Here is a 226,550-nt window from a genome sequence, read left to right as displayed (position 1 = left end):
CGGCGCCGCTTCATCCGCACCGCCCAGGCGCAGTTCCAGGTGGCGGATGTCTACCGCACCGCGCTGGCGATCGAGGATGAGGTTGCCGCGCAGGGCGGATTCGTCGCCGACAACGAGATCACCTCGCAGGTGCAGCGTGTGCTGAGCCGGCCGCTGGGACAGGGCAAGCGACTGGAACTGACCGAATACACCCTGCAGGGCGTGCTGACGGTGCGCGTGCCGAGCGAACGCACGCAGGCCTTCCTGCGCGCCGTCGCTGCGCAGATGGAATTCCTGGACCAGCGCAGTTTCTCGGCCCGCGATGCGCAGTTCGATCTGCTGCGCCAGCAGCTGGCACGCCAGCGCGCGCAGGACGAACAGCAGGAGCTGGGCGACGCCGTGCAGGCGGGCGGCAAGCTGGGCGACAAGACCGATGCCATCCAGTCACGGGGCGCGGCGCGCGCCAGCCGCGACGAGGCATTGATCGCACAGAAAGAGTTCGAAGACCGCGTTGCCTTCAGCACGATCACGCTGTCGCTGCGCCAGGATGCGCAGGTCCGGAAGGCCGAGCGCGTCGACGTGGACGCGGTGTTCCGCGACAACGGACCGGGCTTCTTCAACCGGCTGGGCGATGCGCTCGCGGTCGGCTGGCGCGGGGGGCTGGAGGTCGTCGTTGCTTTGGCGGCACTGTGGCCGTTGTGGCTCTGCGTGTTGGCGCTGTGGCTGGGCTGGCGGCGCTGGCGCCGGAAGCCGGCGGCCGGCTGACCGGACGCCGCGCGCTCAGTCCCTGAGTCGCGGCAACCCGTGCGCGTCGCGTTCTTCCACGACGGCCTCAGCGTGGATCTTCTGTTTCAAGTCGCGACCGGGCAATTCGACGGTCACGCCGCCATGCGTGGCTTTCAGCGCATTGCTGTAGCACTGCTGCGCCATTGCGGCGTCGCCTGCCGCGCCGAAGCCGTCGCCCAGCTCTTCCCATGCCTCGGCACCCGCGCCCTGCGCGATCGCGCGGTGCAGGAATTCCTGTGCCTGCGTCCACTGCCCCTGCAGGCGCGAAAGTCGACCCAGGGCAAGCAGCAGCGAAGGGCTGGCAGGATGGGCCGCCAGCCAGTGCTGCGCGCTGGCGCGGCGGGAATCGAGCTTTCCGACGGGCAGGCGTCCGTACAGTGCGGCGAGCGATTCGTCCCAGCGCGCTTCCAGCGCCTGCTCGATGCTGCGGGTGGCGGCGTCTTCCCAGCGCAGCGCGGCGGCGCGCTCGGCATAGGCCGCAACGACGGCCGGCTGGAGCCGCAACGGCTTGGTGAGCGTTTCCCAGCGTGCGGCCAATACGTTCGGATCGGCGGCTTCGATCAGCGACTGCGAGGCCAGGCGGATCTCCAGCGCATCGAACGCCGCAGGCGCCAGCGCCTGGTTCTGCTTCAGCGCGCCGAGCAGGCCATAGGCGTCGCCCGCGCGCGCGGTGGCGGCCAACGCCTGCGTGCGCAACACCAGGCCACGTGGTGGCAGCGGTTGCACATCGGCGGCATCGAGCGTGGTGAGCGCGTCGTCCGGCCGTCCGGTATCCAGTGCGATCTGTGCCGATGCCAATGCATGCGCGGTGGTGGAGCGCTCCCGCAGCGCGGCGAGATGGCGCTGCACGGCGGCTTCGTCGCCGCGTTCCCGCGCCGCCTGCACGGCGGCGGTGCGCGCGACCGGGCCGACCTCGGCATCCTCCGCGGCGCGCTCCAGCAGTTTCTCGGCCTTCTGCCACTGCCCGGCGTGCAATGCGTCCAGACCCTCGATGAGGCGCGCGCGCGCCTGCTTGCGGCGATGGCGACCCCAGGCACGGAACGGCAGCGAGATCAGCCGCCATGCCAGCCACGCCACCGTACCGAGCAGCATCAACGAGAGCAGCGCGCGCGGCACGTTCGTGTGCAGGTCGTAACCGCCGAAGCGGATGAACACCTCGCCCAGGTCGCGATCGGTGCCCGCCATCCATTGCGCCGCCAGCACGCCGGCCAGGACCAGCAACAGCAGCAACATCACGGTGCGGAACGGCTTCATGGCGTCACCTCGGGCGTGTTCGCGGGCGCGGTCGGCACATACGTGTGCACGCCCGCGTTGCGCATTGCCCGCAACTGCTGCAGCGTGCTGCCCAGCACGGCCGGGCGCGAGGGTGCGGGCGCCTGCTGCAATGTGTGCAGCTGCACCTGAACCTGCCGTCGTTGCGGTGAATCGGGCCACAACCGTGGCAGCCATGTGGCGATGCGTGCGAGGGCGGCGCGCTGGCCGGCAACGTCCCCGCGTTCCAGCGCAGCCCGCGCAAGACTGATCTCGATCTGCAGCGCCGCGTCGGCGGTGGCGCGATCGTCGGGTGCCACCAGCGTGGTATCGCGCGTGGGCCGCACGTCGACCAAGGGCGCGAGCATGCGCTGCCATGCCGGGCGAGCCTGCGCATCCACCATCCTGTCGCGCGGGAGGCCTGCGAGCGCATCGGCCAGGGCGCCGAGTTGCGCGAGCGACTCCGCCTGCGTTCCAGCGCCCAGCGCATCCATCGCAGCGCGCTCCTGCGCCAGCGTCTGCTTGAGGTTCAACAGGCGGTGGTCGTCCATCCCGTCCAGGGTGCCGGCGGCAAGCGCATAAGCGCGTCGCGCGCCATCCAGGTCGCGCGCGATGTCCAGTCGCTGCGCCGCCTGCGAAAGCAGGAGTTCCACTTCGTCCAGCCGCAGCGCCTGCGCACCGTGTCGATTCGGGTCGGTCAGTTTGGCAACGCTTTCCTCCAGCAAGGCGCCACGCTGGCCCAGGCCGATCACTTCGTCACGCAGCACGCGGTTGGTGGTCGCGGCATCGAGCAGGCGCTGCGCCTGCGCGCGCTGATCGCGCCGCAAGCCGTCCGTGCGTGCTTCCAGGGCCTCGATGCGTTGCATGGCCGCAGACTGCGCGGTCAGCTCGTCGGCATTGCGCGCCTGCCACCACGACCAGCCACGCCATGCGCCGATGCCCATGACCAGCACCACCAGCGACACGGCGATGAGGCGGCGGGCACCACCGGGATGGCGGGGAGGGGATGGTTCGTCGTTCACACAAGCATCCTTGTCGGCGGTCGAAAACGTGATGGATGCCGCAGATGCTACCGGATGCCGGGAAGCATGGCCGAGCGGGCCGTCATGACCATCTGCGCCGGGCGCGGACCAGCCGCCTGAAGGACGCGCGTGAACCCGGCATCGCGCGCAGCGTCGGCCAGGCGCGCACTCGCGGCGACCACGGTGGTGCTCCGCAGACGTGCCAGCAACGCATCCGGCAGTTGTGCGAGGAGTTGCTGCAGGGCACCCCCGCTGCTCACCAGCAGGCAGGCGGGTGCGTGCAGGCCGGCGAGTGCCGCGAGTGCGCGGGGTGTCAGCGCGACGGGTTCACGCCGATAGACCTCGGCGCGATGCAGGCGGGCGCCGCGGGATTCCAGCGTGGGTATCAGCAGGTTGCGGCCATCGGGAGCGGTGACGAAGCCGACATCCGTCCCGCGCACGTCGGTCAGCGCCGGCAGCGCGAGCAGGCCTTCGCTATCCATGCGCGCAGGGAATGACACGTGCCCGATGCCGGCGCGGCGCAGCGCCGCCGCGGTACCGGATCCCACCGCCAGCCATGACTGCCCGGATTGCGCTTCCAGAGGCTGCAGGGCGTGCGCCGCCGAAACCGCGGCGGGGCTGGTGAACACGACGGTCGTGCAGGCGAGGGCGTCACGCAGATCAGCACGCGTGGCGCTGTCGTCGCATCGCTGGATGCGCCAGGGCGACAGGGCCAGCAAGCCGGCACCGTGGCGTCGCGCGGCACGGCGCAGCGCATCGTGGCCGCCCTGGGGCCGCAGCGAGATGACGTACCATGCCGGCGGCGTTGGGTGTCCCATGCGCGGATTATGAGTGATGAGTGCGGAAGAAGCCTTGCGGGAACTGCGTGAGTACTGTCGTGGCATGCCGCCCGTGGCGGCGATGGGCGTGGAAGTCGATGGCTTCCAGGAGGGGACATTGCGCCTGACCGCCCCGCTGTCCGCCAACGTCAACGACAAAGGCAACGCCTTCGGCGGCAGCCTGACCTCGCTGATGACCGTGGCCGGCTGGGGACTGGTGACGCTGAAACTCCGTCTGGCGGGCCTGAAGGCCGAGGTCTACGTGGCCGACAGCCAGATCCGCTACCTCGCGCCGCTGTATGCCGACCTGGTGGCGGACGCCACCTTCGGCGAAGGACAGTCCTGGGAGGCCTTCGTGGATACGCTGGTGCAGCGTGGCCGCGCGCGTATCCAGGTCGAAGCCAGGGTTCTGCTGCCTGAAGGCGGCAGCGCCACCACGCTGGCGGGGCGGTTCGTCGCCATCGCAAAGCGGTAGCATGCCGGCATGACCGAGGGGGTGCCATGCGCGTGATCCGGAAGATGTTGTTGGCTGCGGGGCTGCTGATGCTGGTGCTGGCACCCGCTGCCGCGCAGAGCCGCCTGCAGCGCGGCAAGCTGCAGCAGTTGCAGGATACGTACGCGGCGTCGATCCGCTGGGGGGATTTCGAGAACGCCTGGCAGGCCGTCGATCCCGCCTACAAGCTCGAGCATCCGATGACCGAACTGGAGTTCGAGCGCTACCAGCAGGTCCAGATCTCCGGGTACCGCGACGTGTCGACCAGCGCCGGCCCGGACGGGACGGTGGAGCGTGCGGTCGAACTGCGCGTGATCAACAAGCACACCATGGCCGAGCGGACCCTGCGTTACCGCGAGCGGTGGCGCTGGGATCCGGAAATGAAGCGCTGGTGGCTGGTGGTGGGTCTGCCGGACCTGTGGGACGGGGAGTAGCCGTCCGCCGCCCCGGCGACGTCCTGTGCGACAATCGCCGCCCGCTCCACTGCCTCCAAATCCCGTGAATTTCGAAGAAATCCTGGCCTTTGCCACCGGTTCGCCCTGGAACCAGATGCTGTCACTGGCCCTGGTCGGCCTGACGGTCGCGATCATCTACACCGAGATCGCACGCCTGTTCCGCGGCTACACGGCGCTGCGCCCGGCCGAGCTGACCCATCTGGTCAACAGCGAGAACGCGCTGGTGGTCGACCTGTCGGCGAGCAACGACTTCGAGAAGGGCCACATCGCGGGCAGCCGCAACGTGCTGCCCAGCAGCTTCGACCCCGAAAGCAAGTTGCTGGCCGGTTCCAAGGCCCTGCCGGTTGTGCTGGTCTGCCGCACCGGGCAGGCCTCGGCGGGCGCCGCCAAGCGCCTGAAGAAAGCAGGTTTCGAGAAGGTCTATGCGCTGGAAGGCGGCATCGCCGCCTGGCAGCAGGCCGACCTGCCGCTGGTCAAGGGCCGCTGAGTCCGCTTTGGCCGCGGTCCCGCCCTTGAACAGGGCGCCGCGTGCCGCCATGACATAATTTCCATTCACCGCAGCAATCCAGATTCCGGAGTCAAGAAATGTCCGACGAGACCACCAACGGCGCGGTCGCGCCTGCCGCCGAAGCCGCTGGCCCCGCTTTCACTGTCGAAAAGATCTACGTCAAGGACGTTTCCTTCGAGGTCCCCGGCGCCCCGGCGGTATTCGCCGAGAACGTACAGCCGGAGCTGCAGCTCAACCTCAACCAGCGCGTGCAGCGCCTGGGCGAGAACGCATTCGAAGTCGTGCTCGGCGTGACCCTGAGCTGCAAGGCCGGCGACAAGACGGCGTATGTGGCGGAAGTGCAGCAGGCGGGCATCTTCGGCCTGATCGGCCTGGAGCCGCAGGCTGTCGACGTGCTGCTCGGCACGCAGTGCCCGAACATCCTGTTCCCGTACGTGCGCCAGCTGGTCAGCGACCTGGTGCAGGCCGGCGGCTTCCCGCCGTTCTTCCTGCAGCCGATCAACTTCGAAGCCCTGTACGCCGAATCGCTGCGCCAGCGCGCCGCGCAGGGCGGGGCCGAAGGCCAGTTGGCCAATTCGGAACCTGTCGGCAACGCCTGATTGGCCGTGCAACCGTCGGATACCGCGACGCAGAACGCAGGGGGACGGATGGCCGAACCAGCGCCGGACAATCCACTGAAGATCGCCGTCCTCGGTGCCGGTTCCTGGGGCACCGCGCTGGCGGCCCTGATGGCCCGGCACGGACACGCGGTCACCCTGTGGGGCCGCGATCCCGTGGTCTCCGCCGCCATCGACCAGCAGCACGAGAACACCCGCTACCTGCCGGGTATTCCGCTGCCGGAAAACCTGCGCGCCACCACCGACCTGGCCGCATCGCTCGTCGATGCGGACCAGGTGCTGATCGTGGTGCCGTCGCATGCCTTCACCGAGACGCTGAAACTGGTCGCCCCGCTGCGCCCGGCGCGTGCCGGCGTGGCGTGGGCCACCAAGGGTTTCGAAACCGGCTCGGGCCGCTTCCTGCATGAAGTGGCCGAGGACATCCTGGGCCCGGACGTACCCTTGGCCGTGGTCACGGGTCCGTCATTCGCCAAGGAAGTCGCACTGGGCCTGCCCACGGCGGTGACGGTGCACGGTGCCGACGCCGCGTTCGCCCAGGCCGTGGCGGATGTCATGCACGGTCCGGCGTTCCGCGCCTATACCGGCGATGACATGGTCGGCGCCGAGCTTGGTGGCGCGATGAAGAACGTGCTGGCGGTCGCCACCGGCGTAGCCGATGGCATGCAACTGGGCCTCAATGCGCGTGCAGGCCTCATCACCCGTGGCCTGAACGAAATGCTGCGCCTTTCCGCAGCGATCGGTGCCAAGCCGGAAACCCTCATGGGCCTTGCCGGCCTGGGCGACCTGGTGCTGACCTGCACCGGCGACCTGTCGCGCAACCGCCGGCTTGGCCTCGCTTTGGGTCGTGGTCAGTCGTTGCAGGACGCGGTACGCGAGATTGGCCAGGTGGTGGAATCGGTGCAGACCGCCGACGAGGTCATGCGCCAGGCTGATCGCCATGGCATCGACCTGCCGATCTCCAGCGCGGTGCGTGCCGTGCTGCATGGCGATCTCACGCCCGCTGCCGGCCTGCAGCACCTGTTGTCGCGCGAACAGAAGCCGGAGTATCCGGAAACACTGTTTAAGTAATCCGACACGGCGTATCGAATCAGCCCGGCCCTTGTGGCCGGGCTTTTTCTTTGACGCATGAAAAAGCCCGGCCACAAGGGCCGGGCTGGGTGCGACGCGGGGAGAGAGGGACGCGTCGCGGGGAACGCTGTTGCGGGTTACCAGGTGAAACGCGGACCGACGAACCACTGGGTGTCGTTGTCGGCGAACTTCACATCGCCACTCAGGCCCCAGTTCTGGTTGAACTTCACCTGCGCGCCGAGGCGGCCGTAGAAATCACCGTCGAAGTCGCTGCCGTCTTCGTAACCGACGGTCGCATAGCCTTCGAACTTCGGCGCGATGGCACCGCGCACGCCGACTTCGGCGCTGTAGCCGTTGAAGTCGTCGACCGGAGTTTCATAGCGCTCGTAGGCCACGCGGGTAATCAGGTCGGCACGCTGGCTGATCTCGTGGTTGTAGCCCAGGCCCAGGCGCCAGTTGTCGATATCGAAATTGGTGTTGTCGATTTCCTGCGTGGTGTAGTCGCCGAAGACGCTGAAGTTCGGCGCGATCGCGACGGAACCCTTCACGCCCCAGCCATCGGCATCGGGCAGGCCATCGCTCAGGTTGGAGGCGACATAACCGCCCTCCACATAGTTGTAGGACACACCTTCGGCAGCCGACGCAGCGAAAGGAGCGGCAGCCAGCAGGGTCAGGGCAAGCAAGGACTTCTTCATGGGAACGCCTTTTTATTTTGTTGTTGTGTATCCGTCGCCTCGGGGAAGCGACGGTGGCCGAAGTATCCGCTCCAGCTCACAACAAGCCCTGAATATCAAACTTAGCAGTACATAAATTGAGTGGTCGCGCGGGGAACTTTTGCCGGTTGTATTTCGCGCCTTGCTTGATGTGGACCTGGGTTTGTCCTCTTCCGGCAAAAAGCAACGAATTGAACTGGCAAGCGGAAGGATTTCGCAGCGCGTGCAGGCGCGCAGGCTTTTCTCGGAGCGGCAGGAGCTACGCGATGATGGAAGACCACGGCGGTGGGGTGGTGCCGGAACACGGATGCGGGGACATGGACGCGCCCGCCGTTCTACTGGATGAAATGCGATGGAATGCGATCGTCGCCACATTGCCGCCACTGGTGCGCGCAAGGGCACTGAATGGAGTGGGCACCCGGAGCTTTCTCGAAGGAGTGCTCTGGGTCGCCGTCACGCAGCAGCCCTGGGGCCGGTTGCCCAGGGCATGCGGCCCCTGGCATAGCGTCTACGTCCGCTTCACGCGATGGACCCACGAAGGCATCTGGGATGTGGTGATCGCATCCCTGGAATCCCATCCAGACGTCGCCGATGCCCTGCGCCGGCTTGTCAGCGCCTACCGGAACTCGAACCATCCCGCGTCAAGCGCGCGGCGTGCCGAGCAGCGGCCTCAGCCGCTCTGAGCAGCGTGGCTGCAGGTCCGTAGGCGCTCGAGGCATCCTGCCTCGTCATCCGTGGTGCCGATGGTGCATCTTGTGCCTGGAAGCAGTTCGCCGCCTCAGTTGGCGTCTTCATCCGCATCGCGCGCGTCGGGAGACTGGCGCGCGACGATGCTGGTCGCGGTGAGGTCACCGGTGACATTGCCGGTGGTCGCGAAGACGTCCGGAATGGTATCCACAGCAAGCAGCAGGCCCAGCGGCTCGATCGGCAGCCCCATCGATTGCGTCACCGGCATCACCGTTGCCATGAAGCTGACCTGCCCGGGCAGGCCGATCGAGCCGAGGCTGATCACCACCGCCAGTGCGGCGCCGGCTGCCAGCGTTACCGCATTCACGTCGATACCGTATGCCCACGCGACGAAGCATGCAGCGACGATGTACTGGATCGGGCTGGTGATCCGGAACAGCGTCACCGCCATCGGCAATACCAGTGCAGCCACCGCGCGCGGATGCCCCAGACGGAAGCGTGCGCTTTCCACCATCGCCGGCAGCGAAGCCAGGGATGACTGCGTGCTGGCGGCCACCACCTGGGCCGGCAGGATCGCCTTCGCGAATGCGAGCGGCGACTGGCGTGCGAAGGCCGCAACCAGGACGTAGCAGATCAGTGTGGCGCCGAGATACATGCCGCATTGCAGGCCTATGTACCCGGCCAGCGCACCGATCACGCCGATGCCCGCCTGCGCGCACACGGCCAGCACCAGCGCGAAGACGCCTATCGGTGCTGCCAGCAGCATCCAGCGCACGATCACGATCATGGTGTCTGCGATGCCATGGCAGAACGCGATGATCTGCACGCGTCGGTCTTCCTGCACGCGGGTCAACGCAAACCCGAAGAACAGCGCGAACACCACCACCGGCAGCATCGCGCCCTGCGCCGCCGCCATGATGGCGTTGCTGGGCACCACCGATCCGATCCAGTCCGCGAGCCCGGGTGTTGCCATCTCGCCAGCTGCGGGCAATGTGCCGCGCAAGGTGGCTGTGAGGCCGGCACTCGGCGGCACCAGTGACAGCACGAGCGGTGCGACGATCGCGGCATAGGCGGCGAACAGGGAAAGCAGGCTGATGAAGACCACCATCGCGCGTCGTGCGACGCGGCCGGAGGCCGCCGCATCGCTGGCGGTGGCGACGCCCAGGATCACCAGCGACAGCACCAGCGGCACCACGGTCATCTGCAGACCGCTGAGCCAGAGCTTGCCGATCGGCTGCGCGATCGCGACTGCGTTGCCCGCGCTGTCCGGCAGCCAGTGCGCCAGGGACAGGCCGGCAACGGCACCGGCGCCCAATCCGAGCAGTACGCGCGCCGTGGCGCCGGGCCACCTCATCGCGTCGCCTCCGGTAGCCGCCAATCATGCGCCAGGCGCGCGTATTCCTCGCGCGGCAGCAACACGAACACCGGCCGTGCGTCCGGCCGCAGCCAGGCCAGCAAGCTGTCCATCGTCCCGGATGCCATGGCGGTGCAGCCCGCCGTCGCTTCGCCGGGGGTGCGCCACAGGTGCGCGAAGATGCAGCTGCCGCCACGCGGTGTCGCGTTGGGGTTGTGGCCGATCACCAGGCCGTTGCGGTAACGCGGGTCGCCGTTGTTGTGCAGGTCCAGCCGCATGGGTTCCGTCGATCCCTTCGCGGCCGCTTCGCCCTGCTCGCGGGTATCGATGATGCGGTTGTAGAGCGGTGAGTCCGGCACGTCGATGCAGTAGCTGGTCGCATGCATCGGACGATACGGCATGGCCGTGCCTGCCTTGGATTCGTAGCCGAATGCCTCGCCCAGAGTGAAGATACCGGCGGGCGCGCGTCCATCCCCTTCCTGCTTCACCGGCCCCTGCGGTTGCGCCGGGTGCAGCCCGTCGCCCCATGCCGAGCCATTGCGTCCCACCGTGATGGGCGCGGCGGAAGCCTCGGATTGCCAGCGCCCGTCCCTGAATTCGAACCGCTGCAGCGTGCCGCTGGTGGCATCCCAGCCATCGGTCAGGACCAGCACCATCTGGCGTGCATCGCGCCAGGGTAGCGAAGTGGACGCCTGCGTGCCTGCGGCGGATGCGCTGCCGCCGTACGCGAGCATGAGGGCTGCGAAGGCGAGCGAGCGGAACGAGTGGCGCATGGACGGCAGTGCGGGCATCACGACTCCAGCAGATGATGGATGCGTTCGAGATTGATGGCGAGCTGCCGGTTCCGGTCCGGATTGGTCTGGCACAGCAGCACGAAGACGAAATCCAGCAGCGACTGCAGCGAAGAACGGTACAGCAGTTGTTCCACGTGCGGCGCAGGGTCATGCGCGGAAATCACCAGCGCGGCATCGGCATGCGCGCGCAAGGGATTGGCGGTATGCCGCGTGATCGAGATGACCTTGCCTTCGCATGCCTGGAATTGCCGGCTGACCTGGGACAGCTCGGGCAACTTGCCGAATTCGGAGAACATCAGCAGCACGTCGCCGGGTCGCGTTGCCGACAGGTTGGCCATCATCAGGATCGGATCGGTATGGTGCACGGTCAGTACGCCGAGCAGTGACAGCCGCATCGCGAACTCGCGCGCGAACAGGCCGTCGTCACCCAGGCCGCAGACGAACACCTTGTCCGCCCGGTCGATCAGTTCGACGATCGGCTCGATGTGCGAGCGCGGGTTGAGGCTGCGGGTTTCTTCCTCGGCCGAGGCCTTGCTGCGCCGCAGCCCATCCTGCAGTCGCTGGTAGGCGTCGCCCGCCTCGTCACCTGCGGACGCCGGGGGTTGTGCCTGCCCGTTGCCGTTGCGCGCGACCGCCTCGCCGATGGTGTACTTCAGGTCGGGATAGCCCTTGAAGCCGAATTTCTGCGCGAACTTGACCACGCTCGACTGGCTGACGCCCAGCGCGCTGGCCAGCTGCTGCGAGGAGTAGTCGCGCAGCAGGTGCGCGTTGTCGAGGATGAAGTCGGCGATGCGGCGCTCGATGGCCGACATCTGGTCGCGTTCGGAGCGGATCTTCACCAGGGGCGTTGTCATGGCGTGAGTGTGATGGCGGTGGGCGGTGCTGACAACGGGCCTTCGCCACCGGGCTCAGCCCGGCAGCATCTCGAGGCCGCGGATCTCGCGGATGCCCAGGCCGGGCGCGTCGGTGATCGTGATCTCGGATTCGTTGAAGATCACCCCGCCCTCGACCGGGTTGAACTGGCCCAGCGACGGACCGTCAAGGTCCACCTTGGTGATCACGTTGGCCTTCGCGGCGGCCACGTGGACGGCGGCCGCCACGCTGATGCTGGTCTCGATCATGCAGCCGATCATGCATTCCACGCCATACAGCGACGCGATGTCGGCGATCCGGATGGCGTTGGAAATGCCGCCGGTTTTCATCAGCTTGATGTTGATGATGTCGGCGGCGCGCATCTTGATCAGGTCGATGACTTCGGTGGGCCCGAACACGCTCTCATCGGCCATCACCGGAGTGTGCACGCGGTCTGTGACGTACTTCAGTCCCTCGAGATCGCGCGCCTTGACCGGCTGTTCCAGCAGTTCGAGCACTACGCCTGCATCTTCCAGGTGTTGCATGGCGAACACCGCCTGCTTGGCGGTCCAGCCCTGGTTGGCGTCCAACCGCAGCAGTGCGCGGCCTTCGACGGCGGAATAGATGGCCTTCACCCGTTCGATATCCAGGCCGATGTCCTTGCCCACCTTGATCTTCAACGACTCGAAGCCACGCTCCACCGCACTGATGGAATCGGCCACCATCTTGTCGATGTAGTCCACGCTGATGGTGATGTCGGTGGTGATGACCGGGTCGCCACCACCGAGCATCTTGTAGAGCGGGGCGTCGTACAACTGGGCCCAGAGGTCGTAGACCGCGATCTCCACCGCGGCCTTCGCGCTGGTGTTGCGCTCCAGTGACGTCTGGATGAGGTCGGTGATCCGGTTGAGGTGGGCGATTTCCTGCCCGATCAGGCGCGGCCGGATGAACTTGCCGATGGCTTCGATGATGGAGCCATGCGTATCGCCGGTGATCACGGCGGTGGCCGGTGCCTCGCCATAGCCTATGTGCCCGGTATCGGTGTGCACGATCACCACGATGTCCTCGACCGTGTCGACGGTGCGCAGGGCGGTCTTGAACGGGGTCTTCAACGGCACGCGCAGCATGCCGAACTTGATGTCGGTGATCTTCATGGAGCCCCTTGGGCACGGATTCTCTGGATGGCGGTGATGCGGTCCACGGTGGGCTGCTCGCTGTTGAACATCAGCGGCTCCAGCGGGGTGACGGCCACCGAATTGAGCCGGGTGCGCACGGGCTTCCCGTCCGCGCCACGATAGGTGATGCCGGTGGTGTCGTGAATGGTGTAGGTGGTGCCATTGTCGTGGCCGATCACCATCATCACGTGGCCGGGGATATAGACAAGATCGCCTACCTGCAGCGTACGCAGCACGGCGAGGCGCTTCTCGTGGCTGTCGGAAGCCTCGAAGCCTACCCGCTCGAGAGCGGGACTGACGGCCTGCGCGCTGGTGTTGCGCGGCAGGGTGATGCCCATGCTGCGGTAGACCTCGGAGACGAAGCCGCTGCAGTCGCGGGTGTTGTAGCTGTGGCCCCAGCCGTAACGCTCGCCAAGGAACTTGAAGCTCTGTTGCAGCAGGTTGGTCTGCGTCAGCGGCAGGTAGTCCGGTGCCACGTCCGCCGTGCGCGGCAGCAGAGCGGGCAGCAGCGCCAGCGCGCCGTCGGCGCGCCGCACGGGCAGCTGGATGACATGCGAGGTGTAGGGGTGCTGCCCGTTCACCGGCGTGTCGGCCGGCCAATCGGCAAGCAGCGGGACGCGCACGCCCATGTCCAGTTGCAGTTCGGACAGGCTGGCCTCCTCCGGGTTGTGGACGGTGCGCGCTGTCGCGCCCGTCACCACCAGTGAAGGTGTGCCGCGTCCATAGCCGAACACCACCCCTCTATCGCCCTCGGCGACGTACTGCTTTTCGATCCATGCCGCGTAGAGCGGGCTGACCACGAAGTACCAGTCGCCGTCAGCGCTGGTATGCGCGATGACGAGGGGGGTACCGGGAAACAGGGCGCTTTCCTGGAAGCGGTCGATATCCGTGTCGCCCTGGCTGCTGAACACACGCTCGCGGCTCGGGAACGTGCGCAGGTCGGCACGGTGCACGACCAGGCCGTAACGTGCCGGGGCACGCTCAGCGACGGCATCCACGGCCGCATTGGCGGCGATCGCGGCCAACTGCGTCTTCGTCACCTCGCGACCCCGTGCGTCGTACAGGGTACGGGTGGGCGGTGCCGAGAGCGGCAGCAGCCATGCCCGCACCTCGGCGCGGGTCAATTCCACCGGCAGTGCTTCCAGTGCATGGACGTGACGGTCGGTCTGCTGCATGCGCTGGTTCTGCGCGGCCACGCCGGCACGATCGAGCAGTGCGCGCTGCGGGTGCGCCAGCTTGCCCGTCCAGTAGCCGGCTTGCAGGTGGTGGTCCTCCACGCCGATCACCGCATGCTGCGGTAGCGGCAATGACGCGCGTGCCAGCGCGGGCGGCGTGGCGCACAGCAGCGCCGTCAGGGCGAAGCAGTGCAGCCACCGGCGATGGGGGGCGTGCCCCGGAGTGTCCCGTCCCACCGTGGGCCGGTAAGGCGTCGATGCGTTCATCCGCTTCCCTTGGTCAGGCCTGGTCCGCCGGACATACATGACGCCATGCCGGGGGTAGGTTCTGCAAGAATATTTATTTCTTCCGAGATAAAAATCAAGAATAAATTATTGACCCATGCATTAATGCCGTGTTACACAGCCGTGACCAGTCGACGTGGGGATGTACGACGTGGATGCCAGCAAGCGCCAGCACACGGTTGCAGCACGCGGCAGGCGCCCCCGGCGCCAGCTGGCGGCGTGGCTGTGCCTGTGTGGGTGGCCGATGGTACTCCTCGCTCCCCCGGCTGCATGGGCGGGAGACCCGCTGGTGGAGATCGTCGCCGACGTGGACCAGGGGCGCTACCGCGACGCCGACGCTGCCATCACCCGAGCGCTGGCGGCGAACCCCACCGACGACGCCGGGCGCCAGGCGCTGCTATTCCAGCGCGAACGCATGCGCCGGATCCGCCTGGACTTCACGCTCGACGCAGACGCCGTCCGTCGTCGGATCCGTGCGCAGGTACCGGACCTGCGCGAGGACGAGTTCCAGCGTTGGGATCGTGCCGGCCTGATCGAGCGGCTCGATATCGATGGCGAGCCGCGCTATTTCAGCCGCTCCGTCTCGAACCTGTTCCGGCTCAGCCCGGAGGCGGCCGCGCGCCGGGCGCCACCGGTCAAGCCGTTCACCGAGGGCCCGTTCGAATCCCTGCATCCCCACCACCATGAAGTGGTGCGTGCGGCTGCGGCCTCGCGATCGAGCAGCGTGGCGCCGCGCCGCATCCGCGTAACCCAGTCGCTGACGGTGAAGCCGGGTGCGGTGCCGGCGGGAGAGAGGGTGCGGGCGTGGATCCCTTACCCGAGAGCGATCCCCGGCCAGCAGGAAGGCATTCGCCTGCTGGGCAGTCTGCCGGCGGGTGCGCAGATCGCGCCGGAGTCCGCGCTGCAGCGGACGGCCTATCTTGAGCAGCCCGCCTTGGCCGAAGCGCCGACGACGTTCTCGGTGACCTACGAGATGACCGTCCATGCGCGCCATTTCCCCATTGATCCCGACAAAGTGGTGCCTGCGGACATCACGCCGGCCTTGGCGCCGTTCGTGACCGAACGCGCGCCGCATGTGGTCTTCAGCGAGGACCTGCGCCGCTTCAGCGCCAGCGTCGTTGGCGACGAGACCCATCCCTATCGCATCGCGCAGAAGCTGTTTGCCGCCGTGGATCGCATTCCGTGGGCAGGTGCGCGCGAGTACTCGACCATCAGCAACATCAGCGACTACGCGTTCCGCGCCGGGCATGCCGATTGCGGGCAGCAGACCCTGTTGCTGATCACCCTGCTGCGCATGAACGGTATTCCCGCGCGCTGGCAGTCCGGCTGGGTGTACTCGGACGATGCTGTCGGCTACGACAACATGCACGACTGGGGCTGGGTGTACCTGGCGCCCTACGGCTGGGTGCCGATGGACGTGACCACCGGCCAGCTGCAGTCGGACGATCCCGCGCTGCGCTGGTTCTACCTGGGTGGGCTGGACGCCTACCGCATCGCGTTCAACGACGACTATTCGCGCGAGTTCGTTCCCGCCAAGCAGCACGTGCGTTCGGAGACGGTGGACCTCCAGCGCGGCGAAGCGGAGTGGCAGGGCGGGAACCTCTACTTCGATCAATGGGATTACCGGTTCGAATGGACCGTGTTGCCGCAGGACCGGCACGACTGACCACGACAGACTGTTCAACCAACATCTTTAGCAGGAGAGAGCGGGGATGAAAGGCAAGGTATTGAAAAAGGCGGCGCTGGGCATCGCGCTGGGGGCATGTATCGCGACCATGGCGCCGTTGGCGATGGCGCAGAGCGCGACCGGCGCTGTCGCGGGACGGGCCAGTGCGGGCGACCAGATCACGATCACCAATACCGCGACGGGTGCCAGCCGCACCGTCACGGTAGAAGGCAATGGCAGTTACCGCCTGACCCAGCTGCCGATTGGCGATTACCAGTTGCAGGTCAAGCGCGACGGCGCCAACGTCGGCGACGCCGTCGGTGTGAATGTATCGCTCGGCGGCACGACCACGGTCAACCTGGGTGCCGATGGCGGCGTGGTCAATCTCAACGCGGTGCAGGTGGTCGGCTCGCGCGTGGTCAACCGCGTGGACGTGCGATCGACGGAATCGGCGACCAACATCAATCGTGAAGAACTCGCCCGACTCCCCGTGGCGCAGGACGCGTCGTCTGTCGCGTTGTTGGCGCCCGGCGTGATTGGCGGCAACTCAAGCTTCGGAGGCATTTCGTTCGGTGGTTCTTCAGTGGCCGAGAATTCCGTGTTCATCAACGGCCTCAATGTCACCGACTTCTACAGGCGTCAGAGCTTCTCGACTGCACCGTTCGCCTTTTTCCAGGAGTTCCAAGTAAAGACGGGTGGCTACTCGGTAGAGTTCGGGCGTTCCACGGGCGGCGTCATCAACGCGGTCACACGTTCTGGAAGCAACGAGTTCAAAGGAGGTGTTGAAGTAACGTTCCAGCCGAGCGCATGGAAGACCAGCGCAGACGACCACTACTACGCCAACGGTGCGCCGAACGTGCGGTCCAGCCACGACCGGAGCAGCTTTACGAAGGCGAATGTCTGGGCATCTGGCCCAGTGGTCGAGGACAAGCTTTTCCTCTTCGCCATGTATGAGCAACGCGACGGAAATTCCGGTTATACGAACGCCGTGGGAAGTACATGGACGAAGAGCAAGTCCAACAACGGGTTCTGGGGCACCAAGCTGGACTGGAACATCACGGACGACCATCTCCTCGAGTTGCTGGCCTTCTCCGATGAGGGCGACACCGACTATGCGCAGTATGGCTACGACTTCGATACGTCCACGATCAGCGGAAGCGCGCCCAACGAGTCGACAGTGTCGAGCGGTGGCAAGAGTGGATCGGTCACCTACACGGGACGATTCGGCGAAAGCTTCGTCGCCAAGGCCATGTATGGCATCAACCGGAGTACGAGCTTCACGCTTTCGCCCGCAGATTCGCTCTGCGATTGGGTCACCTATAATGCTGCGTCCTACGGGGCGGCATACGCGGCGCTGGGACAGCCGCGCCTCGGCTGCCACCCGGGTTCCAACGTCGTCTCCCACGAGGACGAACGCAAGGCCAAGCGTCTGGACTTCGAGTGGACCCTCGGCGACCACCTGCTGCGTTTTGGCTGGGACCACGAGCTCATGACCACGGATCGGGTGAGCTATTACCCCGGAAGCGGCGTGCAATACACGGCGTATGGACGCACGAGTGCCACGCAGGTTCTCGACAACGGTACTGTGCTCCCAACCGGCGTCAATGCATTCCTGATGGCGCGCAACCGTGCCGACGGCGGTGTCTTCGATATCAAGGCCAGCGCAGGTTACATAGAGGATTCATGGAGCGTGACTCCGAATCTGTTGATCAATCTCGGTCTGCGCGTGGACAATTTCGAGAATCTCGACGCCGCGGGTGGCAGCTACATCAAGCTCGACAACCTCGTCTCGCCGCGTGTCGGATTTTCCTGGGACATGAAGGGTGACGGTACGACCAAGCTCTTCGCGAACCTTGGACGCTATTACCTGCCGATTCCCAGCATCATCAGCTACAACTTCGCCGGAGGCTTGACCGACGAGCGTGCGTTCTACGTGCTGAATGGCTGGACGCCACAGACGAATCCGGTTACCGGCGCTCCTTATGTATCGCCGATCATCGGTGCGCAGATAGGCCCCATCGATGACAGTTTCAATCTGTCCAACGAACCCGTCGACCGCGATCTGGATGCGGTCTACCAGGACGAAGCGATCGTCGGATTCCAGTCGATGATCAACCAGGCATGGTCATGGGGCGTCAATGCAACCTATCGGCGCATGCCGAACGCCATGGATGATGTACGTATCAACGCGCTGTGCGGCGTCCGTCACGCCAATCTCTGGCCAATCGCCAATCCAGGCGAGTCGCTCACCTTGTGGGGCACGCGGGCCATGGGGTGTGCGGAAGACGGTTGGGTGACGATCGATACCTCCAAGGAAGGTTACATAACGGCGGGCACCAACCAGATCATCGGTTACTCGAAGCCAAAGCGCACCTACAAGGCCGTCGAACTCCAGATTGACCGGGCATGGGACGACAAGTGGGCGTTCAATGCGTCCTACCTTTGGTCAAAGCTGGAAGGCAATCATGAAGGCCCGGTCAACTCCGACACCAACTATGGCGACACGGGCATGGTCCAGCACTGGGACCATCCGGCCAACAACGAGCGCTACGGCGACCTGTTCAACGATCACAGGCATCAGATCAAGTTGCGCGGCAGCTACAAGTTCAACGAAATGTGGTCGTTTGGCGGTACGCTGACCGCACTTTCTGGCGGCCCGATCACGGCGTTCGGTGTATCGCGGCCGGGTGAAGACAGCATTGCCAGCTATACCAGCGAGGGCAGTGGCGGTGGTACCGGCTGGCTCTGCGTGCAGAACTGCTCGCTGCCCAACAGTCAGCGCACGTATGAGTACTCGCCACGCGGCGCGTTTGGTCGCATGCCGTGGATCTACAACCTCGGCGCCAATGTCACGTGGACGCTGCCAGTCGATGGCATCGACCTCAAGGCACGGCTGTCGGTGTTCAACCTGCTCAACGAGCAGGAGGTCATCAACGTGCGCGCACGCTACGAAGGCCAGCCGGGCCAGAGGCGTTCCACCTTCGGCACCGGCACGCGCTGGCAGTCCCCGCGCTATGCCCAACTCGTCGTGACCTGGAACTTCTGATCGCGCAGCGCATGCGATCGAAGCGGTGTTTCTCCGGTGGCCTGCCGTTCGCGGCAGGCCTTTCTTTTTCGCCGTCTGCGCCAGTCGGCATCGTCCGTGCTATTCCTTGGCACGGCTGCCCAACGAGGGTTTCATCATGACCACGTCCGTCCCGTTCGCTTGCCGCGCTGCGCTGATTGCTGCGCTGGCCTTGTTCCTCGGCGGCTGCGCCCATTCCGGCCCGCGCAACCCGCTCGCCAGCTGGGTACCCTCGAAGAACTTCGATGAGCGGCGCCCGGTCGTCATCGTGCTGCACTACACCGAACAGGACTCGGTCGAGCAGTCGCTGGACACGCTGCGCACCCGCAACAGCGGCGGTCGCGTCAGTGCCCACTATCTGGTCGGCAAGGACGGCAAGGTCTACCAGTTGGTGAAGGATTCACAGCGCGCGTGGCATGCGGGCGCCGGCCGCTGGGGCGGCATCACCGACGTCAACAATGCCTCGATCGGCATCGAGATCGACAATGATGGCAAGACGGCGTATCCCGATGCCCAGATCGAGAGCCTGATCGTACTGCTGCGCGACCTGTCCGAACGCCTGCGTATTCCCCCTGCCCAGGTGATCGGCCATTCCGATCTCGCACCGTCGCGCAAGATCGATCCGGGCCCGCTGTTCCCGTGGAAGCGCCTGCACGATGCCGGTTTCGGCATCTGGCCCGCCGAAGGAGCAGGCGACCCCCCCGCGGGATTCGATCCCTGGCTCGCCCTGCAGGCGGTCGGCTACTCCGTTGAGGATCGTGGCTCCACCGTGCGCGCGTTCCATCACCGCTTCCGTGGCATGGAAGGAACCGAACTGGATGCGGAGGACCTCCGCATCCTGCATGCGCTGACCCGCGTGGCGCCAGCACAGGGCGCGGGCACTCCGTCGCCTTGATCAGGAATATTCAAGTCAGTTTTTTCGTGCAACAAGAATAAATTATTGACTCACTCCGGGTGGCGTGCTACACGGATGTACAAGGGTTTTTGTGATGGATGGCGGCATCGTCCATCCATGGGTGCCGGCGGGGTGCCGGCGCACGTCATAGCAATCAAAACAACGTACTAACGTACTGCGGTGCGCATCCGGGACGGGTGCGCCGGAAGGCGCCAGTGGGGATTCGTGCGCTCCGGGGAGGTGGCAGGCAACGCGTCCGTCGCGGAAGCCATGCGAGGACCATCGAGCTCCCCTGGAACAACGCGTCGGCGCATCGCAGCGACAGTGTAGTGGCCGCGTATTGCAGCGTTCTTTCATCCAGGAGATTCCGCATGCCCGTTCGATCCCATCCGCTCAAGCCGAGCCATCTCGCCGCCGCCATCGTGCTGGGACTCGCCATCCCTGCAGTCGGCCTCGCGCAGGATGCAGCGCCTGCCCAGGAAGGCGGTGCGCGCACGCTGGATACCGTCACCGTCACCGGTTCGCGCATCAAGCGCACCGACGTGGAAGCCGCACTGCCCGTCACCATCATCCAGAAGGCGGAGATCGAGGCGCAGGGCATCACCTCGGCGGAGCAACTGCTGCAGTTCCTCAACATCGCCAGCAACGGTTCCGACAGTCTTGCTTCCAACGCGGGCATCGCTCCGGCGGATCTGCGCGGCAACAATGGCGTGTCCGGTGCCAACCTGCGCGGCCAGGGCGCGGATGCCACGCTGGTGCTGCTCAATGGCCGCCGCGTCGCCACCCACGGCCTGCGTGGCCAGGCGGTGGACCTGAATTCGATTCCGTTCGCGGCGATCGACCGGGTCGAGGTACTGCGCGATGGCGCGTCCGCCGTCTACGGCACTGATGCGATCGGCGGCGTCATCAACTTCATCACCCGCAGCGACTATCAGGGCATCACGGTCAATGCCGGGTTCGACATGACCCAGGAAGGTGGCGGCAACATCTTCACCTACAGCGTCCTGGGAGGCATGGGCGACATCGACAACGATGGCTGGAACGTCTGGGGCACGATGAACTATCGCGAGAACGAGATCCTGCTGGGCAGTGATCGCGATTTCTCCAACACCTTCCAGCTCAACCGCGGCCTGTCGCCCGACACGCGCGGCACACCGTTCGCCACCGTGTCCAACCTTGCCGGCGGCATGATCACGGGCACCCTGGCCGATCCGGCCGGCGGCGGCGGACAGGCCCTGATCAACATCCTCAACCTGCCGGGCGCAGCGGGCTGCGAAGCCGGCGGCGACATGATGGGGCCCTATGCCTACCAGCTGTGGGGCGTGGCGAACTCCAGGTACGCCTGTGCGTGGGACTACCCGGCCGCGCAGGTGATGCAACAGCCACAGGAGAGCCTCCAGGCCCTGGGCCGTGCCACGTTCAAGATCAGTGACAACCACCGCTTCTACGCCGAAGCGATGGCCTCGCGCTCGGAGTCCAACCGCCAGTTCGAAGCGCAGCAGATCACCTCCAGCACCTCGACCGCCGCCTCGGCGCTCGGGCCGAGCACGTGGTATCCGCTGAACGCGAATACCACGGCGACCTACAACATGATCTACAACGCGCTGGTCGGCTATTTCGGTCCCGCCAACCTCGTCTACGGCCGTCCGATCCCTTACCGGTGGCGTTGCGAGATCTGCGGACCGCGCCAGATCGAGACCACCACCAAGGCATACCGTTTCCTGGTGGGCTTCGACGGCACCCTGGGCAGCTGGGACTACGATATCGGTCTGTCGCGCGCCTCTAGCGAGGCCGAGTCGGTGCTGGGCACGGGCTATTACTTCACCCCGGCGTTCAAGGCGGTGCTGGGCAGTGGCCTGCTCAATCCCTTCCTGATGCCCGGCCAGCAGCACGATCCGGCGGGCGTTGCAGCGTTGCAGGCCGCGTCGGCGGCGGGCGTCCGCCTGTACGGCGGCGAGTCCACGGTCACGACGCTGGATGCGGCGTTCTCCGGTGGACTGGGTTTCAACCTCTGGGGTGGTGAGGTGATGGCAGCGGTCGGCGTGGACTTGCGTCGCGAGGAGTTCGAGTTCGGCTCGACTTCGGACGGCATTGTTCTGGACAACAGCTACATCTTCGGTGCGCCGTTCGATGCGACCAACAACCTGCCCAAGGTGCAGCGCGATGTGAAGGCGGTCTATGCGGAAGCCTTCCTGCCGGTACTGGATAGCCTGGAAGTGAGCGTGGCCGTGCGCCGCGACGATTACGACGGCTTCGGCAGCACGGTCAATCCGAAGTTCTCGTTCAAGTGGCAGCCGATCGATTCGCTGGCATTCCGTGGCGCCATCAGCGAAGGCTTCAAGGTGCCCGAGTTCACCAAGCTGTTCAGCGGTGTCACCGAAAGCCCGTACACCGGCTTCGACCTGGCCGACCCGGCAACCTGTCCCGGCGGCGCGGCGAATCCCGCAGTGCCGGGCTGCGAAGCCATCCAGCCCGCTATCTTCACGGGCGGCAAGGCCGACCTGCAGCCGGAAACGTCCGACCAGAAGAGCTTCGGCGTGGTGTTCGCGCCCAATGATCGCTTCAACATCAGCCTGGACTGGTGGGAGATCGAGCGCACCAACACCATCCGCACGCCCAACCAGGCGACCCTGATCGCCAACTACGATCTCTTCGTCGACAACTGGATCCGCGACGCCAGCGGCGAAGTGGTGGCGATCGACCGCCGCTTCATCAACTCGGGCGGCACGCTGATCAGCGGCGTGGAAGTGGACGCCAACCTGACCGGTGAACTGGCCGGCGGTACGTGGCGCGTCAACCTCAACGGCAGCTACATCGACAGTTTCCAGGAGAAGGCGCTGGAGAACTCGCCCTATGGCGACAACCTGGTGGGCAAGTACGTCCGTTACTACAGCCTGCCGTTGAAGTGGAAGCATACGCTGGGCGTCAGTTGGGCAAAGGGCGATTGGTCGCACACGCTGACCCAGATCTACCGCGACGGTTACAAGGATGAGTTGCCGGTCAGCGTGAGGAACGGCAGCTACATTCCGGAAGACTGGAACCCGGACGTGGACGACTACATCACGTACAACTACAGCGTGGGCTGGACGGGTCTGGACAATGCCAAGTTCACCTTCGTCGTGCGCAACCTGCTCAACGAAGATCCTCCGTTCACCGCGCACCAGAACGACTTCGCTTCCGGCGCCGCGTGGGAGCCGCGTGTCGCCGATCCGCGCGGTCGTTCGTTCGCATTGATGGTCGAGTACAAGTTCGACTGACCTGATCCGCCATCGGACCGTCTGAAGGTTCGGGCCGTCGCCGGCTTTCCGGTGGCGGCCCGCCTGCATGCGGGATGCCTCGCCTGCGATTCCGCGGAGTCCTGAGCCACGCCATGAAACATCTTCTCGTCTGTCTCGCCCTGGTCGCGCCGCTCGCGCATGCCGCGCCCGGCAACGAAACCTTCGATGCGGCAGTGGAGCAGACCTTCGAGCACTACCAGCTGCCCGGTCTTGCGGTCGGTGTCATCGAAGACGGCAAGATCGTCTACACGCGCACGCTGGGTGAGGTACGCGCTGGCGGCGGCGGGAAGATCGACAACGACACGCTGTTCAAGATCGCCTCCAACAGCAAGGCGATGACCGCAGGCGTGCTGGCGCGCCTGGTCGACGCGGGCAAGTTGAAATGGGACGACCCGGTCACCAAGTACCTGCCGCAGTTCCGCATGCACGATCCGTGGGTCACGCAGCAGATGCAGGTGCGCGACCTGTTGATCCACAACAGCGGCCTGGGCCTGGGTGCGGGCGACCTGATGCTGTGGCCGGAGCCCAACCGGTTCACCCGTGCGGACATCATCGCAGGGCTGGCGCACCTGAAGCCGACGCACAGCTTCCGCGCCAACTACGCCTACGACAACCTGCTCTACGTCGTCGCCGGCGAGGTCGCAGCGGCGGCAGGCGGCGCCTCGTACGAAGAATTGGTGAAGCGCGAACTGTTCCAGCCGCTCGGCATGCACCGGTGCCAGGTGGGCGAGTGGAACCGTGCGCAAGTCGGCAACGTGGCGCAACCGCACATGCGTACCGCGCAGGGCAATCGCGTCATCCGAGAAGACGCCGAGGTAGTGCCGGATCTCACCTCGATGGCGGCCGGCGGCATCCGCTGCAGCCTCGACGACATGCTGGTGTGGATGGACATGTGGCTGTCGCCGGAGCGTACCCCGGCGTGGTTGTCGCCCGCGCAGCGCAAGGCCGTGTGGACCGCGCACATGCCGATGCCGGTGAGCGCGCGCATGCGTGCCTGGGACAACAGCCATTTCTCCGCTTACGGCTACGGTTGGCGCCTGTCCGACGTCGATGGAGTCTGGAAGGTCGCGCATACCGGAACCCTCGCAGGCATGTACTCCTCGGTGATCCTGTTGCCGGACCAGCGCACAGGCATCGTCATCCTGATCAATGGCGAAGGCGAGGCCGCGCGGACGGTGCTGGGACAGGTGCTTACCAAGCACTTCACCGCGCCAGGGACATCGCCCACCGTCGCGCACTATGCGGCGCTGCTGGACAAGGAGCGCACCGGTGAGCGGGCCACCAGGCCCAAGCCCGACACGGGGCATCGCACGCGCGCGACGGCACGCGCGATGGCGTCGTGGATGGGACATTACCGCGATCCCTGGTTCGGTGAGGTGACCCTGTGTGCGACAGGCGATCGCGTGCGCTTTTCCGCGGCGCGCTCACCCATGCTCACGGGTACCGTGATGCGGGTGGACGAGCGCTGGCTGGTGGATTGGGATGATGACAGCGTGGATGCCGAGCCTTGGCTTCACTTCGCCCCAGCCCAGGCCGGCAGCGATGCCGGGCTTAAACTGTCGCACGTCGACCCCGAAGCAGACTTCAGCTACGACTATGCCGATCTCGATTTCCACCGCACGCAGGCCTGCCGCTGACGTGCGAGGCATGGTGCTGCTCCTGTTGAGTACGCTTCCGTTGCTCGGCGCCTGCGCTTCCGCGCCGGGCGTGCAGGTGTCTCCGGCACAGGAAGCGGCGCAGGCGGACCTGGTCGATGCGGCGACGGTCGTGCCCGGTCTGCAGCAGGAAATCCGCTATGCGGGCAAGGACAATTTCGTGGGCGCGCCGGTCGCCGGTTACGAGGCGCCCAAGTGCCTGCTGCTGGCACCGGTCGCACGGGCGCTCGCCCGCGTGCAGCAGGACGTGCAGCGCGAAGGCCTGTCGCTGAAGGTGTTCGACTGCTATCGCCCGGTACGCGCGGTGAAGCACTTCGTCGCCTGGGCACGCGACCCTGCCGACCAGCGCACCAAGGCGGCGTACTACCCGAACCTGGACAAGGCGCGCCTGCTCGATGGCTACATTGCCGAGTCCTCGGGGCACAGCCGGGGCGCGACGCTGGATCTGACGCTCGTGCGCTGCAACGGTGGCGCGTGTACGGAACTGGACATGGGTACGCCGTTCGACTTCTTCGATCCGCGCGCCAATACCGCGCATCCGCAACTGGGCGACGAGCAGCGACGCAACCGCGACCAATTGCTGCAGGCGATGGCGCGGCATGGGTTCCATAATTATCCGATGGAATGGTGGCACTACACCTTCCGCCCCGAACCCTCCCCCAAGACCGCCTACGACGTTCCGATCCGATGAGTGCTTCCCTTTCCTCCCCTGCACCGCGCACCACCGATGTCGCGGTGATCGGCAGCGGCATTGTCGGCCTGTCGACGGCCCACCACCTCCTCGATCGCGGGCTGTCGTGCACGCTGATCGATGCGAAGGGACCCGCTGGCGAAACGTCGTTCGGCAACGCCGGCTCCATTTCCGTGGGCAACGTGATGCCGCAGTCCACGCCCGGCATCGTCATGAAGGCGCTGCGGATGCTCGCCAATCCGTTGGCGCCATTGAAGCTCGATTGGGGCGTCAGCCCGAGTTACGCGCGCTGGCTGCTGCAGTTCCTCGACCAGGGCAGGATGGAGCACGTGCTGCCGATCATCGATGCGTTGAGTGCGATCAATACCGCCTCGCGCTCGGCGTGGCTCGAATTGGGCGAGCGGATCCGCGCACAGGACCTCATCGCGCACACCGGCTACCTGCACGTCTACAGCGAGGAGGCCAGCTTCGCGAAGGGCGAATGGGAACGTGGCCTGATGCGTGACCGCGGCGTGGCGTTCGACGTGCTGGACGCCGGCCAGCTGCGCGAGCTCGAACCCGGCATCGGCACGGGCTTCCAGCGGGCGGTCTTCCAGCGCGAATCGCTGGCGATGCGCGACCCCGGGGACTTCTGCCGGCGCCTCTTCAATCACCTGAGCGCGCGCGGCGCGACGCCGCTGATCGCCAGCGTCTCGGCGATCCTGCGGCAGGACGGCGGCTATCGCCTCGACACCGATCATGGCGCGGTGCATGCCGGGCGCGTGGTGGTGGCCGCGGGCGCCTGGAGCAACACCCTGCTGCGTCCGTTCGGGGTGAAGATCCCGGTGATTCCCGCACGCGGCTACCACCTGATGTATCCGCAGAAGGATGTCATCGTGCGTCGGCCCACGCTGTGGGCGGAGCGCTACATGGTGGTGTCGCCCATGCAGTCCGGCATCCGCATGACCAGCATCAAGGAGCTGACGGCGCTGGGCCGCGACCCGCATTACCACCTGATCCGCCGGCTCGACCCCGAAGCGCGCAAGCTGTTCCCCGGCATAACGACCGAACCGGTATCGGAATGGGCGGGCAATCGGCCATGCACGCCGGATTCGCTGCCGATCATCGATCGGGTGCCGGGCGAGGACATCTTCGTCGCCACCGGGCATGGCCATCTCGGCTTGACGCAAGGCCCGGTAACAGGACGGCTGCTCGACCAGATGATGGCGGGCGAAGCGACCGACATTCCGGTGACGCCCTACGGGCTGGCGCGGTTCGCGTAGCGTCCTGCGAGGACAGGGTCACGCGGGTGGAGTGTGCACGGTGATGTGCGCCGCCACGCACCACCAGCGCCCGGCGCGCTTGACCCAGATGTCGGTATAGCGGTTGATGCCCCGGCGGCCGTCTTTCAGCGTGTAGGCGTTCTCGGCATGGATCATGGCGAGCTCCCCGATGCGGTTGATCCGCACCTTGTCCAGCGGAAACGCGGCGATGCTTTCAGCGAACACCGGCCTGGCGAAATCGACCAGGGCGGCGGCACGGTCCTGCAGCGAGCCGTCGCCGGAGACCACCCGATAGTCAGGCGCCAGATGCGCGTCGTACCAGCCCGCATCGGCGTCGCGGAAAGCCTGCACGTACTGTTCGTTCAAGGCTGCCAGCACGGTGGCATCGTCGCCGACGGGATCGGAGCCACGCCACTGCGATGGCGCGGAGGAGGGCGCCTGCATCGATGCGGGGGCAGCAACGGCGTTCGCGATGCGCGTGCGCTGTTCATGCACCCATGTCCAGCGCCCTTCCCGCCACGCATAGACATCGGTGTAACGCACCCGCCGTGCATCGCCTGTGTGCGGATGGCTCAGGAGGGTGCCGTGCACCACTGCGGCCGTGCCGAACAGGCGCACCTGCACATCGTCGTAGGCGACGTCCGCCAAGGGCGATGCGGTGGGTAGCGATGCGAGAAATGCGGTTCGGTCCAGCCAGTGGCCGTCGCTGTCGATCACCAGCAGGTCCGGCGCGGCAAGTGCATGCAGGAACGCCGGGTCCGGCACGCGATGGGCCGCGACATGGCGATGATGGATCGCGCGCAGCTGCATTTCCGCCCCCGGAGGAAGGAGGGTCTTCGCCAGGACAGGCCAGGTGCTTGCCGTCAGCATGACGGCAAGCACCAGCAGGGCAGCCTTGTGCACGTCAGGCAGCCGCATCGGCGTCGGCGCCGGCCTCGCGCAGCTTGGCAGCACATTCCTCGCAACACACCTCAACGGTGCGGCCGCCAAGGGTGACTTCAATGGCGCCGCCGTCCAGCGGGCAGTCGCAGGCAGCGCAGGTCTGTTCGGTCATGACACGTTCCTTGGGCAGCCCGGATCGGGCAGGCGCAGGAGACCATGCGGGCAGCGTTGGCGCTGTCGGAATCTTTAGCCGGTTGCGGCAGGTCGGCGGGTGAGCGCGCGGAAGGCGCTGGGCGTGCGGCCGTAGGTCTGCCGGAACGCGGCGGCGAAGTGGCTGTGGCTGGAGAAACCGAGGTCCTGCGCGAGCGTGGACAGGTCGCCGTCGCCTTTCAGCAGATCCAGTGCGCGCGCCAGCCGCAGGTGCAACTGGTAGCGGTACAGCGGCATCTCTTCGACCTGCCGGAACGCCTGGGTCAGGTAGACGGGAGAGCCGCCGGTGTCGGCCGCGATGTCTGCCAAGGTCCAGCGCCGACCGGGATCGCTGGCGAGCAGCACCTTGACGCGATCGACCAGCCGCTGCCGTGCCCGGGTGGCGCCGGGGACGTGCGCGGTGCGGGAGCCCAGGCTGCGCGAGGCGAGGGTGAGCGCCAGGCCTTCCGCTTCCAGCGGCTCTATCCCGCCCTGCCGCAGTGCATGCCGCAGCAGGGCGACCAGCGCCTGCGCGCGCGCGTCGATGCGCAACGCCTGATGGCGGAACACGGCGCGTCCGCCGTTACGGATCTGCGATACCGGCGAGAGTTCGCGCAGCAGTGGTTCGGCCAGCTGCAGCACCAGGTTGGCGTCACCGCCGGCGACGGGATGGCTGACCTGGTAGTCCTCGTCGGCGTTGAACAACAGGACATGGTTGGCGTCGGCGACAGTCTGGGCGCTGCCGACATGGCGCAGGTAGACACCGCGGTACGGAAACACCAGGTGGGTCGCGTTCGTGCATTCCTCGCCGCTGCGATGCCGGCACTCGCCGCGGCAGCAGACCTCGCGCACCGATACCGTGGCCGTATCCAGCAATCGGGTGACCTCGAAGGGTGGCGATGGCGGCGGCGTGGCAGGGCGGGTCATGGCGACAGTCTGCGCGCGATCACGCGCCTCCGCCGAACCCCGCCTGCCGCCACGCTTCGAACACCACCACGGCCACCGTATTGGACAGGTTGAGGCTGCGGTTTTGCGGGCGCATCGGCAGGCGCAGGCGCTGCTGTTCGGGCAGGCCCTCCAGTACCTCCTGCGGCAGGCCACGGGTCTCGGGGCCGAACAGGAACGCATCGCCGGGCTGATAGGCAGGCTGGTCGTAACGGAGGGCGCCGCGGGTGCTCAGTGCGAACAGGCGCGTGGGTCGCACGTGCTGCAGGGCCGCTTCGAGCGACGCGTGGACCTGCAGCGTGGCGTATTCGTGGTAGTCCAGGCCGGCGCGCTTGAGCTGCTTGTCTTCCAATGCGAACCCGAGCGGTTCGATCAGGTGCAGCCGCGCGCCGGTGTTCGCGCAGAGGCGGATGACGTTGCCGGTATTCGGGGGAATTTCCGGCTGGTACAGCAGGACATCGATGTCCAGGGTGTCGGTCATGGCGCGCATTCTACGCGGCGCTGCATGGCCTCACGGGCATGTGGTGCGGTGGAACTCCGGCGGCTGCCGGTTTGCGTGGAAACGCAGGTGGAGCGTGGTGTGTTGCCTGCGTATCAGCGCGAAGCCAGCTGGCCGGCCAGCACGCCCGCCTGCACCGCGATCTGCTGCATGTCCTCGGCGGACGGACGCACGGTGACCACCGGCATGTCGACCACGCGCACTGCCTGCTGGGCAACGAAGTAGGCCAGGTCTTCGGCGCTGGGCTTCACGGTGACCGTGGCCAGGTCGACGATCTTGGTGTCCTTGTAGGTCAGGTAGTGGGCCAGGTCGGCCGCATCGGGCTTCACCGTGACAGTGGGCAGGTTGACGATGTGGGTGGCTTCGGCGGTGTTGCGGTTGTTGTCGGCGTGGGTGGCGGAAACGACCATGGATCCGGCGCACAGGGCGAACACGGCGGCGGCGGTCAGCGGGAGGAGGTTCTTGGTGTTCATTGTCATGCCTCTGTAGTGATGTTGTTGTGTGGTGTGGTAGTAATGTAGTACACCTAGACAGACAGATCAAGCAAAACCGTTCGTTTCGGTGAGTTGATTCATGTTTCAGTCAGGTTGACGTCGGACAGCGGAAGGCTTGTTATGGGTAGAGCAGAAACCGTGCCAATCGCAAGTTATTGATCCAATAGGGCTTTAGGCTTCTGTTCTGCGTGTCCGGTGTCCGAGTGCATGTCCGCCCGGGTGTCCGTCCTGCATGCAACAGGACGCGCCTGGGTGTGCGTTGTGACTGCGAACACGCCGCTTCGGCCCGATCCCGGTCAATGCGGTGTGTTCTGGTTTGGATGCCGTTCAACCAGGAACCGTTGCGGTCCACTGGCGCCGGCGCAGCCGGCATTCAGCTTTACCAGGGCAGCGGAGCGCCCTGCCAGTCGAGGAAGCGGCCGCTGTCTTCTGCGCCTAGATGGTCGATCACATGAAGCAGCCCTGTGGCGGACTCCTGCACGGACAGCGCTGCGTTGTCGCCCCCCATGTCGGTGCGGACCCAGCCCGGATGCAGGGCGACGACCGTGATGCCGCGTGCGGCCAGGGCCTGCGACAACAGCGAGGTGGCCATGTTCTGCGCGGCCTTGCCGATGGCATAGCTCGGGGTGCGGAATTCCTGCCTAAGGCCGATCGATCCGACCTCGGACGAAATATTGGCCACCACGCCGCCCTCGGCCAGGCGTGCGGCCAGCGTCTGCACCAGCAGGAACGGGCCGGCGGCGTTGGTATGGAAGCTGGCGTCGAGATCGGCAGCGGTCACGTGGCCGAAACGCTCGCCGCCGCGCAGCACGCCGGCATTGTTCACCAGCAGGTGCAGGGGTTCTTCATCGGTGACCAGCGACACCTCGTGGAGCAGCTGGTTGCGGCTGCGGGCGTCGGCAACGTCGAGCGGCAGCACATGCAGGCGGCCGGGGTACTCGCCCGCCAGGCTGTTGAGCGCAGTGGCCTTGCCGGGCTGCCGGCAGGTCGCGATGACGTGGCAATGGCGGGCCAGCAGCTGCCGGACAAGTTCCAGGCCCAGGCCCCGGTTGGCCCCGGTCACCAGACAGTGCTTGCGGTCCATGGCACCTCCGCACAACAGGATTGGCGGGCCGCAGCTGGGCGGCGGATGAGCCATTCGTCATGGCTTGTGGCCTAGTGTAATGACCGCGGGCGGCGGTTAGCATCGGGGGTTCTCCAGGCCCATTCAGTATTCCAAGGAGTGTCCGATGCACCTTTCCCGCCGGCCCCGCGCCGCCCTGCTCGCCATCGCCCTGTCCGCCGCGCTCGGGGGACTGGCCTACGCGCCGGCGTCGACGCATGCGAAGCCGGCGGGCGCGGACGTCGTGATTCCTTATGAAGAGTTCACCCTGCCGAACGGCCTGCGCGTGATCGTGCACACCGACCGCAAGGCGCCCATCGTGGCGGTGAATGTCTGGTACCACGTGGGCAGCAAGAACGAGACCCCGGGCCGCACCGGCTTCGCGCACCTGTTCGAGCACCTGATGTTCCAGGGCAGCGAGAACCATGACGGCGAGTTCTTCACCCCGTTCGAGCTGGTCGGCGCCACCGACCAGAACGGCACCACCAACCAGGACCGCACCAACTACTTCCAGAACGTGCCGACCACCGCGCTGGACATGGCGCTGTGGATGGAATCCGACCGCATGGGCCACCTGCTGGGCGCCATCGACCAGAAGAGCCTGGACGAACAGCGCGGCGTGGTGCAGAACGAGAAGCGCCAGGGCGAGAACCAACCCTATGGCCGCCGCATCTTCGCGCGCATGTTCGAGGCGCTGTACCCGGCCGGACATCCCTACAGCTGGCAGACCATCGGCTCCATGGCCGACCTGGACGCCGCCACCCTGGATGACGTGAAGACCTGGTTCCGCAGCTGGTACGGCCCCAACAACGCCGTGCTGGTGCTGGCCGGCGACATCGACGTGGCCACCGCCAAGGAGAAGGTGACCCGTTACTTCGGCGACATCCCGGCCAGCGCCACGCTGGCGGATATGAAAACCAACATCCCGAAGCACGCCAGGGACACCCGCGAGACGATCCCCGACCGCGTGCCGCAGGTGCGCGTCTACCGCGCCTGGCCAGTGGCGGAGATGGGCACGAAGGACGCCACCCTGCTGGACCTGTTCGCGCAGGTGCTGGGCGGCAGCGCGGCCTCGCGCTTCGACACCCGCCTGGTGCACGGCGACAAGATCGCCGACCAGGCCAGCGCGTTCCAGTGGAGCAGCGAGATCAGCAGCACGTTCTTCCTGATGTCCACCGTGAAGGAAGGCGTGGAGCCGGCCAAGGTCGAACAGGCCCTGGACGAGGAACTCAAGCGCCTGGTCACCCAGGGCCCGACAGCCGAAGAGCTGGAGCGTGCCAAGGTCTCCGGGCGCGCGGCGTTCGTGCGCGGCATCGAGCGCATCGGCGGTTTCGGCGGCAAGTCCGACGTACTGGCCTCGTGCGCCGTCTACCAGGGCACGCCGGATTGCTACAAGGAAGAGTTGGACATCCTCGCCAACGCCACGCCGGCGGAAGTGCAGGCGGTGGCCAGGAAATGGCTGGCAGGAGCCTCGCACACCATCCTCGTGCAGCCCAGCGAGACGCCGGCCTCGGCCCTGCCGGAAACCGTGTTCGCCGCGCCCGCCACGCAGCCGGCCCCCACACCCAAGGTCGATCCGAAGTTCAAGACGGTGAAGACCGACGTGGACCGCAGCCAGGGCGTGCCGAAGACCGCGACCTTCCCGGACCTGAAGTTCCCGGCCGTGCAGCGCGCCACCCTGTCCAACGGCATGCAGGTCGCGCTGGCCGAGCGGCATGAAACGCCGGTGGTACAGATCAGCGTCGAGTTCCCCGGCGGTTACGCCGCCGATGTCGGCAAGAAGCTGGGCACCGCCAGCTTCGCGCTGCAGATGATGGACGAAGGCGCGGGCAAGTACGGCGCGCTGGACTTCGCCGCCCGCAAGGAAGCGCTGGGCGCGGAACTGACCACGGGCGCCGGCCTGGACAGCGCTTCGGTGGGCCTGTCGGCACTGACCGAAAAGCTGGACCCGTCGCTGGACCTGCTCGCCGACGTGTTGCGTCGCCCGACCTTCGCCCCGGCCGAGATCGAGCGCGTGCGCGCCACCTGGATCGCCGGCATCAAGCAGGAGAAGGCGCGCCCGCAGACCGCCGCGCTGCGCACGTTGCCGCCGCTGCTGTATGGCGCCGGCCATCCGTATGCCATCCCGTTCACCGGCTCGGGCACGGAGGCATCGATCGCCTCGCTGACCCGCGACGACCTGGTCGCCTTCCATCGTGACTGGCTGCAGCCGGACCAGGCCCGCATCACCGTGGTCGGCGATACCACGCTGGCGCAGATCGTGCCGTTGCTGGAAGCCCGCCTGGGCGACTGGAAGCCCGCGCCCAACGCACCGAAGCTGGCGGCCGTGCCCAAGGTGGCCAACGCCACCAAGCCGCGCGTGTTCCTGATCGACCAGCCGGGCGCCATCCAGTCCAACGTCTACGCCGCCCAGCTGGTGCCGCCCACCGGTGACACCGGCACCATCGACTTCGACTTCGCCAACGGCGTGCTGGGCGGGCAGTTCAGCTCCCGCCTCAACATGAACCTGCGCGAGGACAAGCATTGGGCGTACGGCTCGTACAGCGGTGCCCGCAATGCGCTTGGTCAGCGCCCGTGGTGGGCCAGCGCCGCAGTACAGAGCGACCGCACTGCCGACTCGATGAAGGAGCTGCAGAAGGAGATCAGCCAGTTCGCCACCGGACAGGCGCCGTCCAAGCCGGAGGAAATCGCCAAGATCCGCGCGGCCAACACGCTGGAACTGCCGGGCGCGTACGAAACCGCGTCCGCCGTGCTGGGACAGATCGCCACCAACCAGCGGTACGGCCGGCCGGACGACTACATCGTCCAGTACAAGGCCCGCAACGAAGCGATCGGCGCGGCCGACGTGGCCAGGGCGGCGTCCACCCTGTCGCCGTCCGCGCTGACCTGGGTGGTGGTGGGTGACCTGTCCAAGGTCGGCGAATCGGTCCGCGCGCTGCAGCTGGGCGAAGCGGTGGAACTGGATGCCGACGGCAAACAGAAGCCGTAAGGCCCGAACGGCACCGCTCCTCCGCGCGGGGAGCGGTGCGCGTGCCCGGAGCGATTCATCCCGCGTGGGCCAGAATGGCCGCGACTCCCCTTTCCAGGTGATCCCGATGCGACTCGTCCTGCTTGCCGCCGCTTCCACCGTGCTGCTGTCCGCCTGCACCTGGGTGCACCTGGCGCCCACCGCCCGGGATGTCCGCGTGGTCGGCGTGGGCGCCGTTCCCGCCGGCTGCGAGAAGCGCGGCGAGGTATCGGTATCGGTCAAGGACAGCGTGGCCTTCTATGAGCGCAACGCCCTGAGGGTGCGCGATGAACTGGAAACCCTGGCCCGCAACGAGGCCCCCGGCCTGCAGGCCGATACCCTGCAGCCCCTGGGCGATCCGGCCAACGGCGAGCAGCGTTTCGCCGCGTTCCGTTGCGGCCGATGAAATGTGACGCACATCACTGTTCAGGATGGCGCGCGCCCAGGGCGATCCTGCGTAAAGATGCGGTGAAGGCGGGAAGTGAGTACCCTTGTCGGCCCCCTTTGCCTGAGCCTTGGCGCTAACCTCGATGCTCTTCAAGAATGTCTCCATCGCGGGACTGGCGCATATCGATGCGCCGCACACGCTGACGTCCGACGAGATCAACGCCCGCCTCCAGCCCACGCTCGACCGCCTGGGCATCAAGACCGACGTGTTGAACGACGTCGCCGGTGTGCATGCCCGCCGCCTGTGGGACGACGATGTGCAGGCCTCCGACGCAGCCACGCTGGCGGCACGGAAGGCCTTGCTCGACGCCGGCATCGGCGCTGACAAGATCGGCCTGGTGGTGAACACCTCCGTCAGCCGCGACTACCTGGAGCCGTCCACGGCCAGCATCGTCTGCGGCAACCTGGGCGTCAGCGACCATTGCCAGACCTTCGACGTGACCAATGCGTGCCTGGCCTTCATCAACGGCATGGACATCGCCGCCCGCATGCTGGAACGCGGCGAGATCGATTACGCGCTGGTCGTCGATGGCGAGACCGCCAACCTCGTCTACGACAAGACCATCGAGCGCCTCAACGCTCCGGACGTCACCGAGCAGCAGTTCCGTGACGAGCTGGCGGCCCTGACCCTGGGCTGCGGTGCCGTGGCGATGGTGATGACGCGCCGCGAGCTGGCGCCGGATGCCCCGCGTTACAAGGGTGGCGTGACCCGCTCGGCGACCGAGTGGAACAAGCTCTGCCGCGGCAACCTGGACCGCATGGTCACCGATACCCGCATGCTGCTGATCGAGGGCATGAAGCTGGCCACCAAGACCTTCGCCGCGGCCAAGATCGCACTGGGCTGGGCGGTGGACGAACTGGACCAGTTCGTCATCCACCAGGTCAGCCGCCCGCACACGCAGGCGTTCGTGAAGTCGTTCGGCATCGACCCGAAGAAGGTCATGACCATCTTCACCGAGCACGGCAACATCGGCCCGGCCAGCGTGCCGATCGTGCTGAGCAAGCTGAAGGAACTGGGCAAGCTGAAGAAGGGCGACCGCATCGCCCTGCTCGGCATCGGCTCGGGCCTGAACTGCACGATGGCCGAGGTGGAGTGGTAACCCCACCCGGCATTCGCATTCCAGGGGCCGGTTCGCCGGCCCTTTTCTTTGACGGCGGCGACGCGCGATGAACCTTCCCGGCTACCCCTCCCATCCGAAGCGCTTCGAGGTCCGCCCGGGCCTGTCGATGAACTACCTCGACGAAGGCCCGCGCGATGGCGAGGTGGTGGTGATGCTGCACGGCAATCCGTCGTGGAGCTACTACTGGCGCACGCTGGTGGCCGGGCTGACGGACCCCGCTGCTAGCAAGCGTTACCGCTGCATCGTGCCCGACCACATCGGCATGGGCCTGTCGGACAAGCCCGACGACAGCCGTTACGAGTACACGCTGCAGTCGCGCGTGGATGATGTTGCAGCGTTGCTGGAACACCTGGGCATCACCGGCCCGGTGACGCTGGCCGTGCACGACTGGGGCGGCATGATCGGTTTCGGCTGGGCGCTCTCGCATGCGGCGCAGGTGAAGCGTCTGGTCATCACCAACACCGCCGCGTTCCCGATGCCGGCAGCCAAGCCGATGCCTTGGCAGATCGCACTCGGCCGCGACTGGAAGATCGGCGAGTGGATCATCCGCGGCTTCAACGCGTTTTCCGCAGGCGCTTCATGGATCGGCGTGGAGCGCCGCATGCCCCCCGATGTGCGTCGCGCGTACGTGTCGCCGTACGACACCTGGGCGAACCGCATTTCGACGATCCGCTTCATGCAGGACATCCCGCTGGGCCCGAAGGACAAGGCGTGGTCGCTGCTCGAAGCCGCCGGCAAGGCGCTGCCGTCGTTCGCCGACCGGCCCGCGTTCCTGGGTTGGGGTTTGAAGGACTTCGTGTTCGACAGGCACTTCCTCGATGGCTTCCGCGCGGCGCTGCCGAATGCGGAAGTGCACGCCTACGAGGACGCCGGCCACTACGTGCTGGAAGACAGGCACGAGATCCTGGTACCGCTGATCCGCGACTTCCTGAACCGCCATCCGCTGGATTGATCCCATCTCCCACGGAGGTATTCCCTTCTCCCTGCGACAGCGGGGAGAAGGTGCCGAAGGCGGATGAGGGGTGCTCTTGCCGTTGCTCTATTTGACGGATGTCCGAGCGACTCGCTGCGCTCGCGTCCCCTCATCCGGCGCTTCGCGCCACCTTCTCCCACAAGGGGAGAAGGACTAGAGCTCTGGCAGTGGATTCTTCTCCGCTTCCACCACGCCCGTCCAGTCCGTCTCCACCAGTAGCGGCAAACCGTGCGCCAACCGCGCCTTGTCGCACTGCGCGCTGCGCTCGCCGAACTCCAGTGACGCCGGCACCAGCGCGCACACCGACGGTCGCCGGTCGTGGATCGTGCAGCGGCTGTAGCGGCCGATGTCGGCATCCAGCGCCACGCAGTGCGGGTGCTTCTGGGAGGTGCCCCGCATCACCCGCTCGTGCACCCGCAGCGGCTCGGTCAGTTCGATCGGTACCACGCCGCCCTGGTCGGGATCCGCCTCGCTCCAGTGGAAGCTGACACGGAAGTGGGCGCAGCAGGCGCCGCAGGTCAGGCAGGGATGCATCGGGGCTTGGCTGGCGGCGGTGCGCGGGCGGGACGCGCATTCTGCCAACCCGGGCGGCTGACGCAAGTACCGTCCAGCGGCGACAATGGCGGCATGACCGATCCGTGCAACATCGCCGCCAGCCTGCCCCGGCTGGCCCGCGAGCAGCCCGACCGCGTGGCCATGCGCTGTCCCGACGCCGCCGGACGTTACACCCGCGAACTCACCTACGCCCAGCTGGACGCGCGCAGCGACGCCATCGCCGCCGGCCTGGGTGCGTACGGCATCGGTCGCGGCGACCGCACCGTGGTGATGGTGCGGCCCACCCCGGAATTCTTCCTGCTGATGTTCGCGCTGTTCAAGGCCGGCGCCGTGCCGGTGCTGGTGGACCCCGGCATCGACCGGCGCGCGCTGAAGCAGTGCCTGGACGAAGCCGAACCGCAGGCCTTCATCGGCATCCCGCTGGCGCAGGCCGCGCGTTGCGTGCTGGGCTGGGCGAAGTCCGCGAAGAGGATCGTCACCGTCGGCACGCGCTGGGCGTGGGGTGGCACTACGCTCGCGAAGATCGAGGCGCGCGGTGCCGACGCCGGTCCGCAGCTGGCGGCCACCGCACCCGACGATGTCGCCGGCATCCTGTTCACCAGCGGCTCCACCGGCGTGCCGAAGGGCGTGGTCTACCGCCACCGCCATTTCGTCGCCCAGATCGAACTGCTGCGCAACGCCTTCGGCATGCAGCCCGGTGGCGTCGACCTGCCCACGTTCCCGCCGTTCGCGCTGTTCGATCCCGCGCTCGGGCTCACCTCGGTGATCCCGGACATGGATCCCACGCGCCCGGCCAGCGCCGATCCGCGCAAACTGCACGCGGCCATCGCGCGTTTCGGCGTCACCCAGCTGTTCGGTTCGCCTGCGCTGATGAAGGTGCTCGCCGACCATGGCGCGCCACTACCGGGCGTGCAGCGCGTGACCTCGGCCGGCGCACCGGTGCCGCCGGACGTCGTGGCGAAGATCCGTACGCTGCTGCCGGATACCGCGCAGTTCTGGACGCCGTACGGGGCCACCGAATGCCTGCCGGTCGCCGTCATCGAAGGCCGCGAACTGGACGCCACGCGCGTGGACACGGAAGCCGGTGCCGGCACCTGCGTCGGTCGCGCCGTGCCGCCGAACGATGTTCGCATCATCCGCATCACCGACGCGCCGATCGAACGCTGGACCGATGTCGAGGTGCTGCCCGACGGCGAAGTTGGCGAGATCACCGTCGCCGGCCCCACCGCCACCGATACCTATTTCCGTCGCGATGCCGCCACGCGCGCGGCGAAGATCCGCGAAACCCTGCCCGACGGTGCCGAACGCACCGTGCACCGCATGGGCGACGTGGGCTGGTTCGATGGCGAAGGCCGACTGTGGTTCTGCGGTCGCAAGACGCAACGCGTCGAGACCGCCGACGGCCCGCTCTACACCGAGCAGGTCGAACCCATCTTCAACACCCATCCGCGGGTCCGCCGCACCGCACTGGTCGGGGTTGGCGAGCCCGGACGCCAATCGCCGGTGCTCTGCTACGAACTGCAGCCCGGCGCCAGCGCCGACCGCACGCAGATGGAGGCCGAGCTGCGCGCCATCGGTGCACGCCATCCGCACACCGCGCGCATCGCCACCTTCCTGCCGCACCCCGGCTTCCCCGTCGACATCCGCCACAACGCCAAGATCGGTCGGGAGACATTGGCGGCATGGGCACGCACGCAACAAGGACACCACGCATGAAGATCCTGGTCACCGGCGGCGGTGGTTTCCTTGGCCAGGCGCTGTGCCGTGGCCTGGTCGAACGCGGGCACGAGGTGATCAGCCTCAACCGTGGCTACTACCCGGTGCTGCGCGAACTCGGCGTGGGCCAGGTGCAGGGCGATCTCGCCGACGCGCATGCGGTGATGCATGCCGCCGATGGCGTGGACGCGGTTTTCCACAACGCCGCGAAGGCCGGGGCCTGGGGCAGCTACAAGAGCTACCACGACGCCAATGTGGTCGGCACGCAGAACGTGCTCGAGGCGTGTCGCACGCACGGCATCGGTCGCCTGGTCTACACCTCAACGCCCAGCGTGACCCACCGTGCCACGCATCCGGTGGAAGGCGGCACCGCCGACACCGTGCCCTACGGCGAAGGCTTCAAGGCGCCGTATGCCACCACGAAGACGATCGCCGAAAAGGCGGTGCTCGCCGCCAACGATGCATCGCTGGCGACGGTCGCGCTGCGCCCGCGCCTGATCTGGGGTCCGGGCGACCACCAGATCCTGCCGCGACTGGTATCGCGTGCCCGCGCCGGTCGCCTGCGCATCGTCGGCAGTGGCGAGAACCATGTCGACACCACCTACATCGACAACGCCGCGCAAGCGCACTTCGACGCCTTCGACCACCTGGCACCCGGTGCGGCCTGCGCGGGCAAGGCGTACTTCATCTCCAACGGCGAGCCATGGCCCATGCGCAAGCTGCTCAACGCGCTGCTGGAATCGGCCCATGCGCCGCGCGTCGAGAAGCACCTGTCCTTCAAGGCCGCGTATCGCATCGGTGCGGTGTGCGAAGCCCTGTGGACGGTGCTGCCACTGAAAGGCGAGCCGCCGATGACGCGCTTCCTGGCCGAACAGCTGAGCACAGCGCACTGGTACGACATGGCACCCGCACGTCGCGACTTCGGCTATGTACCGCGCGTGTCGATGGAAGAAGGGTTCGAGCGCCTGCGCGCCTGGCTGCGCGATCATCCGTTGTAGGAAGGGCTTCAGTCCGCGCCTCGACCAACGTGCCGTGCCTGCGTCGATGAGCGCGCCGCAGCACGGCAGGAAAGTGGATGCCTCTGAGGGCGACTGCATCCCTGGTGTAAGAGAGGTGGGGCTGCAGCCCCTCCTGCAGAACGCCTGACCTTCACGTCCGAATCACGACACTGAAGCGTGTCCATATCGCACCGCGCGGAAATCACGCGGCGATGACTCCCCGCGTTCCAGCATGGCGCACGCCACTACCGGCTGCATCGCTGGCCACAGCCCAAAGGAGTTTCCATGCTGCGCTACGCCATCATCTTCTTCGTCATCGCCCTCATCGCCGCCGTACTGGGTTTCAGCGGCATCGCGGGTGCCGCCACCAACATCGCGTGGGTACTGTTCGTCGTCTTCGTGATCCTGGCGATCATCTCGCTGTTGCGCGGCAAGCGCGTCTGACCTTTCCACCGTCTCTCCTCGCCGGGATGGCAGGACGCCATCGAGCCCGCCCCGAGCCTGCATGAAGCAGGCCGACGGGCGGGCAGGGCATGCAGGCTTTGCCGCTAGAATGGCGGCATGGACCTGTCTCCGTTCGATGCCCTGAAACCCCTCGCCGGTCGCGCGCTCGAAGCCGCGCTCAACCAGGCGATCGCGCTTGATCCCGATACATCGGCGGCGCTGCGTCCTCTCGAAGGCCGCCGCATCCAGCTGGTGGTCGATGCTCCGCCGCTGGCAATGGACATCATGGTCGGCGGTGGTCGCCTGCAGGTAGGTCCGGCCAGTGAAGTGCTGGAAGCCGATCTCGCCGTGCGCAGCACGCTCGGCGGACTGCTCGGTCAACTCCCTTTCCTGCGTCGCGACAACGCGACCCCGGTCGGCAAGGTCAAAGTCTCCGGCGACGCCGAGCTCGCACGCCGCCTGCAGACGCTGGCCACGCGCTTCGATCCCGACTGGTCGCTGCCGTTCACCCGGGTGTTCGGTGACGTGATCGGCGTGCAGGTGGCGAATGCCGTACGTACCGGTCTGCAACAGGTCCGCGTCGCCGCGGGCAACCTTGCGGAAAGTGCCGCCGAGTACGTGACCGAAGAATCGCGCGACGTGGTCGGCCGCGACGAACTCAATGCCTTCCATGACGATGTCGATGCCATGCGCGACGACGTGGAGCGGTTGGCCGTCCGCATCGGCCGCCTCGCCGCACGCGTGGAGCACCGCGCATGAAGTCGGTGTTGAGGGCCAGCCGCATCGGCCGCGTGCTGCTCCGCTATCGCCTGGACGACCTGCTCGAAGGCACGCCGGTCGAGCGCTGGCTGAAGCTGGGCCGCCCGTTCGTGCCGCGTGCATCGGCGGAGATCGCCGCACAGCCGCGAGGTGCGCGACTGCGCCTGGCGCTGCAGGAACTCGGGCCCATCTTCGTCAAGTTCGGGCAGATCCTGTCCACCCGCCGCGATCTCATCCCGCCCGACATCGCCGAAGAACTCACCCTGCTGCAGGACCGCGTGGCGCCGTTCGATGGCGATGTCGCGCGTGCGCTGGTGGAACAGGAGCTGGGCCGGCCGATCATCGAGGCCTTCGAGCATTTCGACACCACGCCGCTGGCCTCCGCGTCCATCGCGCAGGTGCATGCGGCCACGCTGCCCGGTGGGCGCGAGGTGGTGGTGAAGGTATTGCGTCCGGACATCCGCCGGCAGATCGCCGGGGACATCGCGCTGCTGGAGAGCATCGCGGCCATCGTCGACCGCGCGCATCCGAACGCCGACAAGATCCGCCCGCGCGAGATCGTCGCCGAAATCGAGAACACGCTGGCGGCGGAACTCGACCTGCAGCGCGAGGCCGGCAATGCCAGCCTGCTGCGGCGCAACTGGGCGGACTCGCCCGACCTGTACGTGCCCGAGGTGATCTGGTCGCACACCGCCGAGCGCGCGATGACGATGGAACGCGTGCGCGGCATCCCGTCCGACGACATCGCCGCGCTGGATGCCGCGGGCATCGACCGCAAGGCACTCGCCGCCAAGGGCGTGCGCGTGTTCTACCAGCAGGTGTTCCGCGACAACTTCTTCCACGCCGACGCGCACGCCGGCAACATCTGGGTGGATCCGGAGCGGAAGACCGATCCGCGCTTCATCGCGCTGGATTTCGGCATCATGGGCCAGCTCTCACGCGACGATCAGTATTGGCTCGCCGAGAACTTCATGGCGATCTTCAACCGCGATTACCGCCGCATCGCCGAACTGCACGTGCAGGCGGGATGGATGCCGGCGCACATCCGCATCGACGAACTCGAAGCCGCCGCGCGCGCCGTCTGCGAACCCTATTTCACCCGCCCGCTCAGCGAGATCTCGTTGGCCGAAGTGCTGGCCAAGCTGTTCCGTACCGCGCAGCGCTACGAGCTGACCCTGCAGCCGCAGCTGATCCTGCTGCAGAAGACCCTGCTCAACATCGAGGGCGTCGGCCGGCAGCTGGACCCGCAGATCGATATCTGGGCGGTGGCGCGGCCGGTACTGGAACGCATCCTGATGGAGCGCTACAGCCCGCAACGCGCCGCGCAGGAGTTCCGCAAGCGCCTGCCCGAGATCATGACCCACGCGCCGGACATGCCGCGCCTGGTGCATGCATGGCTGAGCCAGCAGGTGGAAGGCCGGCACGAGCTGGCGATGCGGTCCAAGGACCTCACCGAACTGACCCAGACGATGAAGGGCCTGCAGCGCCGCGTCGTCGCCGCGATCCTCGGCGTGGGCCTGCTGATCGTCGCGGCCGTGCTGTATGCGCTGGAAGCGGGTGGGCCACGCCTGCTCGACGTGCCCGCTTCCGCGTGGATCGCCGGCATCGGCGGGTTGTGGGCGTTGCTGGCGGCGTGGCCGCGGCGCTGAGGTGGAACACTTCTGTGGGCGAAGCGCAGTCCTGAGCCTCACGTATCCGCGCGCGTGGCGCGCCGACGTCCCCACGCCAACCACCAGCCCAGCCACACCTGCAAGGGCAAGGTCAGCAGGCAGGCGAGGGTGAACCAGCGCGGGAAGTCTTCCCACGCGAGCCAGACCAGGGTCACGCCGAGGGCCAGGTACAACGCGAGGAACACCCAGGCGTGCGCGGTCTTCGCGACTGCCGCCACACCGACCATCAGCATGCTGCCGGCCACGCCGGCCATGACGACCCACAGCAGGTCGTAGGCCAGCCGCGCGTCACCGCCGGAAGGCAGGCGCAGCGCCGCTGCGAGTTCACCGCCGATCTGGTTGACCAGAGGCAACGCGTAGAGCGACACGACGCACGCCGCCACGCTGCGTAACACGACAACCATGCGACGGGGCATGAGTGCGCTTCCATGAACAGATGAGGCATTGGAGCACATCGACTACGCGCGTTGACACGATGGCAACGATTCCTTCGCATGCCGTGCGCGTAGCGCACGCTACCGTGGTATCTCATTCATACGGGAGCCTTCCCATGAGCCATCTGACGGGAAAACGCGTCGCCATCCTCGCCACCGACGGCTTCGAGCAATCCGAGTTGACCGAACCGATGCGCGTACTGCAGTCGCACCACGCGCAGGTCGACATCGTCTCGCTCGATAGCGGACGCATCCAGGGCTTCAAGCACTTCGACAAGGGCGACCAGGTGGACGTGGATCATGTGCTGTCCGAAGTCTCCGCCAAGGACTACGACGCGCTCGTCATTCCCGGGGGGCTGTTCAATCCGGACGCCCTGCGCGTGGACGACCAGGCACTGGCCTTCACCCGCGGCTTCTTCGAAGCCGGCAAGCCGGTCGGTGCGATCTGCCACGGCCCGTGGGTGCTCGCCAACGCCGACGTGCTGCGTGGCCGCACCGTTACCTCGGTGCCCAACATCCGCAAGGACCTGGAGAATGCGGGCGCGAACTGGAAGGACGACGAAGTCATCGTCGACAAGGGCCTGGTCACCAGCCGCACACCGGAGGATCTGCCCGCGTTCTGCGCCAAGCTGGTGGAGGAGATCGCGGAAGGAAGGCATGGCGGGCAGCGCCGCTCGGCGTGATCCCTGGCGCGCCGCCGGCCTTCAGAGCGGCGGCGTTTCCGCAGCGGGTGCGCAGCGCGGCAGCGGCAACGGGCCATACACCTTGATCGTGCCCGCGAAGCCGCCCTGTTCGACCACATAGACCGCGCGCGCTCGCGCATCGACATGCAGGAACTGCTGATACCCGTCGGCGACATGGCCCATGTCCGACAAGGGTGTTCCGAGTGATTGCTGGAGCTCGCGTGGCCAGTAGTGCATCTTCGGCCATGCCTGTTGGATGCCATACGGACTGGCGAAAGGCTTCAGGCGCGCGATCACGCACGCGATGGTCGCGTCATGCGTGGGGGCAGCGGGCGGCGCGAGGGGCGAATCGAGCGCCTGCAGCAGGAACACCAGGGTGAGCACCGACATCGCGATGTCCTCGAACGGCTGACCGCATCGTGCCGGAGTCCGTCCGTTCCGCCTAGGGGCCTTACAACGGGATTCGTGCCACGTTCATGCCCTGCGGTCTGCGCGACAATGGCCGCCCGTTTCGCGGAGATGCCCGTGATCCCTCGCTTACTCATCCTCCTGCTGGCCTGCCTGTTGCCGTGGCAGGCGCTCGCCGCCGACGCCCCGCTGCGCATCATGAGCTTCAACATCCGCCTGCCCGCGGAGAGCGATGGCGTGGACTACTGGGAAACACGCAAGCCGCTGGCGGTACGCATGCTGCGCGAGCAGCAGCCCGACGTGATCGGCCTGCAGGAACTGGTGAAGGCGCAGGCCGAGTACCTGGCGCGCGAATTGCCGGCGTACGCGTGGTTCGGTCGCGGTCGCAATGCCGATGGCGGCGGCGAGCACATGGGCGTGTTCTACCGGAAGGACCGCCTGAAGGTGGTCGAGTCCGGCGACTTCTGGCTGTCCGATACGCCCGACGTGCCGGGCAGCATCACCTGGAACCATCTCTATCCGCGCATGGTGACCTGGGCGCTGTTCGAGCAGCGCAGCGACGGCAAGCGCTTCTACCTGTTCAACACCCACCTGCCATACCGCGATCAGGACGAAGCCGCGCGGGTGAAGGGCGCGCAGGCCATCGCGCGCCGCCTGGCCACGCTGCCGGACGACGTGCCGGTGGTGCTGACTGGCGACTTCAACACCGCGCCGGACAGCCAGGTGCACGCCGTGCTTGCGCAGACGCTGCAGGATGCGTGGACCACCGCGCCGCGGGTGGAAGGCAGTGAAGCGACGTTCCATGGGTTCACGGGCAACGCCGACAAGCGCATCGACTGGGTCTTCGTCCGCGGCGTGCAGCTGGAATCGATCGCCTCGATCACCACGCGCTGGGGCGGACGCTATCCGTCCGACCACTTCCCGCTGCTGGCGACGCTGCGGCTGCCGTAAGCCTGCGTTGCCTGTCGAAGGCGCGCAGGCGAGGCTCGATGTGAGCACGATGGAGCGCCGAATCCCATCAACGGCGTTCCGAGCCTCGCAGATGGCGCTCAATGTGAGACAGATGGCGCTCCCGAGCTCCATCGATCGAGCTCCGAAAGCCATCCCATCGCATTCCGAGTGCCATCGATGGCTCTCCGAGCCTCGCGGGTGGAGCTCAATGTGAGAACGATGGAGCTGCCGAGGTCCATCGATGGGACTCTGAAAGCCATCCCATCGCCTTCCGAGTGCCATCGATGGCTTTCCGGGCCTCGCGGATGGAGCTCAATGTGAGACAGATGGAGCTCCCGAACTCCATTGATGGCATGGGAGAGCTCGATCGTTGGCATTCCGAGCCCCATCGACGGAGCTCCGGGCTCCATCGCCGGGCTCCGAGGCCGGTGTACAAGGCTCAATGTGAGGCGGAGGGGGCTCGCCAGGCGTTCGCGACGTTCAGGCGCGCGATGAATGTTTTTCCCTTCGCCCCGCTTGCGGGGAGAAGGTGCCCGGAGGGCGGATGAGGGGCGGGCGCGATGGTCGGGCACGCGGGATGTGTCGTCGCGGCCGCGCCTCTGGCAACAGTACGGGCGCGTTGTACGTCGCCTCTTCGTTCGCCCCTCACCCGCCTTCGGCACCCACTCCCCGCACGCGGGGAGAGGGGAACATCTGCGCGGGAAAGGATCTTCTGCGAGCGCGAAAACGAGAACGGCCCCTTGCGGGGCCGTTCCGTCTCACGTCATGTGGATTACTTCGCGGGCGCCGCCGCCGGCGCGCCGGCCTTCTTGGCGAAGTCGCCTGCCAGGAACACGCTCAACGCGTCCGGTTTGAAGTGCTTGCGGATCGCGGCGTTCACCTGGTCCACCGTCAGTGCGGCGTACTTCGCATCCAGGTCGGCGGTGAACTGCATGGTGCGACCGAAGAACAGCTGGTCGGCCAGCATGCCGGCGACGCTGCCGTCGTCCGCGCGGCCCTGCTCGCGTTCGGTCAGCATGCCGGCTACGGCGTCTTCCAGTTCCGCGACGGTGATGCCGTCCTTGACGAGTTTCGCCAGCTCTTCGCGCACCAGCGCTTCCACCTTCGCCATGTTCTCCGGCGCGGCGATGGCCTGGATGCTGAAGCTGCCGGCATCGTCCTGGCCGGTGCGGCTGTCGTCGGCGCGCACGCCGCTGGAGACGCCGTAGCTCAGGCCCTCTTGCTGGCGGATGCGATCACCCAGGCGCGACTTCAGCGCGCCACCGCCGAACACGCGGTTGGCGATCACCATCGCCGGGTAGTCCGCATCGGTGACCTTCAGCGACAGGTTGTGCCGGGCCAGCAGCACGGCATTGGGCTTGTCCGGCGTCTCGAAGCGCGCCTGCTTCGCCGCCACGCCGGTGTAGCGGGTGGCGATGGGCGCGTACGGCTTGCCGCTCTTCCAGCCGGTGAACAGCTGCTCCAGCTGCGCGCGCACGGCGGCGGGGTCGAAGTCGCCGACGATGGCGATCTCGCCGTTGGCGGTGCCGTACACGTCGCGGTGGAACGCGCGTACGTCGTCCAGCTTCAGCGCCTTCAGTTCCGCCAGCGATTCGTCCAGCGTGCGGTTGCGCAGCGGATGGCCGGCCGGCCACGGGTCGAAATACTCCGCCAGCGCGCGACCGGCGATCGCCCCCGGCTCCTGCCGCGAGGCTTCCATGCCGGTCAGTGCCTGCAGGCGCAGCTGTTCGAACTCGCTTTCAGGGAACGCCGGATTGCGCAGGACGTCGGCGGTCAGCGCCAGGGCATCGGCCAGGTGTTCGCGACGCGTCTGCAGGCCGATGCTGGCACCCTGCAGGCTTCCGCCCACGCTGCCCTGCGTCTTCAGCTGTTCAAGTCGCTGGTCGATCTGTTCGCGCGTCATCGTCTTGCTGCCGCGCATCAGCATGGCGCCGGCCATGCCGGCGGCACCTTCGCGGCCGGTGAGCGCGGCCTCATCGGCGAAACGGAAGTTGGCATCGACGATCACGGTGCCGCCACGGGTCTTCTTCGGCAGCAGCGAGACTTTCAGGCCGTCGCCCAGCGTGAAGGTCTGGGTTCTTGCTTCGATGTTCTTCGGCGAGGGATCGAACTGCTCGCCGGCGCTGACGGCGGTACCGCCGGTGTAGCCGTCCACCAGCGATGCGACCGCGGGCGCGGCCGGGATCTCCACCCGCTCCGGGGTGGTGGTGGGAATGAAACGGCCCAGCGTGCGGTTGCTCGACTTCAGGTACGCGGCAGCGACGCGGTTGACATCGTCGGCGGTGACCTTCGCGATGGCGTCGCGACTGGTGAACAGCAGGCGCCAGTCGCCGGCGGACTGGAACTCGGACAGGCCCATGCCCACGGCATTGACGTCGGTGAAGTACAGGTCGTAGGCGTTGCCGATGCGCTGCTTCGCCTCGTCCACTTCCTGCTGCGTGACCGGGCGGGTGGCGAGCTGCTCGACCTGCTTCAGCAGTTCGGCTTCGGTCTTCGCGGCGTCGCCGTCGTTGGGCACCACGGCCACCACGGTCAGCAGTCCGGGGTCGCGCATGGATTCGCCGTTGGCGCCGCTGCCAGCGGCAAGCTTGGTTTCCACCAGCGCCTTGTGCAGGCGGCCACCGGGCGTGTGTCCCAGCACGTTGGCCAGCACGCTGAGCGGCGCGTTGTCCGGATGCGCCACCGCCGGAGCGTGGTAGGCGGCCGCGACCAGCCGCAGGTTGCCGACGCGGCGCACGGTGACTTCGCGCTCGCCATCCTGCGCCGGTTCCTGGGTGTAGAAGCGGGGCAGCGGGCGGGTGGGTTTCTTCAGTGCGCCGAAATGGCGCGCGACGCGGGCGAGCGCGTCGGTGGTGTCCACGCGGCCGGCGAGGATGAGGGTGGCGTTGTCGGGCTGGTACCACTGCCGGTAGAACGCCTGCAGCTTGTCGATCGGCACGCCCTCCACGTCGCTGCGTGCGCCGATGGTGGTGTTGCCGTAGTTGTGCCACAGGAACGCCGTCGAGCGGATGCGCTGGAACAGCACGCCACCGGGGCTGTTCTCGCCCGCTTCCAGCTCGTTGCGGACCACGGTCATCTCGCTGTCGAGGTCCTTCTTGGCGACATTGGAGTTGACCATGCGGTCGGCTTCCATCTTCAACACCCACTCGAGGGTGTCGGTGTTGGCCGGGAACGAAGCGAAGTAGTTGGTGCGGTCCAGACCGGTGGTGGCGTTGAAGTCGATGCCGCGTTTCTTCATCTCGCCGCTGATGTCGGACTGCGTGGGCGTGCCCTTGAACAGCAGGTGCTCAAGCAGGTGCGCCATGCCGGTCTCGCCGTAGTTCTCGTGCACCGAACCCACGCCATAGACCAGGTTGACGGTCACGGTGGGCTTGGTGGCATCGGGGAACACCAGCACGCGCAGGCCGTTGGACAGCGTGTACTCGCTGATGCCTTCGATGCTGGGGCCGGCGGTGATGCCCTTGGGCAACGCGGGCGCGGCGTAGAGGCTCGCGGGCTGGCCCAGGGCAAGCGCCACGGCCAGGCCGAGTGCGACAATGAAACGGGGTGACTTCATCCACAATCCTCCATCAGGGCCGCGTGCGTCCATCGCGTGCGGCGAACCCCGAGTTTCGCAGATTTGGAAGGCACGCAGATTCATGGATTACGGTGAGACGAAAGCGGGCGATGGCGCGTTGCCCGTGCTGTATGCCGATGCGCAGATCGCGGTGGTCAACAAGCCCGCGGGCGTGATGGCGCACGACAGCAAGCTGGCCGGTGGGGAAACGGATTTCGTCGCCGATCGGCTGCGCATGCAGTTCGGCCGCCCCATCTTCCTGATCCACCGGCTGGACCGCGCCACCAGCGGTTGCCTGCTGGTGGCATTCGACCGCGACAGCGCATCGACGCTGGGCAAGGTGTTGATGTCGCGCGAGGTGGAGAAGGATTATCTGGCCGTGTGCCGCGGCTGGCCGGAGCCGGACTTCATCGTCGACCATCCACTGGATGGAGGCCCCGGCAAGCCGGACAAGAAGCCATCGGTGACGCGCTTCGTGCGCTTGGCGACGGGTGAGCTGCCACTGCCCTCCGCCGGCTTCGAGACCTCACGCTACGCGCTGCTGCGTTGCCAGCCGGAGACAGGCCGCTTCCGCCAGATCCGCCGGCACCTGAAGCACGCGTTCCATCACCTGATCGGCGACACCAGCCATGGCGATGGCCGCCACAACCGGAACTTCCGCATGCAGGGCGTGCACCGCATGCTGCTGCACGCGGTGCGGCTGTCGTTCCCGCATCCGGTCACGGGCGAACGCATCGAAGCGGTGGCGCCGCTGGATGCGGAATTCCGCAAGGCGTTCGCCCTGTTCGGATGGGAAGAGGACCTGCGCTGATCCGGTAACGCCTTGATGCGGCGGGCATGCGGCATTTGTCCGATGACGTCGCAGCGCGTTGTCGCGAAGGTGGGGCTCCTTTCCCCGGAGCGCGCCGCCATGTCTTCTCCCCGCATCTACGACCTGCCCACGCGGGTTTTCCACTGGACCTTCGCCGGCCTGTTCGTCGCCGCGTACGCCATCGGCAGTACGCTCGATGACGAGTCGCCGCGGTTCGTGGTGCACATGCTGGCCGGTGGCCTGCTGGCGACGGCGGTGCTGCTGCGCCTGGTGTGGGGGGTGGCGGGAACGCGGCACGCCCGGCTGTCGGATTTCAGCCTGAGCCCTGCCGCGCTGGTGGGCTACTTGCGTGGCGTGCTGTCCGGTCAGGCGCGGACATGGGCGGGACACAACCCCGCCTCCAGCTGGGCGGCGCTGGTGATGATGGGCCTGGGCCTGGGCATGGCGGCCACCGGACTGGCGATGGTCGCGGGCGTGGCGCCGCATGCGGTCGAGGAGGTGCACGAGGTGCTCGCCAACGCCTTCCTGGCTGTGGCGCTGCTGCATGTGGCGGGCGTGCTGGTGCATGTAATGCGACACCGCGATGCCCTCCCGTTGAGCATGGTGAATGGGCGCAAGCGCGGCATTTCCGCCGCGGAGACCGACGTGCGTCCGCACGCGGGTGTGGCGCTGGCGTTCGTCGCGGTGTTGGTGGCGGTGGGCGCAGGCGTGGCGAGTCGCTACGATGCCAGCCGTGGCCGTGTCACGCTCTTCGGCCAGACGCTGATGCTCCATGAGGCGGATGCGGGTTCCGGAGAAAGGAGCGGGGCCGACGAAGAGCAGGCCGAACATGAAGCGCATGCGCGCGGGGAGCGGGCCGAGGATGTCCCCCACGGTTGACCGTCGTCCCATGCATGGCAGCGAACGCGGCGTCATTGCGGGCGTCCTGCTGTTGATCGCATTGCTGGTGGTGACGGATGTCATGGGCGCCTGCGGCAGGGCGCGTCCGCCTGGCACGTGGCGCTGGAAATCCTCGCGGCCGGGCTGGCTCTGCTGGGCGCCGTGCACCTGTTGCGCAGCACGCTGCGCCTGCGCCGCCGCCTGGTGCGGCAGGCGGAAGACCTCAGCCAGGTGCGTGCACAGGCCGAGGCCTGGCGTCAGCAGGCACGACGCCATGTGGAAGGACTGTCGCGCTCGATCGATGCGCAGTTGGATGGATGGCACCTGTCGCCCGCCGAGAAGGAGGTTGCCTTCCTGTTGCTGAAGGGCCTCGGACTGCGCGAGATCGCGGATCTGCGCGGCACGCACGAGAAGACGGTGCGCGCGCAATCGGCCTCGATCTACGCGAAGGCAGGGCTGGCCGGTCGCTCGGAGCTGGCTGCGTTCTTCCTGGAAGATCTGCTGGTACCGCGTGCCGTCCTTGATCCAGGCCTCAAGCCACCCGCAGCGCCGCCAGCACCATGAGGCCCACGGCGCATAGCATGCCGAGCAGCCAGACCAGGCTGCGCAGCGATTGTTTGTCCGCCAGGTAGAACACGCCATGCAGGACGCGTGCGGCAACGAAGCCCAGCGCCAGCGGCGTCACCGTCTCAGCCGGCACGCCGGCCAGCTGTGCCATCAGCACGCCGGCGACGAAGGCGGGGAATGCCTCGAAGCCATTGAGATGCGCCGCATTGGCGCGCTGCACCTTGTAGTTGCCTTCCTGCTTGGCGATCCAGGCGCGCGGGTTGCGGTTGTTGTAGCGCTCGCCCGACCGCTTGGCGATGAAGACCCACAGATACGGCAGCAGCGCGGTGACCAGGATGCACCAGTAGGCGATGGACATGAGCGGTTTCCCTCCGAGGATGCCGCAGGGTAGTGCGTACGGCAGTGGGGCGTCCATGGGCGGTTGCCCTCTCCCTGCGCAGCGGGGAGAGGGTGCCGAAGGCGGGTGAGGGGCGAACGGAGGCATCATCTTGGATCTGCGCGCTCGCATTGCCGAGTTCGACGATGGCGGAGAGACATCGCACGGAACATCACCGTGCTCGCCCCTCATCCGCCCTTCCGGGCACCTTCTCCCCGCAGGCGGGGAGAAGGAACAAAAACGGCGCCTTTCGGCGCCGTCTTCGTATCGCTTGGTGCAGCCGGCTTACTTCTTCGCCGGTTCCGCCTTCATCATCGTGTCGCGCGCGGCCTTGAACGGGTTGCCGTCATACCAGTTCGGCCACGTGTCGGCCACGGCCAGGTCCTTGCCCACGCCGTACAGCGCCTGCAGGTCCTGCACCACGCCGTCCAGCTTCCAGCCTGCGTGCACTTCGTCGCTGGCCTGGTGGTAGCGCTTGGCGTATTCCTCGCTCGCTGCCTTGCCGGCGTCGACGCCGCCGTCCAACAGGTCGTTGCCACCCTTGGCATACAGCGCGGGCACGCCGGCCTTGGCGAAGTTGAAGTGGTCGCTGCGGAAGTAGTAGCCGCCGGCCGGGTTGCCTTCCTCGGCGAGCACGCGGCCCTGCTGGTCGGCGTAGACCTTCAGCATGTCCTCAAGCTGCGAGTTGCCCTTGCCGGTGACGACGAAGTCGCGCGACTTGCCGCCGACGCTCATGGCGTCGAGGTTGATCACGCCGGCGATCTTGTCGAGCGGGAAGGTCGGGTGCGCGACGTAGTACTTGGAACCCAGCAGGCCGGATTCCTCCAGGGTCACCGCCACGAACACCACCGAACGCGCTGGCTTGGGATCCTGGTGGGCGAACGCTTCGGCGATCTCCAGGATGCCGGCCACGCCGGTGGCGTTGTCGACGGCACCGTTGTAGATGTTGTCGCCTTCCTCACCCTCGTGCTTGCCCAGGTGGTCCCAGTGCGCCATGTACAGCACGGCTTCGTCGGGCTTGCTGCTGCCCGGCAGCACGCCGATGACGTTGCGCGAGGTCTTCTCGGTGATGCTGCTCTTCAGCGAGGCGGACAGCTGTGCCTTCAGCGGCACCGGCTTGAAGCCGCGCTTGCCGGCGCTGGCGTAGGCCGCGTCCAGGTCCACGCCGGCATCGGCGAACAGCTGCTTGGCCGCTTCCGCGCTCAGCCAGCCCTGCAGCGGGATGCGCTTCTCCGGATCATCCTTGGCGGGCAGGTCGTACTGCGGCCCGGCCCAGGAGTTCTTCACCACGTCCCAGCCATAGCTGGCGCCGGGCGTGTCGTGCACGATCAGGGCGGCGGCGGCGCCCTTGCGCGCGGCTTCCTCGAACTTGTACGTCCAGCGGCCGTAGTAGGTCATGCGGTTGCCGCCGAACAAGGCTTCGTCCTTGGCGTGGAAGCCGGGATCGTTGACGAACATCACCACGGTCTTGCCGGTCCAGTCCTGGCCGGCGTAATCGTTCCACTTCTGCTCCGGTGCATCGACGCCATAGCCGACGAACACCAGCTCGCTGGCGTCCAGCTTGACCTCGGTCTCGCCGGTACGGGTGCCGATGACGTAATCGGTGCCGAACTTCAGGTCGCGCTTGCCGGCGGACGTGGTCAGCGACAGCGTGGTCGCGGCCTCGTCGGCGGTGGTCTCCACCATCGGCACGTCCTGGAAATAGCTGCCGTTGTTGCCCGGCTGCAGGCCGATGCGCTTCATCTGCGCTTCGAGATAGGCGGTGGTCTTCTCTTCGCCGACCGAGCCGGGCGCGCGGCCTTCGAACTCGTCCGACGCCAGCGCGTTCACCATGTCGGCGAAGTCGCCCTCGGTGATGTCGGCGGTAAAGGTGTGCGCCGCGGCGGGCGGCGTGGCGGCTTCGGGCGCGGGGGCCGGGGCCTCGGCTTCGCGCTTGCATGCCGTCAGTGCGACGGAAGCGGCAAGCAGCAGCATCAACTTGCGGGACATCGGGATTCCTCAACGAAAGGAATCCCGATTCTAGCGGCAATGGACAGGCCGGGCCTGTGCCATGTGCCGCGGTCCGCCGTCCTTACTCGGTCGGGGCCCTGTCGGTGCTGTACGGCGTGGCCGTGGCGCCGGTCACCGGGCCGGTCTTCGCACTGCTGTGCACGTACAGGGTGACCGGGCGCTCGAACACCAGCGCGCCTTCGACGACGGCGTTCGGTCCGATGATGATGCGCGGGGGACGCTTGCTGTCGGTGTTGAAGAAGCCGGTGGACTTCTGCACGCGCAGGCCGCCGCGCACATGGGACCCCACGCCCACGGTGATGTCGCCGCGCACGGTGTGGATGCTGCCGCTGACCTGGGTGGCGACCAGGCCGATGGCGCCATTGACGGTCTCGATGTCGCCGCCGATCACGCCGCCGTGGTCGATGAAGATGCTGCCGTTGACGGTTTCGACGTCCTTGCGGATCTGCACGTCCTTGCCGGCACGGACGGAGCCGTTCACGGTTTCCAGCGAATCCACGCGTGCCTTGTCGCCCACGTTGATGCTGCCGTTGACGGTGCTGGCATCCTCGGCGGTGGCGCCATCCCCGATGCGGATGCTGCCGTTGACGGTGTCCAGGTCGGCATAGGTCTGGCCGGCCTCGGCGGTGACACTGCCGTTCACCTTGGAGATCTCCTGTTGGGCCAGCGCGGGCGTGGCAGCCAGAGCCAGGGTCAGCAGCAGGACGGTGCGGGTACGGGTCATGGGGTCATCCTTCGGGTGGTGTTGATGACTGTGATGCGCGCGGGGAGGGAAAGGTTTAGCCCGGCCGTCATCGGGGACGCCATGGCACCACGCTTCGCTACAATCGTCACCTGCCTGAAGTCACTGGAATCCTGCCGTGTCCGCATCCCCCCCGCCTGAAGACAACATGCGCGTGAAGCGTCCCAAGCCCGTCGTGCTGCTGATCCTGGATGGCTGGGGGCATCGCGAAGATCCCGCCGACAACGCGCTGGCGCAGGCCACGCTGCCGAACTGGCACCGCCTGCTGGCGAACGCCCCGCACACGCTGATCCACACCGAAGGCCGCCATGTGGGCCTGCCCGACGGGCAGATGGGCAATTCGGAAGTGGGGCACATGAACCTGGGGGCGGGCCGCATCGTCTACCAGGACCTGACCCGCATCGACGCTGCCATCGAGGACGGCAGCTTCTTCGCCAATGCCCAGCTTGTCGCCGCCTGCGAGGCGGCCAAGGCCGCAGGCAAGACGTTGCACGTGTTCGGCCTGCTGTCGCCGGGCGGCGTGCACAGCCATGAACTGCACATTTTCGCGATGCTGGACCTGGCCAAGCGCCAGGGCGTGCCGCGCGTCGCGGTGCACGCCTTCCTGGATGGCCGCGACACACCGCCGAAGTCGGCCGAACCCAGCCTGCGCGCGCTGCAGGACCTGTGTGCGGAACTCGGCAACGCGCACATCGCCTCGGTCAGCGGCCGCTACTACGCCATGGACCGCGACAAGCGCTGGGACCGCCTGCGCCTGGCGTGGGACGCGATGGTGGACGCCCGCAGCGACCACCATGCCGCCAGCGGCGTGGCCGCGCTGGAAGCCGCGTATGCGCGCGGCGAGAACGATGAGTTCGTCCTGCCCACCGTGATCGACGGCGCCCAACCGATGGCCGACGGCGATGCCGTGGTCTTCATGAACTTCCGCGCCGATCGCGCGCGCCAGTTGACGGCGGCGTTCGTGTCGCCCGCGTTCGACGGCTTCGATGCACGCAAGCCGTCGCTGGCCCGCTTCGTCTGCCTGACCGAGTACGACGCCAGGCTGCCCGCGCCGGTGGCGTTCGCGCCGGACGACCTGCGCCAGACCTTCGGCGAACTGCTGGCGGACGCGGGCCTGACCCAGTTGCGCATCGCCGAGACGGAGAAATACGCGCACGTGACGTTCTTCTTCAGCGGCGGACGCGAGGATGTGTTCGCCGGCGAGGAACGCATCCTGATCCCCAGCCCGAAGGTCGCCACCTACGACCTGCAGCCGGAAATGAGTTGTCCCGAACTGACCGCGAAGCTGGTGGAGGCCATCGGCTCGGGCCGCTTCGACGCCATCATCTGCAACATCGCCAATCCCGACATGGTCGGACACAGCGGCGACCTGCATGCCGCGATCCTCGCCGCGCAGGCGGTGGACGTGGCCATCGGCGAAGTGGATGCCGCCGTGCGCAAGGCCGGTGGTGCGCTGCTCATCACCGCCGACCACGGCAACCTGGAAATGATGCGCGATCCGGCCACCGGCCAGCCGCACACCGCACACACGGTCGGCCCGGTGCCGCTGGTCCTCGTGTTGCCAGAAAGCGCGGGCCAGCGTGCGGTGACGTTGCGCAGCGGGGGTGCGTTGCGCGACGTGGCGCCGACGCTGCTGGATCTGCTGGGCCTTGCGCAGCCGGCCGACATGAGCGGCCGCAGCCTGATCGGCGCCTGATGCCCAGCCGCGCGCGCACTGCGTTCACCGCGCTCCTGCTCGCCGGGCTGGCCGTCGCGGCGGTTGCGCCGGCGCAGAATCCGCGCGAGACCGAACGCAAGCTGGAGCGCGTGCGCAGCGAGCTGAAGTCGATCGCGCAGGAGCGCCGCAAGCTGGAAGGCGAGCGTGGCACGGCGTCGCGCCAGCTGCGCGATGCGGACGAGCAGGTCGGTCGCACGACGCGGTCGCTGTCCGAGACCGAAGCGGCCCTGCGCCGCGAGGCCACCGCGCTGCAGGCGCTGCAGCAGAAGCGCGATGCCATGCAGGCGCAGCAGGCGTCGCAGCGCCGGCAGCTCACGGCACTGGTGCGTGCGGCCTACCAGCAGGGCGACGACGCCCCGTTGAAGGTGCTGCTGTCGCAGGACCGCGTAGCCGATGCGAACCGCTTGCTGGCCTACCACCGCTACGTGCAGCGGGACCAGGCGCGGCGCATCGCGACATTGAACACCGAGCTGGCGGCACTGGACCAGGTGGAGCGCGACATCGTGGCCCGTCGCACCGAACTGGACACGGCGCGGGCAAGGCAGCGCGAGCAGGTCTCGCAACTGGAGAAGGCCCGCAGGACACGCGCGAGCCTGGTCGCGGACCTGGACGAGCGATACCAGGATCGTGCCGCAAAGGAAAAGGCGCTGGGACAGGACGCGCGTTCGCTGCAACGCCTGCTGGACAACCTGCGCGCCGCAGCTGCGCGTGCCGAGACCGAACGTCGTGCCGCCGCACGCCGCGAAGCTGCTGCGGCAGCGGCACAGAAGCGCGACAGTGCCGGTACCGCGTCACGCAGTACGCGCACCCCGCCTGCGCCGCGTCCGGCCGTGGCCTCCGCACCTCCGCTGAAAGTCGGCGGTCTGGGCTGGCCGGTATCGGGCAGCCTGTTGGCGCGCTATGGCGGACGCATGCCCGATGGTCGCGCCAGCACCGGCGTGCTGATCGGCGCACCTTCGGGCACGCCGGTCACGGCGGTGGCGGACGGTACCGTGGTGTTTTCCGAATGGATGACGGGGTACGGCCTGATCCTGATCCTCGATCATGGCAATGGCTACATGAGCCTGTACGCGCACAACGACAGCCTGCTGAAGGACAGCGGCGAACGGGTCAAGCGGGGTGATGCGGTGGCGCGTGTGGGCACGTCGGGCGGACAGGGCCAGGCTGCGCTGTACTTCGAGCTGCGCCGCAACGGCCAGCCGGTCGACCCGGCATCGTGGCTGCAGCGGCGATGAACAGGGCGCCGGGCCCTAACCCGGCTTGAACAAACGGGCCAGGTGGCTTCGCGCATAATCCGGTGAACTTCGCGCCCGTGCGCGAAGTCCCATCAAGCCCCTCCTGGAGCGTCTGCATGCCGCTGCGTCTTTCCCTGGCCACCCTGACCGTCGCCCTGTTCGCGTGCATGCCGGCGTGGGCGCAGCAGCAGGCGCCACTGCCGGAGACGCCGCCGGTGGTCGCGCCCAGCGACGATCCCGATGCCGCGGAAAACGCCCCGTCGAAAGTGCCGCTGGACGAGATCCGCCGCTACGTGGCCGTGTTCAATGCGGTCAAAGAGGCGTATGTCGAACCGGTCGAAGACCGCGAACTGATGCAGTCCGCCATCCGGGGCCTGTTGCTGGACCTGGATCCGCACAGCACCTACTTCGACAAGGAAGATTCCGACGCCTTCGACGAACAGGCCACCGGCGCCTACGAAGGCATCGGCGTGGAACTGCAGCAGCAGCCCGACCGGACGCTGCTGGTGGTGTCGCCGATCGACGACACGCCCGCCGCGAAGGCGGGCATCAGGTCCGGCGACGTCATCACCGCCATCGACGGCAAGCCGATCAGCGCCGAAGACGGCATGGAGCCGCTGCGTGGCGCGCCGGGCAGCCGGATCGTGCTGACGATCCTGCGCGATGGCACGCCCAAGCCGTTCGACGTGACCCTGGTGCGGGACACCATCCGCATCACCAGCGTGCGCAGCCGCGTGCTGGAGCCGGGCTACGGCTACGTTCGCATCAGCGCATTCCAGACCGACACCGCCGCCGATTTCCAGAAGCAGGTGGACAGGCTGCAGGAGAACGGGAAGCTGCGCGGACTCGTGCTGGACCTGCGCAGCAATCCGGGTGGACTGCTGCTGGCGGCAGTGCAGGTGGCCGACGACCTGCTCGACAAGGGCAACATCGTCAGCACCCGCGGGCGGATGTCGATCAGCGACTCCAAGTTCGATGCCACGCCGGGCGACCGTTTGAACGGCGCGCCCGTGGTGGTGCTGGTGGACGCAGGCTCGGCCAGCGCCTCTGAAGTGCTGGCCGGCGCGCTGCGCGACAACAAGCGCGCGCGCGTGGTGGGCAGTCGCACCTTCGGCAAGGGCTCGGTGCAGACGGTGCTGCCGCTCGACAACGGCGATTCGGTCAAGCTGACGACTGCGCGCTACTACACGCCCAGCGGCAAATCGATCCAGGCCAGCGGCATCGTGCCCGACGTGGTGGTCAAGCCGGAACAGGATGGCAAGCCGGGCACGGCGATCGGGCCGGATGGCCAGCCGTACATCACCGAGGCCACGCTGCCCGGTCATCTGCGCGGCGACGAAGAAGGTGCGGCCGGCTACACGCCGGGTGACGTGCTCGACGGTGATGCGCCGATCACGGCGGCGCTGGTCGAACTGAAGAAGGTGGTCGCCACGGCGCGGGCGCCCTCGAGCCAGCAGCGGCGTTGAGCGTCGGCGGGCCTGGGCGCGACATCCGTCGCGAGGCCGGATGCGTGCATCGCGACGGAGGCCGCTCCATCGGAAGCGGCAGGCGCGCCTAGCGCGGCTTCGCCGGCATCGGGAACGGTGTCACCACTTTCTCGCCGGTGGCCGCGTCGCGGATCGCCGACTGGCCTTTCCGCTCCACCTCTTCCACCCGGATGATGCTCTGCATCGGCAGGTGCAGGACCTTGGTGTTGCCGAACTCGTCGCGCAGGCGTTCTTCGGTGGGGTCCACCACCAGGCCTTCGTGCACGTCGAACACCAGTTCGCCCACCTCGGTGAATCCCCACAGGCTGCTCGCCGCCACCTTGCGCGCGTACAGCTCGTAGACCTTGGTGTGGTTGTGGAAGGTGACCTTGTAGAGCGTGGTTTTCATGCAGCGGATTATACGGAGTGCGCTGCATGCGGCCGGCACCCGTCGACAGGCGGGCCCGCTTCCGTTCCCGGTGCAAGCCGGGATGACGACGGGCATCGTGGGCGGCAGGTGGCCTCTTCAGTATCCCTGCCGCTTGCGCATCCGCCGTGCGATGGCGGCGCGCACGAACAGGGCGAACACCACGCCGAACAGGAAGCCCGCGATGTGCGCCGACCACGCCACGGTGCCGAAGGCGGGGCCCGTGTAGGCGAAGACCACCTGCAGCAGTGCCCAGATGCCGATCAGGAGCGAGGCCGGCGCCTTCACGAATTCGAGGAACAGGCCCAGCGGCAGCACCACGCCCAGCTTGGCGGTGGGGAACAGGGCCAGGTAGGCGCCGATGACGGCGGAGATCGCACCGCTGGCGCCGATGATGACGCGGTCGGGTGTTCCGATGCTGAGCACGGCGGCGACGTTCGCCACGGCACCGCCCACGAGGAACAGCAGCAGGAACCGCCACGGCCCCATCGCCCGTTCCGCGGGCAGGCCGAAGATCAGCAGGAACACCAGGTTGCCCAGCAGATGCGCCCAGTCCGCATGCAGGAACAGCGCGGTGAACAGGCGCAGCACCGTGCCGCGCTGCAACGACGCCAGCCAGACCTCCGGCGCCACCATGCCGCCGGTCAGCGCCCCCCATTGGGTCAGCAGGTAGCTCTGCGCGGCCTCCCCGAGGGTCAACGCCCAGCAGAAGGCGGCGGACAGGACCACCAACAGGGTCGGCGTGGCCCAGCGGACGGGCGGTTTCCGGCGGGACGGGAGGGAAACGAACATGCGTCGGCACTCTACCCGCTCACTGCCGGACTGCCCATGGTGCGTCGCGGCGAAACTGAATAGGGGCAATGACTTACGACGGATTGTTAGAGTTTAGTTAGCAGGTATACTGCATACGGCGTCGTATGTCGGGAGGGGCTTCCGGCAGGCCGAACGGGTGGACCACAACACCCGCGGCCATGGACGACGCAGGCGCTTTTACCCACGTCTCCGGAGAAATCATTCATGGAATTTGCAAAGAACATCACCCGCGTTTCGGCGCTGGCGCTCGGTATCGCAGGCGTGCTCGCCTATGGTGACGTACACGCCGCCGCCTTCCAGCTGAAGGAAAACAGCGTCAAGGCCCAGGGCCGCGCGATGGCCGGTGCGGCCTCCGCCAAGGGCGACGCCTCGGTCGTGGTCAACAACCCGGCCGTCATGTCCACCTTCACCGAGCGCACCCTGCAGGCCGACGTCACCGCGATCGACCTGTCCTACGAATTCGAAGGCAGCGGCACCGCCGCGACCGGCACCCCGTTCCAGCAGCCGCTGACCGGCGGCAACGGTGGCGACGCCGGTGACGTGGCCGCCGTGCCGGCCGCTTCCTTCATCCTGCCGCTGAGCGGCGATTTCGAATACCTGACGCTGGGCATGATGATCAGCGCGCCGTTCGGCCTGAAGACCGACTACGACGATGGCTGGAAGGGCCGCTACCACGCCCTGGAATCGGACGTGAAGATCGTCGACCTGACCCTGGCGGCATCGCTCGAACTGAGCGACCGTTTCTCGGTCGGTGCGGGCTTCATCTACGAGCACGCCGACGTCACCCTGTCCAACGCCGTCGACTTCGGCACCGTCATCTGCGGCCGCAGCCCGGCTGCCTGCGTGGGCCCGACGGCGCAATTCGGTCCGCAGCGCAACGACGGTTTCGCCAGCATCAACGGCACCGACAACGGCTTCGGCTGGATCGTCGGCATGAACTGGCGCCCGACCGACAAGCTGTCGCTGGGTTACTCGCACCGCTCCGAGATCGACCATGAGCTGGACGGCGACGCGGTGTTCGAAGTGCCTGCCAACGTGCGTGCCGCGCTCGGCAACGGCGTCTTCATCAGCGGTGGCGGCGGTGCCGATCTGACCACGCCGGCCATCGATGCCTTCAGCGCCACCTACTACGCCACCGATCGCTTCACCGTGATGGCCGAAGCCACCCGCACCGACTGGTCGTCGCTGCAGGAAATCCGCATCGAGTTCGACAACCCCGCGCAGCCCGACTCGGTCGAGGACTACAGCTGGGACGAGAACTGGTTCTATTCGATCGGCGGCGAGTACAAGTTCAGCGACAAGTTCACCTTCCGCGCCGGCGTGGCGCGCGACGACTCCCCGGTCAGCCGTCCGCACCGCACTCCGCGCCTGCCCGACCAGGACCGCATGTGGTACTCGCTGGGCATGACCTGGAACGTGTCCGAGCATTTCGAGCTCAGCGCCAGCTACGTCAAGATCGACATCGTCGATACCCCGGAAGTGGACCTGACCAACAGCACGCGCGCGCGCCTGGTGGGCGACTTCGAGGGCGGCGCCGACCTGTTCGGTGTGGCGATGCAATACAAGTTCTGATCGCGGCACGGATCCGAACCACGAAAAACCCCGCCTCGGCGGGGTTTTTCATTGCCTTCCTGCATCACCGGATCAATACGGAAGACCGGCGACCGGCAGTTCGATCGACCACAGGCTCGCGGCGCCGGTCAGGAACAACGTGCGCCGGTCTTCGCCGCCGAACGCGGCATTGGTGATGTTGGCGTCCACGCGGATCGTGGCCAGCACGTCACCCGCGGGAGAGAACACGCGCACGCGCTGTTGGCCGTGTTCGGTGACGTAGATGTTGCCCAGGCAATCCAGCGTCAGGCCGTCGCCGCCGGTGATGCGCGCCAGGTCGCGGCCCGGGCCGGGCACGCCGTCGCGCAACGGATAGGCGCGCAACACGTCGCCATCGCCGGTTCCGCCTGCCACGTACAACGTGCTGCCATCCGGCGACAGCGCGATGCCATTCGGATTGCGCAGGCTGTCGTCCACCACCGTTGTCACGCCCTCGTGGTGGCGATACACGCGGGTGAGGGGCTGGCCACCGGGCGCGGCCTTGCGCTGGTAGTCGGGATCGGTGAAGTAGAGGGTGCCGTCGGCAGCCATCACCAGGTCGTTCGGGGAGTTGAACGGCGCGCCGTCGAACGTCGACACCAGCGGCGTGCGCGAGCCGTCGGCCAGGTCCACCCGCGCCACCTGCTTGCGGTCGTGGGCGGCGGCGATGAGGCGGCCGTCCGTATCCAGCGCGAGCCCGTTGCTGCCGCTGTCCTCGACCACGGTTTCCCAGCGGTCCGGCGGGGTGAAGCGGCGGATGCGCGAGGGGAAGCGGCCGTTGTGGACGAAGTCCGACAGATACAGCGCGCCGTCGCGCCACACCGCGCCTTCGTACAGGCGCTCTTCGCTGTCGTCCGCGCGTGCAGCGGCCACGCGCGCGGCGGTGAGGTCGCCGGTCGGCGCATGGCCGGGATCGGCCGGGCACGCGGAAGCGTGGGCCGATGCCTGCGCCAGGGGAGTGGCGAAGCAGGCAAGCAGGGCAAGAGCAAGTCGGCGGTAGCGCGGCATGGCAGTCCTCGGGTCAGGCGGGCAGCCAGCGTACCTCGATCCGGTTGCGGCCTTTGTGTTTGGCGGCATAGAGCGCTTCGTCCGCGAGCCGCATCAGGGTGTCGTAGGGCGCGTTGCGGTCGGCGGCGAACGACACGCCCAGGCTGACGGTGATGCGGATTCCCGCCCCGACCGGAGCGAATTCAAGCGCCATCACCTGCTGGCGGATGCGTTCGGCCAGGGCCTGCGCGGTTTCGGCCTGCGTGTCGCGCAGGACCAGCATGAACTCCTCTCCCCCCAGGCGCGCGAACAGGTCGTCGCCGCGGATACAGCTGCGCACGACATCGGAGAAGCGCTGCAGCACCAGGTCGCCCGCTTCGTGGCCATGATCGTCGTTGACGGCCTTGAAGTGGTCCAGGTCCAGTGCGATCACGGCCAGCCCGTGCTCGGCGGCATGCCGCCCGCTGCGGGCCTGCAGTTCGTTGTCCAGGCCGCGGCGATTGAGCGCACCGGTGAGCGGATCGAACAGCGCGCCACGCCGCAGCGGTTCGGCCGCGCGGAAGCTGGCCAGCATCAGCATGCAGAAATTGAGCATGAACCAGATCGACAGGTCCAGGTTCACCCAGACCGGATTGGGGCCATAGCGCCCGGTCAGTGCGGCGAGCAGGTCGCCGCCATACAGCCACAGCAACACGAAACAGCCGGTGATCATGAGCCTGGCCGGCACATGGTCGGGCGCGCTGCGCAGCGCCAGCAGGTGCCGGATCATCACCGCCAGCACGATGACTTCGGTGGCGCTCATCGCAGCGCCCTGCGCGTCAACGCCGCCGCCCGCCACCGCGCCGACCAATGAGAAGCCGATGCACAGCGGCAGCAGCGCACGTTCCCACCCTGTCAGCGCGCGCTGCTGCACGAACTGGATGATCGACCAGGCCAGGCCGGCAAGGCCGGCGCAGGCCAGCAGGCCACCCAGGCTGGCAATCGCTTGCGCGAGCGACGCGTCACCGGCGCGCACCAGCATCTGCGCGGTGCCGTCCAGCATCGCGGCGCCGAGGGAATACAGGAAATGCGCCACGCCCCAGGTGGCGATGCCGCGCACGCCGCGCGAGACCCTGCCCACGTAGAAGAAGAGCGCGAGCAGCACGGCGGCGAGGGCGGAGTCGCTGAGCAGCAGGTTGTAGAAGTCGGTCGTCATGCGCGGGGGCCCTGCTGGCCGTGAAACTCCTTGTCGACGCTAGAACGCAGGATGTGGATCAATCCGGCAGGCGGGATCGGCTGATGTTCACGCAGGCAGGGTGAAGGTCCAGCGACGGGTGGGGTGGGGACAGCATCGCCTGCCGATGCCCGGGCAAGCAGTGCCGTGGGTCATGCCCAAAGAAAAGCCCCGCCGGAGCGGGGCTGTGCATGCAACGTGGGAGCTGCCGATGCGTGGCAGCGCCCGGGCTCAGTCGCCGAGCGTCAGCAGCGAGGCGTTGCCGCCTGCGGCGGTCGTGTTGACGGTGACCGTTTTCTCGGTAGCGAAGCGCGGCAGGTAGTGCGGGCCGCCGGCCTTCGGACCGGTGCCCGACAGGCCCTGGCCACCGAACGGCTGCACGCCGACCACCGCGCCGATCTGGTTGCGGTTGACGTACACGTTGCCGACCTTCACGCGTGCAGCGATGCGGTCGATGGTTTCGTCGATGCGCGAGTGCACGCCCAGGGTCAGGCCGTAACCGGTGGCATTGATCTGGTCGATCACCGCATCCAGCTGGTCGGCCTTCCAGCGCACCACGTGCAGGGCCGGTCCGAAGATTTCCTTGTGCAACTGGTCCAGCGACTTCAGTTCCCACGCGCGCGGCGCGAAGAACGTGCCGTGCGCCGTTTCCTCACCTGCGTTCGCCTGCTTGATCAGGCGCGCTTCGGCCGCCATGCGCACGGCATGGTCGTCTAGGATTTTCAGCGCGTCAGCGTCGATCACCGGACCCACATCGGTCGAGAGCAGGCCGGGGTCGCCGATCTTCAGCTCGTCCATCGCGCCGGCCAGCATCGTCATCACCTTGTCGGCGATGTCGTCCTGCACGAACAGCACGCGCGCGGCCGAGCAGCGCTGGCCTGCGGAGGTGAACGCCGAACCCATCGCGTCCTTGACCAGCTGCTCCGGCAGTGCGGAGGAGTCGGCGATAAAGGCGTTCTGGCCACCGGTTTCGGCGATCAGCGTGGCGATCGGGCCGGCGACGCGGCCGGCGAGCGCGCGGTTGATGGCGCGCGCGGTGTCGGTGGAACCGGTGAAGGCTACGCCGGCCACGCGCGGGTCCTTGGTCAGCGCGGCGCCGACGGTGGCGCCGTCGCCGGGCAGGAACTGCAGCACGGCTTCCGGAATGCCGGCTTCGTGCAGCAGCTTCACCGCCGCGTGGCCGATCAGGTTGGTCTGTTCGGCCGGCTTGGCGATCACGCTGTTGCCGGCGGCGAGCGCGGCGCTGACCTGGCCCAGGAAGATCGCCAGCGGGAAGTTCCACGGGCTGATGCAGACGAACACGCCGCGGCCCTGCAGCTGCAGCTGGTTGGATTCGCCGGTCGGGCCGGGCAGCTGTTCCGGTGCGCCGAACTGCGCGCGCGCCTGAGCGGCGTAATAGCGCAGGAAGTCCACCGCCTCGCGCACTTCGGCGACGCTGTCGGGGATGGTCTTGCCGGCTTCCTTCACGCACAGCGCAATGTAGTCGGGCAGGCGCTGCTCCAGCAGGTTCGCGGCGTGCTCGAGGATGGCGGCGCGGCTGGCGGCCGGCGTGCGGTCCCATGCCGGCTGTGCGGCGACAGCGTTCGCCAGCGCCTTCTCGACGGTGCCGCCGTCGGCGGGCTGCCACTCGCCGACGATCTGGCGGCGGTCGGCCGGGTTGGTCACCGGCAACGCCGCGCTCGACACGACGGCGCCCGGCACCAGCGGCGCGGCGCGCCACGGCTTGACCGCCGCGTTGATGCGCTCGGCCAGCGCGCGCAGGTCGTTGTCGTTGGCGAGGTTGGCGCCCATGGAGTTGTTCCTGTCAGAAGAAGCGATGGGAGCCGGCTGGCTCCGGAAAAGATCGACCGGCAGCGGGATGCGCGGGTGCGGGATGGATTCGAATTCCGACACGGTCTGCACCGGGTCGCGCACGAGGTCCTCGATGGCCACGTTCTCGTCGGTGATGCGGTTGACGAAGCTGCTGTTGGCGCCGTTCTCGAGCAGGCGGCGCACCAGGTACGGCAGCAGGTCCTCGTGCGAGCCGACCGGTGCGTACACGCGGCACGGCGTATCGAGGCGGTGCTTCGGCACCACTTCGGCATACAGGTCGTCGCCCATGCCGTGCAGCTTCTGGTGCTCGTAAGGACGGCCGTTGGCGATGAAGCGGATCGCGGCGATGGTCTGCGCGTTGTGGGTGGCGAACATCGGGTACAGCGCATTGCCTTGGTCGAGCATGCGGCGCGCGTTGGCGAGATAGGACACGTCGGTGTTCGGCTTGCGCGTGAACACGGGATAGCCCGGATGGCCATCGATCTGCGCGCGCTTGATCTCGGCATCCCAGTAGGCGCCCTTGACCAGGCGCACCGGCATGCGGCGACCGACGCGGCGGGCGAGGTCGGCGAGGAAGTCGATCACGTACGGCGTGCGCTTCTGGTAGGCCTGCACGGCCAGGCCGTAGCCTTCCCAGCCATCGAGCGAGGCATCGGAGAACGTGGCCTCGATCAGGTCCAGCGACAGCTCCAGGCGGTCGGCCTCTTCGGCGTCGATGGTGAAGCCGATGCCGTAGGACTTGGCGAGTTGCGCCAGTTCGAGGATGGCCGGGGCCAGTTCCTTCATCACGCGGGCGCGCTTGGCGTGCTCATAGCGCGGGTGCAGCGCGGACAGCTTGATCGAGATGCTGGGCGCGGCGAACACGTCGGCGAAGGGGCCGGTGCGACCGATCGCATGGATCGCCTGGCGATAGGCCTCCAGGTAGCGGGCGGCGTCCCGGGTGGTCAGCGCGCCCTCGCCCAGCATGTCGAAGGAATAGCGGTAGTCGGCGTTCTCACCCTTGCGGCTGCGCGACAGCGCTTCGTCGATGGTGCGGCCCATGACGAACTGGTGGCCCATGATCCGCATGGCCTGGCGCACGGCCAGCCGGATCACCGGCTCGCCCACGCGGCCGACCAGGCGCTTGAACGCGCCCGGCACGTCGGCGCGGGTCAGGTCGTTCAGGTTGACCAGCTTGCCGGTCAGCATCAGGCCCCAGGTGGAGGCGTTGACCAGCACGGAGTCGCTCTGGCCCAGGTGCCGCTCCCAGTCCGCGTCGCCCAGCTTGTCGCGGATCAGCTTGTCGGCGGTCTCCTGGTCCGGGATGCGCAGCAGGGCCTCGGCCACGCACATCAGCAACACGCCTTCGTCGCTGCCGAGGTCGTACTGGCGCATGAAGGCTTCGATGGCGCCCTGGTCCTGTGCGCGGGCGCGGACCCGCTTCACCAGGTCCACTGCAAGCCGTTGCGCCTGGATCTGCTCGTTGGCCGGCAGGCGCGCCTGCTCCAGCAGTTCGCGGACATGTCCGGTCTCGTCGCGCAGCCAGGCGGCGGTGATCGCGGCGCGCAACGGAGACGGCGGAGCGGGGATTTCGGGGGAAATGATGCGGCCGGCCGGCGGAACGGCGGGCGACGGGACAGGCGAGGGTGTCGACATGACGGCAGGGCAGTCCAAAGGCAGTCCACTAGTTTAGGCCCGTGCGCGCGGCCCGGATATGCCCGCCGTTGCCCGCTTGCGGGGGTTGCCCGTCCTCCTGCGCCCTGCGGTGACGGCGGTCGCGGAATGCATCCGCGGATGCCGGATGAGGTTCGCGCGGCCGGGCCGAGCACCTTGTCCTGGATCAATGAAACTTGCCGCAAAGTGTGGCGGGAGCTACCATTTAACGGTTTTCCGCAGCCCGGATCGTGTGGCGGGCGACATGATCGAAGTGGTGCCGTCATCGTGGGACGGACACGGCGCGCAGCTCAGGCTGCGGCCGCCGCGGGCGCTGACGCGCCGCCAGTTCGTGATGTTGTTCGTGGCGCTGTCGGGCGCGATGTGGATCGTCGCCATGCTGGGCTGGTGGGGAGGCAATGCCTTCGCGCCGGCTTTTGCATTGCTCCATTCGGCCATCCTGGCCACGGCGCTGCGCGTGCTGTGGCGCAGTGGCGACCGGAGGGAAGACATCAGCATCGGTCCCGACGCGGTGGAGGTCACCACCTCCGTGTCAGGGGCGGTGTTCCGGGCGCATCCCTATTGGGTGCGCCTGTGCATCGAGCGGGATGGCGAAAGGATTTCGCTGGCCTCCAGCGGCAGGCAGGTCCAGGTGGGCAACTTCCTGGGGCCGGCCGAACGCCGGGAGCTGGCGGACAGATTGCAGGATTTACTGGCGGCCGCGAGTGGCCGCAACCGATGACGCATTGGGGTCTAGGCAATGACGCAAGTGAATGGGATGTGGAAGCGGTTGATGACGGCGTGCACGCTGCTGGCAATGCCGGCGCTGGCCTGGGCGCAGTCGGCGGACCCGAAGCCGTGGCAGCTGAACATGGGCAAGGGCGTGACGGCGTCGTCGCAGCATGCCTATGACGCGCACATGATCGCGCTGTGGGTCTGCATCGTCATCGGCATCATCGTGTTCGGTGCGATGGGCTACGCGATGTTCAAGTTCCGCCATTCCAAGGGCGCGGTGCCGGCACAGTTCAGCCACAACACCACGGCCGAGATCATCTGGACCGTCATCCCGGTGCTGATCCTGGTGGTCATGGCCTGGCCGGCGACCGCCAAGCTGATCGCCATGTACGACACCCGCGATTCCGAGATGACCGTCAAGGTCACCGGCTACCAATGGATGTGGAAGTACGAATACCTGGGCGAGGGCGTGGAATTCACCAGCCGCCTGGACCGCGAGTCCGACCGCCTGCGCCAGAACAAGGCGACGACGCAGGAAGAGATCAAGGCGCACCCGCACTACCTGCTGGACGTCGACAACCAGCTGGTGCTGCCCACCAACACCAAGATCCGCTTCGTGATCACCGCCGACGATGTCATCCACGCGTGGTGGGTGCCGGCACTGGGCTGGAAGCAGGACGCCATCCCGGGCATCGTCAACGAGGCCTGGACCGACATCAAGGAACCGGGCATCTACCGCGGCCAGTGCGCCGAGCTGTGCGGCAAGGACCACGGCTTCATGCCGATCGTCGTGAAGGCGGTGCCGAAGGCCGAGTACGAGCAGTGGCTGGCCTCGAAGAAGCCCGCCCCGGCTGCCGCCCCCGCCCCGGCCGCGCCGGTGGAAGAGGCCGCGCCGGCCGACGCCACGACGGCCCCGGCCGTTGACGCCGCCCCCACCGCCGAGACCCCCGCGCCGTCGGCGCAGGGTTGATCGACCGCCCGCATCAGCTGCAAGAGATTACGCACATGGCCAACACCGCCGTCGATCATCATGACGATCACCACGGTCACCAGCAGAGCTTCATCGAGCGGTGGTTCTTCTCCACGAACCACAAGGACATCGGCACGCTCTACCTGATCTTCAGCTTCATCATGTTCATCATCGGCGCGGGCATGTCGGTGGTGATCCGTGCCGAGCTGATGGTGCCGGGCCTGCAGCTGGTCAGCCCCGAGTTCTTCAACCAGATGACCACGGTGCATGCGCTGGTCATGATCTTCGGTGGCGTGATGCCGGCGTTCGTCGGCCTGGCCAACTGGATGATCCCGCTGCAGGTGGGCGCGCCGGACATGGCGCTGCCGCGCATGAACAACTGGTCCTTCTGGATCATGCCGTTCGCCTTCACCCTGCTGCTCAGCTCGCTGTTCCTGCCGGGCGGCGCGCCGGCCGGTGGCTGGACGCTGTACCCGCCGCTGTCGCTGCAGGGCGGCGCGAACGTGGCGCTGACCATCTTCGCCATCCACATGATGGGCGTCAGCTCGATCATGGGCGCGATCAACATCATCGCCACGGTGCTCAACATGCGCGCACCGGGCATCGACCTGCTGAAGATGCCGATCTTCTGCTGGACCTGGCTGATCACCGCGTTCCTGCTGATCGCGGTGATGCCGGTGCTGGCGGGCGCGGTGACCATGCTGCTGACCGACAAGTTCTTCGGCACCAGCTTCTTCAACGCGGCCGGCGGCGGCGACCCGGTGATGTACCAGCACATCTTCTGGTTCTTCGGTCACCCCGAGGTCTACATCATGATCCTGCCGGCGTTCGGCGTGGTGTCGGAAATCATCCCGACCTTCAGCCGCAAGCCGTTGTTCGGCTACCAGGCCATGGTGTACGCGACCGCCTCGATCGCGTTCCTGTCGTTCATCGTGTGGGCGCACCACATGTTCACGGTGGGCATGCCGCTGGGTGGCGAGATCTACTTCATGTTCGCCACCATGCTGATCGCCATCCCGACCGGCGTGAAGGTGTTCAACTGGGTCAGCACGATGTGGAAGGGCTCGCTGAGCTTCGAAACGCCGATGCTGTGGGCCGTGGGCTTCGTGATCCTGTTCACCATCGGCGGCTTCTCTGGCCTGATGCTGGCCATCGTGCCGGCGGACTTCCAGTACCACGACACCTACTTCGTGGTGGCGCACTTCCACTACGTGCTGGTGACCGGCGCGCTGTTCTCCATCATCGCCGCCACCTACTACTGGTGGCCGAAGTGGACCGGCCGCATGTACAACGAGTTCTGGGGCAAGTTCCATTTCTGGTGGACGATCGTGTTCGTCAACCTGCTGTTCTTCCCGCAGCACTTCCTGGGCCTGGCCGGCATGCCGCGCCGCATCCCGGACTACAACCCGGTGTTCGCGGACTGGAACTTCATCAGCTCGATCGGTGCGTTCGGCATGTTCCTGACGCCGTTCATCATGGCCGCGATCCTGTGGTCTTCGCTGCGCAGCGGCAAGAAGGCCGAAGCGCGTGCGTGGGAAAACGCGAAGGGCCTGGAATGGACCGTGCCGTCGCCCGCGCCGCACCACACGTTCACCACGCCGCCCGTCATCAAGGACGGCGACCTGGCGCACGGCGACGTGACGCACTGAGACGGCCGAGCATCGCGCCATGAACGCCCCCGTGCTGACTCCCGAGGAACTCGCGCGCCGCCGCAAGGCGGTGCTGCGGACGGCGTGGGTGATCGGCGGCATTGCGTTCGCGATCTTCGTGGCCTTCATCGGCCGCGCGGTGTTGAGCGCATGAGCGCGGCCAAGTCCAACTCGACCGGGCTGTTCAAGCTGGTGGGCGTGGCGGTGGCGGTGTTCGTGCTGACGTTCTCGCTGGTGCCGCTGTACCGCATCGCCTGCGAGAAGGTATTCGGCATCCGCCTGGAGCAAGGGCCCGGCCAGGTGGCCGCCGCGGCGGCGACCAAGGTCGCGCGCACGGTGACCGTGCAGTTCGATGGTGGCGTCAACTCCAAGCTGCCGTGGGCGTTCCGGCCGGAACAGCTGACCATGGAAGTGGTGCCCGGCGAGCTGTACGAGGCGAAGTATTTCGCCCGCAACGACAGTCAGCGCGCCGTCGTCGGCAGCGCGGTGCCGTCGGTGGCACCGGCCCGCGCCTCGGGCTATTTCACCAAGACCGAGTGCTTCTGCTTCACGGCCCAGACCCTGCAGGCCGGCGAAAGCCGCGACATGCCGGTCCGCTTCATCGTGGACCCGGACCTGCCGGCGGAAGTGAAGACCATCACCCTGTCCTATACCTTCTTCAAGAACGACGCACTGACCGCGCAGATCGGCACGGGCAACGCGTCGCCCTCGCCGCTCGCGGCACCCTGACCACGTCTTACGCAACGGAAACAACGCCATGGCACAAGCCCAATCGCCAGACGCCAACATCTACTTCGTGCCGCACAGCTCCAAGTGGCCGTTCGTGGGCTCCATCGCCATGTTCGTCACCATGGTGGGCGTGGCCAGCTGGCTCAATGACGCGGCCTGGGGCATGTGGGTCTTCTATACGGGCGTGGTGATGCTGTGCGCCACGCTGTTCATGTGGTTCGGCGACGTGATCCGCGAATCGGTCAGCGGCCACTACAACCGCCAGGTGGACGTGTCGTTCCGCATGGGCATGGTGTGGTTCATCTTCTCCGAAGTGATGTTCTTCGCCGCGTTCTTCGGCGCGCTGTTCTATGCCCGCACGCTGGCGTTGCCGTGGCTGGGTGGCGAAGGCGACGGCGTGATGACCAACAGCCTGCTGTGGGAAGGCTTCTCGGCCGCGTGGCCGAGCGCGGGTCCGGGCCAGGTGGGTGGCCAGTTCCAGACCATCCCCGCGTGGGGCCTGCCGCTGCTCAACACGCTGATCCTGCTGACCTCGGGCGTCACCATCACCATCGCGCACCATGCGCTGAAGGCGGGCAACCGCAGCCAGCTGCTGATCTGGCTGGGCGCCACGGTGCTGCTGGGTTGCGTGTTCCTGTTCTTCCAGGCCGAGGAGTACATCCACGCCTACAAGGAACTGAACCTGACGCTGGGCTCGGGCATCTACGGCTCCACGTTCTTCATGCTGACCGGCTTCCACGGCCTGCACGTGACACTGGGCACCATCATGCTGGCGATCATCTGGTTCCGCTGCGCCAAGGGCCACTTCACCAAGGACAACCACTTCGGCTTCGAGGCCGTGGCGTGGTACTGGCACTTCGTGGACGTGGTGTGGCTGGGCCTGTTCCTGTTCGTCTACGTGCTGTAAGGGACGGGACAGGTGATCCGGGATTCGTGATTCGCGACAGCGAACGCCGTATCCAGCAAAAAGCGACGGAAGCCCGTCGCTTTTTTGCTTCTGCGAACCAGGAATCGCGTTCCGCGCCTCACGGCGTCAGCCGGGATTGACCCCATGCGGGGTGATCCATCCCATGTAGATGGCCAGGACGACCAGCAGGATCAGGCCCACGGACAGCGCTATGCGACGGGTCAGCGCATTGACGGTGCGCTTGCTTTCGCCCTTGTCCACCAGCATGTAGTACAGGCCCGCACCCAGGTTCCAGACGATGAGGATGAGGAAGGCGATGATCAGCAGGGTTTTCAGCGAATCGTTCATGGCGTCCTCGACGGGGCCCGGGCGGTGAGGCGCGCATTATCGCTCCCCCGGCGTGAGCCGAAGGTGGGTGCGACATTCGGACGCAGTGCGTGAGCCGGCACATGCCGCTGCCGGTCGGTTGGACGCTGGCCGTGCTGGCCATGTCGCTGTTCTGCAGCCTGGGCGCCTGGCAGTGGGGCCGGGCCGAGCAGAAGGAGGCCATGCTGGCGGAGACCGCGCGCGTACTCGCGGAGCGTCGCCCGCAGCCGCTGGCACTGGCGGAAGATGCGGGCCGCACGCAGTCCTACGACTGGGCCGGTGGCGAAGGCGAGTTCCTGTCAGGGCCGGCGATCCTGCTGGACAACCAGACGCGCGACCGGCGGCCCGGCGTGCGCGCGTATCGCGTCTTCCAACCCGTCAACGCCGCCCCCCTGCTGGTGGAGCTGGGCTGGTTGCCCGTGCCGGGAAACCGCGCGATGCCGGCCGTGGCACCGGTGGCCGGTCGGCGACGCCTGTCGGGACTGCTGGTGCCGCCGCCGTCGGAAGGCATCGCGCAGGCGCCGCCCGCCGTGCAAGCCGACGGCAGTCTGCTGGTGATCGCGCTGCAGCGTGAGGAGCTGGCGCAGGCACTGCAGCTGCCGGCATTGGCGCCCCGCTTGCTGAAGCTGGACCCGGACCTGCCGCTGGGCTATGCCCGCGACCTCGACGTCCTGCCCAATACGCTGCCGCCGGAGCGCCACATCGGCTACGCGGTGCAGTGGTTCGGGTTGGCCGGTGCGGTGCTGGTCACCGCGCTGCTGCTGACCTGGCGCAGTCGGCGAGGCGCGCGAAAGGGCTTGTAAGTGCCGGGTGGACAGGTCCTGCAGGGAATCGCAAAGAGCGTGGTTCGACAGGTCCGCCCCGAACGGTCTTCAAGGGGCTTTGCCTGCTGGACGGTGTCGCCCCGCGTTGCCAGAGGGGCAATGATCGCCCGGGCGTGAGAAAATGACGTCCATGGACCCAAAACCATTCGATCCCGCCCAGCGGCGTCGCGGGCGGTGGATGCTCGTCGCCCTGTTCGCCCTGTTCTTCGGCACCGTGTTCGGTGCGGGCATCCTGCGCTTCTCCGGCTGGCAGCCGGCGACGCACAAGAACCACGGTTTGATGTTGCAGCCGCCTGCGGACGCGCGAAGCATCGCGCCGATGCTCGCGGACGGCAGCGCCTACGACTGGAAGCCCGCCGAACGCCGCTGGCGCATCGTCGCCGCGCCGGCACCAGGGTGTGCGGAGGCTTGCCTGAAACTGGCGCAGGACCTGGACAAGGTGTGGCAGCTGTTCGGCCACAACGCCGACGAAGTCGACATCCTGTGGGTCGGCGACTACCCGGATGGGGCGCCGAAGCACAGCGCGCTGCGCCTGGTGCGCTCGGATGACCCGTTGCGTGGCCTGCTGCCGCAGGTGGACGACCCGGCCGGCACGCCTGTGTACGTGATCGACCCGCACGGTTTCGTGATCCTGCGCTATGCCCCGGGCTTCGATCCGGCCGGCCTGCGCACGGATGTCTCGAAACTGATCAAGCTCATCTGAGCGCTCGCCCGAACTGCAGACGATGATGAACGCTGTCGCACGTCCCGTGATCTACCGACATTTCCATAGAATCGCCTGGCTGGCGGTCGCCCTGACGCTGTGCGTCGTGGTGTTCGGCGCCTTCGTGCGCCTCTCCGATGCCGGCCTGAGCTGCCCCGACTGGCCCACCTGCTATGGCCGGGCCGCATGGCCGGGCGCGGTGAACGAAGCGGCCTCGCACGCGGCCAGCGACATCCGGCCGTTCGAGACGCACAAGGCATGGCGCGAGCAGGTGCACCGCCACATCGCCGCCTCGCTGGGCGTGCTGGTGCTGGTGCTCGCACTGCTTGCTGCACGCCGCCGGCGCTGGGGCATCGCGCAGATCCTGGTCGCCGCCGGCCTGGTCGGCGCGGCCATCCCGCTGTACATGCACGGCGAACACGGCGCGGCTTCAGCGCTCGCGATCCTCGGCGAAGCGATCCTGCTGTTCGCCGCGCTGCGCTGGTCCAACATCGACCTGGCACGCGCGGGCGCGCTGACGCTGGCGGTGATCATCTTCCAGGCGCTGCTGGGTATGTGGACGGTGACCTGGCTGCTCAAGCCCATCGTGGTGATGGGCCATCTGATCGGCGGGCTGACCACCTTCTCGTTGCTGGTGTGGATGGCGTGGCGGGCGACCGACCGGCCGATCACGCTGGCCGATGCGACCGTGCTGCGTCGCTGGCTGATCGGTGGCCTGGTGCTGCTCGGCATCCAGATCGCGCTCGGTGGCTGGGTCAGCGCGAACTACGCGGCGCTGGCCTGCGGACTGGATTTCCCGAAGTGCGTCGGCCAGTGGTGGCCGCCGGCGGATTTCGGCGAGGGCTTCGTACTGTGGCGCGGCATCGGCGTGGACTATGAAGGCGGCGTGCTGGATGGCGCTTCGCGCATCGCGATCCAGATGACCCACCGCATCATGGCGGTCGTGGTGGCGTTCTATGTGCTGGCGCTCGCGTGGCGCCTGTTCCGCACGCCGGGCATGCGCAGCTGGGCGTTGACGCTGCTGGTGCTGATCTCCGCGCAGGTCACGCTGGGCATCCTCAACGTGAAGCTCAACCTGCCGCTGCCGGTCGCGGTGGCGCACAACGGTGGCGCGGTGCTGCTGCTGTTCACCCTCGTATCGCTGACCGCGCGCCTGCGCAGGCCCGACTGACATGGCCTCGACGTTCCGCCAGTACTGGGCGTTGACCAAGCCGCGCGTGGTGGCGCTGATCGTGTTCACGGCCATCGTCGGCATGTTCCTCGCCATCGATGGCCTGCCCGACGGCGCGCAGGTGTTGCGCGGCGGGTTGGGTTTCCTCGGCATCTGGCTGGCGGCTTCCAGCGCGGCCGCCATCAACCAGCTGCTGGATGCGCGCATCGACGCGAAGATGGCGCGCACCTCATGGCGCCCGCTGGTGCAGGGCCAGGTGAAGCCGTGGCAGGCGCTGGTGTTCGCGCTCGCGCTTGCCGCGCTGTCGATGGCCATCCTGGTGCTGTGGGTCAACACGATCACCGCGATCCTGACCTTCGCTTCGCTGATCGGCTACGCGGTGATCTACACCGTGTTCCTCAAGCGCGCCACGCCGCAGAACATCGTCATCGGCGGCATCGCCGGCGCAGCACCGCCACTGCTCGGCTGGGCCACGATGACCGGCATGCAGGGCGAGTGGGACTGGCCGCACGCGCTGCTGCTGGTGCTGATCATCTTCGTGTGGACGCCGCCGCATTTCTGGGCACTGGCGATCTTCCGTCGCGAGGACTACGCGCGCGCGCTGGTGCCGATGCTGCCGGTGACGCACGGCGTGACCTATACGCGCTGGCAGATCCTGTTCTACACGGTGCTGCTGGTCGAAGTGACCGTGCTGCCGGTGGTATTCGGCATGAGCGGTTTCTTCTACCTGGGCGGCGCGCTGGTGCTGGGCGCGGTGTTCCTCTGGTACGCGTGGCGCCTGCTCGATCCACCGGACGAGTTCTTCGCCATGCGCGTGTTCAACTACTCGATCGTCTACCTGATGGCGCTGTTCGCGTTCCTGCTGGTGGACCACTGGGTGATGCCGCTGCTGCAGCCGGCCGCCTCGGCTGCCGGTATCGAGTTCGTGCCGGCGGGATAGCTCGGGGCGATCGATCTTCCTGTGTGGGAGCGACGCAAGTCGTGATGCCGAAGACTGGGCACTCAAGGCATCTGAGACCTCATCGAAAAGCGATAGCGACTTACGTCGCTCCCACGGAGAGGGGGTCAGTCGGCAGTCGTATTCCCTGTCTGCTTCGGCGGTACCAGCCGCTCCACCACCGCCGGCTCCAGCGACTTCAACCCTGCCGCGCGACCCAGCGCGAGGGCTTCTTCCGTCGATGCACCGTCAACCTGGGCAGCGCCGAGGGCGAGCAGGGCGCCGACGCGATTGCCCGAGGCGCAATGCAGCAGCACCTCACCTTCCCTTTGTTTCAGCAGGGCGTGCAATGCCTTGGCGTTTTCCGGCGTGAGGTCGTCCTTGCCGGCGATGGGCATCGCAACGTATTCCATGCCCAGGCGGCGCGCTTCAGCGGCCTCGTCGTAGCCCCGTTCTTCCTGCGATCCGCGCAGGTCGATCACCGTGCGGACGCCCTGCGCACGCAAGCGGGCAAGATCATCCAGCGCGGGCTGGCCGCCGGTATGCAGGCCGGGACGCGGCTGGGTGAATTCCGCCGCCAGTGTGGAGAACGAGGTGCCGCACAGCAGCGTGGCGAACAGGCAAAACGCGAAACGTGTCATCACGGACTCCTCAGTGGCGGCCGATGCGGGCCTGCAGCAGGGTTCGCAGTTCGTACTTGTCGGCTTCGTCCAGACCCATGCTGCGCTGCTTGGCCTGGAGTTCGTCCAGACGCTGCTGCAGCATCTGCTTCTCCAGTTGCACGGCGGCATCGAGGACTTCGAGACGCCAGTTGTCTTCGTCGCCGGGCAGTTCCTGCATCGCCAGTTTCTGCAGCGCGACGACCTCCTCGCGCTCGGCGAAGTGCTCCAGCAGCGCCCCGGTGGTGATATCGGGCCGCGCGTGCACCAGCGCGATCACCTCCAGCAGCAGGTCCATGCCTGCCAGCCGCAACGCCGAGAAGCCATGCGTGGATTCGATCGACAACGCCAGCGCCGGCTTGTGCAGGAGCCGCACGATCATGCTGCGCACGAGGCTAGGTTTCTGGCCGGCCTGTGACGGCGCAGGACGGCGTGCAGGCAGCGGCGCGGTCGGTGCCGTGTTGCCGGCGCCCACGCCGGTGATCTCGGTGAGGCGCTGCCGCATCAGGTCGCCGAACGCGCCGTCGGGGATCTGCGCCAGCAACGGCCGCGCGCGTTCCGCGAGGCGCGCCTTGCCGTCGAGCGTGGACAGTTTGATGTCCTTGCCCATCTCTTCGAAGAAGAATTCCGACAGCGGCATCGCCTGTTGCAGGCGTGCGTCGAAGCCAGCCGCGCCCTCCTGCCGCACGATGGTGTCGGGATCCTCGCCATCGGGCAGGAACAGGAAGAACGCCTGCCGTCCGTCCTTCATGCGCGGCAGCACCGATTCCAGCGCTCGCCATGCGGCACGCTGGCCGGCCGCATCGCCGTCGAAACAGAAGTACACGTCCGGCGCATTGCGGAACAGCAACTCGGCATGCTCGGGCGTGGTCGCGGTGCCCAGCGTGGCGACCGCTTCCTTCACGCCGAACTGGAACAGCGACACCACGTCCATGTAGCCCTCGACCACCACCAGCCGCGCGATCTTCTGGTTCGCCTGCTTCACCTGCCACAGGCCGTACAGCTCGCGGCCCTTGTGGAACAGCGCGGTCTCCGGCGAGTTGAGGTACTTCGGCCCGTCGTCCTTCTGCAGCACGCGGCCGCCGAAGGCGATCACGCGTCCGCGACGATCGTGGATGGGGAACATCACCCGGTCGCGGAACTTGTCGTAGACGTGGCCGCGATCGTTCTTCGAGAACAGACCGGCGCGGTCGAGCAGCTTCATCCGGCGCTCGTCGGTGCCCAGTGCATCCTTCAGCGCGGAGTAGCCATCCGGCGCGTAGCCGATCATGAACTGCGTGCGGATCGCCGCATCCACGCCGCGGCCATCGAGATAGGTCTTCGCCTTCTCGCTGGTGTCGAGATTGCGCTGGAAGAAGCGTGCGGCGGCTTCGAGGGCGTTGAACAGATCGCGGGTATCGTTGTTCTCGTTCCGTTGCTGCGTTTCGCGTGGCACTTCCATGCCACTGCGGCGCGCCAGTTCCTCCACGGCATCCAGGAACTCGAGGCGGTCGTAGTTGATCAGGAACGACAGCGCGGTGCCGTGCGCGCCGCAGCCGAAGCAGTGGTAGAACTGCTTGGTCGGCGAGACCGTGAACGACGGCGAACGTTCATCGTGGAACGGGCAGCACGCAGAGTATTCCTTGCCCTGCCGCTTCAATGGCACGCGCGCGCCGACCACCTCGACGATATCCGTCCGGGCGAGCAGTTCGTCGATGAAGGCGTCGGGGATGCGGGCCATGGGCCACATAGGATGCCATGCCGGGCCGGCACACCGTCGGGGCGCGTTACCATGCGGTACATGTCCTCCGCCCCCTCTTCCGATGACGCCCTGCTGACCCGGTTGCGCAGTGCGGTCGGGACTTCCCATGTGCTGACCGGCGCCCGCGCCACGCGACGTTTCCGGCGCGGTTACCGCTTCGGCGAGGGGTCGGTGCTCGCGGCGGTGCGCCCCGGCACGCTGCTGGAACTGTGGCGGGTGCTGCAGGCGGTGGTGGACGCGGGCCGCATCGTGCTGATGCAGGCGGCCAACACGGGCCTGACCGGCGGCTCCACGCCGGATGGCGACGACTACGATCGCGGCATCGTCCTGGTCAGCACCCTGCGCCTGACCGGCGTGCAGCTGATCGACGAAGGGCGGCAGGTGGTCTGCCTGCCGGGCGCGACGCTGGATGTACTGGAGAAGGTGCTTGCCCCGCTGGATCGCGAGCCGCATTCGGTGATCGGCTCTTCATGCATTGGGGCGTCGGTGCTGGGGGGCGTTTGCAACAACTCAGGCGGCGCGCTGGTGCGGCGCGGGCCGGCCTACACCGAACTGGCCCTGTTCGCGCAGATGGATGTTGAAGGCAGGCTGCAGCTGGTCAACCATCTCGGCATCGCGCTGGGCGACACGCCCGAAGACATCCTGTCGCGGCTGCAGGCGGGCGATTACGGCCAGGGCGACATCATCCGCGACCCGGCGCGCGCGGCATCCGATCCGCATTATGCCGCGCACGTGCGGCAGGTGGATGCGCCCACCCCGGCCCGCTACAACGCCGATCCTTCGCGCCTGCATGAAGCGTCCGGCTGTGCAGGACGATTGGCCGTGTTCGCCGTGCGCCTGGACACCTTCGAGAAAGAGGCCGCGTCGGTCTTCTACATCGGCAGCAACGACCCGGACGATCTCACCGCAGTGCGCCGGCACATGCTGACGGCCTTCGAACGCCTGCCTATCTCGGGCGAGTACCTTCATCGCGATGCGTTCGACATCGGCGACCGCTATGGCAAGGACACCTTCCTGCTGATCGAACGCTTCGGCACCGACAAGGTGCCCGGGGCCTTCGCGCTGAAGAGCCGCCTGGATGGCTGGTGCGAACGCATCGGCCTGGGAGGCCTGACCGACCGGCTGCTGCAGGCGGCGACGTCGCTGCTCCCGGACCATCTGCCGCCGCGCCTGCGTGCCTGCCGCGACCGTTTCGAGCATCACCTGCTGCTCAAGGTGTCAACGCGCGATGCGGAGGCCACGCGTACGTTCCTCGAACACTTCTTCGCCGCACGCGCGGGCGGTTTCTTCGCCTGCGATGCCGACGAGGGACGCAAGGCCTTCCTGCTGCGCTTCGCCGTGGCGGGTGCGGCGGTGCGCTACCGCGCCGTGCATCGTGCACAGGTGGAGGACATCGTCGCGCTGGATGTCGCTCTCCGTCGCGATGATCGCGACTGGGTGGAGGCATTGCCTGTGGACGTCGCGGACACGATGGTGGCGCGGCTGTACTACGGGCACTTCTTCTGCCACGTATTCCACCAGGACTACATCGTGAGGAAGGGCGTGGATCCGCTGGCCGTCGAGCACCGCCTGTGGGACCTGCTGGATGCCCGCGGCGCCGAGTATCCGGCCGAACACAACGTCGGCCACCTCTATCGCGCCAAGCCGCCGCTGGCCGATTTCTACCGGCGACTGGATCCGACCAACACGTTCAATCCCGGTATCGGGATGACCAGCAGGCGCGCCGGATGGAAGGAATGAGTGGAGGGGAGCGAGCGCCTGCCTTCCTCACTGGTCCCTCCCCACTCTCCGCTCATCGATGACCGCCGTGAGCAGCGCGCCGATGAAGAACACCACGCTGGCGTAGTAGATCCACACCAGCAGCAGGACCAGCGCCCCCATCGAACCGTACGCGCTGCCGGGCGCGGCCTGGGCGAGGTACAGGCCGATCAGGTAGCGGCCGGTCGCGAACAGCACCGCGGTGATGGCACCGCCCAGGAACGCCTGCCGCCATGCGACGCGCCGGTCCGGCAGGTAGTGGTAGAAGAACGCGAATGCGAGGGTGTACAGCAGCAGCGTGGTGGCGTAGCCGAGCATGGGCAGCAGCGAAGGCAGCCGGGCGAACACCACCTGCAGCGCGGTGGTGGCGATCATGGACACGATCAGCAGGAAGCCGATGGCCAGCACGACACCGAGCGAGAACACCCGTTTCATCAGCCATGCGGGCAGGCCGTTGAGGCGCTGCGCATCGGTGCGGAATATCAGGTTCAGCGCGCCCTGCAACTGCGCGAACACGACGGTGGCGCCGACGAACAGCAGCGCCGTGCTCCACCATCCCGCCAGCGAGCCCACATCCGGCCGGTCGCTGGCGTTGCGGATCACCGTCTCGGCGACCGTGGCGGCGCTGGGGCCCGCCAGCTGGTGAATCTGGTCGAGCAGCGACTGTTGCGCCGGCGGGTAGAGCGAGGCCATCAGCCAGAGCAACAGGACCAGCAGCGGTGCAAGCGACAGCAGCGCATAGAACGACAGTGACGCTGCCTGCGTCATCAGGTCGGTCTCGATGAAGCGCCGGCCCAGCGCGACGGGCAGGCTGCGGTTGGCGCGTTCGCCGGCATCGCGTGCCAGCGTGCGCAAGGTGGCGAGGTCGTTTCGACGGGGCATGCGCCGAGGGTGGCGTACGCCGTGTCAGCGGTGCGTTAGGGTTGCGTGGCGGTGGTGTTCATGCGTCCGCGCCGGCGAGGGCGTGCAAGGCGGCGCCACTGACGCGTTGCACCGTCCATTCGTCCAGACCGACCGCGCCCAGACTGCGGTAGAGGCGGATCGCGGGTTCGTTCCAGTCCAGTACCGACCATTCGAAGCGGCCGCAGCCACGTGCGACGGTCAGCTGTGCGAGATGCACCATCAGCCGCCTGCCGAGACCGAATCCACGGTAGCGCGGCAACACGAACAGGTCCTCGAGGTACAGCCCGGGCTGGCCGAGGAACGTGGAAAACGAGTGGAAGAACAGCGCGAAACCGGCGGGCGTGCCATCGGCCTCGGCGATCACGACTTCAGCGGCGGGACGTTCGCCGAACAGGTGGGTTTCGAGCAGGGCGGGCGTGGCGACGGCCTCGTGGGCGAGTTTTTCGTACTCGGCCAGCCCGCGGATGAAGGCGAGGATCTGCGGGATGTCGGCGCGGGTGGCCGGGCGCAGGGTGATGGCAGGGGTATCCATGGCGCGAGGATGCCACGGATGGGGCAGGGCGCCAGGATGCCTGGCGCCCCGCGGCGGGCTCAGCCCGCGAGCTTCTTCTTGATCAGCGCGGAGACCTGGCCCATGTCGGCCTGGCCAGCGAGGCGTGGCTTCAGCACGCCCATCAGCTTGCCCATGTCGGCCGGACCGGTGGCGCCCGTCTCGGCGATGGCGGCCTCGATGGCGGACAGGATCTCGGCTTCGCCCAGCTTGGCCGGCAGGTAGGCTTCGATCACCACGATCTCGGCACGCTCGATGGCGGCCAGGTCCTCGCGGCTGGCGGCTTCGAACTGGCTCACCGAATCCTTGCGCTGCTTGACCATCTTCTCCAGCACGGCCAGCACGGCGGCGTCGTCCAGTTCGATGCGCTCGTCCACTTCTCGCTGCTTGATGGCGGCGTTGATCAGGCGGATGACAGCCAGGCGGTCTTTCTCGCCGGCCTTCATGGCGGCCTTCATGTCATCGGTGAGCTGCTGTTTCAGGGACATGGCGTACTCCGGGGGAATGGGGGCGGGGAAGGCGCGGGGCGGCCGGAAGCCAAAAACACAAAAAGCCGGCGACGCTCGCGCGTGCCGGCTTCTTGCGAAGCGACGCGGCTCAGTACAGGCGCTGGCGCTTGGTGACGTCGCGCGAGCTGCGACGCAGCTGACGCTTCACCGCAGCAGCGGCCTTGCGCTTGCGCTCCTGGGTCGGCTTCTCGTAGAACTCGCGCTTGCGGGTTTCGGCCAGGACGCCGGCCTTTTCGCAGGTGCGCTTGAAGCGACGCAGCGCAAACTCAAACGGCTCGTTTTCGCGGACTTTGACGCTGGGCATACGTAATCTCGGTGAAGTAAACGGCCCGGGCATACCGGGTGAGCCGCGTATTATAGCGGCTGCCTCCGGCGCTGCAACCCACCCCGCTAACGGCCCGGCTTGCCCTCTCCCTCCCTGAGCCCCAGATCCCGGTCATGAAAGTCCTCGGCATCGAAACCAGCTGCGACGAAACCGGCGTGGCCGTGTACGAAACCGGCCTGCCCGGCACGGCGGGCCTGCGCGCCCATACGGTCTACAGCCAGATCGCCCTGCATGCCGAATACGGCGGCGTGGTTCCGGAACTGGCCAGTCGCGACCATGTGCGGAAGCTGCTGCCCTTGATCCGGCAGACCCTTGCCGAGGCGGGCATGACCACCGCCGATCTGGATGGAGTGGCCTACACCGCCGGGCCCGGACTGGTCGGTGCGCTGCTGGTCGGGGCCGGGGTGGCCCGCTCCCTGGCATGGGCGCTGGACGTTCCTGCCGTCGGCGTCCACCACATGGAAGGCCACCTGCTGGCGCCCCTGATGGAGGACGACCCCCCGGAACCGCCGTTCGTGGCCCTGCTGGTCTCCGGTGGCCATACCCAGCTGGTAGCGGTGGACGCCATCGGCCGCTACCGTCTGCTGGGTGAAACGCTGGACGATGCGGCCGGCGAAGCCTTCGACAAGACGGCCAAGATGATGGGTCTGCCTTACCCCGGCGGGCCGCAGCTGGCGGCGCTGGCCGAGCAGGGAACCGTTGGCAGGTTCAGGTTCGCCCGGCCGATGACCGACCGGCCGGGCCTGGATTTCAGCTTCTCCGGCCTGAAGACGCAGGTACTGCTGGCCTGGCGCGACAGCGACCAGTCGGAACAGACCCGCGCCGACATCGCGCGCGGCTTCGAGGATGCGGTGGTCGATACGCTGGCGATCAAGTGCGAACGCGCACTGGACGCAGCCGGCAGCGATGTCATCGTCATCGCCGGTGGCGTGGGCGCCAACAAGCGCCTGCGCGCCAAGCTGCAGGAGATCGCGGCGAAGCGCGGTGGCCGTGCATGCTTCCCGCGCCCGTCGCTGTGCACCGACAACGGCGCGATGATCGCATTCGCTGGCGCGCTGCGCCTGCAGGCGGGCCAGCACGAAACGCCGGAAGTGAAGGTGGTGCCGCGCTGGGACATGGCGGCGCTGCCGCCCGTGATTCGGAGTTTGTGATTCGTGATTGGTAAAAGCCGGGACTCCACGTAGCCTGTGTCCCACCGATCACCCATCACCCATCACGGCTTTCATCCATGGACACCGTTTTCATCGAAGACCTGCGCATCGAGACCGTCATCGGCATCTACGACTGGGAGCGGGAGATCCGCCAGACCGTGGCGCTGGACGTGGAGATGGCATTCGACAACCGCGTGCCCGCCGCGCGCGATGACATCGCACTCACGCTGGACTACAAGGCGGTGTCGAAGCGGCTGATCTCCTTCGTGGAGGAAGCGAGCTTCGGTCTGGTCGAGACCCTCGCGGAACAGTGCGCGGCGATCATCCGCGATGAATTCGGTGTGGCCTGGGTACGGTTGAAGCTGAGCAAGCCCGGTGCGGTCACCGGTGCGCGCAACGTCGGCGTGCAGATCGAACGCGGCACACGCCCGGCCTGACGTCATGGGAACCGCTTACCTGAGCCTGGGCAGCAACATCGAGCCCGAACGCCACCTGCGTGCCGCCGCCGCCGCGCTATGCGAACGCTTCGGCGAGGTCCGCTTCTCGTCGGTCTACCGCACGCGCTCCGTCGGTTTCGACGGCACGGATTTCCTCAACGCCGCCGCCGTGATGGAAAGCGACCTCGACCCGCTTGCGCTGAACGACTGGTTGCATGCGCTGGAGGACGCCCATGGCCGGGACCGCAGCGGACCGCGCTTCTCGGACCGCACGCTCGACATCGATATCGTCTTCTATGACGATCTGGTCCTGCAGGGGCCGGGCAACCTGCGCCTGCCGCGCGAGGAGCTGAAGCACGCCTTCGTGCTGCTGCCACTGGCCGAGATCGCGCCCGACATGGTCGACCCGCGCAGTGGCCGAACGCTGGCCTCGCTGTGGCGCGCGCATCCGGACCACGGCAGTCCTCCCAGTCCTTCCCGCATGGAGTTCGCATGATCACTGCGGACTGGCTCAACGTGGTTCTGGCCGGCGTGAACATCGTGGTCACGGCCTTCATCGCACTCGCCGTACACCGGGCGAGCAAGCGGTCGGCGAGGATGGAGCATGACCGCGGCATCAAGGACGCCTGGATCAACATCGACATGGCCGCCCTGCAGGACCCCGACAACATGCGCCTGCTCGATCAGTTGATCCATGCGGACCAGCAGGGCGCGGACCCGGATGCCTCCCGTCGGCGCTGGCTGGCCTATATGGTGCTCAATCCCTTGGAGGCAGCGTGGAGTGGAGCGAAGTTCGGCCACCTTCCGGATGCGGTGCTGGACAGCTCCGAGCGCACCATGCGCGGCCTGGTGCAGCACGATGATGTGTACGCGCTTATCCAGGGATTCGTGTACTCGATGGAGTTCCGTGCGCGCTGTGCAGAACTGCGCAAGGCTTGGCAGGAGGACAGTGCGCGCCTAGCCCAGCGCGCGCCCGCCGTCCACGCGGACCACCTGCCCGGTGATGTAGCTGGCTGAGTCACCCAGCAGCCACGCCACGGTGCCGGCAATGTCGTCCGGATCCCCGACGCGACCCAGCGGCGTCTGCGCCAGCAGGTTGGATTGCATCCCGGGGTCGATCCCGCCGTCGGGCCACAGGATGGCGCCCGGCGAAACCGCGTTCACCCGCACCTCCGGCGCCAGCGATACAGCCAGTCCGCGCGACACCGCCAGCAGTGCCGCCTTGGATGCGGCGTACACCGCCAGGTCGGCACGCGGCTTGTCGGCATAGATGTCGGCGATGTTGACGATCGCCCCGCGTGCGGCGCGCAGGTGCGGCGCCGCCGCCTGCGACAGGAAGAACGGCGCGCGTGCATTGACCGCGAACAGCTCTTCCCACTGCGCCGGCGTGGCGCTGCCGGCCGGCGTGGGATAGAACGCCGACGCGTTGTTGACCAGCGCGTCCAGGCGACCGTAATGGCCCACTGTCCTCGCCACCAGTTCGGGCAGGCGATCGAAGGCGGTCAGCTCGGCCTGCAGCTTAAGCGTGCTGCCGGCGCGTGCGGTTTCCAGTTCAGCGGTCAGGGCCTGCATGTCGCTGGCCGAAGCGCGATAGTGCAGGGCCAGATGCCAGCCATCGGCGTGCAACCGGCGCGCGATCGCCGCTCCCACGCGGCGGGCGGCACCGGTGACCAGGACGACGCGGCGCGAGGTGGGCATGGCGGACTCCGGTGCGGGGACGGACATTCTCCCTGCTTTGCACCGGAATGGCGCAACGCGACGCCTGCGGATGTGAGTCGAATCCACCCTGCTGCGGAAGCTTGACGACGTGCACGGTTAGCGTGCATGTTGCGACGCATCACCCTTCGCCGGATGCGCCGGCCAGGGACAACGGAAAGGGCGAATGGACTGGGCGAAGTACCGCACCACGACCTTTGACGAACTCATCCAGGCCGATGGACGGCCGCGTCCGGCCGCACGCCGGCTGGTGGAGTACCTGGCGGGCCTGTCCGGCCGCGAGCTGGCCGAACGCCAACTCGCCGCCGACGTGGTGGCACGCGTGCAGGGCATCACCTTCACCGTGTACTCGGATGGCCGCAACGTCGACCGCACGCTGCCTTTCGACCTGATCCCGCGCATCATCCCGCTCAGCGAGTGGCAACGCACCGAGGCCGGCCTGAAGCAGCGCATGCGCGCGCTGAACCTCTTCATCGGCGACATCTACGGCAAGCAGCAGATCGTCAAGGACAAGGTGTTCCCGGCGATGCTGCTGAAGGACTCGGTGAACTTCCGCGAGCAGTGCGTCGGCGTCACCCCGCCGCTGGGCGTGTGGGCGCACATCTGCGGTTCGGACCTGGTGCGCGACGGTGATGGCACGCTGTATGCGCTGGAGGACAACCTGCGCATCCCCTCGGGCGTCAGTTACATGCTGGAAAACCGCATGGTGGCCAAGCGGGTATTCCCGGAGCTGTTCGAGACCAGTTCGATCCTGCCGGTGGACGAGTATCCCAGCCAGCTTTACGACACCCTGGCCGCGCTGTCGCCACGCCCCGGCAACACACCCGTCATCGCGCTGCTGACACCGGGCGTGTTCAACAGTGCGTACTTCGAGCACGCGTACCTGGCGCAGGCCATGGGCATCGAGCTGGTCGAAGGCAGCGATCTGTTCGTCGCCGACGACGACTGCACCTACATGCGGACCGTGTACGGTCCGCAACGCGTGGACGTGATCTATCGCCGCGTCGATGACCTGTTCATCGATCCGGACGTATTCCATCCCGAGTCCGTGCTCGGCGTGCCGGGACTGATCCGCAGCTGGCGCGCGGGCAAGGTGGCGCTGGCGAACGCGCCCGGCGCGGGCGTGGCCGACGACAAGGTGGTCTTCGCCTACGTGCCGAAGATGATCAAGTACTACCTCGACGAGGACCCCATCCTCCCCAATGTGCCCAGCTACCTTTGCCACAACGCGAAGGAACGCAAGTACGTGCTGGAGAACATCGAGAAGCTGGTGGTGAAGCCGGCGAACGAATCCGGCGGTTACGGCATGCTGATCGGCCCGCGCTCGACCAAGCGCCAGCGCGAGAAGTTCAAGGCGCTGATCGAGGCGAATCCGCGCAACTACATGGCGCAGCCCACGCTGGCGCTGTCCACCGCGCCCATCGTGACCAAGCAGGGACCATCACCCCGCCACATCGACCTGCGGCCCTTCGTCCTGTCGCGCGAGGACACCTACGTCACCACGGGTGGCCTGACCCGCGTGGCGATGGTGAAGGGCTCGCTGGTGGTCAATTCATCGCAGGGCGGCGGCGCGAAGGACACCTGGGTGGTCGATCTGTCCGACCATGACGAGGAGGCTGCCTGATGCTGTCGCGCGTCGCCGACAACCTGTTCTGGTTCAGCCGCTATGTGCGGCGGGCGGAGAACACCGCGCGCCTGGTAGGCGTGGGCAGTCAGCTGCAACTGGACATGCCGCGCTCCGTCCGTTTCGCGTGGCGGCCGATGATCGACACCGTCGGCGCCGGGCCGTACTTCGAGGAATGCCATCCCGGTGCCGGCCATGGTGCCGCCGACGTGGACGTGATCCATTTCCTGCTGCTGGACGAGCGCAATCCGTCGTCGCTGCGCACGTCGGTGGATTCGGCGCGCGAGATCCTGCGCAGCATCCGCGACAGCCTGCCGCAGGACGTGTGGGAAGCCATCAACGACCTGCACCTGTACATCGGCGCGCACGGCGAGCGCAGCCTGAGCCGGCGTTACCGCATCGAGTTCCTCAATCGCATCATCGATGGCTGCCTGAAGGTATCGGGCCTGCTCAGCGCCAACGTAAGCCGCGACATCGGCTACCAGTTCCTGCGCCTGGGCACGGCACTGGAACAGGCCGACATGACCACCCGCATCATCGATGCCGGCGCCTCGGGCCTGGTGACGCCGCGCAACGAGGATGATCGCGAGGCCTTCCAGAACATGCAGTGGATGAGCGTGCTGCGCTCGCTGGCCGGCTACCAGATGTTCCGTCGCCACGTGCGCCAGCGCGTCACCGCCGAGCTGGCGCTGCGCTTCCTGTTGCAGAACAACGAGTTCCCGCGCAGCGTGCAGTTCTGCCTGACGCGCGCGCAGAGCGTGTTGCCTACGATGCCCCCACGCCCCGGCGTGGACCGTCATCTCAACCGCCTGATCGGCATGACCCGCAATGCCGATCCGGTGTCACTCGCGGCACGCAATCCCGCGCCCTTCATGGACCAGATCCAGGTCCACCTGAGTTCGCTGCATTCGGCCATCGCCGAGGGCTATTTCCACGGGTGAGGACGCGGCTTTCTGTAGGAGCGACGCAAGTCACGACCGCACGGCCGATGCTTTCGCCCACGTTTGGATCATGCGCAGCAGCCTGTCGTCCGGCGCTTTCGCTTGGTCGCGGTGCCGGGACGATTGGGCGTGCGGTCGTGACTTGCGTCGCTCCTACAGAGGCCTGAGGTCTATTGCTGCCCTTGCGCGTCGCCGGGATCCTGCCGCGAGGGTGAGCGCCGCGGCGGCATCGTTGGCAGCGGGCCGGCGGGTGCTTCGCGTTCCTGCTGCGGCTCCCAGGGAAACCGCGGCAGGCTGTGCACTGCGGCCTCCAGCTTGCGCGACCACGTGTCGTGGATCTCGGCGTACAGCGGCGTGTCGGCTTCCAGCCGCACCTTCTGGCTGATCTTCAGGTCGCCCGTACGCAGCAGCGCCATGTCCACCGGCATGCCGACCGACAGGTTGGAGCGGATCGTGGAATCCAGCGAAACCAGTGCGCAGCGCGCCGCATCTTCCAGCGAGGTCTCGGGCCGGATGATGCGGTCGAGGATGGGTTTGCCGTACTTGGATTCGCCGATCTGCAGGTACGGCGTTTCCGGTGACGTGGCGATGCAGTTGCCCAATGGGTAGACCATGTACAGGCCGGGCCGCTCGCCGGCGATCTGGCCACCGAGGATCAGCGTGGACTGCACGTTGACACCACTCTGCTGGGCATCGTCGATCACCCGCGCCTGGCTGGTCACCAGCGTCTCGCCCACGTACTCGGCCACTTCGTACAGGTGCGAGAACGTGCGCAGGCTGCGCGGCGCATGCGGATCATCCACGTCGCGCTGCAGCTTGGACAGGGTGAGCTGGGTGGTGGCCAGGTTGCCGGCCGACATGATGACGAACACGCGCTCGCCCGGCCACTCGAACACGTGCAGCTTGCGGTACACGCGCACATCGTCGAACGAAGCGCTGGTGCGGGTATCCGCGGCGAAGACCAAGCCTTCGTTGACTTCGATGCCGACGCAATAGGTCATGGCGTGTCCGTTGCTGCTGTGCACCACGATTCTATGCGTGGCCCCGGGGGTTGGCTAGGGCTGCCGTGCCAATGTGAATCGGCCCGTACAATGACGTGGTTTCCCGTTTCAGGTGCGCCATGCAGGCTGATCTACCCCTACCCGACGATGTGGCACAGGCGCACAGCGAACGCCTGGCCGCACTGATCCGCGCCGAGATCGCCGCCGGGGGCGGCAGCATGCCGTTTTCGCGGTTCATGGAGCGCAGCCTCTACGCGCCCGGGCTGGGCTACTACAGCGCGGGCAGCACCAAGTTCGGCGAGGCGGGTGACTTCACGACGTCGCCGGAGTTGGGACCACTGTTCGCCAGCTGCGTGGCGCAGGCGGTAGCACCAGTGTTGCAGCAGCTGGGGCCGGAGGCCGAATTCGTGGAGATCGGCGGCGGCAGCGGCGCTTTCGCGGAGATCATGCTGAAACGCTTGCTGGCGCTGGATGCCCTGCCTGCACGGTACGCGATCCTCGAACCCAGTGCCGACCTGCGCCAGCGCCAGCGCGAGCGCTTGGAAGCGCGCCTGATTCCGCCGGTCTTCGACCTGGTCGAATGGCTCGATGGCCCGCCGTCCGACGCCTGGAATGGCGTCCTGTTCGCCAACGAAGTGATCGACGCCCTGCCGACGCCGCGCTTCACGCTGCGCGATGGCGAAGTGTTCGAGGAGGGCGTGGCGCTGGACGGCGAAGGTCGCTTCGTCCGCACCGACCGGCCGGCCGACGCGTTGCTCGCCGCCGCCGTGCGCCATGTCGAGCGCTATCTCGAGCAGCCGTTCCCGGACGGCTACCGCTCGGAACTGCTGCCGCAACTGCCGTACTGGATACAGGCGGTGATGGGAGGCCTGGATCGCGGTGCCATGCTCTTCGCCGATTACGGCTACACGCGGCGCGAGTTCTACCAGCCTGACCGGGACGACGGCACGCTGCGTGCGTATTACCGCCATCGGGTGCACAACAATCCCTACCTGTGGCCGGGTCTGCAGGACATCACCGCGTCGGTGGATTTCACCGCGCTGGCGGAAGCCGGCACGCAGGCGGGCTTCGACATGGCGGGTTACACCACGCAGGCCAACTTCCTGCTGGGCAACGGCCTGCAGGAACGGTTGGCCGAAGCCGAAGCGCGCGCGGACGAAACCACGTTGTTGCGCCTGCGCAACGAGGCCAAGCGGCTGACCTTGCCCAGCGAGATGGGGGAACGATTCCAGGTGATGGGTTTTTCGCGCGACGTGGAGTTCGGCGTGGCGTTCCTGTTCAACGACCTGAGCTGGCGCCTGTGAGCGGGACATTCGCGCTCAAGCCGTTCCGTCGTCCGCGGCTGTGGCTGCCGCTGTGGCTGATGGCGGTCACGGCCGTGGTCGTGTTGTCGCTGGTGAATCTGAGTGGATTGCCGCCGGTGCCGGCAGGTGGCGACAAGGTCGAGCACTTCCTGGCGTACGCACTGCTTTCCGCGGCGGCCGTGCAGCTGTTCGCCAAGCGCCGTGCCTGCCTGCTTGTGGCACTGCTGCTGGTCGCGCTGGGCATCGGCCTGGAGTTCGCGCAGGGAATGCTGACCAGTACCCGCATGGCCGATCCGCGTGATGCAGTGGCGAACACGCTGGGCGTGCTGGCCGGACTGGCGACGATGACCACCCCGCTGCGCGACCTGCTGCTGCGCCTGCGCGGATGATGGTAGGAGGGGCTTCAGCCCCGATGCTTTTCGTCAAATCGATGGGATATCGACCGAAGAGCATCGGGGCTGAAGCCCCTCCTACAGGATCCTGATGGTTACTGGGGCTGCAGCGTGATCCGGTCCAGCACCCACATCTGTGGACGCGTGTCGCCGGTGAAGCGCACGCACAGGTCCTGCCTGCCGGTCGTACCGGCCGGAAGTGGCGCCTCGAGATCGAGGAAACCATCGGCGTTGGGCGCGGCCGGCAACGCCACCGTCGCCAGCGTGCGGCCCTTGCAGCCGCCGCCCAGGATCTCAAGTTCGCCCAGCGGCGACTTCGCCGGCTCGAACGTGCGGTGCGGTTCGTCGTGGGCCAGCTGGAAGTAGTACGGGATACGTCCGGCCCGCACCTTGATCGACGCGATGCCGTCGAGATCGGCCTGGTTCCACTGCCAGCAGGGATAGAAGATCGTGGCGTTGAAGATCGCGCGCTCGCCATCGGCCGGGCCATCGTCTTCCAGTCGCAGCAGCAGGCGTCCGGCGTCCGGACACACGGCCATCGCTTCGTCGGTGCGCGACAGCAGCGAGGCGGGCGTCAGTTCGAACGTGGACGCAGGTGCCAGCGCACGGCCGTCGGCGAATGCCGCGGCGCGCACGGTGGCGGGGAGCTTCACGTCCAACGGCGTCGTGAAGGCTGGTGACGTCGCCTTCGGTTCGCTGCCGTCCGTGGTGTAGCGCACGGCATAGCCCAGCGGGTTCGACAACGTGATCTTCGCCGTGCCGGCCTTGCGATCGTCCTCGGTCGCGATCATGGCTTCGAACGGCGTCTTCGCGTAGCCCAGGCCGATGGCGTCGTAGCGCTTCAGCTGCGCCGGCAGGCGGGCGGTGAAGTTGGCGAAGTCCTTCTTCGCCGCCGGCGTCCAGCCGGTTTCAGCCACGGCGGCCAGGCGCGGGAACGCGTTGTGCTGCAGGCGGGCGAAGGTGCGCGTGTGTTCGGTCCACAGGTTGGCCTGGATGCCGAGGATATGGTGGCGCTGGCTCTCTTCCAGTTCCGCCGGGACCGGATCGAAGCCGTAGACATCCTGCAGCGTGATCAGCGCGGGACGACCAGGCGGCTCGTTCGGCGAGGCGGTCTGCAGGTAGTCGAGGTACGTCTTGTTGGAAGGCGACATCACCACGTCGTGGCCTTCGCGGGCGGCCTGCAGGCCGCCTTCGATGCCGCGCCACGACATCACCGTCGCCTCGGCGGGAAGCTTGGCTTCCAGAATCTCGTCCCAGCCGATCAGGCGCTTGCCGTGCGTGGCGAGATACTTCTCAAGGCGTCCGACCAGGTAACCCTGCAGGTCCATCTCGGTCTTCGCGCCCACCTCGCGCATGCGCGCCTGCTCGCGCGCGGAGGCTTCCCACTGGTCCTTCACCGCTTCGTCGCCGCCGATGTGCACGTAGGTGCCGGGGAACAGCGTGACCACTTCGCCCAGCACGTTCTCGAGGAAGGTGATGGTGCCTTCTTCGACGTTGACCAGGTTCGGGAACACGCCCCATTCGTTCGACGGCACCAGCGGCGTGTCGATCGAACCCAGCTCGGGATACGCGGCAATGGCGGCTGTGGCATGGCCCGGCACGTTGATCTCCGGCACCACGGTGATGTGGCGCTCGGCGGCGTACTTCACCACGTCGCGGATTTGGTCCTGCGTGTAGAAGCCGCAGTAGGGACGCGGCTCGCCCGTCTTCGGGTCCTTGCCGCCATCACCGGCGGGGATGCGGCAACCACCGATCCCGGTGAGCTTCGGGTACTGCTTGATCTCGATGCGCCAGCCCTGGTCGTCGGTCAGGTGCCAATGCAGCGTGTTGAGCTTGTGCAGGGCCATCGCGTCGATGACCTTCTTGACCTCGTCCACGCTCTGGAAGTGGCGCGCCGGGTCCAGCATGAAGCCGCGCCAGCCGAAGCGGGGCGCGTCCTCGATATGCAGCGCCGGCAGGGTGACCCCGCCCTTGTCGCCCTGGGTGGCGAGCTGCCACAGCGTCACCGCACCGTAGAACAGGCCGCGCTCATCGCGCGCCTTCACGGTGACGCCATCGGGCGTGACGTCGAGCGAGTAGGCTTCCGGGTTCTGCTTGTCCGCACCGGCCGACTCCAGCACGAAGCGGATCACGCCCTTGCCCTCGTCCTGCGTGGTGGCCAGTGCAGGCCCCCCCGCGGACTGCAGGTAGGCCGCGAACTGCTTCGCCACGCGCGTTGCGGCCTCGCCGCTGGCGGCCAGGCGCGTGTCCGCAGTGATGGCAAAGGCGCCTTCGCCCGTTTGCAGTGCGGCAGGCGCCGGAATAAGCGACGGCGTGATCGGCGTGGACGCCGCCACGCCGCCATCGTCGCTCGTCTTCGGCGTGCAGCCAGTGAGAGCCAACAGGGTGAAGGCCAGTCCGGCCAGGGCGCGATGGGCGATGGGTCGTTTCATCGGTGTCCTCGGTAGCGATGGGCACAGCATGCCCAAAAAAAGCGGGCCAGGACGCATCCGGGCCCGCAGAGGGAGAGTGTTCCCTTACATCGTTACGATCAGAACTTGAAGCGGAAGTTCAGGTAGTACTGGCGGCCGTTCTGGTAGATCGAACGTGGCTGGTCGCGGTTCAGAGCGTAGTACTTCAGCTTCGGCTCGTTGAGGTTCAGGCCGTCCAGGGTGACCGTCAGCCAGTCCGTCGCCTTGTAGCCCAGCGAGGCGGAGAGCACGTCGGTTTCGTCCTGGTAGAACGCCGTGGCGCGATCCAGGCCGCTGTAGAACTCTGAGCGGTAGGTATAGTTCACGCGGGCATTGAAGCGGTCGTTCTCGAAGTATGCGCCGACGTTGTAGGTGTTCTTCGAGGTGCCTACCAGATCGCGGCCATCGTCCTGCTCGCCATCGGCGTAGGTGTAGTTGGCGTTGAAGCCGAAGTTGTCGCCGATCGGTTGTTCGTAAGTCAGCTCGAAGCCCTTGACCTTGCCGTCCGTGTTGACCGGTACGGTCAGCACATAGTCCGCCAGGTAGCCCTGCGGGTTGGTCGTGCTGTAGGTCATGTATTGGCGCGTCTCCTGGCCGTAGGACACGTAGTCCTTCAGATCCATGTAGAACACGCTAGCGGCAAGCAACGCACGCGGTGCGAAGTACCACTCCACCGAGACGTCGAAGTTGGTGGAAAGGATCGGCTTCAGGTCGGGGTTGCCGCCGCTGCCCGAACCCGGTGCGCCCACGGAAGGCGGCGGGCTGAGCGAGACGGCGCCCGCCAGCGCCGAGTAGTCCGGGCGGGTCATCGTGCGCGATGCCGCGACGCGAGCCACCAAGTCCTCGGTTATGTCGAACTTGAAGTTGGCGCTGGGTAGCAGGTCGGTATATGTGTGGCGGGTGATGACCGGCAGGTAAGGACCGAAATCCGAACCGGTGACCGCATCCGGCGAACCCGTGCCCGAGACATTGTTGTGGATGCGCTGCTCGGTCCGCACGTAGCGCAGGCCAATGTTGCCGCTCCAGCGATCGCCTTCCAGGTTCAGCTGGGTGTAGGCCGCGGAGGATTCTTCATGGATGCCGTACAGGCCGGCCCAGTCGGTGCGCGTGACGGGGTTGCGGTTGGTGAAGCGGTCGTTGAAGGCGGCCAGCTGCTGGGGCGAGAAGTACCAGATGTCGCGCGGGAACGTGCCGCCCAGGCCGTCGGCGAAGTCACCCGGATAGTTGGCGTAGCCACCGGTCGGGTAGTTGGCCGGATCGAACGGCGACTGCGTGCCGACCGGGCAGAAGTATGGCTGGCTCCAGTCGAATGCGACGGTGTTGCCGCTCGCGTCCTTACACGCCGGGCCCTGGCCGGTTGCGCCCAGCGACTCGCGGCTGTGCTCGGCATAGCGAACGCCGAACTGCAGCGAGGACATGGCGCCCTTGTCGATGAAGTATTCGCCATCGATCTGGCCCCACTTCTCTTCGTCTTCGACCTTGACGTCCTGGTAGCCAAAGATCCAGCCCAGCGTGTCGGCGGCGTTGCTGGCGGGGTTGCCACCGATGTACCAGTCGGCCGCGCCTACGCCGTTGAGGCCCCAGCCGCCGCCGGCGCCGATGCCCACGTTCCACTCCGCTACGTCCTGCGTCGGCGTCTCGCCGGTGCCGTCGGATGTGCCCAGCTGCGCCTTCAGCACCAGCGAGTCGCTGGGCTGCCACTTGGCATCGAACGCGATGAACGAGGAGTCTGCACTCGCATCAGGACGCGAGATCTGGTCGTACACGCCGTACGTCGTGCCGGGAACGCCAGCGAAGTCGGCCTGCACCAGGGTGCCGTTGCGGACGACGTAACCCGGCAGCGGCGCCTGGCCGGTACCGCGAGCCAGGAAGTGCGTCACCCACAGCAGGTAGTTGCGGTTGTAGTTGCCCGCTTCCTGATCCGACACGAAGGCGTTCACGCCCAGCGTCAGGTCGTCGGTCGGCTTGATCTGGACTTCCAGCAGGCCGCCCTTGCGCTCGCGCTTCTGCTCGAACAGCGCCGAGCCGATCATCGTCGGATACCACACGCCGGCGAGGTCCGGGTTGGAGAGTGCCACGGCGCTGCCCGGCGCGATCTGCTCATAGCCAAGAAGCTCTTGGCCGTCGCGACGCAGGCTGCGCTCTTCCGAGAACGCCTGGACCAGCACGCCGAGGGTGCCGGCATCGTTCTTCCAGTTCAGCAGGCCGCTGAACTGCGGTTCGGTTTCGCTCGGGAGATCGGAATAGACCGCGCCGATGGAGGCTTCGGCGGTGAAGTTCTCCGCGAACTCCAGCGGCTTGCGGGTGATGATATCGACCGAGCCCGCCACGCCACCTTCGACAAGGCTCGCCTGCGAAGACTTGTGCACGACGATCTGGCTCACCAGTTCCGACGGCAGCAGGGTGTAGCTGACGCTGCGGCCGACCGTGCCGGTCTGGTTCAGCACGAACCAGTCGCCCGAGGCGATGTTGTGACCGTTGAACAGCGTTTGCGTGAGGCTCGGATTGGTGCCGCGCATCGACACGCGGTCGTTTTCGTCGAAGCCGCCTTCGTTTGCGCCGGCTGAGCTCACCGTCACGCCGGGAATGCGTTGCAGCGAGTCGGCGACGTTCTTGTCGGGCATTTTGCCGATGTCTTCGGCGGTGATGACTTCAACGTGGCTCTTGGCATCGCGCTTGACGTCCAGCGACTTCTCCACGCTGCCACGGATGCCGGTGACGACCACGGTGTCGAGGTCGGTCGCCTGCGCATCGGCGGGTTGAGCGTCCTGTGCATGCGCCTGCACCGCTACGCCGAGACAGGTCACGATGGCGGCGGAAAGTATGGATCTGCGGTAAATCATGATGTCTCTCCCATCATTCATTGTTTGAGTTTCGGCAGGTCTTGCTCGCGCTTGCTCCGCCGTGCCTGAAGCCTTTGTTGCAATCGGCGCTGCGCGTGGACTGCGCTTTGCCTGTCTTCGTCGCGCCTGTGCCGGCGCTTCCCTTTCAATCGTCCCCGTGTTGCTCCAGGTACCACTTGGCGGCACCCACCACCCCCAACTGCCCGTGCTCCACCAGCTTCACGGAGATGCGTTCAAGCGCCTCGCGCATCGATCCCTTGTTGAGGAACCGCGGCACGAAACTGCTTTGAATCAGGAAATCGCGGATCTTCGGCAGGATGCCGCCGGCGAGGTACACGCCACCCTGCACGCCGTACAGCAGCGCCATGTCGCCGACCACGCTGCCCAGCAGGCCGCAGAACACGTCGAGGCTTTCGCGCGCCATCGGGTCCTCGCCGGACAGGGCGGCGGCGGTGATGTCGCCGGGGCGCGCATACGCTGAAGGCGCGGCCCCGCGCACCGCGCACAGCGCGGCGTGCAGGTTCATCAGGCCGGGACCGGAGAGGGCCTGTTCGACCGGCACGTGGGTGCGGGTCTTCAGCATCTCGGCCAACAGGGCCATTTCGAGTGTGTTGCCGGCGGTCAGCGCGGCCTGGCCGGCTTCGGTGGCCAGGACCACGGCACGCTTGCCGGCGGGAATCCAGACCGCCGCCCCCAGGCCGGTGCCCGGGCCGAGGATCAACGTGGGTCCCCGCGCCGGCGCGATGGCGGGACCGGCCAGTTGCAGGACCTCGCTGGCGTCCATCTGTGCCGCGGCGTGCGCCACGGCTTCGAAATCGTTGACCAGGCGGACGTCGTCGAAGCCCAGCTGCGCGCGCAGTTCGACTGGCGACAGCCGCCACGGCAGGTTGTTGGTGATGACGGTGCCGTCTTCCAGCGCGTAGCCGGCACTGGCGATCACCGCGCGGTTCACCCCGGCCGGAGCCAGGCGGGCGAGGAAGTCGCCGACGATGTCACCCAGGCTCGCGTATTCGGCGCAGGCGTACTTGCGGTACTCGAGCACACTGACCGGCGCGCCAGGATCGCCGCTGCCGCGGACCAGGCCGATGCGTACATGCGTGCCACCGACATCCGCCGCGATGAAGGCGTCTTCCGCCCTGCGGATGGCATCTGCCGGTACTGGATTTGCAATGGCGACCACACGTCTCCCCACATGTTCGCGGCCGGGACTCCCGCATCCCGATATGGCCCGAGTGTGGAAAGTGTTTGACAACGTTGTCAAGACTCTGTCATCAAATAGGCGTCTGGCGGCCAGTTGGGTGTAGCGAAACGGGAACAATTGGCGTATTCAGCATTTGATTATCCGCATATTTGCGGTTAATCATTGAAAAGGAAGGTCAATTTTCTTCAAGTCTCGCAGGACTTCATGCTGCAGTGCACGAAGGCTTGGCGCTCACACAAGGGGTTGCGCTGTCGCCGCAACTGCCCATACGGTCGCTCTTTGATGGATTCTTTGACAACGTTGTTTCCGGTCGCGGGTTTGTTGCGGACCCGCTCATCGGCCAGCACGAGGGGACTCTCATGACCATCGCATCCGGCTCCAACCCGCTTCGCTCGCTGGCCATCGTCGGCCTGCTGTTCTTCATCATCGGGTTCTTCACCTGGATCAACGGACCGCTGATCACCTTCGTGCAGCTCGCGTTCGACCTGGACGAGGTGAATGCCTTCCTCGTGCTGATGGTGTTCTACCTGTCGTACTTCTTCCTCGCCCTCCCGGCGGCGGCATTGCTCAAGCGCACCGGCATGAAGAAGGGGCTGGCGATCAGCCTGTTCGTGATGGCAGTGGGTGCCGCGATGTTCGGCGAGTTCTCCACCCAGCGCTGGTACCCGGGCGCGCTGTCCGGCCTGTTCGTGATCGGCGGCGGATTGGCGTTGCTGCAGACGGCGGTGAACCCGTACGTCAGCATCCTCGGCCCCATCGAGAGCGCGGCCCGGCGCATCGCGCTGATGGGCATCTGCAACAAGATCGCCGGCATGCTGGCGCCCATCGTGATCGGCACGCTGGTGCTGCATGGGGTGGGCGACCTCGCTGCACAGGTCGAGGCCGCCGACGCGGCCGGCAAGGCGGTACTGCTGGATGCATTCGCCGCGAAGATCCATCTGCCGTACCTGGTGATGGCCGGCATCCTGGTGGTGGTCGCCATCGGCATCCTGTTCTCGCCGCTGCCGGAGGTGAAGCCTTCCGACGCCAACGCCGCGCCCGTGGCGGATGCCGCCAATGGCGAACGCGGCCTGGCGCAGTTCCCGCACCTGTGGCTGGGCGTGTTGTGCCTGTTCCTCTACGTGGGCGTGGAGGTGTTGGCGGGCGATGCGATCGGCACGTACGGCCGCGGCTTCGGCCTGCCGCTCGACCAGACCAAGCTGTTCACGACCTACACGCTGTTCGCGATGCTGGCCGGTTACCTCGTCGGCCTGGCCGCGATCCCGCGCTTCGTGTCGCAGGAACGCTACCTGGCCATCTCCGCAACGCTGGGCGTGCTGTTCGCGCTTGGTGCGTTGCTGACCCATGGCTATGTGTCGGTGGGTTTCGTCGCGGCGCTGGGCTTCGCCAACGCGATGATGTGGCCGGCGATCTTCCCGTTGGCAATCAAGGGCCTCGGCCGGCATACCGAGACCGGATCGGCCCTGCTGATCATGGGTATCGCCGGTGGCGCCATCCTGCCGCAGGCGTTCGCGGTGCTGAAGCAGCACTACGACTTCCAGGCGGTGTTCGCGGGGCTGGCCGTGCCCGGGTACCTGTACATCCTGTACTACGCACTGGCCGGTCACCGGGTGGGCCGGTCGCGGCCGGCGACGGACGTGCCGGAACGCGGCATCATGGCGGACTCGCCTCCATGACGGAAACGCCCATGCGCCGACCCACCATCAAGGACGTCGCCGAACGCGCGAAGGTCTCGCTGAAGACCGTGTCCCGGGTCATCAACAACGAACCGTCGGTGCTGCAGGGCACCCGCGCGCGCGTGCTGCACGCGATCGCAGAACTGGACTACGAGCCGGACCAGTCCGCGCGCAACCTGCGCAGCGGCACGCCGTTCGTGATCGGGCTGGTGTACGACAACCCCAACCCGTACCACATCATCGGCGTGCAGAACGGCGTGCTGGCCGCGTGCAAGGAAACCGGCTTCGGCCTGCAGATCCATCCGGTCGATTCCACCTCGCCGCTGCTCGCGGAGGAACTGGTCGAGTTCGTGCAGCGTTCGCGCCTGGCCGGGCTGGTGCTGACCGCACCGATGTCCGAGCGCGCCGACCTGGTGACGGCGCTCGCCGCGCGCGGGGTGAAGCTGGTGCGCATCATCGCCGCCACCGAAGATCCGGACGATGGCCTGCCCTGCGTCTACGTGGATGATCGCGACGCCGCGTACGAGATCACCGAACACCTGATCCAGCTCGGCCACCAGCGCATCGGTTTCCTCTGGGGCGGCCTGGCGCACCGGTCGAGTACGGAGCGCTATGCCGGCTACGAGAAGGCGCTGAAGGATTACGGCATCCAGCTCGACAAACACCTGGTGGTACCGGGCGACTACACGTTCGACGACGGCTTCCGGGGTGCACGCCGGTTGCTGGCGCTGCGCGAGCCCCCCACGGCGATCTTCGGTTCCAACGACGAGATCGCGGCCGGCGTGCTGGCCGCCGCCAAGTCCACCGGCATGAACGTGCCTTACGACCTGTCCATCGCCGGTTTCGAAGACAGCCCGTTCTCCAAGCAGTCGTGGCCGCCGCTGACCACCGCCAAGCAGGCCACGCAGGACATCGCGAAACAGGCCGCACGCCTGCTGATCGCCGGCCTGCGCCAGGACGCTTACGACGACAATCCCTCGCCCGTGCACAACCAGGGCTTCGTGCCGCAACTGGTGGTGCGTGGCTCCACCGCGCCGGTCAGGCCGCGCGCGGACCGACCCGAACCGGCATCCCCATGACCGACACCTCGTTGCCCGCACCCTCCGATACGCTGATGCACCAGGAGGCGGCCCAGACCGCCGACATCGTCGCCGACCAGTACGCCCGCAACGCCGCCACGGTGAAGGCGCTGGCCGACGACCTGCGCCGCAATCCGCCGCCCTTCGTCGTCACTTGCGCCCGTGGCAGTTCCGACCATGCGGCCACCTATGCGAAGTACCTGTTCGAAACGCAGCTGGGCGTGGTGACCGCATCGGCCTCGCCGTCGGTGGGTTCGGTCTACGAAGCGAAGCAGCGGCTGGACGGCGTGCTGTACGTGGTGATCTCGCAATCGGGCAAGAGCCCGGATCTGCTGCGCAACGCGGCCTCGGCGAAGGAAGCGGGCGCGCGCGTGGTGGCGCTGGTCAACGTGGAGGATTCCCCGCTGGCGCAACTCGCCGACACCGTGCTGCCTCTGCGCGCGGGGCCCGAGCGCAGCGTGGCGGCGACCAAGAGCTATCTCGGTTCGCTCGCGGCCATCCTGCAGCTGGCCGCGTACTGGAAGGACGAAGCGCCGTTGCATGCGGCGACGGAGGCGCTGCCGGAGGCGTTGCGGCGCGCGTGGCAGGCGGACTGGTCGCCGTTGGCGGAGGGGCTGGTGGGGGCACACAACCTGTTCGTGCTCGGCCGCGGATTGGGCCTGGCCGCCGCGCAGGAAGCCGCGCTGAAGTTCAAGGAGACCTGCGGACTGCATGCGGAAGCCTACAGTTCGGCCGAGGTGAAGCACGGGCCGATGGCGCTGGTGGGGCCGGGTTTCCCGGTGCTCTGTTTCGCACAGCCCGATGAAACCGAGGCCGGCACGCTGGCGCTGGCGCAGGAATTCCGCGGCCGCGGCGCACAGGTGTGGGTGGCGTCGCGGCAGGGCGATCTGCCGCTGGTCGAAGCACCGCATCCGGCCTGCGCGCCGCTGCTGACCATCCAGAGCTTCTATCGCGCGATCAATGCACTGGCGTTGCGTCGCGGCCACAATCCCGATGTGCCGCCGCATCTCAACAAGGTCACTGAAACGGTATGAATGCGATGAGTCCTGCCACCGCCCTGTGCCACGCGCGCGTGCTTACGCCCGACGGCGTCATCGATGGCCTGGCGGTGCTGATGCAGGATGGTCGCATCGCCGACCTCGTCGCCAATGACGCGGTGCCGGCGGAAGCGAAGCGGGTCGATCTCGGGGGTGCACTGCTGGCGCCCGGCTTCATCGATGCGCAGGTCAATGGCGGTGGCGGCAGGCTGTTCAACAACGACACCAGCGTCGAGGCGATACGCACCATCGCCGAGGCGCACCGTCGTTTCGGCACCACCGGGCTGTTGCCCACGCTGATCAGCGACGACGCCGAGGTGATGGCGCGCGCCATCGCCGCCACGCGTGACGCCATTGCGCAACAGGTGCCGGGCATCCTCGGCATCCATCTGGAAGGACCGTACATCGCGCCGGCGCGCAAGGGCACGCACGATGCCGGCAAGTTCCGCGTACCGGGCGAAGACGAGGTCGCGATGGCCACCTCGCTGGCCAATGGCGTCACCTTGCTGACGCTGGCACCGGAGCAGGTGCCTGCGGACACCATCCGCGCGATGGTGGCGCGCGGTGCCATCGTGGTGGCCGGGCACACCGCCGCCACGTACGAACAGGTCCGCACCGGCATCGATGCCGGCATATCCGGGTTCACCCACCTCTACAACGCGATGTCGCCCCTGCAGGGCCGCGAGCCCGGTGCGGTCGGTGCCGCCCTCGAAGACGACGGCTGCTGGTGCGGGGTGATCGTCGATGGCGTGCACGTGCATCCGGCCAGCCTGCGCGTGGCGCTGGCGGCCAAGCCGCGCGGCAAGGTGTTCTTGGTCACCGACGCGATGCCACCGGTCGGCGCGGATGATCCCTCCTACGTGTTGTACGGCGAAACCATCACCGCCATCGACGGCGTGGTGCGCAACGCCGCGGGCGCGCTGGCGGGCTCGGCGCTGGACATGATCACGGCAGTGCGAAACAGCGTGCATCTGCTGGGCCTGCCGCTGGAAGAGGCGCTGCGGATGGCGTCGACCTATCCGGCCGAATTCCTTGGCCTGGGCGCCACGCACGGTCGCATCGCGCCGGGATACCAGGCCGATCTGGTCGCGCTGGACGCCGGGTTGCAGGTGGTGGGGACGTGGATCGGCGGGAAGTGAAGCGGTACGCATGAGTGTCGCCTCTGCCCGGTTCGCCTCCGTCGACGCGCTGCGTGGGCTGACAGTGGCGGCGATGCTGCTGGTCAACACGCCGGGCGACTGGTCGCATGTGTATGCGCCCTTGCTGCACGCCGAATGGCATGGCGTCACGCCGACCGACCTGGTGTTTCCTTTCTTCCTCTTCATCGTCGGCGTGTCGATTTCGCTCGGCATCGTTCCCCGCGCCGAGGCCGGCATTGCGCGCGGCACGTTGGTGCGCACGCTGCTGTGGCGCGCGGCGAAGATCGTCGCCCTCGGCTTGGCACTTCACCTGTTGGCGTACCTGTTGCTCGACCGGCCGCACTTCCGGCCCTGGGGCGTGCTGCAACGGATCGGGCTGTGTTTCGCGTTCGCCGGACTGATCGCGCTCTACACAAGGCCACGCCTGCAATGGGCGCTGATCGGCACGATCCTGCTGGGGTATTGGGCGCTGCTCGCACCGTTCGGCTACGCGCCTTACACCCACCTGCCGGCGCGGGTGGACTCCGCGCTGTTCGCGCCCTGGCTGTACCAGTGGGACGCGACGCTCGTGCGCGGACAGGATCCCGAAGGCGTGCTCAGCACGCTGCCCGCCCTCGCCACCACGCTGCTCGGCGTACGCGCGGGGGCGTGGCTGCGCGCCGATGCGCTGCGACGGATGGTGATGGCCGGCGTCGTCGCGCTCGCCGCGGGCCTGGCCTGGGCGATGGTGTTTCCGTTGAACAAGGCGTTGTGGACCTCGTCCTATGTGCTGTTCACGGCGGGCTGCGCCCTGCTCGCGCTGGCGCTCGCCCATGCCGCCGTGGACCGGCGCGGATGGCGGGCGGTGGGGCGTCGCTTCGGGACGAACGCCATCGCCGCCTATGTGGGCGCGGCCGTCATGACCTACCTGTTGCTGGGGCTGGGCTGGATGGAGCCGCTGTACCGGAAAGGCTTCGCCGACTGGATGACGCCCCAGGTCGGGCCCTATGTGCCTTCGCTGGCCTTCGCCCTCACGTTCGTCGGGGTGTGGTGGTGGGTCGTGTGGGCGATGGATCGGCGGGGCTGGTATCTGAAGGTCTGAAGACCCGGCGGCCATCACGCTTTTCTTCGCCTGCCCGGCGTACAACGACGTCACCCCCGCCGGAGCCACCCGCATGAAGCTGCCGTTGCTGCTGGTCTGTGTGGTCTGCATGGCGTCGTGCCAACGCGCGACGGTCGACGAGAACGGGGCGCGGGTCGTGCTCGCGTCCGCACCGCGTGCGAAGGCCACCGCAGGCCTGATGGCGGCGCCCCGCGGCGAGCCCCCGGCGCCGTTGCCGGGCGTGGAACGCATCGCGGGGGGCATGTCGCCGCCGCGCGCGGTGCCGGATCCGCCGTTCACCAGCACGCCGGTGGCCACGTTCAATGAGCCGTGGGCGATGACCTTCCTGCCGGACGGTCGCCTGCTGGTCACGGAGAAGTCCGGCAAGCTGCGCCTCGCCAATCTCGCCACCGGGCAGGTGGGCGAGATCATCGGCCTGCCCACGGTGGCCTATGGTGGACAGGGCGGCTTGGGCGACGTGCTATTGCATCCGCGCTTTGCGGACAACCGGCTGGTGTACATCAGCTACGCGGAAGCAGGCAGCGGCAGCACGCGAGGCGCTGCAGTGGCACGCGCAAGCCTTCAGCTCGACGCCAGCGGCAATAGTGGCAGCCTTACGAGCCTGCAGGTGATATGGCGCCAAGTGCCCAAAGTCAACGGCGATGCCCACTATGGGCACCGCCTGGCGTTCGACGCAGACGGCAAATTGTGGGTCACCTCCAGCGACCGCCAAGCCTCGGCAGCTGCGCAAGACGTGCAGTCCGCGCTAGGCAAGATTATGCGGCTCAACGACGACGGCAAGCCTGCGCCGGGTAATCCGTACTCCGCCTTGGGAATGGGGGGTGTCGGTGCAGAAGTATGGTCACGGGGCCATCGCAACATACTGGGCATCGCCTTCGACAGTGCCGGCCAGTTGTGGGCACACGAGATGGGGCCTGCCGGGGGCGACGAACTCAACTTGATCGAACGCGGCGCCAACTACGGCTGGCCGATCGTCTCCAACGGCGACCACTACGACGGCACGCCGATCCCCGACCATCCCACGCGGCCGGAATTCAATGCGCCCGAAGCCTCGTGGAACCCGGTGATCGCGCCGGCGGGCTTCGTCATCTACTCGGGCAATCTGTTTCCGTGGTACCGCGGGAAGGGCTTCATTGGCGGGCTGGCCTCGCAGGCGCTGATCGAGATCGAGTTCGACGGCACGCAGGCGCGCGAGGCGCGTCGCTATCCGATGGGCCGCCGCATCCGCGAGGTCGAACAAGGGCCGGATGGCGCGCTGTGGCTGCTGGAAGACGGCAGTGGTGGCCGCCTGTTGAAGCTGACGCCCAATCGCAGCTGATCAGGGCGTGCTTCCCAGCGCCCGCTGCTGGCGCTGGTGATGGATGTCCAGGTAGAGGCTGTAGGCGGCGGTGAAGGCGGGCAGCAGGTTCTGCAGCACGCCTACCGCATCCTGCTTGGACGAGAACAGGAAATAGCTCAGCGCCATCAGGCTGCCGCACAGGCTCATGTACCAGAACAGGCGCGGAATCACCGGGCGGCGCGCGCGCCGCGATGCGACGAACTGGACCAGCCAGCGCGCGCCGAACAGGGCGGCGCCGGTCAGGCCGATCAGCTTCCACGGCGTCATGTGCAGGCCGGTCCAACCCAGCCAGACGATTTCCTGGTCCAGGATGTTCACGATTTGCGCCCTGCATGGATCTCGCTGACGGCGGTCACGTGGCTGCGATGGATCAGCCACGACACGCCCATCAGATCGCGAATGCCGACCAGTGCGCGGCCCAGATTGGTGTACTTCGATTGGCCGGACCCGCGTGGCCGGTGCGACACCGGCACGCTGACCGTCAGCCAGCCGGCACGCTGCATGAGCGCGGGCAGGTAACGGTGCATGTGGTCGAAATAGGGAAGCTCGAGGAACGCCGCACGCTCGAACAGCTTGATGCCGCAGCCGGTGTCGGGCGTGTCGTCATGCAGGAGCCACTGGCGGATGCGGTTGGCCCAGCGCGATGCCCAGCGCTTGCTGCTGGTGTCCTTGCGATCCACCCGCCAACCCGCGTAGAGCCGGGTCTGCGGATTGCCCGCCTCGCGTGCCGCCAGCAGCTTGAGGATGTCGCCGGGATCGTTCTGGCCGTCACCGTCGAGGGTGACGATCCATGGCGACAGCGCATGCTTCACGCCGGTGCGGACGGCGGCGCTCTGGCCGCTGCGCCGGTGGTGCACCACCACGCGCAACTCCGGAACCTCGGCCTTCAACGCCGCGAGCACGTCGCGTGTGTCGTCTTCGGACTGGTCATCCACGCAGACGATGTCGAACACGATGCGGCCACGCAGGTGCTGGACCACTTCGCGCACCAGCGGCCCGATGTTGCCGGCCTCGTTGAAAACAGGAATGACGACGGAAAGACTTGTCATGGCAGTGCTCGTCTCGACCATGTCAGCGTGCGCTCCTGCAGGTCAGGAAAATGTCGTAGTCCGGCCGATAAAGCGATGTCTTCACGTCGGTGAGTCCCAGTACGGTGTGGAAAAGCTGGTCATGGCTGGCCTGCCTGCCCGCGCGGTCGCGCAGGCACTGCGGATCCAGGTGCGTGGATTGCCGCCACGAGGGTGAGAACCACGCGACCATCGGCACGTCGAGTTGCTCGCGTGGCGCGATGGCGTAGGGCATGCCGTGCAGGTAGAGGCCTTTCTCGCCCAGCGATTCGCCGTGGTCGGAGACATAGAGCAGGGCCGTGTCGTAGCCCGGGAGCGTCGACAGGCGATCGATCGCGCCCGCCAGCACGTGGTCCGTGTAGGCGAGTGCGTTGTCGTATGCATTGACGATCTGCGCGCGGCTGCAGCGCCCCAGGTCCGAGGTCTCGCAGACAGGCGTGAAGCGACGGAAAGCAGGCGGGTAACGCTCGAAGTAGGTCGGGCCGTGGTTGCCCAGCATGTGCAGCACGATCACCTGGTCGCCCTTGTTGCGCGCGACGGTTTCTTCCAGCCCTTCAAGCAGGATGCCGTCGAAGCAGCGCGCCCCGTTGCACAGTGCGGAGTCCTTGCGTGCATGCAGGTCTTCGACCGGCAGGCCCGTGCAGACGCCTTTGCAGCCGGACTGGTTGTCGCGCCACAACGTGGCCACGCCCGCGCGTTGCAGGACGTGCAGCAACGACTGGTGGCCGCGGATCGCTTTTTCGTCGTAGCGTTCGCGTCCCCACGGGGAGAACATGCAGGGCAGCGAGACTTCGGTGCTGCTTCCGCACGCACTGACGTGCGGGAAGTTGAGCACGCCGCGTGCGGCCAGTTCCGGCGTGGTCTGGCGCGCGTAACCGTTGAGGCCCCAGTTGGCGGCACGCGCGGTCTCGCCCACCACCAGCATCAGCAGGCGCGGCCGCCGCATCGTGGCGGCAGGCGACTGCACGGCGTCCTCGCCGATGGGAAGTTGGGCATGGGTGCGGCCGGGCGGGTCTTCGCTGACCACCTTCGCCAGCGACACGAGCACGTTGGCGGGCGTGACGAGGTAGCGCACTTCGCGCTGGTTGCGCAGGAAGGCGGTAAGCGGCTGCAGGGAAGGCAGCACGCCGACCAGCCCGACCACGACCATGCCGAGGAGGAAGACGCTGCGCGCCAGCACTGCGCGTGCAACGCCGCGCGGTCGCAGGCGCACGCGCCACACCACGAACAGCGGCGGCACCGCCGCCAGCAATGGCAGCAGCGCATCCGGGCCGGCGAGGTCGGCGGCTTCGCGCCAGTCGGTATGCAGGACGTTGCGGACCATGTCGGCGTCGATGTAGATGCCGTACGCGGCCATGTAGTGCCCGGCCAGCGCCGCGACCACCACCAGCAATGACAGCACCACGCGCGCGGTACGGCGCCAGACCAGCAGCGACAGCCAGATCCCGTGCACCGCGGTGATCAGCAGGAACAACGACAGCGTCCAGGTTCCCTGTGCCCATGGCTGTGGGGACGCTGCCCGCCAGAAGACCGCGTTCGCGAACAGGCTGAAGTAAAGGCAGGCCGCCAGGATCAGTGTTTCCGTGCCCACCAGCGGGCGGACCGCCAGCGCGGCACGCAGCCGTTGCCAGCGAGAGGGAACGCCTGCGTGATCGAGCACTGAAACGCTCATGCGCATGCCTCCATCGTCACTTGGCCGCGTCGCGCACCGAGTCCCTCGACGGCGCAGGCGATGGTCCAGCACACCGCCAGGCTGGCGACGTCATGCGACAGGAAGTGCGCACCGCGCAGCTGCTGCGCCAGGCCGAAGACGCCACCCGCCAGCAGCCCGACCGCGAGCCCTGCAAGCCGCCACCGGGGCGCGACGTGCAGGAAGAAAAAGTACGACGCCACCCAGGCGTAGCCGCTTGCGGCGTGCGCGGCGGGAAAGCAGGCGGCGGGGCCCAACGAAGCCGGACGCGGTGCCAGCAGCGGCACGTAGGCGCGCTGGCCGCCGAATCCCGCAAGATCCCACGGGCAATCCACCTGCGTGACCGCCTTCAACAGGGCCACGCATGCGGTGGACGCGAGCAGCGCCAGCAGCAGGCGGGCGGCAGGACGCGTCCATGGAGCCGATGCAGGCTTCGCCCAGTGCACCAGGGTGGCGGCCAGCAGGCCAAGCCAGGCCAGCAGGCTCGCGGTGCGGCCGCCGCGATGCAGGACGGTTTCCAGCAACACGCTGCGCTTGAGCGACCACGCATCGCCTTCCCAGTGGAACAGCCAGCCCGCCCAGGGCAGGTCGATGCGGCATGCCAGCTGCCATGCGATCAGCAGCAGGGGAATGGATACCAACGCGAGGCGCGGTCCGGGACCTGTCGTCGGAGCGGAGGACGGGAGCGACGGAACGGGCATGCGGATGCGGATGCAGGAAGGTGCACGCATGCTCGTGGCCGCGATGTCGTAGCGCAGTCGGACAGCCGTCGGAAACGCGTTAAGTCACGCGCGAATGATTCCCGCCTGCACGCGGCGTTGTTCCGGATTCAGTCTTCGCTGACATCCGCCGACCAGTCGGGTGGCACATCGCAGCCTTCGATCCAGGCATCCCCGGGTGCAAGGATCCATGCACGCCGGTTGGATGCGCCGATGTCGACCACCTTCGCCGGATCCAGGCACGGGCCGATGGCTTCGCTGCGCAGGAAAAGCCAGCGTTTCGCCGGTGCTTGCAGCAGCCACGCGTGCGCATGCTGCCACTGCGCCGCCCAGGGCTGCTTGAAGCCGAAGTCGGTCACGGGCCGGTCCGCCTGCAGCAGATGCTGTTCGCGCCAGCCCAGCATGGCCAGTTCGGCATCCGGACCGATCCGCTCGCCGACGCGCTGCATCAACGCCTTGGCTGAACTGTCGGGGCTGAGCGCCGGCATGAAGCCCATGCCATACGCCGTCCACAGTGCGGCCGTCACGGCGACCAGCGCCACCGCCACATGTCGTCGCGCGGCGACTATCGCGGCGAGTGCCACGACGGCGAATCCCAGCAGCCATCGGCTCAGCTGCGCGACCGTCGCCATGTCCATGCCGCGGCCGTCGAGCAGTGCGTGCAGGCGCTCGGGGGGCGCCATCGACAGCCACGCGCCCAGCACCCCTGCGACCAATGCCAGCACGGCCATGTACGACCACAGCGTTGCGCGCACCGCGCGTCGTCGCAACAGACCCGGGAGCAGCGGTGCCGCCGCCACCGCCAATGCCGGCAGCATCGGGAAGATGTAGACCTCGCGCTTGCCCGCGCTCGCGCTGAAGAACACCAGCACCAGCGCCGCCCAACCCAGCAGCAGGACGTGGCGCGCATCCGGCCGGCGCATGCGCCGCCACCACGCGGGCAGCAGCCACGGCGCCAGCAGCACGCCGGGCAGCCACAGCGTCAGCATCGCTTGCAGGTAGTACCACGCGGGTTTCACGTGATGCCATGCGTTGGCATAGCGCGTGCCGGTCTGCTTGAACAGCATCTCGCGCGCATACGCCTGCAGCGCAGGATCCGGGGAAGAGAGCGCCGTCGCGAGCATCGGTACGAGCCAGGTGGCCGCGCCCAGCAGGAATCCCGCCACGCCTGCAAGCACGTGCACGCCACGCGGTGCGGGCAGCGCGCGGGATGCCGTCCGTCGCGCCCACAGCCACGGCAGGAACACCAGCAGCGCCAGGAAGCCGACACCCTTGGTCACCGTGCCCAGGCCGGCGGCGAAGGTGCCGAGTGCCAGCAACCACGGACTCGGCTTTTCCAGCAGGTAGCGCAGCAGTGCCCACAGCGACAGCGTGGTCATGGCCACCAGGACCATGTCGATCTGCGCGCGCTTGGCCTGCAGGGCGAACTGCAGGCAGACGAACAGGCCGAAGACGGCGTAGGGCACCGTGTGCCGGCCCCACAGGCGGCGCGCCAGGTCACCGGACAACCCGAGGGTCAGCAGCGCGGCCAGCAGCGACGGCAGCAGGAACGCCACCTGCCAGTTGCGCACCAGCAGGTAGCTGGTGGCCTGCAACCACATGAATGTCGGAGGTTTCTCCGCATACAGTTCCGCGCCGCGGTGCGGGAACAGCCACTGGCCGGTCTCCACCATCATCCGCGCGGCCAGCACGAAGCGTGGTTCGTCCGCCGGCATCGGCTCGCGCATGCCCAGTCCCGCCAGCAGCGCCCACAGCATCAGCACGAGCAGCAGCGGCGTCTGCCAGCCGGGGGCGTGTTGAAGGTGCATCGGGCGCATGGGGGGCATGCCGGTCTGCAACGCGGCGCATGATCGTGGATGATGGGGCGTAGGAGATTCGTCGGAATTCCGACGGCGCTTCGACGTCCGGCCTGCGATGCTGCCGGTCCTTCCCCTGCTGGCGCGGACCTTGCCGATGCGGCTGCTGGTCATCGAAGACAACCGGAACCTGGTGGCGAACCTGTTCGATTACTTCGAGGCGCGCGGCCACACCCTGGACGCGGCGCCCGATGGCGTGACCGGCCTGCACCTGGCCAGCACCCAGGTCTACGACGCCATCGTGCTGGACTGGATGCTGCCGCGCCTGGAGGGCCCGGAAGTGCTGCGCCGCCTGCGCGAGGAGCACGACTCCAGCGTGCCGGTCATCATGCTGACCGCGCGCGACGAACTGCCCGACAAGATCGCCGGTTTCCGCGCGGGCGCCGACGACTACCTGACCAAGCCGTTCGACCTGCCGGAACTCGAAGTGCGGCTCGAGGCGCTGATGGCGCGGATGCACGGCCGGCAGCGGCGCAAGGTGCTCGAAGTGCACGACCTGAAACTCGACCTCGCCACGTTGGAGGCCACCCGCGCCGGGCAGGTGCTGCATCTGTATCCCGCCTGCCGCAAGCTGCTGGAAACGCTGATGCAGGCCAGTCCTGCCGCCGTCACCCGGCAGCAGCTGGAACATGCGCTGTGGGGCGACCACCCGCCGGATGGCGACATGCTCCGCTCGCACATCTACGAACTGCGCCGCAGCGTGGATGGCCCATTCCCGGTGAAGCTCATCCAGACCCTGCCCCGCACCGGCTACCGTCTGGCGGTCACCCATCCGGAGGGACGCGATGGAAAAGCGCCGTAGCCTGCATGCGAAAATCAGGCGCCTGCTCGGTGGTTACGCGGTACTGCTGGCCGCCATCATCATCCTGGTCTTCGCTGATGACTTCCTCGAGGACTGGGTCTGGAAGTCGCTGCTCCAGCAGGAGATCGTGCACTACGTCCAGCAGAAGGCCGCAGATCCGGGCCACGAATGGCGTGACACCGGCGCGATACAGCTCTACCGGGTGCCGGGCCGCCAGCCCCCGCCCGGTCTGTCGATGCTGCCGCAGGGCGTGCACGATGATTTCTGGTTCGGCGGGCGCGAGAACGTGGTGCTGGTCCAGCGTGTGCAGGGCGTTGACTACTTCGTCGTGCGCGACATCACCGGGATCGAGACCATCGAGGACGCCCTGCTCCTGGGATCACTGGGCCTGGCGTTCATCGCGCTGGTGGTCATAGGGGTGATGGTCGCCCGGGGGGTGCGGACTGCGCTGCGCCCCCTGTCCGACCTGGCGAACGACATCGGGGCACTTTCTCCCGATCATGCCGGCCAGCGCGTGGTCGTGGCGGATGGCGCCAGCTCCGAGCTGCACGTCATCACCAACGCCCTGAACGATTACCTGCGCCGCCAGGATGACTTCGTCGAGCGCGAGCGCACCTTCATCGATACCGCCAGCCACGAGCTGCGTACGCCTATCGCCATCATGGCGGGCGCCAGCGAACTGGCGCTGGAGCAACCCGGCCTGCCGGCGCCGGCGCGCCAGCAGGTGCAACGCATCCATCGCACGGCCCGCGACGTGGAGCGCCTGATCGCCCTGCTGCTGACGCTCGCCAAGGACCCGGCACGGTTGTCGCGCAGCAACGAAGTGGTGATGCTGCATGAACTGCTGCCGGACATCATCGACGACCACCGCCACCTGCTGGCGGGCAAGGATCTTTCCATCGTGGTCGACGAACTGCTGCCATGCACGGTGTCAGCGCCACTGCACATCGTCCAGGCGGCCATCGGCAACCTGCTGCGCAACGCCATCGAGAACAGCGACCGCGGCGAGATCCACATCCGCCTCGACGCCGATGCCACCGTCACCCTGCAGGATCCCGGGCACGGCATGACGCCGGAAGACATCAGCCGCATCTACGCACAGCTGGCGCGCGGCGGCAGTCGCGAAGGTGGCGGCATCGGACTGGATCTGCTGGCACGCCTGTGCGAACACCTGGGCTGGACGCTGTCGATCCAGTCGGCGCCGGGGCGCGGCACGATCAGCCGGCTGCGCCTCTCGCGCTGACGGCACGCCTTCACGCGATCGGCGCTAGCATGCGCCGCACCCCGTGCCGGAGACCGCCGATGAAGTCGCCCCTGTTGTGCTTCCCTCTGCTCCTGCTGGCAGCCTGCGCGCCCGAAACCCCCGCGCCTGCCGCTACAGCGCCCGCCTCCGCGCCCGCCGCCACGGCTCCTGCCGCGAACGTGGCGGCGCCGGAGACCACTCCCGCGCTGGCACCGCCCTCGTTCGATTGCGCCAAGGCCGCCAGCGAGGCGGAGAAGCTGGTCTGCACCGACGCCGAACTGGCCGCGCTCGACCGTCAGCTTGCCACGCGTTACGCGGAAGCCAAGGACGCCGACCCTGCGATGCAGCGCGGCTGGGTGAAGGGACGCGACGAGTGCTGGAAGGCGGACGATGTGCGCCTGTGCGTGCTGGAGTCCTACAGGACCCGCCTGGTCGAGCTGGCGATCCATGCGCCCGGCCTGGTGGTGCCGAAGGCGGTGGAATACCGCTGCGACGACAACAGCAAGCCGTTCACGATGACCTTCTACAACGACCTCGATCCGGCGGCGGCGGTGATGACCTGGGGCAACGACCAGGCCATCGTGTTCCCGCAACCGGCAGCCAGCGGCGCCAAGTACGGCCGCGGCGGTATCGAGTACTGGGAACACCAGGGCGAAGCCAGCGTGGACTTCTTCGGCAACAAGCTCAGCTGCCGGCCTGTCCCGTGACCATGAGGGAAGGACGCCAAGCGTCCTTCCTCCACGGGCTTCCGACGTTCAGCGAACGCGGCGGTAGCGCACCTCGTTGTGCCGGTCCCCCACCTGGGAGGTGACCAGGCCGTCACGGGACTGGTCGATGTCGAACGTGGTGTTGCCGACGTTGAGGCGGCCGTCGTTGATCCAGCCGTTCACGGTCTGGCCACCGGAACGGGCTTTTGCGCGGCCATCGGAGTCGATGGTCAGGGTTACGTCGCTGTTGTACATCGGGTTGTAGCCTTCGAACGTGCCGATCATCCAGCCGGGAACATACGACGTATGCCGCGGCCCCTGGTAACGGTCGTCGTCGTATTTGTTGTCCTTCTTGTCCGCGTTGGCGGCGATGGCACCGAGGATGGCCGCGCCGATGAGCACCCCGGCCGCCACCTTGGCATCCTTGTTGCCGTCATGGTGGCCTGAAGAACTCGTGTGCACGCGGAAGGTCGCGCGGCAGCCGTCATCCACCCAGATCTCGCGGCGGTTGTAGTCCCAACTGCGGCCCTGGACGCATGAGGTGCTGGACAACTGGCGGTCCAGGGTGACGTAGGCCGAGGTGGAGATCGGGCAACTCTGGTAGCGGTCGTTGCGGCTTTCGCAGGTGACATAGTCATCGTCGGCCCGGGCTTCGGAGCCCCAGAGGCCGGCGCCGGCCAGGCAGAGGTACAGAATGGTGCGCGTGCATTCCATGACGGACCCTCGAGTGATGGGATGGCGTGATGCGGCTCCCGTGCCGCGAACGCGACAATACCCGCCCAGGTGTGAAATGGGATGCGGGTGGATCAGCCGCTGATCCGACGGGCGCGCTGCACGGCGGCAACCCGCGCGGCGCGTACGGCGTCGCCGATCTGCGGCCCGGTCATGCCGTCGCAGGCCACGTCGCGGGTGCTGACCTGCCGGGCCGCCTGGTGCAGGCGCAGCAGTTCCCGGCCCTGCGGATAGTCCGCCTCTGCATGGTCGCCACGTCCGCGTTTGTCCGCCTCGCAGACCGTGGCCAGCCACGGAATACGCTCGGGACGGCGGAAGGCATCGCAGCGGGTGAGCAGCTCCACGACCGTGGCATCGCGCAGTTCGGCCAGGCGATGCACGTTGAGATGCTCGCGACACGCCATCACCGCCAGCTCGCGGTAGTCGGCCGGCACCTTCAGGCGCTCGCACAGGGCGAGCACGGGCCTGACGCCCGCGTGCTCGTGCCCGATGTGCTTCGGCAGCATGTCGGCCGGCGTCAACGCCTTGCCGAGGTCGTGGGTCAGCGCAGCGAACCCGATGCACGCATCACCGGGCGCCAGGCGCGCGGCCATGTCGCTGACCATTTCCTGGTGCACGCCCGTGTCGACTTCCGGGTGATACTCCGCGCGCTGCGGAACGCCGTACAGCGCATCCACCTCGGGCAACACCACGGCCAGCGCCCCGCAGGCACGCAGCGTGGACAGGAAGGCAGAAGGCGTCGTCGACGCCAGCGCGCGCCTGAGTTCCTGCCACACCCGCTCCGGCACCAGCGCGTCGAGTTCGCCACTGGCGACCAGTTCGCGCATCAGCGCCATCGTCTCCGGCGCAATGGTGAAACCCAGCGATGCAAAGCGCGCCATGAACCGCGCCGCGCGCAGCACGCGCAGGGGATCTTCGACGAAGGCCTGGCTCACGTGCCGCAGCACGCGCGCGTCGATGTCGCGCGCCCCTCCGTACGGGTCGATCAGCGTTCCGTCGGCGTCCTGCGCGATCGCATTGAGGGTGAAGTCGCGCCGCTGCAGATCCTCTTCCAGCGTCACGGAGGGATCGGCATCGACCACGAAGCCACGGTAGCCCCGTCCGCTCTTGCGTTCCGTGCGCGCGAGCGCGTACTCCTCGCCCGTATCGGGGTGCAGGAACACGGGGAAGTCGCGACCGACCGCCTTGAATCCCTGCGCTTCCATCGCCGCCTGGGTGGCACCGACCACGACCCAGTCGCGGTCGCCGGGCGCCAGCCCAAGCAACCGGTCGCGCACCGCGCCGCCGACGAGATAGATCTTCATGCCGGCATGATGCCGGATTGGTGCGTTCGCCGTCTGCTGTTGACCTCTGCAGGAGCGACGTGAGCCGCGACCGGAAAAGCGGAACGATGTGACGCCTGATGGAGCGACTGCTCCTGACTCGCAGTGGAGCATCCGCGCACCTCTGGGTGCAGAGGGGCGAGGTCGCGACTGACGTCGCTCCTGCAAGGAGCGCATCCGCCTTCAGCTCTTCGGCATCTGCGCCGTCGGGCAAGTGAAGGCTTTCCGCTTGGCCTGCACGCGCCCCATCATGCGGTCGGTCACCGGCAGGGCGGTGCCGTTGAGGCGCCAGTCGTAGATCACGCTGAAGGCGAGCACGCGCGCCACGTACTCGCGGGTTTCCTTGTAGCTGATGGTTTCGATCCAGACGTCGGGGTCGAAGCCCGGTCGCTGCGCCTGCCAGCGCGCGGTCGGCGCCGGTCCGGCGTTGTATGCGGCGATGGCGACATGGGGGACGCCGTACTTGTCTTCCATCTCGCGTAGGTACGCGGTGCCGATGGCGATGTTGGTGTCGGCGTCGTACAGGCTCGCCGCGCCCGCATACGGAATGCTCCATCGCTTGGCAACGCCGGCGCCCGTGCCGGGCAGTACCTGCATCAGCCCCATGGCGTTGGCGCCGGAGCGCGCCTTCGGGTTGAAGATGCTCTCGGCGCGGATCTCGGCCGCGACCCAGGCCGGATCGATGTTGTGCTTCGTTGCTTCGCGCTTGATGGTGTCGTCGTGGTGCAACGGGAAGCGAAGCGTATACAGGCGCTGCTCGTCCGGCTGCCTGCCGAGCGAGAACACGGCACGGTCGAACCAGCCGTTGTCGCGCGCCACCTCCACCGCGATGCGGCGCTGGGTATCGTCGAAGCGCGACAGCGCCTCGTTCCACTCGGCGGTCGCCCAGCCGGGCCGTTCCAGTTGCCACAGCTCCATCGCGCGGACGATGGCCGGATCGCGCGCGACCATCTGCTTTGCGGCGGCGGGGTCATTCGGGATCCAGGCGCACAGCGCGTAGGGCTGCTCCAGGCGGTCGGCCGCCAGGAAGCCATGGAACGTGGGGCTGGCGGCGGTTTCCCGGAACAGGCGTTGCGCGCTGGCACGGTCACCCGTCTTCTCGGACATGCGCGCTTCGAAATAACGCCAGCGCGAATCCGCGCGCTGTGCAGGCGGCATCTTCTTCAACGCCGCCAGCGCGGCCGGCCAATCGCCACGCGACAGGGCCTCGCGCACGCGCCATTCGTGCAGGCGTTCGTCGTAGGCGGACTCGGGCACGTTGCCCAGCCGGCGCGCGGAATCCGGACCGTAGGAGGCGACCGTCCACAACGCGACCTGGTACAGCACCTGTCCGCGTTCGGATTCGCCCATCCCCAACGCATCGGCGTACTGGGGCAACAGGCGCTCGGCGGTGTCGGGGTCGTTCTGGGCCAGTCTGGCCAGTCCATGCGCGGCCATCCGTCGGCTGCGTTCGGTCTTGGGCCAGTTCAATGCGCGTGGATGGATGGCGTCGATGAAGGCGGCGTAGTCGGCGGCCAGCGCGCCCTCCTCGGCGGGCAGCCCCCGGGCAGCCGAGCGCATCACGCCGGTCTGGCGTTCCGCGGCCGCTGCCTCGATGCGTTCCCAGCGCAGCGCGGGAGTGAGTCCACCCTGGCTCGCGAGCACGTTGAAGACCGGCTCGCACCCATCGGGCAGCGACTTCGCGCCCTTGCGCCAGATCGCCTGCGCCTGCTGTGTCCACGCGGCATCTGTGCGGCCGGTGGCCTGGCGTGCCTGCAGGTGCGCGCATTGCAGGGAGAGGTTTTCAGTGGGCTTCCACGCGGCGAGGAAGGTGGGCCACTCCTGGCGCCGCGCCAGCGCCGCCAGCCACAGGGAACGGAATTGTTCGGCCACGGCCTGGCCTTCGTGACGTTTCAGGAAGGCCTGCGCCTGCGGTGTCGATACTGCATCGATCTGGCGACGCAGCGAGGCGAACTCGACCCAGCCGTACAGCGGGTGGCGGACGAGGGCGGATGACGTGGCGCCATCGAGGCGGCCGGCTTCCGCTGCGGCGAGCGCGTCGCGGACGACTGGACGTTGGGTGTGGAGCGATTGCGCGCGCGATACCGGCGCGATGCACAGGCCCGCGAGGGCAGCGAGTACGATGACAGGGGGGATGCGGATCATGCCGGGGACTATACCCAAGCCGGCTGAACCTCCCTGTAGACAGGCGATGACGAGGTGATGCTTGGATGGTGTTTGGATTTTCCCTGTACTGGGCGTGCTGGCCGGCATCCTCGCGGGCCTGCTCGGCATCGGAGGCGGCCTGGTGCTGGTGGCCGCACTCGCGTGGATACTCCCGCTGCATGGCATTCCAAAAGAAGCCGCAATGCATGCCGCGCTCGCCAGTTCACTGGCGAGCATCGTGCTGACGGCCACGTCGTCCGCGTATGCGCACCATCGTCGCGGCAGCGTGCTGTGGCCTACGGTGGTGTGGATGGTGCCGGGCCTGCTGCTGGGTGGTTGGGTCGGCAGCGGTCTGGCGGTGTACCTGGATGACGACGTGCTGCGCTGGATCGTGGCCGGTTACTGCTTCATCGCAGGTGCGCAGATGCTGTTCGGCGGCAACGCACACCCCGAAGGTCGTGGCGTACCCGCCCCGCGCGGTGCCGGCATGAGTATGGCGGGCACCGTGATCGGTGCAGTGTCGGCGGTGGTCGGTATCGGGGGCGGCAGCATGACGGTGCCGCTGCTGGTGTGGCGCGGTGTGCAGCCGGTGCGCGCGGTCGGCACGTCCAGTGCCTGCGGCGTGGCCATCGGGCTCGCAAGTGCCGCGGGTTATGCGCTGCACGCACCGCCGGGGGCGTTGCCGGCGCACGCGGTGGGTTACATCTATCTTCCGGCCGCCATCGGCGTGGCGGTCGCCTCCGTCCTTGCCGCACCCTACGGCACGCGACTGGCGCACCGCATTGGCGGCAAGGCGCTGAAGCGTGTGTTCGCCGTCTTCATGATGGTGATGGGGATCGCGATCATCGCCAGTGGCTGATCGCGACGCCCTCTACACACATTTACTTGTTAACCATCGTGACGGCTGTGTGTAGAAACTCGCGGTAAACCTGTTTATATCCAGATAATCACCGTTACCTTTTTCAAAACGGTGACTTGTTTCCGTTGTGGGTGTTTTACCGATTCTTTACAACGATGGGCAAGCCGCTTTAGGCATCGGCCGTGCGGCCCAATCCCTTCCGGAGAGAGAATCCATGAACGCACGCCGCCACAAACTGGCTTCGGCCATACAACTCGCAGTGCTTCTCGCGTTGCCTGCCACCGTCCTGGCCCAGGAGGCCACCACGCTGGACACGATCACCGTGACCGGCAGCCGCATCAAGCGTGCCGAGATGGAGGGCCGCGTACCGGTGCAAACGCTGTCACGCGAAGACATCGAGCGCTCCGGCCTGACCTCCATCGGCGACATCCTGCAGGAACTCACCGGTTCCGGTTCTGCCCTCAACACCAAGTTCAATTCCTCCGGCAACTTCGGCTTCTCGCCCAATGGCGATGGTGTGGGCGCCGGCTCGGCACAGGTGGACCTGCGCAACCTGGGCCCGAAGCGCGTGCTGGTGCTGGTGGACGGGATGCGCTGGGTCAACGAGTCTTCCGCTTCCGGTGTTTCCGCGGCGGTCGATCTCAACACCATTCCACTGGCGCTGGTGGAGCGTATCGAAGTGCTCGAAGACGGCGCGTCGTCGCTGTACGGTTCCGATGCCATCGCCGGCGTGGTCAACATCATCACCCGTCGCAACTTCGATGGCGGGCAGGTCACGCTCAACTACGGCCAGTACGACAAGGGTGACGGCGAAATCACCGGTGCCGACTTCGCGTGGGGCTTCGACACCGAGCGCAGCAACCTGTTCCTGAGCCTGAGCTACACCGAACAGAAGGAAGTCAGCTCGGCGGACCGCTACATCTCTTCGATCCCGATCCAGGGTGGCAGCTCGCGCATCCTCGGTGGCCGCTACGCCTTCACGGATCCGAACGGCAACGAATACGACCTGTCGGTGAAGCCCGGACAGACCAACCCGGTCTACACGCCCAACCTGCCGGACTGCGATTCGGGTGTTGCGCGCACGGACGGATTCCAGTGCTTCGACTTCGGGCGCGATGCCTTCAACTATGCGCCGTACAACCTGCTCATCACCCCTTCCAAGCGCATGGGCGTGTTCGGCCAGTATCGCTTCTCCATCACCGAGCAGCTGAACTTCTATGCGAAGGCGCTGTACAACCGCCGCGAATCCACCAACCAGGCCGCGCCGGAGCCGATCGACCTCGGGCCCGGCGCGGGTACCAGCTACACGGCCGACCTGGTCATACCGGCCAACCATCCCTACAACCCGTTCGGCTTCGATCTGGTGGGTGGGCCCGGCGGCAACATCGGCACCATCCGCCGCCGCCCGCTGGAAGGCGGTCCCCGCATTTTCGAGCAGGAGGTCGATACGCAGTACATCGCGGCCGGGCTCGAAGGTTCCTTCGGTGGCGAGCGCCAGTTCTTCTGGGACGTCAACGCGGCCTTCAGCAAGAACGAAGCGGACCAGACCAACCGCGGCAGCTACAACGCGCGCAACATCGCCACGGCCTTGGGCGATCCAGCGGTCTGCGCGGCCACGAACGGGTGCACGCCGCTGGATATCTTCGGCTTCGACACCATCACGCCCGCGATGCTTGCCTACATCAGCCCCCTGTTCCGCGACCGCAGCGAACAGAAGCTGACCCAGGTCACCGCCAATCTGAGCGGCGCGCTGTTCCCGGCGTGGGCGGGTGACGTGGAGTTCGCAGCAGGCGTCGAGTACCGCAAGTACGAAGGCAGCTACAACCCGGATCCGCAGACGGTGGCCGGCGAGTACAACGGCGTGCCGTCGCTACCGACATCCGGCGAGTACGACGTCAATGAAGCGTACGTGGAATTGAACGTGCCGCTGTACGCGCAACAGGATGGCGCGGGCAAGCTCGACCTGAGCCTGGCTGGCCGCTATTCGGACTACTCGACCTTCGGTGGCGAGTTCACGCCGAAGTATGGCCTGCGCTGGCAGGTGGCCGAGGACCTGGTGCTGCGCGCGACGTATGCGGAAGGCTTCCGCGCACCGTCGATCGGTGAACTGTACGGCTCGCAGAGCCGCTTCGATGCCTTGCTGGTCGATCCATGCCTGGTGCCGCCAAGCGCACCGGCCGGGTCCGTCGCGCCGGTCGCATGCCCCGGCGTGCCGGTGGGCGCACGGCAGAATGATCCGCAGATACCGGTGCTGACTGGCGGCAACCCGGAACTGCAGCCGGAAACCGCGCGCAGCTTCAGTGCCGGACTGGTGTTCAGTCCTTCGTTCGCGGAAGACGTGGCATGGTCGGACAAGCTGGACTTCGAAGTGACGTACTACCGGCACAACCTGGAAGGCGCCATCCAGGCCATCGACGCGCAGACACAGCTGGATCTGTGTGCGACCACGCAGGATCCCCAGTACTGCACCGGCATCAACCGCCTGGCATCGGGCGAGATCGATACCTTCGCCAACTTCCTGATCAATCTCGGCTCGATCAAGACGGATGGCTGGGATGCGGACGTGTTCTGGACGCTGCCGGAGAGCTCGATCGGCCGCTTCAAGTTGAGCTGGCAGAACACCATCGTGACCCGTTACGAAGCCCGCGGTGCGGGTGGCCAGTTGCAGCCGCAGGCCCCGGGCATCGTCGTCAACGACACCGCGATCCCCGAGTGGACGTCGACCGCGACGCTGGACTGGAAGCTGGGCAACTGGAATGCCGCGTGGAGCATCCGCCACCTGTCCGAGATGGAGGAGGCCTGCCTGGCGGCGGATCCGTCCGAGTTCTGCGACACGCCGACCCGCAATACGCTGGCCGCCACGACCTACCACGACCTGCAACTGGGCTATGAGTTCGAATGGTTCAAGGGGCTGCAGCTGACCGGCGGCGTCAACAACGTGTTCGACGAGGATCCGCCGGTGTGCACATCGTGCTCGCTCAACGGCTACGAAGCTTCGACCTACGACATTCCCGGCGGTCGTTTCTTCTACGTGCGTGCCAACCTGCGGTTCTGAGACATCGCATTGCCTGCAGTACGAAGAAGCCGGCGTCTGCCGGCTTCTTCATGTGGCGTGCCGTGACGGTGCCGCGATCCTTGACCCCGGCATACGGCGAGGTGTCAGCGCAACGCAATGTCCGGCACGTCGATGTCCATCGCCAGCGCAAGATGGTCCGAATTCGCGGCGGGCATGGCGCGTGCGTTGTCGGTGCGCAGGCCTTCGCTGACCAGGATGTGGTCGATGGCGCGCTGCGGGCGCCAACTGGGGAACGTGGGCACGCAGAATGCCGGAGGACGCAGGCGGGTGCGCTTGTAGAGCAGTTGCATTTCCGGCGTGTCGGGCACGCAGTTGAAGTCGCCCATCAGCACCGCATGCGGATGATCCGACAGCAGTTCGCCGATGAAGGCCAGTTGCGAGCGGCGCGAGTTGGCGCCCAGCGAGAGGTGCGCCACGGCGACCGTGAGCCCTTCGTCACCCTCGCCGAAGCGCGCCATCAGCACGCCGCGACCGCTGATGCGGCCGGGCAGGCTGTGGTCGGTGACCTCCACCGGTTCAAGTTTGCTGAGCAGGCCGTTGGCGCTGCCGGCGACCCGCGCGACATTGCGGTTGGGCTGGTGCGTCCAGTAATCGAAGCCCGCGCGCTCGGCCAGGTAATGCGTCTGGTTGGTGAAGCCCGAGCGCAGGCTGCCGGGATCGGCCTCCTGCAGGCCGACGATGTCGTGCTCCCCGGCCAGCTGCGCGATCAGGTCCAGGCTGCCGCGCTTGTTGCCCGCCGGCAGCGCATGCGACCAGCTGCGGGTCACATAGTCGCTGTAGCGGCGGGTGCTGGAGCCGGCCTGGATGTTGGCGCTGAGCAGCCGCAGCCGCCGCGTGGCCGGAGAGTCGATCATGGAAGTGGGGGCTTCCGTGGCGTTCAGCGGCGTGCGCGTTCCATCGCGACCAGGTGGTCGGCGATGCGCAGCACGTCGGCGTAGGTCTGGCCGCCGGTGACGCGGTACTTGCCGTTGACGATGATGGTGGGGGTGCTTTCCGCTCCGGCGTTCTTGGCGAACTGCATGCCGCGGGCGACCTGCGAGTTGGTGCCGAAACTGTTCATCAGCGACACGAACTCCTTCGCCTCCACGCCGTACTGGGCATACCACTGCGCGATCTGCGCCGGATCCGCCGGCGGCTTGCCTTCGCCCGGCAGCGAGCGCTGCAGGTGGATGGCGCTGAACACCGCGTCATGGGTCTTGTCGACCAGGCCCTTGGCCTGGGCCGCGTAGAACGCCTTGCCGTAGGGCGCCCACACGGGACCGAAGACCACCGGCACGTAGGTCACGCGCACGTCGGCAGGCTGCTTCTTCTTCCAGGCCGAGACTTCGGGGGCGAAGCGGGCGCAGGCCGGGCAGACATAGCCGAATACCTCGACGACTTCGACCTGGCCGTTGAGCGGCGCGTACGGCTGGCCATTGGGGATCTCGACGTAGTCCGTGCCGGCGACCGGCGGCGGACCCTGCGGCGGCAGGACCGGGTTGGTGTTGGCGGTTGCCGTGCTGTCGGCACCGTCGGCCGGCGCTGCGGTCGCGGCTTCGGCGGAAGCTGCCGGCGCGTCGGCGGCGGGCGCGGTGGTGGCATCGGTCGTGGTCGCCGGTGCGGCGGGCGCTTCGGCGGCAGGCGTGGTGTCGGTGGCCGGCTTCGGACCACAGGCCGCCAGCACGGGCAGCAGCAGGGACAGCATCAGGACGTGACGGGATTTCATCGCGCGAGCTCCAATGGTTCAGAGGAAAAAGGTGCCGGCCGGGCCGGGGACATCACATTCTGCATGGCGCCCGCAACGGCCGCCATGACGGGATCGTCACTTGCGGCCGCGTTCGCGGGCGACGAGCCGGTCGGCGATCTTCAGCCTGTCGCTGTAGTTGCCGCCGCCGGTGACGCGGTACTTGCCGTTGACGATGATCGTCGGCGTGCCTTCCACGCCGGCGGCGGTCACCCAGTCGCGCGCCCTGGCCAGCTGTGCATCGACCTCCGGGCCGCGCAGGGCGGCCAGGAACTTCGCGCGGTCCACGCCCTGGCTGGCATAGAACCCGGCGATTTCCTCGGCGGATGCATTCTGGATGGGCAGGTTGCCGGTCTTGTGCAGGGCGTCGAACACCGCCTGGTGGGTGCGCTCCTGCACGCCCAGCTGCTGCGCGGCGTAGAAGGCGCGTGCATAGGGAATCCAGTAGCCGCCGAATGCCGCCGGGACCGGCGTCAGCTGCACGTCGCGCGGCAGCTTCTTCTTCCAGGCGGCGAGCGTGGGTTCCAGGTGCGCGCAGTGGATGCAGGTGTAGCCGAACACCTCCACGACCTCGATCTTGCCCTTGGCGGGCGCGAACGGCTTGCCGTCCGGAATCACTTCATAGTCCTGCCCCTCGACCAGCGGGGGCGATGCGGGCGGTGCGGCAAGGGTGGCGACCGGCAGCAAGGCAAGCAGGGTGATCAGCACGGGCAGCAGACGCGAGGCCATCGGGATTCTCCAGACTGGAACGGGACGTCCCGCTCCGGGGCGTCGCGGAAAAAGAAACGCCGGCCATGGTGGGGCCGGCGCGATGAACAGGAGCTTGCACTTTCGGCCGCGCGACGCGGCCGGGTGCGGGATTACTTGGCGGCGGCCACGTCGTCGGCGCGGGCATGCAGGCCCTGCAGGTAGCTGGCCAGCGCCTGGATTTCCTGCTCGGTCAGCGGCGCGGCGACCTGCGCCATGATGTTGTGCAGGGTCGGGTCCTTCAGCGTGGTGGTGCCGGCCTTGTATTCCTGCAGGCGACGCACGGTGTAGTCCTGCATCTGCCCGCCGATGTGCGGGTAGGCCGGGCCGGGGTTGCCGGCGCCGGTGGGGCCATGGCACGCCATGCAGGCCGGCACGCCGCGCGCGGCGTCGCCGTTGCGGTACAGCTGCTGGCCCACTTCGTAGAACTTCATGTCCTTGTAGGGGCCCTCGGCGACGATGCTGTCGTCGGCCAGGCCGGCACCCGACTTCTGGGTGGCGAAGTACGCACCGACGTCGCGCATGTCCTGCGCATTGAGGGTCTGGGCGAACGGGGCCATCACGGCCGCCATGCCGGTGTTGCGCTCACCCGAGGCGAACAGCGCGAGCTGGTGCGCGATATAGCGCTCGCTCTGGCCGGCGATGCGCGGGTACTGCGGATCGCTGGGGTTGCCGTCGGCGCCGTGGCAGGCCGCGCAGGCGGCCGCCTTGGTCTGGCCGGCCTTGGCATCACCCCAGGTGGTCTTGGCGAGGTTGATGTCCAGCGGCGCGGTCTCGACCGGTGCATTGTCCGGCACCGGAACCACGGTGGTCTGTGCAAAAGCGACTGCGCCCACGGCCAATACGGCCAGTCCGGCAAGTCCCATAACGCGAGCGTGGCGCATGCTAAAGCTCCGAAACCCTAGACGATACGCGGCGCAGAATGCAGCCGCGAAACCGTTGAATTATCCCTGCGCCGGGGCTGTCCGGTCAATTCAACGGGCTTCCGGCATGTCCCCGGGGCCGGCACATGCCATGCTAGTGCCATGTCGAACCCCCTGAATTCCGCCACCTACCTGCTTTCCGCCCACACCCCGCGCCAGCTGCCGGAAGATGGTGGATTCGAGGTGGCCTTCGCCGGCCGCTCCAATGCCGGCAAGTCCAGTGCCCTCAATGCGCTGGTCAACCACAACCGCCTGGCGCGGGTATCCAAGACCCCCGGCCGCACCCAGCAGCTGGTGTTCTTCCAGGTCCAGCCGGAACGCTATCTGGTGGATCTTCCCGGCTACGGCTACGCCAAGGTGCCGCAGGATCTCCAGGCGCACTGGCAGGCCTTCATCGACCGCTACTTCCGCACCCGCGAAGCGCTCAAGGGGTTGGTGGTGGTGATGGACATCCGCCATCCGCTGAAGGACTACGACCGCCAGATGCTGGGGTACGCCGTCCAGCGCGGGCTGCCGGCCCATGCGTTGCTGACCAAGGCCGACAAGCTGGGCCGTGGCCAGCAGGGCAACGCACTGCAGGCGGTGAAGAAGGAGCTGTTCTCCGCCTTCGGCGACACCGTCAGCGTGCAGACCTTTTCGGCCGAGTCCAAGCAGGGCGTGGACGAGGCACGGATGATCGTGGGGAACTGGCTGGCGCTTTAGGGATCACACGGCGACGTGGAACAGGCGGCCCACCAGCGCCGCAGCGCCCATCGCCATGGCACCCCAGAAGCCGACCCGCAGCGCGCCGCGCAGGATCGGTGCGCCGCCGACCCGGGCCGCCAGCGCCCCCGACAGCACCAGCCCCACCAAGGTCGCCACGGTCGTCACCATGCCGACCTGGCCGGCGGGCGCCAACAGCGTGGTCGCGATGGGCAGCAGTGCGCCCACCGTGAACGCACCCGCCGACGCGAGCGCCGCCTGCACCGGACGGGCACGCAGGGCCTCGGTGATGCCCAGCTCGTCGCGTGCATGGGCTTCCAGCGCATCGTGCGCGGTCAGCTGTTCCGCCACCTGGCGCGCAAGCGCGGGCGACAGGCCGCGCTGCACGTAGATCTGGGCCAGCTCCAGCAACTCGCTCTCCGGCGTATCCCGCAGCTCGCGTGTCTCCACCGCGAGATCGGCTGCCTCGGTATCGGCCTGCGACTGCACGGAGACGTATTCGCCTGCAGCCATCGACATGGCGCCCGCCACCGTGCCGGCCACGCCGGTCAGCAGGATCGTCGAAGGCGCTGCGCCACTCGCGGCCACGCCTACCACCAGGCCGGCGACCGACACGATGCCGTCGTTGATGCCCAGCACAGAGGCGCGCAACCAGCCCACGCGATCGGTGCGATGACGTTCGCGATGGCGGGCCTGGGGCGAGCGGGGATGCGAGGGCATGGACGCAGCGTAGTCCACGTCCGGACACGCGTCGATGTGCACCAAGGATGGGATGCTGCGGCGCCTGGATGGCCATGCTGGCGTGCACCCGGTCACGTTATAGTGCCGGCCTTGCGACCGCGGGGCTTCGTCTCCACGTCGTGGCCTCTCCCTTCGCGCGAGCCTGCCCTTGTCCAGCCCCAGCCACGTTGCCGACACGCTGATCACCGATCGCGCGCAGTTGGTCGAATACATCGCCTCGGGTGAGAAGCCCGCGCCGGATTGGCGCATCGGCACCGAGCACGAAAAGTTCGGCTTCCGCCTGGACGACCTGCGTCCGCCGACCTTCGACGGCGAGCGCGGCATCGAGGCCCTGCTGAAGGGTCTGACGCGTTTCGGCTGGGAAGCGATCGAAGAGAAGGGTCGCGTCATCGCCCTGACGAAGGACGGCGCGTCGGTCACGCTCGAGCCGGCCGGCCAGCTGGAACTGTCCGGCGCGGCAGTCGAAACCATCCACCAGACCTGCGTGGAAGTGGGCACGCACCTCAAGGAGGTGAAGCAGGTCGCCGATGAACTCCAGCTCGGCTTCCTCGGCATGGGGTTCCAGCCCAAGTGGCGCCGCGACGAGATGCCGTGGATGCCCAAGGGCCGCTACCAGATCATGAAGTCGTACATGCCCAAGGTCGGCCAGCTGGGCCTGGACATGATGACGCGCACCTGCACCGTGCAGGTCAACCTGGATTACGCCACCGAAGCGGACATGATCAAGAAGTTCCGCGTGTCGCTGGCGCTGCAGCCGGTGGCGACGGCGCTGTTCGCGGATTCGCCGTTCACCGAAGGCAAGCCGAACGGCTACCAGAGTTACCGCTCGCACATCTGGACCGATACCGACGGCGACCGCACCGGTATGCTCGACTTCGTGTTCGAGGAGGGCTTCGGCTACGAGCGCTACGTCGACTACCTGCTCGATGTGCCGATGTACTTCAGCTACCGCGATGGCATCTATCACGACGCCAGCGGGCAGAGCTTCCGCGACTTCCTGCAGGGCAAGCTGCCGGTACTGCCGGGCGCGCTGCCCACGCTGCGCGACTGGTCCGACCACATGACCACCGCGTTCCCGGAAGTGCGGATGAAGAAGTTCCTGGAAATGCGCGGCGCCGACAGCGGTCCCTGGAACCGCATCTGCGCGCTACCGGCGTTCTGGGTGGGCCTGCTGTACGACGATGCCGCACTCGATGCGGCGTGGGACCTGGTGAAGGACTTCACCCTGGAAGAGCGTCATGTACTGCGCGACGGCGTGCCGAAGCATGCATTGAAGCTGCCGTTCCGCGGCGGCACCGTGCGCGGCCTGGCCAGCGAAGCAGTGAAGATCGCCATCGGCGGTTTGAAGCGTCGCGCACGCCTCAACAGCAAGGGCGTGGACGAGGCAGGCTTCCTCGATGCGCTGGTGGAGATCGTCGAGGCCGACGAAACGCCCGCCGAACGCAAACTGGCGTTGTTCCATGGCGAGTGGAACGGCGACATCGATCGCGTGTTCCGCGAGTTCGCGTACTAACCCATCCTGCACCCGGACACCAGGCCGCTCCGCGATGACTACAGCGGCTTGAGCATGCAGATGGCGCTGGCGGGACACAGCGACCGGAATTCCGCGCTGTCGTGCACGGCGTCGGGCACGGCGTCGCGCGCGACCACGGCGTAGCCCAGGCGCGCGAAAAAGGCGTCCGCTGTCTGCGTCAGCAACACGATCCCGGTGATGCCGCGCGTGCGCGCCTCGGCTTCCAGGGACTGCACGAGCCGCTGGCCATGGCCTTTGCCCTGGTGCAGGGGCGACACCGCCAGCGAGCGCAGCAAGCCGGTGACGCCATGTTGCTCCAGGCCGATCACGGCCGCGATACGGCCACCCTCTTCCTCCACCCAGAAGGCCACCTGCGAGGCGGCAAGGTCGGCCGTCGGCAAGGCGTGCGTTTCCAGCAGTGTGGTGATGGCGGCGATGTCGTCGACGCGGGAAGGGCGTATCGAGGTCATGGTGTTTCCCGGGGTATCGTGTTGCGTGCAAGCGCGATGATGCCTTGAATCCGATGCGGCGGCGGGAAGCGTCTCGCTGCTCAGCCCCTTGCTTGCACCGCCGATCGGGGAAGTGCCACCGACACCGCCGCTGCCAGCGCGATCAGCACGGCGGAGATTGCCAGGCACGCGGCCAGGCCCCAGCGCTGGAAGACCCAGCCCGACAGCACCGTGCCCAGCAGGCGTCCCATGGCGTTGGCCATGTAGTAGAAGCCGACATCCAGTGACACACCATCTTCGCTGGCGTAGCTCACGATCAGGTAGCTGTGCAGCGCCGAATTCAGCGCGAACAGTACGCCGAAGACCGTCAGCCCGACGATCAGCACCCACGCCGCCGGCACGCCGTAGACCAGCAGCACTGCCATCGTTGCCGGCACCATGGCGAGCAGCACGGCCCATGCGCTGGCCGAGCGCCCATCCGGCAAGCGACCCGTGCCGCGCCCGGTAATGTGCGGTGCGAACGACTGCACCAGTCCATAGCCGATGATCCATGCAGCGAGGAATCCGCCCACCTGCCAGAAATCCCAGCCCAGCGTGGAAGCCAGGAACACCGGCAACGCGACCACGAACCAGACGTCGCGCGCACCGAACAGGAACATCCGCGCGGCCGACAACAGGTTGATGGCGCGACTCTTCGAGAAGATGTCGCGGAATTTCGGCTTGGCCTTGGTCTTACCCAGGTCGCGCTTGAGCAGCAGCAGGCTCAGCAGCCACACCAGCAGCAGTGCGCCGGCCATGATCGCCACCGCTGGCGCGAAGCCCACGGTGGCAAGCAGCGCGCCACCCAGGAAGAAACCGATTCCCTTCAATGCATTCTTCGAGCCTGTGAGTGCCGCCACCCAGCGATACAGCGTGCCTTGCCGGTCGCCCGGCACCAGCAGCTTGATGCTGCTCTTGGCGCTCATCTTGTTGAGGTCCTTGGCGATGCCGGACAGTGCCTGCGCCGCCATGACCCACGGCACCGCCAGCCAGACAGCCGGCACCAGCAGCATCGACAGCGCAATGACCTGCATCGCCAGCCCGATGTTCATCGTCCGGTTGAGCCCGATCCTGGCACCCAGCCATCCACCGACCAGGTTGGTGATGACACCGAAGATCTCGTAGAACAGGAACAACATCGCGATCTGCAGCGGGCTGTAGCCCAGCTGATGGAAGTGCAGCACCACCAGCATGCGCAGCGCGCCATCGGTCAGAGTGAAAGCCCAGTAGTTGCCGGTGATCAGCAGGTACTGGCGGACGTCGGCCGACACGCGCGCGAGCATCGGTGTCAGCCCGCCTTGCCGACCAGTTGCACGAGTTCCGCCGTGCGATTCACGTAGCCCCATTCGTTGTCGTACCAGGCATACAGCTTCACCTGCGTGCCGTTGATCACCATCGTCGACATCGCATCGATGATGCTGGAACGTGGATCCGTCTGGTAATCGATCGACACCAGCGGGCGCGTCTCGTACCCCAGGATGCCCGCCAGCTCGCCTTCGGCAGCGGTTTGCAGCAGCGCATTCACTTCCTCGACCGTCGTCGCGCGCTCCACTTCGAATACGCAGTCGGTCAGCGAGGCATTGGTCAGCGGCACGCGCACGGCATGGCCGTTCAGGCGGCCCTTCAATTCGGGGAAGATTTCGGCGATGGCGGTCGCCGAGCCCGTCGAGGTCGGGATCAGGCTGCTGCCGCACGCACGCGCACGGCGCAGGTCCTTGTGCGGCGCGTCCACGATCACCTGCGTGTTGGTCAGGCTGTGGATCGTGGTCAGGCTGCCGTGGCGGATGCCGATGCCTTCGTGGATCACCTTCACCACCGGTGCGAAGCAGTTGGTCGTGCACGAGGCCGCCGACACGATGCGGTGCAGAGCGGGATCGAAGCGGTGGTGGTTCACGCCCACCACCACATCCAGCACGCCGGGTGCCTTGACCGGCGCGGTCACCACCACGCGCTTCACGCCCTGGTCGAGGTAGGGCTGCAGTACATCGGGTTTGCGGAACCTGCCGGAGGATTCGATGACCACGTCGCAGCCCGACCAGTCGGTCGCCGCGATGTCCTTGTTGTGCGTCACCGGGATGCGCGCGCCGTCGATCACCAGCGCATCGCCATCGGCACTGATCCCGCGATGCCACGGTCCGTGGATCGAGTCGAACTCCAGCAGGTGCGCCAACGTTGAAGCGTCGCCCGCCGGATCATTGATCTGCACGAATTGCAGGTCGGGATTGTCCCAGGCCGCACGCAAGGTGAGGCGGCCCATGCGGCCGAAACCGTTGATGCCAACGCGAATGCTCATGGATGGTTCTTGGATGGAGGAGGAATAACAGGTGGATGTTGCGTTCAGGACGAGGTGCCGATCTCGCGCACCCGCGTCTCCAACGCCAGGCGATCCAGCGCCTCGGGCTTGAGCGCAAGCAACAGCGTGATGCGGTGCTGCAGCAGGTGCAGCGCATGGGCGAACGCGTGGCGTACCTGCTCCGGTGAGCCGGCGACGGCGGCGGGATCTTCGACGCCCCAATGTGCGGTGACCGGATGGCCGGGCCAGACAGGACATGCTTCGCCAGCCGCCTTGTCGCAGACGGTGATGATCAGGTCCATCGGTGGCGCATCGGCGGTGGCGAATTCGTCCCACGGCTTGCTGCGCAATGACGCCGTCGGCAGGCCGGCCTCCTGCAGGATCTGCAGCGCGACCGGATGCACCTCCCCGCGCGGGTGGCTCCCCGCGCTGTAGGCATGGAAGCGGCCTTTGCCCAGGTGATTGGCCATGGCCTCGGCCATGATGCTGCGGGCGGAATTGCCGGTGCACAGGAACAACAGGTTGCAGGGGCGGTCCATGGGCGTGTCCTGAAGGAAGAGGGATGGAGGCGAGGTAAGAAATCAGGCGCGGCGTTCGTACCAGGGCTTCGACGCATTGACGATGCGGACCACGGACAACATGACCGGCACTTCCACCAGCACACCGACCACCGTGGCCAGCGCCGCACCGGAATGCACGCCGAACACACCCACAGCCGTAGCCACGGCAAGCTCGAAGAAATTGCTGGCGCCGATCAGGGCCGACGGGCCTGCCACGCAATGCGCCACGCCCAACCGGCGGTTGAGCCAGTACGACACGCCGGCGTTGAAATACACCTGGATCACGATGGGGACCGCGAGCATCGCGATGATCAGCGGCTGGTCCACGATCTGGCGGCCCTGGAAACCGAACAGCAGCACCAGCGTGAGCAGCAGCGCGCCCAGCGACACCGGCCCCAGCCGCTCGAGCAGCACCTGCAGTGCCGCGTCGCCACCACGGCCAAGTACCCAGTGGCGCAGCAGCGCCGCGACGATGACCGGCACCACGATGTACAGCGCCACCGACAGCATCAGCGTCGCCCATGGCACGGTGATGGACGAGATGCCCAACAGCAGGCCGACGATGGGCGCGAAGGCCACCACCATGATCGCGTCGTTCAATGCGACCTGGCTCAGCGTGAAGCGCGGCTCGCCATCGCACAGGTGGCTCCACACGAACACCATGGCGGTACACGGCGCGGCCGCCAGCAGGATCAGTCCGGCCACGTACGAATCGATCTGCGCGGCAGGCAGGTGGTCGGCGAACACATGCCGCACGAACAGCCACGCCAGCACCGCCATCGAGAACGGCTTGATCGCCCAGTTCACGAACACGGTGACGCCGATGCCTTTCCAGTGCCGCTTCACGTCGCCCATCGCGCGGCAGTCGATCTTCAGCAGCATCGGGATGATCATCAGCCAGATCAGCACGGCCACCGGCAGGTTCACCCTGGCGACTTCCGCCGACCCCAGCGTGGCGAATGCGCCCGGCAACAGGTAGCCCAGCGCGGTGCCCACGCCGATGCAGCCCAGCACCCACCAGGTGAGGTGGCGCTCGAAACCGCCCATGCGGCGCGACAGCGGCGGCGTGCCGGTTGCCGTCATGCACAACCTTCAGGGCCGCACGGCGCGGCAGGCGCGCATTGCGCCGTGTCGCCACCGCAGCAGTTCCGGGTCAGGAATTCGATCAGCCCGTTCATCGCCGCGAAATCGGCCCGATAGCAGACGTGCCGCCCGCGCGCCTCGCTCTGCACCAGTCCTGCGGCCACCAGTTCCTTCAGGTGGAAGGACAGCGTGGCGCCCGGCAGCCCCAGGGCTTCGGCGATCTCGCCCGCCATGCGGCCGGACGGGCCGGCTTCGACCAGCAGGCGGAAGACCGCCAGGCGGGTGGTCTGGCCGAGGGCAGCCAGGGCAACGGTTGCGTTTGTTATTTCCATAATTCTAGAATAATCGAACAATCACAGCCTAACAAGCCGACATGACAGTTCCATTGCTGCCGCAGCTCGCGCCCGACGCCTTCGACATGCCGGACGCCGGCAAGCTCGCCATTGGCGGTTCTCCGCACCCGCCGCGCATCCTGATCCTGTACGGCTCGCTGCGCCCGTCATCCTTCAGTCGAAAGCTGGCCCTGGAGGCGGAGAGGCTTCTGCAGCAATTCGGTGCGGAGACGCGCGTGTTCCATCCGCACGACCTGCCGATCCTGGACAGCGTGGGCGCGGACCACGCCGAGGTGCAGCGGCTGCGTGCGTGGTCGCAGTGGTCCGAAGGCCAGGTCTGGGTCAGCCCGGAACGCCATGGCACGCTCAGCGCGGTGTTCAAGAACCAGATCGACTGGCTGCCGCTGTCCGAGGGCAGCGTGCGTCCCACGCAGGGCCGCACGCTCGCGGTCATGCAGGTGTGCGGCGGTTCGCAATCGTTCAATGTGGTCAATGCGTTGCGCGTGCTGGGCCGCTGGATGCGCATGGTCACCATCCCCAACCAGTCGTCCGTGCCGAAGGCCTGGCAGGAATTCGATGACGAAGGCCGCATGAAGCCCTCGCCGTACTACGACCGCGTGGTCGACGTGATGGAGGAACTGGTGAAGTTCACCCTGCTGGTGCGCGACCGCAGCGACTACCTGACCAGCCGTTACAGCGAACGCAAGGGCGATCTGGCATCGCGCGCCGCGACGGAGGCGTCCGGGGTGGTCGAGCGGGCCACGCCTGTTGCGACCTCGCTTGCCGTCTCACGGCAGGACGATGCCGCCGCCGCCCCTGAGAAGGCCTGCTGCGGGCCTGCCTGCTGCGCAGCGACGTAGCGATATCCGGACAAGCGGGGCTTCATGTGCGGGGGTGGGTCACGTATACTCCCCCCCACTATCAAGGTGCGTGGCCGACATGCCCCATTCCCCCGCCGACAAGAAGAAGGCGCTGACCCGCGTCCGTCGCATCCGCGGCCAGTTGGATGCGCTTGAGCGCGCGCTGGAGGAAGGTGCGGATTGCGCACCCGTGTTGCAGCAACTCGCTGCGGTGCGTGGGGCGGTCAATGGGCTGATGTCGGAGATCCTGGAAAGCCACCTGCGCGAAGAATTCGCGCAACCGGCCGCCACCCCCAAACAACGCGAGGCCGGCATCGATGCCGCCGTCGCGCTGGTCCGTTCCTATTTGAAGTAAGCAGGAGTGCCACCATGAAATCCCGTGCCGCTGTCGCCTTCGCCGCAGGCGAACCGCTGAAGATCGTCGAGATCGATGTCGCCCCGCCCCGGAAGGGCGAGGTGCTGGTGAAGATCACCCACACAGGTGTCTGCCACACCGACGCGTTCACGCTGTCCGGCGATGATCCGGAAGGCCTGTTCCCGGTGGTGCTGGGCCATGAAGGCGCCGGCATCGTGGTCGAGGTGGGCGAGGGTGTCACCAGCGTGAAGCCGGGCGACCATGTCATTCCGCTCTACACCGCCGAATGCGGCGCGTGCCTGTTCTGCAAGAGCGGCAAGACCAACCTGTGTACCTCGGTGCGCGCCACCCAGGGCAAGGGCGTGATGCCGGATGGCACCTCGCGCTTCTCCTACGAAGGCCAGCCGCTGTACCACTACATGGGCTGCTCGACCTTCAGCGAATACACCGTCGTGGCCGAAGTCTCGCTGGCGAAGATCAACCCCGACGCGAATCCGGAGCACGTCTGCCTGCTCGGCTGTGGCGTGACCACCGGCATCGGTGCCGTGCACAACACCGCCAAGGTGCAGGCCGGCGATTCGGTCGCGGTGTTCGGCCTGGGCGGCATCGGCCTGGCGGTGATCCAGGGTGCGCGGCAGGCGAAGGCCGGTCGCATCATCGCCATCGACACCAATCCGTCCAAGTTCGACATGGCCAAGCAGTTCGGCGCCACCGACTGCGTCAATCCCAAAGACTTCGACAAGCCGATCCAGCAGGTGATCGTCGAAATGACGGGCTGGGGCGTGGACCATTCGTTCGAATGCATCGGCAACGTCAACGTGATGCGTGCCGCGCTGGAATGCGCGCATCGCGGCTGGGGCCAGAGCGTGATCATCGGCGTGGCCGGTGCGGGGCAGGAGATCAGCACGCGTCCGTTCCAGCTGGTGACCGGCCGCAAGTGGATGGGCACGGCGTTCGGCGGCGTGAAGGGCCGTTCGCAACTGCCGGGCATGGTCGAGGATGCGATGAAGGGCGACATCGAACTCGCGCCGTTCGTCACGCATACGATGCCGCTGGATGACATCAACGAAGCCTTCGACCTGATGCATGAAGGCAAGTCGATCCGCAGCGTGGTGCATTTCTGATGGTGTTCCCTTCTCCCTCCGGGAGAAGGTGCCCGCAGGGCGGATGAGGGTGCGGCGAAGTCCGCATGCCTCAGGCCTCAATGCCTTCGCCGTACCCTCACCCCAACCCCTCTCCCGGCGGGAGAGGGGCTACAGCAGGATCTTGTGATGACACTCGAACGCATCGAACACCGCGCCTGCTTCGGCGGCTGGCAGGACGTCTACCGCCATCGCTCTGCCGTACTCGGCTGCGACATGACGGTGGGCGTCTACTTTCCGCCGCAGGTCGAACAGGGACCGTGCCCGGTGCTCTACTGGCTGAGCGGCCTGACCTGCACCGAGCAGAACTTCATCACCAAGGCCGGTGCACAGCGCTATGCGGCCGAACACGGCCTGATCCTCGTCGCGCCGGACACCAGTCCGCGTGGCGAAGACGTGGCGGACGCCGAGGGCTACGACCTGGGCAAGGGCGCGGGCTTCTACGTCAATGCGACTCAGGCGCCGTGGGCCTCGCACTACCGGATGTACGACTACATCGTCGACGAACTCCCGGCCTGGGTCGAAGCCGATCCGGCGGCGAGCGACCGGCGTGCGATCAGCGGGCATTCGATGGGCGGGCATGGCGCGTTGACGATCGCGTTGAAGAATCCCGGCCGCTACCGCAGCGTCTCGGCGTTCTCGCCGATCGTCGCGCCCTCGCAGGTGCCGTGGGGCGAGAAGGCGTTCACCGCCTATCTTGGTGAGGACCGTGCGGCTTGGACGGCGCATGACACCGTCGCACTTGTCGCGGCCGCGCAGGAACGGCTGCCGCTGCTGGTCGACCAGGGTGATGCGGACGAGTTCCTGCGCACGCAGCTGAAGCCGGAACTGCTGCAGGCCGCAGCCGAGGCTGCCGGCCACCCGCTGACGCTGCGCCTGCAGCCTGGCTACGACCACAGCTACTACTTCATCGCCAGTTTCATCGGCGACCACATCGCGTACCACGCCAAGGCCCTGCACCGATGAGCCTCGATCACGCTGCAACCCCGTCCGTACCGCTGGTGTTCTACGTCCGTCTGCGCGTGAAGCCGGAGCGCGTCGACGAATGGTTGCGTGCGGTGCACGATATCGTCGATGCGATGTCGAAGGAGGACACGTTCCTGTCGTGTGCACTGCATCGAGATGCCCACGACCCGACGTTGTTCACCCTCTATGAACGCTGGGCCGAACCCGACGTGGCCACCTTCCTCGAGCGACAGGACAAACCCTACCGTCGCGACTACGAGGCGCGGTTGCCCGAGTTGCTGCAGGGGCCGCGCGAACCGCAGGTACTCGTGCCGTTGGCCAGCTGGCCGTAACCGGACTGGGTTGGCAGTGCGTAATCGGTGACATCGAACATCGTGTCGGCGGAGACGCGATGCATCGAAGGCGCAGGGCGGGCTCAAGCCCGCCGTCCCGTGACCATCGGCTCACCGCGATGGTGGGCCAAGGCCCACCCTACGTGGGCACGTCGGCGAGTGCGTAGTCGGTGAACGCGAAGCGGCCGTCGCGCAGTTCGGTGTCGCCCTGCGCCAGGGCGAGTGGTGCGTCGAACATCGGGCCGGCCGAGACGCAGGTGTGGAACTCGCCGTTCTCGCCGCACGGGTCCACGCCCGCCGGCAGTGCATCGAGCAGCCCGGCATCGAATGCATGCCCGGCGAAGGAAGCATCGAGTTGCTGCGTGTCCACGCAGCACAGGTGCGCGCGCAGGCCGCTCTCGATCATCTCGCACGCAAGCGTCGCCGTATCGCTGCCGAACAGCGGCGTCAGTACGTCCCAGCCGATCCTCGCCAGGTTCTGCACGCGGTACGCGCGGATGTCCTCCAGGAAGAGATCACCGAACGCCATCGTGCGCAGGCCGGGCCAGCGTTGCGTCGCCCGCGCCAACGCGGCGGTCATCGCCCGTTCGTAATCATCGTTGGTGCAGCGTGCTGGAATCATCGCTTCGATCAAAGGCAGGCCAGTGGCCTGTGCCTGTGCATGCAGCACGCTGCGACGGATGCCCTGCATCGATACGCGGCCGTAATCCTCGGTCACCGTGGTCAGCAGACCAACCACCTCGACATCATCGCGCTGGTGCAGGACGTGCAGCGTCCACGCCGCATCCTTGCCACCGCTCCAGGCCAGCAGCGCAGGCGTGCGACGCGCCGTCATGAGGTGGTGGGTCCGCGCAAAGGCCGCGCGCTACGCGGCCGAGACGTCGCGCAGTTCCCACGCATGGCCCGCCAGCAGCCGCAGGCGGTGCTTGAGGACCTGACCGGGGATGGACGAGGTCGCCACCAGCAGGATGCTGAGATCGTCCTGCTGTCCACGGACCGTGGCGTCGTCATCGACCACGCCCAACCCGGGGTCCACTTCGTCCGGTTCTTCCTGGCGCGCGCGCCAGCGGTCGAACAGGCTGCTCGTGCGCAGCGCATGCTGGAGTTGCGCGGCGAATTCATCCGCACCATGTGCATCGAAACTGAAGGCCGGATCGCCGCCGCGCGCGCGGCCGGGATCCGGCAGGCTGATGTAGTAACGGACCGCCATGGCACCCCCGGTTCAAACCAGAGGCATAGCGTATCCCCGTCGCGTTAGGTCGCCGTTATGCCGCTTTGAACGGGGCCGGCGGCGCCGCGAAGGCGGCCACCACGGCCCCCTTGCCCACGTTGACCATGCCGGTGAGGCTCATCACGCTCTCGAACACTTCGACCTTGTTGTTCTCGCAGATGTCGCGCAGGCGCTGGTAGCCCGGCAGCGCACGCAGTTCCGAGAGTTCGCCGCCGTAGCTCAGGCAGACGGTCGGCGTCATCAGGCCGGCCATCACCCGGTTGCCGGTGAACTTGAACATCTGTTCGACTGCATTGTCGAAACCCTTGATCTTCGCCACCGGCTCGGTGTTGCCGGCATGACCGTACAGCACCGGCTTGATGTCCAGCGCGCTGCCCAGCGCCGCGCTGAGCAGGCCCACGCTGCGGTCGCCCTTGGTGCGCGCGCGGTTGCGCAGGTAATACAGGTCGCGCGGGATCATGTAGCCATGCGTGTTGTTGGCCAGTTCCTCCAGCCGCACGCGGATCTGCTGCACGTTCGCGCCGGCATCGCGCATGCGCACCGCTTCCACCGCGGTGATGCCCTGCGCGGCGAACAGGTTCTGCGTATCGATCACCCGCAACGCGAAAGGCGAGTTGTGCCCCGCGGCCTGGCGTACCGGCTTGTAGTCGTTGAGGATCGCGAAGCTGGCCTGCATCGCGTTCTCGTGGATCGGGCTGCGCGTCTTGGTGATCGTCATGCAGAAGACGTGGTCGTAGTCGATCACCAGCTGGCCCAGGAACAGGTCCCGGATCTGGTTGACGGTGAACGGCGTGGTCTCGGCCTCGTGCCCGCGCTCGGCCACGTGCGCATGCAGGAAGCTCAGCGTGGCCTGCTCGTCGCGATGATCGGCAAGCACGGCTTCGCCGATGCGTACCGTGATCGGCAGGATGACGATGTTGTGTTGTTGCAGATACTCCAGCGGCAGATCGCACGCCGAATCGACGACTATTCCAATGCGCATCTCAGCCCCTCCCGGCATCCATCGCATTTGCTCTTATCTCCGCAAAACTAGCGGACATCCGCCGGCAAGTCGTTGCGTAAACGCGTGAAGTGTGAGTTGTATCACCTTTTATCCGCATGCGGCAGGGAGGAAAACGTGGGCTGCGTCCGACACCGGTTGAGGTATGTGCCCATAGTTTATGTGACTCACATCACATAATTGCCAGATTCCGGCTTGCCGGTGGAGGGGCCCGGCCCGACACTCGCCTCGAACGCGATGGGGCAACATGAAACAGGGGTGGTGGTCTCTACTGCTGCTTCTGGCCCTGCTGCCAACGATGGATGTGCGAGGGGAGAACATCGCGCGCATTGATCGCATCCAGCCACTGGCGCTGGAGCAGCAGGCCGGACAGCGCGCCGGATTGTTCTCGGAACGCCGCTTCGACGACGGGGGCGTGACCGTGCGCGTGATCGGCAACGGGGAATGGCGCGTGGAACCCACGCCGGGCGTGCGGGAGCCGCTGCTGGTGTTCTATCACCCCTATACCGCCCGCGTGACCGTGCTCGACCAGGCGGAAGGCACGCCGCGCCGGCGGGACATCTTCAGCGCCGACCTCGATCCGCAGTACAGCCGGCGTGCCCTGGTGTTCCCCTTGCAGGGCGATGGCCCGGTGTACGTGAAGGTGGAGGGCGCGCGTTATCCGCTGCATGTGTCCGTGGAGTCCGGCCCGTCCTACGCTGTCGCGGACCTGTGGCACGTGCGGCTGGTGCTGCCGGCGATCGGCGTGGTGCTGGGCGTTTCGCTGGCGGTGCTGCTGTTCTGGGCCGTGCTGCGCGAACGCGTCTACCTGCTGTACGCCGGCGCCATGCTGTTCCAGTTGCTGTACGCGCTGTGCTCATACGGTGAAGCCTACGCATGGCCGGGGTTGTCCCTGCTGGCGCGCTTTGGCGCGCAGGGGATCTGGGGCACGGGCACGCTCGCCACCATCCTGCTGGTCTACCTGTGGCTGGACTACGCTGGCCTGCGCCGGGTCGCGCCGCGGCTGGCGTGGCTGGTGCGCGTCGTGGGCGCCTACGGATGTGGCCTGACCCTGCTGCTGTTGCTGTTGCCGTGGCCCGCCGACAAGGCCTGGTTCCCCGACATCGCCAACGCGCTCTTCCTGCTCACCAATGCCATCGCGCTGGTCACGCTGGTGGTGGCCTGGCGTCGTGGCCAGCGGCATGCGGCCTACGTGCTGATCGCGTGGGTGCCGCTGCTGGTGTTCACCATGACGCGTGCGCTGCGCTTCAGTGCCGGTGAGCGAGCCGAGCCGTGGCTGGAATACGGCCTGCCCTGGGTGCTCGCCTTCACCGCCGTGGTGCTGGCGCTGGGCCTGGCCGACCGCATGCTGACCTTCCGCCGAGAACGTGACCGGGCCAAGGCGCACGCCGAGCGCGACGGGCTGACGGGCGTGCTCAACCGGGGCGGCATCGAACACCGCCTCGACTGGGCCCTGATCGAGCGGCAGCGCGAACGCATCCCGGTCTCGCTGCTGTTCATCGACCTGGATCACTTCAAGCAGGTCAACGACCGCCACGGACATGCCCTGGGCGATGCCTGCCTGCGCGCGGTGACGCGCGTGGTCAGCCAGCGCTTCCAGTACGGCGACCAGTTGGGACGGCTGGGCGGCGAAGAGTTCGTCCTGGTGCTGGCCGGCGTGGAACTGCCGGCCGCGATCCGGTTCGGCGAAGAAGTCAGCGAACGCATCCGCCATGACTGCGCGAGCGTGGAAGGCGTCGCCGTGGGCGTGACCGCCAGCATCGGTGCCGCACAGGCGCGCGATGGCGATACGGTGACCTCGCTGATCGCGCGGGCGGACCATGCCATGTACGCGGCCAAGCGGGCGGGCGGCGACCGCGTGGTGGGCGAAGACGCGCTATCCGTGCCGTCGCACAGCACGAAGGCGCCCGAAGGCGCCCCCGTGGACTGACGCCGCGCGGCGTCGCTTACTTCGAATACGCCCGCGGCAACGGACCGGCCTGCTGCAGGTAACGGTCGCGCAGCTCGGTCTGGCGCGAGCGCATCGGGATCGCGCGTCCACCCAGCCACACCTGCTCGGCGGTGTTGGCCACGTCGAGCGGATCGCCGCTCCACAGCACCAGGTCGGCCAGCTTGCCCGGTGCGATCGTGCCCACCCGGTCGCCCACGCCGAATGCCTCCGCCGGCACCCGGGTCAGCCCGGCCAGGCCGTCTTCCCACGGCAAACCGTTGGCCACCGCGTTGCCCGCCAGCTGGCGGATCTTGCGCGCGTTGTGCGAGGCATCGCCGGCCTGGGAGAAACTGACGCCCACGCCCGCCGCATCCAGCCGCGCCGCATTCTCCAGCGTGGCGCCGATCTGGTCGAAGTCGGCCGGCAGGTCCGCGAGTGCATCCACGAAAACCGGCACCTTCGCCTGCGCGAGCTGGGGCGCCAGCTTCCACGCCTCCGCACCCCCGGCGATGGCGATGCGTACGTTCTCGCGCTGCGCCCAGCGCAGCAGCTGGCGGATGTCCGCCGCACGGTTCACCTGCACGACGATGCGGCCGTTGCCGGCGAGATAGCGCGCCAGCGTGGCGCGGCCGGCAGGCGTCAACAACGCATGCGGCGAATCCACCGGCACGCGACCGCGCGCCTCGGCCACCATCTGGTCCAGCAGCATCCATTGCGCCGCGCGCGACTTGCCGCTCAGGTCGGACGCGCCAGCGCCCAACCGTACGAACAGCGCACGCGGGCCGACCGGGTCGGCGCTGCCGTCCAGCCGCACCACGCCCCCTTGTCCGGCGATGAAGGAGCCGCCCGTCGACGCCGCCAGCAGGGTAAAGCCGATGCCCTCCACGCGCGTCACCGGGATCACCACCGATGCCGGGTTGTACGCCAGCGTCACGTCGAACTCCGGCCGCATGGGTTGATCGGTCAACGTCACGGCCGCATCGACCGTGGACGCTTCGCCCGACACTTCCTCCACGCCGATCTCGGTGATGCCACCGAAGAACGCCGGCGTCAGCGGATGGCCGTTGGCTTCCACCACCGTCGCACCGGCGGGCGCCGCGATGCCGCTGCCGACCGACTGAACCACGCCGTTGCGCACCAGTACATCAGCATTCTTCAGGGTGCCCTGTGCCCCGGCGGTGTGCACGGTGGCGTTGCGGATCAGCACATCCTGGGCAAGTGCTGCCAAGGATGTGGACGCCAGTGCAGCCGCCAGCACTGCCGCCCTCGCCGTCCTCCCAGCGCATGCTGGGATCCATTTTGCTTTTGCTCTTGTTGCTGCTCTCTCCTTCGACCCGAAGGGCAAGAGCCACAGGGATACCCGCATGCGCTGGAATGACGGCAGGGAACTACGACGGGCAGGGCTCACGGCATCACCTCCTGGCCCAGCATGAAGTCCGACACCGGTTGCCTGCTGCGGTCGTTGCGGTCGTAGATGCGCGCGCCGTCGATGTAGACCTGCTCGGCCTTGGCGTACACGCTGAAGGGGTTCTGGTTCCACAGCACCACGTCGGCCATCTTGCCGGCCTCCAGCGTGCCGGTGCGCTCGGCGATGCCCAGCGACTTCGCTGCGTTGCTGGTCACCCAGCGGATCGCACGCTCCGGCGCGATGTCGCCCATGCCGGCGCGGCGCGCGTTCGCCATCACCTTGGCGGCTTCCTGGTTGAGCCGCTGGATGCCTTCGTCCGAATCCGAATGCACGATGGCGCAGCTGTTGGCGGGCCGGTCCACCAGCGCGATGTTTTCCTGGATGCCATCGAAGGCCTCCATCTTGAAGCCCCACCAGTCGGCCCACAGCGCGCCGCAGACGTTCTCCTGCGCCAGGCGGTCGGCCAGCTTGTAGGCCTCCACGCCATGGTGGAACGCGGCCACCTTGAAGCCGAACTCCTTCGCCAGGTCGAGCATCGTGGTCATCTCATCGGCGCGGTAGCAGTGGATGTGCACCAGGATCTCGCCGTTGATCGCACCCGCCAGCGTGTCCAGCTTCAGATCGCGCTTGCCGCCGGCATCGCCACCGCTGTCGGTACCTTCGCCGCCACTGGCGCGCTCCCACCAGCGCTTCCGTTTCGGCTGCTGCGGCTTGGGTGCGTTCTTCTTCAGGTATTCGCTGGCATCGATGAAGGCTGCGCGGTAGCCGGCCACGTTGCCCATGCGTGTGGCCGGGCCGGCCTTGCCGCCGTACACGCGCTTGGGGTTCTCGCCGCAGGCCATCTTCAGGCCCCACGGCGCACCCGGGAACTTCATGCCCTGGTAGCTGGTGGACGGCACGTTCTTCAGCGTCACGCCGCGGCCGCCGACCAGGTTGGCCGAACCGGGCAGGATCTGCATCGACGTCACGCCGCCGGCGAGCGCGGTGTGGAAGCCCGGGTCCTGCGCCCAGATCGAATGCTCGGCCCATACGTTCGCCGTCACGGGCGCCGTCATTTCGTTGCCGTCGCTGTGCGCCTTCACGCCCGGGCTGGGATACACGCCCAGGTGCGAATGCACGTCGATCAGGCCGGGCGTGACCCACTTGCCCGTCGCGTCGACGCGCGTGGCGCCTTCCGGTGCCGACAGGCCGCGGCCGACCGCCGCCACCTTGCCGTCGGCGAGCAGCACGTCCGCACCGTCCAGGCGCTCGCCGGTGCCGGTCAGCACGGTCGCGTTGGCCAGCAGCACGGGTCCGGAACCGAGCGCCCGGTAGGTGCTGGGGTACGGGTCCTGGGTGAAGCGGGAGGCGGGCGTGGCGGCATGGGCGCCACTCCCCGATGCAGCCAGGACCAGCCCGGCCAACAAGGTCATTCGCATGGTGTATCCCCTGGAAGAGAAGCGAAACCTAACCGGCCCGGGCGCACTCTGCCAAGTGCGCGCGTCGCAGTCGTGCCAGAATCGTCGCAAACAACAAAAAGAAGAGGAACCCCATGAAAGACAAGAGCGAAATCGTCGACAACTGGCTGCCGCGCTACACCGGCGTGCCGCTGGACCAGTTCGGCGAGCACGTGCTGCTGACCAATTTCGGCGGCTACCTCAACGTGTTCTCGCAGCTCACCGGCGCGCCCATCGTGGGCCTGGACCGGCCGATGGCCAGTGCCACCGCCGATGGCATCACCATGATCAACTTCGGCATGGGCAGCCCCAACGCCGCCACGATGATGGACCTGCTGTCGGCCATCATGCCCAAGGCAGTGCTGTTCCTTGGCAAGTGCGGCGGGCTGAAGCGCAAGAACCAGTTGGGCGACCTGGTACTGCCCATCGCGGCGATCCGCGGCGAAGGTACCAGCAACGATTACCTGCTGCCGGAGGTGCCCGCGCTCCCCGCATTCGCGCTGCAGCGTGCGGTCTCCACGATGATCCGCGACCTCGGCCACGACTACTGGACCGGCACGGTCTACACCACCAACCGCCGCGTGTGGGAACACGACGTCGCGTTCAAGGAGCGCCTGCGCGCGATGCGCTGCATGGCCATCGACATGGAGACCGCCACCGTCTTCGCCGCCGGCTTCGCCAACCGCATCCCTGTTGGCGCCTTGCTGCTGGTCAGCGACCAGCCGATGATCCCCGAAGGCGTGAAGACCGAAGCCAGCGACGCCAAGGTCAGCTCGTCATTCGTCGAGAACCACATCACCGTGGGGATCGAGGCGCTGAAGCTGATCCGGCGGAACGGGAAGTCGGTGCGGCATTTGCGGTTTGATGAGTGAGGCGCCATGCCAAAGAGCAAGGCCCTGAGTGTCGACGAAGCTGAAATTGAATTCTGCGCGCAGTTAGAGGCGATGAGGTCAAATGTCGAAAAGGCGCTCAGCTACCTGACTGTTGAGATGACCTCAAACGAGGTGGCGGCGGGTAGCAAGAAGCTTTATGACGCGGCGACGAGCGCTGGATTTCATTGGAACACGCAGCAGTCGGCATATATGGATGCAACGGTGATCGCGCTGCGTCGGTGCATGACAAATGGGTCCTATAATCTGGACCGAATGGTTGCGGCAGCTAGCGATTCTCGCATCTATTCACCTGAGAGGCGGAAGGCCCGGGGTCATGCCAACACTGACGGATATCAGCCGACTCCAGTCGATTTGGTGCGTCTCAAAGCATACGTGGAGATCCTCAAGAAGAGAGAGCGAAGTCTCTTCAGGAACTACGTAGATAAGGGGGTTGCTCACTCTGTGGTTCCGCCGAGATCCACAGACCTGCTACTGCCGAAGGGTGCGTCATACCGAAGGCTTCATGGTCTTCTCTCTGCGCTGGAGCTTCTGAACAGCAAGCTCTACAACCTCTACTTCAACGGGCACGGCCCCGAACCTTACTATCGTGCCAAGTCTTTTTGGTTTCATTTCGATGCGCCCGAGAGATCCGGGTCTAACAGCGCCACCAGCCGCCTGATTAGATCAACGAAAGAGTTCTACGCCTCTCTCGGTTGCATCAACGACAGAGTTGAAGAGGACTAGTGCACCGTGTTATTTGCTGCTCGCGCGAGATGATCATCTCCACTGAACATCTTCGTTGACACCATATGGCTTCACCGACAGGGATCAAGTCGATGCAGGCACTAGTAGGACCACATCGTTGTTCAGGAATGATGGTTGTGTTGGCGCTTTCCCTCTCGTCGCCCGCGGCGGCCGAATCCCCTGCGGACACCGAAGCCCGCAACGCCGCCGCCGGATTCGCCATCACCACCAGCCTCACGCTGCTGGAGGCACTGGGCCAGCAGTGCGGCACCTACGAGGGCGAAATCGGGCAGCAGGCGCGTGCGGCATTGCAAGGCTGGCAGCAGCGCAATCACCGCTATCTGGAGCCCTCGCTGCAGCGCGTGCTCATGCTGACGGACGCCGTCACGGCGGCTGGGGGAGAGGCGGAGGGCAAGGCGTTCGCCGATGCACGCAAGGCGGAGTTCACCGGTGCGGCGCGCAAGGCGCTGCTGGAGATGTTTCCCGACGGTGGGGTGACCCAGGCGGCGTGCGCGCGTATCGCGGCGGCCACCGAGGAAGGTGCCTACGACTACCGCCAGCACGCTGAATTCTTTGCGACACTGCAGGCCCTGGAACACGGGAACAAAACGAAATGACCCACGACATGCAGTCGCAGGGCGTCATCACCTTCTGGAAGAGCGCTGGCTACGAGAAGTGGTTCTCGCGCGACGACGCCTTCGATGCCGACTTCGACCAGCACTTCCGCGGGCTGCATTTCCGTGCGGCGCGGCGCGAACTGGAAGGCTGGATGGGCGATGCCGAGGGCGCGTTGGCGCTGGTGTTGCTGCTGGACCAGTTTCCGCGCAACTGCTTCCGCGAGAGCGCGCACTCCTACGCCACCGACGGCCTGGCGCGGCACTACGCCTCACGCGCCATCGAGGCCGGCTTCGACACCCAGGTCGATCCCGTGCTGAAGATCTTCTTCTACATGCCGTTCGAACATTCCGAATCGCTCGACGACCAGCAGCGCTCGCTCGACCTGTTCCGCGCCCACGGCAACGACGAGTACATGAAGTACGCCCAGCTGCACTACGACCTGATCGCCCGCTTCGGCCGCTTCCCGCACCGCAACGAGGCGATGGGGCGCACATCGACGCAGGAAGAGCGTGACTACCTGGCGGCGGGCGGGTTCGCCGGGTGACGTAGGGTGGGCCTCGGCCCACCGTCGCGACGCAGCGTGACAGCATGACCCCGCCAAGGTTTTGGCCTTCCGTGGTGGTGGGCCGAGGCCCACCCAACAGGGTCGCTCCCCTACATTTGCCACGAAAAAGGCGGGCCGAAGCCCGCCTTTTCGGTGTCGCGAAGACGCGGCTCAGTACTTGCTGATCGTGCCGTCCACGTCATCCGCCCAGGCGTTGATGCCGCCGGTGATGTTGTAGACGTTGGAGAAGCCGAGCGCGCGGAACTCTTCCGCCGCCTGCTGGCTGCGGCCGCCGCTGCGGCACAGGAAGGCCAGCGCGGTGTCCTTCGGCAGCGCTTCGAGCTCGGCGCGGCCGTTGCCGTCGAAGGTCTTGAACGGCAGCTTCACCGAGGCGATCGCGCGTTCGTCGGCCGGGCGCACGTCGACGAGCAGCACTTCGCTGGCGCGGACCTTCGCATCGGCATCCATCGGCGACAGCGCCTGCACCGGCTTGGGCGCATTGGGGTTGTCGATGGCCAGGCCCTTGCCGCGGATGTCGTCCACCCAGTCGATGGTGATGCCGTCGGCGCGGCGCGCGCTGGCCAGGTCGAACTGCACGCGTACGCCATTGGATTCGGCGGCGATCGCGTTGGCGTCGAACTGCGCCAGCTGGAAGTTGGGCTGGAACTGCGCATTGATCGCCAGCGCCAGCGCGGCACCCGGGCCGGCGTCGGCCACGGCGTTCTGCAGCATCTCGGCGGCGGCCGGGGTGATCGTGATCGTCGGCGGCGTGCGGTCCGGCGCGGCCAGGCCGAGCAGCGAGGCGAGTTCGCCGGAGTTGGTCATCTGTTCGATGATGTCGCTGCCGCCGACGAGTTCGCCGTCGATGTACAGCTGCGGGATGGTCGGCCAGTCGCCGTAGGCCTTGATGCCTTCGCGGATCTCCTGGTCGGCCAGCACGTTGACGTGGGCGTAGTCCACGCCCAGCGCGGACAGCGCGCCCACCGCCTTGGCCGAGAAACCGCACTGCGGCATGGTCGGCTGGCCCTTCATGAAGAGCACCACGCGGTTGGATTGCAGGAGAGATTCGATGCGCGAGCGCAGGGCGGGATCAAGGGACATGGCAGTTACCGGAATGCGTGAAGGGCGTGGGGAATCGGATTTTACGCCCCGTGGCATCATGGGGCATGACCACGCCGGGAACACTGCATCGTCCGCCACGCCGTCCCGGTCTGATATTGGGCCTGCTGGCGCTGTCGCAAGTGGGTGTGGCGTGGCTGTGGTGGACCTACGGGTGGCGCATCGGCGTGCCGGCGATGCTGGCGACGCACCTGCTGGTGGTGTGGGCCACGCTGTACCCGCGCGCCACCCTGTTCTGCCCGGCCCTGTCGCGCCTGCCCACCGACGAGCGCGTGGTGTGGCTGACCATCGACGATGGCCCGTCCGGGGACACCCCCGCCATGCTGGACCTGCTGGACCGGCATGGCGCGAAGGCCACGTTCTTCCTGGTCGGCGAGCGCGCGCTGGCGCAGCCGCATCGGGTGCAGGCGATCCGCGACCGGGGGCACGGCATCGGCAACCACAGCGCCAGCCATCCGGACACGCGCTTCTGGCGGCTGGGCCCGGGCGCGCTGGAGGACGAGATCAGCCGCAGCCAGTCGCTGCTCACGGCCATCACCGGGCAGACGCCGCGCTGGTTCCGCAGCGTGGTGGGCATGACCAATCCCTTCGTTGGCCTGTCGCTGAAGCGTCACGGACTGGCGCGCGTGGCGTGGAATGCGCGCGGCTTCGATGGCGTCGATTGCAAGCCGGAGCAGGTGCTGGCGCGCATCACCCGCGACATCGCGCCGGGCGCCATCGTGCTGCTGCATGAAGGCGCGGCGCATGGACACAACGTGGCGATCCTGGCGCAGTTGTTGGCGTGGCTGGACGCGCAGGGCTACCGCACGGTGCTGCCGGAAGCAGAGGCCGCACATGATGCGTTGGGCATCACCGCTTGAATCCTTCTCCCTGCGGGAGAAGGTGGCGCGCAGCGCCGGATGGGGGTCGGCGATGCAGGAAGCTACCGGATGCTCCGACCTGCACGCCAACCCGTCTCCCGAAGGGAGAGGGGCTTATGCCAGCAGGTGATGCGCGACGGGGAATGCCAGTCGCGTCCATTCGGTGTACATCGCGGCGGAAGGGTGCAGGCCATCGCCGGCGAGCATCGCCGGTTCCGTGCCACGCGCGCGACTCACGGCGGTGATGTCGACGAAGGCCACGCCGCGTTGCGCGCAGACCTCACGCGCGGCGGCGTTGTAGGCGTCCAGTTCCCGCGCGATCTGCCTGGCGTCGCGGCCGGACTGCGCGGCGAACGGGGTAACGCCCCAGTCGGGAATCGACAGCACGAGTACGCGACCCGGCCGGTTGCGGGCGAAGCCGATGGCGCGCCACAGCAGCGCGGCGAACTGCGTGCGGTACTCCTCCACATCGCGGCCGCGATACTGGTTGTTGACGCCGATCAGCAGGGTGACGAAGTCATGCTCGCCCAGCGGTTCGGCGGCGGTGATCGCGGCGTCCAGTTCGTCGGTCGTCCAGCCGGTGGTGGCGATGATGCGCGGGTCGCCGACCAGCACACCCTCCATCCGCAGCAGGCGCGCCAGCTGCATCGGCCAGCGGCCCGCTTCGTCCACCGCTTCGCCGATGGTGTAGGAGTCGCCGAGCGCGAGATAGCGCAGCTCGGTGGTGAGGGCGGTGGTGTGCGGGGCGGAGATCGTTGTCATGGGTGAATGATGCGCTCTTCGGATCCCCTGTAGGAGCGACGTGAGTCGCGACCGCAAAGCTGGGTGGTCAGGAAGGCATCGATCATCAGGAGCGAAAAACTGCGGTTGTCGCCGGTTCTCGCGCCATCAAGCATCACGGTCGCGTCGTGGCGTGCGGTCGCGACTTACGTCGCTCCTACATTCGAGCAACAGCCGCGCGGGGACCTAAGCCGCCGCCGGCCGCGACTTGCCCTTGATCGGCACCACCTTGGTGGCAGCCTCGGCACGGCGCGACAGGGCGCGGTCGATGCGGGCGAAGACTTCGCGCATCGTGGCCGCTTCCGGCAGCAGGGTGACGCGGAAATGGTGGCGGTAGGGCACGTTGAAGCTGGAGCCCGGCACGACCAGCACGCCTTCGATTTCCATCAGCTCGAGTGCGAACGCATGGTCGTCGAAGCCCTTGGCGGCATCGCCGACCACCGCCGGGAACGCGTACAGCGCACCGGCCGGGTTCACCAGCTCCAGATGCGCGCTGGCGTCGCAGGCTTCGATCACGGCGCGACGGGTTTCGTACAGGCGGCCGCCGGGGGCGCACAGCGCACTGATGGTGTCCGGGCCGTTCACGGCAGCATCGATGGCGTACTGGCCGGGCACGTTGGCGCACAGGCGCAGCGCGCTGAGCAGGTCCATCGCATGCAGGAAGTCGCGCACCACGTCGCCGTGGCCGGATACCACGCCCCAGCCCACGCGCCAGCCGCAGGCACGGTGCACCTTGCTCAGGCCGCTGAAGGTGATGCACGGCACGTCGCCCGCGAGCGGCGCGACCGGCACGAAGGTGGCGCCGTCGTACAGCACCTGGTCGTAGATCTCGTCGACCATCAGCAGCAGGCGGTGCTTCGCGGCGATGGCGACGATGCGCTCCAGCAGCTCGCGCGGATAGGTCGCACCGGTCGGGTTGTTCGGGTTGATCAGCACGATGGCGCGCGTGCGCGAGCTGACCAGCTGCTCGATCTCGTTCGGATCGGGCAGGAAGTCGTTCTCCGGATCGCAGCGGTAGTACACCGGGCGGCCATCGTTGAGGATGGTGGCGGCCGACCACAGCGGGTAGTCGGGCGACGGCACCAGCACCTCATCGCCGGGATTCAACAGTGCGCGCAGCGAAAGATCGATCAGCTCCGACACGCCGTTGCCGACGAACACGCGGTCCGGGTGCGCATCCGGCGTGCCGCGCTTGGCGTATGCCGCGGCGATGGCCTCGCGCGCCGAGGGCAGGCCCTGCTGGTGCGTGTAGGGATCGGTACGGCCCATGTCGTCGGCGATCGCGCGCTGCAGATGCTCCGGCGCACGGAAACCGAACGCGCCCGGGTTGCCGATGTTGAGCTTGATCAGCTTCTGCCCCTGTGCCTCCAGCTCCCGGGCTCGCCGTGCCAGTTCGCCCCGGATCTCGTAGCGGACTTCGGAAAGGCGTTCGCGCGTGGCGAGCGGTTTGACGGGCGGGGTGGACATGGCGGGACCGCGGGGCTGGTGAAAGAAGGGAAGAAAGGCCAAGCTTAACGGATATTTAGCCTCTCCGGCCCTTCCGCTCCAGTGCCCGTCTAGAATCCGCCCCATGCCCGAAACCCCCGCTCCGAATGTGTCCGACGTCACCCTTCTGCGGTCGATCGGATGGCCGTATGCGGGCGCCCCGGACGACGATGCGTGGCGGGCCGCGATGGACGCACATCCCCAGGCCACCCCGGCGCGGGTGATCGAGCAGCACCGTTCCGGGTACGTGGTCGCCGATGCGCCCGGCATGGGCGTCAAGGCCGAGTCGCTGCCGGAGTGGCAGCGTCCCCGTTTTCCGGCGCACGAACGGCCCGCCGTCGGCGACTGGGTGCTGCTGGAGGATGCGGCGGGCAAGCGCCCGCGCATCGTCGCCCTGCTGCCGCGCCACACGGGCATCAAGCGCGGCGCGGCCGGCGAGCACTACCACCAGCAGGTGATCGCGGCGAACATCGACACGGTGTTCATCGTCTGCGGCCTGGATGCGGACTTCAATCCGCGCCGCATCGAACGCTACCTGCTGCTGGTCGGTGGCGGCGGTGCGCAACCGGTGGTGGTGCTGACCAAGGCCGACCGCACCGAGTACGCCGACGACGCGGTCGAGGTGCTGGCCGATCTGACCGCGCAGGGCGTGCCGGTGTTCACCGTCAACGCGAAGGACCCCGAGAGCGTGGCGCAGCTGGTGCCGTGGCTGGAGCCCGGCCACACCGTCGTGCTTGTCGGCTCCTCGGGCGCGGGCAAGTCCACGCTGACCAACACGCTGCTCGGCGACGAGCGGATGAAGACCGGCGAAGTGCGCGAAAACGATTCGCGCGGGCGTCACACCACCACCTTCCGCGCCCTCATCCCGCTGCCGGCGGGTGCCTGTCTGATTGACACGCCCGGCATGCGCGAACTGAAGCCCACCGGCGAGGAAGACCTGGCCGACGGCGGTTTCGCCGACATCGAGGCGCTGGCGGCGCAGTGCAAGTTCCGCGACTGCTCGCACGACCGCGAGCCCGGCTGCGCGGTGCGTGCGGCGATCGAGCGTGAAGAACTGGACGAAGGCCGCTTCCTCAACTACCTCAAGCTGCGCGACGAAGTGGCCGCCGCCGCCGACAAGCTCGCCAGTCGCCTGGCCGACAAGGCAAATGCCAAAGTGCAGAACAAGGCGTTGAACAAGCGGCTGACCGACAAATACGGCAAGCGCTAGGTTCTTCGCGCGTCGCGCGAAAAACCTCCCACGCTTTGCGTTGCAAAACGTGGGCCCCAGCTGACACTGCCGATCCCTCATTCGCGCCGCTGGCGCGAATCGCCCCCTTACCAAGGGGGGCTCGTCAAGGGGCTGCGATCACTTGACGCCGCCCAGCAGCCGATTGCCTCAATCCCAGAAATTGATGAAGCCGGTGATGATCAGCGCGTTGGTGAAGTCGATGAAGAACGCGCCTACCAGCGGCGCCACCAGGAACGCGCGCGGTGCCATGCCGTAGCGCTCCACCAGCGTGCGCATCACCGCCATGGCATTCGCTGTGGTGCCGAGCATGAAGCCGATGAAACCGCCGCCCATCACGGCGGCGTCGTAGTCACGGCCCATCACCCGGAACACCACGCCGCAGAACAACGCCACCAGCGCCACCTGCAGCGCCAGGTTGACCAGCAGTGGTGCGGCCAGTCCCGCCAGTTCCCACAGCTTGAGGTTCATCAGCGCCACCGCCAGGAACAGCGAGAGGCAGACGTTGCCGACCAGGTCGGTGGTCGCCACCGGCAGGCCGATCCAGCGAGTGCGGTCGTCGATGTAGCGGATCATCGCGCCGACCATCATCGCGCCGACGGTGGCCGGCAGGGTCATGCCGATGGCCTCCAGGCCGTTGCTGACCCCGGCACCCAGCCACATCGCCACCAGGATCACCACGATGCTCTTCAGGGCGGCGTGCTCGCGCGTGGCGAAGTCAGGCGTATCGCGCGCGCCCGCGGGCTCTGCCGCGGATTCGTCCGGCGCGCCCAGGCGCACGCCGCCGTACAGTTTGTGGCGGCGGATCAGCACGGTGGCCACCGGGCCACCGATCAGGCCACCGCACAGGATGCCCGCCATCGCCGCCGCGACCGCGATGGATTCTGCGCCGGCCACGCCCGCCTGTTCGAACAGCGGCGCGAACGCGAGCCCCGTCGCCGGACCGCCGGTCAACGTGGTGGAACCGGCCAGCACGCCGAACAACGGGTGCAGGCCGAAGCCCATCGCCACGGCCACGCCCAGCAGGTTCTGCGCGATGGCGAACGCGGTGGCGAGCAGCAGGAACACCACGACCTGCCGGCCGCTGATCTTCAGCAGCGCCACGCTGGCGTTGACGCCGATGGTGGTGAAGAAGGCGATCATCAACGGCGTCTGCAGGCTGGTATCCAGCGTGAACAGGGTGACGTCGCGGCTGCGCGCGAACAGCACCGCCACCGCCACCACCAGGCCGCCGATCACGGGTGGGGGCAGGTTGTAGCGGGAGAACAGCGGGACCACGCGGCAGAGCGCATAGCCGAGGAAAAGCGCCAGGCCCGCGAAGGCCAGCGTCTGCACCGCATCGAGTTCCAGCACGCTGCCCCCGCACCGTTGGAAGAATGCCGAGCATAGTCGAGCAGCCGTGGTTGTGCCGGCTGTCGCGCAGGCTGGGCTACAGTGGCGGCTGGGAGGACCACATGCAGCCTGACATCGCCCATCACGCCGCGCTGGACGCGCGCCTGGTCAAGGCCGTGCGCGGCATCAAGCTGCTGAGCCTGGCCAGCTGGCCAGCCGACGTGCAGGCGCCGTTCCTCGACGGCGTGGCGCGCGGCCAGCCGCAGCTGCCGGTGATCGCCTACCCGCGGCTCGATTTCGGCGATGCGCGCCGCGAACTGGCCGCGATCGCGGCGGCGGCCGATGCCGCGCATCCGCTGGGATGCTACCTGCGCGAGTCGGTTCACAGCTGGGACATCGCCGCGCAGTTGCTGGAGTCGCTGGGGACGCCTGCGGTGACCACGCATTCGGTCGCGCTGTTCGGCACGCCGGAGGAATGCCTGCCCGGCGACGGGCCGACCACGCGCGACGCCGCCGGCCACTTCATCGCCATCGCCAACGAACTGGATCACGAACTGCTAGCGCCGGAGGAACAGATCCCGGTGTCGGCAACGGCATTGCAGCTGCAGTTGCAGGCGGACCTGGACGACTTCTTCGATGGCCGCGTCATCACCGTGGAGCTGGACCGCAACCTGATCGCCAAGGCCGCTGCGGGCGCCACCCGCATTCGCCTGCGCCACGGCGCGGCCTTCAGCGACTACGACCGCCGCCAGCTGCTGCAGCACGAGGCGCTGGTGCATTCGCTGACCGCGTTGAACGGTCGCGAGCAGGCGGTGCTGCCCAGCCTGGCGCTGGCTTCGCCGCGCGTCACCGCCACGCAGGAAGGGTTGGCCACGTTCGCCGAGCAGATCACCGGCAGCATCGACATCGAGCGGATGAAGCGCATCAGTCTGCGTATCGAGGCGGTAGCGATGGCGCTGGCCGGCGCGGACTTCATCGAGGTGTTCCGCTACTTCACCGACGCGGGACAGAACCCGGCGGAGAGTTTCTCGTCGGCGCAGCGGGTGTTCCGCGGCGTGCCCACCTCCGGCGGTGCGGCATTCACCAAGGACACGGTGTACCTGCGTGGCCTGATCGGCGTGCACACCTTCTTCCGCCACTCGCTGCAGCAGGACCGCCTGCGCCTGTGCCGTCGCCTGTTCGCCGGCAAGATGACGCTGCAGGACGTGGCCACGTTCGAGCCGCTGTTCGAAGACGGCGTGCTGGCACCGCCGCGCTGGCTGCCACGCTGGGTCAGCCGCGCCAACGGCCTGGCCGGCATGCTGGCGTTCTCGCTGTTCGCCAACCGCATCCGGCTGGACCGGTTGTCGGACGACACCTAGCCACAAAGTGCTAACCGCGCCGGCGGTCGGCGATGGCACACTGGCGGCATGAGTTCGCCTGCCATCCTCGTTGCCGACGACCACCCGCTGTTCCGCAATGCGGTGATCCATGCACTGCGCGAGGCGTTGCCCGGTGCGATGGTGTCCGAGGCCGCCAGCGCCGCCAGCCTGGGCCAGGCGCTGGACGCGCGGCCGGATACCGACCTGGTGCTGCTGGACCTGAGCATGCCCGGTGCACACGGCTTCTCGGCGTTGCTGCATGTGCGCGGCGAGCATCCCGAGGTGCCGGTGGTGGTGATCTCGTCGAACGAACACCCGCGCGTGATCCGCCGCGCGCAGCAGTTCGGCGCGGCCGGTTTCATTCCCAAGTCGTCGCCGGCCGAGACCATCGGCGAGGCGGTGATCGCCGTGCTGGATGGGGGTGCCTGGTTCCCGCCGCTGACGGTGGAGCGTTCGGAACAGGATGCGGCGCTGGCCGCACGGCTGGCGCAGATCACCCCGCAGCAGTTCCGCGTGCTGCTGTGCCTGGCCGACGGCCTGCTCAACAAGCAGATCGCGCACGAGCTGGGCCTGGCGGAAAACACCGTGAAGGTGCACGTCACCGCGATCCTCAAGAAGCTGGAATGCCACAGCCGCACGCAGGCGGCGGTGCTGGTGAAATCGCTGGAGCCGGAAGGGCCGCCGGTCGAGTGAGGCTCAGGCCAGCCAGCCAGGCAGCTGCATCGCCAGCGGGACGGTCGCGGCGGCCAACAGGGTCTGCCAGGTCACCAGCGAGGCCATCAGCGGCGCATCGCCGCCCATCTGCCGGGCCATGATGTACGCATTGGACGCGGTGGGCAGCGCGGCGTAGAAACAGGCCGCCACGGTCACCGCCGCACTGGCATCCAGCCACCGGCATACCAGCACGGCCAGCAGCGGCAGCACGAGCAGCTTCAGCGCGGAGGTGGCGCCCAGCAGCCACGGACGTACATCGTCGCGACGGAACTGCAGGCCACCGCCCACGCACAGCAGGCCCAGCGCCAGCGCCGCGTCGGCGAGGATGTCGAGCGCCGCCGCCAGCGGTACCGGCAACGGCAGGCCGCCGAGGTTGAACAGCAGGCCGGCCAGCGTCGCCAGGATGATCGGATTGCGCGCCAGCGCCCGGGCGATGCCGCGTGCGCTGGCATCGCCATGGCCCCAGGCGGCCAGCGCGACGACCGCAATCACGTTGACCACCGGCAGGCAGATCGCCAGCGCGAGCATCACCATCGCGGTGGTCTCCGGCGGGAACAGCAATGCCGCGACCGCCAGCCCGAAGTAGCTGCTCGGCCGCACCGCGCCCTGCACCACCGAGGAGCGGCTGGGATCGGGCAGGCGCTTGGCGAACCGCAGCGCGAGCAGCACGAGGCCGGTCAGCAGCAGCGTGGGCAGCAGCGCGGCCAGCGACAGGTCGAGCGCGTCGGTGGCGGACAGCGCCAGCCGCGCCGTGCCAACGAACAGCAGCGCGGGGAAGGCGACGTAGAAGGAGAACCACTCCATCGCCGGGAACAGGCCCTCGGGCACGCGGCGCATCCGTCGCAGCGCGGCGCCGAGCAGCACGATGGCGAGGACGGGAATGACGTAGGTCAGCATCGGCACGGCATGCGAGGGTCCCTCAGCGCGCGCGGCGCACGTGGAGTTGGGTCATCAGCGCGCGTAGCGCCGCGGGTTTCACCGGCTTGGCGAGGAAGCCCCAACCGCGCTCCAGCGCCAGCGCCCGCAGTGCCTCGTCGCGCTCGGCGGTCACCAGGATCACCGGCGGCGCGCTGCCCCAGCGTTCGCACAGGCGCGTGTACAGCGTCGGCCCGTCGGTGTCGCCCAGTCGCACGTCGAGCAGCAGGAGATCGGGTGCCTGGTCCGCCACTGCCGCTGCCATCGCGTCGTCGGGACCGGACGCAAGGTCCACTTCGCACTCCCAGCGCAGCAGCAGCGCGCGCGTGGCTTCGCAGACACGCGGGTCGTCGTCCACGCACCATACGCGGCGACCGCGCAACGGCGAGCCATCGTCGATGTCATCGAGCATTGGCAACGCTTGCGCTGTCGTGGCGTTGGCCACGCCGCGCGGCAGTTCCACCCAGAACACGCTGCCCCGCCCCAACTGCGACCGCAGGCCGATGCGGTGGCCGAGCACGCGGCCGATGCGTTCCACGATGGCCAGCCCGAGGCCGGCGCCGCGATCGTTCACCACCCCGTCGTTGAGGCGGCGGAACTCTTCGAAGATCTCCGCCTGCAGGCTTTCCGGGATGCCGGGCCCCTGGTCGTGCACTTCGATACGCACCTGTCCGCCGCGCCGACGTACACCGAGCAGCACGCGCCCGCGCGGCGTGTAGCGGATCGCGTTGGACAGGAAGTTCTGCAGGATGCGGCGCAGCAGGGCTTCATCGCTGCGCACGATGCTGCTGGTCGGAATGCACGCAAGCGCCAGGCCGCGTTCGCCGGCGACCATGCCGAACTCGCGCGCCAGCGTTTCCAGCAGCGGCGCCAGGGGGAAATCGCGCACGCGCGCCGGCAGCGTGCCCGATTCCAGCCGGGCGATGTCCAGCAGGCTGTTGAGGATGGCGTCCTGCGCGGTCAGCGCATTGTCCACGTGGTCGGCGATGCGGCGGGCTTCGTCGTCGTGCAGCCGCCCGCGCAGTGCCGACACGAACATGCGCGCGGCGTTCAGCGGTTGCAGCAGGTCGTGTACCGCCGAGGCGACGAAGCGCGTCTTGTAGCGGTTGGCGTTCTCCGCCGCCTGCGTGGCGGCGGCGAGCGCGCGCGTACGCTCCTCGACGCGGCGTTCCAGCGCATCGGCCAGCGAGCGCAGTTCGCGGGCGGCATTCTTGTAGCTGGTGATGTCGGCGTAGCTGGTGACGAAGCCGCCGTCCGGCAACGGGTTGCCGCGGATCTCCAGCACCACGCCATCGTCCTTCTCGCTCTCGCGCATGTGCGGCTTGCCGCTGCGCAGATGGTCCAGCCGGCGCTGGATCGCCTCTTCGACCGGTCCGGGCCCGAGCAGGCCGCGGCGTGCGTTGTGGCGGAACACGTCTTCGATCGGGCGGCCGACATGGATCAGGTCGGGCGGGAAGCGGAACAGCTCCATGTAGCGGGAGTTCCATGCGACCAGCCGCAGGTCGGCATCGATGATCACCACCCCCTGTGGCAGGTGCTCCAGGCTGCGGCTGAGGCCGGCATCGGCCTGGCGCGCGGCCTCGACGATGCCGTCCTGCGCGGTGCGCAGTTCCTGCGCATGCTGCTGCAGCACGGCTTCCAGCTCGTCGCGGCTGCGCTGCTGCAGCAGCGCGGTGCGTCGGCGCTGCTGCATGAACAACGCCAGGAACGCCAGCGCCAGCCAGCCTCCGCCGGCCGCGAGTGCGGCGGTGCGGCCTGCGGCGGTGATCGCCGAAGCATCGTGCAGCAGGTGCAGGTGCCAGCCTTCTTCCGGCAGGGCCATCGATTGCCACAGCACCGCACCGGCCAGGGCCGGGTCGGTGAACTGCACGCGCCGTGCGCCGGCATCCGTCGTGGACAGGTCCTGCGACTGCAGGGGCGTGAGCCTCTGCCGCGCATACTGGCGGGTGGCAGCCAGTTCGCGACGGTCGGCATCGCTCAGCGCGTTCAACGTGCGATAGCGCCATCCGTCGCGGCTGGCGAGGAAGATCACGCCGTGCGCGTCGCTGACCAGCACGATGTCCGGCGTCTGCAGCCACTCCTGCTCCAGCGCGTCCAGTTCGATCTTGATCACGACCAGGCCGGCGACCTTGCCGTCCGGACCGCTGATCGCCTGCGACAGGAAGTAGCCCGGCTCGCCCGTGGTCAGTCCGATGCCATAGAACTGGCCCCGCCCGGTGCGCAGCGCCTGCTTCACGTAGGGCCGGAAGCTGTAGTCCTCGCCCACGTTGCTGGTGGGCTCGCGCCAGTTGCTCGCGGCCACCGCGATGCCGCGACGGTCGATCAGCGTGAGTGTGGACGAACGGGTGACGCTGTTGGCGTCTTCCAGGCGCTGGTTCAACGCATTCCGGCGGGCATCGTCCACCGGCCCGGCGAGCGCATCGCGGAGATCCGGATCCTGCGCCAGCACCTGCGGCAGCGTGCGGTAGCGGTCGATGCGCTGCTGCAGTGCCTGCGCATGCAGGTCGAGCTGGCGGTCGAGCTGCGCGGTCTCCGCCCGCTGCGCGCGCGTGCCGGCCCAGTGGTAGGCCAGCGCCATGACCAGCAGCGCGCCGCCGAGGATCGACAGCAATACCAGCAGGATCCGGCGGTGGCGGCGGGCGCGCAGCATGGGGCAAGTCTACGGGTGCGCCGCCGCCGGAGCGCGGGCTAGTACCAATAGGTTATCGGTGCGGCGGCGATGCGGGGGTACAACATGCCGGCCACCGATCTGGGTGGCGTCGCCATCCGTTCGGAGTTGACCCATGCACCTGGCCGATACGCCCTGCACGCCGCCGCCGCGCCAGCCGCTGTACAGGCAGCTGTACTTCCAGGTGATCGTGGCCATCGTGCTGGGCGCACTGCTGGGGCACTTCGAGCCGGCGTTCGCCGAATCGATGAAGCCGCTGGGCGATGCCTTCATCAAGCTGGTGAAGATGATCATCGCGCCGGTGATCTTCCTGACCATCGTCACCGGCATCGCCGGCATGACCCAGCTGCGCACGGTGGGCCGTGTGTTCGCCAAGGCGATGGCGTACTTCCTGTTCTTCTCCACGCTGGCGCTGGTGATCGGCATGATCGTGGCGCACGTGGTGCAGCCCGGCGCCGGCATGAACATCAATCCGGCCGACCTGGACCAGTCCGCCGTGCAGGACTACGTGCAGAAGTCGCACGAGCTGTCGCTGGTCGGCTTCCTGATGGACATCATCCCGAAGACGCTGGTCAGCCCGCTGGTGGGCGACAACATCCTGCAGGTGCTGTTCGTCGCGGTGCTGTTCGGCCTGTCGCTGTCGCTGGTCGGCGAAAAGGGTCGGCCGGTGCTGAACCTGCTGGAGGCGCTGACCACCCCGGTATTCCGCTTGGTGCACATCCTGATGCGCGCCGCGCCGATCGGTGCGTTCGGTGCCATCGCCTTCACCATCGGCAAGTACGGCGTGGGCATGCTGGTCAACCTGGCGTGGCTGGTCGGCTCGTTCTACCTGACCTCGCTGCTGTTCGTGATCGTCATCCTCGGCCTGGTGTCGTGGTGGTGCGGGTTCTCGATCTTCCGCCTGATCCGCTACCTGAAGGCGGAACTGCTGCTGGTGCTGGGTACGTCCTCGTCCGAATCCGCACTGCCGTCGCTGATGGAGAAGATGGAGCGTGCCGGCGCGTCGAAGTCGGTGGTCGGGCTGGTCGTGCCGACGGGTTACTCGTTCAACCTGGACGGCACCAACATCTACATGACGCTGGCCGCGCTGTTCATCGCGCAGGCCACCAATACCGAACTGAGCCTGGGCCACCAGATCATGCTGCTGCTGGTCGCGATGCTGAGCTCGAAGGGCGCCGCGGGCGTCACCGGCGCCGGTTTCATCACGCTGGCCGCCACGCTGGCGGTGGTGCCGGAAGTGCCGGTCGCCGGCATGGCGCTGATCCTCGGCATCGACCGCTTCATGAGCGAGTGCCGCTCGCTGACCAATTTCACCGGTAATGCCGTCGCCACGCTGGTGGTCGCGCGCTGGGAAAACGCGCTCGACCGCGACGCGCTGGCGCGCGCGCTGGGCGGGCCATCCGCCCCGATTGCCGCCGCGCCGAACCCGGCCGCAGGCCCGGGCGACCCGACACGACTCACGGCCGACTGACGCCGGCCACACCACGTCTTCAGAGGAGGGACTGAAAGATGCACGATTTCAACCGACGCTCCGCCCCGTTGCGGAGCAGTTTGACCCTGGCCCTGTTGGCCGTGATCCACGCGGCCGCAGCCCAGGAGGCGCCGTCGCAGGCGGCCGATCCGGCGCCGCAGGCCGCCGCCGCGGCTGCAGTGGGCGACGATGCGACCAACCTGGACAAGGTGGTCGTGGTGGGTTCGCACATCCAGGGCGCATCGACCACCGATGCGCTGCCGGTGATGGTGGTCGGTGCGGAACAGATCGACGCCGCCGGTGCGATCTCCGGTGACGAACTGATGCGCACGATCCCGCAGATGGGCGACGTGCTGTTCGATGCGTCCAACAATCCCCAAACCAGCAACGCGGCGCGCGGCGACGTGAATTCGGTGAACCTGCGCTCGCTCGGCGTGGGCAACACGCTGGTGCTGCTCAACGGCCGGCGGCTGGTGCAGCACCCGACCAGCCAGGGCACGTCGGACACGGGCACCGTGCCCGTGCAGAGTTTCAACTCCAACGCGATCCCGGTCTCGGGCCTGGACCGCATGGAGATCCTGCTGGATGGCGCGGCCGCGATCTACGGCGCCGATGCGGTGGCGGGCGTGGTGAACACCGTACTGCAGACCGACTTCGACGGCGTCAGCGCCAGCACGCGCTATGGCAGTGCCGAAGGCACCGGCATGCACGAGTTCGAGGTCAACCTGTTCGCGGGCCACAACTACGACCGCGGCAACGTGTCGGCGTTCCTCAACTACACCGACCGCTCGGAACTGATGGCGGCCGACCAGGATTTCACCGAGACCGACGATCTGCGCGGGCTGTTCGCGGACTATCCGGATTTCGCCGGCCTGGCGGTGCTCGATGGGCGCTCCTCGCACACACCGTGGGCGCGCCTGAGCGTCGGCCCGCGTGCGGTGATCCGCTCCAACGGGACAGCGGTGACGAATACCGCAGGCGCGTTCCGCATCCAGCCGTCGGACTTCGGCTGCGGCGTCAGCCTAGGCAACGACCTGTGCCTGTCCAGCGGCAACCACAACTTCAACACCACCAACCGCGAGATGCGCTACGACACGCGCCATGGCACCACGGTGCGGCCGTCGGTGGAGCGCATCAACCTGTTCCTCACCGGGCATCACGAGCTCAGCGACAGCGTGGAGGCCTTCGGCGAAATCGGCTTCTACCACGCGGTCAGCGAAGCGACGCAGCCACCGGTGGTGAACCTCAACAGCCTCTGGATCCCCGCCAGCAACTACTGGAATCCCTTCGGCGCCGCCACGCTGCCCGATGGCACGCCGAATCCGAACCGCCTGCCCGGCCTGACCAACGTGCCCGCCGCCGGCCTGCCCGTGCAGATGAGCAACTACCGCTACGTGGACACCGGCTTCCAGCGCGTGCGCGTGGAGAACTACCAGGCACGCTTCCTCGCCGGCCTGCGCGGCGAGTGGAACGGCTGGAACTGGGAAACCGCGCTGCTGTATTCCGAAGCCGAGGCCGAAGACCGGTCGCCCAACATCAACATGACGGCGCTGCAGCGGCAGCTGGCGCTGTCCACGCCGGATGCCTACAACCCGTTCAGTGGCGGCTGCGTGGCCACGCCGACCTACGGCGACTGTTCGCCGAGTTCGCAGGCGGCCGTCGACGGCATCGTGTTCGACCTGGTGCGCGAGTCACGCACCACGCTGACCATGGCCGATTTCAAGATGAGCCGCGGCGACCTGTTCGCGTTGCCGGCCGGCAACGTCGGCATCGCCTTCGGTGCGGAGGCGCGCCGCGAGACGCAGCGCGACGACCGCGACGCCAACCTCGACGGCACCCATACCTTCACCGACCTGGTGACCGGCGAGACCAACCCCAGCAACGTGGCAGCCGTCAGTCCGAACCCCGACACGCGCGGCTCGCGCAATGTGGGTTCAGCCTATGTCGAGTTCGCCGTGCCGTTGGTGTCGGAGGACATGGGCATCCCGCTGGTGCACCGCCTGGACATGCAGCTGGCCGGCCGCTACGAGCACTACTCCGACTTCGGCTCCGTGGCCAAGCCCAAGGTCGCGCTGGCCTGGGACCTGGTGGAAGGCCTGCGCCTGCGCGGCTCGTATTCCGAGGGCTTCCGTGCGCCCAACCTGGAGCAGACCAACGCCACCCAGTACGCGCGCCTGGCCAGCGGCGTGGACCACATCCGCTGCGAAGCCGACCTGCGCGCCGGCCGCATCGCCTCGTTCAGTGCATGCGGGCAGAACACCGCCGGTGCGTCGCTGCTGGTGGCCGGCAACCCGGACCTGGAGCCGGAGGAAAGCACCAACACCTCGTTCGGCGTGGTGTTCCAGCCCACGTTCATTCCCGAGCGGTTCGGCAGCTTCACCTTCACCGTCGACCGCTGGAAGATCAAGCAGGAGCAGATCGTCGGCCTGCTCGGCGCGCAGACGGCGCTGACGGTGGACTACCTCAACCGCGTGGAAGGCGGCAGCAACCCGCTGGTGGTGCGTGACGCGCCCACGCAGGAGGACATCGACTTCTTCGCCGGCACCGGCATCGATCCGGTCGGCCAGGTCATCGCCATCAACGACCGCTTCATCAACCTGCAGCCACAGACTGCGGGCGGACTCGACTTCGGCGTGGACTGGTCATTGCGGCGCACGCGCTTCGGCTCGTTCTCCGTCAACCTCAACGCGACCCGCCTGCTGGAATTCACCCGCGATCCCGGCGACATCGTCAACGCGCTGTACGCGGCGCGTGCGGCCGGCACGATCGATCCGCTAACGCCGCTCCCGGATTCCACCCGGCTCATCGGGCAGAACGGCCGGCCGGAGTGGCGCGCGAGCGGTTCGCTGACGTGGAACAAGGCGGCATGGCGCGTGGGCTACTCGGCGCAGTACATGAGCTCGTTCGAACAACCGCAGCTGCTCGGCATCTCCGGCGATCCGTGGGTCGTCGAAGACCGGCTGACGCACAATCTCTACGGCCAATACCGGTTCATCGATGGCACGGCGGTGCGCCTGGGCGTGCGCGACCTGACCGACGAGGGGCCGGCGCTGGCCGACGGCGGCTACCGGGGTTCGCTGCACAATCCGTGGGGTCGCTACTGGTACGTCAACATCAGTCGATCGTTCTGAGGAAGCCGTTGCGATGCACCTGAGCCGTCACTGGATCACCGCCGCGTTCGCCGTGCTGGCCGCCACCGCGCTGTCAGGTGGCGCAGCGGCGGCCGATGCGGAGGCAGCGTTCGCGCCTGTCGCCTGTCCTGCCTCGGTCGGCCCGCAGGTCGACTGCCATGAGGCGCAGGATGCGAACGGGGCCTGGCTGCTCGTGGCGATGCCGCGTACCTGGAACCGCAGGCTGATCGTGCATGCGCACGGCGGTCCGCGGCTCGGCGCACCGGAAGCGGGGGATTCCGCCGAGGACCTGGATCGCTTCGCGGTGATGGTGCGCGCCGGCTATGCGTGGATAGGCAGCACCTACCGTCGCGGTGGCTATGGCGTGCGCATGGCGGCGGCCGACGTGGACGTCAGCCGCCGTGCGTTCCGGGCGCGCTGGGGCCGCCCGGAGCGCACCCTGCTGCATGGCCAGTCGTGGGGCGGCAACGTGGCGGCGAAGGCGGCCGAGCTGTACGCGCTCGACATCGACGGTCGCGCCAACTACGACGGCGTGCTGGCCACCAACGGCATGCTGTTCGGCGGCACGCGCGGGTACGGCTTCCGCGCGGACCTGCGCGCGGTGTACCAGTACTATTGCCACAACCATCCGGCACCGGACGAGGCGCAGTATCCGCTGTGGCAGGGGCTGCCTGCGGATGCACGGATGACCCGCGACGATCTGCGCGCGCGCGTCAACGCCTGCACCGGTATCGATCTCGCCCCTGCGAAGCGCTCGCCGGACCAGACGGCACGGCTGCGCGACATCCTCGCGGTCACCGGCGTCGACGCGAAGCAACTCGTCTCCCACCTGGCGTGGGGCACGTTCCACTTCCAGGACGTGGTGCAGAAGCGCCTCGGCGGACGCAATCCGTTCGACAACGCGAAGACGGTCTATCGCGGCTCGCACGACGACACGGCACTGAATGCCGGCATCCAGCGTTTCGCCGCCGATCCCGCCGCCGTCGCCGCATTGGCCTACGACGCCGACCTCTCCGGATTGATCGTGCTGCCCACCGTCACCGTGCACGCGCGCCACGATCCCACGGTGTCCTACGAAGCAGAAGTCGCCTATGCGGCCACCGTGGAGTCGGCCGGTCGCGGCCATCTGCTCCTGCAGGCGCTTACTGACGAACACGACCACAGCCGCCTGCAGGATGCGACGTATGCCACCGCACTGCAGGTGCTCGAACGCTGGCTCGACAGCGGCGTGCGACCATCGGCCGATGCGTTCCGCGAGACCTGCGGCCGCCTGTCGCAGGCGCGCGACGGCTGCCGCTTCATCGCGCCCTGAGGCGCACCTGCACGCGCCCCGCGTGACGCAGCGCCGCAATCGGCCGGGTCCGGCCATCACGGGGAAGGGGTAGAATTGCCGCTCCCCCGCCTTCACCACAGGCACCGTTTCCGCAATGACGAACGACGATTTCAAGCAGGCCGCGCTGGAATACCACCGGCTGTCCCCGCCCGGCAAGATCAAGGTCGCACCGACCAAGCCGATGCTCACCCAGCGTGACCTGGCGCTGGCGTATTCGCCGGGCGTGGCCTATGCCTGCGAGGCCATCGTCGAGGATCCCAACACCGCCAGCGAGCTCACCGCGCGCGGCAACCTGGTGGCCGTGGTCACCAACGGCACCGCCGTGCTCGGACTCGGCAACATCGGTCCGCTGGCCGGCAAGCCGGTGATGGAAGGCAAGGGCGTGCTGTTCCAGAAGTTCGCCGGCATCGACGTGTTCGACATCGAGATCAACGAGACCGATCCGGACAAGCTGGTCGACATCATCGCCTCGCTCGAGCCGACGTTCGGCGGCATCAACCTGGAAGACATCAAGGCGCCGGAATGCTTCATCGTCGAGCGCAAGCTGCGCGAACGGATGAGCATCCCGGTGTTCCATGACGACCAGCACGGCACCGCGATCATCGTCGGCGCGGCGGTGGTCAACGCGCTGGAAGTGATCGGCAAGAAGATCGGCGACGTGAAGCTGGCCACCAGCGGCGCAGGCGCTGCCGGCATCGCCTGCCTGGACATGCTGGTCGCGCTGGGCCTGAAGCCGGAGAACATCCTGGCCTTCGACCGCGACGGCGTCATCTACACCGGCCGTCCCAACCTGGACCCGGACAAGGCGCGTTATGCGCGCCCGACCGACAAGCGCACGCTGGCCGAGATCGTCGACGGCGCGGACATCTTCCTGGGCCTGTCGGCCGGCGGCATCCTCAAGCCGGACATGGTCGCCACGATGGCCGACAAGCCGGTCATCCTCGCGCTGGCCAATCCGAATCCGGAGATCTCGCCGGCCGATGCCAGGGCCGTGCGCCCGGACGTGATCATCGGCACCGGCCGCAGCGACTACCCGAACCAGGTCAACAACGCGCTCTGCTTCCCGTACATCTTCCGCGGCGCGCTGGATGTCGGCGCGACGGTGATCAACGAAGCGATGAAGGTCGCCTGCGTGCACGCCATCGCCAACCTGGCGCGGCGCGAAGCCTCCGACCTGGGCAGCGCGTACGGCGACGACGTGCCGTGCTTCGGCCCCGAGTACCTGATCCCGCGTCCGTTCGACCCGCGCCTGCTGGTGGAAGTGGCTGCGGCGGTGGCGCAGGCCGCGATGGATTCCGGCGTGGCGCTGCGCCCGATCCCGGACATGTGGGCCTATCGCGAGAAGCTGGGCCAGTTCGTCTACCGCACCAGCCTGATGATGAAGCCGGTCTATGACCGCGCGCGCGCCGACAAGAAGCGCGTGGTCTATGCCGAAGGTGAGGAAGAGACCGTGCTGCGCGCCGTGCAGACGGTGATCGACGAAGGTCTGGCGTTCCCGATCCTGATCGGCCGTCCGGACGTGATCGACGCGCGCATCGAGCGCCTGGGCCTGCGCATGCGCGCGGGCGTGGATTTCGAGCTGACCAACCAGGACGACGATCCGCGCTTCAACGACTACTGGCAGCATTACCACGCGCTGACCGCACGCCGCGGCGTGACGCCGGCGGCGGCGAAGAACCTGATGCGCTCGCGCCCGACCCTGATCGCCGCGGTGATGGTGGCGCGTGGCGAGGCCGATGCGCTGGTCAGCGGCATCGTCGGCCGCTTCCACAAGAAGCTCGGCTACGTGCGCAGCGTGATCCCGCTGGACCCGGGCGTGCAGTCGACCTCGGCGATGACCGGCGTGATCAACAACCAGGGCGCGTACTTCTTCCTGGATACGCACGTGCAGGACAACCCGACCGCCGAGCAGATCGCCGAGGCCACGCTGCAGGCGGCGTACCGGCTGAAGCTGTTCGGCATCGAGCCGCGCATCGCCCTGCTGTCGCACGCCAACTTCGGCAGCCACGAGACCGCCAGCGCAGTGAAGATGCGGCACGTGCGCGAGCTGCTGCTCAAGCGCAAGCCCGATCTCAACGTGGACGGCGAGATGCAGGGCGACACCGCCTGGGACGAAGTGCTGCGCAACCGCATCATGCCGGGCAGCACGCTGACCGGACGCGCCAACCTGTTCGTGCTGCCCAATCTGGACGCGGCCAACATCACCTACAACATGGTGCGCGTGGTGACCGACGGCGTGGCCATCGGCCCGATCCTGATGGGCATCTCCAAGCCGGTGCACATCCTGACCACCAGCGCCACGCCGCGCCGCGTCATCAACATGACCGCCATCGCCGCCGTGGACGCGCAGATCCGCCAGCAGCGCGAAGCCGAGCGCAACGGGCCGGGTTGATCGGCCCGCGGTGTCCGGAAAAGAAAACGCCCCGCATGCGGGGCGTTTTTCTGTTGGGGATCCCTGTAGGAGTGGTGGTGGCATGCCCGGCACCGGTGAGTCGCGACCGCATGAATCATGTGTCCAGGGTGTCTGATGGCATCCGGTCGCGACTCACGTCGCTCCTACATGAAAACGATCAACCCTCATCCTCGCCATCCAGGATCCGCCGCTGCAGCGCATCCAGGTAGGCATCGGCATCGGCGGTGGACTCGAAGATCTCGTCCATCGGCACGGCCTGCACGATCTCGATGACCTTGCGGATCTGTTCCTGCGGGTGCACCACCAGCAGGCGGCCTTCATGCGGGGCCAGGGCCTTGCGCGCCTTCAGGATGCTGCGCACGCCGGCGCTGCTGATGTAGTCCAGATGGGCCAGGTCCAGCACCAGTGCCTGCGGGCGTGCAGCCAGCATCGGCGCCAGCTGTTCGTCGAGCTGTGCGTGGCTGGCGGTGTCCAGGCGGCCGCTGAGCAGCACGTACTGGTTGCCGTTGACCGGCGGGTAGATCTCAATCTCCAGCGTCATCGGGCATCTCGGTAATCCGGATATGCCGGGTGGGGGAGCCCGGGAGGGAGGGGAGGGACGCTGGATCGTAAATCAATCGCGCGACGGGCGTATGGCCCGGGCGCGTGCTCGCTCAATCGTCGTCCTCTTCGCCGGCACGCAGCACTTTGCGCTGCATCACGTCCAGGTAGGCATCGGCTTCGGCGGTGGACGAGAAGATCTCGTTCAACGGCACGGCCTTGACCATGTCCAGCACCTTCTGGATCTGCGGCTGCGGATTGACCAGCAGCACCTTGCCGCCGTGCGGGGCGAGCGCCTTGCGGGCCTTGAAGATGGAACGGATGCCGGCGCTGCTGATGTACTCCAGCCCGGACAGGTCCAGCACCAGCGAATGCAGCTGTCGGGTCATCAGCGGTGCGAGGGCTTCGTCCAGATCTTCGTAGGTGTGCGTGTCCAGCCGGCCAGCGAGGGTGACGCGCTGGCTGCCCTTGCCGGTCGGGTGGATGTCTATGCTGAGGCTCATGCGTCGCTCTCCTCGGTTGGGATGCGCAGGGTCAGGCGCAGCACGTTGTAGTTGCCGATCCGCTGGTAGGCAGCTTCTTCCGCCACCTGGCGCACCAGGTGCAGGCCGAGACCGCCGGTGGGCCGGTCGAGGATGTCGGCATCCAGATCCGGGGGCGGCTGGTCGAGCGGATTGAACGCGGCGCCGCTCTCGCGGAACTCGAGCGTCAGCAGGTGCTCGCGGATGCCGATGTCCACGCACAGTTCGTGCTCCTCGGCTCCCACGCGGGTCGGGTCGCCATGCTCGATGGCATTGCTGGCCAGTTCCTCCACGATCAGGCGCACGTCGCACTGGATCGCGCGGCTGACGCCGTTGTTGGCCAGCACGGCCTCCAGCGACGCGTTGAGGTCGTCCACGCGGGCGTGCTCACGTGGGATGAACAATCGCATCTGCATGCGGGGTCTCCTGTGATGGCGGAGCTTCGGCCGAAGCGGTGGTGCTGTCCAGCCGGCGACGGATGGCCAGCACGGTGATGTCGTCCGATTGCGGGGCGGCGCCCGTAAATGCGTGAACCTGCGCGATCAGCCCTTCGCACTGGTCGCGCGCGGTCGCGCCCGGCAGCAGCGCACCGGGGATGCGTTCCGCACCGAAGGCCTGGTTCCCGTCGTCGAAGGCTTCGGTGATGCCGTCGGTCCACGCCAGCAGGGTGGCGCCCGCCGGCAACTGCCCTGACCAGAGCGGGAAGGTGTCGCCCACTTCGAAGCCCAGCGGCGGCCCCGGCTGCAGCGGCAGTTCCTCGTGGCGTCCATCCGCATGCAGCAGCAGGGGCGCGTCGTGGCCCGCGCTGGCGAGCACGCAGGCGCCGCTGCGCACGTCCACGCGCCCGCACAGCACGGTGGCGAACATGCACGCATCGTTGCCCTGCACCAGCCGGCGCGACGCCTCGGCGAGCACGCGTTCCGGCGAAGCGTGCGTGCTGGCGGCCACTTCCAGCACGGTCACGGTGCGGGCCATGAACAGCGCCGCCGGCACGCCCTTGTCGGACACGTCGCCGATGGCGAACCACAGGCCATCGGCGTCGGTTTCGATGAAGCAGTAGAAGTCGCCGCCCACGGCCTTGGCCGGCTCCAGTCGCGCGTAGGCCTCGAGGTGTGCGTGTTCGCGGTCGATCACGCGGCCCGGTGGCAGCATGGCCTGCTGGATCTCGCGCGCGATCGACAGCTCGCTCTCCAGCTTCTGCCGGGCCGCAGTCATGTCCTCGATCTCGCGAAGCTGCAGCTGGATCGAGCCGCGCGCGTGTTCCAGCGTGCGTGCCATCTGGCCGACTTCGTCCCGCCTGCGCACGAAGGGCACCGGCATGCTGTAGTCGCCCTGCGCCAGCCGCGCCGCCGACGACGAAAGCCCTTCCACCGGCTGGCTGATGTGGCGCGCCAGCTTGCGCACCACCAGCATGCACAGCAGCGCGAGCAGCGCGCCCACCGCCGCCAGCATCCACAGCGCCTCGGTCAGGCGGGCCATGATCAGCTCGTAGGACTGCGCGACCAGCAGGGTCCAGCCGCTGCTGCCGACCGGCTCCACCACGGTGTAGCGCCGCTCGCCGCTGACGGCATCCACGTGCGCGTACTGCAGGGGCTGGCGAACGCGCACCGCCTGCGCGGCTTCGCGCAGGTCGGCGCGACCGGCGCGCAGGATGTAGTCGTCCAGGGTCTCCAACCGCTCAACGCCCACCTCCGGATTCAGTGCCAGCGTGCCGGCCGGTGCCACCAGCGTCACCCGCCATCCCGGCAGGTGCGCCAGCGCATCCACCAGGTCGGTCAGGTTGGCCAGCGGCAGGTCCAGGCTGACCATGCCGCGGGTGCGCGCGCCGCGCCCGGGTTCGCGCAGCGGCATGTTGTAGGTGACCATCCACACGCCGCCCGCGGTCTGGTTGAGGTAGGGCTCGGACCACCAGCCGCCGGGCGATGCCACGGTGCGCTGGTACCAGCCCTGGTCGCGAAAGCGATACCCGTCGGCGACGAAGTCGCGGTCGCCGCCATTGCCGGCCACGTAGCGTGCGAACGGCGCGTCGTTGCGCGTGCGGGGCTCCAGGATCAGCAGGCCGCCCACGCAGCCGGGCGTGGCGTTCACCATCGCGCGCAGGGTGGTGGTCAGTTCGTCCGGCGACAGCTGGGCGTTGCCCACCAGGTCCGAGATGCCGTGGGTGGTGATCGTCACCACGTGCAGCGCGTTGTCCAGTCGTTGCGCCGCTTCCTGCGCGGTGGCGTGCGTGTCGCGGCGCGCGTCGTCCAGGATCAGCCGGCGCGCGAACCACGCCGTCGCCAGCACCAGCAGCAACAGCAGCACCACGTTGACCAGGCCGGCCCACAATGCGATGCGCGTGCGCAGGCTGCTGCGCCAGTGCGCGGCACCGGCGACCTCATCTGGCACGACACTGCTGGGCACTGCGTTGCGCATGCCGACCCTGATCGTCGCGTTCCCCCCGGAAGCGGATCATAAGCTCACTTTTGCTTGCTGCATTGCAATACGGCAAAGGTCTGATTTTGGTGTGGTCATTGTCCCGGGACAGATACGCTGCATCCGCTCCATACGCCTGCGTAGCCAGGTCCCGCGGCGGGTGCGTGCGTTACACTTCAAGGCTCTAAAAGTATCGGCAATGCCGTGCCCCACGCGCGGCGCAACAGGAGCGGGAATGAACTGGTTGAACGAGATGTTGCAGAGCGATCCGGATCCGCAGGAATCCCGCGAGTGGATCGATTCCATGCAGGCGGTGATCGAGAAGAACGGCGCCCTGCGTGCTCACCAGTTGCTGGAAGGCATGGTCGAAGTGACCCGCCGCGCCGGCGCCTACCTGCCGTTCTCGCCCACCACCGAATACGTCAACACCATCGCGCCGCAGAACGAGGCCAAGAGCCCGGGCGACGCCGCGCTGGAATGGCGCATCCGTTCGATCATCCGCTGGAACGCGATGGCTACCGTGGTGCGCGCCAACCGCAAGCCCGGCGACCTCGGCGGCCACATCGCCAGCTTCGCCTCCGGCGCCACGCTGTATGACGTGGGCTTCAACCACTTCTGGCGCGCGCCGTCGGACAACCACCCGGGCGACCTGCTGTTCATCCAGGGCCACAGCGCGCCGGGCATCTACGCGCGTTCGTTCCTGGAAGGCCGCATCAGCGAGCAGCAGCTGGACAACTTCCGCATGGAAGTCGACGGCCAGGGCATCTCGTCCTACCCGCACCCGTGGCTGATGCCCGACTACTGGCAGACCCCGACCGTCTCGATGGGCCTGGGCCCGCTGGCGGCGATCTACCAGGCGCAGTTCATGAAGTACCTGGAGCACCGCGGCCTGATCGAGAAGTCCGACCGCAAGGTGTGGTGCTTCATCGGCGACGGCGAGAGCGACGAGCCGGAAACCCTGGGCGCCATCGCGCTGGCCGGCCGCGAAGGCCTGGACAACCTGATCTTCGTGGTCAACTGCAACCTGCAGCGCCTGGACGGCCCGGTGCGCGGCAACGGCAAGATCATCCAGGAGCTGGAAGGCGTGTTCCGCGGCGGTGGCTGGAACGTCATCAAGCTGCTGTGGGGCAGCTACTGGGATCCGCTCATCGCGCGCGACACCGACGGTGTGCTGAAGAAGCTGATGATGGAAACCGTCGACGGCGAGTACCAGAACTGCAAGGCGTTCGGCGGCAAGTACACGCGCGACAACTTCTTCGGCAAGTATCCGGAGACGGCGGCGATGGTCGCCAACCTGTCCGACGACGACATCTGGCGCCTCAACCGCGGCGGCCACGATCCGCACAAGGTCTACGCGGCCTACCACGAGGCGGTGAACACCAAGGGCATGCCCACGGTGATCCTGGCCAAGACGGTGAAGGGCTACGGCATGGGCTCGGCGGGCGAATCGCTCAACCCGACCCACCAGACCAAGAAGCTGGACGACGAAGCCATCCGCACGTTCCGCGACCGCTTCAACATCCCGGTCACCGACAAGCAGCTGGAAGAATCGGCGCAGGTGCCGTTCTACCACCCGGGCGAGGACTCGCCGGAAATCCAGTACCTCAAGGCGCGCCGCGCCGCGTTGGGCGGCTACCTGCCGCAGCGCCGCCGCAAGGCCAGCGAGTCGTTCGAGACGCCGAAGCTGGAAGCCTTCGACCGCCTGCTGAAGAGCACCGGCGACCGCGAGATCTCCACCACCATGGCGTTCGTGCAGGGCCTGAACATCGCACTGCGCGACAAGCAGGTCGGCCCGCGCCTGGTGCCGATCGTCGCCGACGAAGCACGCACGTTCGGCATGGAAGGCATGTTCCGCCAGATCGGCATCTATGCGCCGTTCGGCCAGAAGTACAAGCCGGTCGATGCCGACCAGCTGATGTACTACCGCGAGGACCAGTCCGGCCAGGTGCTGCAGCAGGGCATCAGCGAGCCGGGTGCGATGTCGTCGTGGATGGCGGCGGGCACCAGCTATTCGGTCAGCAACGTGCCGATGCTGCCGTTCTACATCTACTACTCGATGTTCGGCTTCCAGCGCATCGGCGACATCGCCTGGCAGGCGGCGGACATGCGCACGCGCGGCTTCCTGCTGGGCGGCACCGCGGGCCGCACCACGCTGAATGGTGAAGGCCTGCAGCACGAGGACGGCTTCAGCCATGTGGTGGCCGGCGGCATCCCGAACGTGCGCAGCTACGACCCGACCTTCGGTTTCGAAGTCGCGGTGGTCCTGCAGCACGGCATGCAGAAGATGCTGCAGGAGCAGGTGGACGAGTACTACTACGTCACCCTGATGAACGAGAACTACACCCACCCGGAGATGCCGGAAGGCGCTGCGGCGGGGATCATCAAGGGCATGTACCTGCTCACCGATGCCGGCAAGCCGAAGAAGGGCGAGCTGCGCGTGCAGCTGCTGGGCAGCGGCACCATCCTGCGCGAGGCGATCGCGGCGGCCGAGCTGCTGGACAAGGATTTCGGTGTCACCGCCGACATCTGGTCCTGCCCGAGCTTCAACGAGCTGCGTCGCGACGGTTTCGACGCTGAGCGCTGGAACCGCCTGAACCCGGAAGCGAAGTCGCCGCGCAAGGCGTACGTGACGGAGCTGCTGGAAGGCCGCCAGGGCCCGGTGATCGCGGCGACCGACTATGTGCGTGCGTACGCGGACCAGATCCGCGCGTTCGTGCCGGCGGCGTACACGGTGCTGGGTACGGACGGCTTCGGCCGCAGCGACACCCGCGCCAACCTGCGCCGCCACTTCGAAGTGGACCGCTACTACATCGCCCACGCCGCCATCGCCGCGCTGGCGAAGGAAGGCAAGATGACCGCCAAGGACGTGTCCCGCGCGATCAAGCAGTACAAGATTGATGTGGAGAAGGCGAACCCCATCGGGGTGTGAGTCCGCGCACTCCTTCTCCCGCGTGCGGGGGAGGGAGGCAGTGGACTGCAGTGTGGGCAAGGACGATGACAACCCTTCGCAAGGAATGCGAACGTGCCTCCGAAGATTCGCGATGTATTGCAGCAGCTGAAGGACGCAGGCTGGCAATAGGTCGGCCAGACAGGCAGCCACCGCCAGTTCAAGCATCCGACGCTTCCGGGCCGGGTGACAGTCGCCGGTAAACCGGGGGATGATGTGGCGCCCGGCACGCTGGGCAGCATCCTGAAACAGGCCGGGATCAAGAGGTGACTTCCATGCGCTATGCCATCGTCATCGAGCAAGCGGGCGGCAACTATTCCGCCTATGTGCCGGACCTGCCCGGCTGCGTGGCCACCGGTGAAACCAAGATCGAGGTGGAAGGGCTGATCCACGATGCCATCGCCCTGCATCTCGCGGGAATGCGCGAGGACGGGTTGGCGATACCGATGCCGTCGAGCCAGGTGGAGTACATCGACGTCGCGGCGTGAGTGCGTGGCGAAGGACGATGCGGTGATGGGCTGCGCCGCATGACGCTGACCCTCGACCACCTGCGCCGCTATGCCGTCGCACGCAGCCTGTTCAAGCCGACGACCCTACCGCGCGCGATCCAGCGGCTGGGGTTCGTGCAGGCGGACCCGATCCGGGCGCCGGCACGCGCGCAGGACCTGACCCTGCGCCACCGCGTCGCCGGCTACCGCGCCGGTGATCTGGAACGGCGGTATCCACGCCTGCCGCTGGAAGAAGACTTCTTCGTCAACTACGGGTTCCTGCCGCGCGAGCATCACCAGCTGATGCATCCGCGCAAGGCACGCGAGGCGTGGACGCCCGCGCGCTGGAAGCAGGCACAGGCGGTGCTGGCTTTCGTCAGCGAGCGCGGCACGGCGCATCCGCGCGATGTGGATGCGCACTTCGGGCATGGCAAGACGACCAACTGGTTCGGTGGCTCATCCAATGCCAGCACGCAGTTGCTGGACGGCATGCATTACCGCGGGCTGTTGCGGGTCGCACGCCGCGAGGGCGGTACGCGGGTCTATGCGCCGCGCGTCGGTGATGCGACACCTGTCGCGGTGTCAGATGCGGAGGCGCGGCTGGATGCGTTGCTCGACATCATCGTGCGCAAGTACGCGCCGTTGCCGGCGGCGAGCCTGGGCCAGTTGCTTGGCTATCTGCGTCGCGGGGTGCCGCAGTGGGAAGGCTTGCGTGCGGGGGCGTTGAAGCGGGCACGCCAGCGGCTGGGCACGGCGCGGGTCGATGGGGTGGACTGGTACTGGCCGGCGGACGAGGATCCGCGCTCGCGGCGCTGGAAGCCGGATGACCAGGTGCGCCTGCTGACGCCGTTCGATCCGGTGGTGTGGGACCGAAGGCGGTTCGAGATGTTCTGGGGATGGATGTATCGGTTCGAGGCGTACACGCCTGCGCCGAAGAGGAAGCTGGGGTACTACGCGCTACCGGTGCTGTGGGGTGACCGGGTGATTGGTTGGGGGAATCTAAGCGTGGTTGATGGGGAGTTGCGGTCGACGTTTGGGTATGTGGAGGAGCAGGAGCTGCGAGATGCCGCGTTTCGTGCTGGGCTTGAGGAGGAAGTGGGCCGAACTCGTGTCTTCCTGCGGCTGCAAGGGTAATCCACTGATGTCGACGAGTAGTTGCACGATGATTGCTGCAGGGGATGCCTTTGCAGTGTCGGCCTACTGAAGGCGCGTATCAGTTGATAGGAGTGTGTCGAGAACGCTCGTTTCAATGGCGCTTCAAGCATGTGGAGTAGTGGCACTACTTGTTGCCATGCCAAGGAATAACTATATGACTAGCAAACTTGGAACTCACGGCGGTGCCGTATGGCATCGGACGGATTTGCAGTGTCATACGCCGCGGGACCACGGCTGGGTTGGTAGTGATCAACTAACAGGTGGCACGCCCGAGACCGAGGCGGCGAGAGCGGCATGGGCCGACAAGTTCATCGTTGCATGCAAAGAAAAGCGTCTAACGGCAGTAGCTATTACAGATCATCACGACATTGCTCTATTCCGGTACGTAAGCGAGGCGGCCATAAGGGATGGATCCGGCATAGTTGTTTTTCCTGGTGTAGAAATCACGTGCAATGACAATGCTCAGGTGCTCGCCCTGTTTGATCCTTTGGCCGATGTCGGGCTAGTAAAAAAACTCCTCAGCAAGCTTCATAGCCTGCCGGCCACTCCTCAAGATCATCAGGACTTGGCAAAAGGTTGCGTGGTTGCTCCGTGTGGGTTAACCGTTGAGAAGCTGTTTGAGACGGTAGCCATAGATGTTTCTTTGAGAGAAAGCTGCCTCCTCTTGCCGCACTTCAGCGATCAGGATGCTTACAAGAGTTTGAATGCTGCCGGGCATCATCCGCGCTTCGTAACGTTAGACGCTGACGGTATCTACGTCGAGCGGCCGTTCGGAGAATTGGCGCAGCAAACCGTCGATAAAATTCGCGGGAAGATCAAAGAGTGGGGAACGAGAAGGCGCGCGATTGTTTCAACTGGCGACAATCGCCGTGAAGATTGGGAGCGGCTTGGGGCCAACGCTTGCTGGATCAAGCTGGGTGAGCCGTCATTGGAGGCGCTGCGGCAGGCGCTTTTGGCAGATGAGGCTCGTATTTGCTACGAAGAGCCTGACTTGCCCTCGGAACGCCTGGTTGGCTTAACTATAAAATCCACTCTCCTTGGGGAGAGTCCGGTCGAAATTACCTTCAATGAGGGCTTTACCGCTGTTATCGGCGGTCGTGGCTCTGGAAAAAGTGCAATTCTCGAGCATCTTAGGTTTGTTCTTGCCCGTCGATCTGGGGACTTTAGCTCTTCGGACCAGCAGGCCGTGCGAGAGCTCCATCTCGTAGAAGAGACTCTTGGGGAGAGCGGTTTCGTCGAGGCGCGACTGTATCGGGAGGGAATCTATGAGACCTGGCGAAGAGATCTGGCGACGAAGGACACCATCTTGATTACTGATTTGGATGGTGGCGAAAGTTCGGTGTCGCTGGAGGAGGCGCGGCGACGATTCCGAGCTAGAGCGTTTTATCAAAAGTCCTTATCAACAACTACTGCGGAAAAGAGCATTGATCAGATCACCGGAATTGCAGCAGCAGAAGCTGTCGAGCGGCGGAGAGAGGTAGATCAAGCAATCAGAAACGGGAAGCGATCTGTTGGAGTTGCTGTTCAGCAAGCAGCTGCGCATTGGCAGGCGGTTCTCGAAAGTCGGCAGGCAAAGCTGCGAGTGCAAGATGTACAAGATAGGCTGACGGCCGTAGCGAAGTTGCTAGACGAAGGCGGGATATCCAAGTCGACACTTGCAATCATTGAAGAGTCGCCCCGCTACGCGCGTACTACTGCCTATCTAAGTGAGATAGAGCAAGTGATCTCAGATGATCGGGGTCGATTTGATGACATGCGGAGGTCAATTCTGAACCTGCCGCCATTGCCAGATCAGATTGCTTTCGGAGAGATAGTTCAGCTCAAAGAGGAGTCTCGAAGCTCAAGGTTGAAGATTCTTGAAGCGTTAGATGCTGCGGCGATGGAGCTAAGCAAGCTTGACCACTTGAGAGAGGGTGCGCTCGCGACATTTAAAGGACGATCTTCTGAGTTTAGGGAGCGCTACGAAGAGGCTGTTAAGCAGCAGGCGGCACACAAGTCACTCATTGCTGACAATGAGCGACTGGTGGCGGAGCTTGCTGTTGCCCAACGACTAGAAGCAAGTGCGCAGAGCAGGGAGAACGATTCGTCTGGCGCCTTGACTGCGTTGGCGGCGGAGAGAGAAGGTCTTAAACAATTGCTTGATGATAGACGACTGATTCTTAGGGAGGCGGCCGAGAAAGTGGCGGGGCAGTCAGGTCAAGTGCTAGCAGCTAGGTTGAAGAGAGATCCTTGTCCAGCGGACTGTGTCAACGCTGTTTCTGCTCTGCTAGAGGGAAGCAGGGTTCATGATGCCGCTGACAAAGTTGAGGCTCTCGTCTCGAAGTTGTCCAAAGCGGAGGCGGAGGGTGCCTGGTTCGACTTCTCTGACCAGATTCTAAAAATCTACGAAGCTAGAATCATGGTCGGCTCAAATGAGGAGCCGAGCGACGATGTCAAGAAAGAAATCGAGAAGACATTGTTCGGCTCCTCGTCGATTACTCAGCAGCAAGCGACGAAGATTTACTCGTCATTGACCGACGAGAAGGTATCGGCGGTGTTGTCTGCGGTTCCTCGTGATTCCATCATGCTTAAGTACATAGATGATGGTCGAGAGATCCCTTTCAGCAACGCATCCCCTGGACAGCAAGCGTCGGCTCTGCTGGAGCTACTGTTGAAGCAAGAGGCAGGCCCATTGATCATAGATCAGCCCGAAGATGATCTCGACAACAGGGTGGTAATGAAGATCGTCGAGCTTATCCGCCGGTCAAAGAACAGGCGCCAGCTAATTTTCGCTACGCACAATCCGAATATCGTGGTTAACGGAGATGCGGACAAAGTCGTGGCGTTAAGTTCGGGCGGGTCTACCGGCCCAACTGGAGGACGAGTTGCCATCGATTGTGATGGCGCTATTGAGACTTTAGCTATTCGCGAGAACATCACAAGGATCATGGAGGGTGGCAAGGAGGCCTTTGATCTTAGAAGTCGAAAGTACGGCTTCGATCACGCTTAGGCATACGAACTCCAATTGAAGTTACGCGTGGACCTTCCTGGATCAGGACTTCGTGTTCGTTCTTCAATTTTCTCGTTAATATTTCTATCGCCAGCGAGCGCCGCAGCCGCCATCGCACCCGGCATTCACTCACTGGAGTTCCCGCATGTCCCGTCCCCTCGCGCCCGCCGGGCGCCTGTTCGCTGTCGCCGCCTTCATCGAAGGCTTCACCTGGGCCGGTCTGCTGATCGGCATGTGGCTCAAGTACGGGCCGGTGGCTAACGAACTGGGCGTGAAGATCTTCGGGCCGCTGCATGGCGGCGCTTTCCTGTTCTACGTCGTGGTCACCGTGCTGTCGGCCCTGCGCCTGCGCTGGCCGTGGTGGGCCACGCTGCTGGCCGTCACCGCTGCCGTGCCGCCGCTGGTGACTGTGCCGCTGGAAATGTGGTTCCGTCGGATCGGATTGCTTAGCGGGCGAGCGTGATGTTCCTGAGCGGCGGGCCGGGGCCCGCCCTACGTAAGGACGTAGCGGATCGAAGCGTCTCCTTCGCATAGACTGCGCCGCCGATCCTTACCCCTGTCGCCCATGAGCTCCCATTCCCGCCTGACCGAGTTGCGCTTGCTGCTGGGTATCGAGCGCAACACCACCCGCCATGGCGAGAAGTGGATATCGGGCATCGGCGCGCTGCTCGGCATCCTCGCGGTGTACGGGCTGACCCGCTGGACGTTCCCCACCGATGCCGCGTCCGCCGTCGGCGGCGCCCTGATGGTCACCTCGATGGGCGCATCCGCCGTGCTGCTGTTCGCCGTGCCGCAGGGCGCGCTGTCGCAGCCGTGGGCCGTGGTGGGCGGGCACCTGCTGTCCGCCGTCATCGGCGTGAGCTGCCAGAAACTGTTCCCCGGCCATGCGTGGACCGCGGCGCTCGCCGTGGGCCTGGCCGTGCTGGGCATGTACTACCTGCGCTGCATCCACCCGCCCGGTGGCGCCACCGCCCTGGCCGCGGTGATCGGCGGCCCGGACGTACACGCGCTCGGCTACCACTACGTGCTGATGCCGATCCTGATCAACGTGGTGGCGATCCTCTCCATGGCCGTCGCCTTCAACGCGCTCTTCCCGTGGCGTCGCTACCCCGCTCATCTGCATCGCCGCCGTCAGGCCTCGCGGATCACCCAGCCCGCGCAGCGCCAGTTCGAACTGACCCAGGAAGACTTCTCCGCCGCGATGGAGCAACTCAACTCCTACGTCGACATCACCACCGAGAACCTCACCGAACTGCTGGAACTGGCCAAGCAGCACGCCGAGCGCAACATCACCCATCCGGATGCGATCGTCCGCGGGCGCTTCTACAGCAACGGCAAACTCGGCCGCTTGTGGAGCGTGCGGCACGTAATCGAAAGCGAGGGCCCGGCGCTGCAGTACCGCGTCGTCGCGGGCGAGCAGACGGGTAGCGTGGGGACGGCAAGTCTCGACGAATTCCGACAGTGGGCGCGCTTCGAGGTGGTGCTGCAGGACAATGGGCGGTGGGTGATCGCGGACTAGCGTTCGTCATGCCTGCTCAGTCCGCCGGTGACCCCTGCAACAACGCCATCGCCTGCGTCCGCGACTGCACGCCCAGCTTTTCGTAGATACGGGTGAGCGCGTTGCGCACGGTCTTGTCGCTGATGAACAGCGTGGCCGCGATCTGCGCATTGGTCCTGCCCGCGACCAGTCCCGCCACGATCTCGCGCTCACGCGGCGTCAGCTCCGCCAGGCGTTCCTCACCCTGTGGCGCGCCACCGAGGAACGCCAGCACCTCCTGGCGAAAGCGCTGCCAGGCCGGCTCGTGTTCCAGCAGCACGTGGTTGCGCGATTCCAGTTCGACGAAGCGCGCGCCCGGGATGCCGGCCGCCAGCAGCCGCCCTTCCTCCAGCGGCACCACGCCGTCCTGGCGCGCATGCAGCACCAGCGTGGGGACGCGGACCTGGTCGAGCAGCGCGGTGACATTGATGCGCGCGCGCGCCTCCAGCAGCGCGGCGGCGGCTTCCGCCGTGGTCGTGGTCCGCACCAGTTCGTTGAACCAGTGCACCTGGGCTTCCGTGGCGTCGGGAATGAAGCGCGACGTGAACACCTGCCGGAATACCGGGTTCTGGTCGGCCCAGCCGACCCGCGCGATGTCGATGATGGCGTGGTACAGCCGCGCCGCGTCCTCGTCTCCACGCTCGTAGGGCCCGCGCGCGTACGCCCCGTACAGCAGCAGCCGGGACACGCGCTGCGGATGCTTCACCGCATACGCCACGCAGGCCGCCGCCCCCTGCGAGATGCCCATCAGCGCAAAGGGCTCGCGCAGGCCCGCCGCGTCCACCATCGATTCCAGGTCGCCCAGCCAGTGATCCAGGGTCAGATGCCGCGCATCGCCGCCGCTCATGCCGCAGCCGCGTTCGTCATAGCGCAGCAGGCGGTAGTGCTCGCCGAAGAACCGGTACCAGTGCCGCCAGATGGGGCTCTGCAGGTCGTATTCCAGATGGCTGAGCCAGTTCGCCGCCTTGACCAGCACGGGCCCGCGGCCCATCGACGCCCACGCCAGACGCGCGCCGTCGCCGGTGGTCAGGTAGCGGATCGCCTGCTGCATGCGGCCATCCCGGAAGGAAACCGGCCCGCAGTGTAGCCGGGACATTGTTCCCCGGCCTGGCGCGGACGATGCCGTGCGTCGGGACATTGTTCCTCTGCCGCGGACGGCATGGACCGGCCACGCTGCCGCATCCCATCCCGCGCGCCCGCAGCGGCCCCCCGGCTGCGCCGCGCCCACCACGAGGCCATGATGAAACGCACCCTGATCCTGCTCTACGGCGTGGCCTGCTACGCCGTGTTCTTCGCCACCTTCCTGTATGCCATCGGCTTCATCGGCAACCTCTGGGTGCCGAAGGGCATGGATTCCCCGCCCACCGCGCCGTTCGCCACCGCGCTGCTGATCGACCTCGGCCTGCTGGCCCTGTTCGCAGTGCAGCACAGCGTGATGGCGCGCCCCGCCTTCAAGCGGGCCTGGACGCGGCTGATACCGGAATCGGCGGAACGCAGCACCTATACCCTGCTGTCGAGCGTTGCGCTGATCCTGCTGTTCTGGTTGTGGAGTCCACTGGGCGGCACGGTCTGGGACGTGCAGCACCCCGCCGCGCGCACTGCCCTGTACACGCTCTTCGCGGCCGGCTGGATGCTGCTGCTGTACACGACGTTCCTGTTGAATCACTTCGACCTGTTCGGCCTGCGCCAGGTCTGGCTGCAGTTCCGCGGACGGCCCTATACCCCGCTGCCATTCCGCACGCCGACCGTGTACCGCTGGGTACGCCACCCGCTGTATGTGGCGTGGCTGCTGACCTTCTGGGCCACGCCGACCATGACCATGACGCACCTGCTGTTCGCGGTGATGACGACGGTCTACATCCTGCTCGCGATCCGCTGGGAGGAGCGCGATCTGGTCGCCGCACTGCCGGAGTACGAAGACTATCGCCGGCGGGTGCCGATGCTGGTGCCGGGAAGCCGGAGGGTGGGCGGCTGATCAGCGCGCCCTGCGCAACCCATGCTCGGCACGTTCGCAGACCACCAGTGCGCCGTCTTCGCTGACGGTGCCGGTGGCCTGCACGCGGTCGCCGGACTTCAGCGCTTGCACGTCCTCCGGGGGCGGGGCCTTGCACAGGTTCCAGCGTGCGGGCAGGTGCACCTCCACCTCGCCATTCGCACCTGCGATCCTGACCACCGCGCTGCCGTCATAGGTCCACGGCGTGGTGTCCACGCTGACGATGCTGCCGTCGACGGTGGCCTGCTGGCCGGCAGCGAGCGTGGTGCTGGTGGCAGGTGGCGTGGTGGTGCAGGCGGCCAGCAGCACGGTCGCGGCGAGGGTGGCGAGACGACGTGCGGCGGGGAGGCGGGGCAGGGTTTTCATGGGGTGTCCGTGGTGGCGGGCGGGGTCGCTTCCGCCGGGCACCTTGGCACACCCGACCCGACGACGCAGTGAATGCAGCAGTCCGCCTTCTCGGGTGATCCACTGCCCGGTGCGTCCTGCACCGGCGGCAGCGCACTCGGCAGCTTCGCCAGTTCCGCCGGCGGCTTGAGCCGCAGGATCGCCGCCCAGTCCTGGCGGTTCATGCTGCACGCCGCCTCGTTGTCCGGCGCGCACAGCGTGCCGTCGCCAATGCGCAGTGGCAGCCCGCCCCAGAACTCGCCATTGCGGTTCAGCGGCAGCATCCGCATGGTCACGGCCTGCTGCACGTTGCCGCCGATCGCGTACGCCGTGCTGTCGTTGTTCGGGTTCACCGCCACCACGATGTCGCAATGCATGTCCAGCGGCCCGCCACTGCGCAGCACCGGCAGCAAGCCCTCGTGGCCGAACAGGCGGCCGGACTGGCGCACGTAGCAGATCAGGTCGCCCACCACCGGCTTGGCCTTCGCCACGTCGATGACGTCGAAGGCGTTGGGCGATGGGTTCTGGAACGCCGCCTGCACATAGGTGAAGTGGCGGCTGGAACCGCGGAAGCCGGGCACCCGGGCTTCGCGCATCACCCACGAGATGAAGGCGGCCGACCACGGCGTATCCACCACGAAGCCGCGGCACGCTTCGGCCTGAGGACCGGTGGCGGAGGCGTACAGGCACTCGGTCGCACCGCGGCGATGGCCGATGGCGCCAAGCAGGCCGCTGTCGCGCCAGTAGCGCGCGACGCGTTGCCAGGCGCGGTCATCGCCGATCGACAACAGCGACGACTCGGCTTCCATCATCGGCGCGTTCGCCATCCGGCCGTTGCGGTCGATGAAGGGGCGGTACCACATCAGGTGCTCGCGGCAAGCGACCGCGGCGATGCGGGTGGCGACGTCGGACGGCGTCTGCTGCGACAACTGCGGGCAGGCGTCGGCCGCGAACGCGGCACCGGAAGACAACAACAGGAACGGCAGCAACAACCAAGCACGCATCAGCACATCCTTCGGGGTCCGTGATCCTCTTACGCATCATGCCGCATCCGCAGGACACGCTGCCGTCACGCGGACTGAAGGTATGGAAATGGTCAGCGGACCGCTTCCATCAATGATGCGGATGGCGCACCGCCTTGACCTCAATCGCGCTTGAGGTCGCACAGTGGCCGCCTGCCGATCAAGGAGTCCGCCATGGCCACCGCCCTTACCGACATCGCGCTGTACCTGCACCGCCTGGGTCATGACCGGGCGCCACCGCCCACGCTGGAAACCCTGCGCGCGCTGCAGCAGCGGCATACTTCCACGTTCCCGTTCGAAACCCTGTCCACCCTGCTGCACCTGCCCGTGCCGCTGGACCTGCCGGCCATCCAGCACAAGCTGCTGCACGAAGGTCGCGGCGGCTACTGCTACGAACTCAACCGCGTTTTCCTGGCGTTGCTGCAACACCTGGGGTTCGATGCACGCGGCCTGACGGCGCGCGTGGTGATGGGAGGGCCGGAGGACGAACTGACCGCGCGCACCCATCTGCTGGTGCTGGTCACCGTGGACGGCCAGCGCCATATCGCCGATGTCGGCTTCGGCGGCATGGTGCCCACCGCACCGCTGCGGCTGGACACCGAGGACGTGCAAGCCACGCCGCACGAGCCGTACCGCATCACCCGGCATGACGGCCTGCATACCCTGCGCGCCCTCGTGGCCGGCGAGTGGCGGGCGATGTACGTGTTCGACCTGCAACCCCAGGCCGAGATCGACTACATCGTCGGCAACTGGTACGTCAGCACGCATCCGGACTCGCCGTTCCTGGGCCAGCTGCGCGCCGCACGCACCGGGCCGGGCTGGCGCAGGACGCTCAACAACGGCAGCTTCGCCGTCCATCGCGTCGGCCATGCGAGCGAACGGCGCAGCCTGCCGGATGCCGATGCCGTGATCGCGGTACTGCGGGATGAATTCGACATCCGCGCGCCGGACCATCCCGGCCTGCGTGCCACCATTGATGCGCGACTGCGGGCGGAATCCAGCGGCACGTCCTGATCCGTCTGGCGGCAGGGCCGTGGCGGACGGTAAGCTCGCCGCTCCGCCGGCTGCCCTGGATCGCGCGTGCCCTTCCTCCTGCGTGTACTGCTGTTGTCGGCGCTTGCGTTGAGCGCGCATGCCGCCGGCCCCGACCGCCGCATCGCCATCACCATCGACGACCTGCCATGGCAGCGCATGGGCAAGACGCCGGAAGCCGAATTGCCGGCGCGGCACGCGCAGTTGATGGCGCAGCTGGAGCAGGCCGGCGTGCCGGTGGTGGGGTTCGTCAACGAAGGCAAGCTGGAGATCGATGGCCAGGTGCAGCCTGCACGCGTGGCGATGCTGCGCGACTGGCTGGAGGCGGGCTTCGAACTGGGCAACCACACCCATGGCCACCTCGACCTGCATGCGGTCGGCCTGCCTGCGTTCCAGCAGGACATCCTGGACGGCGAGCGTGTGCTGCGTCCGCTGCTGGCGGAACGCGGACAGGTGCCGCGCTGGTTCCGTCATCCCTATCTTCGCGCGGGGCGCACGCCGGAGGACCGCGCCACGTTGTCGGTGTTCCTCGGCGAACACGGCTACCGCATCGCGCCGGTGACGGTGGACAACGGCGAATGGGTCTGGGCCTTCGCCTATGCCAACGTGCTGGACGGCCAACCGGATACGCCGGAGCGCGCCGCCACGCTGGAGCGCCTGCGGCGCGGCTACATCCCCTACATGCTCAACAAGGTCGACTACTACGAGCGGCAATCGCAGGCGCTGCTGGGCCATGCGCTGCCGCAGGTGTGGCTGCTGCATGCCAACGAGCTCAACGCGGTGGCCTACGCCGAACTCGTGGCCGGCGTGCAGCGGCGCGGCTACCGGGTGGTGACGCTGGAAGAAGCGCTGCGCGACCCCGCGTATGCCCGCGGCGAGGACGGCTACGACGGCCGCTTCGGTCCCAGCTGGTTGCATCGCTGGGCGATGGCCGAGAAGAAGCCCAGGGACTTCTATGCCGGCGAGCCGGTGGTGCCCGGATGGGTGCTGGCGCTGGCAGGCGTGGCATCGGAATAGCTGGCCCACGGCGCCGGGTTTCCGCGTTGGTCCCGATGGACCAGGGTGGACCGGAGCGCAGGCCAGGCAGGGCGGAACTTCACTTTGCCGGGAACACGCGCATGCAGAAGAAGGTGGACCTGTCGACCCGCCGGGGGCATCTGGTGGAAGTGGTGATCGAGCGGCCGGACGACCGCCAGCCGTGGTCGCTCGCGGTGCGCGTGCGCGCCGTGCAGGGCGGTGCGTGGAGCGATGCCTGGGTGGACGCCAGCCGCAGCTACTTCACCTGCCATGACGCGCTGGCCGCGGGGAAGGCGCAGGCAGCGCGCATGATCGACGGCGATGCACCGGTCAGTCCTCGCGGCGCAGGGTAGCCAGTTTCAGGAAGGCGTCGTGCTGGTAGCGGCTCATGCGCAACTGCTGGCCGGTGTCCATGGTGACGACGTGGTAGCCGTTGAACCACGGATGGATGTCCTTCACCCGGCGGATGTTGATGATGGCCGAGCGATGCACGCGGGCGAAGCGGCGCGGGTCCAGTCGCGCGGCCAGCGCGGCCATGGTCTCGCGGAGTTCGTGCACGCGGTCGGCCAGGTGCAGGCGCACGGTGTTGCCGCTGGCCTTGATCCAGACGATGTCGTCCACGTCGACCAGCACCACGCGCTCGTCCTCGCGCACGGGCACCCGCTCCAGGTAGGCATCGCGCTGCTGCAGCGACGCCAGCGCCTGCATGATGCGCGCGGTGGCGTCGGCATCGGCGCCGCGCGCGGTGGCCAGCCGCTGCTTCGCGCGGCGCAGCGTGTCGGCGAAGCGATCGCGGCTGAACGGCTTCACCAGGTAATCCACCGCATTCGCTTCGAAGGCGCGCACCGCGAACTGCTCGTACGCCGTCACGAACACCGTCGCCGGCATCCGCGACGCACCGATGGTGGCGACCACGTCCAGGCCGGTGATCGCCGGCATCTGGATGTCCAGGAACACCAGGTCCGGCGACAGGTCGCGGATCGCCGCCACCGCGGACACACCGTCCCCGCATTCGCCCGCCACCTCGATGTCCGGGTCTTCGCGCAGCAGCCGCACCACCGCGTGCCGCGCGATGGGTTCGTCGTCGATCACCAGGGCGGTCAGGCTCATGCGGGCACGTGCTCCGGCAACGGATCCTCTTCCATCTCGTGGAAGGGCACGCGCAGGCGGCAGGCCACGCCGCGCGGCACGATCAGGTCCAGGCGCAGGCTGGCGGCATCGCCGTAGAGTTCGCGCATGCGCAGCCGCGTGTTGGACAGGCCGATGCCGTGGCCGCCGGCATGGCCGCCTTCGTCCAGCGTGCTGTTGTAGTTGCGCACGTCGATGCACAGCGCGTCGCCCTCGCGCCGGCAGTCGATCTCGACGCAGTCGTCGCCGACGTGCTGGCCGATGCCGTAGCGGATCGCGTTCTCCACGATCGGCTGCAGCACCAGGCTGGGGACGGCCGCATCCAGTACGTCGGGCGCGACATGGATGCGCGTGGTCAGTCGGTCCTTGAAGCGTCGCCGCTGGATGCCGAGATACAGCTCGAGCAGTTCCAGTTCGCGCCGCAGCGGGATTTCCTGGCCGTCGTAGTCCTCGAGGAATGCGCGCAGCAGTTCGCTCAACCGCAGCAGCATGTCTTCCGCCGACAGCGTGTCTTCGTCGAGCAGGGTGATGATGGCGTGCAGCGTATTGAAGAGGAAGTGCGGCTGCAGCTGGGTCTTCAGCACCTGCAGCCGCGACTGCGCCAGCTCGGTGGCCAGGCGCGTGGCCTCGATCTCGCGCCGCGATTTCTCGGCCTGGAAATGCAGCAGCTGCTGCACGGCCAGCAGGGTCCAGTAGGCGAGCAGGCCGATCGCGTAGTGCTTGCTGATGAACTGTATGAGTTGCTGGCCGAAGCTGCTGGGTTCGAACAGCGTCGATACCAGGGCGCCGATGACCACCGCCAGCAGGGTCACGGCCAGGCTGTAGCCCACGTGCCGCGCCAGCGCGCTCAGTCGTGGCGGAAACGGAATGGGGTGGCGTTCGCCCAGGCGGAACACCAGCGGCGCGAGTCCCGCCCAGGTCAGCCACTGGATCGACCACCAGCGCAGGTAGTCACCGGGCGACCACAGGTGGCCGTTGACGGCGTCGTTGACGCAGCCCTGCGCAGCGAACACGACGACCACGACCGCCCACAGACCCAGGTAGCGGGACAGTCGCACCTCCATGCTGCCGAGTCGGATCTTCATGCACGTGTTCCCGGAAGGTGCCGGCATCGTAGGCCCCGCCGTCACGGCCGGGAAGGCGCGAACGTCACGGACTACGATTCGCCCCGCCGGCACGACGATTCGTCCCGGATCCGTTGCCGCGCTGGCCGACGCGGCGCGTGATGGCGTGGCCCCGGCGCGCGAGACCCGCATGTCCGGTGGCGCCCATCCCCTCGGAGATCACGCCATGCGCCGCTCGTCCGTCATCGTCCTCGTCATCGCTGCCTGTTCCGCCACGTCAGCCATCGCAGGCGAACGCACGCACTATCTGGACCTCATCAACCGCGCGCACGACCGGCTGGTATCGGTCTCGGCCACGCCGGCCGGGGGCACGGCCTGGGAAGAACTGCTGCAGGGCGAGCCTCTCGCCGGCGGCGGTGGCGCGGTGACGGTGCAAGTGGCCGGCGACCAGTGCCTGCACGACGTGCGGGTGGAGTTCGCCAACGGCCGGCGCGCGCTGTATCCGGCGGTTGACCTGTGCCGCCATCGCGGCCTGCGCATCCAGCCCTTGCCGGCGGCACGGCAGGCCGGCACCGCGGTCGCCGCGCGAGGCGAGGCGGAGGCCGCCGGCGGGGTGCCACCGGCGGAGTGAATGCCGCGTGCTTCAGGCGGCCATGTCCAGCACGATGCGGCCCTCGATGGTGCCGGCATGCATGCGCGCGAACACGTCGTTGATGTTCTCCAGCCGGTCGGTCGCCACCGTCGCCGCCACCTTGCCCATCGCGGCGAAGTCCAGCGATTCCTGCAGGTCCAGCCGGGTGCCGACGATGGAACCGCGCACGGTGATGCCGTTGAGCACCATGCCGAAGATGTCGAGCGGAAACTGTCCCGGCGGCAGGCCGTTGAGCGACACGGTGCCGCCGCGGCGGACCATGCCGATGGCCTGTTCGAAGGCTCTCGGCGACACCGCCGTGACCAGGGCGCCGTGCGCGCCGCCGATCTCCTTCTTCAGGTACGCGACCGGATCGGTTGTCTTCGCGTTGACCGTGACGGTCGCGCCGAGCCGGCGCGCGAGGTCGAGCTTGCTGTCGTCCACATCCACGGCGGCCACGTTCAGCCCCATCGCCTTCGCATACTGCACGGCCATGTGGCCGAGTCCGCCGATGCCGGAGATCACCACCCAGTCGCCCGGCTTGGTGTCGGTGACCTTCAGGCCCTTGTACACGGTGACGCCGGCGCACAGGATCGGCGCGATCTCGACGAAGCCGATGTTCTTCGGCAGGTGGCCGACGTAGCCGGCGTTGGCCAAGGCGTATTCGGCGAAGCCGCCGTTGATCGAATAGCCGGTGTTCTGTTGCGCCTCGCACAGCGTTTCCCAGCCGCCGAGGCAGTGCTCGCAATACCCGCACGCGGAATACAGCCACGGAATGCCGACGCGGTCGCCTTCCTTCACGTGGCTGACGCCCGCGCCGACCGCGACCACGTGGCCCACGCCCTCGTGTCCGGGAATGAAGGGCGGGCTGGGCTTTACCGGCCAGTCGCCTTCGGCCGCATGCAGGTCGGTGTGGCAGACGCCGCAGGCCTCGATCTTCACCAGGATGTCGCCTGCCGCAGGGCGCGGCACGGGCACTTCCTCGATCACCAGCGGCTTGCCGAATTCCCGCACGACGGCGGCCTTCATGGTGCTGTCCATTGTCGATGCTCCTGTACCCGATGAAGCTTCACCGTACGCCGGTGGCGTGAGGGACACGTTGATCCGGATCAATTCCACCGGCGTATCCGCCGCCGCCCGTCGGAGGGACATTCCGCTGGGCATCCGCTGCGGCAGGCTGTACCGTCTTCCGGGCGCCATCCGCGCACCGACGATCCCAAGGCGGCTCCGCATGCCTGCACGCACGCCATCGACCGATGTGGACGCCCACCTGAGGGAACTGGAGCATCCGCAGGACGCCGCGATCCGCCGGTTGCGCGCCGTGATCCAGGCGGCCGATCCGCGCATCGGCGAAGGCATCAAGTGGAACGCGCCTAGCTTCCACGTGGACGGGCATCATTTCGCCACGATGCAATTGCGCCGACGGGACAGCGTGCTGCTGGTCCTGCACCTGGGCGCGGCGAAGCGCGCGATGCCCGATGGCGCCATCCACGATCCGGACGGACTGCTGAGCTGGATGGCCGCCGACCGCGCAACGGTTTCGTTCGTCGGCACGCAGGACGTGGACACGCGTGCGGCGGCGCTGCAGGCCGTGCTGCGGCAATGGATGGCGCACGTCTGAAGCGGCCGTGCCGCCACCGCGACCGGATCAGATGCCGCCGACGTTGAAGACCGGTTGGTGCTCGATCCGCCCCACCTTCGCGACGGCCTGCCGCACGTCTTCGCGCGCGAGCAGGGCGCGCCAGCGTTTCCGCACGGGTTCGAACGCGGGCAGCGGGGCCGGCTCGAGATAGTCCTGCAGCGCGGCCAGCATGTCGCCCCGCGACGCGGGTGCATCCAGTGCCGCGATCAACGCCTGCGCGGCGTCATCCATGCGGCCCGCTTCCACCAATGCCCAGATCCAGATCTCGCGGGCGTCCTCATGATGGTCGCGCAGGTAATCGAGCGCGCGCCGTGCGACGACCGCGTCATTCTGCTGGACCGCCGCGCAGTGCTGGATGGATGCTTGCACCATGCGGCCGTAGCCGCTCATGTCGCCCACGCGTTCGATCATGGCCCGTGCTTCGTCCGGACGGCCGCGCTGGCACAGGAACTGCCCCAGGTTGAGCATCGGGCCGACATTCGCACCGCCGGCTTCGTCCATGCCCGAGGCGCGGACCAGGTCCGCCTGCGCATCGTTCAACCTGCCGAGCCCACGCATGGCGATGGCACGGTTGTTGAGTATCCACACCGCATGGTCCGGATCATCGAAAGGCAGCGCATCCGCGGGCGCGTTCGACAGCGCGGCCAGGGTTTCATCCGCCAGCGACACCACCTCCGCGTACCGGCCCAGCGCCAGTTGCGCGTAGGTCAGTTCCATGCGGACTTCGAGGCTTCGCGGTCGTTCGGTGGCGAGCCGGCGCAGGTGATCCACGCGTCGTCGTGCGGCGGCGGCAATGTCCAGCGTCGCATCGCGGCGGTCCAGGAGGGCGTCGAAGCGACGGTCGGCGCGGAACTTCACCAGCGCCTGTGGCGAGGTGGTGAGGGCCACGGCCCTGCGTACGCCGTCGGCATCGCCACGGGCCTGGTAGTCGAGGGCCAGCAGGTACCACAGGTCGCCGACGCCCATGCCGTTGCCATCCCACGCCGCGTGCAGCAGCGCTTCCAGCAATTGCACGCGAACAGGAGCAGCATCCGGTGCCTGGCGCGCGATGCGCAGCACGGCCCCGGTGTCCAGGCGGTCCAGCATGCGTGGCCAGCGGAGCGCCAGGTCGCGCAGGTGGCGTGCGGCTGCTTCCCGGTTGCCCTGGTGGTCTTCGAGTTGCGCGAGCAGGTAGAGGTCGTCGGGATCGCTCGGGTCGGTGCCGATGGCGCGGCTCACCCGTTCGCGTGCGCGCTCGAAGTCGTCCTGGCGGATCGCCATCCAGGCGGCGCGGGACCAGGTCACGCGTTGCTCGCCCGCCGTCAGTGCGGCGAATTCGCGATCCGCCATCACCTTCGCCAGCGCGCGGTCGGCCTGTGCCGCGTCGCCCTGGTCGCCCATCGCCAGCGCCGCACGCCACTGGCGCGCGTAACCGGGCGACACGCCCCGCTTGCGCTTCTCGCGCGGCGGCGGGCCGTGCTTGCTGAAGGCCGACGCCGAGGGAGGTTGCTGGTGATGCGCGTCGTGTGCGGCCGCGGAGGTGGCGGATTGCGCCAGCACGCCATGATTTGCGGCCACCAGGAAGACCGCCCCTATCCACGCCTTCATCCGCACGCATGCCCCCATTGCTCCCCGGGGCATTAGAGCGCAATCGGGCGGTCGGCGGAATCGGCGCGTGCGCCATGTCCGCGCAGGAAGCGTGACGGCGCGCCTCCCGTGCAGGACCAACGACACACGCCGGTGCGTGCAGGCGTGATGAAACTGGTCGTGTCCCCGTGATGCCTGGAGAAATGCCGATGAGGAACACCGTGTCCGTGCTGGTGATGGTCGCCGCCCTGTGCGCTCCGCATGCCTCCCGCGCGCAGGACGCCTGTCCGGATCGCTCGGCGTATGCGCCGGCGCGGGAGATCATCGGTGACCTGGGCCGCATCGTCGCGCCCACGGGCGTGCAGGACGCGTACGCGGTCGAGATCGGCGGCATCCGCCAGTGGGTGAACGTGCGTGGACAGGATCGCGACAACCCGATGGTGTTGTTCGTGCATGGCGGTCCGGCGTCGCCGGTCATTCCCACGCTGTGGCAGTTCCAGCGGCCGCTCGAGGAATACTTCACCGTCGCCAACTACGATCAGCGTGGTGCGGGGAAGACGCTGGCGCTGAATCCGCAGGAGGCCGTCGCCGACACCCTGCACGTGCAGCGCTACGTGGACGATGCCGTCGCGCTCGCCGAACACCTGCGCACGCGCTACCACAAGCGCAAGCTGGTGCTGATGGGGCACAGCTGGGGCACAGTGGTGGCGATGCATGCCGCCCTGCAGCGGCCGGATCTGTTCCATGCCTATGTCGGCATCGGCCAGGTCATCAACGTACGCACCAACGAGCAGGTGAGCTTCGACTATGGCCTGCGCACCGCACGCGCGCGGGGCAACACCGACGCCGTGCGCGAGATGCAATCCATCGCGCCGTATCCCGGCGACACGCCGATCACCCGCGAGCGCATCGTCATCGCACGCAAGTGGCCGCAGTTCTACGGCGGGCTCACGGCCTACCGCGATGAATCGAAGTACTTCTTCCAGGGCCCGCGCCTGTCGCCGGACTACGACGATGCCGCCCGATGCGCGATCAACGCCGGCAGCGTGCTCACGCTGGGGCGGTTGCTGGACGAATTCCTGCGGGTGGACTTCACCGGCGTGAAGGAATTCCCCGTCCCGGTGGTGATGTTCATGGGCCGCCACGACTACACCACGCCCTCGGAACCTACTGCGGCATGGTTGGCCAAGGTGCGGGCGCCGTACAAGCAGGGCGTGTGGTTCGAGCGGTCGGCCCACATGATCCCGTGGGAGGAACCGGGCAGGACGCTCGTCAGCCTGCTGGAGCATGTGCGGCCGCTGGCGGTGGATGACGGCCCTGTACCGCGTTGAAGAGGAGCGCACGAGCGGATGCAGGCCCCGCCACCTGCATCCGCACGGTCACCCGTGCGGGCCACTTCAGTGAGGAGCGATGCCGGTCGCGAGGTGACGCCGTGAACCGGATGGACCGGTACCCATGACGGCGACGGGTGTCGCTTCCCCTGGGCAGGACGTCAGCGCACCACGGCCAGCCGGCGCGGCGGCGGCTCTTCGCGCTGGAACAGCACGCGTTCCGGGCGGTGCAGGGCATAGCCCTGGCCGTAGTCCACGCCCAGTGCACGCAGTGCTTCGCACATCCGCGGGCTGCTGACCCATTCGGCGACCACCTTGAGGCCGCGCTGGTGGCCGATCTGCGCGATCGCGCTGACGATGGTGCGACTCATCGGATCGGTTTCGAGATCGCGGATGAAACTGCCGTCGATCTTGATCAGGTCCACCGGCAGGTTCTTGAGGTAACCGAAGGAGGACATGCCGGCGCCGAAGTCGTCCAGCGCGATGCGGCACCCCGCGCGGCGCAGGCGTTCGATCACGCTGACGACCTTCAGCAGGTTGCGCACCGCGACGGTTTCGGTGATCTCGAAGCACAGTGTGTGCGCAGGCACCGCGTATTCGGTGATGCGGGCGAGGATGAAGTCGGCCAGGCCCTCGTCCTCGATGCTGGCGCCAGACAGGTTGATCGCGCAGGTGCCCAGGCGCATGCCGGATTCGTGCAGCAGGCTGAAGTGGGCCAGGGCGTTGCGGATCACCCAGCGGTCGATCGCGGGCATCAGCCCGTAGCGCTCGGCGGCGGGCAGGAAGGCGCCGGGCGGCACCACGCCGCCGTCCTCGTCGCGCAGCCGCAGCAGCAGTTCGATGCTGGTCGCGGTGTCGCTGCCATCCAGTGGCACGATCTCCTGGTAGTCGAGCAACAGGCGGTCCTGTTCGACCGCCCAGCGCAGGCGGCTGGCCCATTCCATTTCGCCATGGCGGCGCGTGGTCTCGTTGTCCTCGCGGTACAGGTGCACGCGGTTGCGGCCGTTTTCCTTGGCCAGGTAGCAGGCGGTGTCCGCCCACGCCAGCAGGTCCTTCAGGGTGGGCTCCTGCTGGTCCACCACCACCACGCCGATGCTCGCGCTGACGGTGTAGGTGCGGTCCTGCCAGACGAACATCAGCGCTTCGATGCACTCGCGCAGGCGTTCGGCCAGCGCGCGCGCGCCCTCGGCATCCACGTGGAAGGCCATCAGGCCGAATTCGTCGCCGCCCAGCCGCGCCAGCACGTCGCCGCCGCGCAGTTGCTGGCGCATGGCGAGCGCGAGCTGCGCGAGCAACTGGTCGCCCGCCATGTGGCCGGAGATGTCGTTGATCAGCTTGAACTGGTCCAGGTCGATATAGAGCAGCGCGCAGGGATCGCTGGTCGCGCGGCCCTTGCGTTCGTGCAGCGCTTCTTCCACGCGCCGCTCGAACTCGCGCCGGTTGCACAGTTCCGTCAGTGCGTCGTGCGTGGCCTGGTAGCTCAGGCGTTCGGTCAGCTCGCGCTGCTCGGAGATGTCGGTGGCCACCATCAGCAGGTGCGCCTCGCCGTCCATGTCTACCTGCGCGATCGAGGCGCTGGCCCAGAACGCGTCGCCGGCCGGGCTCATCAGCACCGCTTCCAGATTGCCCCAGTCATCGCCGATGGCATCGGCGTCGCGCGCGCGGTGCTGGAGTTGCGGATCGGAGAACAGGGCCGACAGCGGCAGGCCGGTGGGATCGCCCAGGCGCAGGCGCGCCGCCTGGTTGGCGTAGACGATGCGGCCATCGCGTGCGTCGGCGAGCAGCACCAGCGCGGGCAGCAGTTCGTTGAGCGCGCGAAAGCGCAGCTCGCTCTCGCGGTAGCGCCGGCTCATCTGTTCGCCCAGCGCCATGGCACGCCGCCGCGTGGTGGCCAGCGACCACACCAGCGCGGCCAGCAGCAGGCTGATGACGCCGCCACCGGCAAGGATGGTCTGGAGCCGGCCGAGATCCATCGGGCGCGGGCGGGGTTCCATTTCGATGCGCCATTGCCGGCCACCGAAATCCAGTCGCCGCACCTGCATCGGCAATCCGGTTTCGACCGGCGTACCGGAGTCGTAGAACGGATGTGCCTGCGCGGTCGCGTCGTAGACACGCACGCGGAAGCCCTCCAGCACCGAACCCGCCAGTGCGGTTTCGACCAGCGGCTGCAGGCGCATGCCGATGGCGAGCGCGCCGATCTCGCGCGCGCGCCGCTGGTTGGGCGATGTCGGCGTGGGGCCGTCGGAATACACCGGCAGGCGCAGCGTGATGCCGAGAGGATTCTGGCCGGCGGGCACGGTCTGGCGCAGCGCGAATGGCGCGGAGATCACCACGGTGTCGGTATCGCGCGCGCGCAGCAGGGCATTCAGGTTCGCCCGCTGCGTGACCATGTCGAAGCCCACCAGCGCGGCATTGCCTTCGTAGGGGGTGACGAACTCGTACCGATACGACACCTCGTCGGCCAGCGGCTGTCCGACGGGCGAGCGGCGCGCGAACGCGACGGATGTGTAGGAGGCGGGTGCCAGCGGGCTGCGCAGGCTCGCGTGGTACTGGCTGAAGCGTGCCTGGTCCATCTGGTCGTTGGACAGGAACACGGTCTGCATGGCGCGCAAGGTGGAAGCCGCCTGCTCCAGCGGTACGCGCAGGCGTGTCGTGCCGGCATCGGCCAGTGCGCGGCGGGATGCTTCCGCGCTTTCCTGCAGGCCGCGCCACTCCCGATGGGCGACGATCACCGTGCACAGCAGGCCCACCACCAGGACAGCCGACGCCCATGCCACCGGCGGCAAGCCGACGCGGCGGGAGGGCGTCCCCGGTGCCGCCGTGGCGTCGCCGGAGTGTGCTGCGTGGAGGGAGTCCACCTGCGGGCCTTGATCCTGCGTGATGAGAGGGCGGTCCAGCTGCGACGGGATCGATCGACGGAAGGAATGCAGGCTTCGTGCCAAGCATCCCGCGTGGGGAAATGCCGGATCTCCGGGGTTTCCGGCCGTGTCCGGCATCCCATACGCCGATCGGAGGGACCGTATGGGTCACTATCGGCCCCAGCAGGGCGTACTTGACGGGCGTGGACGATGACGGGAAGGGGAAGTAAAGCCGATTACGTCAATGGATGAATGGGCGAGTGGATGGCCGTGCGCCGACGCTTCGCGACCGGGATCGCGCGGGCCTGCGCCTGTTCCAGCGTGACGAGGGCCTGCTGCAGCAACGCGAGGTCCTGCAGCAGGCCGAGTTGATCGACCAGTTCGGCGATGTGCCGCGGTGCGACGGCCAGGGGATGCCCGTGCACCTGCCGGCGTACACGGAGTTTGCGGAAGGCGGCCAGTTGCATGCGCAGCCGGCGCGACCTGCGGCGCCACGCGTGCAGGTCATCGACGCGTCCGCTGGCCAGCGCCGTCGCCTGCGCGCGCTCCTGCCGTTGCACCGAGCGCGCAAGCGCGTTGCGCAGGTCGCCGCCATGGAGCCGGTGCCACGGCAACTGCCGCAGCTGTTCCGCCTGCCGGTGTGCCAGCGCCTGCCGGCGCACGAAGCCGGGATCGTCGCGCAGGGCTTCGGCGAGACGGTGTTCCTGCTGCCGCGACAACAGCGCCAACAACGCCTTCCAGTTCGCGGCTTCATCGGGGGTGGTGGCATCGCGCGCCATGCGCTGCGCCGTGTCGAGCACCACCTGCCCGTCGCGGAGTGCGGAGAGGCTCTTGGTCAACGCACGGAGTTCGCCATCGACCGGGTCCACCGCTTCCTTGCCGAGCGCGCTGCGCGCCAGTGCCAGCAACGAGCGCAGGCGGCGAAGACTCTTGCGCGCTTCGTGCACCCCGGCCGGCTCGCCGGGCGCGATGGCGAGTGCGGCCACCAGTGCCCGCGCTTCGTGGGCCGCGAGCGCGGCGGCGCGTTCGCCGGTGCGTGTGGTGGTGCGGGGGCTCATGGGGGCATCCATGGCGGGGACGGCCAGTCTACGACCGCGTCGCCGCCCGCCATCCCCCTTGCGCCGCCTGAACGTGCACCGTTCGTCGGTCCGCCTGCACTTGGCGGCGCGCGGCATAAAAGGTATAAATCGTTTATACGATTAAAGGATGTGCCATGGCCAAGTCCCGCAAGGCGCGCGAAGCGAGTGCTGTCGACGACCTCTCCGGGGGCGCCGGAGCGCCCGCCAAGCTGGTGCGCGACAGCTTCACCATGCCGGCCGACGACTTCGCGCTGGTGGCGGTACTGAAGGGGCGCGCGCTGCAGATGCAGCGGCCGGCGAAGAAGAGCGAACTGCTGCGCGCGGGCCTGCGCGCACTGTCCGGGTTGTCGCCACAGGCGCTGACCAAGGCGCTGGATGCACTGGCGCCGGTCAAGGCCGGTCGTCCGAAGAAGAAGTAGGCGCCGCACCCGTGCGGCGCGCGTTTCCCTGGCCACGGCATCCGCCGGGCCGGCGTGTCGTCCTCCCGTTCCTGTCTGAAGTGCCATCGATGAACGTTGCCGCGATCCTCCGTCGCCACCGCTGGGTGGCCCTGTTGTCCGTCCTGCTGCTGGCCCCCGTGCTGGTGGCCTCGACGCATGCGCCGGTGCGCGCGGCGATGCAGCCGCCGCAGGCGGGCTACAGCGTGCGCGACCTGGAATGGACGGATGCCGAGCGCGGTCGCGCCGTGCCGGTGAAGCTGTTCTGGCCGGACGCGGCGCGCACCGGCAAGGTGCCGCTGGTGGTGTTCTCGCACGGCATCGGCAGCGCGCGCGACGGCTACACGTATCTCGGCCACTACTGGGCGCGGCATGGCATCGCCAGCATCCATGTGCAGCACGTCGGCAGCGACCGGGCGCTGTGGCAGGGCAATCCCTTCACGCTGGTGGCGCGCTTCCAGCAGGCGGCGGGCGAGGTCGAGGCCTTGGCCCGCGTGCGCGACCAGCGGTTCGCCCTCGACCAGCTGCTGGCCGGCGAATGGGGCGCGCATGTCGATCGCGCGCGCATCGTCGCCGCCGGCCATTCCTACGGCGCCAACACCACCCTGATGTCGGCGGGCGCACGGGTGATGCGGGCAGGCAGGGCGATCCAGTTGCGCGACCCGCGCATCACGGCCGCCATCGTGATCTCCGCGCCGCCGTTCTACGGCGACGACGATTTCCGTCCCATCCTCTCGGGCATCACCATCCCCACCCTGCACGTGACCACGGCGGACGACATCATCCGCATCCCCGGCTTCGGTTCCGGCGTGGACGACCGGCTGAAGGTGTTCGACGCCATTGGTGGGGCACACAAGGTGCTGGCCGTTTACCGGCACGGCACGCACAACGTGTTCACCGATCACCGCTACTTCGATTCGCGCGAGGTCAGCGAGCAGGTCAAGCAGGCGACCGAAGCGTTGTCGCTGGCGTTCATCGATACGGCTTACGGCCAATCCACCGCCGAGTTGGCACGCTGGCAGTCCGGCCACCGCGCACTGCTTGCGCGCTACGACGCGCGCTGACTCAGGTCGTCGACCAGACGGCGAGCTCGTAACCGTCCGGATCGGTGAACTGGAAGCGGCGACCACCGGGGAAGGCGAAGATCGGCTTGGTGATCTTTCCGCCCGTGGCTTCGACGTTCGCTAGGCTTTCTTCCAGTGCCGCCGAGTACAGCACCACCAGCGCGCCGCCCGGCTGTGGCGTGCCGTGTGCGAAGCCGCCCGTCAGCCGGCCATCGCGGAACTCGCAATAGTCCGGGCCGTAGTCCTGGAACGTCCAGCCGAAAGCATCGCCGTAGAAGGCCTTCGAGGCCGCGATGGAGGCGACGGTGAATTCGAGGTAGTCGATCCGATGGTGCTGTTCGGCGTTGCTCATGGTGTGCATCCGTGGAAGAGGCCCACAGTCTGCGGTACCGACATGGCGCTGTCTTGGCGAAATCCGACAGTCAGTCCGCGAGCTGTGCCACGAGTCGGGTCGGGGTCATCCCGGTGAGCTTGCGCACATCGCCCGACAACTGGGCGGCATCGTAGTAGCCGGCTTCGAGCGCGGCATCCAGCAGCGTGCCATGCCGTCGTCGACAACCCAGGAAGCGCTGCAGCCGCAGGATGCGAGCCAGCCGCTTCGGTCCATAACCGAAGGCGTCCTCGCACCTGCGCAGCAGCGTGCGTTCGGTCATGCCGACATCGTCAGCCAACTGCCGGATGGACGGTGCCTGCGTTGTCGACAGGCGCGCGTGCACGTACTGCATCGCGTCGTCCCGATACCGTTCGCCTGCGAGGAGGTGATCCGCCAGCCATCGCATCGCGGCGTCGGGCGCATGTGCGGCCATCCGGTCTGCAACGCGCGCGACATGGGGGATGCCGAGGTCGCGCAGATCAACCCGTTGGTCGGCCAGGGCCTGCAGCGGCATGCCCAGCCAGCGGGACGCCACGGCCGGCGCGAAACGCAACCCCTGCAGCCGGGTGCCGGCGGCGAGACGGGCCTGCTGCGCCGTGCGGTCGGGGCCGGCGATGCTCAGTCGCACGCCATCCCACAGCAGGTCCACGCAGGCATCCGGCACCACGGTGACCGGTGCCGTGTCCGCACCTTGGTCGAACACCCAGCGGCACAGCAGGGCATTGCCTGCCGCGTAGTCGTGTTGTCGGTAGGAGCCGCTCATGGACGCATCGCGCTAGCGTTCGGAATGCCCGCTCTCATCGTAATCGCGACGCTCGAACAGATGGGGCTGGATCAGTTCGATGAAGGCGCGTGCCTGCGGCGACAGGAACTTGCCCTTGCGCACCACCACGCCGTAACTGCGCGACGGGAACCACTGGCTCAGCGAGCGCGCGGCCAGCCGGTCACGGTCCGCCTCGGTCAGGCAGATCGAGGCGATGATCGAGATGCCCATGCCCATGCTGACGTACTGCTTGATAACCTCCCAGCCGCCGACTTCCAGCGCCACGGTGTAGGGCACGCGCGCCTGCTGGAACACCAGGTCCACCAGCCGGTAGGTGACCAGCCGCTTCGGCGGCAGGATCAGGGCGTGCGGCGAGAGATCTTCCAGCCGCAGGTCGCGCTTCTTCGCCAGCGGATGGTCGGGCGGGGTGATCAGCATCGGTTCGAAGCGATAAACCGGGGCGTAGCTGAGGTCCGCCGGCACGTCGAGCACCGAGCCCACCGCCAGGTCCACCGCGTCCGAGCGCAGCAGGTCGGTGCCGTCGGCGCTGGCAGCGTTGTGCAGGGTCAGCTTCACCTCGGGATGCTGCTGGCGGAAGTGCTCCACGATCTTCGGCAGCAGGTAGAGGATGGTGGAACTGTTGGCCGCCACGTTCAGTTCGCCAGCCTCCAGGCCGCTGACTTTCTCGCGGAAGCTGGCATCCAGGCCGTCCAGCCCCGCCACCAGCGGTTGGGCCATCTCGTACAGGAGCTGGCCTTCGCGGCTCGGTGCCAGCCGTCGACCGCTGCGCTCGAACAGGGTCACTCCCAGCTCCCGCTCCAGGGCCTGCAACTGCAGGGTGATGGCCGGCTGGCTGACAAAAAGCGCCTCCGCCGCCCGCGAAACCGACCCCAGCCGCACCGTCTGGCAGAAGGCCCGCAGGGGCTTCAGTCGGTCGGATTTGTAGGGAAATCGAGGAGTTGGCGCTTCTTTAGAGCTCACGTTCTAACAAACTATAAGCAGTGCTTATTTAATGCATTGACAAAACTGTTTTGTCAAATAATTCGATGGGGGAGCACTGTGCGGTTCCAGCAAGACGCCAGGAGACCTCCATGTCCGCCACCGCTTTCGCCCTGCCGCCGCGCGAATCCCGCGCCGACCGACCCACCCCCGGCATCGCCCTGACCGCCAATGTGGTGGGCCAGGACGCGCTGCTGACCCCCGGCGTGCTGGCTCTGCTCGTCTCGCTGCACCGTGCGATCGAGCCGGAGCGCCAGGCCCGGCTGGCGGCCCGCCGTGAGCGCCAGGCGTTCTTCGATGCCGGTGGCCTGCCGGATTTCCGCGCCGATACGCGCACGATCCGCGACGGCGACTGGACCGTTGCCCCGGTGCCGACCGCGTTGCAGGACCGTCGGGTGGAAATCACCGGGCCGGTGGACCCGAAGATGGTCATCAACGCGCTGAACTCGGGCGCCAGGGTGTTCATGGCGGACTTCGAGGATTCCACCTCGCCGACCTGGCAGAACCTGCTGACCGGCCAGCGCGCGCTGACCGATGCCGTGCGCGGCGACCTGCAGTTCACCAGCGAGAACGGCAAGCGCTATGCGCTGAAGCCGCAGGACGAACAAGCGGTGTTGCTGGTGCGCCCGCGTGGCTGGCACCTGGACGAGAAGCACGTGCTGATCGATGGTGCGCCGATTGCCGGCGGCCTGTTCGACATTGCCGTGTTCGCCTGGCACAACGCCCGCGCGCTGCAGGCTCGCGATCGTGGTCCGTACTTCTACCTGCCCAAGCTGCAGAGCATGGAAGAGGCCGCGCTGTGGGAGACCGCACTGTCGCACATCGAGGCCGCACTGGGCCTGCCGCACGGGCAGATGAAGGTCACCGTGCTGATCGAGACGCTGCCGGCCGTGTTCGAGATGCACGAGATCCTGCATGCGCTGCGCGAGCGCATCGTCGGCCTGAACTGCGGCCGCTGGGACTACATCTTTTCGTACCTGAAGACGTTCCGCCGCCACGCCGACAAGGTGCTGCCGGAGCGCGGGCAGGTGACGATGACGCAGCCGTTCCTGAAGGCCTATTCGGAACTGCTGATCCAGACCTGCCACCGGCGCGGCGCGCATGCGATGGGCGGCATGGCCGCGCAGATCCCGATCAACAACGACGAAGCCGCCAACGAGCAGGCGCTGGCCCGCGTGCGCGCCGACAAGCTGCGTGAAGTCACCGCCGGCCACGACGGCACCTGGGTGGCGCACCCTGCGCTGATCCCGGTGGCGAAGGCGATCTTCGACGAGCACATGCCGCAGACCAACCAGCGCGGTGTGCTGCGCGAGGATGTCGCGGTCACCCGCGACGACCTGATCCGTCCGTCCACCGGCACCATCACGCGCGCCGGCTTCGAGGGCAACGTGGAAGTCTGCGTGCGCTACCTGGCCGCGTGGCTGGACGGCAACGGCTGCGTGCCGATCCACTGGCTGATGGAGGACGCCGCCACCGCCGAGATCTCGCGCACGCAGATCTGGCAGTGGCTGCACATGCCCGACGTGCACCTGTGCGACGGCACCCAGATCGACTACGCGCTGCTGCAGCGCACGCTGGCCGCATTGCCCGCGAAGCTGGGCGACCACAGCCGGCTGCCCGGCGGCGAGCGCATCTCCGAAGCCATCGCCCTGCTCGACGTCCTGAGCCGTGCCGACGACCTGGCCGACTTCCTGACCCTGCCCGCGTACGAACGCATCGACTGACCCCGCCCCCACCCACGACGCCCCACGACGAAAAGAGAGTCCGCCATGAGCACCAAGCAACAGCAGATCGACGCCATCCAGAAGGACTGGGACAGCAACCCGCGCTGGACCGGCATCAAGCGCGACTACGCCGCCGCCGATGTCGTCCGCCTGCGCGGCAGCCTGCAGCCGGAGTACACCCTGGCGCGCCGCGGCGCCGAGAAGCTGTGGAAGCTCGTCAACGGCGAAGCGAAGAAGGGCTACGTCAACGCGTTCGGCGCGATCAGCGCCGGCCAGGCGATGCAGCAGGCCAAGGCGGGCCTGGAAGCCGTCTACCTGTCCGGCTGGCAGGTCGCCGCCGACGGCAACACCTCCGAGACGATGTACCCGGACCAGTCGCTGTACGCCTACGACTCGGTGCCGACGATGGTCCGTCGCATCAACAACACCTTCCAGCGCGCCGACGAGATCCAGTGGAAGAACATCTGCGACGGCAAGGCGAATGACGCCGACGCCATCGACTTCTTCCTGCCGATCGTCGCCGACGGCGAGGCCGGCTTCGGCGGCGTGTTGAACGCCTACGAGCTGATGAAGAACATGATCGTCGCCGGTGCCGCGGGCGTGCACTTCGAGGACCAGCTGGCGGCGGTGAAAAAGTGCGGCCACATGGGCGGCAAGGTACTGGTGCCCACGCAGGAAGCCGTGCAGAAGCTGCAGGCCGCGCGCCTGGCCGCCGACGTGCTGGGCGTGCCGACCATCGTGCTGGCGCGCACCGACGCCGAAGCCGCCAACCTGCTGACCTCGGACTTCGACGCCAACGACCAGCCCTTCGTCACCGGCCAGCGCACTGCGGAAGGTTTCTACCGGGTCAAGAACGGCCTGGAGCAGGCGATCAGCCGCGGCGTCGCCTACGCGCCGTACGCCGACCTGGTGTGGTGCGAGACCGGTACGCCGGACATCGGCTTCGCCCGCGAATTCGCGCAGGCCGTGCATGCGAAGCATCCGGGCAAGCTGCTGTCATACAACTGCTCGCCCAGCTTCAACTGGAAGAAGAACCTGGATGACGCGCAGATCGCGCGCTTCCAGGACGACCTGTCGGCGCTGGGCTACAAGTTCCAGTTCATCACGCTGGCGGGCATCCACATCAACTGGTTCAACAGCTTCCAGTTCGCCCACGACTACGCGCGTGGCGAAGGCATGAAGCACTACGTCGAGCAGGTGCAGGAGCGCGAGTTCGCCGCGCGCGAAAAGGGTTACACCTTCGTCTCGCACCAGCAGGAAGTGGGCGCGGGCTACTTCGACGACGTCACCACGGTCATCCAGGGCGGCAGCTCCAGCGTCACCGCGTTGAAGGGCTCGACCGAGGAAGAGCAGTTCTACGAAAAGGAAAAGGCAGCCTGATCGCTGCCCGCAAGGATGCACAAAAGGAAACGCCGGCTTTCGCCGGCGTTTCTTCTTTCAGCGTTGCGGGAAGAAAGCGCGCGCTTACTTCTTCACTTCCTGCGTATGCCCCTTCAGCGCCTCGGCCAGGCCCGGCACGCCATTGGCGCCGGTCGGCACGCTGATGCTCGAACCGGTGAAGTCCTTGCCGATGGGCTCGGCACGACCCCCCAGGCACTGGGCGAGGAAGCCTTCGGTCACCGCGTTGAACGCCTTGTTGTTCTCCGGCCGGGCGAAGCCGTGGCCTTCGTCGGGGAACAGCACGTAGGTCACCGGGATGTTCTTCGCCGTCATCGCCTTGACGATCTGGTCGCTCTCGTCCTGCTTCACGCGTGGGTCGTTCGCGCCCTGGCCGATCAGCAGCGGCTTCTTGATCTGGTCGGCGCGGGTCAGCGGCGAGCGCTCGGTCAGCCACGCCTTGCCGGCATCGGTGCGCGGGTCACCCATGCGCTTGGCCAGCTGCTCGAAGAAGCTGGCCCAATACGGCGGCACGGTGCTCAGCAGGGTATTGAGGTTGGACGGGCCAACGATGTCCACGCCGCAGGCGAATGCGTCCGGCGTGAAGGTCAGGCCGGCCAGCGTGGCGTAGCCACCGTAGCTGCCGCCCATGATCGCGACCTGCTCCGGCGTGGTGACGCCCTGCTTGACGGCCCACTGCACGGCGTCGATCAGGTCGTCGTGCATCTTGCCGGCCCACTCGCCGTTGCCCGCATTGGTGAAGCTCTTGCCGAAGCCGGTGGAGCCGCGGAAGTTGACCGACAGCACCGCGTAGCCGCGGTTGGCCAGCCACTGGTTGTAGCCGCCGTAGCCGTAGGAATCGCGTGCCCACGGACCGCCGTGCACCAGCAGCACGAGCGGCACCGGCGCATCGGCCTTGCCGTCGTTGTTCGCATCGGCACTGCGCGGCAGGGTCAGGTAGCTGACCAGCGTCTTGTTGTCGCGCGAAGCGATTTCCACCGGCCACTGCGGCACCAGCGGCTTGCCTTCCAGCTTCGGCCGCGCGGAGAACAGCTTGGTCAGCGTGCCTGCCGGACGGTCGTAGCGGTAGTAGACCAGCGGGGCTTCGGCCGCGGAATACGCGATGATCCAGGTCTTGTCGTCCAGCGTGCGCGTGTTGACGGACACGTCGCCCGGGCCGATCGCTTCCAGCTTCTCCAGGTCTGCCCGGATCGACGGGTCGACGACCTTCCATTCATCGCGCAGGTAGTCCACCGACACGGCCTGCACCTTGCCGGTCGCCGGGTCTGCCAGGCTGCCGCCGACATCGGCGCGTGGATCTTCCAGCACCAGCGTGCGCTTGCCGCTGGCCACGTCCACGGCGAACAGCGCGGCGGTGTTGCGGCCGCGCGAATCGGTGAAGTACAGGGTCTTGCCGTCCAGCGTCAGGCCACCGGGATTGGTGGTGAGCACATCCTCGAACGGGATGTCGTCGAACTTCTCCCAGCCGCCCTTGGCATCACGCTTCAGCACGTCGGCACCGCCGTCCGGGCGTGAGCGCGTGGCGTACTTGAGGGCATAGTCCGCGTCGGCGATGTAGCCGGCGATCTGCGCGTCGTTCTTCTCCAGCAGGGTGCGTGTGCCCGTGGCGAGGTCGACCTTGTACAGGTCGTGCCACTGCGCATCGCGGTCGTTCATGCCGACGAGGATCGTGCCGGGATGTTTCGGGCTGACGCCGGATACCTGGGCGGTGGTCTTCGGGAACGGCGTCAGGTCTTTGGCCTGGCCGGTCTTCAGGTCCACGGCGTACAGGTGGAAGTCCTCGTCGCCGCCGCTGTCACGCAGATACAGCAGGGTGTCGGGGTTGTACGACCAGAAATAGCTGCGGATGCCGCGCGCCTTGTCCTGGGTGACGGCCTTGGCCTGTGACGGATTGTCCGCCGGGGCTACCCACACGTTGAGCACGCCATCGACGGCGGCAACCCAGCTCAGGTACTTGCCATCGGGGCTGATCTGCACGTTGGCGCGCTCGGGATTGCCGAACAGCGCGTCGCGGGCGATCAATTCGGTGCCGGCGATGCGGTCGGCGGCGGATGGGGCGGCCTGCGCCGCGAGCGCGACGGCGACGGTCGAGGCCAGCAACGTGAGACGGAATGCGGCATGACGCATGGGCGAAACTCCTGGAGGCAAGGAAGGGATAGCGGACATGACGTCCGCCAGCCGGAGGTGTGACTCGAGTAGACCACACCCCACTTTCACCCGCCTTGGCCGGAGGTCATGCGGGACTGCCGCGATCCATGCCCCGGTAGCCCAGCGCTTCGGTCAGGTGTGGCGTGGTGATCGAGTCGCTGCCCGCAAGGTCGGCGATGGTGCGCGCCACCCGCAGGATGCGATGCAGGCTGCGCGCGGAGAGCTGCAGGCGCTCGACGGCGCGCTCCAGCAGCGCCTGGTCCCGTGCCGACAGTCGGCAGTGCGCCATGGTGTCGGCCTGGCCCAGGCGTGCGTTCGCGCAACCGGCGCGTGCCTGTTGGCGCGCGCGCGCGGCAACGACGCGGGCCTGCACCGAGGCCGTGGATTCGCCGTCCGGTGCATCCGGCCTCAGTTCGTGGGGCGGCAGCCGCGGCACATGGACATGCAGGTCGATGCGATCGAGCAGCGGCCCCGACAACCGGCTGCGGTAGCGACGGATGAGGTCCGGGCCACAGCGGCAACGCCCGCTGGGGTCGCCGGCCCAGCCGCATGGGCAGGGATTCATGGCCGCGACCAGTTGGAAACGGGCGGGGAACTCCGCCGTGCGCGCCGCCCGCGACACGGTGACGGTGCCGGATTCCAGCGGCTCCCGCAGGACTTCGAGCGCCGCCCGCGACCACTCGGGGAGCTCGTCCATGAAGAGGACGCCATTGTGCGCCAGCGATATCTCGCCCGGTCGCGGCTGCGCTCCGCCGCCCACCAGTGCGACCGCACTCGCGGTGTGGTGCGGTGCGCGATACGGGCGCTGGCGCCAACGAGCGGGGTCCAGCCCGCGTCCACTGACCGAGGCGATGGCGGCGCTTTCCATGGCCTCACCATCGCTCGCCACCGGCAGCAGCCCGGGCAGGCGCGAGGCGAGCAGGGTCTTGCCGCAACCAGGTGATCCGATCAGCAGGAGGTGGTGGCCACCGGCTGCGGCCACTTCGAGCGCGCGGCGGGCGTGGGCCTGTCCGCGCACATCGGTCATGTCCGGGATGGAACTGGGCAGCGGAGGCGGCGCCGTTGCGGCGGGCAGCACCTTGCGGCCTTCGAGCAGGGCACAGACTTCCAGCAGCGTGCGGCCGGTGCATGCGCGTCCCTGTTGCGCGAGTGCGGCTTCCGCGCCGCTGGGCTCCGGCACGACGAGGGTTCGACCCGTCGCAGCCACGGCGAGCGCTGCCGGAAGCACGCCGTCCACCGCCCGCAGTTCACCGGTCAGGCTCAACTCACCGAGGAATTCGTATTCCGCCAGCGCTTCGCGGCGGATCTGTCCGCTGGCGGCCAGGATGCCCAGTGCGATGGGCAGATCGAAGCGGCCGCCGTCCTTGGGCAGGTCCGCCGGCGCAAGGTTCACGGTGATCCTACGTGTCGGGAACTCGAACTGCGCGCACAGGATCGCGGCGCGTACGCGGTCGCGCGCCTCGCGCACGGCGGCTTCGGGCAGGCCGACGATCTGCGTGGACGGCAGGCCGCCCGACAGGTGCACTTCCACCCGGACCGGCGGCGCGGACACGCCCGCCCGCGCCCGGCTGTTCACCAGGGCCAGACTCATGGCGGCGGGGTCAGGACTGCGCGGGCTTGTCGGCCAGCTGGGTTTCCAGCGCGGCCACGGTGCGTTCCAGTGTTTCCAGCTTCTCGCGTGTGCGCAGCAGCACCGCCTGCTGCACGTCGAACTCCTCGCGCGTCACCAGGTCCAGCTTCCCCAGGCCGGCCTGCAACGCGGACTTGAAGGTCTGCTGCAATTCTTCCTGCGAATCACGCAGGCCGGGCGGCACCAGCTGGCTGAGGCGGCGGGCGAGGTCGTCGATGTGGTTGAGGTCGATCATGTCAGTTCTCCGGCAGTGCACCGAGCTTGTGGGCGATGCCGGTGGCCGGCCATCGGCGTTCGCTGCGCAGCGCTGTCGGAAAAGTCCGGCGGCGAGGCCGCCATTGAACCGCGACAGGACCGGTTGCCGCAACCGCGCGCCGTCGCGCCGCGCTATCCTGCGTGCAGCATCCACGGGAGCAAGCCGCATGAAAATGGTCATGGCCATCATCAAGCCGTTCAAGCTGGACGACGTGCGCGAAGCGCTGGCGGAAACCGGCATCGCCGGCATCACGGTCACGGAAGTGAAAGGCTTCGGTCGCCAGAAGGGGCACACCGAGCTCTACCGGGGCGCCGAGTACGTGGTCGATTTCCTGCCGAAGGTGAAGCTGGAGGTCGCGGTGACCGACGATCAGGCCGAACAGGTGGTCGAGGCCATCGTGAAGGCGGCGGGCACCGGCAAGATCGGCGACGGCAAGGTGTTCGTGTACGACCTGGAGCGCGTGGTGCGGATCCGGACTGGTGAGCTGGATGCCGACGCGCTGTAGGGGACGGCTGCGATGACCATGGGTGTCTTCGAAATGCGTCTGCAGCGGGCGCTTGCGATGCTGGAGTCCAAGAAGCTCGGCAGGAACACGTACGCGCCGCCTTTGTTCCGGCTGATGTGGAAGATGGGCCTGAAGCTGCCACCCCCGCACATGGCCGGTTTCGCCATCAACGCGACGCTGATGGGCGGGTTCTTCGGCGCGTTCTGGGGCCTCTTCATGTGGCTGCTGATGTGGAGCAGGCAAGGCATGCCCGTGCTGGTCGGCGTCGCCACGGCGCTGGTGGCGGGTCTGCTGTTCGGTCTCACCATGGCCTGGTACCTGCGGCATCAGGCGCGCAGGCATGGAATCCCCCACTGGCGCGAGTTCGACGCTTGACAACGACACGAAAAAGCCCCGCATCGCGGGGCTTTTTTTGTTGCTGCACGCGCGGAGGCTTACTCCCCCAGCGCCTTCGCCACGAACGGCGGCGCCACCAGCACGCCCGTATGCAGGTGCGCGGTGTAGTACAGCGTGTCGAATGGCTTGGCCGCCGCGTCCGCCTGGCGGAAGGCGAAATCGAAACCGGCCTGCTTGCTGGCCACGGTGACGCTCCACCAGCCGGTCGGATAGCACGGCTGCGGGAACGGCAGCGTCTTGAACGACTGGAAGCCGGCCTTGCCCATCTCGGCACGCATGTCCTTGATCAGGTCCAGCAGCGCCAGCGGCGATTCGGACTGCTGCACCAGCAGGCCATCCGGCTTCAGCGCGCGGAAGCAGCTCTCGAAGAACGCCTTGTTGAACAAGCCTTCGGCGGGGCCGACCGGGTCGGTCGAGTCGACGATGACCACATCGACGCTGCCCGGCTCGCAGTTGGCCATGTAGGCCACGCCGTCGTCGAACAGCAACTCGGCGCGCGGGTCGTCGTTCGATTCGCACAGCTCGGGGAAGTACTTCTCCGCCATGCGCGTGACCTGCTCGTCGATGTCGCACTGCGTGGCCTTCTCCACGCCCGGGTGCTTCAGCACCTCGCGCAGCGTGCCGCAGTCGCCGCCGCCGATGATCACCACGCGCTTCGGCGCGGCGTGGGTGAACAGCACCGGATGGCTGATCATCTCGTGGTAGAAGAAGTTGTCGCGCGTGGTCAGCATCATCGCGCCGTCGATCACCATCAGCTTGCCCCAGTCGGTGCTGTCGTAGATCTCGATCCTCTGGAACGGCGACTGCACCTCGTCCAGCTTGCCGGTGGTGCGGAAGCCGATGGCCGAGCCGGTGTGCGAGAAGTGTTCGATGAACCAGGTGTCGTTGGCGGTCATGGGGCTGTCCTGCATGAAGGGAATGGCAACGGCCACGGGGCCTGCCGCTGCGGGGGCGCATTGTAACGGACCCATGTGACCGCAGCCTGTAGAATGCGCGTCCGCTCGCCTCACCTTGGAAAACGCCATGTCCTGGTCCACCGACCACGCCCGCAAGACCTACTCCGTCCCGCACTGGGCCGAAGGGTATTTCGACGTGGACGCCGCCGGCCGCATCGTGGTGTCGCCCAAGGGCGCGCAGGGGCCGGTGATCCCGCTGCCGGAGGTGGTCGACGCCGCGCGCGCGCAGGGTGCCCAGCTGCCGCTGCTGGTGCGCTTCCCCGACATCCTCGGCGACCGCCTGGGCAAGCTGCAGGCCGCGTTCGCGCAGGCGCAGGCCGACTGGGAATACAAGGGCGGCTATACGGCGGTCTATCCGATCAAGGTCAACCAGCATCGCGGTGTCGCCGGCACGTTGGCCTCGCACGCAGGCGAGGGTTTCGGCCTGGAAGCCGGCAGCAAGCCCGAACTGATGGCCGTGCTGGCGCTGTCGCGCCCCGGCGGGCTGATCGTCTGCAACGGCTACAAGGACCGCGAGTACATCCGCTTGGCGCTGATCGGCCGCAAGCTGGGCCTGCAGACCTTCATCGTCATTGAGAAGCCGTCCGAGCTGGCGCTGGTGATCGAAGAGTCGCGCAAGCTGGGCGTGAAGCCCGGCCTGGGCGTGCGCATGCGCCTGGCCACGCTCGGTGCCGGCAAGTGGCAGAACAGCGGCGGCGACAAGGCCAAGTTCGGCCTGTCCCCGCGCCAGGTGCTGGACCTGTGGAAGCAGCTGCGCGAGGCGGGCCTGCAGGACACGCTGAACCTGCTGCACTTCCACATGGGGTCGCAGATATCCAACGTGCGCGACATCGCCAACGGCATGCGCGAAGCGACGCGTTATTTCATCGAGCTGTCCAAGCTGGGCGCGACCATCAGCCATGTCGACGTCGGTGGTGGCCTGGGCATCGACTACGAGGGCACGCGTTCGCGCAGCTACTGCTCCATCAACTACGGCATCAGCCAGTATGCCAACAACATCGTGCAGCCACTGGCCGAGGCCTGCGAGCAGAATGGACTCACTCCGCCGCGCATCGTCACCGAGTGTGGCCGCGCGATGACCGCGCATCACGCGGTTCTGGTGGTGAACGTGTCGGAAGTCGAGCAGGCGCCGGAAGGCCGCGTGCCGCCGTCGCACGACGACGAGCCGGCGGTGATCCGCCACCTGCGCGAGATCCATGCCGAGCTGGACACGCGGCCGGCGGTGGAACTGTTCCATGAGGCGCAACACCACCACAGCGAGGGCCTGTCGCTGTATGCGTTGGGCCAGATCGACTTGGTGCACCGCGCCCGCATCGACGACCTGTTCTACGCCATCGCGCATGCCGTGCGCGGCCGCCTGAGCAGCGACGAGCGCAGCCATCGCGACCTGCTGGACGAGTTGAACGAACGGCTGGTGGACAAGTACTTCGTCAATTTCAGCGTGTTCGAATCGATTCCCGACGTGTGGGCGATCGATCAGGTGTTCCCGATCGTGCCGATCGACCGTCTGGACGAGGCGCCCGACCGCCGCGGCGTGATCGCCGACATGACCTGCGATTCCGACGGCATGATCGATACCTACGTGGAGAACGAAGGTCTGGACTCCTCACTGCCGCTGCACGCGCTGAAGCCGGGTGAAAGCTACCGGTTGGGCATTTTCCTGGTCGGCGCGTACCAGGAAATCCTGGGCGACATCCACAACCTGTTCGGCGACACCGACGCGGTGGAAGTCAGCGCCGATGCCGGCACCGGCTACCTGCTCACCCAGCAGCGCCGTGGCGACACCACCGACGTGATGCTCGACTACGTGGGCTACCGGCTGGACGACCTGCGCGCGGTGTATCGCCAGCGCGTGGAAGAGGCGGGCCTGTCGGCCGACGAATCGAAACTGCTGTCTGACGCGCTGGAAGCGGGGCTTACCGGTTACACCTACCTCTCGGACGAACCGCTGGCGTAGCGTGCGCTCTGCGCACGGCCTCGCGATGCCGGATGTCCCGTGACGTGCGCGTGGCGCACGCTACGGGAGTGCGAAGCAACTACGCGCGCGCGACCTGGAAGCCCGCCACCGACTGCGTCACCGGCATGATCTCCAGCCGGTTGATGTTGAGGTGCGGCGGCAGGGTGGCGACGTAGAAGATGGTGTCGGCGATGTCCTCGGCCGTCATCGGCGCGGCGCCGGTGTAGAGCTTGTCCGACGCCTGCCGGTCGCCATGCGTGCGTACCAGGGTGAATTCGGTTTCGGCCATGCCGGGTTCGATGGTGGTCACGCGTACGCCGGTACCGTGCAGGTCGCTGCGCAGGCCCAGCGAGAACTGGCTGACGAACGCCTTGCTGCCGCCATAGGCGTTGCCGCCCGGGTACGGATAGACACCCGCCACCGAGCTGATGTTGATGATGGCGCCCTTGCGTTCCACCAGCAGCGGCAGCAAGCGGTGCGTCAGTGTGACCAGCGCGGTGATGTTGGTGTCGATCATCGTGCGCCAGTCGGACAGCAATGCATGCTGTGCAGGTGCGGTGCCCTGCGCGAGGCCGGCGTTGTTGACCAGCAGGTCGATGTCGCGGAACCCTGCCGGCACTGTAGCCAGTGCGGCGTCCATCGCGGCTTCGTCGCGGATGTCGAACGCGGCGGCATGCACCTTGTCGGCACCGATTTCGTCCACCAGCGCCTGCAGGCGCTCGGCACGGCGGCCCGTGGCGATCACGCGCCAGCCGGCAGCGGCGAAGCGGCGGACGGCGGCGGCACCGAAGCCGGATGTGGCGCCGGTGATGAGGGCGGTACGGGTCATGGGGATTCCTTCGCGGAGGGAAAACGGTTCGCGGTCAGCGGCGCGCATACCAGAGGGCACCCAGCCAGGTGCCGAGCGCGGCGGCGACCACGGACAGCGTCGCGCTGAGTGCGTTCGTGCGCAGCAGGAAACCGAGGGGGTAGGACATGTCCGAGGCCGCACCGGCGATGCCGGCCAGCACCGACAGCGTCGCGATCCACACCGCCAGCGTCAGGCCAACGGCGACGATCAGGAAGCGATGGCCTGCCAGCGCGCCACCCAGCCCCATGCAGAGGGCGGTCACGACGTAGCTGACCGGTGCCAGGAATCCCCAGCGTGTCTGCACCACCTCCTGCCAGTGTGCGGGCAGGACAAGGCCGACCAGCCACGAGGCGACAAGCAGCGACCCCATTGCCGCGGCCGTCGCCACGATCAGGCGCTGCAGCGTCGGCCGCGTGGCACTCACTGGGCCTTCACCGCCATCGCAGGCAGTCCGCCGCTGGCGAGCTTCTGCTTCGCCTCGGCGAGTTCGCTCGCCGTGCCATACGGGCCCATGCGCACGCGGTAGACGGTCTTGCCGTTGATCTGTGCCGACTCCACGCGGGCGCTCAGGCCCAGCATGGCGATCTTGGCCTTGGTGGCCTCGGCATCGCCCGATGCGCCGAAGGCGCCGGCCTGCAGGATGTAGCGCGCGCCGGTGTCCGCGCTGGCCACGGCGGCAGCAGGCTTGGGTGCGGGAGGGACATCTGCGGCGCGCGGTGTCTCGGCCGGGCGGGCAGGCGCGGTTTCGTTGATCGGTGTCGGCTGGGCCGCTGCGGCGGCTGCCGGCGCAGCCGCGACGGGTGTCGTGGCCTGCCCGTTGAGGGCGGCGCGCGCCTTGCGTGCTTCTTCCTCGCGTGCACTGGCGGCCAGTTCCGCGTCGGACATCTGCACTTCCTTGCCGGGCAGCAGGGTGTAGAAGTCGTACTGGGTTTCCTTCGCGGCGGCATCGTCCGTCGTCGGGGCGGTGGCCGGTGCCTCGTTGCTCGGCGCGTCGGGCACCACGGCTTCCACATCGGCGCTGTCGACGGGGGCGGGTTGCGCGTCAGGGTTGGGCGTGGGACGGAAGAAGCCATCACCGTCCTTCTTGCCCAGCCCCGGCACGACGAAATACACCGCCAGGCCGATGAGCAGGCCGAGGATCAGCCAGACCCACGCGGGCGTGGCCTGACTGGAATTGCGTGTGGCCTGACTCTTGCCGCGCCTTGCTGCCATCTACTGCTCTCCGCTCACATCTTCTCGGGCGCACTTACGCCCAACAGGTCCAGTCCATTGGCCAGCGCCTGGCGTACCGCCAGTGCCAGCGCCAGCCGCGCATCACGTGCCTGCGCATCGTCGGTCAGCACGGGCGTGCCGGCGTACCACGTATGGAAAGCATAGGCCAACTCGCGCAGGTATTGCGCGACCCCATGGGGTTCGAGCGATTCGCCGGCCGCTTCCACCACTTCGGGATAGCGGGACAGTTCCACCATCAGCTGCAGCGAGGTGTCGTCGTCCAGGCACGCCAGGTTCGCCAGTCCGTTCGCCTGGTCGTAGGCGTAACCCTTCTCGCCCGCCTGGCGCAGCAGGCTGCACACGCGGGCATGCGCGTACTGCACGTAGAACACCGGGTTGTCGTTGCTCTGCTGGCGCGCCAGATCAATATCGAACGTCAGCTGCGAATCCGGCTTGCGCGCGATCAGGAACCAGCGCGTCGCATCCGCGCTGGTTTCCTCGATCAGGTCACGCAGGGTGAAGTAGCTGCCGGCGCGCTTGGAAAGCTTCACTTCCTCGCCACCGCGCATCACCGTGACCATCTGGTGCAGCACGTATTCGGGATACCCGGCAGGAATGCCTTCGCCAAGGGCCTGCAGGCCGGCTTTCACGCGCGCCAGCGAGCCGTGGTGGTCGGCGCCCAGTTCAGTGATGGCGCGCTCATAGCCGCGCTGCCACTTGCTGAGGTGGTAGGCCACGTCCGGCACGAAGTAGGTGTAGGTGCCGTCGGACTTGCGCATCACGCGGTCCTTGTCGTCGCCGAAGTCGGTCGACTTGAGCCACAGCGCACCGCCTTCCTCGTAGGTGTGACCGGAGGCGATCAGCTTGCTCACGGTCTCCTCCACTTTCCGGTCCGAGTACAGCGAGCTTTCCAGGAAGTAGCGATCGAACGACACACCGAACGCGGCCAGGTCCAGGTTCTGCTCGCGCCGCAGATAGGCCACGGCGAAGCGGCGGATGGCGTCGAGGTCCTGGGGATCCTTTTCCCCGGTGACGACGTGGCCTTCCACCTCGACCGAATCGCCGTCGAGATAGGCCTGCGCCACGTCGGCGATGTAGTCGCCGCGATAGCCGTCTTCCGGCCAGCCTTCGCTGTCCGGCGACTTGCCCAGCGCACGCGCCTGGGTGGACTTGGCCAGGTTGTCGATCTGCACGCCGGCGTCGTTGTAGTAGAACTCGCGCTTGGCGTTCCAGCCGTTGGCAGCCAGTACGCGTGCGATGCAGTCGCCGATCGCACCTGCACGACCATGGCCGACATGCAGCGGACCGGTCGGATTGGCCGACACGTACTCCACGCCGACGGTGCGCCCGCCACCGCTGTCGTTGCGGCCGTAGGCGGCGCCCTGCGCCAGCGCGGTGGCCACTTCGCGCTGATAGGCGCCCGGACTCATGTGGAAGTTGATGAAGCCGGGGCCGGCGATCTCGACCTTCACGACGTCGTCGCTGGCCGGCAACGCCGCCACCAAGGCCGTGGCGATGGCGCGCGGATTGCTGCGCGCCACCTTGGACAGCTGCATGGCGGCGTTGGTGGCGAAATCGCCGTGCTCGCGCGTCTTGGGACGTTCGACCACGAAGTCGGGTGTGGCGGCATCGGCCGGCAGGGTGCCGGCGGTGCGCAGGGCGTCGATGCCCTGGGCGATCAAGGCGCGAAGGGAAGCTTTCACGGAGAACCGTCTTGGTGCGTGGGAACCGCCTATTCTAGGTTTTCCGGTCCTCCCCGTGGGATCGGCATGGTTCAGCGAAGGCCGTCCTCACACCCATCCACGCGCGGCCATCGACTGGGGTGGCCCATCGCCAATGACGAAGTGGTCCAGCAACCGGACGTCCACCAGTGCGAGCGCCTGCTTCAGGCGCTGCGTCACGGCGCGGTCGGCGGCCGAGGGTTCTGCGCATCCAGAAGGATGGTTGTGGCCGACGATCAGGGCGGTCGCGTTCATCGCCAATGCGCGACGGGCCACTTCACGCGGATGGACCTCGGCGCTGTCCACCGAACCCTGGAACAACTCCTCGAATGCCAGCACGCGATGGCGGGTATCGAGGAACAGGGCCGCGAACACCTCGTGTCGACGGCCGCGCAACCGCTGGGCGAAGTAGCGCCCGGCGGCCTCCGGGTCGCTGATGGCGTCACCCCGTTCGAGGGCGGCGTGCAGCAGGCGGGTGCCCAGCTCCAGCGCGGCCGCCAGGGCACACGCACGGGCGGGCCCCAGGCCCGGCAGCGCCGTCAGTTCGGCGGGGGGACGTTCCAGCAGCTCGCGCAGCGGGCCATGGGTGGCGAGCAGGTCGCGCGCGGTGGCGACGGCATCGCGCCCGCGCAGGCCCGAGCCCAGGAAGATGGCCAGCAGTTCGGCGTCGCTGAGGCTGGTGGGGCCGCGGGCGAGCAGCTTCTCGCGGGGGCGTTCGTCGTGGGGCCAGTCGCGGATGTGCATGGCGACAGGATCGGCCGGCGGACGCCGGGCGTGCATCGGGTGATGAGGGGCGTTCGGGTAAGCTAATCGCTTGTATGGACGTAGGAACGGGCCGACGTGAGCGGATCGGACAAGATGCGTGATCTGGCGGGACAGCGCCTCCTGGTGTGCGTGGGCGGCGGGATCGCGGCCTACAAGGCACTGGAGCTGGTGCGTCGGCTGCGCGATGCCGGGGCCGAGGTGCAGGTCGCGATGACGGCGGGGGCCCAGCAGTTCGTGACGCCCCTGAGCTTCCAGGCGCTGTCCGGCCAACCCACCCGCACCACGCTGTGGGACGGCGCCGCCGAGCAGGCGATGGGCCATATCGAACTGGCCCGGTGGGCTGATCGCGTGGTCATCGCGCCGGCCACGGCCGATCTGATGGCGCGCCTGGCACATGGGCTGGCCGACGATCTGGTGGCCACGCTGTGCCTGGCCACCACCGCGCCGATCATGATCGCGCCGGCGATGAACCACCGCATGTGGCAGCACCCCGCCACACAGGCGAATCTGGCCACGCTGCGCGAACGCGGCGTAGAGGTGGTTGGACCGAACGATGGTCCGCTCGCCGAGGGCGAGTCCGGTCCGGGCCGGCTGGCCGAGCCTGAAGAGATCGTCGCTGCGCTGTCCGGCGCCGCCCTCAGCGCCACCACGGTGCCGCAGGATCTTGCCGGGCTCAACGTGGTGGTCAGCGCTGGCCCCACCTACGAAGACCTGGATCCGGTGCGCTATCTGGGCAACCGCAGCAGCGGCAAGATGGGGTTCGCGGTTGCCGCCAGCGCTGCGCGCCGTGGCGCCAGCGTCACCCTGATCGCCGGGCCCGTGCAGTTGGCCACGCCGGCAGGCGTCGCGCGCGTTGACGTGCGTTCGGCCGCGCAGATGCACCGGGCGGTGTTCGCCGCCCTGCCGGCCGACATCTACATCGGCGCCGCTGCCGTGGCCGACTACACCCCGCGCGAGCCGGCCGCCGACAAGATCAAGAAGTCCAGCGAGTCGCTGGCGCTGGACCTGGTGCGAACGCCCGACATCCTGGCCGAAGTCGCCGCGCAGACGCAGGCCCTGAAGCTGGTGGTGGGCTTCGCCGCCGAGACCAACAATGTCGCCGAGTACGCGCGCAGGAAGCTGGAGGCCAAGCGGCTGGACATGATCGTGGCCAACCGCGTGGGCATTGCCGATGGCGGCTTCGAGAGCGACCAGAACGCGATGACGGCGTACTGGAAGGACGGCGAGCGCAGCTTCGCCTCCGCGCCGAAGACGCAGCTGGCCGATGAACTGATCGACCTGATCGTGGAGCGACTGAACGCATGAGTGCACCCCGTGCCGTGGAAGTGAAGCTGCTGGACCCGCGGTTCGGCGACGAATGGCCGCTCCCGGCCTACGCCACCGAGGCCAGCGCCGGCATGGACCTGCGTGCGGCGCTGGACGCGCCCCTGGTGCTCGAACCTGGCGACGCGGCGCTGGTGCCCAGCGGCATCGCGCTGCACCTGGGCGACCCGCACCTGTGCGCGGTGGTGCTGCCGCGCTCCGGCCTCGGCCATCGCCACGGCATCGTGCTGGGCAACGGCACCGGCCTGATCGATGCGGATTACCAGGGCCCGCTGCTGATCAGCGTGTGGAACCGGGGGCATGAGACCTTCACCATCCAGCCCGGTGACCGCATCGCCCAGGTGATGGTGCTGCCGGTCGTGCGCGTGCACCTGCAAGTGGTGGATACTTTCGCTGACAGCGCACGGGGGACGGGTGGTTTCGGCCACACCGGCGTGCGATGACAGGGGACAAGGCGATGAACACGACGAACGAGAGCCGCAAGCGGATTCCCGTGGGCGATCTGCGCGGCGCGCTGCCGAAGCTGGCGGTGCTGCTGGCGCTGCTCGCAGCGCTGCTGGCCTGGAGCGGTGTCCGCCAGTGGCGCGAAGCGCGCCTGCTGGAACAGGTCGGGCAGGCCCGCGATCGTGCGGTCGAGGCGGTGCAGGCCAGCCATGCGGCGCAGATCCGCCAGTTCGAGCAGCGGCTCGCATCCGCGCCGGTCAAGGCGGCCCTGGCCGCCAACGATACGGCCGCCGCCGTGGCCGCCCTGAAGGACGGGTGGGCGGGCGTGGAGCACGTCGAGATCCTGGATGGCGCATTGCAGGCGGCCTACGAGGATGCCGCGACCTTCGGTTTCAGCAAGCTGGCACTGCTGGAGGAGGGCATGCAGGGCGATGGCATCGCGGCCCGCGTGGTGAAGGACGGCAAGCAGACTGCGTTCGGCATGGCGGCATCCACGCCGCAGGGCGTCATCTACGTTCGCCTGCCGCTCACGCAGCTGACCCAGGACTTCGATGGCGTGGCGTTGCCCGGCGGCTATCTTGCGCTGCGGCAGGGCAGCTACTCCATCACGCAACGCGGCAACAGCGGCCTGGAGGATAGCGCGGAGCGCATGGCGCGCGCGGTGGGCAAGACCGGCCTGCGCGTGGCGACTGCGGTCCCCGTCAGCGAGCCCGGTCCACTGGGGCTGGGCGCCATTCCGGCCATGATCGTGGCGGTGCTGCTCGCCGGCCTCACCGTGGTGTCGGTGCTGGTCGCGCGCGGCGGGATTCGCATGGGTGGTCTGGGCAAGAAAGGAGCAGAAGTGAGCGAAGCGGATGAACCCACACTGGGCGAGGCGCTGATGCGCGAACCCCCGCCGCCGCCGGCTGGCGGTACGCGTACCGCGCCCAAGGATGAGTACACCCAGGCCGAAGCCAAGGCCGTGGTGGTGGATCCCGGCATCTTCCGCGCCTACGACATCCGCGGCATCGTCGGGCAGACCTTGAGCGTGGAGGTCGCCGAACTGATCGGCCTCGCCATCGGCTCGGTGATGCGCGACGAGGACCTCACCGACATCGTGGTGGGCCGCGACGGCCGCCTCTCGGGCCCCGACCTGGTCGGCGGTCTGATCGAAGGCCTGCGCAAGGCCGGCCGGAACGTCATCGACATCGGCCTGGCGCCCACCCCGGTCGCCTATTTCGCGGCCTATCACCTGCGCACCGGCAGCAGCGTGGCCGTCACCGGCAGCCACAATCCGCCGGACTACAACGGGTTCAAGATCGTGGTCGGCGGGCAGACGCTGTCCGGTGACGCGATCACCGACCTGTACGAACGCATCCGCGACAACCGCCTGTTCGTGGCCAACGCGCGCGGCGACCTGCAGCAGCGCGATGTCTCGGCCGACTACATCCAGCGCATCGCCGACGACGTGCAGCTGGAGCGCCCGCTGAAGGTCGTGGTGGACGCCGGCAACGGCGTGGCTGGCGACATCGCCCCGCAGCTGCTGGAAGCCATCGGCGCGGAAGTCATCCCGCTGTACTGCGACGTGGACGGCACCTTCCCCAACCATCACCCCGACCCCAGCGAACCGCACAACCTGGAAGACCTCATCCAGACCGTGAAGCGCTTCGATGCCGATATCGGCCTGGCGTTCGATGGTGATGGCGACCGCCTGGGCGTGGTGACCAAGGAAGGCGCCATCATCTTCCCCGACCGCCTGTTGATGCTGTTCGCTGCCGATGTGCTGGAGCGCAATCCCGGTGCGCTGATCATCTTCGACGTGAAGTGCACCGGAAAGCTGCAGGGCTGGGTGTTGCGCCACGGCGGCACGCCGATGATGTGGAAGACCGGCCATTCGCTGATCAAGGCCAAGATGCGCGAGACCGGTGCCGAGCTGGCTGGCGAGATGAGCGGCCACTTCTTCTTCCAGGAACGCTGGTACGGTTTCGATGACGGGCTGTATTCCGCCGCGCGCCTGCTGGAGATCCTGGCCAATCGTGCCGAAACGCCGTCGGAAGTGCTGGCCGAGCTGCCCGATGGCGTGTCCACGCCGGAGATCAAGGTGGCGGTGGACGAAGGCACGCCGCATGCCATCGTCGAGCGTTTCGTCGATGGCGCCGAGTTCGAGGGCGCACGCCTGTCCACCATCGATGGCCTGCGTGCCGACTGGGACGATGGCTGGGGCCTGGTGCGTGCGTCCAACACCACGCCGATCCTGGTGCTGCGTTTCGAGGCGGACAACCGCGAGGCGCTCGAGCGGATCAAGACCGAATTCCGTACCCGCCTGCAGGCGCTTGCACCGGAACTGACAATGACGTTCTGACGCCTGCCGGGCTTCGGAGCGGCATGACCACGACGCCGGGCTTGTCCCGGCGTCGTCGTTCCAGAGGTTTCCGGAGGGGTTTACCGGGTCAGTTGCGCGCAGGCGCCATGGCCGGGGTGGCCGCTTCTTCCGCGGCCTCGGCCGTGATGCCCTTCATGTTGCGGTAGCGCTGCAGAATATCGGTGATCTCGACGTCCAGCTGCGCGCGCTGGGCCTCGAAGCTCTGTTGCAGGCGACGGGTGCGCAGCAGCTCGGCATGGCGCTGGTGGATGGTGGCGGACATGTCCGCACGGATCGGACGTCCTGCCAGCTCTTGATCGCCCGCGGTCTGCAGCAGGCTGACAAGGCCTTCGCGCAGGCTGACCGCGTTGTAGCGCGCGGTGCGTACGTTGTTGTCGACGATGGCGGTGCGTTCATTGAAGACGCGCCGCAACTCTTCCTCGCTGCGGTAGGACATCAGCATGGCGGCATCGGTACGCCGCCGCATTTCCGAGGCGGCGTCGTCGATCATCTTCTGTTGGGCCGCGATGGCCGCCTGGGCGCGTTCCTCTTCGCTCATCGCGCGGCCGACGCCCCCGGTGCGCAGTCCGCTGGTCGCGCTGATCTCGTCGCGTGCCGCGTTGACCACATCGGCGGGCAGCGCATCACTGCAGACGCGCTGGCCTTTCTCTTCCCAGCAGAAGAGTTTCTTGTTGGCGGGCGTGGACGGATTGTTCTTGCCCTGCGCGAGCACGGTGGGTGCCAGCGCCAGCAATACGGCCGACAACGCCAGGGAAGTGCGGACGGTCATGGCAGCCCCCTGCTGCGTCAGTCCTGGGTCGCGCTGCCGTAGCGGGCCCGGTAGGCCAGCAGGTCGTCGCGATGGCGGACAAGGTCGGCGCTTTCGCCGGCAAATGCAAGCAGGTCATGCAGGTTGGCCACGGCCACCACCGGTACGCCGGTCTCCTCGGCCACCGACTGCGCGGCCGAGCGGCGCGCGCCGCCTGTGCCGGGTTCGCCCAGCACTTCCTGCCGATCGAGGGCGACCACGATCCCGGCCGGGGTGCCGCCGCCCGCGCGGATCAGGCCCAATGCCTCGCGGATCGCGGTGCCCGCGGTGATCACGTCATCCACGATCAGCACGCGGCGATCCTCCAGTGGCGCACCGATCAGCAGGCCACCTTCGCCATGGTCCTTGGCTTCCTTGCGGTTGAAGGCCACCGGCAGGTCGCGACCACGACGGGCGTACTCGCAGGCCAGTGCGGTCGCCAGCGGGATGCCCTTGTAGGCGGGGCCGAACAGCAGGTCGAACTGCAGGCCGGCTTCTTCTGCCGCATCGGCGTAGCAGGCCGCCAGTCCGGCCAGGCGTCCGCCGCTGTCGAAGCGGCCGGCATTGAAGAAGTACGGACTCTGACGTCCCGATTTCAGCGTGAACTGGCCGAATCGCAGGGCCTGTGCGTGCAGTGCGAGCTGGAGGAAACGGGAACCGTGATCGGACATGGGCGGTGGCGGGATGAACAGGGCAGGCGACAGGATAACCGCCATGCGGTCGATGCCGCGCGACGGAAGCGCCGGTTCGGGTACGCTTGCCCGGTTTCCGACGAACGTAGTGCACATGCGCATCATCAGCTTCAATGCCAACGGCCTGCGCTCCGCGGCCACCAAGGGGTTCTTCGACTGGTTCGCCGACCAGCACGCCGACGTGCTGTGCGTGCAGGAGACCAAGGCCCAGGAGCACCAGCTGGCCGGACCGGAGTTCCTGCCTGCCGGCTACAAGGCGTGGTTCCGCGACGCCAGCACCAAGAAGGGCTACAGCGGGGTGGCGATCTACGCCAGGCGCGAGCCGGACGAGGTCCGCACGGCGCTGGGCTGGCCGGACTTCGACGAGGAAGGCCGCTACATCGAAGCACGCTTCGGCGACCTGAGCGTGGTGTCGTTCTACATCCCGTCCGGCTCGTCCGGCGACGAGCGCCAGGGCTTCAAGTTCAAGGTGATGGATTGGCTGGCACCGGTGCTGGACGAGTGGCGCCGCAGTGGTCGCCACTATGTGCTGTGCGGCGACTGGAACATCGTGCGCAGCCGGCTGGACATCAGGAACTGGACCAGCAACCAGAAGAACTCCGGCTGCCTGCCGCCGGAGCGCGACTGGTTGAACGGCATGTGCGCGGACGACGGCGGCTGGGTGGATGCGTACCGTGTACTGCACCCGGAAGGCCAGGACTACACCTGGTGGAGCAACCGCGGTGCGGCACGCGCCAACAACGTGGGGTGGCGGATCGACTACCAGTTCGTCACGCCGTCGCTGCGTGACCGCCTGAAGGCCTGCTCGATCTACCGCGAGCAGCGTTTCTCCGACCATGCCCCCTTCACGGTGGACTACACCTGATGACGACAACGGCAAGCGAACGTCCCGGCAAGCCTTCGGTCTGGCGTGCGTTCGCGCAGCCGTCGGCATGGACGATGTTCTTCTTCGGCTTTGCCTCGGGCATGCCGTTCCTGCTGGTGGCGGGCACGCTGGCGTACTGGCTGACCGAGAACGGACTGGAGCTGAAGAACATCACGCTGATCGCGAGTGCAGGCCTGACGTACACGCTGAAGTTCCTCTGGGCACCACTCGTGGATCGCTGGCGCCTGCCATTGCTCGGCCGTCTGGGCCAGCGGCGCGGCTGGCTGTTGCTGGCGCTGGGTGTAGTCATCGTCGGCCTGCTGCTGATGGCGCATCTGACGCCCGGGAAACTGGCGCCTTTCATCTGGGTCACGTTGCTGACGGCGTTCGCCGGTGCCACGCTGGACATCGCCGTGGATGCGTACCGCATCGAGATCGCACCGCAGGAATCGCAGGGTGCGCTGCTGGCCACGTATTCGCTGGGCTACCGCATCGCGCTGATCATCACCGGCGCCCTGGCGCTCATGCTGGCCGATCAAGTGTCGTGGCCGCTGGTCTACCAGGCGATGGCGGCCGTCATGCTGATACCGGTGGTCGCGGTCCTGCTGTCGCGCGAGCCCGATGTGGTGCGGATCCGCATGACGACGTGGAGCGAGGGTCTGCAGGAGGGGGTGGTGGAGCCCTTCGTCGACTTCTTCCGTCGTTTCGGCATTGCGCTGGCCATCGCCCTGTTCGCGTTCATCCTGCTGGCGAAGATTTCCGACCAGTCGCTGGGCGGCGGCATCATGGCGCCGTTCTACCTCAGCCAGGGTTTCACCAAGACCGAGATCGGCGCGGTATCGAAGATCTGGGGCGTCTGGGTGGGCCTGGTCGGCGTATTCATCGCCGGCATCGCCGTCGCGCGCTGGGGCGTGAAATGGCCGCTGTTGGCGGGCATCGTGCTGGGGGCGATCAGCAACCTGCTGTATGTCTGGCTGATCGGCGCCGACGGCGATGTGTGGAAGCTGACGCTGGTGATTTCCGGCGAGAACCTCGCGCAGGGCTTCCAGGGCACCACGCTGGTGGCGTTCCTGTCCGCGCTGGTCAACCAGCGCTTCACCGCCACCCAGTACGCGCTGTTCTCGTCGCTGGTGATGCTGCCGGGAAAACTGCTGGGCGCGGTGTCCGGCGGCATCGTGGAGCAGACCGGGTATGGAGTGTATTTCTGGATCACCGCCCTGGTCGCGATCCCGGCGGTCGCGCTGTTCTTCTGGCTGGCCCCGCGTATCCGGTTCGGGGGCGACCATGAGCCGGCGAGTGGCATCGACAGGTCGGCGGACGGGGCACTGGACTGAGCGCGTGCGCTACAGTCTGCCCAGGGGGCATGCAGGGGACGGGACAATGACCGACATCGTGCTGAAGGACGTGGATCCGATCCTCGCCGAGCGCATCCGGCGCGTCTCGCAGGCGCGAGGATGGCCGATCCACGACACCATCTTCAACTTGCTGGAACAGGGCCTCTTCGTCTGCGAATCCGAAGTGCGCGGCGGCCTGGATGACCGCGAAGTCAACGCGCTCGCCGATGCGATCAGCGCGTTGAAGGATGTGCCGCCCGGCAAGGGTTTCTAGGCCGGGTACACCACGCCCAGCACGCGGCGTCCGACGGCCCCGGTGACTGCCGGCAGATTGCCCGACCGGCCGGCCAGCGTTTCGCGCGCCAGCCAGGCAAAGCCCATCGCCTCCACGTAATCCGGATCCAGGCCGTGTGCGGCGGTGGATTCCACCACCGCTTGCGGCAGGTGGGCGGCCAGCCGTGCCATCAGCACCGCGTTGTGAACGCCACCACCGCAGACCAGCACGCGACGGGTGGCCGGCTGGGTGATCTGCAGCGCGTCGGCGACGGTGCGTGCAGTCAGTTCCAGCAAGGTGGCCTGCACGTCGGCCGGCGAGATAGTGACCTCGCCCATGCGCGCCTGCAGCCAGTCCAGGTGGAACTGTTCCCGCCCCGTGCTCTTCGGTGGCGCCAGCGCAAACCAGGGTTCCGCCAGCAGGCGAGCCAGCAGAGCGGCGTCCACGTGTCCGCTCGCCGCGAAGGCGCCGCCGGCGTCGTAGGTGCGCCCGGTATGGCGCGCGCACCAGGCGTCCATGAGCGCATTCGCCGGCCCGGTATCGAAACCGCGCACGTCGCCCACCCTCGGCAGCAGGGTGAAGTTGCCGATGCCGCCGAGGTTGAGTACGGCCCGGTCTTCCTGCAGCGAACCGAGCAGGGCGGCATGGAACGCCGGCATCAGCGGTGCACCGTGCCCGCCTGCCGCCACGTCCCGCCGGCGGAAGTCGGCCACGGTGTCGATCCCGCTGCGTTCGGCGATGACATTGCCATCCCCGAGCTGCCAGGTGAACGGCGGGTCCGCGTGCGGGCGATGGCGGATGGTCTGGCCATGCGAGCCGAGCGCACGCACGCGTCCGCGGGGCACGCCTGCCTCTTCCAGCAGTGCGGATGCGGCATCGGCGAATGCGCGCGCGGCAAGGCCGTCCAGCGAACCGAGTCCGTCCAGCGACACGTTGTCCGCGCCCTGGCCCAGGGCCACCCACTGCGCACGCAACGCCGGATCCCAGGCGAATGTGCGGCCATGGACCAGCTCGCAACCCAATCCCGTCGGGGAGTCTTCGAACCGGACCAGCGCGGCATCGATGCCATCGGCGCTGGTGCCGGAGATCAGGCCCAGGTAAAGCTCGGTGGAAGCGGGGGTCGTCATGCGGAATCGACAGGCAAAGAAAAAGGCGGGACAGTGTCCCGCCTTTTCCGGATTGCCGCCATGCGTGGGTGAAGGATCAGCCCTTGCCGCCCTTGCCGGCAGGCTTGGCCGCCGCGACGGTGGCGGGCTTGGTCGCTCCTTCGGCCGGGCCAACGTCGGCGTAGATGACGTCTTCCACGGTCCGAATGCGTGTCAGCGCATTGGCCGTGTACGTGCGGAATGCCGCCAGCTGCGCGCCGCCCAGCGGTTCCGGCGGCGGCATCGTCACCGACAGCGGATTGCGGTGCACGCCGTTGATGCGGAATTCGTAGTGCAGGTGTGGGCCGGTCGACAGCCCCGTGGTGCCGACATAGCCGATCACCGTGCCCTGCGCGACGCGTTGGCCCTGCTTGATCTTGCCCATCCGCGACATGTGCGCGTACAGCGTGGTGTGGCCACGGCCATGGTCGAGGATCACGGTGCGTCCATAACCGCCCTGCCAGCCCGCGAACTGCACGCGGCCATCGCCGGCCGCCATGATCGGCGTGCCGCTGGAGGCGGCGTAGTCCACGCCCTTGTGCATCCGCATCGTGCCCAGGACCGGGTGGCGACGCGCGCCGAACTTGGAGCTCATGCGCGCGTAGGGGATCGGCATGCGGATGAAGTTCTTCTTCAACGGCCGGCCGGCGGCGGTGAAGTACTCCGGCTTGCCGCCGGGGCGGGTGAAGCGGAAGCCCGAATGCAGTTTGCCGTCCACCGTGAACGTGGCGGCCTGCACCGGCCCGGTGCTGATCAGCTCGCCTTCGCGCCAGGTCTGTTCGACCACCACGCTGAAACGGTCCTCTGCGCCCAGATCGGAATTGAAGTCGATGTCGTACTTGAAGATTTCGTCCGTCAGCGAGTTCACGTTGGCGGAGGTCAGGCCTGCCTTGCGCGCGGAACGGTTCAGCGAGCGCCCGACCTTGCCGCTCAGTACCACCGTTCGGGTGGTCGTCTCGCGGGCGATCACGCGCTCGGTGACCTTGTCCGCGCCGACCAGCAGTTCCACGCGATGGCTCGGGTCGCGGTCGTAGCGCAGCGTGCGCAGTCCGCCGTTGACCGGCAGGTCGAAGGCGATCTCGGTGCCCGGTTTCAGTCGGGTGAGCGCCTTCTTGGCGTCGGCATTCTCGAGGATGCGGTGCAGGGTGGCAGCGGGAATGCCCAGCTCCTCGAAAATCGCCCCCAAGGTCTGCCCAGGCTTCACCCGGACCACCTGCCAGCTGTCACCGGCCGTACCGGCCATGCGCGCCGCCGACAATTCGGGCAGATCGAGCAGCAACGTGCTGCGCGGCTCCGATACCGGCGCCTGGATGGCGCTGGAGAAGCCCGGCACGATGGTCGCCATCAGCACGCCGATGGTGGTGAAGAGGCTGGCATGGATCCAGTGGCGGCGCGTCCATCGCCCTTCCGGCAGATGGCGCTTCACCTGATGATGAAGTGCAGTGTCGCGAAGCACCCCCAGGCGCTCCCGGAACTGTTGCTTGCGGCCGTTGCCGCCCCCATGAGTTTGCATCAAGGTTGCATCCCGGGGCCAAGGCAAAGCCCCAATCGGCGTACCATAGACACGCGAAGACTTCGCGTCAAACCATTGAGTCAATTGGCTTTTTTGATAGCTATCACTGTTTACTTTCATTTAACGGTAACTTCACCTCACTGACTTGGCCTTCACGCGGCCACCCCTACTGGAACTGTTCCCCGTGTCCCTTGCAGAAGCTCTTGCCGTGATCGGCCGTGGCGCCGACGAAATCCTCAAGCCCGAAGACCTGGAAGCCCGCCTGAAGCTGGGGCGGCCCCTGCGCGTGAAGGCGGGTTTCGATCCCACGGCGCCCGACCTGCACCTCGGCCACACCGTCCTGCTGAACAAGATGCGCCAGTTCCAGGACCTGGGGCACCAGGTGATCTTCCTGATCGGTGACTTCACCGGGATGATCGGCGACCCGTCCGGCAAGAACATCACCCGCAAGCCCCTCAGCCGCGAGGACGTGCTCGCCAACGCGCGCACTTACGAGGACCAGGTGTTCAAGGTGCTGGACCGGGAGAGGACCGAGGTCCGCTTCAATTCCGAGTGGTTCGGCAAGATGGGCGCGGCCGACATGATCCGCCTGGCGGGCCAGCACACCGTGGCCCGCATGCTGGAGCGCGACGATTTCGCCAAGCGCTACGCCGCCCAGCAGTCCATCGCCATCCATGAATTCCTGTATCCGTTGGTCCAGGGCTACGACTCGGTAGCCCTGCAGGCGGATGTCGAGCTCGGGGGCACCGACCAGAAGTTCAACCTGCTGATGGGGCGTGGGCTTCAGGAGCATCACGGTCAGGCGCCCCAGATCGTGCTGACCATGCCGCTGCTGGAAGGTCTGGACGGCGTCAACAAGATGTCCAAATCGCTGGGCAACTACATCGGCGTCAGCGAGCCGGCCATCGACATCGTCACCAAGACCATGAAGATCGGCGACGACCTGATGTGGCGCTGGATCGAGCTGCTGAGCTTCGAGATGGGCGTGGCCGAAGCGCTCGCATTGAAGAATTCCGTCGCTGGCGGCGAGCTCAACCCGCGCGACGTGAAACTGCGCCTTGCGCGCGAGCTGGCCACCCGCTTCCACGATGCCGGCGAAGCCGAAAAGGCGATTGCAGGCTGGCATGCCGTCGTCACCGGCCAGGGCGATACGTCACTGCTGGAGCTCAAGGACGTCGTGGTGCCGGCAGAAGGCATCCGCATTGCTGCGCTGCTTACCGCTGCCG

The 226,550-nt window shown here is 67.3% G+C and carries 205 protein-coding genes and 2 pseudogenes (2 of these 207 cut by a window edge); 109 read left to right on the top strand and 98 right to left on the bottom strand.

Annotation, left to right across the window (positions count from 1 at the left end; translation table 11 throughout):
• Positions 1–744, top strand: the 3' portion of a protein-coding gene (locus tag WBN46_RS16415; protein WP_337732500.1) for a DUF4349 domain-containing protein. It extends 273 nt beyond the left edge of the window; the window shows 744 of its 1,017 coding nt (coding positions 274–1,017); the start codon falls outside the window, past its left edge; it ends in the stop codon at positions 742–744.
• A gap of 15 nt (positions 745–759) precedes the next feature.
• On the opposite strand, the gene WBN46_RS16410 is transcribed toward WBN46_RS16415, so the two are convergent.
• The 3 genes from WBN46_RS16410 to WBN46_RS16400 all read right to left on the bottom strand — a co-directional run bounded on the left by WBN46_RS16410 (position 760) and on the right by WBN46_RS16400 (position 3,856).
• On the bottom strand, positions 760–2,019 hold the full coding sequence (locus WBN46_RS16410; RefSeq protein WP_337732499.1) for a heme biosynthesis HemY N-terminal domain-containing protein: 1,260 nt from the start codon (positions 2,017–2,019) through the stop codon (positions 760–762).
• Positions 2,016–2,960, bottom strand: a complete 945-nt coding sequence (locus WBN46_RS16405; protein ID WP_337732544.1) for a hypothetical protein — start codon at positions 2,958–2,960, stop codon at positions 2,016–2,018. Before WBN46_RS16405 ends, WBN46_RS16410 begins: the two co-directional genes overlap by 4 nt.
• A 125-nt stretch (positions 2,961–3,085) precedes the next feature.
• The gene (locus WBN46_RS16400; protein WP_337732498.1) at positions 3,086–3,856 is read right to left on the bottom strand and encodes a uroporphyrinogen-III synthase; all 771 of its coding nucleotides are present in this window, start codon (positions 3,854–3,856) and stop codon (positions 3,086–3,088) included.
• A 16-nt stretch (positions 3,857–3,872) separates the two neighbouring features.
• On the opposite strand from WBN46_RS16400, the gene WBN46_RS16395 reads away from it, so the two are divergent.
• The 5 genes from WBN46_RS16395 to WBN46_RS16375 all read left to right on the top strand — a co-directional run bounded on the left by WBN46_RS16395 (position 3,873) and on the right by WBN46_RS16375 (position 6,997).
• On the top strand, positions 3,873–4,331 hold the full coding sequence (locus tag WBN46_RS16395; protein ID WP_337732497.1) for a YiiD C-terminal domain-containing protein: 459 nt from the start codon (positions 3,873–3,875) through the stop codon (positions 4,329–4,331).
• A 26-nt stretch (positions 4,332–4,357) separates the two neighbouring features.
• The gene (locus tag WBN46_RS16390; RefSeq protein WP_337732496.1) at positions 4,358–4,783 is read left to right on the top strand and encodes a hypothetical protein; all 426 of its coding nucleotides are present in this window, start codon (positions 4,358–4,360) and stop codon (positions 4,781–4,783) included.
• A 64-nt stretch (positions 4,784–4,847) separates the two neighbouring features.
• Positions 4,848–5,291, top strand: a complete 444-nt coding sequence (locus tag WBN46_RS16385) for a rhodanese-like domain-containing protein (protein WP_337732495.1) — start codon at positions 4,848–4,850, stop codon at positions 5,289–5,291.
• Positions 5,292–5,389: 98 nt separating this feature from the next.
• Positions 5,390–5,911 (top strand): protein-export chaperone SecB, encoded by a 522-nt coding sequence (gene secB / locus WBN46_RS16380; RefSeq protein ID WP_142122975.1) that lies wholly within the window; start codon positions 5,390–5,392, stop codon positions 5,909–5,911.
• Between the two features lie 48 nt (positions 5,912–5,959).
• Positions 5,960–6,997 carry an NAD(P)H-dependent glycerol-3-phosphate dehydrogenase gene (locus WBN46_RS16375; RefSeq protein WP_337732494.1) on the top strand — a complete coding sequence of 346 codons (1,038 nt, stop codon included), beginning with the start codon at positions 5,960–5,962 and terminating at the stop codon, positions 6,995–6,997.
• A gap of 137 nt (positions 6,998–7,134) precedes the next feature.
• On the opposite strand, the gene WBN46_RS16370 is transcribed toward WBN46_RS16375, so the two are convergent.
• On the bottom strand, positions 7,135–7,692 hold the full coding sequence (locus WBN46_RS16370) for an Ax21 family protein (RefSeq protein ID WP_337732493.1): 558 nt from the start codon (positions 7,690–7,692) through the stop codon (positions 7,135–7,137).
• Between the two features lie 284 nt (positions 7,693–7,976).
• On the opposite strand from WBN46_RS16370, the gene WBN46_RS16365 reads away from it, so the two are divergent.
• Positions 7,977–8,393, top strand: coding sequence for a transposase (locus tag WBN46_RS16365; RefSeq protein ID WP_337732492.1), 417 nt, complete (start codon positions 7,977–7,979; stop codon positions 8,391–8,393).
• Positions 8,394–8,488: 95 nt separating this feature from the next.
• Here the strand turns inward: WBN46_RS16365 and WBN46_RS16360 are convergent, their stop codons facing one another.
• From WBN46_RS16360 to WBN46_RS16340, 5 genes are read right to left on the bottom strand one after another with little or no spacing between them, the layout of a single operon-like run.
• Positions 8,489–9,751, bottom strand: a complete 1,263-nt coding sequence (locus WBN46_RS16360) for a dicarboxylate/amino acid:cation symporter (protein ID WP_337732491.1) — start codon at positions 9,749–9,751, stop codon at positions 8,489–8,491.
• Positions 9,748–10,524, bottom strand: a complete 777-nt coding sequence (locus WBN46_RS16355; protein ID WP_337732543.1) for a hypothetical protein — start codon at positions 10,522–10,524, stop codon at positions 9,748–9,750. Before WBN46_RS16355 ends, WBN46_RS16360 begins: the two co-directional genes overlap by 4 nt.
• Before the next feature lie 17 nt (positions 10,525–10,541).
• Entirely contained in the window at positions 10,542–11,399 is an 858-nt protein-coding gene (locus WBN46_RS16350; protein WP_337732490.1) for a MurR/RpiR family transcriptional regulator, read from the bottom strand.
• Between the two features lie 54 nt (positions 11,400–11,453).
• Entirely contained in the window at positions 11,454–12,551 is a 1,098-nt protein-coding gene (locus tag WBN46_RS16345; RefSeq protein WP_337732489.1) for a dipeptide epimerase, read from the bottom strand.
• The gene (locus tag WBN46_RS16340; protein ID WP_337732488.1) at positions 12,548–14,014 is read right to left on the bottom strand and encodes an SH3 domain-containing protein; all 1,467 of its coding nucleotides are present in this window, start codon (positions 14,012–14,014) and stop codon (positions 12,548–12,550) included. The genes WBN46_RS16345 and WBN46_RS16340 overlap by 4 nt, the downstream gene beginning before the upstream one ends.
• A 262-nt stretch (positions 14,015–14,276) precedes the next feature.
• Between WBN46_RS16340 and WBN46_RS16335 the strand changes: the two genes are divergently transcribed.
• The 7 genes from WBN46_RS16335 to WBN46_RS16305 all read left to right on the top strand — a co-directional run bounded on the left by WBN46_RS16335 (position 14,277) and on the right by WBN46_RS16305 (position 26,543).
• Positions 14,277–15,698 (top strand): transglutaminase domain-containing protein, encoded by a 1,422-nt coding sequence (locus WBN46_RS16335; protein WP_337732542.1) that lies wholly within the window; start codon positions 14,277–14,279, stop codon positions 15,696–15,698.
• 46 nt (positions 15,699–15,744) lie between these two features.
• Positions 15,745–18,744, top strand: coding sequence for a TonB-dependent receptor (locus tag WBN46_RS16330; RefSeq protein WP_337732487.1), 3,000 nt, complete (start codon positions 15,745–15,747; stop codon positions 18,742–18,744).
• Between the two features lie 136 nt (positions 18,745–18,880).
• Positions 18,881–19,657 carry an N-acetylmuramoyl-L-alanine amidase gene (locus WBN46_RS16325; RefSeq protein WP_337732486.1) on the top strand — a complete coding sequence of 259 codons (777 nt, stop codon included), beginning with the start codon at positions 18,881–18,883 and terminating at the stop codon, positions 19,655–19,657.
• 371 nt (positions 19,658–20,028) lie between these two features.
• Positions 20,029–22,914 carry a TonB-dependent receptor gene (locus WBN46_RS16320; protein ID WP_337732485.1) on the top strand — a complete coding sequence of 962 codons (2,886 nt, stop codon included), beginning with the start codon at positions 20,029–20,031 and terminating at the stop codon, positions 22,912–22,914.
• 113 nt (positions 22,915–23,027) lie between these two features.
• Entirely contained in the window at positions 23,028–24,572 is a 1,545-nt protein-coding gene (locus WBN46_RS16315; RefSeq protein WP_337732484.1) for a serine hydrolase, read from the top strand.
• 10 nt (positions 24,573–24,582) lie between these two features.
• On the top strand, positions 24,583–25,281 hold the full coding sequence (locus WBN46_RS16310; RefSeq protein WP_337732482.1) for a M15 family metallopeptidase: 699 nt from the start codon (positions 24,583–24,585) through the stop codon (positions 25,279–25,281).
• Positions 25,278–26,543, top strand: coding sequence for an FAD-dependent oxidoreductase (locus WBN46_RS16305; RefSeq protein WP_337732481.1), 1,266 nt, complete (start codon positions 25,278–25,280; stop codon positions 26,541–26,543). The genes WBN46_RS16310 and WBN46_RS16305 overlap by 4 nt, the downstream gene beginning before the upstream one ends.
• Positions 26,544–26,561: 18 nt before the next feature.
• Here WBN46_RS16305 and WBN46_RS16300 read toward each other — a convergent pair whose 3' ends face one another.
• The 6 genes from WBN46_RS16300 to WBN46_RS16275 all read right to left on the bottom strand — a co-directional run bounded on the left by WBN46_RS16300 (position 26,562) and on the right by WBN46_RS16275 (position 30,636).
• On the bottom strand, positions 26,562–27,461 hold the full coding sequence (locus WBN46_RS16300) for a nuclear transport factor 2 family protein (protein WP_337732480.1): 900 nt from the start codon (positions 27,459–27,461) through the stop codon (positions 26,562–26,564).
• Positions 27,448–27,597: a hypothetical protein gene (locus WBN46_RS16295; protein ID WP_337732479.1), complete on the bottom strand. Its 150-nt coding sequence runs from the start codon at positions 27,595–27,597 to the stop codon at positions 27,448–27,450. The genes WBN46_RS16300 and WBN46_RS16295 overlap by 14 nt, the downstream gene beginning before the upstream one ends.
• 74 nt (positions 27,598–27,671) lie before the next feature.
• Positions 27,672–28,541, bottom strand: a complete 870-nt coding sequence (locus WBN46_RS16290; protein ID WP_337732478.1) for an AraC family transcriptional regulator — start codon at positions 28,539–28,541, stop codon at positions 27,672–27,674.
• A gap of 19 nt (positions 28,542–28,560) precedes the next feature.
• The gene (gene trmL, locus WBN46_RS16285) at positions 28,561–29,040 is read right to left on the bottom strand and encodes a tRNA (uridine(34)/cytosine(34)/5-carboxymethylaminomethyluridine(34)-2'-O)-methyltransferase TrmL (RefSeq protein WP_337732477.1); all 480 of its coding nucleotides are present in this window, start codon (positions 29,038–29,040) and stop codon (positions 28,561–28,563) included.
• A gap of 113 nt (positions 29,041–29,153) precedes the next feature.
• Positions 29,154–29,531 (bottom strand): hypothetical protein, encoded by a 378-nt coding sequence (locus WBN46_RS16280; protein ID WP_337732476.1) that lies wholly within the window; start codon positions 29,529–29,531, stop codon positions 29,154–29,156.
• Positions 29,532–29,931: 400 nt separating this feature from the next.
• Positions 29,932–30,636 carry an SDR family oxidoreductase gene (locus tag WBN46_RS16275; RefSeq protein ID WP_337732475.1) on the bottom strand — a complete coding sequence of 235 codons (705 nt, stop codon included), beginning with the start codon at positions 30,634–30,636 and terminating at the stop codon, positions 29,932–29,934.
• Between the two features lie 145 nt (positions 30,637–30,781).
• On the opposite strand from WBN46_RS16275, the gene WBN46_RS16270 reads away from it, so the two are divergent.
• The 4 genes from WBN46_RS16270 to WBN46_RS16255 all read left to right on the top strand — a co-directional run bounded on the left by WBN46_RS16270 (position 30,782) and on the right by WBN46_RS16255 (position 36,181).
• On the top strand, positions 30,782–33,643 hold the full coding sequence (locus WBN46_RS16270; RefSeq protein ID WP_337732474.1) for a pitrilysin family protein: 2,862 nt from the start codon (positions 30,782–30,784) through the stop codon (positions 33,641–33,643).
• 106 nt (positions 33,644–33,749) lie between these two features.
• Positions 33,750–34,067: a DUF4156 domain-containing protein gene (locus WBN46_RS16265; protein ID WP_337732473.1), complete on the top strand. Its 318-nt coding sequence runs from the start codon at positions 33,750–33,752 to the stop codon at positions 34,065–34,067.
• A 124-nt stretch (positions 34,068–34,191) separates the two neighbouring features.
• Positions 34,192–35,208, top strand: a complete 1,017-nt coding sequence (locus WBN46_RS16260) for a 3-oxoacyl-ACP synthase III (protein ID WP_142122995.1) — start codon at positions 34,192–34,194, stop codon at positions 35,206–35,208.
• Between the two features lie 67 nt (positions 35,209–35,275).
• On the top strand, positions 35,276–36,181 hold the full coding sequence (locus tag WBN46_RS16255) for an alpha/beta fold hydrolase (protein WP_337732472.1): 906 nt from the start codon (positions 35,276–35,278) through the stop codon (positions 36,179–36,181).
• Between the two features lie 174 nt (positions 36,182–36,355).
• Here the strand turns inward: WBN46_RS16255 and WBN46_RS16250 are convergent, their stop codons facing one another.
• Entirely contained in the window at positions 36,356–36,736 is a 381-nt protein-coding gene (locus tag WBN46_RS16250; RefSeq protein WP_337732471.1) for a YkgJ family cysteine cluster protein, read from the bottom strand.
• Between the two features lie 93 nt (positions 36,737–36,829).
• Here WBN46_RS16250 and oleC point away from each other — a divergent pair, with 93 nt between their 5' ends.
• The 5 genes from oleC to ubiB all read left to right on the top strand — a co-directional run bounded on the left by oleC (position 36,830) and on the right by ubiB (position 42,323).
• Positions 36,830–38,473: an olefin beta-lactone synthetase gene (gene oleC / locus WBN46_RS16245; RefSeq protein ID WP_337732470.1), complete on the top strand. Its 1,644-nt coding sequence runs from the start codon at positions 36,830–36,832 to the stop codon at positions 38,471–38,473.
• Entirely contained in the window at positions 38,470–39,471 is a 1,002-nt protein-coding gene (oleD, locus tag WBN46_RS16240; RefSeq protein ID WP_337732469.1) for a 2-alkyl-3-oxoalkanoate reductase, read from the top strand. Before oleC ends, oleD begins: the two co-directional genes overlap by 4 nt.
• 285 nt (positions 39,472–39,756) lie before the next feature.
• On the top strand, positions 39,757–39,915 hold the full coding sequence (locus tag WBN46_RS16235; RefSeq protein ID WP_082563134.1) for a DUF1328 domain-containing protein: 159 nt from the start codon (positions 39,757–39,759) through the stop codon (positions 39,913–39,915).
• A gap of 117 nt (positions 39,916–40,032) precedes the next feature.
• A complete protein-coding gene (locus WBN46_RS16230) occupies positions 40,033–40,674 on the top strand; it encodes an SCP2 sterol-binding domain-containing protein (protein WP_337732468.1) in 642 nt (213 codons plus the stop codon).
• Complete coding sequence (gene ubiB / locus WBN46_RS16225; RefSeq protein ID WP_337732467.1) at positions 40,671–42,323, top strand: ubiquinone biosynthesis regulatory protein kinase UbiB; 1,653 nt, start codon at positions 40,671–40,673, stop codon at positions 42,321–42,323. The genes WBN46_RS16230 and ubiB overlap by 4 nt, the downstream gene beginning before the upstream one ends.
• 38 nt (positions 42,324–42,361) lie before the next feature.
• Here the strand turns inward: ubiB and WBN46_RS16220 are convergent, their stop codons facing one another.
• Complete coding sequence (locus WBN46_RS16220) at positions 42,362–42,748, bottom strand: hypothetical protein (RefSeq protein ID WP_337732466.1); 387 nt, start codon at positions 42,746–42,748, stop codon at positions 42,362–42,364.
• 146 nt (positions 42,749–42,894) lie between these two features.
• On the opposite strand from WBN46_RS16220, the gene WBN46_RS16215 reads away from it, so the two are divergent.
• Positions 42,895–43,461: a type 1 glutamine amidotransferase domain-containing protein gene (locus WBN46_RS16215; RefSeq protein ID WP_337732465.1), complete on the top strand. Its 567-nt coding sequence runs from the start codon at positions 42,895–42,897 to the stop codon at positions 43,459–43,461.
• 21 nt (positions 43,462–43,482) lie between these two features.
• On the opposite strand, the gene WBN46_RS16210 is transcribed toward WBN46_RS16215, so the two are convergent.
• The gene (locus WBN46_RS16210) at positions 43,483–43,851 is read right to left on the bottom strand and encodes a hypothetical protein (protein ID WP_337732464.1); all 369 of its coding nucleotides are present in this window, start codon (positions 43,849–43,851) and stop codon (positions 43,483–43,485) included.
• Positions 43,852–43,980: 129 nt separating this feature from the next.
• Between WBN46_RS16210 and WBN46_RS16205 the strand changes: the two genes are divergently transcribed.
• Positions 43,981–44,820, top strand: coding sequence for an endonuclease/exonuclease/phosphatase family protein (locus tag WBN46_RS16205; protein ID WP_337732463.1), 840 nt, complete (start codon positions 43,981–43,983; stop codon positions 44,818–44,820).
• Positions 44,821–45,592: 772 nt separating this feature from the next.
• Here the strand turns inward: WBN46_RS16205 and WBN46_RS16200 are convergent.
• The gene (locus tag WBN46_RS16200; RefSeq protein WP_337732462.1) at positions 45,593–48,376 is read right to left on the bottom strand and encodes a pitrilysin family protein; all 2,784 of its coding nucleotides are present in this window, start codon (positions 48,374–48,376) and stop codon (positions 45,593–45,595) included.
• Between the two features lie 82 nt (positions 48,377–48,458).
• On the opposite strand from WBN46_RS16200, the gene WBN46_RS16195 reads away from it, so the two are divergent.
• The 3 genes from WBN46_RS16195 to WBN46_RS16185 all read left to right on the top strand — a co-directional run bounded on the left by WBN46_RS16195 (position 48,459) and on the right by WBN46_RS16185 (position 50,630).
• On the top strand, positions 48,459–49,187 hold the full coding sequence (locus tag WBN46_RS16195) for a pseudouridine synthase (protein ID WP_337732461.1): 729 nt from the start codon (positions 48,459–48,461) through the stop codon (positions 49,185–49,187).
• A 99-nt stretch (positions 49,188–49,286) separates the two neighbouring features.
• Positions 49,287–50,066, top strand: a complete 780-nt coding sequence (locus tag WBN46_RS16190) for a cytochrome b/b6 domain-containing protein (protein WP_337732460.1) — start codon at positions 49,287–49,289, stop codon at positions 50,064–50,066.
• Between the two features lie 117 nt (positions 50,067–50,183).
• Entirely contained in the window at positions 50,184–50,630 is a 447-nt protein-coding gene (locus WBN46_RS16185; RefSeq protein ID WP_337732459.1) for a helix-turn-helix transcriptional regulator, read from the top strand.
• Here WBN46_RS16185 and WBN46_RS16180 read toward each other — a convergent pair.
• The 3 genes from WBN46_RS16180 to WBN46_RS16170 form a co-directional block, all read right to left on the bottom strand.
• On the bottom strand, positions 50,599–50,991 hold the full coding sequence (locus WBN46_RS16180; protein WP_337732458.1) for an MAPEG family protein: 393 nt from the start codon (positions 50,989–50,991) through the stop codon (positions 50,599–50,601). The two genes, WBN46_RS16185 and WBN46_RS16180, sit on opposite strands and share 32 nt — an antisense overlap.
• A 303-nt stretch (positions 50,992–51,294) precedes the next feature.
• Positions 51,295–52,998 carry a M28 family metallopeptidase gene (locus WBN46_RS16175; RefSeq protein ID WP_337732457.1) on the bottom strand — a complete coding sequence of 568 codons (1,704 nt, stop codon included), beginning with the start codon at positions 52,996–52,998 and terminating at the stop codon, positions 51,295–51,297.
• 82 nt (positions 52,999–53,080) lie between these two features.
• Positions 53,081–53,743 (bottom strand): hypothetical protein, encoded by a 663-nt coding sequence (locus tag WBN46_RS16170; RefSeq protein ID WP_337732456.1) that lies wholly within the window; start codon positions 53,741–53,743, stop codon positions 53,081–53,083.
• 166 nt (positions 53,744–53,909) lie between these two features.
• Here WBN46_RS16170 and gpmI point away from each other — a divergent pair, with 166 nt between their 5' ends.
• From gpmI to WBN46_RS16155, 3 genes and pseudogenes are all read left to right on the top strand, one after another.
• Positions 53,910–55,457 (top strand): 2,3-bisphosphoglycerate-independent phosphoglycerate mutase, encoded by a 1,548-nt coding sequence (gene gpmI, locus WBN46_RS16165; RefSeq protein ID WP_337732541.1) that lies wholly within the window; start codon positions 53,910–53,912, stop codon positions 55,455–55,457.
• The gene (locus tag WBN46_RS16160; protein ID WP_337732455.1) at positions 55,457–56,713 is read left to right on the top strand and encodes a peptidoglycan DD-metalloendopeptidase family protein; all 1,257 of its coding nucleotides are present in this window, start codon (positions 55,457–55,459) and stop codon (positions 56,711–56,713) included. Before gpmI ends, WBN46_RS16160 begins: the two co-directional genes overlap by 1 nt.
• A 116-nt stretch (positions 56,714–56,829) precedes the next feature.
• Positions 56,830–58,176: pseudogene (locus WBN46_RS16155) on the top strand (S41 family peptidase); the annotation flags it as partial.
• Between the two features lie 91 nt (positions 58,177–58,267).
• On the opposite strand, the gene WBN46_RS16150 reads toward WBN46_RS16155, so the two are convergent.
• The gene (locus WBN46_RS16150) at positions 58,268–58,588 is read right to left on the bottom strand and encodes a DUF1820 family protein (RefSeq protein WP_192199739.1); all 321 of its coding nucleotides are present in this window, start codon (positions 58,586–58,588) and stop codon (positions 58,268–58,270) included.
• Between the two features lie 117 nt (positions 58,589–58,705).
• Positions 58,706–59,398 (bottom strand): rhomboid family intramembrane serine protease, encoded by a 693-nt coding sequence (locus WBN46_RS16145; RefSeq protein WP_337732454.1) that lies wholly within the window; start codon positions 59,396–59,398, stop codon positions 58,706–58,708.
• A 225-nt stretch (positions 59,399–59,623) separates the two neighbouring features.
• On the opposite strand from WBN46_RS16145, the gene WBN46_RS16140 reads away from it, so the two are divergent.
• Positions 59,624–60,991, top strand: coding sequence for an outer membrane protein transport protein (locus WBN46_RS16140; protein WP_337732453.1), 1,368 nt, complete (start codon positions 59,624–59,626; stop codon positions 60,989–60,991).
• A gap of 72 nt (positions 60,992–61,063) precedes the next feature.
• Here the strand turns inward: WBN46_RS16140 and WBN46_RS16135 are convergent, their stop codons facing one another.
• From WBN46_RS16135 to putA, 3 genes are all read right to left on the bottom strand, one after another.
• A complete protein-coding gene (locus WBN46_RS16135; RefSeq protein WP_337732452.1) occupies positions 61,064–62,017 on the bottom strand; it encodes an SMP-30/gluconolactonase/LRE family protein in 954 nt (317 codons plus the stop codon).
• Positions 62,018–62,030: 13 nt separating this feature from the next.
• Positions 62,031–63,191 (bottom strand): GGDEF domain-containing protein, encoded by a 1,161-nt coding sequence (locus WBN46_RS16130; RefSeq protein ID WP_337732451.1) that lies wholly within the window; start codon positions 63,189–63,191, stop codon positions 62,031–62,033.
• 249 nt (positions 63,192–63,440) lie between these two features.
• Positions 63,441–66,656: a bifunctional proline dehydrogenase/L-glutamate gamma-semialdehyde dehydrogenase PutA gene (gene putA / locus WBN46_RS16125; protein WP_337732450.1), complete on the bottom strand. Its 3,216-nt coding sequence runs from the start codon at positions 66,654–66,656 to the stop codon at positions 63,441–63,443.
• Positions 66,657–66,918: 262 nt separating this feature from the next.
• On the opposite strand from putA, the gene WBN46_RS16120 reads away from it, so the two are divergent.
• Genes WBN46_RS16120 through WBN46_RS16095 form a run of 6 tightly spaced genes read left to right on the top strand, consistent with a single transcriptional unit; the run spans position 66,919 to position 71,643 of the window.
• A complete protein-coding gene (locus tag WBN46_RS16120) occupies positions 66,919–67,395 on the top strand; it encodes a DUF2244 domain-containing protein (protein WP_337732448.1) in 477 nt (158 codons plus the stop codon).
• An 18-nt stretch (positions 67,396–67,413) separates the two neighbouring features.
• The gene (coxB, locus tag WBN46_RS16115; RefSeq protein WP_337732447.1) at positions 67,414–68,358 is read left to right on the top strand and encodes a cytochrome c oxidase subunit II; all 945 of its coding nucleotides are present in this window, start codon (positions 67,414–67,416) and stop codon (positions 68,356–68,358) included.
• A gap of 35 nt (positions 68,359–68,393) precedes the next feature.
• Positions 68,394–70,007, top strand: coding sequence for a cytochrome c oxidase subunit I (gene ctaD, locus WBN46_RS16110; protein WP_337732446.1), 1,614 nt, complete (start codon positions 68,394–68,396; stop codon positions 70,005–70,007).
• Positions 70,008–70,026: 19 nt separating this feature from the next.
• Positions 70,027–70,161, top strand: a complete 135-nt coding sequence (locus WBN46_RS16105; RefSeq protein ID WP_255431468.1) for a hypothetical protein — start codon at positions 70,027–70,029, stop codon at positions 70,159–70,161.
• Positions 70,158–70,736 carry a cytochrome c oxidase assembly protein gene (locus WBN46_RS16100; protein ID WP_337732445.1) on the top strand — a complete coding sequence of 193 codons (579 nt, stop codon included), beginning with the start codon at positions 70,158–70,160 and terminating at the stop codon, positions 70,734–70,736. Before WBN46_RS16105 ends, WBN46_RS16100 begins: the two co-directional genes overlap by 4 nt.
• 28 nt (positions 70,737–70,764) lie before the next feature.
• Positions 70,765–71,643 carry a cytochrome c oxidase subunit 3 gene (locus WBN46_RS16095; RefSeq protein WP_192199750.1) on the top strand — a complete coding sequence of 293 codons (879 nt, stop codon included), beginning with the start codon at positions 70,765–70,767 and terminating at the stop codon, positions 71,641–71,643.
• 126 nt (positions 71,644–71,769) lie between these two features.
• Here the strand turns inward: WBN46_RS16095 and WBN46_RS16090 are convergent, their stop codons facing one another.
• Positions 71,770–71,991 carry a twin transmembrane helix small protein gene (locus WBN46_RS16090; protein ID WP_192199751.1) on the bottom strand — a complete coding sequence of 74 codons (222 nt, stop codon included), beginning with the start codon at positions 71,989–71,991 and terminating at the stop codon, positions 71,770–71,772.
• Positions 71,992–72,092: 101 nt separating this feature from the next.
• On the opposite strand from WBN46_RS16090, the gene WBN46_RS16085 reads away from it, so the two are divergent.
• The 4 genes from WBN46_RS16085 (at position 72,093) to cyoE (ending at position 75,647) form a co-directional block, all read left to right on the top strand.
• Positions 72,093–72,812, top strand: a complete 720-nt coding sequence (locus tag WBN46_RS16085; protein WP_337732444.1) for an SURF1 family protein — start codon at positions 72,093–72,095, stop codon at positions 72,810–72,812.
• 151 nt (positions 72,813–72,963) lie between these two features.
• A complete protein-coding gene (locus tag WBN46_RS16080; protein ID WP_337732443.1) occupies positions 72,964–73,536 on the top strand; it encodes a hypothetical protein in 573 nt (190 codons plus the stop codon).
• A 25-nt stretch (positions 73,537–73,561) separates the two neighbouring features.
• A complete protein-coding gene (locus WBN46_RS16075; protein ID WP_337732442.1) occupies positions 73,562–74,707 on the top strand; it encodes a COX15/CtaA family protein in 1,146 nt (381 codons plus the stop codon).
• A 1-nt stretch (position 74,708) separates the two neighbouring features.
• Positions 74,709–75,647 carry a heme o synthase gene (gene cyoE / locus WBN46_RS16070; protein ID WP_337732441.1) on the top strand — a complete coding sequence of 313 codons (939 nt, stop codon included), beginning with the start codon at positions 74,709–74,711 and terminating at the stop codon, positions 75,645–75,647.
• A 125-nt stretch (positions 75,648–75,772) separates the two neighbouring features.
• On the opposite strand, the gene WBN46_RS16065 is transcribed toward cyoE, so the two are convergent.
• Together WBN46_RS16065 and dnaG are read right to left on the bottom strand one after the other, a co-directional pair.
• Positions 75,773–76,285 carry a protein tyrosine phosphatase family protein gene (locus WBN46_RS16065; protein ID WP_337732440.1) on the bottom strand — a complete coding sequence of 171 codons (513 nt, stop codon included), beginning with the start codon at positions 76,283–76,285 and terminating at the stop codon, positions 75,773–75,775.
• Positions 76,286–76,295: 10 nt separating this feature from the next.
• Entirely contained in the window at positions 76,296–78,023 is a 1,728-nt protein-coding gene (dnaG, locus tag WBN46_RS16060) for a DNA primase (protein WP_192199757.1), read from the bottom strand.
• Between the two features lie 60 nt (positions 78,024–78,083).
• Between dnaG and dld the strand changes: the two genes are divergently transcribed.
• Entirely contained in the window at positions 78,084–79,784 is a 1,701-nt protein-coding gene (gene dld, locus WBN46_RS16055; RefSeq protein ID WP_337732439.1) for a D-lactate dehydrogenase, read from the top strand.
• 48 nt (positions 79,785–79,832) lie between these two features.
• On the opposite strand, the pseudogene WBN46_RS16050 reads toward dld, so the two are convergent.
• The 4 genes and pseudogenes from WBN46_RS16050 to rpsU form a co-directional block, all read right to left on the bottom strand.
• A pseudogene (locus tag WBN46_RS16050) lies at positions 79,833–80,657 on the bottom strand (YihY/virulence factor BrkB family protein); the annotation flags it as partial.
• An 85-nt stretch (positions 80,658–80,742) separates the two neighbouring features.
• Positions 80,743–81,237, bottom strand: coding sequence for a GNAT family N-acetyltransferase (locus tag WBN46_RS16045; RefSeq protein ID WP_337732438.1), 495 nt, complete (start codon positions 81,235–81,237; stop codon positions 80,743–80,745).
• A gap of 59 nt (positions 81,238–81,296) precedes the next feature.
• A complete protein-coding gene (locus WBN46_RS16040; RefSeq protein ID WP_337732437.1) occupies positions 81,297–81,743 on the bottom strand; it encodes a GatB/YqeY domain-containing protein in 447 nt (148 codons plus the stop codon).
• A 109-nt stretch (positions 81,744–81,852) separates the two neighbouring features.
• Positions 81,853–82,068: a 30S ribosomal protein S21 gene (gene rpsU / locus WBN46_RS16035; protein ID WP_002808376.1), complete on the bottom strand. Its 216-nt coding sequence runs from the start codon at positions 82,066–82,068 to the stop codon at positions 81,853–81,855.
• Between the two features lie 134 nt (positions 82,069–82,202).
• Between rpsU and tsaD the strand changes: the two genes are divergently transcribed.
• From tsaD to WBN46_RS16015, 4 genes are all read left to right on the top strand, one after another.
• Complete coding sequence (gene tsaD / locus WBN46_RS16030; RefSeq protein ID WP_337732436.1) at positions 82,203–83,240, top strand: tRNA (adenosine(37)-N6)-threonylcarbamoyltransferase complex transferase subunit TsaD; 1,038 nt, start codon at positions 82,203–82,205, stop codon at positions 83,238–83,240.
• A gap of 77 nt (positions 83,241–83,317) precedes the next feature.
• Complete coding sequence (gene folB, locus WBN46_RS16025; RefSeq protein WP_192199763.1) at positions 83,318–83,677, top strand: dihydroneopterin aldolase; 360 nt, start codon at positions 83,318–83,320, stop codon at positions 83,675–83,677.
• A gap of 4 nt (positions 83,678–83,681) precedes the next feature.
• Positions 83,682–84,173 (top strand): 2-amino-4-hydroxy-6-hydroxymethyldihydropteridine diphosphokinase, encoded by a 492-nt coding sequence (gene folK, locus WBN46_RS16020; protein ID WP_337732434.1) that lies wholly within the window; start codon positions 83,682–83,684, stop codon positions 84,171–84,173.
• Positions 84,170–84,694, top strand: coding sequence for a hypothetical protein (locus WBN46_RS16015; protein WP_337732432.1), 525 nt, complete (start codon positions 84,170–84,172; stop codon positions 84,692–84,694). The genes folK and WBN46_RS16015 overlap by 4 nt, the downstream gene beginning before the upstream one ends.
• On the opposite strand, the gene WBN46_RS16010 is transcribed toward WBN46_RS16015, so the two are convergent.
• A complete protein-coding gene (locus WBN46_RS16010; protein ID WP_337732431.1) occupies positions 84,635–85,375 on the bottom strand; it encodes a pteridine reductase in 741 nt (246 codons plus the stop codon). The two genes, WBN46_RS16015 and WBN46_RS16010, sit on opposite strands and share 60 nt — an antisense overlap.
• A 184-nt stretch (positions 85,376–85,559) precedes the next feature.
• Between WBN46_RS16010 and WBN46_RS16005 the strand changes: the two genes are divergently transcribed.
• Together WBN46_RS16005 and WBN46_RS16000 are read left to right on the top strand one after the other, a co-directional pair.
• Positions 85,560–87,017 carry a circularly permuted type 2 ATP-grasp protein gene (locus WBN46_RS16005; protein WP_337732430.1) on the top strand — a complete coding sequence of 486 codons (1,458 nt, stop codon included), beginning with the start codon at positions 85,560–85,562 and terminating at the stop codon, positions 87,015–87,017.
• Positions 87,017–87,958 (top strand): alpha-E domain-containing protein, encoded by a 942-nt coding sequence (locus WBN46_RS16000; RefSeq protein WP_337732429.1) that lies wholly within the window; start codon positions 87,017–87,019, stop codon positions 87,956–87,958. The genes WBN46_RS16005 and WBN46_RS16000 overlap by 1 nt, the downstream gene beginning before the upstream one ends.
• A 170-nt stretch (positions 87,959–88,128) precedes the next feature.
• Here WBN46_RS16000 and WBN46_RS15995 read toward each other — a convergent pair whose 3' ends face one another.
• Positions 88,129–88,959 carry a 20S proteasome subunit A/B gene (locus WBN46_RS15995; RefSeq protein ID WP_337732428.1) on the bottom strand — a complete coding sequence of 277 codons (831 nt, stop codon included), beginning with the start codon at positions 88,957–88,959 and terminating at the stop codon, positions 88,129–88,131.
• A gap of 119 nt (positions 88,960–89,078) precedes the next feature.
• On the opposite strand from WBN46_RS15995, the gene WBN46_RS15990 reads away from it, so the two are divergent.
• Positions 89,079–90,263 (top strand): class I SAM-dependent methyltransferase, encoded by a 1,185-nt coding sequence (locus WBN46_RS15990; RefSeq protein WP_337732427.1) that lies wholly within the window; start codon positions 89,079–89,081, stop codon positions 90,261–90,263.
• A gap of 59 nt (positions 90,264–90,322) precedes the next feature.
• Positions 90,323–90,652: a VanZ family protein gene (locus WBN46_RS15985; protein WP_337732540.1), complete on the top strand. Its 330-nt coding sequence runs from the start codon at positions 90,323–90,325 to the stop codon at positions 90,650–90,652.
• A gap of 98 nt (positions 90,653–90,750) precedes the next feature.
• On the opposite strand, the gene WBN46_RS15980 is transcribed toward WBN46_RS15985, so the two are convergent.
• From WBN46_RS15980 to WBN46_RS15970, 3 genes are all read right to left on the bottom strand, one after another.
• On the bottom strand, positions 90,751–93,087 hold the full coding sequence (locus WBN46_RS15980; protein ID WP_337732426.1) for a family 20 glycosylhydrolase: 2,337 nt from the start codon (positions 93,085–93,087) through the stop codon (positions 90,751–90,753).
• Between the two features lie 98 nt (positions 93,088–93,185).
• Positions 93,186–95,948, bottom strand: coding sequence for a TonB-dependent receptor (locus WBN46_RS15975; protein WP_337732425.1), 2,763 nt, complete (start codon positions 95,946–95,948; stop codon positions 93,186–93,188).
• A gap of 145 nt (positions 95,949–96,093) precedes the next feature.
• Positions 96,094–97,128: a glucokinase family protein gene (locus WBN46_RS15970; protein WP_337732424.1), complete on the bottom strand. Its 1,035-nt coding sequence runs from the start codon at positions 97,126–97,128 to the stop codon at positions 96,094–96,096.
• 380 nt (positions 97,129–97,508) lie between these two features.
• Between WBN46_RS15970 and WBN46_RS15965 the strand changes: the two genes are divergently transcribed.
• The 6 genes from WBN46_RS15965 (at position 97,509) to WBN46_RS15940 (ending at position 104,500) form a co-directional block, all read left to right on the top strand.
• A complete protein-coding gene (locus tag WBN46_RS15965; RefSeq protein WP_337732422.1) occupies positions 97,509–98,825 on the top strand; it encodes a sugar MFS transporter in 1,317 nt (438 codons plus the stop codon).
• An 11-nt stretch (positions 98,826–98,836) separates the two neighbouring features.
• Positions 98,837–99,904, top strand: coding sequence for a LacI family DNA-binding transcriptional regulator (locus tag WBN46_RS15960; protein ID WP_337732420.1), 1,068 nt, complete (start codon positions 98,837–98,839; stop codon positions 99,902–99,904).
• The gene (locus WBN46_RS15955; protein ID WP_337732419.1) at positions 99,901–100,938 is read left to right on the top strand and encodes an SIS domain-containing protein; all 1,038 of its coding nucleotides are present in this window, start codon (positions 99,901–99,903) and stop codon (positions 100,936–100,938) included. The genes WBN46_RS15960 and WBN46_RS15955 overlap by 4 nt, the downstream gene beginning before the upstream one ends.
• The gene (nagA, locus tag WBN46_RS15950; protein ID WP_337732418.1) at positions 100,935–102,080 is read left to right on the top strand and encodes an N-acetylglucosamine-6-phosphate deacetylase; all 1,146 of its coding nucleotides are present in this window, start codon (positions 100,935–100,937) and stop codon (positions 102,078–102,080) included. Before WBN46_RS15955 ends, nagA begins: the two co-directional genes overlap by 4 nt.
• A 10-nt stretch (positions 102,081–102,090) precedes the next feature.
• Complete coding sequence (locus WBN46_RS15945) at positions 102,091–103,161, top strand: DUF5009 domain-containing protein (RefSeq protein WP_337732417.1); 1,071 nt, start codon at positions 102,091–102,093, stop codon at positions 103,159–103,161.
• 262 nt (positions 103,162–103,423) lie between these two features.
• A complete protein-coding gene (locus WBN46_RS15940; RefSeq protein ID WP_337732539.1) occupies positions 103,424–104,500 on the top strand; it encodes a PQQ-dependent sugar dehydrogenase in 1,077 nt (358 codons plus the stop codon).
• On the opposite strand, the gene WBN46_RS15935 is transcribed toward WBN46_RS15940, so the two are convergent.
• The 5 genes from WBN46_RS15935 to WBN46_RS15915 all read right to left on the bottom strand — a co-directional run bounded on the left by WBN46_RS15935 (position 104,501) and on the right by WBN46_RS15915 (position 109,805).
• A complete protein-coding gene (locus WBN46_RS15935; RefSeq protein WP_337732538.1) occupies positions 104,501–104,788 on the bottom strand; it encodes a lipid-A-disaccharide synthase N-terminal domain-containing protein in 288 nt (95 codons plus the stop codon). It lies immediately after the preceding gene.
• 47 nt (positions 104,789–104,835) lie between these two features.
• Positions 104,836–105,570, bottom strand: coding sequence for a glycosyltransferase family 2 protein (locus WBN46_RS15930; protein WP_192199778.1), 735 nt, complete (start codon positions 105,568–105,570; stop codon positions 104,836–104,838).
• Between the two features lie 22 nt (positions 105,571–105,592).
• Positions 105,593–107,260 (bottom strand): phosphoethanolamine--lipid A transferase, encoded by a 1,668-nt coding sequence (locus WBN46_RS15925; RefSeq protein ID WP_337732416.1) that lies wholly within the window; start codon positions 107,258–107,260, stop codon positions 105,593–105,595.
• Positions 107,257–107,919, bottom strand: coding sequence for a phosphatase PAP2 family protein (locus tag WBN46_RS15920; RefSeq protein ID WP_337732415.1), 663 nt, complete (start codon positions 107,917–107,919; stop codon positions 107,257–107,259). Before WBN46_RS15920 ends, WBN46_RS15925 begins: the two co-directional genes overlap by 4 nt.
• Before the next feature lie 188 nt (positions 107,920–108,107).
• Positions 108,108–109,805, bottom strand: coding sequence for a glycosyltransferase family 39 protein (locus WBN46_RS15915; protein ID WP_337732414.1), 1,698 nt, complete (start codon positions 109,803–109,805; stop codon positions 108,108–108,110).
• A gap of 145 nt (positions 109,806–109,950) precedes the next feature.
• Between WBN46_RS15915 and WBN46_RS15910 the strand changes: the two genes are divergently transcribed.
• The 3 genes from WBN46_RS15910 to WBN46_RS15900 are packed head-to-tail and all read left to right on the top strand — an operon-like array spanning position 109,951 to position 112,605.
• Complete coding sequence (locus WBN46_RS15910; protein WP_337732537.1) at positions 109,951–110,655, top strand: response regulator transcription factor; 705 nt, start codon at positions 109,951–109,953, stop codon at positions 110,653–110,655.
• Positions 110,639–111,898 (top strand): HAMP domain-containing sensor histidine kinase, encoded by a 1,260-nt coding sequence (locus WBN46_RS15905; RefSeq protein WP_337732413.1) that lies wholly within the window; start codon positions 110,639–110,641, stop codon positions 111,896–111,898. The genes WBN46_RS15910 and WBN46_RS15905 overlap by 17 nt, the downstream gene beginning before the upstream one ends.
• 59 nt (positions 111,899–111,957) lie before the next feature.
• Positions 111,958–112,605 carry an MliC family protein gene (locus tag WBN46_RS15900; protein ID WP_337732412.1) on the top strand — a complete coding sequence of 216 codons (648 nt, stop codon included), beginning with the start codon at positions 111,958–111,960 and terminating at the stop codon, positions 112,603–112,605.
• A 48-nt stretch (positions 112,606–112,653) separates the two neighbouring features.
• Here WBN46_RS15900 and WBN46_RS15895 read toward each other — a convergent pair whose 3' ends face one another.
• The 3 genes from WBN46_RS15895 to WBN46_RS15885 form a co-directional block, all read right to left on the bottom strand.
• Positions 112,654–113,319 carry a DUF3011 domain-containing protein gene (locus tag WBN46_RS15895; protein WP_337732411.1) on the bottom strand — a complete coding sequence of 222 codons (666 nt, stop codon included), beginning with the start codon at positions 113,317–113,319 and terminating at the stop codon, positions 112,654–112,656.
• A 92-nt stretch (positions 113,320–113,411) separates the two neighbouring features.
• On the bottom strand, positions 113,412–114,641 hold the full coding sequence (locus WBN46_RS15890; RefSeq protein ID WP_337732410.1) for a multifunctional CCA addition/repair protein: 1,230 nt from the start codon (positions 114,639–114,641) through the stop codon (positions 113,412–113,414).
• A gap of 201 nt (positions 114,642–114,842) precedes the next feature.
• A complete protein-coding gene (locus WBN46_RS15885; RefSeq protein ID WP_337732409.1) occupies positions 114,843–116,804 on the bottom strand; it encodes a transglycosylase SLT domain-containing protein in 1,962 nt (653 codons plus the stop codon).
• A gap of 61 nt (positions 116,805–116,865) precedes the next feature.
• Here WBN46_RS15885 and WBN46_RS15880 point away from each other — a divergent pair, with 61 nt between their 5' ends.
• Both WBN46_RS15880 and WBN46_RS15875 read left to right on the top strand, forming a co-directional pair.
• Positions 116,866–117,663 (top strand): sulfite exporter TauE/SafE family protein, encoded by a 798-nt coding sequence (locus WBN46_RS15880; protein ID WP_337732408.1) that lies wholly within the window; start codon positions 116,866–116,868, stop codon positions 117,661–117,663.
• A gap of 214 nt (positions 117,664–117,877) precedes the next feature.
• Positions 117,878–120,718: a TonB-dependent receptor gene (locus tag WBN46_RS15875; RefSeq protein ID WP_337732407.1), complete on the top strand. Its 2,841-nt coding sequence runs from the start codon at positions 117,878–117,880 to the stop codon at positions 120,716–120,718.
• A 104-nt stretch (positions 120,719–120,822) separates the two neighbouring features.
• Here the strand turns inward: WBN46_RS15875 and WBN46_RS15870 are convergent, their stop codons facing one another.
• The 4 genes from WBN46_RS15870 to WBN46_RS15855 all read right to left on the bottom strand — a co-directional run bounded on the left by WBN46_RS15870 (position 120,823) and on the right by WBN46_RS15855 (position 124,093).
• Positions 120,823–121,593, bottom strand: coding sequence for an endonuclease/exonuclease/phosphatase family protein (locus WBN46_RS15870; RefSeq protein ID WP_337732406.1), 771 nt, complete (start codon positions 121,591–121,593; stop codon positions 120,823–120,825).
• Between the two features lie 23 nt (positions 121,594–121,616).
• Positions 121,617–122,444: a thiol:disulfide interchange protein DsbA/DsbL gene (locus WBN46_RS15865; RefSeq protein WP_337732405.1), complete on the bottom strand. Its 828-nt coding sequence runs from the start codon at positions 122,442–122,444 to the stop codon at positions 121,617–121,619.
• Between the two features lie 96 nt (positions 122,445–122,540).
• Positions 122,541–123,191 carry a thiol:disulfide interchange protein DsbA/DsbL gene (locus WBN46_RS15860; RefSeq protein ID WP_337732404.1) on the bottom strand — a complete coding sequence of 217 codons (651 nt, stop codon included), beginning with the start codon at positions 123,189–123,191 and terminating at the stop codon, positions 122,541–122,543.
• 131 nt (positions 123,192–123,322) lie between these two features.
• Positions 123,323–124,093: a c-type cytochrome gene (locus WBN46_RS15855; protein ID WP_337732403.1), complete on the bottom strand. Its 771-nt coding sequence runs from the start codon at positions 124,091–124,093 to the stop codon at positions 123,323–123,325.
• Positions 124,094–124,234: 141 nt separating this feature from the next.
• Between WBN46_RS15855 and yihA the strand changes: the two genes are divergently transcribed.
• On the top strand, positions 124,235–124,834 hold the full coding sequence (gene yihA, locus WBN46_RS15850; RefSeq protein ID WP_337732402.1) for a ribosome biogenesis GTP-binding protein YihA/YsxC: 600 nt from the start codon (positions 124,235–124,237) through the stop codon (positions 124,832–124,834).
• A gap of 3 nt (positions 124,835–124,837) precedes the next feature.
• Here the strand turns inward: yihA and WBN46_RS15845 are convergent, their stop codons facing one another.
• Complete coding sequence (locus tag WBN46_RS15845) at positions 124,838–125,554, bottom strand: VIT family protein (protein WP_337732401.1); 717 nt, start codon at positions 125,552–125,554, stop codon at positions 124,838–124,840.
• A gap of 169 nt (positions 125,555–125,723) precedes the next feature.
• On the opposite strand from WBN46_RS15845, the gene WBN46_RS15840 reads away from it, so the two are divergent.
• Entirely contained in the window at positions 125,724–127,088 is a 1,365-nt protein-coding gene (locus WBN46_RS15840; protein WP_337732400.1) for a glutamate--cysteine ligase, read from the top strand.
• A 38-nt stretch (positions 127,089–127,126) separates the two neighbouring features.
• On the opposite strand, the gene arsN2 is transcribed toward WBN46_RS15840, so the two are convergent.
• The 6 genes from arsN2 to WBN46_RS15810 form a co-directional block, all read right to left on the bottom strand.
• Positions 127,127–127,558 (bottom strand): arsenic resistance N-acetyltransferase ArsN2, encoded by a 432-nt coding sequence (arsN2, locus tag WBN46_RS15835; RefSeq protein WP_337732399.1) that lies wholly within the window; start codon positions 127,556–127,558, stop codon positions 127,127–127,129.
• Positions 127,559–127,638: 80 nt separating this feature from the next.
• A complete protein-coding gene (gene arsJ / locus WBN46_RS15830; protein WP_337732398.1) occupies positions 127,639–128,847 on the bottom strand; it encodes an organoarsenical effux MFS transporter ArsJ in 1,209 nt (402 codons plus the stop codon).
• Between the two features lie 17 nt (positions 128,848–128,864).
• Positions 128,865–129,869 carry an ArsJ-associated glyceraldehyde-3-phosphate dehydrogenase gene (locus WBN46_RS15825; protein WP_337732397.1) on the bottom strand — a complete coding sequence of 335 codons (1,005 nt, stop codon included), beginning with the start codon at positions 129,867–129,869 and terminating at the stop codon, positions 128,865–128,867.
• A 44-nt stretch (positions 129,870–129,913) separates the two neighbouring features.
• Positions 129,914–130,408: an arsenate reductase ArsC gene (locus tag WBN46_RS15820; protein WP_337732396.1), complete on the bottom strand. Its 495-nt coding sequence runs from the start codon at positions 130,406–130,408 to the stop codon at positions 129,914–129,916.
• Positions 130,409–130,450: 42 nt separating this feature from the next.
• Positions 130,451–131,476 (bottom strand): ACR3 family arsenite efflux transporter, encoded by a 1,026-nt coding sequence (gene arsB, locus WBN46_RS15815; protein WP_337732536.1) that lies wholly within the window; start codon positions 131,474–131,476, stop codon positions 130,451–130,453.
• 32 nt (positions 131,477–131,508) lie between these two features.
• The gene (locus WBN46_RS15810; protein ID WP_185894848.1) at positions 131,509–131,844 is read right to left on the bottom strand and encodes a winged helix-turn-helix domain-containing protein; all 336 of its coding nucleotides are present in this window, start codon (positions 131,842–131,844) and stop codon (positions 131,509–131,511) included.
• Positions 131,845–131,885: 41 nt separating this feature from the next.
• Between WBN46_RS15810 and arsH the strand changes: the two genes are divergently transcribed.
• From arsH to WBN46_RS15785, 5 genes are all read left to right on the top strand, one after another.
• On the top strand, positions 131,886–132,704 hold the full coding sequence (gene arsH, locus WBN46_RS15805; RefSeq protein WP_337732395.1) for an arsenical resistance protein ArsH: 819 nt from the start codon (positions 131,886–131,888) through the stop codon (positions 132,702–132,704).
• Between the two features lie 79 nt (positions 132,705–132,783).
• Positions 132,784–133,059, top strand: a complete 276-nt coding sequence (gene frmR / locus WBN46_RS15800) for a formaldehyde-responsive transcriptional repressor FrmR (RefSeq protein ID WP_337732394.1) — start codon at positions 132,784–132,786, stop codon at positions 133,057–133,059.
• A 14-nt stretch (positions 133,060–133,073) separates the two neighbouring features.
• Positions 133,074–134,183, top strand: coding sequence for an S-(hydroxymethyl)glutathione dehydrogenase/class III alcohol dehydrogenase (locus WBN46_RS15795; protein WP_337732393.1), 1,110 nt, complete (start codon positions 133,074–133,076; stop codon positions 134,181–134,183).
• A 147-nt stretch (positions 134,184–134,330) separates the two neighbouring features.
• Positions 134,331–135,167 carry an S-formylglutathione hydrolase gene (gene fghA, locus WBN46_RS15790; RefSeq protein WP_337732392.1) on the top strand — a complete coding sequence of 279 codons (837 nt, stop codon included), beginning with the start codon at positions 134,331–134,333 and terminating at the stop codon, positions 135,165–135,167.
• A complete protein-coding gene (locus WBN46_RS15785) occupies positions 135,164–135,499 on the top strand; it encodes a putative quinol monooxygenase (RefSeq protein WP_298126543.1) in 336 nt (111 codons plus the stop codon). The genes fghA and WBN46_RS15785 overlap by 4 nt, the downstream gene beginning before the upstream one ends.
• Positions 135,500–135,638: 139 nt before the next feature.
• On the opposite strand, the gene WBN46_RS15780 is transcribed toward WBN46_RS15785, so the two are convergent.
• Genes WBN46_RS15780 through WBN46_RS15770 form a run of 3 tightly spaced genes read right to left on the bottom strand, consistent with a single transcriptional unit; the run spans position 135,639 to position 137,712 of the window.
• Positions 135,639–136,334, bottom strand: coding sequence for an ATP-binding protein (locus WBN46_RS15780; protein ID WP_337732391.1), 696 nt, complete (start codon positions 136,332–136,334; stop codon positions 135,639–135,641).
• A gap of 30 nt (positions 136,335–136,364) precedes the next feature.
• The gene (locus WBN46_RS15775) at positions 136,365–136,709 is read right to left on the bottom strand and encodes a hypothetical protein (RefSeq protein ID WP_337732390.1); all 345 of its coding nucleotides are present in this window, start codon (positions 136,707–136,709) and stop codon (positions 136,365–136,367) included.
• Positions 136,710–136,764: 55 nt separating this feature from the next.
• Positions 136,765–137,712 (bottom strand): DegV family protein, encoded by a 948-nt coding sequence (locus WBN46_RS15770; protein WP_337732389.1) that lies wholly within the window; start codon positions 137,710–137,712, stop codon positions 136,765–136,767.
• Positions 137,713–137,977: 265 nt separating this feature from the next.
• Here WBN46_RS15770 and WBN46_RS15765 point away from each other — a divergent pair, with 265 nt between their 5' ends.
• Positions 137,978–139,660 (top strand): diguanylate cyclase, encoded by a 1,683-nt coding sequence (locus WBN46_RS15765; protein ID WP_337732388.1) that lies wholly within the window; start codon positions 137,978–137,980, stop codon positions 139,658–139,660.
• 16 nt (positions 139,661–139,676) lie between these two features.
• On the opposite strand, the gene WBN46_RS15760 is transcribed toward WBN46_RS15765, so the two are convergent.
• Together WBN46_RS15760 and WBN46_RS15755 are read right to left on the bottom strand one after the other, a co-directional pair.
• Positions 139,677–140,954: an amidohydrolase family protein gene (locus WBN46_RS15760; protein ID WP_337732535.1), complete on the bottom strand. Its 1,278-nt coding sequence runs from the start codon at positions 140,952–140,954 to the stop codon at positions 139,677–139,679.
• 110 nt (positions 140,955–141,064) lie between these two features.
• Positions 141,065–142,486 carry an amidohydrolase gene (locus WBN46_RS15755; RefSeq protein WP_192199809.1) on the bottom strand — a complete coding sequence of 474 codons (1,422 nt, stop codon included), beginning with the start codon at positions 142,484–142,486 and terminating at the stop codon, positions 141,065–141,067.
• Between the two features lie 113 nt (positions 142,487–142,599).
• Here WBN46_RS15755 and WBN46_RS15750 point away from each other — a divergent pair, with 113 nt between their 5' ends.
• The 4 genes from WBN46_RS15750 to WBN46_RS15735 all read left to right on the top strand — a co-directional run bounded on the left by WBN46_RS15750 (position 142,600) and on the right by WBN46_RS15735 (position 145,282).
• A complete protein-coding gene (locus WBN46_RS15750) occupies positions 142,600–143,376 on the top strand; it encodes an AMP nucleosidase (protein WP_055937943.1) in 777 nt (258 codons plus the stop codon).
• A 6-nt stretch (positions 143,377–143,382) separates the two neighbouring features.
• Entirely contained in the window at positions 143,383–144,120 is a 738-nt protein-coding gene (locus WBN46_RS15745) for a hypothetical protein (RefSeq protein ID WP_337732387.1), read from the top strand.
• Positions 144,121–144,260: 140 nt separating this feature from the next.
• A complete protein-coding gene (locus WBN46_RS15740; protein WP_337732386.1) occupies positions 144,261–144,737 on the top strand; it encodes a hypothetical protein in 477 nt (158 codons plus the stop codon).
• A complete protein-coding gene (locus WBN46_RS15735) occupies positions 144,734–145,282 on the top strand; it encodes a DUF924 family protein (protein WP_337732384.1) in 549 nt (182 codons plus the stop codon). Before WBN46_RS15740 ends, WBN46_RS15735 begins: the two co-directional genes overlap by 4 nt.
• Before the next feature lie 171 nt (positions 145,283–145,453).
• On the opposite strand, the gene grxD is transcribed toward WBN46_RS15735, so the two are convergent.
• A complete protein-coding gene (grxD, locus tag WBN46_RS15730; protein ID WP_337732383.1) occupies positions 145,454–146,383 on the bottom strand; it encodes a Grx4 family monothiol glutaredoxin in 930 nt (309 codons plus the stop codon).
• A gap of 65 nt (positions 146,384–146,448) precedes the next feature.
• Here grxD and WBN46_RS15725 point away from each other — a divergent pair, with 65 nt between their 5' ends.
• Positions 146,449–147,261 carry a polysaccharide deacetylase family protein gene (locus WBN46_RS15725; protein WP_337732382.1) on the top strand — a complete coding sequence of 271 codons (813 nt, stop codon included), beginning with the start codon at positions 146,449–146,451 and terminating at the stop codon, positions 147,259–147,261.
• Positions 147,262–147,375: 114 nt separating this feature from the next.
• Here WBN46_RS15725 and WBN46_RS15720 read toward each other — a convergent pair whose 3' ends face one another.
• Positions 147,376–148,023, bottom strand: coding sequence for an SGNH/GDSL hydrolase family protein (locus tag WBN46_RS15720; RefSeq protein ID WP_337732381.1), 648 nt, complete (start codon positions 148,021–148,023; stop codon positions 147,376–147,378).
• A 204-nt stretch (positions 148,024–148,227) separates the two neighbouring features.
• Positions 148,228–149,508, bottom strand: coding sequence for a pyridoxal phosphate-dependent aminotransferase (locus WBN46_RS15715; protein WP_337732380.1), 1,281 nt, complete (start codon positions 149,506–149,508; stop codon positions 148,228–148,230).
• Between the two features lie 103 nt (positions 149,509–149,611).
• On the opposite strand from WBN46_RS15715, the gene rsgA reads away from it, so the two are divergent.
• Complete coding sequence (gene rsgA / locus WBN46_RS15710) at positions 149,612–150,736, top strand: ribosome small subunit-dependent GTPase A (protein ID WP_337732379.1); 1,125 nt, start codon at positions 149,612–149,614, stop codon at positions 150,734–150,736.
• A 168-nt stretch (positions 150,737–150,904) separates the two neighbouring features.
• Here the strand turns inward: rsgA and gltS are convergent, their stop codons facing one another.
• Positions 150,905–152,107, bottom strand: coding sequence for a sodium/glutamate symporter (gene gltS, locus WBN46_RS15705; RefSeq protein WP_337732378.1), 1,203 nt, complete (start codon positions 152,105–152,107; stop codon positions 150,905–150,907).
• A gap of 101 nt (positions 152,108–152,208) precedes the next feature.
• Here gltS and WBN46_RS15700 point away from each other — a divergent pair, with 101 nt between their 5' ends.
• Both WBN46_RS15700 and WBN46_RS15695 read left to right on the top strand, forming a co-directional pair.
• Complete coding sequence (locus WBN46_RS15700) at positions 152,209–153,447, top strand: flavohemoglobin expression-modulating QEGLA motif protein (protein ID WP_337732534.1); 1,239 nt, start codon at positions 152,209–152,211, stop codon at positions 153,445–153,447.
• A gap of 48 nt (positions 153,448–153,495) precedes the next feature.
• Positions 153,496–154,140 (top strand): response regulator transcription factor, encoded by a 645-nt coding sequence (locus tag WBN46_RS15695; protein WP_337732377.1) that lies wholly within the window; start codon positions 153,496–153,498, stop codon positions 154,138–154,140.
• Between the two features lie 3 nt (positions 154,141–154,143).
• On the opposite strand, the gene WBN46_RS15690 is transcribed toward WBN46_RS15695, so the two are convergent.
• Positions 154,144–155,058: an AEC family transporter gene (locus WBN46_RS15690; protein WP_337732375.1), complete on the bottom strand. Its 915-nt coding sequence runs from the start codon at positions 155,056–155,058 to the stop codon at positions 154,144–154,146.
• Positions 155,059–155,080: 22 nt separating this feature from the next.
• Complete coding sequence (locus tag WBN46_RS15685; RefSeq protein WP_337732533.1) at positions 155,081–157,723, bottom strand: PAS-domain containing protein; 2,643 nt, start codon at positions 157,721–157,723, stop codon at positions 155,081–155,083.
• 136 nt (positions 157,724–157,859) lie between these two features.
• On the opposite strand from WBN46_RS15685, the gene WBN46_RS15680 reads away from it, so the two are divergent.
• The 4 genes from WBN46_RS15680 to WBN46_RS15665 all read left to right on the top strand — a co-directional run bounded on the left by WBN46_RS15680 (position 157,860) and on the right by WBN46_RS15665 (position 166,071).
• On the top strand, positions 157,860–159,215 hold the full coding sequence (locus tag WBN46_RS15680) for a dicarboxylate/amino acid:cation symporter (RefSeq protein ID WP_337732374.1): 1,356 nt from the start codon (positions 157,860–157,862) through the stop codon (positions 159,213–159,215).
• 80 nt (positions 159,216–159,295) lie between these two features.
• Positions 159,296–162,346, top strand: a complete 3,051-nt coding sequence (locus WBN46_RS15675; protein ID WP_337732373.1) for a TonB-dependent receptor — start codon at positions 159,296–159,298, stop codon at positions 162,344–162,346.
• A 13-nt stretch (positions 162,347–162,359) separates the two neighbouring features.
• Positions 162,360–163,658, top strand: a complete 1,299-nt coding sequence (locus WBN46_RS15670) for a hypothetical protein (protein ID WP_337732372.1) — start codon at positions 162,360–162,362, stop codon at positions 163,656–163,658.
• 115 nt (positions 163,659–163,773) lie between these two features.
• Positions 163,774–166,071: an NADP-dependent malic enzyme gene (locus WBN46_RS15665; protein ID WP_337732370.1), complete on the top strand. Its 2,298-nt coding sequence runs from the start codon at positions 163,774–163,776 to the stop codon at positions 166,069–166,071.
• A 178-nt stretch (positions 166,072–166,249) separates the two neighbouring features.
• On the opposite strand, the gene WBN46_RS15660 is transcribed toward WBN46_RS15665, so the two are convergent.
• The 4 genes from WBN46_RS15660 to WBN46_RS15645 all read right to left on the bottom strand — a co-directional run bounded on the left by WBN46_RS15660 (position 166,250) and on the right by WBN46_RS15645 (position 169,568).
• A complete protein-coding gene (locus WBN46_RS15660) occupies positions 166,250–166,633 on the bottom strand; it encodes an STAS domain-containing protein (protein ID WP_337732369.1) in 384 nt (127 codons plus the stop codon).
• Positions 166,634–166,745: 112 nt separating this feature from the next.
• A complete protein-coding gene (locus WBN46_RS15655; protein ID WP_337732368.1) occupies positions 166,746–167,135 on the bottom strand; it encodes an STAS domain-containing protein in 390 nt (129 codons plus the stop codon).
• On the bottom strand, positions 167,132–167,569 hold the full coding sequence (locus WBN46_RS15650) for an ATP-binding protein (RefSeq protein ID WP_192199829.1): 438 nt from the start codon (positions 167,567–167,569) through the stop codon (positions 167,132–167,134). Before WBN46_RS15650 ends, WBN46_RS15655 begins: the two co-directional genes overlap by 4 nt.
• A complete protein-coding gene (locus WBN46_RS15645; RefSeq protein ID WP_337732367.1) occupies positions 167,541–169,568 on the bottom strand; it encodes a SpoIIE family protein phosphatase in 2,028 nt (675 codons plus the stop codon). The genes WBN46_RS15650 and WBN46_RS15645 overlap by 29 nt, the downstream gene beginning before the upstream one ends.
• A gap of 235 nt (positions 169,569–169,803) precedes the next feature.
• Here WBN46_RS15645 and aceE point away from each other — a divergent pair, with 235 nt between their 5' ends.
• The 6 genes from aceE to WBN46_RS15615 all read left to right on the top strand — a co-directional run bounded on the left by aceE (position 169,804) and on the right by WBN46_RS15615 (position 178,666).
• Entirely contained in the window at positions 169,804–172,497 is a 2,694-nt protein-coding gene (aceE, locus tag WBN46_RS15640) for a pyruvate dehydrogenase (acetyl-transferring), homodimeric type (protein WP_337732366.1), read from the top strand.
• A 293-nt stretch (positions 172,498–172,790) separates the two neighbouring features.
• On the top strand, positions 172,791–173,003 hold the full coding sequence (locus WBN46_RS15635) for a type II toxin-antitoxin system HicB family antitoxin (RefSeq protein ID WP_337732365.1): 213 nt from the start codon (positions 172,791–172,793) through the stop codon (positions 173,001–173,003).
• A 39-nt stretch (positions 173,004–173,042) separates the two neighbouring features.
• Positions 173,043–174,137 carry a crosslink repair DNA glycosylase YcaQ family protein gene (locus tag WBN46_RS15630; RefSeq protein ID WP_337732364.1) on the top strand — a complete coding sequence of 365 codons (1,095 nt, stop codon included), beginning with the start codon at positions 173,043–173,045 and terminating at the stop codon, positions 174,135–174,137.
• A gap of 175 nt (positions 174,138–174,312) precedes the next feature.
• Entirely contained in the window at positions 174,313–177,147 is a 2,835-nt protein-coding gene (locus WBN46_RS15625; protein WP_337732363.1) for a TrlF family AAA-like ATPase, read from the top strand.
• A gap of 145 nt (positions 177,148–177,292) precedes the next feature.
• Complete coding sequence (locus tag WBN46_RS15620; RefSeq protein ID WP_337732362.1) at positions 177,293–177,610, top strand: DUF3817 domain-containing protein; 318 nt, start codon at positions 177,293–177,295, stop codon at positions 177,608–177,610.
• A gap of 102 nt (positions 177,611–177,712) precedes the next feature.
• Positions 177,713–178,666, top strand: coding sequence for an HPP family protein (locus tag WBN46_RS15615; RefSeq protein WP_337732361.1), 954 nt, complete (start codon positions 177,713–177,715; stop codon positions 178,664–178,666).
• Between the two features lie 16 nt (positions 178,667–178,682).
• On the opposite strand, the gene WBN46_RS15610 is transcribed toward WBN46_RS15615, so the two are convergent.
• Entirely contained in the window at positions 178,683–179,735 is a 1,053-nt protein-coding gene (locus WBN46_RS15610) for an alpha/beta fold hydrolase (protein WP_337732360.1), read from the bottom strand.
• A gap of 186 nt (positions 179,736–179,921) precedes the next feature.
• Between WBN46_RS15610 and mddA the strand changes: the two genes are divergently transcribed.
• Positions 179,922–180,659, top strand: a complete 738-nt coding sequence (gene mddA, locus WBN46_RS15605) for a methanethiol S-methyltransferase (protein ID WP_337732359.1) — start codon at positions 179,922–179,924, stop codon at positions 180,657–180,659.
• Here mddA and WBN46_RS15600 read toward each other — a convergent pair whose 3' ends face one another.
• Both WBN46_RS15600 and WBN46_RS15595 read right to left on the bottom strand, forming a co-directional pair.
• On the bottom strand, positions 180,660–181,043 hold the full coding sequence (locus WBN46_RS15600) for a hypothetical protein (RefSeq protein ID WP_337732358.1): 384 nt from the start codon (positions 181,041–181,043) through the stop codon (positions 180,660–180,662).
• The gene (locus WBN46_RS15595) at positions 181,040–182,065 is read right to left on the bottom strand and encodes a DUF2272 domain-containing protein (protein WP_337732357.1); all 1,026 of its coding nucleotides are present in this window, start codon (positions 182,063–182,065) and stop codon (positions 181,040–181,042) included. The genes WBN46_RS15600 and WBN46_RS15595 overlap by 4 nt, the downstream gene beginning before the upstream one ends.
• Positions 182,066–182,257: 192 nt before the next feature.
• On the opposite strand from WBN46_RS15595, the gene WBN46_RS15590 reads away from it, so the two are divergent.
• From WBN46_RS15590 to WBN46_RS15580, 3 genes are all read left to right on the top strand, one after another.
• Positions 182,258–183,097, top strand: coding sequence for an arylamine N-acetyltransferase (locus WBN46_RS15590; protein ID WP_337732356.1), 840 nt, complete (start codon positions 182,258–182,260; stop codon positions 183,095–183,097).
• A 66-nt stretch (positions 183,098–183,163) separates the two neighbouring features.
• A complete protein-coding gene (locus tag WBN46_RS15585) occupies positions 183,164–184,132 on the top strand; it encodes a polysaccharide deacetylase family protein (protein WP_337732355.1) in 969 nt (322 codons plus the stop codon).
• Between the two features lie 101 nt (positions 184,133–184,233).
• Entirely contained in the window at positions 184,234–184,485 is a 252-nt protein-coding gene (locus WBN46_RS15580) for a hypothetical protein (RefSeq protein WP_337732354.1), read from the top strand.
• On the opposite strand, the gene WBN46_RS15575 is transcribed toward WBN46_RS15580, so the two are convergent.
• Positions 184,463–185,242, bottom strand: coding sequence for a LytTR family transcriptional regulator DNA-binding domain-containing protein (locus WBN46_RS15575; protein ID WP_337732353.1), 780 nt, complete (start codon positions 185,240–185,242; stop codon positions 184,463–184,465). The genes WBN46_RS15580 and WBN46_RS15575 overlap by 23 nt on opposite strands.
• Positions 185,239–186,345 (bottom strand): histidine kinase, encoded by a 1,107-nt coding sequence (locus WBN46_RS15570; protein WP_337732351.1) that lies wholly within the window; start codon positions 186,343–186,345, stop codon positions 185,239–185,241. Before WBN46_RS15570 ends, WBN46_RS15575 begins: the two co-directional genes overlap by 4 nt.
• Positions 186,346–186,550: 205 nt before the next feature.
• On the opposite strand from WBN46_RS15570, the gene WBN46_RS15565 reads away from it, so the two are divergent.
• On the top strand, positions 186,551–186,955 hold the full coding sequence (locus WBN46_RS15565; RefSeq protein ID WP_337732350.1) for a hypothetical protein: 405 nt from the start codon (positions 186,551–186,553) through the stop codon (positions 186,953–186,955).
• A gap of 12 nt (positions 186,956–186,967) precedes the next feature.
• Here WBN46_RS15565 and adhP read toward each other — a convergent pair whose 3' ends face one another.
• Positions 186,968–187,996, bottom strand: a complete 1,029-nt coding sequence (gene adhP / locus WBN46_RS15560; protein ID WP_337732348.1) for an alcohol dehydrogenase AdhP — start codon at positions 187,994–187,996, stop codon at positions 186,968–186,970.
• Here adhP and WBN46_RS15555 point away from each other — a divergent pair.
• Entirely contained in the window at positions 187,983–188,576 is a 594-nt protein-coding gene (locus tag WBN46_RS15555; RefSeq protein ID WP_337732347.1) for a DUF1801 domain-containing protein, read from the top strand. The genes adhP and WBN46_RS15555 overlap by 14 nt on opposite strands.
• A gap of 27 nt (positions 188,577–188,603) precedes the next feature.
• Here the strand turns inward: WBN46_RS15555 and WBN46_RS15550 are convergent, their stop codons facing one another.
• Entirely contained in the window at positions 188,604–190,184 is a 1,581-nt protein-coding gene (locus WBN46_RS15550) for a hypothetical protein (RefSeq protein WP_337732346.1), read from the bottom strand.
• Between the two features lie 188 nt (positions 190,185–190,372).
• On the opposite strand from WBN46_RS15550, the gene WBN46_RS15545 reads away from it, so the two are divergent.
• Positions 190,373–191,494: an alpha/beta hydrolase gene (locus WBN46_RS15545; RefSeq protein WP_337732345.1), complete on the top strand. Its 1,122-nt coding sequence runs from the start codon at positions 190,373–190,375 to the stop codon at positions 191,492–191,494.
• A 161-nt stretch (positions 191,495–191,655) separates the two neighbouring features.
• Here the strand turns inward: WBN46_RS15545 and WBN46_RS15540 are convergent, their stop codons facing one another.
• Both WBN46_RS15540 and WBN46_RS15535 read right to left on the bottom strand, forming a co-directional pair.
• Complete coding sequence (locus WBN46_RS15540; protein WP_337732344.1) at positions 191,656–194,352, bottom strand: EAL domain-containing protein; 2,697 nt, start codon at positions 194,350–194,352, stop codon at positions 191,656–191,658.
• A gap of 236 nt (positions 194,353–194,588) precedes the next feature.
• Entirely contained in the window at positions 194,589–195,410 is an 822-nt protein-coding gene (locus WBN46_RS15535; RefSeq protein WP_337732343.1) for a CHAD domain-containing protein, read from the bottom strand.
• Between the two features lie 155 nt (positions 195,411–195,565).
• Here WBN46_RS15535 and WBN46_RS15530 point away from each other — a divergent pair, with 155 nt between their 5' ends.
• Together WBN46_RS15530 and WBN46_RS15525 are read left to right on the top strand one after the other, a co-directional pair.
• On the top strand, positions 195,566–195,850 hold the full coding sequence (locus WBN46_RS15530) for a hypothetical protein (protein WP_337732342.1): 285 nt from the start codon (positions 195,566–195,568) through the stop codon (positions 195,848–195,850).
• 89 nt (positions 195,851–195,939) lie between these two features.
• Positions 195,940–196,932, top strand: a complete 993-nt coding sequence (locus WBN46_RS15525; protein ID WP_337732340.1) for a hypothetical protein — start codon at positions 195,940–195,942, stop codon at positions 196,930–196,932.
• 1 nt (position 196,933) lies between these two features.
• Here the strand turns inward: WBN46_RS15525 and WBN46_RS15520 are convergent, their stop codons facing one another.
• The 3 genes from WBN46_RS15520 to WBN46_RS15510 all read right to left on the bottom strand — a co-directional run bounded on the left by WBN46_RS15520 (position 196,934) and on the right by WBN46_RS15510 (position 199,049).
• A complete protein-coding gene (locus WBN46_RS15520; RefSeq protein WP_337732339.1) occupies positions 196,934–197,284 on the bottom strand; it encodes a VOC family protein in 351 nt (116 codons plus the stop codon).
• 70 nt (positions 197,285–197,354) lie between these two features.
• On the bottom strand, positions 197,355–198,068 hold the full coding sequence (locus WBN46_RS15515; protein WP_337732338.1) for a helix-turn-helix domain-containing protein: 714 nt from the start codon (positions 198,066–198,068) through the stop codon (positions 197,355–197,357).
• A gap of 12 nt (positions 198,069–198,080) precedes the next feature.
• Positions 198,081–199,049 carry a LysR family transcriptional regulator gene (locus tag WBN46_RS15510; RefSeq protein ID WP_192199863.1) on the bottom strand — a complete coding sequence of 323 codons (969 nt, stop codon included), beginning with the start codon at positions 199,047–199,049 and terminating at the stop codon, positions 198,081–198,083.
• A 110-nt stretch (positions 199,050–199,159) separates the two neighbouring features.
• Here WBN46_RS15510 and aceB point away from each other — a divergent pair, with 110 nt between their 5' ends.
• Together aceB and aceA are read left to right on the top strand one after the other, a co-directional pair.
• Positions 199,160–200,791, top strand: coding sequence for a malate synthase A (gene aceB, locus WBN46_RS15505; protein ID WP_337732337.1), 1,632 nt, complete (start codon positions 199,160–199,162; stop codon positions 200,789–200,791).
• Positions 200,792–200,836: 45 nt separating this feature from the next.
• Positions 200,837–202,171, top strand: a complete 1,335-nt coding sequence (gene aceA / locus WBN46_RS15500) for an isocitrate lyase (protein WP_337732336.1) — start codon at positions 200,837–200,839, stop codon at positions 202,169–202,171.
• Positions 202,172–202,255: 84 nt separating this feature from the next.
• Here aceA and WBN46_RS15495 read toward each other — a convergent pair whose 3' ends face one another.
• The 3 genes from WBN46_RS15495 to WBN46_RS15485 form a co-directional block, all read right to left on the bottom strand.
• Positions 202,256–204,316: a S9 family peptidase gene (locus WBN46_RS15495; RefSeq protein ID WP_337732335.1), complete on the bottom strand. Its 2,061-nt coding sequence runs from the start codon at positions 204,314–204,316 to the stop codon at positions 202,256–202,258.
• Positions 204,317–204,422: 106 nt separating this feature from the next.
• A complete protein-coding gene (locus WBN46_RS15490; RefSeq protein WP_337732334.1) occupies positions 204,423–205,928 on the bottom strand; it encodes a YifB family Mg chelatase-like AAA ATPase in 1,506 nt (501 codons plus the stop codon).
• Between the two features lie 10 nt (positions 205,929–205,938).
• The gene (locus WBN46_RS15485; protein ID WP_192199868.1) at positions 205,939–206,202 is read right to left on the bottom strand and encodes an accessory factor UbiK family protein; all 264 of its coding nucleotides are present in this window, start codon (positions 206,200–206,202) and stop codon (positions 205,939–205,941) included.
• 187 nt (positions 206,203–206,389) lie between these two features.
• On the opposite strand from WBN46_RS15485, the gene WBN46_RS15480 reads away from it, so the two are divergent.
• Both WBN46_RS15480 and WBN46_RS15475 read left to right on the top strand, forming a co-directional pair.
• Positions 206,390–206,728: a P-II family nitrogen regulator gene (locus WBN46_RS15480; RefSeq protein ID WP_337732333.1), complete on the top strand. Its 339-nt coding sequence runs from the start codon at positions 206,390–206,392 to the stop codon at positions 206,726–206,728.
• A 12-nt stretch (positions 206,729–206,740) separates the two neighbouring features.
• Entirely contained in the window at positions 206,741–207,103 is a 363-nt protein-coding gene (locus tag WBN46_RS15475; RefSeq protein WP_337732332.1) for a DUF6404 family protein, read from the top strand.
• A 59-nt stretch (positions 207,104–207,162) separates the two neighbouring features.
• On the opposite strand, the gene speE is transcribed toward WBN46_RS15475, so the two are convergent.
• The gene (speE, locus tag WBN46_RS15470; protein ID WP_337732331.1) at positions 207,163–208,020 is read right to left on the bottom strand and encodes a polyamine aminopropyltransferase; all 858 of its coding nucleotides are present in this window, start codon (positions 208,018–208,020) and stop codon (positions 207,163–207,165) included.
• 127 nt (positions 208,021–208,147) lie between these two features.
• On the opposite strand from speE, the gene speA reads away from it, so the two are divergent.
• On the top strand, positions 208,148–210,037 hold the full coding sequence (gene speA, locus WBN46_RS15465; RefSeq protein ID WP_337732330.1) for an arginine decarboxylase: 1,890 nt from the start codon (positions 208,148–208,150) through the stop codon (positions 210,035–210,037).
• A gap of 79 nt (positions 210,038–210,116) precedes the next feature.
• Here speA and WBN46_RS15460 read toward each other — a convergent pair whose 3' ends face one another.
• The 5 genes from WBN46_RS15460 to radC form a co-directional block, all read right to left on the bottom strand.
• A complete protein-coding gene (locus tag WBN46_RS15460; protein ID WP_337732329.1) occupies positions 210,117–210,866 on the bottom strand; it encodes an SDR family NAD(P)-dependent oxidoreductase in 750 nt (249 codons plus the stop codon).
• Positions 210,867–210,900: 34 nt separating this feature from the next.
• Positions 210,901–211,311, bottom strand: a complete 411-nt coding sequence (locus WBN46_RS15455) for a hypothetical protein (protein WP_337732328.1) — start codon at positions 211,309–211,311, stop codon at positions 210,901–210,903.
• Positions 211,308–212,099, bottom strand: a complete 792-nt coding sequence (locus tag WBN46_RS15450; protein ID WP_337732326.1) for an SPOR domain-containing protein — start codon at positions 212,097–212,099, stop codon at positions 211,308–211,310. The genes WBN46_RS15455 and WBN46_RS15450 overlap by 4 nt, the downstream gene beginning before the upstream one ends.
• A 14-nt stretch (positions 212,100–212,113) precedes the next feature.
• Entirely contained in the window at positions 212,114–213,802 is a 1,689-nt protein-coding gene (gene argS / locus WBN46_RS15445; RefSeq protein ID WP_337732325.1) for an arginine--tRNA ligase, read from the bottom strand.
• A gap of 87 nt (positions 213,803–213,889) precedes the next feature.
• Entirely contained in the window at positions 213,890–214,564 is a 675-nt protein-coding gene (gene radC / locus WBN46_RS15440; RefSeq protein ID WP_337732532.1) for a DNA repair protein RadC, read from the bottom strand.
• A gap of 96 nt (positions 214,565–214,660) precedes the next feature.
• Here radC and coaBC point away from each other — a divergent pair, with 96 nt between their 5' ends.
• From coaBC to WBN46_RS15425, 3 genes are read left to right on the top strand one after another with little or no spacing between them, the layout of a single operon-like run.
• The gene (gene coaBC, locus WBN46_RS15435) at positions 214,661–215,890 is read left to right on the top strand and encodes a bifunctional phosphopantothenoylcysteine decarboxylase/phosphopantothenate--cysteine ligase CoaBC (RefSeq protein WP_337732324.1); all 1,230 of its coding nucleotides are present in this window, start codon (positions 214,661–214,663) and stop codon (positions 215,888–215,890) included.
• Positions 215,887–216,351 (top strand): dUTP diphosphatase, encoded by a 465-nt coding sequence (dut, locus tag WBN46_RS15430; RefSeq protein WP_277728466.1) that lies wholly within the window; start codon positions 215,887–215,889, stop codon positions 216,349–216,351. The genes coaBC and dut overlap by 4 nt, the downstream gene beginning before the upstream one ends.
• Positions 216,352–216,365: 14 nt before the next feature.
• A complete protein-coding gene (locus tag WBN46_RS15425) occupies positions 216,366–218,693 on the top strand; it encodes a phosphomannomutase/phosphoglucomutase (RefSeq protein WP_337732322.1) in 2,328 nt (775 codons plus the stop codon).
• Positions 218,694–218,781: 88 nt separating this feature from the next.
• Here WBN46_RS15425 and WBN46_RS15420 read toward each other — a convergent pair whose 3' ends face one another.
• Together WBN46_RS15420 and pyrE are read right to left on the bottom strand one after the other, a co-directional pair.
• Complete coding sequence (locus tag WBN46_RS15420; protein WP_337732321.1) at positions 218,782–219,483, bottom strand: hypothetical protein; 702 nt, start codon at positions 219,481–219,483, stop codon at positions 218,782–218,784.
• Between the two features lie 17 nt (positions 219,484–219,500).
• Complete coding sequence (gene pyrE / locus WBN46_RS15415; RefSeq protein ID WP_192199882.1) at positions 219,501–220,172, bottom strand: orotate phosphoribosyltransferase; 672 nt, start codon at positions 220,170–220,172, stop codon at positions 219,501–219,503.
• A gap of 115 nt (positions 220,173–220,287) precedes the next feature.
• Here pyrE and WBN46_RS15410 point away from each other — a divergent pair, with 115 nt between their 5' ends.
• Genes WBN46_RS15410 through WBN46_RS15400 form a run of 3 tightly spaced genes read left to right on the top strand, consistent with a single transcriptional unit; the run spans position 220,288 to position 222,666 of the window.
• Positions 220,288–221,058 (top strand): exodeoxyribonuclease III, encoded by a 771-nt coding sequence (locus WBN46_RS15410; protein WP_192201191.1) that lies wholly within the window; start codon positions 220,288–220,290, stop codon positions 221,056–221,058.
• Positions 221,058–222,392 (top strand): MFS transporter, encoded by a 1,335-nt coding sequence (locus WBN46_RS15405; protein WP_337732320.1) that lies wholly within the window; start codon positions 221,058–221,060, stop codon positions 222,390–222,392. The genes WBN46_RS15410 and WBN46_RS15405 overlap by 1 nt, the downstream gene beginning before the upstream one ends.
• 46 nt (positions 222,393–222,438) lie before the next feature.
• On the top strand, positions 222,439–222,666 hold the full coding sequence (locus WBN46_RS15400; protein ID WP_142123160.1) for a hypothetical protein: 228 nt from the start codon (positions 222,439–222,441) through the stop codon (positions 222,664–222,666).
• Here WBN46_RS15400 and WBN46_RS15395 read toward each other — a convergent pair.
• Together WBN46_RS15395 and WBN46_RS15390 are read right to left on the bottom strand one after the other, a co-directional pair.
• Entirely contained in the window at positions 222,663–223,793 is a 1,131-nt protein-coding gene (locus WBN46_RS15395) for an anhydro-N-acetylmuramic acid kinase (RefSeq protein WP_337732319.1), read from the bottom strand. The two genes, WBN46_RS15400 and WBN46_RS15395, sit on opposite strands and share 4 nt — an antisense overlap.
• Positions 223,794–223,869: 76 nt before the next feature.
• Positions 223,870–225,324 (bottom strand): peptidoglycan DD-metalloendopeptidase family protein, encoded by a 1,455-nt coding sequence (locus tag WBN46_RS15390; RefSeq protein ID WP_337732531.1) that lies wholly within the window; start codon positions 225,322–225,324, stop codon positions 223,870–223,872.
• A gap of 184 nt (positions 225,325–225,508) precedes the next feature.
• Between WBN46_RS15390 and tyrS the strand changes: the two genes are divergently transcribed.
• Positions 225,509–226,550, top strand: the 5' portion of a protein-coding gene (tyrS, locus tag WBN46_RS15385) for a tyrosine--tRNA ligase (protein WP_337732318.1). Its footprint extends 167 nt past the window's final position; only the first 1,042 of its 1,209 coding nucleotides appear in the window; the start codon lies at positions 225,509–225,511; its stop codon lies beyond the right edge, outside the window.

Source organism: Pseudoxanthomonas sp. CCNWLW251 (assembly GCF_037402255.1).
Taxonomy (GTDB): domain Bacteria; phylum Pseudomonadota; class Gammaproteobacteria; order Xanthomonadales; family Xanthomonadaceae; genus Pseudoxanthomonas_A.
Note: the sequence above shows the minus strand (reverse complement) of the source record. Positions and strands in the feature narration are given on the sequence as shown.

Bases quoted from the DNA above. Each gene is read 5' to 3' on its own strand.
- WBN46_RS16410 (WP_337732499.1), bottom strand. From the start codon at position 2,019: ATGAAGCCGTTCCGCACCGTGATGTTGCTGCTGTTGCTGGTCCTGGCC.
- WBN46_RS16405 (WP_337732544.1), bottom strand. From the start codon at position 2,960: ATGGGCATCGGCGCATGGCGTGGCTGGTCGTGGTGGCAGGCGCGCAAT.
- WBN46_RS16400 (WP_337732498.1), bottom strand. From the start codon at position 3,856: ATGGGACACCCAACGCCGCCGGCATGGTACGTCATCTCGCTGCGGCCC.
- WBN46_RS16395 (WP_337732497.1), top strand. From the start codon at position 3,873: ATGAGTGCGGAAGAAGCCTTGCGGGAACTGCGTGAGTACTGTCGTGGC.
- WBN46_RS16390 (WP_337732496.1), top strand. From the start codon at position 4,358: ATGCGCGTGATCCGGAAGATGTTGTTGGCTGCGGGGCTGCTGATGCTG.
- secB (WP_142122975.1), top strand. From the start codon at position 5,390: ATGTCCGACGAGACCACCAACGGCGCGGTCGCGCCTGCCGCCGAAGCC.
- WBN46_RS16375 (WP_337732494.1), top strand. From the start codon at position 5,960: ATGGCCGAACCAGCGCCGGACAATCCACTGAAGATCGCCGTCCTCGGT.
- WBN46_RS16370 (WP_337732493.1), bottom strand. From the start codon at position 7,692: ATGAAGAAGTCCTTGCTTGCCCTGACCCTGCTGGCTGCCGCTCCTTTC.
- WBN46_RS16365 (WP_337732492.1), top strand. From the start codon at position 7,977: ATGATGGAAGACCACGGCGGTGGGGTGGTGCCGGAACACGGATGCGGG.
- WBN46_RS16360 (WP_337732491.1), bottom strand. From the start codon at position 9,751: ATGAGGTGGCCCGGCGCCACGGCGCGCGTACTGCTCGGATTGGGCGCC.
- WBN46_RS16355 (WP_337732543.1), bottom strand. From the start codon at position 10,524: ATGCGCCACTCGTTCCGCTCGCTCGCCTTCGCAGCCCTCATGCTCGCG.
- WBN46_RS16350 (WP_337732490.1), bottom strand. From the start codon at position 11,399: ATGACAACGCCCCTGGTGAAGATCCGCTCCGAACGCGACCAGATGTCG.
- WBN46_RS16345 (WP_337732489.1), bottom strand. From the start codon at position 12,551: ATGAAGATCACCGACATCAAGTTCGGCATGCTGCGCGTGCCGTTGAAG.
- WBN46_RS16340 (WP_337732488.1), bottom strand. From the start codon at position 14,014: ATGAACGCATCGACGCCTTACCGGCCCACGGTGGGACGGGACACTCCG.
- WBN46_RS16335 (WP_337732542.1), top strand. From the start codon at position 14,277: ATGGTACTCCTCGCTCCCCCGGCTGCATGGGCGGGAGACCCGCTGGTG.
- WBN46_RS16330 (WP_337732487.1), top strand. From the start codon at position 15,745: ATGAAAGGCAAGGTATTGAAAAAGGCGGCGCTGGGCATCGCGCTGGGG.
- WBN46_RS16325 (WP_337732486.1), top strand. From the start codon at position 18,881: ATGACCACGTCCGTCCCGTTCGCTTGCCGCGCTGCGCTGATTGCTGCG.
- WBN46_RS16320 (WP_337732485.1), top strand. From the start codon at position 20,029: ATGCCCGTTCGATCCCATCCGCTCAAGCCGAGCCATCTCGCCGCCGCC.
- WBN46_RS16315 (WP_337732484.1), top strand. From the start codon at position 23,028: ATGAAACATCTTCTCGTCTGTCTCGCCCTGGTCGCGCCGCTCGCGCAT.
- WBN46_RS16310 (WP_337732482.1), top strand. From the start codon at position 24,583: ATGGTGCTGCTCCTGTTGAGTACGCTTCCGTTGCTCGGCGCCTGCGCT.
- WBN46_RS16305 (WP_337732481.1), top strand. From the start codon at position 25,278: ATGAGTGCTTCCCTTTCCTCCCCTGCACCGCGCACCACCGATGTCGCG.
- WBN46_RS16300 (WP_337732480.1), bottom strand. From the start codon at position 27,461: ATGCGGCTGCCTGACGTGCACAAGGCTGCCCTGCTGGTGCTTGCCGTC.
- WBN46_RS16295 (WP_337732479.1), bottom strand. From the start codon at position 27,597: ATGACCGAACAGACCTGCGCTGCCTGCGACTGCCCGCTGGACGGCGGC.
- WBN46_RS16290 (WP_337732478.1), bottom strand. From the start codon at position 28,541: ATGACCCGCCCTGCCACGCCGCCGCCATCGCCACCCTTCGAGGTCACC.
- trmL (WP_337732477.1), bottom strand. From the start codon at position 29,040: ATGACCGACACCCTGGACATCGATGTCCTGCTGTACCAGCCGGAAATT.
- WBN46_RS16280 (WP_337732476.1), bottom strand. From the start codon at position 29,531: ATGAACACCAAGAACCTCCTCCCGCTGACCGCCGCCGCCGTGTTCGCC.
- WBN46_RS16275 (WP_337732475.1), bottom strand. From the start codon at position 30,636: ATGGACCGCAAGCACTGTCTGGTGACCGGGGCCAACCGGGGCCTGGGC.
- WBN46_RS16270 (WP_337732474.1), top strand. From the start codon at position 30,782: ATGCACCTTTCCCGCCGGCCCCGCGCCGCCCTGCTCGCCATCGCCCTG.
- WBN46_RS16265 (WP_337732473.1), top strand. From the start codon at position 33,750: ATGCGACTCGTCCTGCTTGCCGCCGCTTCCACCGTGCTGCTGTCCGCC.
- WBN46_RS16260 (WP_142122995.1), top strand. From the start codon at position 34,192: ATGCTCTTCAAGAATGTCTCCATCGCGGGACTGGCGCATATCGATGCG.
- WBN46_RS16255 (WP_337732472.1), top strand. From the start codon at position 35,276: ATGAACCTTCCCGGCTACCCCTCCCATCCGAAGCGCTTCGAGGTCCGC.
- WBN46_RS16250 (WP_337732471.1), bottom strand. From the start codon at position 36,736: ATGCATCCCTGCCTGACCTGCGGCGCCTGCTGCGCCCACTTCCGTGTC.
- oleC (WP_337732470.1), top strand. From the start codon at position 36,830: ATGACCGATCCGTGCAACATCGCCGCCAGCCTGCCCCGGCTGGCCCGC.
- oleD (WP_337732469.1), top strand. From the start codon at position 38,470: ATGAAGATCCTGGTCACCGGCGGCGGTGGTTTCCTTGGCCAGGCGCTG.
- WBN46_RS16235 (WP_082563134.1), top strand. From the start codon at position 39,757: ATGCTGCGCTACGCCATCATCTTCTTCGTCATCGCCCTCATCGCCGCC.
- WBN46_RS16230 (WP_337732468.1), top strand. From the start codon at position 40,033: ATGGACCTGTCTCCGTTCGATGCCCTGAAACCCCTCGCCGGTCGCGCG.
- ubiB (WP_337732467.1), top strand. From the start codon at position 40,671: ATGAAGTCGGTGTTGAGGGCCAGCCGCATCGGCCGCGTGCTGCTCCGC.
- WBN46_RS16220 (WP_337732466.1), bottom strand. From the start codon at position 42,748: ATGGTTGTCGTGTTACGCAGCGTGGCGGCGTGCGTCGTGTCGCTCTAC.
- WBN46_RS16215 (WP_337732465.1), top strand. From the start codon at position 42,895: ATGAGCCATCTGACGGGAAAACGCGTCGCCATCCTCGCCACCGACGGC.
- WBN46_RS16210 (WP_337732464.1), bottom strand. From the start codon at position 43,851: ATGTCGGTGCTCACCCTGGTGTTCCTGCTGCAGGCGCTCGATTCGCCC.
- WBN46_RS16205 (WP_337732463.1), top strand. From the start codon at position 43,981: ATGCCCGTGATCCCTCGCTTACTCATCCTCCTGCTGGCCTGCCTGTTG.
- WBN46_RS16200 (WP_337732462.1), bottom strand. From the start codon at position 48,376: ATGAAGTCACCCCGTTTCATTGTCGCACTCGGCCTGGCCGTGGCGCTT.
- WBN46_RS16195 (WP_337732461.1), top strand. From the start codon at position 48,459: ATGGATTACGGTGAGACGAAAGCGGGCGATGGCGCGTTGCCCGTGCTG.
- WBN46_RS16190 (WP_337732460.1), top strand. From the start codon at position 49,287: ATGTCTTCTCCCCGCATCTACGACCTGCCCACGCGGGTTTTCCACTGG.
- WBN46_RS16180 (WP_337732458.1), bottom strand. From the start codon at position 50,991: ATGTCCATCGCCTACTGGTGCATCCTGGTCACCGCGCTGCTGCCGTAT.
- WBN46_RS16175 (WP_337732457.1), bottom strand. From the start codon at position 52,998: ATGTCCCGCAAGTTGATGCTGCTGCTTGCCGCTTCCGTCGCACTGACG.
- WBN46_RS16170 (WP_337732456.1), bottom strand. From the start codon at position 53,743: ATGACCCGTACCCGCACCGTCCTGCTGCTGACCCTGGCTCTGGCTGCC.
- gpmI (WP_337732541.1), top strand. From the start codon at position 53,910: ATGCGCGTGAAGCGTCCCAAGCCCGTCGTGCTGCTGATCCTGGATGGC.
- WBN46_RS16160 (WP_337732455.1), top strand. From the start codon at position 55,457: ATGCCCAGCCGCGCGCGCACTGCGTTCACCGCGCTCCTGCTCGCCGGG.
- WBN46_RS16150 (WP_192199739.1), bottom strand. From the start codon at position 58,588: ATGAAAACCACGCTCTACAAGGTCACCTTCCACAACCACACCAAGGTC.
- WBN46_RS16145 (WP_337732454.1), bottom strand. From the start codon at position 59,398: ATGTTCGTTTCCCTCCCGTCCCGCCGGAAACCGCCCGTCCGCTGGGCC.
- WBN46_RS16140 (WP_337732453.1), top strand. From the start codon at position 59,624: ATGGAATTTGCAAAGAACATCACCCGCGTTTCGGCGCTGGCGCTCGGT.
- WBN46_RS16135 (WP_337732452.1), bottom strand. From the start codon at position 62,017: ATGCCGCGCTACCGCCGACTTGCTCTTGCCCTGCTTGCCTGCTTCGCC.
- WBN46_RS16130 (WP_337732451.1), bottom strand. From the start codon at position 63,191: ATGACGACCGACTTCTACAACCTGCTGCTCAGCGACTCCGCCCTCGCC.
- putA (WP_337732450.1), bottom strand. From the start codon at position 66,656: ATGTCGACACCCTCGCCTGTCCCGTCGCCCGCCGTTCCGCCGGCCGGC.
- WBN46_RS16120 (WP_337732448.1), top strand. From the start codon at position 66,919: ATGATCGAAGTGGTGCCGTCATCGTGGGACGGACACGGCGCGCAGCTC.
- coxB (WP_337732447.1), top strand. From the start codon at position 67,414: ATGACGCAAGTGAATGGGATGTGGAAGCGGTTGATGACGGCGTGCACG.
- ctaD (WP_337732446.1), top strand. From the start codon at position 68,394: ATGGCCAACACCGCCGTCGATCATCATGACGATCACCACGGTCACCAG.
- WBN46_RS16105 (WP_255431468.1), top strand. From the start codon at position 70,027: ATGAACGCCCCCGTGCTGACTCCCGAGGAACTCGCGCGCCGCCGCAAG.
- WBN46_RS16100 (WP_337732445.1), top strand. From the start codon at position 70,158: ATGAGCGCGGCCAAGTCCAACTCGACCGGGCTGTTCAAGCTGGTGGGC.
- WBN46_RS16095 (WP_192199750.1), top strand. From the start codon at position 70,765: ATGGCACAAGCCCAATCGCCAGACGCCAACATCTACTTCGTGCCGCAC.
- WBN46_RS16090 (WP_192199751.1), bottom strand. From the start codon at position 71,991: ATGAACGATTCGCTGAAAACCCTGCTGATCATCGCCTTCCTCATCCTC.
- WBN46_RS16085 (WP_337732444.1), top strand. From the start codon at position 72,093: ATGCCGCTGCCGGTCGGTTGGACGCTGGCCGTGCTGGCCATGTCGCTG.
- WBN46_RS16080 (WP_337732443.1), top strand. From the start codon at position 72,964: ATGGACCCAAAACCATTCGATCCCGCCCAGCGGCGTCGCGGGCGGTGG.
- WBN46_RS16075 (WP_337732442.1), top strand. From the start codon at position 73,562: ATGAACGCTGTCGCACGTCCCGTGATCTACCGACATTTCCATAGAATC.
- cyoE (WP_337732441.1), top strand. From the start codon at position 74,709: ATGGCCTCGACGTTCCGCCAGTACTGGGCGTTGACCAAGCCGCGCGTG.
- WBN46_RS16065 (WP_337732440.1), bottom strand. From the start codon at position 76,285: ATGACACGTTTCGCGTTTTGCCTGTTCGCCACGCTGCTGTGCGGCACC.
- dnaG (WP_192199757.1), bottom strand. From the start codon at position 78,023: ATGGCCCGCATCCCCGACGCCTTCATCGACGAACTGCTCGCCCGGACG.
- dld (WP_337732439.1), top strand. From the start codon at position 78,084: ATGTCCTCCGCCCCCTCTTCCGATGACGCCCTGCTGACCCGGTTGCGC.
- WBN46_RS16045 (WP_337732438.1), bottom strand. From the start codon at position 81,237: ATGGATACCCCTGCCATCACCCTGCGCCCGGCCACCCGCGCCGACATC.
- WBN46_RS16040 (WP_337732437.1), bottom strand. From the start codon at position 81,743: ATGTCCCTGAAACAGCAGCTCACCGATGACATGAAGGCCGCCATGAAG.
- rpsU (WP_002808376.1), bottom strand. From the start codon at position 82,068: ATGCCCAGCGTCAAAGTCCGCGAAAACGAGCCGTTTGAGTTTGCGCTG.
- tsaD (WP_337732436.1), top strand. From the start codon at position 82,203: ATGAAAGTCCTCGGCATCGAAACCAGCTGCGACGAAACCGGCGTGGCC.
- folB (WP_192199763.1), top strand. From the start codon at position 83,318: ATGGACACCGTTTTCATCGAAGACCTGCGCATCGAGACCGTCATCGGC.
- folK (WP_337732434.1), top strand. From the start codon at position 83,682: ATGGGAACCGCTTACCTGAGCCTGGGCAGCAACATCGAGCCCGAACGC.
- WBN46_RS16015 (WP_337732432.1), top strand. From the start codon at position 84,170: ATGATCACTGCGGACTGGCTCAACGTGGTTCTGGCCGGCGTGAACATC.
- WBN46_RS16010 (WP_337732431.1), bottom strand. From the start codon at position 85,375: ATGCCCACCTCGCGCCGCGTCGTCCTGGTCACCGGTGCCGCCCGCCGC.
- WBN46_RS16005 (WP_337732430.1), top strand. From the start codon at position 85,560: ATGGACTGGGCGAAGTACCGCACCACGACCTTTGACGAACTCATCCAG.
- WBN46_RS16000 (WP_337732429.1), top strand. From the start codon at position 87,017: ATGCTGTCGCGCGTCGCCGACAACCTGTTCTGGTTCAGCCGCTATGTG.
- WBN46_RS15995 (WP_337732428.1), bottom strand. From the start codon at position 88,959: ATGACCTATTGCGTCGGCATCGAAGTCAACGAAGGCTTGGTCTTCGCC.
- WBN46_RS15990 (WP_337732427.1), top strand. From the start codon at position 89,079: ATGCAGGCTGATCTACCCCTACCCGACGATGTGGCACAGGCGCACAGC.
- WBN46_RS15985 (WP_337732540.1), top strand. From the start codon at position 90,323: ATGGCGGTCACGGCCGTGGTCGTGTTGTCGCTGGTGAATCTGAGTGGA.
- WBN46_RS15980 (WP_337732426.1), bottom strand. From the start codon at position 93,087: ATGAAACGACCCATCGCCCATCGCGCCCTGGCCGGACTGGCCTTCACC.
- WBN46_RS15975 (WP_337732425.1), bottom strand. From the start codon at position 95,948: ATGATTTACCGCAGATCCATACTTTCCGCCGCCATCGTGACCTGTCTC.
- WBN46_RS15965 (WP_337732422.1), top strand. From the start codon at position 97,509: ATGACCATCGCATCCGGCTCCAACCCGCTTCGCTCGCTGGCCATCGTC.
- WBN46_RS15960 (WP_337732420.1), top strand. From the start codon at position 98,837: ATGCGCCGACCCACCATCAAGGACGTCGCCGAACGCGCGAAGGTCTCG.
- WBN46_RS15955 (WP_337732419.1), top strand. From the start codon at position 99,901: ATGACCGACACCTCGTTGCCCGCACCCTCCGATACGCTGATGCACCAG.
- nagA (WP_337732418.1), top strand. From the start codon at position 100,935: ATGAATGCGATGAGTCCTGCCACCGCCCTGTGCCACGCGCGCGTGCTT.
- WBN46_RS15945 (WP_337732417.1), top strand. From the start codon at position 102,091: ATGAGTGTCGCCTCTGCCCGGTTCGCCTCCGTCGACGCGCTGCGTGGG.
- WBN46_RS15940 (WP_337732539.1), top strand. From the start codon at position 103,424: ATGTCGCCGCCGCGCGCGGTGCCGGATCCGCCGTTCACCAGCACGCCG.
- WBN46_RS15935 (WP_337732538.1), bottom strand. From the start codon at position 104,788: ATGACGCCGTGGAAGCTGATCGGCCTGACCGGCGCCGCCCTGTTCGGC.
- WBN46_RS15930 (WP_192199778.1), bottom strand. From the start codon at position 105,570: ATGACAAGTCTTTCCGTCGTCATTCCTGTTTTCAACGAGGCCGGCAAC.
- WBN46_RS15925 (WP_337732416.1), bottom strand. From the start codon at position 107,260: ATGAGCGTTTCAGTGCTCGATCACGCAGGCGTTCCCTCTCGCTGGCAA.
- WBN46_RS15915 (WP_337732414.1), bottom strand. From the start codon at position 109,805: ATGCACCTTCAACACGCCCCCGGCTGGCAGACGCCGCTGCTGCTCGTG.
- WBN46_RS15910 (WP_337732537.1), top strand. From the start codon at position 109,951: ATGCGGCTGCTGGTCATCGAAGACAACCGGAACCTGGTGGCGAACCTG.
- WBN46_RS15905 (WP_337732413.1), top strand. From the start codon at position 110,639: ATGGAAAAGCGCCGTAGCCTGCATGCGAAAATCAGGCGCCTGCTCGGT.
- WBN46_RS15900 (WP_337732412.1), top strand. From the start codon at position 111,958: ATGAAGTCGCCCCTGTTGTGCTTCCCTCTGCTCCTGCTGGCAGCCTGC.
- WBN46_RS15895 (WP_337732411.1), bottom strand. From the start codon at position 113,319: ATGGAATGCACGCGCACCATTCTGTACCTCTGCCTGGCCGGCGCCGGC.
- WBN46_RS15890 (WP_337732410.1), bottom strand. From the start codon at position 114,641: ATGAAGATCTATCTCGTCGGCGGCGCGGTGCGCGACCGGTTGCTTGGG.
- WBN46_RS15885 (WP_337732409.1), bottom strand. From the start codon at position 116,804: ATGATCCGCATCCCCCCTGTCATCGTACTCGCTGCCCTCGCGGGCCTG.
- WBN46_RS15875 (WP_337732407.1), top strand. From the start codon at position 117,878: ATGAACGCACGCCGCCACAAACTGGCTTCGGCCATACAACTCGCAGTG.
- WBN46_RS15870 (WP_337732406.1), bottom strand. From the start codon at position 121,593: ATGATCGACTCTCCGGCCACGCGGCGGCTGCGGCTGCTCAGCGCCAAC.
- WBN46_RS15865 (WP_337732405.1), bottom strand. From the start codon at position 122,444: ATGAAATCCCGTCACGTCCTGATGCTGTCCCTGCTGCTGCCCGTGCTG.
- WBN46_RS15860 (WP_337732404.1), bottom strand. From the start codon at position 123,191: ATGGCCTCGCGTCTGCTGCCCGTGCTGATCACCCTGCTTGCCTTGCTG.
- WBN46_RS15855 (WP_337732403.1), bottom strand. From the start codon at position 124,093: ATGCGCCACGCTCGCGTTATGGGACTTGCCGGACTGGCCGTATTGGCC.
- yihA (WP_337732402.1), top strand. From the start codon at position 124,235: ATGTCGAACCCCCTGAATTCCGCCACCTACCTGCTTTCCGCCCACACC.
- WBN46_RS15845 (WP_337732401.1), bottom strand. From the start codon at position 125,554: ATGCCCTCGCATCCCCGCTCGCCCCAGGCCCGCCATCGCGAACGTCAT.
- arsN2 (WP_337732399.1), bottom strand. From the start codon at position 127,558: ATGACCTCGATACGCCCTTCCCGCGTCGACGACATCGCCGCCATCACC.
- WBN46_RS15825 (WP_337732397.1), bottom strand. From the start codon at position 129,869: ATGAGCATTCGCGTTGGCATCAACGGTTTCGGCCGCATGGGCCGCCTC.
- WBN46_RS15820 (WP_337732396.1), bottom strand. From the start codon at position 130,408: ATGGACCGCCCCTGCAACCTGTTGTTCCTGTGCACCGGCAATTCCGCC.
- arsB (WP_337732536.1), bottom strand. From the start codon at position 131,476: ATGGGCGGTTTCGAGCGCCACCTCACCTGGTGGGTGCTGGGCTGCATC.
- WBN46_RS15810 (WP_185894848.1), bottom strand. From the start codon at position 131,844: ATGGAAATAACAAACGCAACCGTTGCCCTGGCTGCCCTCGGCCAGACC.
- arsH (WP_337732395.1), top strand. From the start codon at position 131,886: ATGACAGTTCCATTGCTGCCGCAGCTCGCGCCCGACGCCTTCGACATG.
- frmR (WP_337732394.1), top strand. From the start codon at position 132,784: ATGCCCCATTCCCCCGCCGACAAGAAGAAGGCGCTGACCCGCGTCCGT.
- WBN46_RS15795 (WP_337732393.1), top strand. From the start codon at position 133,074: ATGAAATCCCGTGCCGCTGTCGCCTTCGCCGCAGGCGAACCGCTGAAG.
- fghA (WP_337732392.1), top strand. From the start codon at position 134,331: ATGACACTCGAACGCATCGAACACCGCGCCTGCTTCGGCGGCTGGCAG.
- WBN46_RS15785 (WP_298126543.1), top strand. From the start codon at position 135,164: ATGAGCCTCGATCACGCTGCAACCCCGTCCGTACCGCTGGTGTTCTAC.
- WBN46_RS15780 (WP_337732391.1), bottom strand. From the start codon at position 136,334: ATGACGGCGCGTCGCACGCCTGCGCTGCTGGCCTGGAGCGGTGGCAAG.
- WBN46_RS15775 (WP_337732390.1), bottom strand. From the start codon at position 136,709: ATGGCGGTCCGTTACTACATCAGCCTGCCGGATCCCGGCCGCGCGCGC.
- WBN46_RS15770 (WP_337732389.1), bottom strand. From the start codon at position 137,712: ATGCGCATTGGAATAGTCGTCGATTCGGCGTGCGATCTGCCGCTGGAG.
- WBN46_RS15765 (WP_337732388.1), top strand. From the start codon at position 137,978: ATGAAACAGGGGTGGTGGTCTCTACTGCTGCTTCTGGCCCTGCTGCCA.
- WBN46_RS15755 (WP_192199809.1), bottom strand. From the start codon at position 142,486: ATGCGAATGACCTTGTTGGCCGGGCTGGTCCTGGCTGCATCGGGGAGT.
- WBN46_RS15750 (WP_055937943.1), top strand. From the start codon at position 142,600: ATGAAAGACAAGAGCGAAATCGTCGACAACTGGCTGCCGCGCTACACC.
- WBN46_RS15745 (WP_337732387.1), top strand. From the start codon at position 143,383: ATGCCAAAGAGCAAGGCCCTGAGTGTCGACGAAGCTGAAATTGAATTC.
- WBN46_RS15735 (WP_337732384.1), top strand. From the start codon at position 144,734: ATGACCCACGACATGCAGTCGCAGGGCGTCATCACCTTCTGGAAGAGC.
- grxD (WP_337732383.1), bottom strand. From the start codon at position 146,383: ATGTCCCTTGATCCCGCCCTGCGCTCGCGCATCGAATCTCTCCTGCAA.
- WBN46_RS15725 (WP_337732382.1), top strand. From the start codon at position 146,449: ATGACCACGCCGGGAACACTGCATCGTCCGCCACGCCGTCCCGGTCTG.
- WBN46_RS15720 (WP_337732381.1), bottom strand. From the start codon at position 148,023: ATGACAACGATCTCCGCCCCGCACACCACCGCCCTCACCACCGAGCTG.
- WBN46_RS15715 (WP_337732380.1), bottom strand. From the start codon at position 149,508: ATGTCCACCCCGCCCGTCAAACCGCTCGCCACGCGCGAACGCCTTTCC.
- rsgA (WP_337732379.1), top strand. From the start codon at position 149,612: ATGCCCGAAACCCCCGCTCCGAATGTGTCCGACGTCACCCTTCTGCGG.
- WBN46_RS15700 (WP_337732534.1), top strand. From the start codon at position 152,209: ATGCAGCCTGACATCGCCCATCACGCCGCGCTGGACGCGCGCCTGGTC.
- WBN46_RS15695 (WP_337732377.1), top strand. From the start codon at position 153,496: ATGAGTTCGCCTGCCATCCTCGTTGCCGACGACCACCCGCTGTTCCGC.
- WBN46_RS15690 (WP_337732375.1), bottom strand. From the start codon at position 155,058: ATGCTGACCTACGTCATTCCCGTCCTCGCCATCGTGCTGCTCGGCGCC.
- WBN46_RS15680 (WP_337732374.1), top strand. From the start codon at position 157,860: ATGCACCTGGCCGATACGCCCTGCACGCCGCCGCCGCGCCAGCCGCTG.
- WBN46_RS15670 (WP_337732372.1), top strand. From the start codon at position 162,360: ATGCACCTGAGCCGTCACTGGATCACCGCCGCGTTCGCCGTGCTGGCC.
- WBN46_RS15665 (WP_337732370.1), top strand. From the start codon at position 163,774: ATGACGAACGACGATTTCAAGCAGGCCGCGCTGGAATACCACCGGCTG.
- WBN46_RS15660 (WP_337732369.1), bottom strand. From the start codon at position 166,633: ATGACGCTGGAGATTGAGATCTACCCGCCGGTCAACGGCAACCAGTAC.
- WBN46_RS15655 (WP_337732368.1), bottom strand. From the start codon at position 167,135: ATGAGCCTCAGCATAGACATCCACCCGACCGGCAAGGGCAGCCAGCGC.
- WBN46_RS15650 (WP_192199829.1), bottom strand. From the start codon at position 167,569: ATGCAGATGCGATTGTTCATCCCACGTGAGCACGCCCGCGTGGACGAC.
- WBN46_RS15645 (WP_337732367.1), bottom strand. From the start codon at position 169,568: ATGCGCAACGCAGTGCCCAGCAGTGTCGTGCCAGATGAGGTCGCCGGT.
- aceE (WP_337732366.1), top strand. From the start codon at position 169,804: ATGAACTGGTTGAACGAGATGTTGCAGAGCGATCCGGATCCGCAGGAA.
- WBN46_RS15635 (WP_337732365.1), top strand. From the start codon at position 172,791: ATGCGCTATGCCATCGTCATCGAGCAAGCGGGCGGCAACTATTCCGCC.
- WBN46_RS15630 (WP_337732364.1), top strand. From the start codon at position 173,043: ATGACGCTGACCCTCGACCACCTGCGCCGCTATGCCGTCGCACGCAGC.
- WBN46_RS15625 (WP_337732363.1), top strand. From the start codon at position 174,313: ATGACTAGCAAACTTGGAACTCACGGCGGTGCCGTATGGCATCGGACG.
- WBN46_RS15620 (WP_337732362.1), top strand. From the start codon at position 177,293: ATGTCCCGTCCCCTCGCGCCCGCCGGGCGCCTGTTCGCTGTCGCCGCC.
- WBN46_RS15615 (WP_337732361.1), top strand. From the start codon at position 177,713: ATGAGCTCCCATTCCCGCCTGACCGAGTTGCGCTTGCTGCTGGGTATC.
- WBN46_RS15610 (WP_337732360.1), bottom strand. From the start codon at position 179,735: ATGCAGCAGGCGATCCGCTACCTGACCACCGGCGACGGCGCGCGTCTG.
- mddA (WP_337732359.1), top strand. From the start codon at position 179,922: ATGATGAAACGCACCCTGATCCTGCTCTACGGCGTGGCCTGCTACGCC.
- WBN46_RS15600 (WP_337732358.1), bottom strand. From the start codon at position 181,043: ATGAAAACCCTGCCCCGCCTCCCCGCCGCACGTCGTCTCGCCACCCTC.
- WBN46_RS15595 (WP_337732357.1), bottom strand. From the start codon at position 182,065: ATGCGTGCTTGGTTGTTGCTGCCGTTCCTGTTGTTGTCTTCCGGTGCC.
- WBN46_RS15590 (WP_337732356.1), top strand. From the start codon at position 182,258: ATGGCCACCGCCCTTACCGACATCGCGCTGTACCTGCACCGCCTGGGT.
- WBN46_RS15580 (WP_337732354.1), top strand. From the start codon at position 184,234: ATGCAGAAGAAGGTGGACCTGTCGACCCGCCGGGGGCATCTGGTGGAA.
- WBN46_RS15575 (WP_337732353.1), bottom strand. From the start codon at position 185,242: ATGAGCCTGACCGCCCTGGTGATCGACGACGAACCCATCGCGCGGCAC.
- WBN46_RS15570 (WP_337732351.1), bottom strand. From the start codon at position 186,345: ATGAAGATCCGACTCGGCAGCATGGAGGTGCGACTGTCCCGCTACCTG.
- WBN46_RS15565 (WP_337732350.1), top strand. From the start codon at position 186,551: ATGCGCCGCTCGTCCGTCATCGTCCTCGTCATCGCTGCCTGTTCCGCC.
- WBN46_RS15555 (WP_337732347.1), top strand. From the start codon at position 187,983: ATGGTGCTGTCCATTGTCGATGCTCCTGTACCCGATGAAGCTTCACCG.
- adhP (WP_337732348.1), bottom strand. From the start codon at position 187,996: ATGGACAGCACCATGAAGGCCGCCGTCGTGCGGGAATTCGGCAAGCCG.
- WBN46_RS15550 (WP_337732346.1), bottom strand. From the start codon at position 190,184: ATGAAGGCGTGGATAGGGGCGGTCTTCCTGGTGGCCGCAAATCATGGC.
- WBN46_RS15545 (WP_337732345.1), top strand. From the start codon at position 190,373: ATGAGGAACACCGTGTCCGTGCTGGTGATGGTCGCCGCCCTGTGCGCT.
- WBN46_RS15535 (WP_337732343.1), bottom strand. From the start codon at position 195,410: ATGAGCCCCCGCACCACCACACGCACCGGCGAACGCGCCGCCGCGCTC.
- WBN46_RS15530 (WP_337732342.1), top strand. From the start codon at position 195,566: ATGGCCAAGTCCCGCAAGGCGCGCGAAGCGAGTGCTGTCGACGACCTC.
- WBN46_RS15525 (WP_337732340.1), top strand. From the start codon at position 195,940: ATGAACGTTGCCGCGATCCTCCGTCGCCACCGCTGGGTGGCCCTGTTG.
- WBN46_RS15520 (WP_337732339.1), bottom strand. From the start codon at position 197,284: ATGAGCAACGCCGAACAGCACCATCGGATCGACTACCTCGAATTCACC.
- WBN46_RS15515 (WP_337732338.1), bottom strand. From the start codon at position 198,068: ATGAGCGGCTCCTACCGACAACACGACTACGCGGCAGGCAATGCCCTG.
- aceB (WP_337732337.1), top strand. From the start codon at position 199,160: ATGTCCGCCACCGCTTTCGCCCTGCCGCCGCGCGAATCCCGCGCCGAC.
- aceA (WP_337732336.1), top strand. From the start codon at position 200,837: ATGAGCACCAAGCAACAGCAGATCGACGCCATCCAGAAGGACTGGGAC.
- WBN46_RS15495 (WP_337732335.1), bottom strand. From the start codon at position 204,316: ATGCGTCATGCCGCATTCCGTCTCACGTTGCTGGCCTCGACCGTCGCC.
- WBN46_RS15490 (WP_337732334.1), bottom strand. From the start codon at position 205,928: ATGAGTCTGGCCCTGGTGAACAGCCGGGCGCGGGCGGGCGTGTCCGCG.
- WBN46_RS15485 (WP_192199868.1), bottom strand. From the start codon at position 206,202: ATGATCGACCTCAACCACATCGACGACCTCGCCCGCCGCCTCAGCCAG.
- WBN46_RS15480 (WP_337732333.1), top strand. From the start codon at position 206,390: ATGAAAATGGTCATGGCCATCATCAAGCCGTTCAAGCTGGACGACGTG.
- WBN46_RS15475 (WP_337732332.1), top strand. From the start codon at position 206,741: ATGACCATGGGTGTCTTCGAAATGCGTCTGCAGCGGGCGCTTGCGATG.
- speE (WP_337732331.1), bottom strand. From the start codon at position 208,020: ATGACCGCCAACGACACCTGGTTCATCGAACACTTCTCGCACACCGGC.
- speA (WP_337732330.1), top strand. From the start codon at position 208,148: ATGTCCTGGTCCACCGACCACGCCCGCAAGACCTACTCCGTCCCGCAC.
- WBN46_RS15460 (WP_337732329.1), bottom strand. From the start codon at position 210,866: ATGACCCGTACCGCCCTCATCACCGGCGCCACATCCGGCTTCGGTGCC.
- WBN46_RS15450 (WP_337732326.1), bottom strand. From the start codon at position 212,099: ATGGCAGCAAGGCGCGGCAAGAGTCAGGCCACACGCAATTCCAGTCAG.
- radC (WP_337732532.1), bottom strand. From the start codon at position 214,564: ATGCACATCCGCGACTGGCCCCACGACGAACGCCCCCGCGAGAAGCTG.
- dut (WP_277728466.1), top strand. From the start codon at position 215,887: ATGAGTGCACCCCGTGCCGTGGAAGTGAAGCTGCTGGACCCGCGGTTC.
- WBN46_RS15425 (WP_337732322.1), top strand. From the start codon at position 216,366: ATGAACACGACGAACGAGAGCCGCAAGCGGATTCCCGTGGGCGATCTG.
- WBN46_RS15420 (WP_337732321.1), bottom strand. From the start codon at position 219,483: ATGACCGTCCGCACTTCCCTGGCGTTGTCGGCCGTATTGCTGGCGCTG.
- pyrE (WP_192199882.1), bottom strand. From the start codon at position 220,172: ATGTCCGATCACGGTTCCCGTTTCCTCCAGCTCGCACTGCACGCACAG.
- WBN46_RS15410 (WP_192201191.1), top strand. From the start codon at position 220,288: ATGCGCATCATCAGCTTCAATGCCAACGGCCTGCGCTCCGCGGCCACC.
- WBN46_RS15405 (WP_337732320.1), top strand. From the start codon at position 221,058: ATGACGACAACGGCAAGCGAACGTCCCGGCAAGCCTTCGGTCTGGCGT.
- WBN46_RS15400 (WP_142123160.1), top strand. From the start codon at position 222,439: ATGACCGACATCGTGCTGAAGGACGTGGATCCGATCCTCGCCGAGCGC.
- WBN46_RS15395 (WP_337732319.1), bottom strand. From the start codon at position 223,793: ATGACGACCCCCGCTTCCACCGAGCTTTACCTGGGCCTGATCTCCGGC.
- WBN46_RS15390 (WP_337732531.1), bottom strand. From the start codon at position 225,324: ATGCAAACTCATGGGGGCGGCAACGGCCGCAAGCAACAGTTCCGGGAG.